This window comes from Kitasatospora dryopteridis (assembly GCF_050749075.1).
Lineage (GTDB): Bacteria > Actinomycetota > Actinomycetes > Streptomycetales > Streptomycetaceae > Kitasatospora.
The window spans coordinates 2,361,743-2,587,828 of record NZ_CP192749.1 but is presented as its reverse complement, the minus strand read 5'-3'; the positions used below and the strand labels follow the sequence as shown (position 1 = coordinate 2,587,828).

Here is a 226,086-nt window from a genome sequence, read left to right as displayed (position 1 = left end):
CCGGGGGAGTCGAGCCCGCCCGGGCATCGGCGCCCTGGGACTGCGGAGCCACGGCCGGTGCCGGCTCGGGCTCGTCCAGGAAGGCCCCGCCGAAGCGTGCACCGGTGGGGCGCTTCCGCTTCGGGGGCCTGAGCGGTGCGGGCGGATTCGCGGATGCCCTCGGCGTTGCGGATGTCGGTGGTGTGGGTGCCGGTGTCGTTGGTGCCGGTGCTGCGGTGGGTGTCGTCGGTGGTGTCGGTGCTGCCGGCGAGGCCGACCCCACCGGCTGGACCCCGACCGGACCGGACCCCCGGGCGTCGCGGACCCGGGCGTCCCCGGCGCGGTTGGCCGCGTTCTGCTGGGGCGGGACCGAATCTCGTGGCGCTGTACCGGCCGATCCGTACGGCTGCCGGTAGCCCGGGCCACCGATGGCACCGCCGTTCTGCCGTGCCAAGTCCTCCAGGGCGAGCAGCCGTTCACTCAGTTCGAGGCAACGGGCGCCCAGGCCCTCCCTGAGGGTCTGCGCCTGGGACAGCCGTCGCAGCAGTTCCGGGTCCGGGTGGCGTTGCGGCTGGGCGTAGGCGTGTGCACGGTCCGGTTCGCTTGCGGCACGTACTGCCTCGGCGAGACGACGCTCGCGCTGCGCCGCGTACTGCCGCGCCCGGAGCAGCTCGTCCAACTCCGTGCGCAGCATGTGGATGTTCGCTGCCGTGGGCCCCAGCTCCTGCACTGCCATTCCCGCCCGACCAGCCCTCTCCGCCGCGGGGTCGCCGAGTCGGCCCCTGGCCCTGACTTCGGGCCATCCTTGCGAAGCCATACGGCGACGGTGTTACGGGCGTGAGTCCGCTGGTTTTCGCCGAACGGTTCCTGCTGTTGGGAAGGTTGGCGAATTCGGATGCGCCGGTCGCGTGAACCGGGCTGCAGGGCAGCAGGGTTCACACCTGTACGCGCCCGGCGGATCAGCCGGTGAGCCTGGCCCGGGCCTCCATGAGGGCGAAGCCGAGCAGGTTCAGGCCTCGCCACTCGTGCGGCAGGGTGGCCCGGTTGTCGTCGGCTGCGAGCCCGATACCCCACAGCCGGTCGAGCGGGCTCGCCTCCACCAGTACACGCTGGGACGTGCCCACCAGGTAGTGCCGCAGGGCCTCGTCCTGGCTGAACTTCGCAACGTTGCCCTCGACGACCAGGTCGAACCGCTCGGCGGCCCAGCGCTGCTCGTCGAAGCCGCGGACCATGCGCCCCAGCTTCTTCGCCTCGCCCGGTGTACGAGCGGCAAGGATGCGGGCCAGGGTCTCTTCGTCACCGAACAGTCTGGCCTTCCCGGCCATCATCCAGTGCTCGGCCGTCTTGTACGTCACGCCGTCGACGGTGAACTCGCCCGGCCACCACTGGCTGAGCGACCCCGGCCCGATCCGGCCGTCCGGCTCGGGCCGGTGGCCCCAGAAGAGCAGGTAGCGGGGACGCGCGCCGGCCTTCACCAGAGCGACCAGCTGTTCGCGGGTGCGGGACTCGGGAGGTGTGGTGGGCTTGGTGCTCGTCATGACGCCATGCTCCCATTCGAAGCCGACAACCTGCTTCCGGTTTTCCGTCCAGCCGACCGACCGAGTCCAGCCGACCGACGGGCGCGCCGGGGCTCGGGCGAGTGCCCCTGCAGCGGACCTGCGGTCAGGCGACCGAGCGGGGGAGCCGCAGGCTGAGCGCCGCAATGGTCACCGACCCTCCGAACTGGATGGCCAGCACCAGTGCCAGCGCGTGGGCGAACCCCATGGTGGGCGCGACGGAGAGGAACAGGGTGCCGAGTGTGGCGACTCCCAGGGCGAGGCTGGACTGCTGAGTCGTCGCCAGCACCCCACTGCCGACACCCGCTCGCTCGGCAGGGACCTTGGACAGCACCACGCGGAAGAGCGGCGTGCCCACCAGGCCCTGCCCGATGCCTGCCAGCGCGACTCCGGGGAGCATCCGCAGCGGTGAGAAGTGCGTCCAGTCGGCGAGAACGGTCGCGACCAGTGTGATCAGGCCGAGGCCCTGGACGACGGCGCCGGCAGTGATGATCCGACTGCCGTACCGTCCGGTGAGCCGCGGGCCGGAGAGCGATGCCACGAAGTAGCCGACTGCCATCGGCACCAGCGCCCAGCCGGCCGCGACCGGGTCCAGCCGGAGTCCGTGCTGCAGCAGGATGGCGACCACGAACATGAAGCCGCCGAAGCCGGTGAAGTACGGCAGCGCGATGGCGAGTCCGCGGCGCATCTCCGGGATGTGCAGCAGTGAGAGCGGCACCAGCGGCGTCCTGCCCATTTCTTCGGCGCGGCGCTCGACGACCAGGAAAGCGGCCGCCAGCAGCGGGAACGCACCCAGCAGCAGCCACGTCCAGAGCGGCCAGCCGACCGCGCGGCCTTCCATCAGCGGGACGAAGAGGGCGAGGAGGGCGGCCGTGAGCAGAGCCGTGCCCGGCATGTCGACCCCGGCCGCGTGCGGCGCCCGGGTCTCCGGGACGTACCGCACGGCGAGCAGCGCGGTCAGCAGGGCGAACGGCACATTGAGCAGGAACACCGCACGCCAGCCGGTGCCGAACAGATCGGCCGACACGAGCATCCCGCCGAGGACCTGCCCGATCACCACGGATATCCCACCGACCGCGCCGTAAATGCTGAGGGCGCGGGCCCGCTGCGCACCACCGCTGGTGGCGGTGATCGTCGCGAGTACCTGGGGGAGCAGCAGAGCTGCCGAGGCGCCCTGGGCCACCCGGGCGGCCACCAGTGTCCAGGCGGTCGGGGCGAGACCGCAGGCGAGGGAGGTCAGGGCGAACGCTGCGGCGCCCGCAACGAAGAGCCGGCGGCGTCCGAGGGCGTCGCCGAGGCGGCCACCCAGAACGAGGAGGACGGCGAAGGCGATGCCGTACCCGGCGGCGACCAGCTCCAGCACGGCGGGGCCCGCCGCGAGGTCGTGGTCGATGGTGGGCAGCGCGACGTTGACGATGAAGAAGTCGAGCATCGGCAGGAACGCGCCGAGCAGGACGGTGACGAGGCCGGCGACACCCAGGGTGGGGGTGGCTGCGGCGGTGCCGGCGGAGGACGTGGTCCTTGGAAGCGTCAGTTGCTGGGTCACGGCCCCTACGATCCGCCCCTCCTCACCCTGGTACCAGAGAGGGCTTATCCAGGTATAACGACTACCTGGCAACAGGCTCGACCGTGGAGCATGCTGGGGAGCATGGCTACCAGCATTGCTTCCGCAGGCAGCACCGCCAAGGCCCCGCGGCGCGGGCCGGCCGGGGACGGGCCGGCCCAGGTCGAGTCGGGGAACGGCACCGGTAACGGCGGCCCGGACCAGGGCGTGCCCGCCTCGCCTTCCGGGCCGGTGTCCGCCAGTGGCCCCGAGCGGGCCGCTGCGGGGAATCCCGTTCCCGCGGGGGATCGCCCGACGGCGGCTCCGGGGCGGCCGGGAACGTCGTCCGGGCCCGCAGCCGCGGGCGAGGTGGCCCCGTCCGCTGCCCGGCGCCGGGAGCTGGCGGCCTTCCTCCGTAGCCGGCGGGAGCGCATCTCCCCCGAGCAGGTCGGGCTGCCCGATACCGGCCGGCGGCGCACACCGGGCCTCCGGCGCGAGGAGGTGGCGCAGCTCGCCACCGTCGGGGTCACCTGGTACACGTGGCTGGAACAGGGGAGGGACATCCAGGTCTCCGCGCAGGTGCTGCAGTCGGTGGCCCGGGCGCTGATGCTCGACCCGACCGAGCGGGCGCACCTGTTCGTTCTGGCCGGGGCGGAGGACCCGGCGCCGATCGTCGAGTGCGCCACGGTCACTCCGGCTGCGCGGGCCCTGCTCGCGCAGCTGGAGCCGATGCCGGCCGCAGTCATGAACAGCCGGTACGACGTCCTCGCGCACAACCGCGCGTACACCTGGATCGTCGGCGACCTCGACGCACTCCCGTTCGAGGATCGGAACCTGATGTGGCTGGCCTTCACCGGATCGGACTTCCAGCGGAGCCTGGTCGACATCGAGGAGGCGCGGCCCAGCATGGTGGCGAGGTTCCGTACCGCCATGGCGGATCACGGCGCCGAGCCTGCGTGGAAGGCGCTGCTCGCCCGGCTGCGGAGGGCGTCGCCGGAGTTCGACGAGATGTGGCAGCAGCACGAGGTCGCAGGGCTGGGCAACGGCCTGAAACGATTCCTGGTGCCCGGGGCTGGCCTGCTGCGGTTCGAGTACACCAACCTGTGGCTCGGCCCGAGGCCCGGCCCTCGGCTTGTGGCGTACACACCCCAGGACGACGACACCCGCCGGAAGCTGGAGGAGCTGGCGTCGGGCCTCCGAGGGCACCGCTGACACTGCCACCTGCCCGACGCCTCCTGGCAAGGACGTGTCCGTCGGCACGTCCTGCCGGTGCAGTGGCCCAGCTCTTCCGAGCGATGGGGCGGCGGGCGCGGAGAACGGCATGGTCGGGCACGGCCGACGGTGGTCGGGGTGCCGTGAGGCCGTGGCAGGTGTTCGGTCTCCCCGGGGTGTACGGTCGAGGGCTGCAAGGGCGCACAGCCATGCCAAGGGAAGCTCTGCGGCCAGGGCCATGGTGACGGCCGCTGCGAGTTCCGGCCCGGCGGCGGCCGTTGCGACATCGACCAGGGCATCGGCCGCGAGAAGGACGGCCGCAACAGCTGCGGGCAGACCGTGGGAGGGCTCGTCCCCATCCATCCGGTGCCCGGCGACGACCAGTGCCACCACCTCGACGACATCCAGCAGCGCCCACCCGGCGAGCCCGGAAGCGGCAAGGGCCACTGCCCACGGGATCAGGACGAGCCCGCAACCGATCAACAGCCGGCCGGGAGTCATGCGGCAACTCCCGCCCGTAGCCGGATCGGTGCGCCGTCCTGGTCGGCGACCAGGACCCCGGTCGCAGGCACCGGGCACCAGGCCAACCAGAAGGCGCCCAGCAACGTGGTCACGCCTGCGGGAATCCGCTGCCTGCCGCGGCACCCCCTGGTGAAGGCCACCCCCGGCGGAGAGCCGTCGGCGCAGAGACGCCCCCAGGCCACGGCACCCGGATGCCCAGGGCCCGGTCGCCTCCGTGCACCGCGCAGCACACCATGGGCGAGCGTCGAGGCGACGAGGACATCGAGCAACTCACCTTGCTCGAGGACCTCCAACGTGGGTCGGCGCCCGCGCCCCGTCGAACCCCGCACCGACCAGGGCCCCAACACGGGTAAGGCCAAGGACCGATTGCCGGCAGGTGACAGCCACGGCTCGCGCCGGCCTCCTGCTGCTCGGGCTGCTCGAGTCGTGCGACCGGTGCCGTCCGTGGCGCGCGCATGCCCCACGCCGTCGATCCGCCGCCCCGCCGGGCCGTTGATCGCGATCGGCTGCGCATCGGTGGTGAGCTGTCGTCCATCGGTGCCGGTGCCGGTGTCGGTGTCGTTGCCGCAGTAGCGGCCGTTCCTGCCGTACGTCCTCGGATTCGTCATGCCGACAACACTCGTGCTTCGGACACCGAGCGTCGTTAGTGCACACTTCAGTCTTGATGGTGTAGCTAGGTACACCATCAAGACTGAAGACCACTTCATGGTGGAACTGATCGAGCGCCAACTAATGTTGCCGCCATGTCCGCTTCCGAGCTTCGCTGCCTCCTTGCGCCGGTCATTCGGCGCATGCCCTGGTCGGCGTCGGTTCGGCGGGATTCCCTGTTCATTGCGGCGGGAGTACCGCTGGGCCTGCCGCCCCTCCTCGTCCTTCTCGACATCAAGTCCTTCGCAGTCCTCCTTCTCCTCCTCCCTTTCTGTTCGGACCTGCTGACGACAGCTCAACGCAGTCGCCTGCGGACCCTTCGGGACGTGGAGGTGCCGAGCCGCCTTCCGGCCGACGCGGGCTGGCTGGTCAGAGTGCGCTCGGGGCTGACCTGGCGTCAGGCGTCCTACCACTTCCTGGTGGCGCCGCTGGCGGCATGCGGCGCCCTGCTGCTCGTCGCGGCGTGGGGAGCCGGTCTCGCCATGGCCACGATCTTCGCCTGGATCTGGGTGATGCCGTTCGACAGCCCGCTGCGCTCCGGCTACGGCTGGTCGACGACCGACGGATGGATCACGGCTGCGGGCGTGGCGCTCCTGCTCGTCGTTCCGTGGCTGGTCGGATGGCTCACCCGGGCCGACGAGCAGGCCGCCCGCTCCCTGCTCGGCCCCAACCGGGCCGAGGTGCTCGAGAAACGGGTGGAGCGCCTTGCGGTGAGCCGCGCCGGCGTGGTGGACGCGGCAGACGCAGAACGGCGCCGGATCGAGCGCGATCTGCACGACGGAGCCCAGCAACGCCTTGTGTCGCTCGCCATGAATCTCGGGCTCGCCCGTCGGACCCTGACCGACATCTCCGCGGAGGCCATGCAAGTGATCGTCGAAGCACACGAGGAGGCCCAGGCAGCCATCGAGGATCTGCGCGATCTCGTTCGGGGGCTTCACCCGGTCGTTCTGGAAGACCGAGGGCTGGACGCAGCACTCTCCGGCATCGCCGCCCGCAGCCCGGTGCCCGTCCACCTGGACGTGGACCTGCACGGCCGAGTGGCGCCGGCGGTCGAGGCTGTCGCCTACTTCACGGTCTCCGAAGCACTGGCGAACGTGGCCAAGCACTCCATGGCGTCCCGCGTCGATCTCACCGTCCGCCGGATCGGAAACCTGCTGCACATAGTCATCGACGACGACGGCATCGGCGGAGCCGACCCGTCCCGTGGCAGCGGTCTGACGGGCCTGCGCAAACGCGCGGCCTCCGTCGACGGAACGCTCTCTGTCCTGAGCCCCCTCGGGGGCCCCACCACTCTCACCGTGGAGCTGCCGTGCGAGCTGTGATTGCCGAGGATTCCGTTCTCCTGCGAGTCGGCCTGATCAAGGTGCTGGAATCCGTTGGCTACGAGGTGCCGGCCGCGGTCGGCGATGCCGAAGCGCTGCTGGCAGCAGTGGAGGAGCACAAGCCGGACATCGTGGTTGTCGACGTCCGGATGCCGCCGGGCTTCACGGACGAAGGGGTGAAAGCCGCCCTGGTGATCCGACGGCAGTGGCCCGATGTGGCGGTGCTGATGCTCTCCCAGTACGTGGAGGAGCGCTATGCGGCGGACCTCCTGTCGACCAACACCAGCGGCGTCGGCTATCTGCTCAAGCAGCGTGTCGCCAATGTCGACGACTTCGTGGAGGCCCTCCAGCGCGTGGCGGACGGAGGCACCGCCCTCGACCCGGAGGTGGTGGCCCAGCTCCTCGTACGCAAGGACCGTGATCCGCTGCGCAAGCTGACCCCGCGCGAGCGCGATGTTCTGGCGCTGATGGCCGAGGGCAGGTCCAATTCCGCGATCGCTGCGGCCCTGGTGGTGAGCGACAGCGCCGTGGCGAAGCACATCAACTCCATACTCACGAAGCTGGACATGCCGCAGACGGATCTTGTCCACCGTCGGGTGCTGGCCGTCCTCCGATTCCTGGAGGTGGGGTGACATGCCTACCGCGGGCAAGTTCACCCGTACCACCCGTACCAATGGCGCCACCGGCAGCAGGACTGCCACCACCGCACCGGCGACCGGCACCACCACACCGGCGACCGGCACCACCACAACAGGGCCACCGAGCAGCACCGCCACCGCCGCAACAACCGCGACCGAGCGCAAGGTCTGGCGCGTCCTGGCCGTCGCCGTCCTGGTGCTCGCCGTCCTCACCGGAAGCGGAGCAGCCTGGGGAGTCCTGGCCCATCGGACCAACACGGCCAGCAGGACGTACACCGAGCCGGTGACTGCGCTGGAGCTGAACACCGGAGAAGCCCAGATCCGAGTCTCGGCGGGGCCGGCAGACCGGGCCACCGTGGTGCAGCGGGCCGACTGGGCGGTGCGGCGGTCCTCGGTGGAGCAGAGTCTAGACAAGGGGACGCTCCGCATATCCGCCCACTGCCGCAGCATCGTCGGGCCGGTCGGTCCCACCGGTTGCGGTCTCCTGTTGGACATCCGTGTTCCGGCCGGCGTGCCGGTCCACGCCAGGGCGACCTCGGGCGAAGTCACCGCCCTGGGCATGACCGGTGACATTCGGGTGGAGACCACGTCCGGCGCGATCCGGCTGGATTCCGTGAGCGGGCGGGTGTGGGCCAAAGCATCCTCCGGCCAGATCACGGGGGAGTCGCTGACATCGGCGAACGTCCGGGCCGTGCTGACCTCGGGGCAACTGCTGCTGATGTTCGCCCGGCCTCCGGACACGGTCTCGGTGACTGCTACATCCGGGGAGGTCGACGTTGAACTGCCGACCGATTCCACCGGCTACCGAATAGACGCGCGCAGCGTGTCCGGCGCAGTGGACGTCAACCCCGCCCTTCGGTCCGACACCGCCACCCGCCGGGTCGACGTGGCCACGAGCTCGGGTCAGATCAGTGTGGCGAAGTCCACCGAGTGACCCGAATCCCGAAGGGCACCCGACAGCCACCAGCCACGGGCACCCCACACCCACCCACCAGCCCCGGGCACCCGACACCACCCACCCACCAACCACGGACACCCGACACCACCCACCCACCCACCCCGGCCCTCCCCGAGGGCGCCCGGGGCGGCCGTCCGAGTGGGGGACAATGGAGAGTCCCGAATCCCATCAGCCGAGGACTCTGCCGCGCATGACCACCACGCCCAGCACGCCTGACATCGTCGGGAGCGCCGACGCCACCGGTGCGCCCACCACCGCCGCTGGCGCACCTGCGACCGGCGCCGTTGCGGACCCCACCGCGCTCAACGCAGAGTTCGCACCCCTCAACATCGGGCCCATGCAGGTATGGCCGCCCGTGGTGCTGGCACCGATGGCGGGGATCACCAACGCTCCGTTCCGGACGCTCTGCCGGGAGCAGAGCGGCGGCAAGGGGCTGTACGTCTCCGAGATGATCACCACTCGTGCCCTGGTCGAGCGCAATGCCAAGACCATGCAGTTGATCAAGTTCGATCCGAGCGAGAAGCCGCGGTCGATCCAGCTGTACGGCGTGGACCCGGTCACGGTCGGCAAGGCGGCGCGCATGATCGCCGACGAAGGCCTCGCCGACCACATCGACCTGAACTTCGGGTGCCCGGTCCCCAAGGTCACCCGCAAGGGCGGGGGCTCGGCGCTTCCGTACAAGAGGAACCTGCTTCGGGACATCCTGCGCGAGGCGGTCTCCAACGCGGGTGACCTGCCGGTGACGATGAAGATGCGCAAGGGCATCGACGACGACCACCTCACCTTCCTGGACGCCGGGCGGATCGGCGCCGAGGAGGGCGTGGCGGCGATCGCCCTGCACGGCCGTACTGCCGCGCAGCACTACGGGGGCACCGCCGATTGGTCGGCGATCGCCCGGCTCCGCGAGTCGGTGCCGGCGGAGATCCCGGTCCTCGGCAACGGCGACATCTGGTCGGCCGACGACGCGCTGCGGATGATGCGCGAGACCGGGTGCGACGGTGTGGTGGTGGGCCGTGGCTGCCTGGGCCGGCCGTGGCTGTTCAAGGACCTGGTGTCGGTCTTCGAGGGCGACGTCGACTACGCCCGTCCGACGTTCGGTGAGGTGGCCCGGGCCATGGTGCGCCATGCCCAGCTGCTCGGTGAGTGGCTCGGGGACGAGGCCCGGGGCGTCATCGATTTCCGCAAGCACGTCGCCTGGTACACCAAGGGGTTCTCGGTCGGTTCCGAGCTGCGCGTTCGGCTGGCGAATGCCGCTTCCCTCGCCGAGTTGGACGAACTTCTCCAGCAGATCGACCAGGACCAGACGTGGCCGATCGGTGCGGACGGCCCCCGTGGTCGGACGAGCGGAAACAACCGGGTCGTACTGCCCGAGGGCTGGTTGGACGATCCGTACGACTGCGCCACCCCCTCCGCTGACGCCGAGTCGGACACATCCGGCGGATGATCTGTACGTGAGGTCGAAATAGCGCCGGATCGGGCATCTGCCGGTGCGGCCCAGCCCTCTTGGACGATCTGGCCAAGAGGGCTCCTTTCTGGCAGATTTTGATTACTTTAAGTTCAGAACTAATGCGCACAGAGTAACATCGCGAATGATCGACCGCGCCCGCAGGCTGAGATGCGCTCGTGACGCTTGCCACATAGCCTGGGTGGTTGACGGCCGGTCAGGTCGCCGCGAGGTGTCGACAGTGTGAATTGCTTCCCGAAGGGGCTGTCGGGCCGAACGGTGCACCTGACTGCAGGAAATCAAGCCGGGGCAACAGAGTCGACGATCGGCCATCACTCTCTGTCCGGTTCGTATGATCTTCAGGTTTCGTTGCGTTCACTACTTGAACGGTCGCTAGCGTCAACCGGACGATTTCAGCAACACAGGTGAATGCCTACCCGGGCATTCGATCTGCTGGGTCCTGAGTGGTTCTCAAGCACGTACGGCCTATTGGCGGCACGAAAGCGCCTTTGAAATGGGTATGTTCTCCGGCGTCAGGGCAACCGTGTGCGAGGAGACCGACCCGTGGCGGCGAAGCAGAAGTTTGTTTACTCCTTCACCGAAGGAAACAAGGACCTCAAGGATCTTCTTGGCGGCAAGGGTGCGAACCTGGCCGAGATGACCAACCTGGGTCTCCCCGTCCCTCCGGGGTTCACCATCACGACCGAGGCCTGCAAGGTCTTCCTGGAGACCGGCAGTGAGCCCGCCTCGCTGCACGAGGAGATCAGCAAGCACCTGACCGCCCTCGAGGCCGAGATGGGCAAGACGCTCGGGCAGCACGACAACCCGCTGCTGGTGTCGGTCCGTTCGGGCGCCAAGTTCTCCATGCCCGGCATGATGGACACCGTTCTGAACATCGGTCTGTCCGACGCTTCGGTGGCCGGCCTCGCCGCCCAGTCCGGCAACGAGCGTTTCGCCTGGGACTCCTACCGCCGCCTGGTCCAGATGTTCGGCAAGACCGTGCTGGGCGTGGACGGCGAGCTGTTCGAGGAGGCCCTGGACGAGGCCAAGCACGCCAAGGGCACCGAGAACGACCTCGACCTGACCGCCGAGGACCTCAAGAGCCTGGTCGGGACCTTCAAGGGCATCGTCCAGCGCGAGACCGGCCGGGAGTTCCCGCAGGAGCCGCGCGAGCAGCTCGACCTCGCCATCTACGCCGTCTTCCACTCCTGGAACGGCGACCGCGCCCGGCTGTACCGCCGCCAGGAGCGCATCCCGAACGACCTCGGCACCGCCGTCAACGTGTGCACCATGGTCTTCGGCAACCTCGGCGAGGACTCCGGCACCGGCGTCGCCTTCACCCGTGACCCCTCCACGGGCACCCAGGGCGTCTACGGCGACTACCTGCAGAACGCCCAGGGCGAGGACGTCGTCGCCGGCATCCGCAACACCCTGCCGCTGGCCGACCTCGAGCAGCTCGACAAGAAGTCGTACGACGAGCTGATGACCATCATGCAGACGCTGGAGACGCACTACCGCGATCTCTGCGACATCGAGTTCACCATCGAGCGCGGCAAGCTCTGGATGCTGCAGACCCGCGTCGGCAAGCGCACCGCGGCTGCCGCCTTCCGCATCGCCGTCCAGCTCGTCGACCAGGGCCTGATCGACCTCGACGAGGCGCTCAGCCGGGTCACCGGCGGCCAGCTGGCCCAGCTGATGTTCCCGCGCTTCGCGCCGACCTCCGAGACCAAGCCGGTCGCCTACGGCATCGCGGCCTCGCCGGGCGCCGCGGTCGGCCGGGTGGTCTTCGACTCCTACACCGCCGTCAAGTGGTCCCGTTCCGGCGAGAAGGTCATCCTGGTCCGCCGTGAGACCAACCCGGACGACCTCGAGGGCATGATCGCGGCCGAGGGCATCCTGACCTCGCGCGGCGGCAAGACCTCGCACGCGGCCGTCGTCGCCCGCGGCATGGGCAAGACCTGTGTCTGCGGCGCCGAGGAGCTGGAGGTCGACACCAAGAACCGCAAGTTCACCACCGCCGACGGCCAGGTCGTCCACGAGGGCGACGTCGTCTCCATCGACGGCGCCAACGGCAAGGTGTACCTGGGCGAGGTCCCGGTGCTGCCGTCCCCGGTCGTCGAGTACTTCGAGGGCACCCTGCACGCCGGCGCCGACGTCCAGGGCGGGCTCGTCCAGGCCGTGCACCGGCTGATGGCGCACGCCGACGTCCGCCGCCGGCTCGCCGTCCGGGCCAACGCCGACAACGCCGAGGACGCGAACCGCGCCCGCCGGTACGGCGCCCAGGGCATCGGCCTGTGCCGCACCGAGCACATGTTCCTCGGTGAGGAGCGCCGCAAGGAGGTCGAGCACCTGATCCTCGCGGACAACGACAAGGACCGCGAGCTCGCCCTGTCCTCCCTGCTGCCGCTGCAGAAGGGCGACTTCCTGGAGCTCTTCCAGTCGATGGACGGCCTGCCCGTCACCGTCCGGCTGCTCGACCCGCCGCTGCACGAGTTCCTGCCCGACATCACCGAGCTGTCGGTGCGCGTCGCCCTCGCCGAGGCCCGCAAGGACCCGAACGAGAACGACCTGCGCCTGCTCCAGGCCGTGCACAAGCTGCACGAGCAGAACCCGATGCTCGGCCTGCGCGGCGTCCGCCTCGGCCTGGTCATCCCCGGTCTGTTCGGCATGCAGGTCCGGGCCATCGCGGAGGCCGCGGCCGAGCGCAAGCTGGCCGGCGGCGACCCGCGCCCCGAGGTGATGATCCCGCTGGTCGGCACCGTCCAGGAGCTCGAGCTGGTCCGCGACGAGTGCGAGCGCGTCCTCGCCGAGGTCGCCAAGTCCACCGGCGTGCAGCTCGACATCAAGCTCGGCACCATGATCGAGCTGCCGCGCGCCGCGGTGACCGCCGGTCAGATCGCCGAGGCCGCCGAGTTCTTCTCCTTCGGCACCAACGACCTGACCCAGACCGTGTGGGGCTTCTCCCGCGACGACGTCGAGGCCAGCTTCTTCACCGCGTACCTGGAGAAGGGCATCTTCGGCGTCAGCCCGTTCGAGACCATCGACCGGGACGGCGTGGGCTCGCTGGTCAAGCAGGCCGCCGAGGCCGGCCGGGCGACCCGCCCGGACCTCAAGCTCGGCGTCTGCGGCGAGCACGGCGGCGACCCGGACTCGGTCCACTTCTTCCACGAGGTGGGGCTGGACTACGTATCCTGCTCTCCCTTCCGGATTCCGGTGGCGCGCCTGGAGGCAGGCCGCGCCGCCATCGAGACGGCGGGCAGCGATTCGCGCTGACACGAAGCAGCGCGGTCCCATCGCTGACCGCACCCCTCCACCGGGGAGGGGCGTTCGACGGAGCTCGGCGCAGGAGAGCCGTCGGACGTAGCGAGCCGGGGCGGGAACGGACAATGGCGTCCGTTCCCGCCCCGGCGGCATTTCTGCACCCGGTGGGCACCCGGTCGGAGATGCCCTGCTGCAGCCGGTTCCTGACGGAGCGTCGACCCGACCCGACCGCCCCGGGACGGCCCGGCCCGGCCCCTGCCCGCACATGTGCTCCGTCTGCGGCCGAACGGGTGAGAGCGGTGCGAAGCTCGGCCCGGCGCGCTCCGCCGAGCGGGCAAGCTGTCGGCCATGACCAGCCGAAACCATGTGATCGTCGTCGCCGTCCTGCTGGTGTGCGCGATCGTAGCCGCGGCCGCCTACGCACTCGGCGACCGCAGCGGTTCGACGAGGACTCCCACCACCGGCACGACGCCCGACCGTACGACCGGCCCCGGCACGCAGAACCCAGGCGCGCAGAAGCCCGGCACACAGGACTCCGGCACACAGAAGCCCCGCTCGCAGACGCCGGGTACGGCGAGCCCCGGGTGGGTGCCCAGCGACCCGGCCATCGCCGATGTCTGCCGCAGCAGGCTCCCCGCCCAGGCCGGCAACACCCTCACCCTGATCGCCGCGGGCGGCCCCTACCCGTACCGCTCGGACGGCATCGTCTTCGAGAACCGCGAGGGGCTGCTGCCCCGCCACTCGACCGGCTACTACCACGAGTACACCGTCGTCAGCCCGGGTTCGGACGACCGCGGGACCCGACGGATCGTCACCGGCACCGCCGGCGAGCGCTACTGGACCGCCGACCACTACGCCAGTTTCCGCGAGATCGACGCCCGCTGCTGACCGGGGGCGCAATCCCTCCGGGCCGACCGCCCCGAGGGCCGGAAACCGCCTCGCCGCCCACGGGTCCCGGCTGCCACGATGGACGGCAATGACCGACCGCATTGAGACCACCCCGCCCGCCGGGCCCACGGAAACCACCGAACCAACGACAGCCGCCACCGCCGCCTGCCTCGACGCCCTGCAGGGGCTGTCCGTCGGCGACGCCCTGGGTGCCCAGTTCTTCGTCCCCGCCAACCGCCCGTACCTGGACCGCCGGCAGGCCCCGCCCGGCAGGTGGCCGTGGACGGACGACACCGAGATGGCCTGTGCCGTCCACGCGGCACTCGCCGAGCGGGGCCGCATCGACACCTTCGACCTCACCCACTCCTTCGCCCGCCGCCACGACTTCGACCGCGGGTACGGTCCGGCCGCCAACCGGATGCTCCGGCTGATCCGCGAAGGCGGCGACGCACGGCAGCTGGCGGCCGAACTCTTCGACGGCCAGGGCTCGTACGGCAACGGCGCGGCCATGCGCGTGGCCCCGCTCGGTGCCGCGTACGCCGACGACCCGGCCGCCGCGGTCCGCCCGGCGGCGGACACCGCGCTCGTCACCCACACCCATCCACAGGCGGTGGACGGCGCGATCGCCGTCGCGGTGGCCGCCGCACTCGCGGTACGGGCCAGGGGCGGGCGTCCGGCGCCGGAGGAATTCCTGGCCGAGATCCGCCGGCTCACCCCGCACGGCGCGGTGCGGCGCGGGATCGGCGAGGCCGTCGGGCTGCTCGGCTCGGGCGACCCGCACACCGCCGCGAAGGTGCTGGGGAACGGCAGCAGGGTCAGCGCCGCGGACACCGTGCCGTTCGCACTGTGGGCGGCCGCACGCCACCTTGACGACTACCCGGCCGCGATCTGGGACACCGTCACCGCCGGCGGGGACGTCGACACCACGGCCGCCATCGTCGGCGGAGTGGTCGCCGCGCACACCGGAACCGCCGGCATCCCTGCCGCCTGGCTCGCGGCCCGCGAAGCACTGCCCGCCTGGGCGACCCCCGTCCCCGGCAGCGTCGCAGACCCCCGCGCGGCGCCCCCGGCGGTCGCCCCGCAAGGCTCCGGCCGAGGCTCCCCGGCAGGCCGGCCCGTGCCGGACCCCGGCCCGATCCTGCTGCCCCGGCCGCTCGCGCTGCCCGATCTGCGCTGGACGGACGAGGACTGGCAGCGCATCAGAACGGCCCGCACCGACCGCACCGGCGAACTGCTGACCCACACCGCCGAGGGTGTGCTCCACCTGCACCACCTCGGGTCCGGGTACCGCGTCCTCGACGTCCGGGTGGAGCCGTTGCCGCGGACGGGGTGGCGTCCGGTCTCCGCCGAGGTCGAGGCGCACCCCGTCCGCTGCCCGCACGACCCGGCCGACCTCGTGGCGGCACTTCGCCTGCTCTGACCGCCCCGGCCTCCGGTCGAAAGGGGAGAGGCACAAGGCGGACGGCCGGCGGCTCACCAGGTGTCGACGGCGTTCATCCTCCGCAGGCAGTGCGGGATCTCCTGGAGGGTCAGCCAGCACTCCCACATCCGCCGGTCGGCGCCGTCGCCCCAGGGGTTGCCGAGGCAGATCCGGCCGCCGGCCACGTCGACGTCCTTGATGAAGTAGGCGTGGCTGGCGGCCAGCCGTCCGCCGTGTATCCGCTCGGTGTCGTCCCCGCGTCCGTGGGTGCTGGCGGTGAGTGCCTGCCCGCGGGCGCGGCGGTCGGCGAGCTCGTGGCAGAGCCACGGGTTGCCGAGGTCGATCTCGCCCTCGCGCGAGGGCCGGCCGGTGAGCAGGCTCAGCGCGTCGCTCGGGTGGCCGCCGTCGGCGATGGCCGGGTAGCCGCCGAAGAACCGGGCGGCGGCCTTCTCGTAGTAGCCGGGCCAGGTCTCCGCGTACCGGGCGTCGTCGCTGTGGCCCTTGGCTCCCCACAGCAGGCCGTGGCCGTACGGCAGGTCGGGCACCATGGTGATGTCGATCGGCCGGCCCTGGTCGTAGAGGGTGCAGGTGACGGTGCCGTTGGCCTCCTGGCGGAGGTGGCGTGGCGCGTGCTGCGGATTGACCTGCACGACGGCCTGCACGCTGGTCAGCAGCCAGCAGGTGCCGAACCGGCCCTGGTCCATGTCCTGCCAGCTCATCGCCTCGGTCGAGCCGGAGACCCGCTGCCACTTCTCGGTGAAGTAGCCGCCGTCCACCTGCGCGAACGGTCCCTGCGGCAGCACCCACCCGTGGTCGGCGCAGTCGCAGCCGGCGTCGTAGTCGGGCTGGCTGCAGGGCATGGCGGTGCCGATCAGCATGGCCGAGTACGGGCTGACCGAGCGCAGCAGCCAGCCGAACAGCTCCTGCTGGCGGCGCCAGTCGTACGCGGAGCGGCCTTCGGCGTCCTTGACGTGGGTGAGCGCGTCCCAGCGGTCCAGGCCCTGTTGGCCGAAGCGGCGGACGACCAGGTCGAGTTCGGCCGGCGGCAGCGGCATCAGCAGGTTGCCGACGTGGTCGAGCAGGGCGCGGGCGCCGTACCGCTGCTCGTCGCCGAAGAGCAGGTCCCAGGCCTGGCGGCCGACGGCGTCGGCGCGGTGCGGGTCCGCCGGCGGGCCGGGCGGCTGCCAGGGCAGTTCGACGAGCGGACGGCCGCCCTGGACGTACTGGACGGACCGCCGGCCGACGGTGTCCCGCAGCCGGTTGGCGGCGTCGACCGTGCCGAGGATCGCCCGGCCGCCCGGGATGAAGGGCGCGGCCGCTCCCGCGACCTGGCGCCAGTTGTTGCGGTGGTAGCCCATCCGGTCCCCCTCGTCCGTTCCACCCGACCCACGAGGGTAGGCGTTCGGCCGGAGGGGGTGGGCACCGGGACCGGACTGACGGTCAGTGAACATCCGGCGAGCAGCGCGGGGTGGTGCCCCGTCAGCGGATCGACACGAGGCGGGGGACAGGTGCGGGACCGGCACGGGGTCGGCGTGAAATTCGGCTGCGCCCCTCGGCGGGCCCGCCTACGCTGCGCGCATGCCCCTACTTCTCTCCGTGAACCTTGCCCGACCGCGACCCAACCCCGCGAAGCCCGGCGTCGCGGAGACGGGGATCGACAAGCGCCCCGTCGACCACCCGGTGGAGCTGCGGGCGCCGGGCCCCAAGCACACCGGGCTGCACAGCGGCCTGGTCGGCGATGCGATCTTCGACACCCGCAACCACGGCGGCGACGACCAGGCCGTGTACGCCTACGCCCGGGAGGTGCTGGACCGGTGGGCGGCGGAGCTCGGCCGCGAGCTGCCCGACGGCAGCTTCGGCGAGAACCTGACCACCACCGGCCTCGACGTGGACGGCGCGCTGATCGGCGAGCGCTGGCGGATCGGCGACGAGGTGCTGCTGGAGGTGTCCGTGCCGCGCATCCCGTGCTCGACCTTCGCCCACTGGCTGGACGAGCGGCGCTGGGTGCGGCGGTTCACCGAGGCGGCGCTGCCCGGTACCTACCTGCGGATCGTCGAGCCGGGCCGGATCAGGGCCGGCGACCCGATCACGGTCGAGCACCGGCCGCAGCACGGCCTGACGGTGGAGCGCTGCTTCCGCGCGCTGACCGGCGACGCCTCGCTCCTGCCGCAGCTGGTCGACGTCGCCGAGCTGCCGGAGGACGTACGCGAGACGGCCCGCCGCCGCACCGACCGCCCGCCCTACGCACCCCCGCCGGAGGACAGCGAGGCCTGAGCACCACCCCGGGCACCCGGCATCGGGCACACGGCGTCCGGCCCGGAGTGCAGCGGGGCGCCCGGGCCGGGTCGTGCCGTCAGGCGGGGATCAGCGGGCCGCCGTGTCTAAGGCACTCCTGGTTGAGAGCCGGGTCCGGGGCGCTCGGCGAGGTCGCGGCGGCGATCCGCAGCTCGATGATGTCGCGGACGGCCGGCCACTCCTCGTCGAGGATCGAGTAGAAGGCGGTCGAGCGGACCACCCCGTCGAGCCCGCGCGAGTGGGCGCGGCGGACGCCCTCGCAGGTGGCCCCGAGCCGCTCGATGGCGGCCCGCGAGCGCAGGTTGCGGGCGTCGGCGCGCAGCGAGATCCGCTGCACCCGCCACTCCTCGAAGGCGTACCGCAGCATCAGCAGCTTCGCCTCGGTGTTGATGCCGGTGCCCTGTGCGCGCGGGGCCAGCCAGGTGTTGCCGATCTCGGCGGCGTCCGGCACCGCCTCGCGCGGATCGCCGAACGGCACGCCGGGAACCGGCGGCCACACCAGCGGGCCCTGCCAGTAGTCGAGCTCCAGGAACCGGGTCGAGCCGACCACCCGGTTGTCCGCGGTGCTCACGGTCGCGAACGGCAGCGACCGGCCCGCGGCCTGGTCTGCGAGGGCACGCCCGATGTACTCGCGGGCCGCTTCCAGGCCGTGCGGGACAGGCGTGAAGGCGTAGGTCGTACGGTCTTCTGCACCTGCCTCGGCCAGTGCCTCCGCGTGGTGCTCTGCGAGAGGCTCCAGCCGCACGGTGCGGCCGATGAGGGTGACGGGTACGGGCACGGAATCCTTCGGTCCTTCGGCGATCGGAGGGACCCTCGTTCCGGGATCACGGCGTCGAGGGCGGGGTCTTTCGCCCCGCTCCGGGGTCTCCGTCGCCCGGTCGGCGCACGCCGGTGCAGGACCGGTCGGGCGGCGGAGGCGACGGCCCGGAGGCGGGCAGCGCGGTGCCGGAACGGGAACGGGTCGACGACCCGGTCCGGCGGGATGGGCGAGGGGACAGTGTGCGTCCGCGAGATGGCCGAGAGAGAGACGAGATCACGAAGGGAAACAGGCGGCCAGGTGAAGGCAAGGTGCGCGAGGGATGACTGGCCGCGCACCTGTTCGGGGCATGGCCGGCGCCGTGACGAACGGCGTGGCGACGACGCGACAGTGCGAGGCAGCGAGAGGACGATACCCGCAAGAAGGCGGTGCGTCACTTCGCGGCACGCGATCGGGGGCGTGCGCGTGTCGACGGCACGCCGCGGCGGCCGCCGGACGGGCCCCGAAAGGCCGTCCGGACACCTCCCACCAGGGGCTTTCGCGGTGGGTGAGGATATTCTGCAAGAGGGGTGGAGACATGCGGCAGCTGCGGGAATTCCAGCGCCCCCGGGCACGCTGGAGTGATCGGAAGGGCGTCCCGGGGGCGCCCGCAGGGCCGCCGGCATGGGCCGGCCCCGGTAGGACGAACGAGACGGAACGGGGTTGGGTGCGCCGTGCGTGATCCCAAGAAGCTGTACGAGCTGGAGCCGGCGGGCGTCGCGGCGGTCGCCGCCGCGCAGGAGGCCGCCGCCTCGGCCGACAGCGGGTTGGTGCTGCTGTACCACTTCGAGGGCTTCATGGACGCGGGCGAGGCCGGCACCCAGGTGGTGTCGCACCTGCTGGAGCACGGCGGCCCGCAGGTCGTCGCGCGCTTCGACCACGACCGCCTGGTCGACTACCGCGCCCGCCGCCCCGCGATGGTCTTCGACCGGGAGCGCTGGACGGACTACGACCCGCCGGAGATCCTCCTCCAGCTGGTGCACGACTCCGTCGGCGCGCCCTTCCTGGTGCTCTCCGGCCCCGAGCCGGACACCGAGTGGGAGCTGTTCGCCGTCGCCGTGCGCGGCCTGATCGAGCGCTTCGACGTTCGCCTCTCGGTGGACTTCCACGGCATCCCGATGGGCGTCCCGCACACCCGCCCGGTCGGTCTGACGCCGCACGGCACCCGGCTCGACCTCGCACCCGGCTACCCGCGCTGGTTCGACCAGGCCCAGGTGCCGGGCAGCGCCCAGGCCCTGCTGGAGTTCCGCCTCGCCGAGGCCGGCCACGACGTGCTCGGCTTCGCGGTCCACGTGCCGCACTACATCGCGCGCTCCGCCTACCCGGCCGCCGCCGTCCTGATCCTGGAGGCCGTCCAGTCGGCCACCGGCCTGGTGCTGCCCGGCACCGAGCTGAAGCTGCGGGTGGACGAGGTGCACGCCGAGATCGAGGAGCAGCTGGAGCAGGGCGACGGCGAACTGCGCTCCGCCATCCGAGGCATGGAGGGCCAGTACGACGCGGTGGCCGGCGCGGAGGGCAGGGAGAGCCTGCTCGCCCAGACCACCGACCTGCCCTCGGCCGACGAGCTGGGCCGGCGCTTCGAGGAGTTCCTCGCCGAGCACGAGCGCGACACCGACTGATCCGGCCCCGGGAGTCCGTGGCGCCGACCGACCCGGCCCCGGGGGGCGAGGCCGACCGGGGGCGCCGCGGGCCCGGCGCGACACGGCGCGGTCACCCGGGAGTGGGGAGCTTCCGGGCAGGTCCCGTACGTTGGGACGACCAGGAACGGACTCGGGGGGATTGCATGGGACTCAGGCGCGGCGGCACCGGGCTCGCCCTGGCCGCGCTGCTGCTGGCGGCCGGCTGCAGCGGGGGAGCGGCCGACGGCCCCGGGCAGCAGTCCGCCGGGCCGGCCGGCCCCACCTCGTCCGCAGCCCCCACGCCCTCGGCGCCCGCCGGGCCGTACGTGGCCCTCGGAGACTCGTACACCTCCGGCCTGAAGGTGCCGCCGCAGGGCGGCACTCCGGCCGGCTGCTACCGCTCGGGGGCGAACTACCCGTCCCTGGTGGCCGCGGGCCTCGGCCTGGCCGGCGACGCCTTCCGGGACGTCAGCTGCAGCTCCGCACGGGCCGGCGAGCTGGCCCGCCCCCAGCACACACCCGACGGCACCAACCCGCCCCAGCTGGACGCCCTCTCCCCGGCCACCCGGCTGGTCACCGTCGGGATCGGCGGCAACGATGCCGGCTTCATGGAGGTCGTCACGCACTGTGCCAGGGAGAGCCTGCTGCACACGCTGTCCTCCCCGGGCCCCGGGGATGCGGCGGTCACGGCCTCCGCCTGCCGTGCCTCCTACGCCGCGACCGGCGGCGGCCCGGACGAGGTGGAGCGGCGGGTGGCGGCGGCGGGCGAGAAGGTGGCTGCCGTCCTCGCGGAGATCCGTCGCCGGTCGCCCTCGGCGCGGCTGTACGTGGTCGGCTATCCGGCGCTGCTCCCGTCCGACCCGGCGCGCTGCCGGGCGGCCCTCGGCGAGGGCATCGCCCTGCCCGACATCGCCTTCCTCACGGAGAAGATGGACCAGTTGAACGAGATGCTGCGGGCCCGGGCCGCCGCGGCAGGGGCGGTCTTCGTGGACACCGCCGCGGTGTCCGCGGGCCACGACATGTGCGCGGGGGAGTCGCAGCGCTGGGTCGAGCCGGTCGCCGCCGCGTCGGGTGCGGCCCCGCTGCACCCCAACGCCCGCGGTGAGCGCGGTATGGCGGAGGCGGTGCTGTCGGCCGTCCGCCGCTGAACACCGGCCCGCCACCGCCGGGGCGGGCGGCAGAGCCGCCCGAACCGGGCAGCAGGAAGCCCCTGAACAGAGCACCGGCCGTCCGCGGGTCAGGGCAGGGACTGCGGACGGCCGGGCCGATCAGGGGCGGTGGTGGGGCGCTGCGGACAGGCCCCGGGGTTCAGGCGCTCAAGGGCTCAGATCTCGCCGAGGCGGGCGGTGTGCACCGGGATGCGCACCGTCTCGTCGTCGAGGCACTCGCCGGTCGCCAGGTCGAAGCGCTGCTTCAGGAGCGGCGAGGCGACGTACACCCGGCCGTCGGCGGTGGAGCCGACCAGGCCGCGGGAGAGCACGTACGCCCCGGTGAACGGGTCGCGGTTGGCCACCGCGTAGAGGCGGTCGGCGTGGTCGCGGAAGACGGCGGCCTGGGTGCCGTCCGGCAGCAGGACGGCGACGCCGCGGCCGGGGACGAGCAGCTCCCAGTCGCAGACGGTGGTCCAGGACCGGCCGGTCAGCAGCTCGACGCGGGTGGTGGTGGCGACGGTGGTCATCGGGTCTCCAGAAGCGCGTTGTCGGGGTCGAGGGCGGCGAGCAGCTCCTCCTCGGTGGCGAGGAGCACCAGGTCGGGCTTGATCTGGTCGCGCTCCGGGGTGAACCGGATGCTCGGGTCCGGGACGCCGGGGGCGTTGACGAAGGAGACGAAACGCCGCATCCGGTCCGGGTCGGCGAGGGTGGCGGCCCACTCGTCCTGGTAGTCGGCGACGTGGTTGGCCATCAGGGCCTCCAGGTCGGCGCAGATGCCCAGCGAGTCGTTCACCACCACGTCGCGGACGTGGTCGAGACCGCCCTCGATGCGCTCCAGCCAGGTGGAGGTGCGCTCCAGCCGGTCGGCGGTGCGGATGTAGAACATCAGGAACCGGTCGATCAGCCTGATCAGCTGCTCGTCGTCGAGGTCCTGGGCGAGCAGGTCCGCGTGGCGCGGGGTGGCGCCGCCGTTGCCGCCGACGTACAGGTTCCAGCCGTTGGAGGTGGCGATGATGCCGAAGTCCTTGCCGCGGGCTTCGGCGCACTCGCGGGCGCAGCCGGAGACGGCCGACTTGAGCTTGTGCGGGCTGCGCAGGCCGCGGTAGCGGAGCTCCAGCTGGATCGCCATGCCGACGGAGTCCTGGACGCCGTAGCGGCACCAGGTCGAGCCGACGCAGGACTTCACGGTGCGCAGCGACTTGCCGTAGGCGTGGCCGGACTCGAAGCCGGCCTCGACCAGGCGGGACCAGATCTGCGGGAGCTGGTCGACGCTGGCGCCGAAGAGGTCGATCCGCTGACCGCCGGTGATCTTGGTGTAGAGGCCGAAGTCGCGGGCGACCTCGCCGATCACGATCAGCTTGTCCGGGGTGATCTCGCCGCCTGGGATGCGCGGCACGACCGAGTAGGAGCCGTTCTTCTGCAGGTTGGCCAGGAAGTGGTCGTTGGTGTCCTGCAGGGCGGCCTGCTCGCCGTCGAGGATGTGGCCGGAGGCCTCCAGCTCGGGGGCGAGCGAGGCGATGATCGAGCCGACGGTCGGCTTGCAGATCTCGCAGCCCTCGGCACCCTCGGGGGCGCGGCCGTGCTCGGCGAGCAGCTGCCGGTGGGTGGCGATCCGCTTGACCCGGACGATCTCGTACAGCTCGGCGCGGGTGTGCGCGAAGCAGGGGCACAGGCCCTTGTCGACCTCGACGCCGGAGGCCTCCAGCTCGTCGGTGACGATGGTGGAGAGCAGCTTGATGCAGGAGCCGCAGCCGGTGCCGGCCTTGGTGCACTTCTTGATCTCGGGCACGGTGGTGCAGGAGTGCTCGGTGACGGCCGAGCGGACCTGGCCCTTGGTGACGTTGTGGCAGTTGCAGACCACCGCGTCGTCCGGCAGGGCGGAGGAGCCGAGCGAGACGGGGGCGCCGGCGCCGGCCGGGAGGACCAGCGACTCGGCGGGGACGGGCAGCGGGTTGCCGGTTCCGGCCAGCGGCCGGAGCGAGGAGTACGCCTCGGCGTCGCCGACCAGGATGCCGCCGAGCAGGGCGCCGTCGGCGGTGACGACGAGCTTCTTGTAGATGCCGGAGCGGGAGTCGGAGTAGACGACGTCCAGGGAGCCCTCGGTGGTGCCGAAGGCGTCGCCGAAGCTGGCCACGTCGACGCCGAGGAGCTTCAGCTTGGTGGAGAGGTCGGCGCCGGTGAAGGGCTTGCAGGCCTCGTCGGCGAGCTGCTGGGCGACGGCCTGCGCCATCTCGTAGCCGGGGGCGACCAGGCCGTAGACCCGGCCGTCGACGGCGAGCGCGCACTCGCCGATGGCGAAGACGTTCTCGTCGGAGGTCCTGCAGAGCTCGTCGACCGCGATGCCGCCGCGCTCGCCGACGGTGAGGCCGCAGTCGCGGGCCAGCTGGTCGCGGGGGCGGACGCCGGCCGAGAAGATCACCAGGTCGGTCTCCAGGTCGGAGCCGTCGGTGAAGGTCATGCCGCGGGCCTTGCCGTCCTCGACCAGGATGGTCTTGGTGCCGACACCGGTGTGCACGACGACGCCCATCTCCTCGATGGTGCGGCGCAGCGCCTCGCCGCCGCCCTCGTCCACCTGGACGGGCATCAGGCGGGGCGCGAACTCGACCACGTGGGTCTCCAGGCCGAGGCCCTTGAGCGCGCCGGCCGCCTCCAGGCCGAGCAGGCCGCCGCCGACCACCGCGCCGACGTTCGCGGTCGCCGCGTACGCCTCGATGGCCTCCAGGTCCTCGATGGTGCGGTAGACGAAGCAGCCCTCGGCGTCCTTGCCCTCGACCGGCGGCACGAACGGGTAGGAGCCGGTGGCCAGCACCAGGGTGTCGTAGCCGATCGTGTGGCCGGCCGCGGTGGTGACGGTCTTCGCCGCCCGGTCGATCGAGGCGACGGGGGAGGAGAGGTGCACCTCGAAGCCGTGCTTGTCGGTGAAGCCCTCCTCGGCGAGCAGCAGGTCGTCGGCGGACTTGCCGGAGAAGTACGAGGTCAGGGCGACGCGGTCGTAGGCGTGCCGGGGCTCCTCGGCGAGGACGACGACCCGGTAGCGGGCGGCGGCGCCGGTGTCGGCCAGGGCTTCCAGGAAGCGGTGGCCGACCATGCCGTACCCGACCAGGACGACGGTCGGCTTGGTGGTGCTGATCGGGCTGGTGGTCATCGGGCGGGCCCTCCGGTGGTCGTGCTCTGGGTGGTGAGCAGGTGCAGCGGGTGTGCTGACAGGGCCTCGTCGCCCTCCCAGGTGCCGGCGAGGTCGCCGACGGTGTCGAGGTCGCCGAGCAGGACGCCGCCGACCAGGCGGTCGCCCCCCTGCTCGTCGCGGCGGACGATGACCTTGCGGTAGGTGCCGCGGCTGGCGTCGGCGAGCCGGACGACCCGGTCGTCCGGGCCGGCGGGCGCGGTCTCGCCGAAGGCCGCGAGGTCCAGCGGGGCGGAGTCCGGGCCGGTCAGGGTGAGCCGGGTGAGCAGCCGGCTGCCCCGGTACGGGGCGTCCTGGCCGGCCAGGAGGCGGGCGAGGTGGTCGGCCTGCGAGAGGGCGGGACCGGCCAGTCCGTAGACGGTGCCGCGGTGTTCGGCGCAGTCGCCGAGGGCGTGGATCGCCGGGTCCGAGGTGCGAAGGCGGTCGTCGACGACGATGCCGCGGCGGACTTCGAGCCCGGCGGCGGCGGCGAGGCCGGCGCGCGGCCGCACCCCGGTGGCGATGACCAGCAGTTCGGCGTCCAGCCGGAAGCCGTCGGCGAGTTCGACGCCGGTGATCCGGCGGTCCTCGGTGAGCGCCGAGCGGACGCGGCACTCGGTGTGCACCTCGACGCCGAGTTCGGCGAGGTGGGCGCGGAGCAGTTCGGCGGCCTCCTCGTCGAGGTGGCGCTCCATCAGGTGCTCGCCCTGGTGGGCCAGCACCACCTGGACGCCGCGGGCGGCGAGCGCCCGGGCGGCGCTCACCCCGAGCAGTCCGCCGCCGACGACCACGGCCTGCCGGACGCCCGGCAGGTAGCCGTCGATCAGCTCGCAGTCGGCCATGGTGCGGAAGGCGAACACCCCGGTGGGGAGCTCGTGCCGTTCCCGGCCGGTCAGAGCGTCGTCGAACAGGCCGCGCAGCGGCGGCAGCACCGGGTTGGAGCCGGTGGCGAGGACCAGGTGGTCGTACCCGACGGCGGCGCCGTCGTCGCACTGCACCAGGCGGTGCTCGCGGTCGATCCGGACGGCCCGGGCCTGGCGGCGCTCCACCTGCGGAGGGAGCGCCGCCAGGGCCGCGATGTCCGGGGCGTAGCGGCCGGCCAGCACGTCGGCGAGCAGCACCCGGTTGTACGGCGCGTACTCCTCCTCGGCGAGCAGCGTCACCCGGCCTGCGCCGTGGGCGGTGAGCTGCTGGGCGAGCCGGTGGCCGGCCATGCCGCCGCCGATCACCACGATCCGCGGCTCCGCCGTGCTGTCCGTTGCTGTCATGCCCTCGAGCATGCTTCCCGGAAGTTACCCGGCCGGGGCCGCTCTGTTTCACGAGCGGAAAGTCGACCTCAGCGGCGCGCGGGCCCGGCTGTGAGCCCCCGGATCAGGCGAGCTGGGCGGCCTGCAGACCGGCGTACGCCCCGCCGCCGCGCAGGAGTTCGGCGTGCGAGCCGATCTCGGCGATCCTGCCGCGGTGCATCACCACGATCCGGTCGGCGTTCCTGATCGTGGAGAGCCGGTGCGCCACCACGAACACGGTGCGGCCCTCGACCAGCCGGGCGAGCGCCTGCTGCACCAGCGCCTCGGAGCGGGAATCCAGGGCGGAGGTCGCCTCGTCGAGGATCAGCACCCGCGGGTCGCGGATCAGCGCGCGGGCGATGGCCAGGCGCTGCTTCTGGCCGCCGGACAGCCGGGCGCCGCGCTCGCCGACCACGGTGTCCAGGCCCTGCGGCAGCCGGTCGATGAACTCCAGCGCGTTGGCGTCCCGCAGCGCGTCCCGCACCGTCTCCTCGGGCACCTCCTTCATGCCGTAGGTGACGTTCTCCCGGATGCTGCCCTCGAACAGGATCGACTCCTGCGGCACCACCGACAGGAACTTTCGGTAGCTGCGCAGGTCCAGCTGCTCCATGTCGGTGCCGTCCAGCAGGATGCTGCCCTCGCTGGGCCGCAGGAAGCCGATCAGCAGGTTCAGCACGGTGGACTTGCCCGCACCGGAGCCGCCGACCAGGGCGATCGTCTCGCCCGGCCGCACGGTCAGGTCGAAGCCGCTCACCGAGGGCTCCTCGCCGCCCGGGTAGGTGTGCCCGACGCCGCGGAACTCGATCCGGCCGGCGACCTGCGCGACCTCTGCCTTGCCGGAGTTCTCCTCCAGGTCGGGGGCCTGCAGCACCTCGCCGGCCGAGCGGACGGACTCCAGCCCCTTGCCGAGCTGCGGGGTGAGGGTGAGCAGGGTGGTGACCGAGCCGGTCAGGCTGGAGAAGTACGCGCTGAGCATCACCACCGCGCCCGGGGTGACGTCCAGCCAGCCGTAGTAGGCGACCAGCGCGGAGCCGGCCAGGCAGCCCACCCCGATGGCGTTGAGCAGGATCCAGGCGAGCGAGCCGAAGCGGCCGTTGAGCAGGTCCAGGCGCAGCCCGGCGTCCAGCACCCGGCCGAGGGTGCGGTCCACCCGGCGCAGCGCGGTGCGCTCCAGGCCGTGCGCCCGGGTGATCGGGATCAGCGTGGTCATCTCGCCGATCCGGGAGGAGAGCTGCTCGACCTCCTGCCGGAAGGACTCGTTCTGGCTGCGCAGCCGCTCCCGGAGCCGGACGACCAGCAGCGCCGCGGCCGGCACGATCACCAGGAAGACCGGCAGGAAGGCCGGGGTCTGCACCCCGATGACGACCAGGCCGCCGGCGAGGGTGGCGATCGCGGCGAGCCCGTTGTCGGCGGTCTGCTGGGAGGCGTTCTCGATGCCCTCGACGTCGCGGATCACCTTGGCCTGCAGCACGCCGGCGCTGACCCGCGAGTGGTAGCCGATGGACAGCTGCTGCATCCGGTGGCACAGCGCGGAGCGCAGCCGGGTGCCCATCCGCCGGATCGAGCCGTGCATCCAGTGCACGTACAGCAGGTGCAGCGGCAGGTTGAGCAGCAGGATCACCAGCAGCACCGCGGAGTTCCACCACAGCACGGACACCGGCCGGTGCCGGACGACCACGTCCACGATGTTCGCGGTGATCAGCGGCAGCAGCCAGACCGGCGCGTGCTTGGCGAAGAACACGGCGACCGCGAGAGCGACGCGCCCCCGGTCGGGCCGGAAGAGGTAGAGGAGGGTGCGGACGGGGTGCTCGCCGCGGTAGCGGTGGCTGAGCGGTCCCTGGGGCAGCGCCATGGACGGTTCCTGGGGGAGGAGTTCGGTGCGGGGGATCGCACCATCCTGTCAGCGCCCGCCGCGCCGCGGGGTGGCCGGAACCGGACACCGCCGGCCCCGCCCCCATGTGCCGGTCGGTCCTACTCCGCCGCCGCCAGCGGCTCCACCCGCACCGCGCACGCCTTGAACTCCGGCATCCGGGAGACCGGGTCGAGCGCCGGGTTGGTGTGCAGGTTGGCGTTGGCCTCGCCCGGCCAGTGGAACGGCATGAAGACGGTGTCCGGCCGGATCGCGGTGGTGAGCCGGGCGGGGGTGACGGTCCGTCCGCGCCGGCTCACCACGGCGACCTGCTCGCCGTCGCGCACCCCGAGCCTCTCCGCGAGCCTCGGGTGCAGTTCGACGAACGCGCCGGGGGCGGCCGCGTTCAGCTCGGCCACCCGGCGGGTCTGCGCACCGGACTGGTACTGCGCCAGCACCCGGCCGGTGGTCAGGCGCACCGGGTACTCCTCGTCCGGCTCCTCACCCGCCGGCCGGTGGTGCACCGCGGTGAACCTGGCCCGCCCGTCCGGGGTGGCGAACCGGTCGAGGAACAGCCGCGGCGTCCCCGGGTGCCCGGACGACGGGCACGGCCAGAACACCCCGTCCTCGGCGGCGATCCGCTCGTAGCTGATCCCCGCGTAGTCGGCGGCGCCGCCGGCCGAGGCCCGGCGCAGCTCGTCGAAGGCCTTCTCCGGATCGGTCGGGAAACCCTCCCCGTGGCCGAGCCGCCCGGCGAGCGCGTGCATCACCTCCAGGTCGCTGCGCACCCCCTCCGGTGCGTCCACGGCCTTGCGGCGCAGGATGACCCGCCCCTCCAGGTTGGTCATGGTGCCGGTCTCCTCGGCCCACTGGGTGACCGGCAGCACCACGTCCGCCAGCGCCGCCGTCTCGGAGAGCACCACGTCGCTGACGGCCAGGAAGTCCAGCGACCGCAGCCGCTCCGCCACGTGCGAGGAACGCGGCGCCGACACCACCGGGTTGGAACCCATCAGCAGCAGCGCCTTCACGTCCGTGCCGAGCGAGTCCAGCAGCTCGTACGCGCTGCGCCCGGGGCCCGGCAGCGAGTCCGGGTCGACGCCCCAGACCGCGGCGACGTGCGCGCGGGCCGCCGGGTCGTCCAGCTTGCGGTAGCCGGGCAGCTGGTCGGCCTTCTGGCCGTGCTCGCGGCCGCCCTGGCCGTTGCCCTGCCCGGTGAGGCAGCCGTACCCGGCGTGCAGCCGGCCGGCGTTGCCGGTGGCCAGGCACAGGTTGATCCAGGCGCTGACGGTGTCGGTGCCCTTCGCCTGCTGCTCGGGGCCGCGCGCGGTGAGCACCATGCCGGTCGGCGCGTCGCAGAACAGCTGCACCGCCTCGCGCAGCTGCGGCAGCGGCACCCCGGTCACCGACTCGACGTGCTCGGGCCAGTGCGCCATCGCGGCCGCGCGGGTCTCCGCCCAGCCGGTCGTCCGCTCGGCGATGAACGCCTCGTCGGTGCGGCCCTGGGAGACCACCAGGTGCAGCATGCCGAGGGCCAGCGCCAGGTCGGTGCCGGGCCGCGGGGCCAGGTGCAGGTCGGCGAGGTCCGCGGTGCGGGTGCGCCGCGGGTCGACGACGATCAGCTTCCCGCCGTTCTCCTGCAGCTCGCGCAGGTAGCGGACGAACGGCGGCATGGTCTCCGCCGGGTTGCCGCCGACCAGGATCACGCAGCCGGCCCGCGGTATGTCCTCGACCGGGAAGGGCAGCCCGCGGTCCAGGCCGAAGGCCCGGATACCGCCGGCCGCGGCCGAGGACATGCAGAACCGGCCGTTGTAGTCGATGGCGGAGGTGCCGAGCACCACCCGGGCGAACTTGCCCAGCAGGTACGCCTTCTCGTTGGTCAGCCCGCCGCCGCCGAACACCCCGACGGCGTCCCTGCCGTGCGTCTCGGCGGTGTCGGCGAGCGCCCCGGCGATCCGGTCCAGGGCCTCCTCCCAGGAGGCCGGGCGGAGCTCCCCGTCCGCGCGCACCAGCGGTGTGGTGAGCCGGGCCCCGGGGGCGAGCACCGCGGCGGCGTTCGCGCCCTTGCCGCAGAGTGCGCCCCGGTTGACCGGGAACGCGGGCCGCTCCACCACGGAGACCGGCACGGGCCCGTCGGTGCGGCGCAGCCCCATTCCGCACTGCAGCGCGCAGTACGGGCAGTGGGTGTCGGTGGCGGCATCGTTCATGTCCGCCACTGTGCTACGGCGCTGTTTCACGGCGGCGGCCCGCAGGTTACGGCCCCCGCACACCGCCCTCACCGGCCGCCCGACCCGCTGTGAGGCCGCACGGGCGGCCCCTCACCAGCACCGTCCGCGACTGTGAGGCCCGGGAAACCAGTCGTGACCACCGGGCAACGGCGGGGAAACAGCCGTGGGTGACGCTGGACGGCATGACGCCGCCCCCCACCCTCGCCGCCGCCCCCACGCCGCAGGCCACCGCAGAGCAGGCCGCGCCGCCGCGCGCCGCCGCCGTGCGGGTCCTGCACGCGCCCCGCCGCCCGGCCCTGGTGCTGGTCGCGCACGGCTCCCGCGACCTTGCCGCCGGCGCGGAGATCGCCCGCCTGCTGGACCGGCTGCGTGCCGCCAGACCCGAACTCGACGTCCGCCTCGCCCACCTCGGCCTGAACGCACCCCTCCTGCCCGAGGTGCTGGACGGGCTGAGCGGCCAGGCCGTCCTGGTGCCGCTGCTGCTCAGCCGTGGGTACCACGCCAAGGTCGACATCCCGGCTTCGCTCGCCGCCGCGCCGCAGGTCAGCGGCGTGATCGCGGCCCCGCTCGGCCCGCACCCGCTGCTGGCGGAGGCACTGGCCGCCCGGCTGGCCGAGGCCGGCTGGCGTTGTGGTGCCGACGGCCGGGACGCGGTCGTCCTGGCCGCCTCCGGCTCGCGCGACGCCGAGGCCGCCCTGGACACCGAGGAGCAGGCCCGGCTGCTGGCACTGCGGCTCGGCGTCCCGGTGCGCCCGGGGTACGTTGCCGCAGGCGGCCCGAGCGTCGCGGAGGCCGTCGCCGGCTTCCACGCGGACGGCCTGCGGGTGGCCGTGGCCGGCTACTTCACGGCCCCCGGCGACTTCGCCCGCCTCGCCGCAGCGGCCGGCGGCGACCTCGCATCCGAGGCCCTCGGCGCCCACGACGCCGTGGTCCGCCTCGTCCTCGAGCGCTACCGCTCCTGCGTCCCGGCCCTGCTCCCCGCCGCAGCCTGACCCCGGGCCGGGCCCGACGCCGAGGGGTCTGCCTCCCGCAGTTCCTCCGCCTCGCGCAGTTCCCCGAGCCCCTGAGCGGTGACCCCGCAGTCCGGGTGCGGCACTGCAGCCTTCGGTCCGGTCGGCAGGTCGCGGCAGCGCCGTACCGGGGAGAACCAGAGGATCAGCCCCGCCAGCGGCACCCCCGCCGTCATCAGCCACATCGCCGGCCGCAGGCCGAGTTCGGTGCCGAGGAGCCCGGCGAGCACCGCACCGACGGGAATCGCCCCGAAGTTGAGCACCGCACTGCTGGCACTGAGCCGCCCGAGCAGCTCCGGCGGGCAGTACCGCTGCTGGAACGTCGACTTGACGACGTTTCCGGCGACCACCCCGGCGGACACCGCGAACGCGCCGATCAGGTAGTACGCCAGCCCCGCACCCGGCGAGGTGAGCGGTACGAGCAGGGTGAGCAGCGGCAGGCCGATCTCGAACACCAGCATGGCCCGGGCGGTGCCGATCGCGGCGGCCACCCGCCGGGCGACGGCCGCGCCGGCGATCCCGCCCACCGAGCCGACCGCCACCAGGCTGCCGACCGCGCCGGGCGGCAGGTGCACCTCGCGGACGAGGAAGACCACCAGGATCGACTGGAAGCCGGTGAGGGCGAGGTTGCCGGCGGCGCCCCACAGCGTCAGGGTCCGGAACCAGACGTCGCCGAAGACCAGCCCGAGTCCGTCGCGGACCTCGCGCAGGAGCGAGCGCTCGCGGGCCGGCGGGAGGATCTCCCGGTGCCGGATCCGCGCGGTGCACCACAGCGAGAACACGAAGGTGGCGGCGTTGGCGACCAGACCGCCGACCGGTCCGGCGAGTTGGGAGATCAGGCCGCCGGAGCCGAGTCCGGCGATGCCGGCGGCGGAGGCGCTGCCGTGCAGTTTGGCGTTGCCCTCGGCCTGGTCCGCCGGGTCGAGCAGACCGGGCAGGTAGGCGGTGTACGCGGTCTGGAAGAAGACGCCGGCGGTGCCGGTGCCGACCGCGACGGCGAGTAACTGGGCGAGGGTGAGCACGCCGGCCGCGGCGGCCGCCGGCACGGTGAGCAGCAGGGCCAGCGAGGCGGCGGAGGAGGCCAGCATGACCGGCCGGCGCCGCATCCGGTCCACCCAGACGCCGACCGGGAGGCCGAGGACCAGCCAGGGCAGCCAGCCGGCGGCGCCGAGCAGCGCGACCTGGAAGGTGGTGGCGTGCAGGGCGGTGACGGCGATCAGCGGCATCGCGAGTCCGGTGACGGCGGAGCCGAAGCGGTTGGCGGTCTCGCCGCCCCACAGCAGGCGGAAGTCGCGGTGGCGGCGGAGCAGTCCGCCGCGGCGGTCGTCGGCGCTCATTCGGCACCGCCCTCGGCCCGCGGGAGGGCCTGGATCTGCACGACGACGGGCCGGGCCAGCGGGTCGGGTTCGGCGTCGGGGTCGGGGGTGTGCCGGGCCACCACCTCGGTCAGCTCCTCGTGCAGGGCGCGGAGCTGGGCGGGGGTGAGCCGCAGGTTGTTCCAGTCGGTGATGGAGCCGGCGCCGCGCCATTCGCCGGTCCATTCGGCGGCGAGGGAGTCGGTGACCCGCCGGAACTGCGCCCGCAGCATCTCGTCGAGGTAGAGGGCGGCGGCGTCGCGGGCCTCGGGGTCGTCGGCGAAGTCGGTGGTGCTGAGCACGTTCCGGCTGCGGACGCGCCGCCACCAGCGTTCGCGGCGGGTGCCGCGGTCGGCGTCCTCCTCGATGAAGCCGTGCTCGGCGAGCAGCCGCAGGTGCCAGCTGATGGTGCCGGTGCTCTCGCCGAGGCGCTCGGAGAGCCGGGCGGAGGTGGCGGGGCCGTCGGCGGCGAGGGCGTCGAGGATGCGGACGCGCAACGGGTGGGCGAGGGCGCGGAGGCTGCGGGCGTCGATCCGCCGCGAGGGGTCGGGTGCGGTCATGGCTCCACGGTACATTGCAGAGGAGTCTCTGCAAAGACTTCTCTGCAACATTGGACGGTGCGTCATCCGCCACCGCCGTGCGAGAGTTGGCCCATGGCCGACCCCGCAGGCACCGCCCCCGCAGGCACCGCCCCCGCAGGCACCGAACCCGTCCGCCGCGCCGACCCCGTCCGGCTGCCCGACGCGCTGCGCTTCCTCACCGAACTCGTGGCCTGGATCGCCGCCCCCTGGGCGCTCGCCGGCGTCTCGCCCTGGCTCGCCGCCGCCGCCCTCCTGCTGCTGATCGGCCTGCCGACCGTCCTCGCCACCCCCGGCGACAAGAAGCAGGTGATCGTCGCCGTCCCCGGGTACGTCACCGTCGGCCTCGTCCTGCTCCAACTCGCCGCCGCGGTCGCCGGAGCCTGGGCGGCCTGGCCCGCGTGGGCGGCCGTCCCCGTCACCGTCCTCGCCGCCGCCTGCCTGGTCACCGAGCAGCCCCGGTGGCGCCGTCTGCTGGCCGCCAGGCCGTAGCGCGGCGCATCCCTGGATGTCGGTCAGCGGGCGTACCGTGGCGGGTATATGGACGACACCACGCCGTACGACCCCAACGCCGAGGCCCGCTGGGTGCCCGAGCCGGACAAGCGCCCCGGCCGCACCTCCTTCCAGCGCGACCGCGCCCGGGTGCTCCACTCGGCCGCGCTGCGCCGACTCGCCGGCACCACCCAGGTGGTCGCCCCGCTGCAGAGCGACTTCCCGCGGACGAGACTGACCCACTCCCTGGAATGCGCCCAGGTCGGCCGCGAACTCGGTGCCGCCCTCGGCTGCGACCCGGACCTGGTGGAGACCGGCTGCCTCGCCCACGACATCGGCCACCCGCCGTTCGGCCACACCGGCGAGGAGGCGCTCGACCAGGCCGCCCGCGACTGCGGGGGCTTCGAGGGCAACGCCCAGTCGCTGCGCATCCTCACCCGCCTCGAACCCAAGCGCTTCGCCCCGGCGGACGAGGCCCCCGTCCGGCTCGCCCCCTGGCCCGGCCGCAGCGTCGGCCTCAACCTCACCCGCGCCGCGCTGGACGCCGCCACCAAGTACCCGTGGGCCCGCGGCGAGCACCCCACCGACCCGTCCTCCACCAAGTACGGCGTCTACGGCGACGATCTTCCGGTCTTCCGCTGGCTGCGGGCCGGCGCACCGGACGGCCGCAAGTGCTTCGAGGCCACCGTCATGGACTGGTCCGACGACGTCGCCTACTCCACCCACGACGTCGAGGACGGCCTCCAGGCCGGCCACATCGACCCGGCCGCGCTGCGCTCCGCCGAGGAGCGCACCGAGCTGTTCAAGATCGCCGAGCGGTACGCCCCCGACGCCGCCCCCGCCGAACTCGCCGAAGCCCTCGACCGGCTGCAGTCCCAGGAGTGGTGGCCGCGCAGCTACGACGGCAGCGCCCGCGCCCGGGCAAGCCTGAAGGACCTCACCAGCCAGCTCATCGGCCGCTTCTGCCTGGCCGCCGAGCAGGCCACCCGGGCCCGCTACGGCCCCGGCCGACTCACCCGCTACGCCGCCGAACTGGTCGTCCCGCGCCCCGTCCGCCTGGAGTGCGCGGTGCTCAAGGCCGTCGCCGTCCGCTACGTCATGCAGCGCGACGAGCAGGCCCAGCTCCGCTCCCGGCAGCGGATCGTCATCGCCGAGCTCGCCGACGCGCTCACCCGCAACGCCCCGCACGGCCTCGACCCGGTCTTCGCCGCCGTCCACGAGGAGGCCGAGGACGACCGGGCCGCGCTGCGCGCCGTGATCGACCAGATCGCCACCCTCACCGACGCCTCCGCCCTCGCCCTGCACGCCCGGCTCGTCGGGCCCCGCTGACCCCTCCGTTCCCGCCCGGTCGCCTACACTTCACGGGTGGCCGGGCGGATCAGGGACGAGGACGTGCAGGCGGTGCGCAGCGCACTGCCGATCGACGCCGTGGTCGGCGACTACGTGCAGCTCGTCAACGGTGGCGGTGCGCAGCTGAAGGGCGTCTGCCCGTTCCACGACGAGAAGTCCGCCTCCTTCTACGTCCACCCGGGCAAGGGCGTCTTCAACTGCTTCGGCTGCGGCGAGGCCGGCGACACCATCTCCTTCCTGATGAAGATCGAGCACTGCTCGTTCGCCGAGGCCGTCGAGCGGATGGCCGCCCAGGCCGGCATCACCCTGCGCTACGAGGAGGGCGGCTACTCGCCGCGCCACCAGCAGGGCGAGCGGACCCGCCTGGTCGAGGCCCACAAGGCCGCCGCCGCCTGGTACGAGGAGCAGCTCGCCTCCCCGGAGGCCGAGATCGGCCGCCGCTTCCTCGCCGAGCGCGGCTTCGACGAGACCGCCGCCAAGCGCTTCGGCGTCGGCTACGCCCCGGCCGGCTGGGAGCACCTCGTCCGGTACCTTCGCGGCAAGGGCTTCAGCGACAAGGAGATCCTGCTCGGCGGCCTGGCCTCCAAGGGCCAGCGCGGCGGCCTGATCGACCGCTTCCGCGGCCGCCTGATCTGGCCGATCCGGGACACCGCCGGCGAGGTCATCGGCTTCGGCGCCCGCCGTCTGCGCGAGGACGACAACGGTCCCAAGTACCTCAACACCCCCGAGACGCCGCTCTACAAGAAGTCCCAGGTGCTGTACGGCATCGACCTGGCCCGCAAGGAGATCGCCAAGTCCGGTCGGGCGGTGGTCGTCGAGGGCTACACCGACGTGATGGCCTGCCACCTCGCAGGCGTGGAGACCGCGGTGGCCACCTGCGGCACCTCCTTCGGCGAGGAGCACATCAAGGTCATCCGCCGCTTCCTGATGGACACCTCCCACACCGCCAACGGTCTGGGGCGGGGCGAGACCGTCTTCACCTTCGACGGCGACGCAGCCGGCCAGAAGGCCGCGCTGCGCGCCTTCGAGGACGACCAGAAGTTCGCCGCCCGCACCTCGATCGCCATCACCCCCGGCGGCATGGACCCGTGCGAACTGCGCCTCGCCAAGGGCGACGACGCCGTCCGCGAGCTGGTCGAGAACCCCGTCCCGCTCTTCGAGTTCGCCCTGCGGCAGGCCGTCGCCCGGCACCGGGTGGACACCGCCGAGGGCCGGGCCGCCGCCCTGGAGGAGGCCTCCCGGATCATCATCCGGATCAAGGACCGCTCCATCCAGCACGAGTACGCCGTCCAGCTCGCTGGCATGCTCGGCATCCTCGACGAGCAGTTCGTCGTCCGCCGGATCGGCCAGCTCGCCCGCTGGCAGCGCGAGAACCAGCAGAACGGCCAGACCCGCCCGGGTGCCCGCCGAGCCGAGGCCGCACCGCAGCCCGTCCGCCCGGCTGCGCCCGCGTACCGGCTGAACCCGCGCGACCCGGCCCAGTTCGTCGAGCGTGAACTGCTCAAACTCGCTCTCCAGCACCCCGAGTTGGTCAGCCCGGCGTTCGACCAGTACGGCGAGGACGAGTTCCCCACCCCGCCGTACCAGGCGGTGCGACGGGCGATCGGCCAGGCCGGCGGCGCGGCGTACGGCGTCGCCCTGCCGGACTTCACCGGATCCGTCCGCGAGGTCTGCCCGGACGACGAAGTGCGGCGCCTGGTGTTGGAGCTGACGGTCGAGCCGATCCGCTCGCGGCGCAAGGCCGACGAGATCTACGCCGGCGAGTTCCTGGTGAAGCTCCGCCTGCAGGCCGTGGACCGCCGCGTCACCGAGGTCCGCGCCCACCTCCAGCGCCTCGGCAACCGCGCCTCCGCCGAGGAACTCAACGCGGTGCAGAGCGAGTTGTACGCCCTCCAGCAGTACGGCCACCAACTCCGCTCCCGCGGCACCGCGGCACTCTAGGGCTGCCGCCACGACAGCCGCGCCCTTTGGGTGGGCCCGACGGCCACCCGGGTGTCCGTACATCTTCACGAAAGCCGCTGCACGACTCTCGGCCCCGCGTGTGGCGTGGCCCACACTGGTGGGTATCCCAGTCCCGTGTGGCGCGGCGTCCCCCAGCTGCCGCGCGCGGCCCCGAAGGGATTCCCGTGGAGCTTGCCGCAGTCCGCCGACCCCAGGCCGTCGCGAACGAGGACGGCACCGTGCACGACCGCGCCGAAGGACCACCCGACGTACAGACCAGGGTGCCCCCGCAGGCCGGCCCGTCCGAGGCCGAGGAGGCCGCCCGGAGCGAGGCCGCGCAGACCGGCACCGGGCGCGACGAGGCCGAGGAGCCCGACGCCGCCCCCGTCCCGGCCCTGGACGACACCACCGGCCCCGCCGCCGACCTGCTCCGCCAGTACCTCCGCGAGATCGGCCGGGTCCGCCTGCTCACCGCCGAGGAGGAGGTCGAGCTGGCCCGCCGGATCGAGGCCGGCCTCTTCGCCGAGGAGGTGCTGGACCGCGCCGCCGCCGCGGGGGAGCCGGTCGGTGCCGCCCTGGCGGACGACCTGGACCGCCTGGTGGTGATCGGGCGGATCGCCAAGCGCCGCCTCATCGAGGCCAACCTCCGCCTGGTGGTCTCGGTCGCCAAGCGGTATGTCGGCCGCGGCCTGACCCTGCTCGACCTGGTGCAGGAGGGCAACCTCGGCCTGATCCGCGCCGTGGAGAAGTTCGACTACGCCCGCGGCTACAAGTTCTCGACGTACGCCACCTGGTGGATCCGCCAGGCGATGAGCCGGGCGCTGGCCGACCAGGCCCGCACCATCCGCGTCCCGGTCCACGTGGTCGAGCAGATCAACCGCGTCCTGCGGGTCCAGCGGGCGATGCTCCAGGAGCACGGCAGGGAGCCCACCGCGGCGGAGGTCGGGCTGGCCGTGCAGCTGCCCGAGGAGCGGGTCCGCGAGGTGCTGCGGCTGGCCCAGGAGCCGGTCTCGCTGCACACCCCGGTCGGCGAGGAGGAGGACGTGGCCCTCGGCGACCTCATCGAGGACGCCGACGCGGCCTCGCCCGCCGAGAGCGCGGCCCTGTTACTGCTCCGCGAACACCTGGACGCCGTGCTGGCCACCCTCGGCGAGCGGGAGCGCCAGGTCGCCCGGCTCCGCTACGGCCTGGACGACGGCCGGCCGCGCACCCTGGAGGAGATCGGCCTGCTCTTCGGCGTCACCCGCGAGCGCATCCGGCAGATCGAGTCCAAGGCGCTCGGCAAGCTCCGCGCGCACGCCTACGCCGACCAGCTCCGGGCGTACCTCGACTGACGCCCCCCGACCCGGGTCAGCCGGCCGTCTCCGGGTGGATCTGCTCGCGCACGGACTTGAACTGCTGGCGCACCGCGTTGCCGATCGCCAGGTCCGTCTCCGGGTCCGGGGTCAGGGTCACCACGTCGGGCAGCTCCCACACGGGGGGCTCGGGGGTGCCGGCCAGCGCCCAGGCGGCCTGCCGCGCCGCACCGCGCGCCGCGTGCGCGCCGGCCGGCGGGACGAGCACCGGCACGCCGAACAGCAGCGGCGCGATCTCGCGGACGGCCTGCAGCCGCCCGACGGCGCCGAGCAGGAACACCCGGTGGACGGCGACGCCGTGCGCGCGCAGCACGTCCAGCGCCTCGGCGACGTTGCAGAGCATGCCCTCGACGGCGGCCCGGGCCAGGTGCTGAGGGCCCATCGACTCGGCCCGAAGGCCCGTCAGGGTGCCGGCCGCGTGCGGCAGCTTGGGGGTGCGCTCGCCGTCCAGGTAGGGCAGCAGCACCAGCCCGTAGGAGCCGGGGGAGGACTGCAGGGCGAGGTCGCTGAGCACCTCCAGGTCGCAGCCGAGCATGGCGGCGGTCGAGCGGAGCACCTGTGCGGCGTTCAGCGTGCCGGCCATCGGCAGGTGGCGCCCGGTGGCGTCGGCGAAGGAGGAGACGGCGCCGGTGACGTCGACCACGGCCTGCTCGTGCACGGCGAAGATGGTGCCGTTGCCGCCGAGCGAGACCACCGCGTCGCCGGGGCGCAGACCGAGCCCGAGGGCGGCGGCCATGTTGTCGCCGGTGCCGGCCGAGATCAGCAGGCCCTCGGGGGTGTGCCCGGCGGCCTCGGCCGGGCCGAGCACGTCCGGGACGTGCAGCTCGTGGCCGAGCGCGAGCTTGATCAGGTCCTGCCGGTACTCGCCGGTGACCGGCGACCAGTACCCGGTGCCGGAGGCGTCGCCGCGGTCGGTGGTGCGCCGCCTGGGGTGGCCGAGCAGCTGCCAGACCAGCCAGTCGTGCGGCAGCAGCACCTCGGCGATCCGCTTCGCCGAGACCGGCTCGAACTCGGCCAGCCAGCGCAGCTTGGCGATGGTGTACGTCGGCGAGGGCACCGAGCCGATCGCCTCCACCCACGGGGCGGGGCCGCCGAGCGCGTCGATGAGCGAGGCGGCGGCCCCGGCCGAGCGGGGGTCGTTCCACAGCAGTGCGGGGCGTACCAGCACTCCGCCCGCATCGAGCCCGATCAGGCCGTGCTGCTGGGCGGAGACGCCGATCGCGGTGACGCCCTCCAGCAGGCCGCCGGTGGCCGCCACGCCGAGGGAGTGCAGCCAGACCTGCGGGTCGACCTCGGTACCGCGGGCATCGGCGCCCTCCGCGAGCGGGTGCGGCGCCCGGCCGTCCCGCAGGACGGTGCCGGTCTCGGCGTCGCACGCGACGATCCTGGTGCGAGTGGTGGAGCTGTCGATGCCCACAACGATGGCCATGATGCGATCATGCCTCAGCGGACGGCCGGTACGCGGCCGACCGCGTCAAGTGTTGCCCAGTCGGTACAGGACCTGCGGAGGTCCCGTGTCCGCCGCGCGCGCCGGGCGTGTCCTACGGGCGGACGGTGCCCCAGCTGTCGTCCGTCGCGTGCTGGCGCTGGAAGTACGAGACGCGGTCGGTGACGGCGTTCGGCAGCCGGTCGCCGACCTTGTCCGCGACGGCTCCGGCCGCCTTGCCGGCCACCGCGCCCGCCTGCTGCTTGGCCTTGCCGGCGGCGTCCTGGACCTTCGGGTTCTGCGAGACCTTCTGTGCGGTGCGGACGATCTGTTCGTACCGCTGTCGGCCCGCCTTGGCGCCGAGGACGTAGCCGACCCCGGCCCCCATGATGAACGTCAGCTTCCACATGCTCTGCTCTCCGCCCTTCCACGCGGTCGTCTGCCGCGTTGCGCCTACCCGTCGATCCCGGCGGCGAACCGCCCCGGAGGCAGCTGCCCGCAGGGGCGGGCGCGGCCGTGGCACCAGCATCCCCGGCCGCGCGGACGGCCGCGCGCGGGCCACGCCGGGCGGGGCGGGCGGCCCGCGGCCGGGAGCCCGGGGGAAAGCGATTGGCGGACCACCCCCCACAGTGCGCTAATGTATGTCCCGCAGCGAGCGCCGAGAGCCCGGGAGATCCGGGGGCGAGGCGGAAGCTCGATCCCCCATAGCTCAATTGGCAGAGCAGCCGACTGTTAATCGGCAGGTTATTGGTTCGAGTCCAATTGGGGGAGCTCCGGACGGCCCTTGCGGCCGCCCGTTCGTTTGCGGTAACAGCAGTCCCCCATAGCTCAATTGGCAGAGCAGCCGACTGTTAATCGGCAGGTTATTGGTTCGAGTCCAATTGGGGGAGCTTCACCCCGAGTACCGGGTGATCAGCGCAGAGCGAAGGCCCTTCGGTCCCACCGAGGGGCCTTCGTGTTTCCCCGGGGCGGCCGGCCGTTCAGGCGGTGGCCCGGCGGTACAGCTCGGCGACCCGCGCGTCGAAGGCGACGCTGTAGGAGACCTGGTCCTCGAACCCGCCCTGCTGGTAGCCGCCGATCACCCCGATCACCGCGCCGTCCGCCGTGAGCCACGGGCTGCCGCTGGTGCCGACGCTGTAGCCGGTGCAGCGGAAGCTCTCCTGGGTCGGGCTGTGCGAGGCCGTCCGGGTGCTGCAGGTGATCGGCTCCTCGCTGTCGTTCGGGTAGCCGGTGACCGAGACGGGCAGGTCGAAGCCGCGGCCGGTGCCCAGGCGGTTGCCGCCGAGCACGTCCTCGATCTCCTGGCCGTCCACGTCGGCGACGGTGAGGAAGGCCACGTCGTACTCCGGGTCCTCGGCGGTCGTCCAGCGCCCGTCCACCGTGATTCCGGTGAGCGGCCAGGTGCCGTAGGGGGTGCGGCCGTCGCGGAAGCCGGGGGCGAAGACCAGGCCCTCCTCGCGGCCGCGGTCCAGGGTCTCCACGCAGTGGGCCGCGGTGACCAGCAGGTTGCGGTGCGGGCTGCTGACCACGCTGGCGGTGCACATCCGCGGGCCGTCCGCGCTGCCGAGGAAGAGGGCGCCGATCCGGTCGTTGGCGGCGTCCCGCGGCGCCGGGTGCGAGCTCGGGATCTCCGGGGTGCTGCCGGGCCAGGCGCAGGCCGACGCGGTCAGTTGGACGGCTGCGAGCAGCACCAGCGCGCCGGCTCGCCGCCTGCCTGCCATCAGCCCGTCTCGCTTCCGTCGGTGGCCGGCCGCCGGATGCGGGCCCCCTGCAAGATCTATCAGCACCCGGGCGGGCCGCGCCAGAGATGCCGGAGGCCGGACGGAGGGGGCGGGTGGGTGGGGCGGAGTGCGCGGGCGTACCCGGATGCGCACCCGGCGCGCATTCAGGCTGATCGACCGGCTATGCTGCCGGTGACGGCCCTGAGGGGCCGTCTGCTGCTGCAAGGGCCTTCGCGCCGGCGCGGCAGGCCGGATCGGGGGGCGGTAGCTCAGCCGGTTAGAGCAGGGGACTCATAATCCCTTGGTCGTGGGTTCGAGTCCCACCCGCCCTACCTCCGACGGTCCGTGAAGCAGCCGGGCAGGGCTGTCCCCGCTGCCGAGAACCCTAGGGCACGTCGTCCGCGACAGGCCTGCGACAGGCCGTGATTCACCTGAACGGGGCCGCCTCCGGGCGTGATTGACCCCCGGGACGGCCCGTCACCACACTGCCGCCGGTACGCCGTCACTGCGGGGCGGTGAAGCGGTAGCCCTCGTCGATCAGTACGGGCAGGTAGGTCTGCAGCGCGGCGACGGTCTGCGAGCGGTCGCCGCCGCCGTCGTGGTTCAGCACGATCGAGCCCGGGCCGATGGCCTTCAGCACCCGCTGGGTGATCAGGGATTCGCCGGGGCGGGCCCAGTCCTGCGGGTCCACCGACCAGCCCATCGGGCGCATGCCGAGTTCGGCGCAGATCCGCAGCGAGGCGTCCGACCAGTCGCCGCCGGGGGCGCGGAACCAGGTGGGGGTGCGGCCGGTGGCGCTGCCCAGCAGGTCCGAGGTGCGCAGCAGTTGGTCGTGGACGGTGGCGTCCGGGATGCCCCGCAGGTCGGGGTGGCTCCAGGTGTGGTTGGCGATGTGGTGCCCGCGGGCGGCGATCTCCCGGACGAGGCCGGGCTGCCGGGCGGCGTTCTCGCCGATCAGGAAGAAGGTGGCGCGCAGGTGGTAGCGCTCCAGGATGTTCAGCACGATCGGGGTGTGCACCGGGTCCGGGCCGTCGTCCAGGGTGAGTGCCACCAGCCGGTCGCCGGAGGCGAGAGAGAAGAGCGGGTTGCTCATCCGGCGCGGCTGCGGCGGCAGCGGCCCGGACGGGGTGGTGGAGGCGGACGCGGTTGCGGAGGGTGCAGCAGAGGCGGAGGGTGCGGTCGAGGCGGGGTCGGAGGGCAGCAGGCCGGCCGGGGCCGCCCCGTCGCCGCCGTCGTGGGAGGCCAGCTGGCACCCGGCCGCGGAGAGCAGGCCCATCCCGGCGATGCTCAGGAGCAACCGGCGGGTGATGATCTGATGATGTGACAGCATGGCGGATGCATGCCCGAGGCCGACCGAATGGCGCGGCCGATTCCCGCAGCTACACCCCAACGGCCCAGTGCCGCCCCCGGCCGGACCTGCCGGCCGGTGAGTGCGACACTCCGGTGCAAGCTGCCGGGACGTCCCGGCTGACGGTCCGTCGGCCTCCCGGTGCCCCCGACCAGCGGTGGCGGGCTGACGGCGCGTGAACCACGGTGGGGAAGGCGCGTCCGCGATCCCCTGCGCCGGCACCCAGGCCGGCTGTCGCACGGAGGCGCCGGAAGGACCGGACCCCATGCTGCCCAAGCGCATCCTCCTCGCCGGAGCGGCCTCCGCCGCCGCCCTGGCCATCGCCATTCCGGCTGCGTACGCCGACCCGCCCACTGGTCCCGGGGCCGACGACCAGAGGGTGTGGCAGGAGCAGGCACCGGTCGAGAAGGCCCCGGAGAAGGCCCCCGACAAGGCGCCCTCCGGCCGGACGGCCGAGGAGAAGTCCGCCACCCAGGAGCACAAGTCCGACGCCAAGTCCGACCCCAAGTCCGGGAGCACGACGGACGGCTGGAAGGGCACCAAGGAGGGCAAGGACTCCGGCGCGGCGGCCAAGGCCGACGGTTCCTGGGCGGCCAAGGACTCCGGCGCGGCGGCCAAGGCCGAGGGCTCCTGGACGGGCAAGGCCCCGCACGGCGGCGTCCACACCGGCGGCGGCGGGCTCGCCGTCTCCGGCGGCGGACTGGCCACCGGTGCCGCCCTGCTCGCGGGCGGCCTGGGCGTGGGGACGGTCGTCCTGCGCCGCCGCCGCGGCACCGACGCCGCATAACCACCACCCCCCAAGCGCGGCGCGGCTCCGACCCCGCGGAACCGCCCGCCCACCGGCCGCGTCCGGCCGTGTCCGCCCCGGAAGCCGGGCGCGGCCGGACGCGTCCTTCCCTTCTGAGCAGGACCCCGTGAGAGGCGGCCGTCCATGGGCCAGCAGACGTCCGGCACCGACTCCCCGTCCGGGAAGAGCACCGGAGGCGAGGGCAAGGGCGCACTGCGCTGGGCGATGGGCCTCGCCGCGGTCGGGCTGCTCGTCATGTACCAGTCCGTGGAGACCACCCCGGCGGCCCCCCGATCCACGGATGGCGGCCCCGCGGCGGTCGCGAGCGCCTCCCCGACGCCGCTCGTCCAGCCCAGCCGGGCGGCCTCGGCCGCCCCCGCGATGTCCCGCTCCAAGCCGGTCAAGCTGCGCATCCCGCAGCTGTTCGTCGAGGCCCCGTTCACCGAGCTCGGCCTCACGCCGGAGGGCGGCCTGGCCGCTCCGCCGCCCGAGGACCGCAACCTCGTCGGCTGGTACAAGGACGGCCCCACCCCCGGCCAGCGCGGCCCCGCCGTGGTCGCCGGCCACGTCGACACCACCAAGGGCCCGGCGGTCTTCCTGATGCTGTACGTGATGCGCCCCGGCAATCCGGTCGAGATCACCCGCGAGGACGGCTCGGTGGCGGTCTTCACCGTCGACTCGGTGCAGACCTTCCCCAAGAACGCCTTCCCCGACCAACTGGTCTACGGGGACACCCCGGACGCCCAGCTGCGGCTGATCACCTGCGCCGGCGAGTACAACCGCGCCACCCACGACTACAGCGACAACGTGGTGGTCTTCGCCCACCTCAGCTCCACACGGCCGGCCTGACCCGGCTCCCCGCGCGGCCGCCTATCCTGGCACGGTGCCGCTGCCCGCCGACCTGCCCACCCCGCTCACCGCGGTCGACGATCCGGTGCTCGCCAGGGCCGGCGTCGAACTCCGGCTGAAGCGCGACGACCTGCTGCACCCCACCGTGCCCGGCAACAAGTGGCGCAAGCTCACCCCCAACCTGGAGCGGGCACTGCCCGAGGGGCACACCCGGCTGGTCACCTTCGGCGGCGCGTACTCCACCCACCTGCGGGCCACCGCCGCCGCAGCCCGGGCGCTCGGGCTGGCGTCGGTCGGCATCGTCCGCGGCGAGGAGCTCGCCGACCGGCCGCGCAACCCCTCGCTGGCGGCGGCCGAGGCGGACGGCATGGAACTGCTCTTCGTCGCCCGCAGCGCCTACCGGGAGCTGGTCCGCGCCCGGGGGCACCCGCTGGTGCAGCGCTGGGGGCGCTGCCTGGTGCTCCCCGAGGGCGGCTCGAACGCGCTCGCCGTCCGCGGGACGGCGGCCCTGCCGGCGGAGCTGGGGGACCTCGGCGAGCGGGACGTGGTGTGCTGCGCGGTCGGCACCGGCGGTACCCTGGCCGGCATCGCGGCCGGACTGCCGCCCGGCGCCCGCGCCCTGGGCGTGGCCGTGCTCCGCGGCGAGGGCTACCTGGAGGAGGAGGTGGCCGCGCTGCACCGGGCCGCGTACGGGCGGGAGTTCGACAACTGGCGGATCGACCACGGCCACCACGGCGGCGGCTACGGGCGGGTGCCGGCCGCACTGGAGGAGTTCGCGGCCGGCTTCGAGCAGCGGCACGGCATCGGCCTGGAGCGCCGGTACGTGGCCAAGGCGCTGCAGGCCGTCCACGGGCTGGCGGCGGGCGGCGGGATCGCGCCCGGCAGCCGGGTGACGCTGGTGGTCACCGGGCTGCCGGACGGGCCGGCCGTCAGCCGTAACTGAGGTCGGCGCAGAGGTCGCTGTCGGCCGGGCGGGCGTTGCCGGTGATGCCGGTCGGGATGCTGCTCGGCAGAGTGGTGACGGGGCCGGAGGTGTCGCCGGACGCGTGGTCCTGGCCGAGGGTCAGCACCAGGCCGTCGGCGTCCGCGTCGGGCCGGACGGTGGCGCCGGGGTAGAGCGCGGCGAGCTGCTCGGCGGCCGCGCGGTGCCCGGACGAGTAGCCGACCGTGGTGGTGGACCGGCCCTTGGTGTTCGCCCCGACCACGACGTCGCGGTAGCCGTGGGCCTTGAGCGCGGTGGCGGCCCGGCCCGCGCTGCCGGCCGCACCGGAGGCGTTGTGCACCGTCACCTGCACGGCCGTCGCGTCCGGCTCGGGCGCCCGGGTCTGGCCGGGGGAGGGCGACGGGGCGGCGGACTGCGGGGCCGAGGCCGACGGCGAGGCCGGACCGCCCGACGGGGCGCCGGGCGAGGGGGTGCCGGTGGTGGCCGGGGCGGTGCTGCGGCCGTCCAGGGTGCGGTCCTGGCGGAGCAGCTCCCAGAGGGTGTCGACGTCCGGGTGGACGAGGGCGACCCGCGCGCCCGCGTACTCCCAGGGCACGGTGACGAAGGTGATGTCGGCGAGCTTGATGCCCTGCAGCGACTGGGCGAAGGTGGCCAGCTTCATGGCGCTGCCGAGCTCCTGGTCGACGGTGAGCGACTTGGTCGCGGCGTCGGCGAGCGGCAGCAGGGTGGTGAGGTCGAAGCCCTGCCCCTGCACCTTCTTGATCAGTGAGGAGAGGAAGGCCTGCTGGCGCTTCATCCGGCCGATGTCGGAGCCGTCGCCGAAGCCGTGCCGGGCGCGGACGTAGTCCAGCGCCTGCCGGCCGCTCAGCGTCTGGCGGCCCTTGGTGAGGTGTATGCCGTAGGAGTCGACGTCGTTGGGGACGCACACGTCGACGCCGTGCACCGCGTCGGTCATCGCGGCGAAGCCCTTGAAGTCGATCACGATCGTGTGGTCGATCCGCAGGCCGGTCAGCGCCTCCACGGTGTTCTGGGTGCAGGCCGGGTTGCCCTCGGGGGACAGGCCCACGGTGAACGCCGAGTTGAACATCTGGTTGGTGCGCTCGCTCGTCCAGGAGCCGTTCGGCAGCTTGCACGGCGGGACGGTGACCAGGGTGTCGCGGGGGATGGAGACGCCGACCGCGTGCTTGTGGTCGGCGTACACGTGCAGCAGGATCGCGGTGTCCGAGTGGCCCACGCCCTCCTCGCCGCCGCCCAGCGAGCTGTTCCCGTCGGTGCGGGTGTCCGAGCCGAGCAGCAGCACGTTGACCGGGCGACCGCCGCCGGAGGCGGTGGGGCCGGCCGGAGGACGGCTGGTGGCGACGCCGTCCGCGGAGAACGTGCTGATGTTCTGGTCCAGCCGGTGGTAGAACCAGGCGCCGGCGCCGGCGGTCGCCAGGACCAGGACGGCGGCGGTCGCGCCGGCGATCCGCGCCAGGCGGCGGCCCGTGCTGCGGGAGGCCGCGGCAGGTCGGCTCTTGTCGGTCATCACACAGTTGCTCTCTGTACGGCCGTGCCCGGCCCGAAAAGCGGAATGGCCGGCACTCCTGTGTGCCCCCACCTCTGAGACGGCCTGGCGGGCCGTTCGGTTACACGCCGACCGGATCAGGTGCGGATTTTCTCCGCGCGAACCCGTCCGGCACCCCCTCGGCGGCGGCGCTGCGCCGTCACGCGGGCGGCGTGGCGCCCTCCAGCATCCGGCGGAGCAGGTCGCGCAGCTGGAGGCGCTCCTCCGGCGCGAGGGCGGCGAGCGGCTCCCGGGCGAAGTGCAGGGACTCCCGCAGCTCCACGGAGGCGGCCGTGCCGGCACCGGTGGCGGCGACCAGCTTGACCCGGCGGTCCTGCGGGTCGGCCTCGCGGGTGACGAACCCGCGGGACTCCAGCCGGTCGACGATGCCGGTGATGTTGGACGGCTCGCAGCTGAGGGTCTGCGCGATGTGCCGCATGGGCATCGGGCCGCGGCGCAGCAGGGCGAGGACCTTGGCCTGTGCGCCGGTCAGCGAGCGGGCGGCGGCGGCCTCCTCGTACTCGCGGTGGAAGATCCCGACCAGGCTCGCCATGAGGTCGGTGACCTCCAGCGTGACGGGGTCGATGGGCGGCTGCTGCGTCTCCATGGGGTCCATGGTACCTGAACATTTGACAATGTGAACTATTCATGTCCACGATTGCTTTAGTAGGTCAACATTTCAGGTGGCCACGACACGGAGGCAGTGCAATGGCAGAGCAGGACATCCCGACCACCGGCCGCGAGTGGCACCTGGCGGCCCGCCCCGTCGGTGCCCCGGTGCCGACCGACTTCGCGCTGGTCGAGGCCCCCGTCCGGCAGCCCGGCCCGGGCGAGATCCTGGTCCGCAACACCTATCTCTCGGTGGACCCGTACATGCGCGGCAGGATGAACGACACCAAGTCGTACGTGCCGCCCTTCGCGATCGGCGCGGCCATGGACGGCGGTGCGGTCGGCGAGGTCGTCGCCTCCGCCGCCGAGGGCTTCGAGGTCGGCGACACCGTCCTGCACGGCCTCGGCTGGCGCGAGTACGCCACCCTGCCTGCCGCGCAGAGCGTCAAGGTCGACCCCTCGGCCGCGCCGCTCTCGTACTACCTCGGCGTCCTCGGCATGCCCGGCCTCACCGCCTACGCCGGACTCCTCGAGGTCGGTTCCTTCAAGGAGGGTGACACCGTCTTCGTCTCCGGCGCGGCCGGCGCCGTCGGCTCGCTGGTCGGCCAGATCGCCCGCCTCAAGGGCGCCGCCCGGGTCGTCGGCTCGGCCGGCTCCGCGGACAAGGTCGCCAAGCTCGTCGGCGACTACGGCTTCGACGCCGCCTTCAACTACAAGGACGGCCCGGTCGCCGAGCAGCTCGCCGCGGCCGCCCCCGAGGGCATCGACGTCTACTTCGACAACGTCGGCGGCGACCACCTCGAGGCCGCCATCGGCGCGCTCAACCTGCACGGCCGGGCCGTGCTGTGCGGCGCCATCGCCCAGTACAACGAGACCTCCGCGCCCGCCGGCCCGCGCAACCTGGCGCTCGCCATCGGCAAGCGGCTGCGCCTCCAGGGCATGATCGTGCGCGACCACGCGGCGCTCCAGCCGCAGTTCGTCGCCGAGGTCGCCGGCTGGCTGAAGGACGGCAGCCTGCGCTACGACGAGACCGTGGTCGAGGGCGTCGAGAACGCCGCCGAGGCCTTCCTCGGCCTCCTCCGCGGCGACAACACCGGCAAGATGGTCGTCAAGCTCTGAGCGCCTGACGCCCCGTCATGGCCCACCCCCGTGGCACGTCGCCGCGGGGGTGGTTCGTGTGCAGGCAGAAGGTGCGTCCGCCCTGGTGCGCGACCCGACGGGGTGTCATCACCCGCCGCTCGAGGGGGTGATGGTGCGTCTCCGGACGGAATAGGTCCGTTCGGGGGAGTGCATGGGCAAGGGGGTGGACCTCATGGTGGATTCGACTAGCATTAGGTGAAAGCTTGTCCGTTTTGCTCAATTTGATTACCTAATGTCGAGTAAGTTGAGCTTCACGGTGGTACGGAGTACCTGCCGGCGACAGGTACGAGGCAGCTGGGGAAGGCGACCCTCGTCCACAGCCTGGAGGTCCCGGTGACGACACGTGGTGTCCTGTACATCCACTCCGCGCCCCGCGCGCTGTGCCCGCACGTCGAGTGGGCGGTCGCGGGGGTGCTCGGCGTGCGGGTCAGCCTCGACTGGATCCGCCAGCCCGCCGCGCCCGGCCACTGGCGCGCCGAGCTCTCCTGGCAGGGCGAGCCCGGCACCGCCTCGCGCCTGGCCTCGGCGCTGCGCGGCTGGCAGCTCATCCGGTTCGAGGTCACCAGCGAGCCCTGCGCCACGGCGGAGGGCGAGCGCTACAGCTCGACCCCGAGCCTCGGCATCTTCCACGCCGTCACCGGCATCCACGGCGACATCCTGATCCCGGAGGACCGGCTGCGGGCCGTCCTGCTCCGCACCAAGAACGAGGGCAGCGACCTGGAGACCGAACTCGCCCGGCTGCTCGGCAAGCCCTGGGACGACGAACTCGAGCCCTTCCGCTACGCGGGCGAGGGTGCGCCGGTCCGGTGGCTCCACCAGGTGGTGTGACCGGAAGACCACGAGGGGCGCGGGGAACTGCCCGGCGGGAGGACACATGAAGTGCCCTTCCGTCCCGTGCAGTTCCCCGCGCCCCTGATGTGGTGGGCCGAACGGGCTCCGTCAGACGGTGCGGAAGGCGAGGACCACGTTGTGGCCGCCGAAGCCGAAGGAGTTGTTCAGGGCGGCGATCCGGCCGTCGGCGGGGAGCTTGCGCGCCTCGCCGCGGACGATGTCCGCGTCGATCTCGTCGTCCAGGTCGTCGACGTTGATGGTCGGCGGGGCGGTGCGGTGGTGCAGCGCCAGCACGGTCGCGACGGTCTCGATGCCGCCGGCGCCGCCCAGCAGGTGGCCGGTCATCGACTTGGTCGCGGAGATGGCGACGTGCTCCAGGTGCTCGCCGAGCTCCTTGGCGAGGGCCTTCACCTCGGCGGTGTCGCCCTGCGGGGTCGAGGTGGCGTGCGCGTTGACGTGCACGACCTCGGCCTTGTCCAGGTCGCTGCGCTCGAACAGGTCGGCGATCGCACGGGCGACACCGGCACCGGTCGGCTCCGGCTGGGCGATGTGGTGGGCGTCCGAGGACAGGCCCTGGCCGACGGCCTCGCAGTAGACACGGGCACCGCGGGCGGCCGCGTGCTCGGCCGACTCCAGCACCACGACGCCGGCGCCCTCGCCGAGGACGAAGCCGTCGCGGGCCTTGTCGTACGGGCGGGAGGCGCGCTGCGGGTCGTCGTTGTTCTTGGACATCGCCATCATGTTGGCGAACGCGGCGATCGGCAGCGGGTGGATCGCCGCCTCGGTGCCGCCGGCCACCACGACGTCGGCGCGGCCGGTGCGGATCATCTCGATCGCGTAGCCGATCGCCTCGGCGCCGGAGGCACAGGCGGAGACGGGGGTGTGCACGCCGGCGCGCGCGCCGACCTCCAGGCCCACGTTGGCCGCGGGGGAGTTCGGCATCAGCATCGGGACGGTGTGCGGGGAGACCTTGCGGACGCCCTTGTCCTTCAGCACGTCGTACTGGTCGAGCAGGGTGGTCACGCCGCCGATGCCGGAGGCGATCACGGCGCCCAGGCGCTCGGGCGCGAGCTTGGAGGACTCGTCGGTGGCCGGGGTCTCGTAGCCGGCGTCGGCCCAGGCCTCGCGCGCGGCGATCAGCGCGAACTGCGCCGAGCGGTCCAGCTTGCGGGCCAGCGGACGGGGCAGGACCTCGGCCGGGTCCACCGCCGTGCGGGCGGCGATCCGGACGGGCAGTTCCGCGGCCCACTCCTCGGTCAGCGCGGCCACGCCGGAACGGCCCTCCAGCAGGCCCTCCCAGAACGAGGCGGCGTCGCCGCCCAGCGGCGTGAAGGCGCCGATACCCGTGACTACCACGGTGCGGTTTTCAGCGGTCACTGGTTCTTCTTCTCTCACGTGTGCAAGGGGGCGGAGGGGCCGTGGGGGATTCGGCCGGCCGGGGCGGGATGACGCCCCGGCCGACCGTGGCGGCCGGTCCTGCCGGCCGCGGGGGCTCAGCTGTTGGCGAGGATGTAGTCCACCGCGTCGCCGACGGTCTTGAGGTTCTTGACCTCGTCGTCCGGGATCTTCACGTCGAAGCGCTCCTCGGCGGCCACGACGACCTCGACCATGGAGAGCGAGTCGACGTCCAGGTCGTCGGTGAAGGACTTGTCGAGCTCGACGTCCTCGGCCGGGATGCCGGCGATCTCGTTGACGATCTCGGCGAGACCTTCCAGAACCTCGTCCTTGGTAGCCATATCGGCTGCTCCTCTTCGGTGTTGACAGCGAGCGGTCCGGCGGACCGTCGCAGGTTTCAGGGGTGGGCGTGATGCCTAGGGGAGAGTAACGACTGCGGCGGCGTACACGAGACCCGCCCCGAAGCCGATGATGAGGGCGAGGTCGCCGCTCTTGGCTTCACCGCTCTCCAGCATGCGCTCCATGGCCAGCGGAATGGACGCGGCCGAGGTGTTGCCGGTCTCGGCGATGTCGCGGGCGACCGGCACCGACTCGGGCAGCTTCAGCGCCTTGATCATGGCGTCGGTGATCCGCATGTTGGCCTGGTGCGGGATGAAGGCGCCGAGCTGGTCGGCGGTGACCCCGGCGGCGTCCAGCGCCTGCTGGGCCACCTTGGCCATCTCCCAGACCGCCCAGCGGAAGACGGACTGGCCCTCCATCCGCAGCGCGGGCCACTTGGCCTCGTCGCCGACGCCGTTGACGGCGTCCTCCTTGGCGAACGCGGTGTCCCAGGCCTGGGTCTGCGAGATGACGTCCCGCTGGGAGCCGTCCGAGCCCCATATCACCTTGCCGATGCCGGGGGTGTCGGACGGACCGACGATCGCCGCGCCCGCGCCGTCGCCGAAGATGAACGCGGTCGAACGGTCCGAGGTGTCGGTCAGGTCGCTGAGCCGCTCCACGCCGATCACCAGCACGTACTCGGCGCTGCCGCCGCGCACCATGCCGTCCGCCAGGCCCAGGCCGTAGCCGAAGCCGGCGCAGGCGGCCGAGATGTCGAACGCCGGGGCGGTGCCGCAGCCCAGCCGGTCCGCGATCTCGGTGGCGATCGCCGGGGTCTGCTTGAGGTGCGAGACCGTGGCCACGATCACGCCGCCGATCTGCTCCGGGCGGATGCCGGCCTGCGCGATCGCCTTGCCGGCGGCCTGCACCGACATCTCGGCGACGGTCTCCTCCGGGCCGGCCCAGCGGCGCTCGGCGATGCCGCTGCGGGTGCGGATCCACTCGTCCGAGGACTCGATCCAGTTCAGGACCTCGGCGTTGGGGATCACCCGGACGGGGCGGTAGCCGCCGACCCCGAGGATGCGCGAGTGGGCGGCACCGGCCGCGGGCTTGATCTGGGGCGCTGTCATCCGTTGTTCTCCTGAGCACCGTGCTCGGCGACCAGCCCGCGGGCCTTGTCGAGATCGGCAGGGGTCTTGAGGGCCAGCGTCGCCACACCCTTGAGGTTGCGCTTGACCAGGTTGGTGAGGGTGCCGGCGGGCGACAGTTCGATCACTGCCGTCGCGCCGAGCTGCTGGAGGGTCTCCATGCACAGGTCCCAGCGGACCGGGTTGGACACCTGCGACACCAGCCGGGCCAGGACCTCGGCTCCGGAGGCGACGACACCGCCGTCCCTGTTGGAGACGTACGCGACGGCCGGGTCGGCCACCGACAGGGTCGGCGCCAGCTTCTCCAGCCGGGCCACACCCGGGGCCATGTGCTCGGTGTGGAACGCGCCGGCCACCTTCAGCGGGATCAGCCGGGCGCCGGCCGGCGGGTCCGCCTTCAGCGCCTCCAGCTGCTCCAGGGTGCCGGCCGCGACGATCTGCCCGCCGCCGTTGTTGTTGGCCGCGGTCACGCCGTGCTCGGCGAGCTTGGCGGCGACGACGTCCGGCTCGCCGCCGAGGACGGCGGTCATGCCGGTCGCGGTCACCGCGGCGGCCTCGGCCATGCCCAGGCTGCGCTCGCGGACGAAGGCCAGCGCGTCGTCGGCGCTCAGCACGCCGGCCAGCGCGGCCGCGGTGATCTCACCGACGCTGTGGCCGGCGACACCGGACACCAGCGAGCCGAAGTCGGAGTCGGCGAACAGTACGCCGGAGGTCAGCAGACCGGCGGCCACCAGCAGCGGCTGGGCCACCGCGGTGTCCTTGATCTCTTCCTCGGAGGCCTCGGTGCCGTAGCGGACGAGGTCGAGACCTGCGACCTGCGACCACTGCTGCAGCCGGTCGGCGGCGCCGTCCAGCTCGAGCCAGGGGCTGAGGAATCCGGGGGTCTGAGCACCCTGTCCAGGGGCGACGATTACGAGCACGGTTCAACCCTCTCTCGCCAGGCACCCGTGGACGGGTAGGCGACGACAACGAAGAAAAGCACGCCGGGTTGTGCAGTCCCTACAGCGCGGTCAGCTCTGCTGGCCGACCGTTCCGAGACGGCCCAGCGCAAGGGCGATGCGCAGGGTGAACGCCGAACGTACGTCGGACGGAGCATAGCCCGTGACGTCAGTCACACGACGCAGCCGGTAGCGCACGGTATTCGGGTGGACGAAGAGCATCCTGGCCGCCCCCTCCAGCGAGGACGCCTGTTCCAGATAGACACTCAGCGTCTCCAGGAGTGCCGAGCCCGCCTCGTCCAGCGGTGTGTAGATCTCCTCCACCAGTTGGCGTCTCGCCGCCTGGTCCCCGGCCAGCGCCCGTTCGGGCAGCAGGTCGTCGGCCAGCACCGGCCGCGGCGCGTCCGGCCACGCGGCGCACGCCTTCAGACCGGCCGCGGCGGCCTGCGCCGACCGGGTCGCCGACAGCAGGTCCGGCACGCTCGGGCCCACCACCACCGGACCCGGCGCGAACTGGCCGATCAGCGCCTTCGCGGTGTGCACCGGCTCCTTGTCGCCGCCCACCACCACGACCAGCCGGCGCCCCAGCACCCCGGTCAGCACCTGCAGCTTGGCGTACCTGGCGGCCCGTCGGATCGCCTCCACCACCGCCTCGCTGTCGCCGTCCGGCGCGCTGCCCATGACCACCCGCACCTGGCTGGGCTGCCCCCAGCCGAGTGCGGCGGCCCGCGACAGCACGCCCTCGTCCGCGTCACCCGACAGCAGCGAGTTGACGACCAGCGCCTCCAGGCGGGCGTCCCACGCGCCGCGGGCCTCCGCCGCCTGCGCGTACACCTGCGCCGTCGCGAAGGCGATCTCCCGCGCGTACACCAGCACCGACTCGCGCATGCCGGCCTCGTCGCCGGGGGCGGCCACCTCCTCGATGGCCTCCTCCATCACCTCGATCGTGGTGCGGATCAGCTCGACCGTCTGGCGCAGGGTGATCGCCCGGGTCAGCTCGCGCGGCGCCGTCCCGAAGACGTCGGTGGAGATGGCCTGCGGCGCCTCCGGGTGCCGGTACCACTCGGTGAACGCCGCGATGCCGGCCTGCGCGACCAGCCCGATCCACGAGCGGTGCTCCGGCGGCATCCGGCGGTACCAGGACAGCTGGTCGTCCATCCGCGAGATCGCGGCGGTCGCCAGCTTGCCCGAGGACTTCTCCAGCCGTTTCAGCGTCGCCGCACGCAACTCGGCCCGCTCGGCGGCAAGTCGGCGCTCCTGCGCGGTCAGCCGGCCGCCTCTCGGCGGGCGCGGCGACTCCGCGGCCGGAGCCGCCTTGCGGGCGGCGGCCTTCTTGTCGGCCCTCGCACTGTCGGGCTCTGCACTGTCGGGTTTTGCTGAAGCGGCTGGCACAGGAACAAGACTGCCTCACCTCACGGCGTGCTCGTGCACACCCCCCGCCGCTCGCCCTCCCGGCGCGCCGGGCCGGACCGGCCGCCGGACACCGCGGACCGGCTACCGTAAGCGCGTGACCGAGACCCGTGACCGCGGCCGCGCCGACCTCCGCCGGGCCCCCGAGCGCTACCGCTCCACCCCGGCCGAAGGCATCGAGACCAGGCACGCCTTTTCTTTCTCCGGGCACTACGACCCGAAGAACACCCACTTCGGCGCCCTGCTCGCCTGCAACGAGGAGACCCTCGCCCCCGGCGCGGGCTTCGACGAGCACCGCCACCGCGACACCGAGATCCTCACCTGGGTCCTCGAGGGCGCCCTCGCCCACCGCGACAGCGACGGCCACGCCGGGATCGTCCGGCCCGGCATGGTCCAGCACCTCAGCGCAGGCTCCGGCGTCAGCCACACCGAGCGCAACCCCGGCGGTGCCGACGCCCCCGTCCGCTTCGTCCAGATGTGGCTCCAGCCGGACGCCTTCGGCACCGAACCCGCGTACGGCCTGCGGCGCGTCGAGCCCGCGGCGGACGGACTCACCCTGCTGGCCTCCGGCATGGAACGTGACGCCGCGTCGGACGCCCTGCGGCTGCGCCGCTCCGACGCCGCCCTGTACCTCGTCACCGCCGGGCCCTGGCAGTCGCTGCCCGCTCTCCCCGAGGCCCCCTACCGGTACGTCCACCTCACCGCGGGCTCGCTCGGCTACCGCACCGTCCCCGGCCCGCACGGCGCCGGCCGCTCCCTCGAACCCGGCGACGCCGTCCGCATCACCGGCGACGCCTTCGCCGACCCCACGGCCGGCCCCGACGGCGCCGAACTCCTCCTCTGGGAGATGCACACACCACTGCAGTTCGGCTGAAGTACACCCTCAGGGGCGTGGCGAGGCGGGTGCACCCCCACGCGCCCCTGGGGGTACCTCCCGGCCGAAGGCTGGGGGAGAACTGCGCAATGTGGGGGTGGGCGTCCATGCGCTCCGGGGTGCAGCAGTTGGCCGTGGGCGGCTGACGGTCCGTTGCTTCCGGTGTCGCGCAGTTCCCCGCGCCCCTGAACTGCCGTGCCAGGCAGTGCAGGGGCGCCGATCTTTGGGTTGCGCAGTGCCCCGCGCCCCTGGGGGCTTGCCTGTTTCAGCCGCGGAGTTCGGCGAGGACGGCGTCGGTGAAACCGGGCCACACTTCGGCAGCCCAGGGGCCGAAGTCGCGGTCGGTCAGGGCCACGGCGGCGACGCCGGCCGCCGGGTCGACCCAGAGGAAGGTGCCGGACTGGCCGAAGTGGCCGAAGGTCTCGGGGGAGCTGGTGACGCCCGTCCAGTGCGGTTCCTTGGTGCCGCGGATCTCGAAGCCGAGGCCCCAGTCGTTCGGGCGGCGGTGGCCGAAGCCGGGCAGGACGCCGCCGAGGCCCGGGAAGGCGACCTCGCGGGTGGCCCGGTGCAGCGTGGACGGGTCGAGCAGCCGCGGCGCCTGCAGCTCCGCGGCGAACAACGCCAGGTCCGCGACGGTCGACAGGCCGCCCGCGCCGGCCGGTGCCCGGTGGGCGGTGTTGATCAGCGTGGCGTGCATGCCCAGCGGCCGGAAGACCGCCTCCTGCGCGTACTGGGCGAAGGGGATGCCGGAGGCCTTCTCCAGGGTGTCGGCGAGGACGTCGAACCCGGCGTTGGAGTAGAGGCGGCGGGTGCCGGGCTGAGCCATCACCCGGTGCTCGTCGAAGGCGAGGCCCGAAGTGTGGGCGAGCAGGTGGCGCACGGTCGAGCCCTCGGGCCCGGCCGGGTCGTCCAGCTCGAAGACGCCCTCCTCGACGGCGACCAGGGCGGCGTACGCGGAGAGCAGCTTGGTCACGGACGCCAACGGGAACAGGTGTTCCTGCGGTCCGTGCGCACCCAGCACCGCGCCGTCCGCGCCCTGCACCACCGCGGCCGCCGCGTTCGGCACCGGCCAGTCCTCGATCATCCGCAAGCTCTGCATGCGCCGACGATAGCCGTCCGCCGGACCGGGGCGCGTGGCAGGCTTGCTTGGAGTGCGCTCGAACTCAGTAGCGTCGTAGCCGTCGCCGACCACCGAGGGGTCCACCGTGGCAACGTCCGCATCTTCCACCGCCGTTTTCCGTGACGCGCTCGCCTGCAGTCACGAGGAGCCGGCGGCCGAGGAACCGCTTGCCGTGGAGCGCCCGGAGTGGCACACGATCAGCGAGGTCTCCGCGACCACCGGGCTGACCGCCCACACGCTGCGCTGGTACGAGCGGATCGGTCTGCTGGACCCGGTGGACCGCTCGCACTCGGGCCAGCGCCGCTACAGCGAGGCCGACCTGGCCCGGCTGGCCTTCCTGGGCCGGCTGCGGCTCACCGGGATGCCGGTGGCGGACATGCTGCGCTACGTGGAGCTGGTCAGGGAAGGCGACCACACCATGGGCGAACGGCGGGACATCCTCGTCGCCCAGCGCGAGGAGGTCCGGCAGCGGATCGCGGATCTGCACGCCACCCTCGCGGTGCTCGACTACAAGATCGACATCTATTCGTCCCGCACGTCCGGCGACGGCGCGTTCGGCCCCCCGGCCGGACGGCCCGCGGACGCTGCGGCCGGCAGGAAGCAGAAGAGCGCATGACCCTCCCCACCGCACCGCTCGGCACCAACGGCCCCGTCGTCGGCATCCAGGGCCTCGGCTGCATGGGAATGAGCGAGTTCTACGGCCCCACGGACACCGCGGAGGCCCTGGCCACCCTGGATGCCGCACTCGACCTGGGCGTCACCCTGTTCGACACCGCCGACGTCTACGGCTCGGGCCACAACGAGGAGCTGGTCGGCCCCTTCGTCCGGGCCAACCGCGACCGCGTCGTGCTGGCGACCAAGTTCGCCATCGAGCGGCGCGCCGACGACCCGACGTACCGGGGCGTCCGCAACGACCCGGCGTACATCCGCAGCGCCGTGGACGCCTCGCTGCAGCGGCTCGGCATCGACGTCATCGACCTCTACTACATGCACCGCCGCGACCCGCAGGTGCCGCTCGCCGAGTCGGTGGGCGCGATGGCCGAGCTGGTGCAGGCCGGCAAGGTCCGCCACCTGGGGCTCTCCGAGGTCACCGGCGCCGAGCTGCGCGAGGCGCACGCGGTGCACCCGATCGCCGCCCTGCAGTCCGAGTGGTCGATCTTCTCGCGGGACGTCGAGCGTTCCGCGGTGCCGGCCGCCGCCGAACTCGGGGTCGCCTTCGTGCCGTACTCGCCGCTCGGCCGCGGCTTCCTGACCGGCGCGTTCACCGCCGCCGAGCAGCTCAGTGCGGACGACTACCGGCGCTACCACCCGCAGTTCTCCGGCCCCAACGCGGAGGGCAACGCCGCCCTGGTGGCCCCGATCCAGAAGATCGCCGCGGACCGCGGCGCCACCGCCGCGCAGGTCGCCCTCGCCTGGGTGCACCAGCGCGCCGAGGTGCACGGCCTGACCGTGGTGCCGATCCCCGGCACCCGCAAGCGCAGCCGCCTCGCCGAGAACACCGCCGCGGTCGGCCTGAGGCTGACCGCGGAGGAGCTCGCCGAACTGGAGCCGATCGCCGGCCGGGTGACCGGCACCCGCTACGCCGACATGACCTTCACCTCGGCCGGTCGGGAGTAACCCCCGCCCGTGCGGCGGCCGCGCCCGACGGCGCGGCCGCCCACGGCCCGGACCGCAGGGCTCAGACCGAGCGGCCCAGCCAGGCCGCCATCTGCGCGTACACCCCGGCGCCGTCCGGAACCGGCTGCGCCTGGCCGAACGGCACACCCTCGCCGCGGCCCTCCGCCGGCAGGACCTGCCGGGCGATACCGAGCACCACGTGCGCCAGCTCCTCGTCCAGGGTGGCCTCCGGGTCGACCACCTGCGCGATGTCCCAGGAGTGGGTGACGGCCTCCATCAGATAGCCGCCCACCGCGAGCCGCCCCGGCACCCGCCCCCACGGGACCTCCACCACGGGCTCCAGCGCGGCGTCCTCGCGCCAGGCCGCCGCCCAGCGCTCCCGGGCCCGGCCGAACGCCCCCGCCCAGTCGTCGTCCGCGACCGCACCCACCGCGGTGGCCACGTCCATCGCCCGGCCGCCCTCACCGGTGTACGCGCTGCGGTGCACCCCGCCCACGGTGTGGCCGAGCAGCGCCCGCAGGTCGTACGCGCTGCACGGGGTCGGCCGCTCCAGCATCTCCGGGGTGACGGCGGTGGCGAGCTTCTCCAGCTGGCCGAGCGCGCGAAGGTACAGCGGGCGGGGGTCTGCGGTGGTGTCCATGGCACAACTCCTCGTGGGAGGGACGTTCTGACGGCGGACACTCTCCCCGGGATACCTGACATCCCCTGTCAGGTTCTATTCTTCGGCCGGTGAAAGCCGACCGACTGCTGTCGATCCTGCTGCTCCTGCAGACCCGCGGGCGGGTCACCGCACCCGAGCTCGCCGCACGGCTGGAGGTCTCCGTCCGCACCGTCTACCGGGACGTCGAGGCGCTCTCCGCGGCCGGTGTCCCGGTCTGGGCCGAACGCGGCCGGCACGGCGGCATCCACCTGCTGCCCGGCTACCGCACCGACGTCACCGGCCTGACCGGCGACGAGGCCCGCGCACTGTTCGTGCTCTCCGCCCAGGGCGCACACGAAGCGCTCGGCCTCGGCGAGGCGATCGGCTCCGCCCTGCGCAAGGTGATGGCGGCACTGCCCGCGCCGCACCGCCCGGCCGCCGAGGCCACCAGCGAGCGCATCCTGGTCGACCCGGCCCGCTGGCTGCGCCCCGAGCCCGCCGCCCGGGCCGACCTCGGCGTCCTGCAGAACGCCGTCTTCGCCGACCGGAGGCTGCGGCTCGGCTACCGCCACAGCGGCGCGAGCGGGCCGAGCGACTACACCCTGGACCCGTACGGCCTGGTCAACAAGGCAGGCGTCTGGTACCTGGCGGCCGACCTGGACGGGGCGCCGCGGCTGTTCCGCGCCGATCGGACGCTCACCGCCGAGGTCCTCGACGAGCCGGTGCGCCGACGCCCCGGCCTGCAGCTCGCCGAGGTGTGGGAGGGACTGCGGGAGCAGGTCGAGCGGATACCCGACGAGGTCGAGGTGACCGTCCGCATCCGCCGCGAGCGGACCGACCTGGTGCTGCGCATCCACGCCAACCACGTGCTCGCCCCGGTGGTCCCGGTCGGCGACGGCTCCTGGCTGCAGACGGTGCTCGGCTTCCGGGCCCTGCCCGCGGCCCGCTCCCTGCTGGCCTTCGGCGCCGACGTCGAGGTGCTCTCCCCGCCCGGGGTCCGGGACGAGCTGCGCCGGGCGGCCGCCGAGGCGCTCGCCCTGTACGGGCCGCCGGAGGCGGGTGCTACGGCTGGCGGCGGGTGACGTCCCCGTAGTCGCCGAGGGCGATGGCACCGAAGTTGTGCAGGCTCTGCGTGCCGTCCGCGAAGTAGCCGGTGTGGCCGTTGGAGCCCTGCGAGGAGACCTCGACGGCGCCGAACTCCTGCGTGGTCGGGTCCGCGCCGTGCCCGAACCCGCCGAACTCCAGGTACGGCACGTTGCCGATCCAGTCGGTGGGGTTGCGGGTCGCCCACACCCGGACGCCCGGGCCCAGCTCGCCCGCCGTCTCCACGCCCATCCCGGGGCTGCCGAAAACCACGATGTCCGTGGTGCCGCCGGCCCGGACGGCAGGGGCGGCGGTGCCGCAGACCACCGAGCCGTAGGAGTGGCAGAACAGGGTGGGCGGCGCCGAGGCGCGGCCGGTCTCCTTCAGGCCGGCGAGCAGCCGCAGCAGCCGCGGGGCCGCCGCCTCGGCCAGCCGCGCGGTGACGGCGTCGGGGCCCAGCCCGGACGGGGTCACGTAGCCGGTCCAGGCGATCACGGCCGTCCGGCTTCCGGGGGCCTGCCTGCGCTCCTCGGCGAGCAGCGCCCGCGCCATGCCGGTCACCGCGCGCAGCGGGTCCGCGGACTGGTCGAAGTGGGCGAGGTCGGCGTCCGAGCCCGGCACCAGGACGGAGACCCGGTCGGCCGTCGCGAGATCGCCGTACACCTCGCTGACCAGGCCGCGGCCGCGGGGGTCGAAGGCGAGGAGCTGCCGGCCGGGCTTCAGCAGCCGCCCGGTGTCGTCGGCGCGCACACCGGCCGCGGCCCGCTCGGCGGCGGTGAGGCGCTCGTCCCGGGAGCGGGCCCGGGCGGCGTCCCGCTCGGCGGTGGCCGCGATCCGGTTGGCGCGGTAGCGGAGCTCCACCGGGACGCCGTCGAGGTTGCCGACGACCAGCGGGTACACCTCGGCGAGGCGGTTCTGCTCGGCCTCGTCCAGGCCCGCGAAGAAGGCGGCCACCGCGGGTGCGCTCGCGGTGGCGGGGTCGGGCAGCGGGCGGCCCAGGGACTCGTCCTCGACCCAGGCGGCGCTGCCGGCCGGGGGAGTGGTGATCGCGACCTGCTCGTTGGAGGCGGCTGCCTGTGCGGCGGCCGCCCCGGCGTCCAACAGGACGGCGGAGGCGGCGAAAGCGCCTATCAGCATGCGCTTGACCCGCCTGCGCTGCATGGGCGTACTCTCCCTCGGGCCGGTGACCGTGACAGCGGGCCTTGCCCGACGGTGGTACGACTGCAATGCCAGCCAGGGTAGAACGCCCGAGCTGGAGGTGAGCAGAGTCTAAACCGTGCGATGGGTCACACACACGAGGGACCTGGCGTGGCGTCAGGTTGCCCGTTCGGCGTCGAACGTCCGGACCAGCCGCTTGGGCGCGATGCTGCGCCACGCCTCGGTGACCAGCTCGCGCAGCTCCTCGGCGCCGACCCGCGTGAGATCCACCAGTACCCAGCCGTGCCGGCCCACGTACGGAGCCACACTGTACGTCTCCGGGGCCTCGGCGAGGAGGGCGGCCTGCTCCTCCTTGGTGGCTTTGACACAAACCCGGCCGGAGTCGGGCGAGGCCATCGCGAAGATCTTCTCGCCGACCCGCAGCGTCACCTCGGTCTCCCAGGTCAGCCGCTCGGTGGCCGAGGGCAGGGCCAGGCCCATCTCCAGGAACTGATCGAACGTCACCATGCCGCCCAGCCTAGGCGCGGGTACCAACAAGCAGCCGTGCCCCTTGTCGGCCCCGTGAGTCTCAGCTGCGCCAGGGGCCGGCGAGGGCGGGGCCGAGCTGGTCGAGGTGGCGTTCGATGATGGCGATCATGCCGTCGGGGCCGGCGGCGTGGGCGGCGGTGTCCGCCGTCCAGGACAGGTGGGAGACCCGGATGACCGCGCCGAAGGCCGCCGCCAGTACCCGGGGCCGGACGTCGCTGGCCGGGTCGAGGCCCTCGCGCTCGGCGAGGATCGCCGTCACCACGCCCTCCTGCTCGATGGTGCGCCGCAGGTGGGCGGCGAGCAGGACGGGGGTCGACTCGATGAGGTCGATCAGCTCGAGGGCGGCCTGGACGCCGCCGGGCGCGCTGCCCTCGTCCAGGCTCAGCACCTGCCAGGTCTGGGTGATGGCGGCCCGCATGGCCTGCAGCGGCGTCTCCTCCGCGGGGCGGTGCCGCAGGCAGTCGACGAAGTAGTCCTCGGCGTCGGCGAGGACGGCGAGCGCGACCTCCTCCTTGTTGGCGAAGTACCGGAAGAAGGTGCGCTGCGAGACGTCCACGTTCGCGGCGATCTCGTCGACGGTGGTGCGGGCGTAGCCCTGGCTGAGGAACAGCCCGTGCGCGGCCGCCACCAGGGAGTCCCTGGTGCGCTGCTTCTTCCGCTCGCGCAGTCCGAGGACCCGGCAGTCGGACGGGGCCTGCTTGCCGGTGCGGGAGGGGGTGAGCGGCAGGGCCATGCAAGGGGCCTTTCTGGCAGGGCGGGACGGATACCACGATAGCGGCTCTGCCATATGTCAGTTCCAGACGTACGGCATGAATTGCCTAATGTCAGTGGCTGACATAATGTTCCCGCGAGTGGCGCCGCAGGGCCGGACAGCCGTGGGGACGGGTGGGCCCGCGGCGCCACACCCCGTCACCCTCGTCCGACCCGGCCCCCGGAGGGCATCATGAGTTCGTCCGTCGTCAAGACCGGGAAGGCGGACGCGCCCCCGCAGTCCGCCGGGGCACCGCCGAGCGGCGCCCGAGGCCTCCAGGGCCACCCCTGGCTGACCCTGCTCACCGTCGCCGTGGGCGTCATGATGGTGGCCCTCGACGGCACCGTCGTGGCCATCGCCAACCCGGCCATCCAGGCCGACCTCGGCGCCTCGCCGGCCGACATCCAGTGGGTGACCAGCGGCTACCTGCTGGCGCTCGCGGTCTTCCTGATCACCGCCGGCAAGATCGGCGACCGGTTCGGCCACAAGTCGACCTTCCTGGTCGGCGCGGCCGGCTTTGCCGCCACCTCGGCCGCCATCGGCTTCGCCGGCAGCATTCAGACGGTCATCCTGTTCCGCGTGCTGCAGGGCCTGTTCGGCGCGCTGCTGCAGCCCGCCGCGCTCGGCCTGCTGCGCGGTGCCTTCCCGGCCGAGAAGCTCAACATGGCGATCGGCATCTGGGGCGGCGTGATCGGTGCCTCCACCGCGGCCGGCCCGATCGTGGGCGGCCTGCTGGTCGAGCACGTCAACTGGGAGTCGGTCTTCTTCATCAACATCCCGGTCGGCGTGCTCGCCCTGGCGCTCGGCCTGTGGATCCTGCGCGACGTGAAGATCGAGAACGCGGCGAAGTCCTTCGACATCCCCGGCATCGTGCTGCTCTCCGGCGCGATGTTCATGCTGGTCTGGGGCATCATCAAGGCCCCGGTCTGGGGCTGGGGCGACCCGGCGACGCTGGTCTTCCTCGGCGGCGCGGTGCTCGCGATGGCGGCCTTCGCGTTCTGGCAGACCAAGGCCAAGGAGCCGCTGATCCCGCTCAGCCTGTTCCGCTCGGTGCCGCTGTCCGCCGGCACCCTGCTCATGGTGCTGATGGCCTTCGCCTTCTTCGGCGGCGTCTTCTTCGTCACCTTCTACCTGCAGAACGTGCACGGCATGGCCCCGGTCGACGCGGGCGTCCACCTGCTGCCGATGACCGGCATGATGATCGTCGGCGCCCCGGTGGCCGGTGCCGCGATCGGCAAGCTCGGCCCGCGCATCCCGATCGTGGCCGGCATGCTCTTCACCACCGCCGCCATGCTCGGCATGTCGACCCTCGACACCGACTCCGGCACCGGCGTGATGTCGCTCTGGTTCGTGCTGATGGGCCTCGGCCTGAGCCCGGTCATGGTCGGCGCGACCGAGGTCATCGTCGGCAACGCCCCGCTGGAGCTCTCCGGCGTCGCCGGCGGCCTGCAGCAGGCCGCCATGCAGGTCGGCGGCAGCCTCGGCACCGCCGTCCTCGGCGCGGTGATGGCCTCCAAGGTCACCGACGTCCTGCCGGAGAACTGGGCGAAGGCCGGCCTGCCGCCCGTCCAGGGCGCCCAGGCCGAGGGCCTCAACCAGGCCGCCCAGCTCGGCATCGCCCCGCCCGCCCCGGCGGGCACCCCGCAGCAGGCGGTGGACGCGATGGCGAACGCCGTCCACACCTCCTTCGTCAGCGGCATGTCGCTCGCCTTCGTGGTGGCCGCCGTGGTCGCGGTCGCCGCGGCCGCCCTCGGCCTGCTCACCAAGCGCGGCGCCAACGAGGCGGGCCCGGCCGTCCACATCTGACCCCCGCGCACGCCCTCGTACGACCCCACTCCGCACCCGGCCGGGAGCCCGCTCCCGGTCGGGTGCGGAGCGTTACAGCCCCGCCGCTCCCGGTCGCCGGGCCCGAGCACCGGCCCCAGACTGGGAGCCGGGCGGGGCCGTCCGGCCGGAGCGGCGGGACGGACTTCGGACGGGGCACAGGGGACGGCCATGCACCCAGCGGACGGCGGCGACCCCCCGGCGAACGGCGGCCCGGGCGAAGGCTCCGACGGGCCCGCCGGTGCCGAAAGCGAGGAGCGCGGGGACGAAGTCCAGCCCCGAACCGAAGGGCCCGCCGATGCGGCGGGGAGGACGAGCGCGGGAGCGACACCGCCCCGAGCCGAAGGGCCCGTCGATGCGGCGGGGAGGACGAGCGCGGGAGCGACACCGCCCCGAGCCGAAGGGCCCGCCGGTGCCGAAAGCGAGGAGCGCGGGAGCGACGAAGGAGCGACGGAGCGACGAGTGTCGGCGCCGGGTCAGGAGGGCCCGGAGGCGAGCGGGCGACTAACTCCGCCGGGCGGCCGCCTTCTCGCCGGGCGCTACCGGCTCGGGCGCCGCCTCGGCCGCGGCGGCATGGGCACCGTCTGGGTCGCCCGTGACGGCAAGCTCGCCCGCGAGGTCGCGGTGAAGGAGCTGAGCGTCGCCGGCCTCCCCGAGGAGGACCTCCCCGCCCTCCAGGCCCGCATGGAGCAGGAGGCCCGGGCGGCCGCCATGCTCAACCACCCCTCCGTCATCACCGTCTACGACGTGCTGGAGGAGGACGGCCGGCCGTGGATCGTCATGGAGCTGGTCGACGGCCGATCGCTTGCCGAGGTGATCGGCGACGAGGGCACCCTGCTGCCCCGGGACGCCGCCCGGATCGGCGAGCAGGTGGTCGCGGCCCTGGACGAGGCACACCGGCACGGCGTCCTGCACCGCGACGTGAAGCCCGCCAACATCCTGCTGGAGCGCGGCGGCCGGGCCGTCCTCACCGACTTCGGCATCGCCGTGCTGGCCGGCTCGCCCGGCCTCACCCGCACCGGCGACATCGTCGGCTCGCCGGACTACGTCGCCCCCGAGCGGGTCACCGGCCACCGCCCCGGCCCCGAGTCCGACCTCTGGTCGCTCGGAGCGACGCTCTACGCGGCGGTCGAGGGGCAGTCGCCGTTCCACCGGACGACCACCATGAGCACCCTGCAGGCGGTGGTCGCCGACCCGCTGCCCGAGCCGCGGAACGCCGGGGCGCTCGCCCCCGTGCTGACGGCACTGCTCCGCAAGGACCCGGCCGAGCGCCCCACCGCCGGCGAGGCGCTGGCCGTGCTGCACGAGGTGGCGGGCACGGGCGGACACACCGGCCACCTGCCGACCGAGCGGGCCACCCCGGTGCTCGGCCTGCCCACCGTGCAGACCCCTCCGACACCCGTGCCCGCCCCACCGCCGCCGTCGCCCGCGGTGCCGCTCGCGGCCGGAGCGGCGGCCGCCGGGGCGTCGGCGGCGGGTCCGCCGCCGGAGGAGGCCGAGGCCGCCAGGGCCCGGCGTCGCAGGAGGGCACTGATCGTCGGAGCGGCGGTACTGGTGGCGGCGCTCGCCGGCGGGCTCGCCTTCGCCCTGCTCGGCGGCTCGGACAACCCGGCCCCGCCCGCCGCCGGCACCACGACCTCCCCGGCGACGACCCCCACCCCGACGCCGACGCCGACTCCCACCCCCACTCCCACGCCGAGCCCCACCCCGACGCCGACGCCGACGCCGACGCCGACCCCGACGCCCACGCCGACCCCCACCCCCACGCCGACCCCGACGCCCACACCGACCGGCACCCCGGCGCCGGCGGGCTTCCGCTGGAGCGACGACCCGGCGGGCTTCCGGGTGGCCGTCCCGCAGGGCTGGACCCGGAGCGAGTCCGGCGGCCAGATCGACTACTCGCCGGACGGCGGCGTCCACCTGCTGCGCTTCGGCGTGGCGCCCGGCACCACGCAGTCCCCCGAGGCGCACTTCCTAGAGCTGGAGCAGACCGTCTCCGCCCAGCCGGACTACGCCCGCCTCACCCTCCAGGCGAACGTCTACCAGGGCTACGAGGGCGCCCTGTGGGAGTTCACCTTCAGTGACCGGCAGGGCGGGCCCCGGCACGCGATCGACCAGGCCTTCGTCGCCCCGGACGGCACCGAGTACGCGATCTACATGTCCTCGCCCGAGGACGACTGGACGGCCACCAGGCAGCAGTTCTCCACCGTCCTCAACACCTTCACGGTGGCCTAGGGGCGTGTCCGGTAACGCCGGAGGGCCGGCCACCCCGTGCGGGGTGGCCGGCCCTCCGGGCCGGATCGGCGGATCAGGCGTCGCCGCCGGCCGCGCCCGGGTCGGCCGCGGCCACGTCGAGCAGCTGGTAGCGGTCGATCGCGGACTTCAGCACGCTGCGCTCGACCTTGCCCTGCTTGGCGAGCTCGGTGAGCACCGCGAGGACGACCGACTGCGCGTCGATGTGGAAGAAGCGGCGGGCCGCACCGCGGGTGTCGGCGAAGCCGAAGCCGTCCGCACCCAGCGACTGCCACGCACCCGGCACCCAGCGCGAGATCTGGTCCGGCACCGCGCGCATCCAGTCGGACACGGCGACGAACGGGCCCTCGGCGCCCTGGAGCTTGGCGGTCACGTACGGGACGCGCTGCGGCTCCTCCGGGTGGAGCAGGTTGAACTCCTCCGCCTCGACGGCGTCGCGGCGCAGCTCGTTCCACGAGGTCGCGGACCACACGTCGGCCTTGACGTTCCACTCCTCGGCGAGGATGCGCTGGGCCTCCAGGGCCCACGGCACGGCCACGCCGGAGGCGAGGATCTGCGCCGGGATGGCGCCGGCCTCGCCGCCCTTGAGCCGGTACAGGCCCTTGAGGATGCCGTCGGCGTCGACGCCCTCCGGCTCGGCCGGCATCTTGATGGGCTCGTTGTAGACGGTGAGGTAGTAGAAGACGTCCTCGCCGTTCGGGAACTCCGCGCTGGAGCCGTACATCCGGCGCAGACCGTCCTGCACGATGTGCGCGATCTCGTAGCCGTACGCCGGGTCGTACGCGACGACGCCGGGGTTGGTCGAGGCCAGCAGGTGCGAGTGGCCGTCGGCGTGCTGCAGGCCCTCACCGGTCAGCGTGGTGCGGCCGGCGGTGGCGCCCAGCACGAAGCCGCGGGCCAGCTGGTCGGCCATCTGCCAGAACTGGTCGCCGGTGCGCTGGAACCCGAACATCGAGTAGAAGACGTACACCGGGATCAGCGGCTCGCCGTGCGTGGCGTAGGACGAGCCGGCGGCGATCAGCGAGGCGGTGCAGCCCGCCTCGGAGATGCCGTCGTGCAGCATCTGGCCGGTCGGGGACTCCTTGTACGCCAGCAGCAGCTCGCGGTCGACCGACTCGTAGGTCTGGCCGAGCGGGTTGTAGATCTTGGCGGACGGGAAGAGCGAGTCCATGCCGAAGGTGCGGTACTCGTCCGGCGCGATCGGCACGAAGCGGTTGCCGATGCCCTTGTCCCGCATGAGGTCCTTGAGCAGCCGGACGAACGCCATGGTGGTGGCGATGGTCTGGTTGCCGGAACCCTTCTTGACCGCCTTGTACGCGTCGTCGCCCGGCAGCTCCAGCTTGCGCGGGCGCACCTTGCGGGTCGGCACGTAGCCGCCGAGCTCGCGCCGGCGGTCGTGCATGTACTGGATCTCCTCCGAGTCGCGGCCCGGGTGGTAGTAGGGCGCGTAGCCCTCGTCCAGCTGCTTGTCGGTGATCGGCAGGTGCAGGCGGTCGCGGAAGCGCTTCAGGTCCTCGACCGTCAGCTTCTTCATCTGGTGCGTCGCGTTGCGGCCCTCGAAGTTCGGGCCGAGCGTCCAGCCCTTGACCGTCTGGGCGAGGATGACCGTCGGCTGGCCCTTGTGCTCGCGGGCGGCCTTGAACGCGGCGTAGACCTTGCGGTGGTCGTGACCGCCGCGGCCCAGGTGCTGGATCTCGTGGTCGGACATGTTCTCGACCATGGCGCGCAGGCGCAGGTCGCCGCCGAAGAAGTGCTCGCGGATGTACGCGCCGGTCTCGGTGGCGTAGGTCTGGAACTGGCCGTCCACCGTGGTGTTCAGCTTGTTCACCAGGACGCCGTCGCGGTCCTGCGCGAGCAGCGGGTCCCAGCTGCGGTCCCAGACCAGCTTGATCACGTTCCAGCCGGCGCCGCGGAACTGCGACTCCAGCTCCTGGATGATCTTGCCGTTGCCGCGGACCGGGCCGTCGAGGCGCTGCAGGTTGCAGTTGACCACGAAGGTCAGGTTGTCCAGGCCCTCGCGGGCGGCAAGGGAGAGCTGGCCGAGCGACTCGGGCTCGTCCATCTCGCCGTCGCCGAGGAAGGCGTAGACGTGGCTGTCCGAGGTGTCCTTGATGCCGCGGTGCTCCAGGTACCGGTTCATCCGGGCCTGGTAGATCGCGCCGAGCGGGCCGAGACCCATCGACACGGTCGGGAACTCCCAGAAGTCCGGCATCAGCCGCGGGTGCGGGTAGCTGGACAGGCCGTAGGGGGCCTTCGACTTCTCCTGGCGGAACGCGTCGAGCTGCTGCTCGGACAGTCGGTCCAGGAGGAAGGCGCGGGCGTAGATGCCGGGGGAGGCGTGACCCTGGAAGAAGATCTGGTCGCCGGACTCGCCCTCGGCGTCCTTGCCGCGGAAGAAGTAGTTGAAGCCCACGTCGTACAGGGACGCGGAAGAGGCGAAGGTGGCGATGTGGCCGCCGACGCCGATGCCGGGACGCTGCGCCCGGGAGACCATCACGGCCGCGTTCCAGCGGGTCGCGTTGAGGATCTTGCGCTCGATCTCCTCGTTGCCGGGGAAGAACGGCTCGTCCTTGGTCGCGATGGTGTTGACGTAGTCCGTGCTGCGCATCTCGGGCACGGCGACACGCTTCTCGCGGGCGCGCTCGATCAGGCGGAGCATCAGGTAACGGGCGCGCTCACGCCCCCGCTCGTCGATGGCCGCGTCGAGCGACTCCAGCCATTCCGCGGTCTCCTCGGGATCGAAGTCCGGGACCTGACTCGGAAGGCCGCCAATGATGATCGGGTTGCGATCGGATCCGGAAGCCACGCTGTTCCTTCACTGTCGGTCGAAACTGAGGTGTGTCGCGCCGCCTCCATCGTGTACCGCGACTCGGAGATCCGTCATCTCTACCGATCGGTAACCGTTCCGCCTGGTGGGCGGGCCGGTCGGGGGGTGTGCGGCGGGCTTCGTCGCCCGTTCTGCGCACCCCCGGGTGTGGTGTTACGAAGAGGTGGTCCGACCTGGTGTCCTCCCGCCCCGGAAGGGCGGTCGGGCTGAGGGCCAACAGGAGACTTTACGCCCGCCGGAGCGGTGACCCCGAATGCCGTTCGCATCTCGGGCACGCGTGCGGCGCCTGCTGGACCGGGGGTGGGTCCCGAAGCATGATTGGTCGGGACAGAGAAGGGCAAACGGGTGTGATTTGCACCACATCACTCGGCGTGTCCCCCTTCCACACGTCAACCTTTGGGTGGGATCGGGTGTCGGGTACTTGCGCGAACCGCCGCGCACGTGTGGACTACGCCCACAGCCTCGGCATGGATGCCGAGCCGAATACTGGAGGTTATTCCCGTGAGCGCGACCGCGGACCCCGCGGACAAGTCCAACCCGGCAGCTCGTCTCGGCTTCGAAGAGGGCCAGATCATCCAGGAGCTCGGGTACGACGAAGACTGTGACCAGGAGCTCCGCGAGGGCATCGAGGACATCACTGGCAGCGATCTCGTCGACGAGGACTACGACGACGTCGCCGACGGCGTCCTGCTGTGGCACCGCGAGGAGGACGGGGATCTCACCGATGCCCTCGTCGACGCGCTGGAGTACCTCGCCGAGGGCGGCCTGATCTGGCTGCTGACGCCCAAGACCGGCCGCGACGGCCACGTCGAGGCGCACGAGATCGCCGACGCGGCCAAGACCGCCGGCCTCTCGCAGACCAGCTCGGTCGCGGTCGCCAAGGACTGGGCCGGCACCCGCCTGGCCACCCCGAAGGCCGCGCGCACCGGGAAGCGCTGACCGCACGGCACGACCTCGGAAGGGCCCCGCTGGAGCATCCTCCAGCGGGGCCCTTCCGCATGCCGCCGCGCCTTGTGGCTGCCGCCGGTGCGGATGTTCACCGAGGGCGAAACCATGGGGCCGGGCCTCCGCGATCCTCACCCGAACGGCCGAAGCCACCCGGACGGATGCGAGGATGCCCCTGTCCCGCAGCCGCGCACCGCGGCTGCGGCACCACGATGAGGAAGGTCCCACCATGGCCATCGAGGTCGGCACCCAGGCTCCGGACTTCGAGCTGAAGAACCAGCACGGCGAGCTGGTGAAGCTCTCCGACTTCCGGGGCGAGAAGAACGTCGTCCTGGTCTTCTACCCGTTCGCCTTCACCGGTGTCTGCACCGGCGAGGTCTGCGCGATCCAGAAGGAACTGCCGCGCCTGCAGAACGACGACGTCCAGGTGCTGGCGGTCTCCAACGACTCGCCGTTCTCGCTGCGGATCTTCGCCGACCAGGAGGGCCTGGACTACCCGCTGCTCTCCGACTTCTGGCCGCACGGCGAGGTCTCCCGCGCCTACGGCGTCTTCGACGAGACCAAGGGCTGCGCGGTGCGCGGCACCTTCGTGATCGACAAGGCCGGCGCGGTGCGCTGGACGGTCGTCAACGGCCTGCCGGACGCCCGCGACGAGCAGGAGTACCTGGCCGCCCTCGGCGCGCTCTGAGCCCGCACGCCCCCGGCCCCGGCGCGTTCGGACGGATGTCCGGGCGCGCCGGTCGTTATCGGTGACCGACGGGGAACCCGGCACTACGATCGGGCCGTTGGCAGGACGGGTGCCCGTGCAGCGGCACCCGGTCCCGCACCACCGGGGGCACCGGCACGTGCCTCCCGCACCTTTGGAGGACTAGTGGGTGTCAGCCTGAGCAAGGGCGGCAACGTCTCCCTCACCAAGGAGGCCCCGGGCCTGACGGCCGTCATCGTCGGCCTCGGCTGGGACGTCCGCACCACCACCGGCACCGATTTCGACCTGGACGCCAGCGCCATGCTCTGCACCGACCAGGGCAAGGTCCGATCCGATGCCGACTTCGTCTTCTTCAACAACCTGACCAGCCAGGACGGCTCGGTCGAGCACACCGGTGACAACCTCACCGGTGAGGGCGAGGGCGACGACGAGCAGATCAAGGTCAACCTGGCCGGTGTCCCGGCCGAGGTCGCCAAGATCGTCTTCCCGGTCTCGATCTACGACGCCGACAACCGCCAGCAGAACTTCGGCCAGGTCCGCAACGCCTTCATCCGCGTGATCAACCAGGCCGGCGGCGCCGAGATCGCCCGGTACGACCTCTCCGAGGACGCCTCCACCGAGACCGCCATGGTCTTCGGCGAGCTCTACCGCAACGGTGCGGAGTGGAAGTTCCGCGCCATCGGCCAGGGCTACGCCTCGGGCCTGCGCGGCATCGCGCAGGACTTCGGCGTGAACGTCTGACCGCGGAGGCGGTTGCATACTCTTGGCCGGGGCCGGTACGGGTGCACTCCCGTACCGGCCCCGGCCGCTGCCTGTCCGCGGCGGTGCGGGCGGGTAGTTCAGGAAGTTCAGGTCGGCGTGCGGGATCGCGCGGCGGTGCGGGGGCGTAGTTCTGGGGTACGTCCCGTCGTGCCGGCCGCGGGGCCGGAGCCGGCCCGGCATCGAGGGAGCCCCGGGGACGGGGGGACTGGGAGGAACCACAGATGACAGTCACGCTGGCCAAGGGCGGCAACGTCTCGCTGACCAAGGCCGCGCCCAACCTGACGCAGGTGCAGATCGGACTGGGCTGGGACGCCCGTTCGACCACCGGCGCACCGTTCGACCTGGACGCCAGCGCCCTGCTGTGCTCGGGCGGGCGGGTGCTCGGCGACGAGTACTTCATCTTCTACAACAACCTGCGCAGCCCCGAGGGCTCGGTCGAGCACCAGGGCGACAACCTCACCGGCGACGGCGACGGCGACGACGAGGTCGTCCAGGTCAACCTCGACCTGGTGCCCGTCCACGTCGACAAGGTCGTCTTCGCCGTGTCGATCTACGACGCCGACGCCCGCCTGCAGAACTTCGGGCAGGTGTCCAACGCCTACATCCGCGTGGTCAACCTGACGGACGGCCGGGAGATCGCCCGGTACGACCTCACCGAGGACGCCTCCACGGAGACCGCGATGATCTTCGGCGAGCTGTACCGGTACCAGGGCGAGTGGAAGTTCCGCGCGGTCGGCCAGGGCTACGCCTCGGGCCTGCGCGGCATCGCCCTGGATTTCGGAGTAAACGTCCAGTAAAGTCCGCCGCCGAAAAGTCGCCCGTGGACATGAATTCGAAAGGTAACTGACCCCGTGTTCCTCCGCACATTCGGATGGTCCTTCGCCATCACGATCGCCGGCCTGATCGCCGCCGGCCTGATCTGGGGGGCCGAAGGGTTCGGCGTCGTGCTGATCCTCTCGATCCTCGAGATCTCCCTCTCGTTCGACAATGCCGTCGTCAACGCCACCGTCCTGAAGCGGATGAACCCCTTCTGGCAGAAGATCTTCCTGACGGTCGGCGTGCTGATCGCGGTCTTCGGCATGCGCCTGATCTTCCCGCTGCTGGTGGTCGGCCTGACGGCCCACCTGACCCCCGGCACGGTGATCGAGCTCGCCCTCGACTCCAGCAAGACCTACAACGGCCAGACCTACGCCGACTACCTGGAGGCGGCCAACCCGGCCATCGCCGCGTTCGGTGGCATCTTCCTGCTGATGATCTTCCTCGACTTCATCTTCGAGGAGAAGGACTTCAACTGGCTGCGCTGGCTGGAGAAGCCGCTGGAGAAGATCGGCAAGCTGGACGCCCTCTCCTCGGTCATCGCGCTCGTCGTCCTCGCCGTCTCCGCCCGCCTCTTCGCGGGCGAGCACGCCGAGACCGTGCTGCTGGCCGGCCTGATGGGCCTCGCCACCTACCTCGCCGTCAACGGCCTCTCCAGCGTCTTCGAGCACGGCCTGGAGGCGCAGGAGGAGGCCGAGGAGGAGGCCGAGAAGACCGGCAAGTCGATCGTCCAGGTCGGCGGCAAGGCCGCGTTCTTCCTCTTCCTCTACCTGGAGGTCCTGGACGCCTCGTTCTCCTTCGACGGTGTGGTCGGCGCGTTCGCCATCTCCCAGGACATCTTCATGATCACCCTGGGTCTGGGCATCGGCGCCATGTACATCCGGTCGCTGACCGTCTTCCTCGTCCGCAAGGGCACCCTGGACGACTACGTCTACCTGGAGCACGGCGCCCACTACGCGATCGGCGCGCTGGCGATCATCCTGCTGGCCTCGATCGAGTACCACATCCCGGAGATCGTCACCGGCCTGATCGGCGTCGGCTTCATCGGTGCCGCGCTGGCCTCCTCGGTGGTCCGCAACAAGCGCGAGCAGGCGCTGGAGTCGCCCGCCCCGGAGACCACCTCCGTCTGACCCCGCCGACCGGCCGCCAGGCCGGCCCGGCAGACCGAAGGGCCCCGCACACGGTGTGTGCGGGGCCCTTCGCGGTGGAACGGGTCAGCCGAGCTGCTGCTCGATCGCGCGGAGCTTGCGCTCCAGCGAGTCCAGCTTCGGCATCGCCAGGGTGTCCTCGTCCAGGGTCAGGTCGATGCTGGACGAGCTGCCGACCGCGGCGCGGGGGCGCCGGCCGGCGGTGAGGGCGGCGGGCTCCAGGGCGGAGGGGCCGACCTTGGCCATCGGGTCCTCGTCGGCTAGAGCAGGCTCCGTAGCGGAGGAGTCGGCCGAGCCGGCCGCGGTCAGCGCCGGGACCTGCCGGCCGCCGCGGGCCCGGGACAGCATGCCGCCCTGCGAGCGGGCGATCGCCTTCAGCTCGGCGCGCTCCCGGCGGTCCGCCGAGCGGGCCCGCAGCTTCGCCTCCTGCTTCGCCTGGCGGTCCTCGCGGACCTCCTCGACCGCCTCGTCGAGGCTGCGCACGTTCTCCAGCAGCATCAGCGACCAGGCCGCGTAGGTCTCGCGGGGCGCGCGCAGCCAGCGGACGATGCGGATCTGCGGCAGCGGCCGCGGGATCAGGCCCTGCTCGCGCAGCGCCGCCCGGCGGGTCTGCTTCAGCGCCCGGTCGAACAGCACCGCCGCCGAGATGGACATGCCGGCGAAGAACTCCGGTGCGCCGTCGTGCGAGCCTCCGCGCGGGGCGTGCACCCAGTTGAACCACGCCGAGGCGACCGCGAACAGCCACACCAGCAGGCGCGAGCCGAGTGCCGCGTCACCGTGGCTGGCCTCGCGCACCGCGAGCACCGAGCAGAACATCGCCGCACCGTCCAGGCCGAACGGCACGAGGTACTCCCAGCCGCCGGACAGGCCGAGGTTCTGCTGGCCGAAGCCCACCAGGCCGTGGAAGGACAGCGCGGCCGCCACGCCGGCGCAGCAGAACAGCAGCACGTAGGAGGCGCCGCCGTAGACCGCCTCCTTGCGGCGGCGGCGCTCTTCGCTGCGCTCCCAGGAGTCGGTGTTCTCGTCGACCTTGTTGTTCTTGACGCGCAGCACGGCCACGAGGATGGCGGTGAACAGCAGGGCAGCGCCGCCGATGACGGCCCAGACCAGCTGTATGGAGGAGAGGTTCATCGTGGGTTGGGCCTCGAATTCCGCAGTACAGGGGGATGGAACGCGGTCGGGCACAGGGGATGGCCCGCGCGGGTCGAGGTCCTGACGAAGCGTCGCGGACGCCACCGCACGAGACGACGGGGACTCCTGTGCGGCACCGACGATATCGCGTCCGGTGGCCCGGCATCGTACGGGAGGCGGCGATCCACCGCCAGGCGGGGGTCTGACGGTGGCTCATCGTCGATGCCGGGGTATGGCTCTGATGGGACGATACGGAGTACGACGATTGCGGAGGGCGACCACCGGCCGGAGGGCCGGGGGAGGGGGAGGACGGACGCCATGGTCTCGGTGTGGGAGTTCCTGAAGGGAGACCGCAGCGGTGTCGACTCAGGGGGACAGTTCAAGGTCACACTCACCAAGTCCCAGCCGTCGCACGCGCTGACAGGTGCGGCTGCGACCACCGGATACCTCTACGTGAACCTGCACTGGACCACCCGTTCGGCCGATCGCCCGGGCGGCGGAGGAGGTCTGCGCAAACTGTTCGACCTGCGGAACCTGCGGCCGATGGCGCCCCAGTCGCAGGACCGGGCGCCGGTCAGCGTCGACCTCGACCTGGCCTGCCTGTACGAACTCACGGACGGCACCCGCGGGGTGGTCCAGCCGCTGGGCGGCCTGTTCGGCGACCTCACCCGGCCGCCGTACATCAAGCTCAGCGGCGACGACGTCTACGGTGCGCCGTCCGGCGAGACCATGTACATCAACCTGGAGAAGAAGGACCAGTTCCGGCGGCTGCTGATCTTCGTCTACATCTACGACGACACCCCGGCCTTCGGCCACGCCCACGCCACGGTGACGATCGTGCCGCAGAGCGGCCCGCGGATCGAGATCAAGCTGGACGAACGGGCGCCGGCGGCCCGCTCCTGCGCGGTGGTGCTGATCGAGAACTCCGGCGACGGGCAGCTGACCGTCCGCCGCGAGGTGCGCTACGTGCACGGTTTCCAGTCGGATCTGGACCGGCTGTACGGCTTCGGGATGCAGTGGCAGCGCGGTTACAAGCGCCCCTCGGGGCCGGCGGCCTGACCGTGTGGGGGCACGGGGAGCGGGGAGCGGCGCAATCCGCGTTCCCCGCGCCCCCCCGGGCCTGTCTGACGATTCGCGTCGCATCAGCGCGCGGCGGTAATCGTCAGACAAGCCCTGGGGTCACTGCGTCAGCGGGGCTGGAACTGCGGGCCCTGCGGGGGGAGGGCGAACCCGGGTGCCCCGGTCGGCTGGGGCTGCGGCTGGGGCTGGGGTGCCGGCGGCTGCTGCGGGTAGCCGTAGCCGGGGGCCGAGGCCTGCTGCTGGGGGTAGCCGTACCCGGCGGGCTGCTGCGGGGGCTGGGGGTAGCCGTAACCGCCGGCCTGCGCGGCGGCGGGCTGCGGGTAGCCGTACCCGGCCGGGGGCGGGGCGGTGGCCGGGGTGCCGACGGTCGGCGGGGTGCTGGGCGGCGGCGGCAGCGGGGCGGCTGCGGGTGCGGCCGGGGCCAGGGTGTAGATGTCCGGCTCCTCCGGCAGGTCGGCGGTCGGTGCGGCGGGCTCCGGCTCGGCCGTCCCGGCGGCGGGCACCGCATCGGCGGGCGCCGCGTCGGCCGGCAGGGCGTCGGACACGTCCCCGCCGTCCTCGACCGCGATGCCGTAGTCGGTCGCCAGACCGCTGAGGCCGCTGGCGTAGCCCTGGCCGACGGCGCGGAACTTCCAGCCTCCCGCGCGCCGGTAGAACTCGCCGGCGACCAGCGCGGTGACGTCCCCGCTGTCGGTCACCGGGAACTCGGCGACCGGGGCGGCCGCCTCCCCGGCGCCGACGTCGAAGACCAGCACCCGCAGCCGCGGCACCGACGGGAAGGACCCCTCCTCGGAGGAGCCCGCCAGCACCACCCGCTCGACGTCCTCGGAGAGCCGGCCGAGGTCGATCTCGACCGCGTCGGACACGTCCTCCCCGCCGCCGGACTGCTGCTTCGGCAGGTGGCGCACCAGGCCCGAGGGGTGCCTCGGCTGGTTGTAGAAGACGAAGTCGGCATCCGAACGGACCCTGCCGTCGGCGGCGACCAGCAGCGCGGAGACGTCCACGTCGGGTGCGCCGGGCGTCGCCGTCCAGCGCAGCACGGCGCGGACGGCCGTCGCCGTCAGCGGGATGTTGGCGCCCTTCGCCATCACGTGCGTCATGCCCTCATCCTGCCCGGCCCTGCCCTCCGCGGACAATGCGGGCCGCTACAGGCGGGAGGGGGGTTTTGTGTCGCCGCGGGTAACCTTCCGAGAATTCGATGTTTCAGGTCTTTGCAAAGTCCTGAAGGACCGTACGATTAGCGGCCAACGGCTCCCGGTACACCACCCACCTCGGCGAACGCCTCCGCACGGGCACGAGGGCGACCGCGCCGCCCCACCCCGCGAAACCATCGGGCCCCGCCGTTCGTCCCTGTTGTCGGGACGTCAGCGGTCCCGCCCGGCGACCGGGCCGCCACCACGATTTCCAGGGAGAGCAGTTTGCGCCACTTCGGCCACCTCGCCGACGACGTCCGCGACCGGCTCTTCCTGCACCAGCCGGTCGCCTTCGACCTGCACAGCGACGCCGAGGTGCTGTCCACGGCGCTCGGCGCGACGCTCTACAGCCCGGCGACCCGCAGCACGCTGGCCGCCGACATCCGCAAGCAGGCCGCCCGCGGCGTGGTCTCCATGGTGCTCTGCCTGGAGGACGCGATCGCCGACCACGAGGTGCCGACCGCCGAGGCCAACCTGGTCGCGCAGCTCGGCGAGCTGGCCGAGGCCGGCGACACCGACCTGCCGCTGCTGTTCGTGCGGGTCCGCGCCGCCGCGCAGATCACCGACCTCACCCGCCGGCTCGGCCCCGCCGTCCGGCTGCTGGCCGGCTACGTGGTCCCCAAGTTCACCGAGGAGAGCGGCGGCCCCTTCCTGGAGGCGCTCACCGCCGCCGAGGAGAGCTCCGGGCAGCGGCTGTTCGCCATGCCGGTGCTGGAGTCGCCCGAGCTCGCCCACCTGGAGACCCGCCGCGAGCAGCTCTTCGCGGTCTCCCGGCTGCTGGAGAAGTACCGCGGGCGCATCCTCGCCGTCCGCCTCGGCGTCACCGACCTCTGCTCCGCGTACGGCCTGCGCCGCTCGCCCGACCTCACCGCCTACGACGTGGCGCTGGTGGCCGGCGTCATCGGCGACGTGGTCAACGTGCTCGGCCGCGCCGACGGCACCGGGTACACGGTGACCGGGCCGGTGTGGGAGTACTTCCCGGTGCAGGAGCGGATGTTCAAGCCGCAGCTGCGCCGCACCCCGTTCGCGGAGGCGCAGCCGCCGGCCGACGGTGTCCGGCAGCGCATCATCGAGCACGACCTGGACGGGCTGATCCGCGAGATCGAGCTCGACCGGGCCAACGGCCTGCTCGGCAAGACCTGCATCCACCCCAGCCACGTGCCCGCGGTGCACGCCCTGGCCGTCGTCACGCACGAGGAGTACTCCGACGCGCAGGACATCCTCAGCCGCGACGGCGGCGGCGTGCTGCGCTCCGCGTACACCAACAAGATGAACGAGGCGAAGCCGCACCGGGCCTGGGCCGAGCGCGTGCTGCTGCGCGCCGAGGTCTTCGGCGTGGCCCGCGAGGACGTCAGTTTCGCCGAGCTGCTCGGCGCCTGCCTCTGCGGGTGACCCCCGCTACCCTCGTCGATACGTCGAACCCCCGTACGGGGCCGGTCGCCGGAGCCGCCGACCGCAGCGCCCCGCACACCCGCACGTCTGCACCACCGAAAGCAGGAGCCTTGACTGCAGAGCACGCCGCCCCGGCGCCCTGGACCGGCCAGTGGGTCACCGACCGGCTCGGGATCGGGCTCACCGGTTCGCCGGAGCTGCGGCAGCTGATCGGGCTCGCCCTGCGCCGCAACCCGCGCCGCGCCCACCTGCTGGTCTCCCACGTGCTCGGCAAGCACGTGCCGCAGCACCCCGCCGTGGTGCACGGCGCCGGCCTGGAGCTCGGCCACCGCGTCCGCGAACTCCTCGGCGAGCAGGAGGCCGCCCGTGCGGTCGTCCTCGGCTACGCCGAGACCGCCACCGCTCTCGGCCACAGCGTCGCCGACGGCCTGGACGCCCCCTACCTGCACTCCACCCGCCGCCCGGTCGACGGCGTCGAGCCCGTGGGCGGCTTCGAGGAGGAGCACTCGCACGCCACCTCCCACCTGCTGCTCCCCGAGGACCCGGCGCTGCTGGCCGGCGACGGACCGCTCGTCCTGGTCGACGACGAGTTCTCCACCGGCAACACCGTGCTGAACACCGTCCGCGCCCTGCACGCCGCGCACCCCCGCGAGCGCTACGTGGTGGTCTCCCTGGTCGACCTGCGCACCGGCGCCGACCGGGAGCGCCTCGACAAGGCCGCCGCCGAACTCGGCGCCCGCGTCGACCTGGTCGCCACCGCCACCGGCGGCGTCCGGCTGCCCGCCGACGTGCTGGCCCGCGCCCAGGAGATCGTCGACTCCCGGCCCGCCGCCGCCCCGCTCCCCGACGGACCGCTCGCCCCCTTCCACCGGGCCGCCGTCGACTGGCCGGCCGACCTGCCCGACGGCGGCCGGCACGGCTTCACCAGGGACCACCGCCGCCGCCTCGACGCCGCCCTGCCCGGCCTCGCCGCCCCGCTCGCCGAGCTGCTCGCCGACCGCCGCCGCATCCTGGTGCTCGGCTGCGAGGAGCTGATGTACGCGCCGCTGCGCCTCGCCGGAGCGCTCGCCGACCGGCTCGGCGGCGACCGCGTACGCTTCTCCACCACGACCCGCTCCCCGGTCCTCGCCGTGGACGACCCGGGCTACGCCATCCGCACCCGGCTGGCCTTCCCCGCCCACGACGACCCGGCCGACCGCTCCACCGAGCGGTACGCCTACAACGTCGCGCCCGGCACCGACCCCGACCGCCGCTTCGACGCCGTCGTCCTGGTGGTCGACACCCCCGGCGACACCCCCGCCCTGCACGAGGGCCCGGACGCCCTGCTGCGCCAGCTGCGCGCGGTCACCGACCAGGTGGTGCTCGCAGTTCTCCCCGCGTACCGGCCGCAGACATCCCGCTGACGCCTCCGCCCCCCACCATCGACAGCGCACCTCCCACGTAAGGCGACCATGACCACCACCCTGCCCGCCCCGCTGTTCGGCCCCGCGTTCTCCTCGTACCCGGCCGCGGACGTGACCTGGCTGCTCAAGGACCTGTCCGGGGTGGAGCTGGAGGCGCCGACCGAGGAGCGCGAGGAGGCCGTGCAGTCCGGCGGCGCGCACTACGCCGAGTCGCTGCCGATCGAGTACCAGCCCAGCCCGGAGTACCAGGAGCTCTACCGGCAGGCGCTCGAGGCGTCCGGCGAGCGGATCGCGCTGGCCGTCGGCACCGTCGCCGAGACGCTGCTGCGCGAGCGCGGCCGCGGCCTGGTGCTCGCCTCGCTGGCCCGTGCCGGCACCCCGGTCGGCGTGCTGATCCGCCGCTGGCTGGCCTTCGCCCACGGCCTGGACGTCCCGCACTACACCGTCTCCATCGTCCGCGGCCGCGGCATCGACACCGTCGCCCTGCGCCACCTGGCCGCCCACCACGACGCGGCCTCGGTGGTCTTCGTCGACGGCTGGACGGGCAAGGGCGCCATCACCCGCGAACTCGCCGAGGCGCTGCAGGGCACCGGCTTCGACCCGGACCTCGCGGTGCTCGCCGACCCCGGCCGCTGCGTGCGCACCTACGGCACCCGGGACGACTTCCTGATCCCGTCCGCCTGCCTCAACTCCACCGTCTCCGGCCTGATCTCGCGCACCGTGCTGCGCGCCGACCTGATCGGCCCGGACGAGTTCCACGGCGCCAAGTTCTACCGCGACCTCGCCGGCGCCGACGTCTCCAACGGCTTCATCACCGCCGTCGCCGCGCGCTTCCCGGCCGTCCGCGCGCAGGTCCTCGCCGCCGCCGACGCGCTGGCCGGCGAGGACCGCACCCCCACCTGGGAGGGCTGGGCGGCGGTCGAGCGGATCAGTGCCGAGTACGGCATCGACAACGTCAACCTGGTGAAGCCGGGGGTCGGCGAGACGACCCGCGTCATGCTCCGCCGGGTGCCCTGGCGAGTGCTGGCCCGGCGCGGTGCCGGAGCCGACCTCGACCACGTCAGGCTGCTCGCCGACCAGCGCGGCGTCCCGGTGGAGGAGGTGGACGGCCTGCCGTACTCGTGCGTCGGCCTGATCCACCCCCGCTACACCCGCGGGGCGACCGGTGCGGACGGCACGGCGGTGACCACCGCCGAGGGCGGCGAAGTTCTCACGAAGGAAAGTTGATGCCGAATCAGCAGCCGAGTCAGTTCCTGGTCGCGAGCGACCTCGACCGCACCCTGATCTACTCCAACCGGGCCCTCGCCCTGGACGTGCCCGACCGGCTGGCGCCCCGGCTGCTCTCGGTGGAGGTCAACGACGGCCGCGCGCTCTCGTTCATGACCGAGCAGGCCGCGGAGCTGCTCGTCGAACTGACCCGGCTCGCCGTGTTCGTCCCCGCGACCACCCGCACCCGCGCCCAGTACGAGCGGGTCAACCTGCCCGGCCCCGTGCCCGGCTGGATCCCGAAGTACGCGATCTGCGCCAACGGCGGCCACGTGCTGGTCGACGGCGTGCCGGACCGCGACTGGCACGCCGAGGTCCGCGCCCGGCTGGCCGCCGCCAGCGCCCCGCTCGCCGAGGTCGTCGAGCACCTGGCGATCTGCGCCGACCCGGAGTGGACGCACAAGCGGCGGGTCGCGGAGGACCTCTTCGCCTACCTCGTCGTCGAGCGCGCCGACCTGCCGGAGGGCTGGCTGGAGGAGCTGACCGGCTGGTGCGCCGAGCGCGGCTGGACGGTCTCCCTCCAGGGCCGCAAGGTGTACGCCGTGCCGGCCCCGCTCACCAAGAGCGAGGCCCTCGCGGAGGTCGAGCGGCGGACGGGCGCCGCCACCGTGCTCACCGCCGGCGACTCGCTGCTCGACGCCGAGCTGCTGCTGGCCGCCGACCACGGCTGGCGGCCCGGCCACGGCGAGCTCGCCGACACCGGCTGGGCGGCACCCGGCGTCACGGCGCTCACCCAGATCGGCGTCGCCGCCGGCGAGGAGATCGTCCGGCGGATGCTGGAGCACGTCCGGGCCGGGGCGGCCGTCCGGGCCTGACCGGGCCCGCCGTCAGGGTTCAGCCGCAGCAGCCGCCGCCGCAGCACCCGCCGCCACCGCTCGGGGCGGGGGCTGCGGCGGCGCCGCCGCTCGCCGCGCCGGTGACGGCGACGGTGGACAGCAGCTTCACCGTGTCGGGGTGGCCGTCCGGGCAGACTGCGGGGTCGTTGGCCTGGGCCATGGTGCGGCGGAGTTCGAAGGTGGCTCCGCAGGAGCGGCAGCGGAAGTCGTAGCGAGGCATAGCGGCAGGGTACCGAGGGTGCCGCTCAGACGGCAGTACCGACGGGTTCGGCCTGCCCGGCCCGCTCGGACCCGGCCTGCTCGGACCCGGCCCGCTCCGGCTTGGGCCGCACGTAGACCTGCTTGCGGACGCGGGCGACCACCGAGCCGTCCGAGGCCAGCACCTCGGTGTCGAACCAGACCAGCGCCTTGCTGCCGTCCGCCGTCAGCTCGCGGATCTCGGCCAGCCGGTCGTCGGTCAGGACGAACTCGGCGAAGACGTCGCCGCGGCCGGGGGAGACGAACTCGATCTCCGCGGCGCTGTCCCAGACGTAGTAGCCGGGACCGAGGTTCTGCATCACCAGCAGCATCCAGAACGGATCGGTCATCGAGAAGATGGACCCGCCGAAGTGGGTGCCGACCCAGTTGCGGTTCAGCCGGCCCAGGCGCAGCCGGACCTTCGCGGTGCGGAAGGCGTCGTCGACCGCCAGCACCTTGATGCCGGCGAACAGGAAGGGCGGCCAGAGGTTGATGCCGCGCCGGAAGGTGGTTGCGGAGAGCGTGCGCCTGCGTGCCATGGGCGCGACTCTAGCACTAAGTTACCGGCCAGTAATGTAGCCTGGGTCACACCCGCGGCGCCCCGTCAGCGCGGCCCGCGGATCATCGACACCACCTCGGCGGCAGTCTCCCGCACCGCCGCCAGCTCGGTCAGGAAGTGCCAGTAGTCGGGATGCCGGCCGGCTTCGTCCAGCGCCGCCACCGCCCGGTCCAGCCGGGCCACCGCCGCGTCCAGCGGAGCCGCATGGCGCGGATCCGGAGTCTGACGGCCCGTCATGGCCAGCCGCTGCGCGTCCCGCAGGGCGAACCGGGTGCGCTCGATCTCCTTGTGCGGGTCGTGCGAGACCTCGTTCAACTGCCGCAGCCGGTCGTTGACCGCCGTCACCGACCCCTCCGCCGTCTCCAGCAGCGCACGCACCGTACCGATCGCACCGGTCGCGTCCGCCCAGCGCTGCTCGTCCCTCGCCCGCGCCGCCTCGTCCAGCTTCTGCGAGGCGGCCGCTCCCGCCTCCGCCGTCTGCACCGGCACCCGCTGCAGGTCCTGCCAGCACGACAGCGAGAAACGGCGCCGCAGTTCGCTCAGCGCCGGCTCCACCGTGCCCGCACGCGTCTCCAGGGCCTGCACGCGCGTCCGCAGACTCCCCACCCGGCGGTCGATGTCCCGGGCCCGCTGCGGCAGTTGCTCGGCCTGGTCGCGCACCGCCTCGGCCCGCCGCGCCACGTCCTCCGCCCGCTGCAGCGTCGCCGGCACCCCGTGCCGGGCCACCCCCTCGTTCAACCGGGTCAGCTCGGGGCCCAGCTCCGCCAGCCGCGCCGCCAGGTCGTCCGCCTTCAGACCGGCCGCCCGCACCGCCTCCAGCGCCGTCGTCGCCGACAGCAGCGACTGCCGCGCCTTCTCCACCGCCGGCGTCACCCGGATCAGCTGCGACTCGGCCTGCTGCACCAGCGGCTGCAGCCGCTGCACGAACGCGTCCAACTCCGCCCGCTGCGTCTCCAGGTCCTTCTTGGCCTGCTCCAGCTGGCGGCGGGCCCGGCCCGCGGCCGCGGCCTCCAGCTCCGGGTCCTCCAGGTCGTACGCGTCCAGCGCCGACAGGTAGCCGACCGTCACCTGGTCGATCCGCGCCGACAGCACCCGGAAGTCCTCCTGGGCCCGGCCGGACGCCGCACCGTTCTCCGCCGAACGGATCGTCTCCAGCGCCAGCTGGGCGTCCCGCTGCGCCGAGTCGAGTTCGTAGAAGGTCTGCTGCGCCGCATCCCGGGCGGCCACCGCCTCGGCCCGCGCCCCGTCGCCCCGACGCCACCAGCCGCCCCGCCCGCCGCCACCGCCGGCCACCCTCACCACGCGCTCCCTGCTAGCTCGTACGCTCGATCCAGGCCCATTCTTCCCGATCGCACCTGCCGCCCGGGAGCCTCCCGCAGACCCGCACCCGACAGTGGCGGCAGGCGGCCCTCCGGACCAGGTACGCTAGGCCTTCGTCGTGCACCCGGGCACCCCGCGTGCGGCGGCACGGGCGCATAGCTCAGCGGTAGAGCGCCGCCCTTACAAGGCGGATGTCGGCGGTTCGAAACCGTCTGCGCCCACCCGTGGTGAACACCGCTGAAGCCCCGGACCCTTCCCGGTCCGGGGCTTTTGACATCCAGGACTGACATCAGCGGCGGCGGCGCGGCGGCCCGGGGCTGCCGGTCACCCGCCGAGGCGTGCGACGGCCTCGCGGGCGATGCCGATCTTGCGCTGCTGGAAGGCGGTCAGCCGGGTCAGGACCGCGGACTTCTCCTCGATCATGCGCGTCTGGAGCTTCGACTCGGCCGCACCCCAGGTCTTCAGCAGACCCGTCTCGGTCTTGCAGTCCATGTCGGCGAGGGCCACGGCCTTCTCCCGCGGCGTCGGCTCCGCGGTGTCGAACGCCGGATCGCCCACGGACGCCAGGGGGTTTTGGTACCGGTAGCCGTGGCGTTCCATGCAGGCCGACCACGCGCCGAAGGCGCCCACGACCGCGGCGTCCTCCAGGGACTGCTTGAAGCTGTCCGTGTCGATGGCCGATGCGGCCGCGATGTCGGACTCCGGACGCGCGCCGCCGTCCAGCCGGGTCTCGGCGTCCCCGTAGCAGCCGCCCGGCGGGATCGTACGGCCGTCGGGGCTGGTCGACTGCGGCTCTCCCGTGCGGGTCACCCCGAGGAGGATCGCCTCCTGCGTCTCGGTGGGCTTCGCGGGTGCGGCGGCCGTCCGACCGGTCGACGGGGGGAGGTGGTACCCGCGGGCGCGGGCCGCCTCGTGGTCCGCTATCCCGTAGCGCCTGGAGGATTCGGCGACCGGAGGCGGGCTCTCCGGTATCCGGTAGTCCAGGCCGAACCCCCGCAGGCACTCGTTGGTCAGGAGGACCTTGGCCCGCTCGACGGCGTAGGACTCGTCGGCAGTGAGGGTGAACCTCTCGATGGGCAGGGACACCCTGCCCGGGGACGCCGACGGCGAGGGGGCTGCCGAGGACCGCCCTGCCGAGGGGCGTACGCCGGCGCCCCTGTCACCGGTTTCGCGTTCGGCCGCCGAGCAGGAGGCCGTCGCCATCAGCACCGCCGCGACGAGCGCGAGCGCGCGTGGCGCACCGGCCGGCGCACCCTGTCTTGCCACAGTCACCGCACCACTCCACAAGGAACACGGCGGCCGCGCGGAGGGCGCGGCCGCCACGGATTCACGCCCGGGTCAGCCGAAGTTGGCGCAGTTCTGGTTGATCACGGTGTTCCGGAAGTACACCGACGCGTTCTCGTTGTACGTGTTCGAGAGCTGGTAGGCGGCCGGGCCCTCGACCTTGTGGAACTTGTCGCAGGGGCCGGAGTAGCCGCTGTTGTAGTAGACCGTCACGCTGGAGTTGATGCCCCAGATCCGGGCCTTCGCCGAGGCCGCGTTGTTCTTCAGGCTCTTGCCCTGCCCGTTGCCGCCGGTCAGGAAGGTGTACGAGGCCAGGTTGTAGACGCCCTCGCCGTCTCCGGTGGTGGTGGAGTGGATCGTCGTGTGCGAGCCGGCGTAGCCGGTGTTGAAGTAGAAGGTGATGCACTGGGCATCGCAGTCGTTGTTCGTGTTGACCGTGATCGCGGCGTTCGCCGGGGAGGCTGCGACGATCCCGCCGAGGACGGCCGACATCGCCACGGACGCGGTGACAAGTGCTTTACGGACAGAGAGCATTGCTTCCCCAGGTGCTGAATCGTGTTCGGGTACCACCGGCGGAGTGACGGCGCATCAGCGCACCTCCGCCCACCTGGGGAGTTTTCATGATCGCCGTATCGTCCCGGTATCGCGGACGTGACCGGGCGCCCCTACGGGTCACCCGGCTGCGCGGTGTCGGCCCAGGCTTCGTAGGCGGTGACGGCGGTGGGGAGGGTGGGGAAGATCCGGTCCTCGCCGACGGCGGCGGTGAGGCCGTAGGCGTCGAGGTCGTCGCGGAGGTCCTGCTTGACGCGGGCCAGGGCGAAGACGATGCCGCGGTCGGCGAGTTCCCGGCGCAGGGCGTCGACGGAGTCCAGGGCGGTGATGTCGACCTCGACGTTGGCCTCGGTGTTGAGGACGAACCAGCGGACGGGCAGGGGTTGGTCGTCGACGGCGGCCAGGGCGCGGCGGCGGAAGTCCTCGGCGTTGGCGAAGAACAGCGGGGAGTCGTAGCGGTAGACCACCAGCCCGGGGACGGTGGTGGCCTCGGGGTAGTCGTCCACGTCGTGCATGCCGGCGAGCCCCGGCACCGTGCCGAGGACGGCGTCGTGCGGGCGCGCCACCCGGGTCAGCAGTTCGGCGATCGACAGGCCCACGGCGACGAGCACCCCGTAGAGGATGTCCAGGGCGAGGACGCCCGCCAGGCAGCCGATTGCCAGCAGGAACTCCCCGCGGCGGAAGGACAGCAGCTGCCGGAAGCCCGCGAGGTCGATCATGCGGACGGCGGCGTAGACGACCAGGGCGCCGAGGACGGCCGTCGGTGTGTGGCTGAGCAGCGAGCTGAAGAAGACCAGGACGGCGACCACCGCCAGGCCGGAGGTCAGCGCGTAGACCTGGGTGCGGCCGCCGGCGGACTGGGCGAGGGCGGTGCGGCTGGCGCTGCTGCTCACCGGGAAGCCGTGCAGCACGCCCGAGCCGACGTTCGCTGCGCCGAGGGCGAGGAGTTCCTGGTTGGCGTCCAGCCGGCTGCCGTCGCCGGGGGTGGCGAAGGCGCGCGCGGTGAGGATCACGTCGGTGTAGCCGACCAGCAGGACGCCGAGGGCCGGCAGCACCAGCTGGGAGAGGTCGGAGAGACTGGGGAACTCGGGGCTGGGCAGCCCGGGCGGGATCTCGCCGATCACCTTGATGCCGTACGCCTCCAGGTCGAAGGCGGAGACCACGGCGGTGCCGAGGACGAGGGCGAGCAGCGGCCCGGGGACGCCGCGGAAGCGGCCCGCGACGAAGAGGAAGAGCAGGGCGGCGGCGCTGAAGACCACGGTGGCCGGGTGGAGGTCCGAGAGGTTCTCGAAGAAGGACACCAGCTGCGGGAAGAAGCCCTCGCCCTCGGTCTCCACGCCGGTGAGCTTGGTCAGCTGGTCGACCATCATGATCAGTGCGACGCCCGCCAGGTAGCCGATCAGCACCGGGCGGGAGAGGAGGTCGGCGACAAAGCCCAGCCGCGCCACCCAGGCCACCACGCACAGCAGGCCGACGACCACGGCGAGAGCGGCGGCGAGGACGGCGTACCGGGAGCTGTCGCCGGCGGCGAGCGGGCCGATCGCGGTGGCGGTCATCAGTGCGGTGGTGGACTCGGGACCGACCGAGAGCAGCCGGGAGGAGCCGAGCACGGCGTAGACCAGGATCGCCGGGAGGATCGCCCACAGGCCGGCCACCGGCGGCAGGCCCGCGACGCTGGCGTACGCCATGACCTGGGGGACGAGGTACGCGGCCACGGTGATGCCGGCCAGGAGATCGCCGCGGACCCAGCTCCGTCGGTAGCGCCGGAGCACTGTCCAGCCGGGTACGGCCGGCACGAGGCGGCGCCACCACTGCGGTTCGGAGGCGTCGGTCTGCTGCGGCATGGCTCTCCCTTCGCCTGGGGACATGATGCCCCCGAACCGGCCGGGCGCAGGTCAGGCCACGCACACGGGCTGCGGGCACCCCCTGCGGCCCCGGCCGGACGGTTTTCTGACGGAAAGTCAATCGCATTGCAGTGCGAGGCGTGGGTATGTCTCCGGCATGGGACCCCTTGAGCCGAACCCTGTGGAATTCGTCATCGGTCTGATCTGCTTCTTCTTCCTCTTCCGGATACTCGGCAGGCACGTGCTGCCGCGGATCGAACGGACGCTCGCGGAGCGCGAGGAAGCCACCGGGGGCCGGCTCGCCGAGGCGGAACGGGTGCGCGAGGAGGCCCTGGGGCTTCACGAGGAGCGCCGCGCGCAGCTGGACGCCGCCCGCCACGAGGCGGCCCGCATCCGGCAGGAGGCCGCCGAGGAGGGTGCCGCCCTGGTGGCGGCCGCACGTGCGGAGGCGCTGCGGGAGCGGGAGGAGGCCGTTGCGGCGGCGCAGGTGCAGCTGGCGGCGAGCCGGGTGATCGCCGAGGCCGAGCTGCGCGAGGACGTGGTGGCATCGGCGCTGGAGCTGGCCGGCCGGGTGGTGGGCGAGCCGCTCGCGGGGCTGCCGCGGACGGAGGCGGTGGTCGCCCGGTTCCGTGCCGAGCAGGAGGCGGCGGCGGGCTGAGCGGGTGGTGCGCAGGCAGCGGGGCGTTCAGTCCTGCGGCCGGCCGAGCAGTTCCCCGAGGCGGTGCAGCAGGGGCAGCAGGGCGCCGCGCTCGGTGGGGGTGAGGTCGGCGAGGGCGCCGTGGACGGCGTGCATCTCGGCCCGGATGCGGCGGGCGAGCCGGTGCCCGTCCGGGGTGGCGCTGACGGTCTTGCTGCGGCGATCCTCGGGGGAGGGGGTCCGCACCACCAGTCCGCGGGCCTCCATCCGGGCGACCAGCCCGGTGGCGTTGGAGGCGTCGCAGACCAGGTGCTCGGCGAGGGCGCTCATGGTGAGCGGCCGGTCGAGGGCGATGAGGGCGCGCGCCTGGGTGGTGCTGAGGCCGTGCCGTCCGGCGACCGCGGCCAGGTCGTCGTAGTAGCCGCGGACGACCCGGGCGAGCGGCTCGACCAGTTCCGAGGCATCTGGATTCACTTGACATCCTCAAGTATCCGGCGTTTCCTGAAGACAGGTAGTTGAGGATATCAACCATTCCCTGCGAGGACCCCCATGAACGACCGCCCGGCCGAGCAGCCCGCCGACCTCGTCGCCCGCCTCCGCGCCGCCCACCGCACCGGCCGCACCAAGCCGCTCCCCTGGCGGACGGAGCAGCTGCAGCGGCTGCGGGCGCTGCTCACCGAGAACGGGCCCGAACTCGCCGCCGCGCTCGGCGCCGACCTCGGCAAGAGCGAGCAGGAGTCGATGCGCACCGACGTCGACTTCGTGGTCCGCGAGATCGACCACACGCTGGAGCACCTGGAGTCCTGGCTGCGCCCGGAGGCCGCACCGGTGCCGGAGCGGCTGGCGGGCGCGCAGGCGCGGACGCAGTACGACCCGCTCGGCGTCGTCCTGGTGATCGCGCCGTGGAACTACCCGGTGCAGCTGCTGCTCGCACCGGTCGCCGGGGCGCTGGCGGCCGGCAACGCGGTCGTCGCCAAGCCGAGCGAGCTCGCGCCGGCGACCTCCGCGGTGCTGGCCCGGCTGATCCCGCGCTACCTGGACCCGGAGGCCGTCGCGGTGGTGGAGGGCGGCGTGCCGGAGACCACCGCCCTGCTGGCGCAGCGCTTCGACCACATCTTCTACACCGGCAACGGCGCGGTCGGCCGGATCGTGATGCGCGCGGCCGCCGAGCACCTGACCCCGGTCACCCTCGAGCTGGGCGGCAAGTCACCGGCGTTCGTGGACGCGGGGGCGGACCTCGAGGTCGTGGCGGAGCGCCTGGTGGCGGGCAAGTTCCTGAACGCCGGCCAGACCTGCGTCGCCCCGGACTACGTGCTCACCGACCCGGTCACCGCGCGCGCCCTGGAGCCGCTGCTCGCCGCGGCCGTGGAGGCCCGGTACGGCAAGGACCCGGCGGCCTCGCCGGTGTACAGCCGGGTGGTCAACGAGCGGCACTTCGACCGGCTGGCCGCCCTGCTGGACTCCGGCCGTACCGTCGTCGGCGGCGACCGCGACCGGGCCGCCCGTTACATCGCGCCGACCGTGCTGGCCGACGTGGCGCCGGACTCGCCGGTGATGCAGGAGGAGATCTTCGGCCCGATCCTGCCGATCGTCGAGGTCGCCGGGCTGGACGAGGCGATCGACTTCGTCAACGACCGGGACAAGCCGCTCGCCCTGTACGCCTTCAGCCCCTCCGAGGAGACCCGGCGCCGGCTGGCCGAGGAGACCTCCTCGGGCGGCCTCGGCCTGGGGCTGCCGCTGGCCCATCTGACCGTCTCCGACCTGCCGTTCGGCGGGGTGGGGGAGAGCGGCACGGGCAGCTATCACGGGCGGTACTCGATCGAGGCGTTCAGCCACCGCAAGGCGGTGCTGGAGGTGCCGCTCGGCTGACGCAGGAGAGGGCGGGAGCCGGTGCCGGCTCCCGCCCTTCTGCTTGAGCATCTCAAGCAGTCTGCTGCATCGGGGATGCTCAGCCGATCGCCTTGAGCAGCTCCTCGGCCAGCGGGCCGGAGGAGGCCGGGTTCTGCCCGGTGTACAGGTTGCGGTCGGTCACCGTGTACGGGGCCCACGGCTCGCCGGCCGAGTAGTCGGCGCCGAGCGCCACCAGGCGGTCCTCCAGGAGCCAGGGGGCGCGGTCGGCGAGGCCGGCGAGCCGCTCCTCGGTGTTGCTGAAGCCGGTGACCCGACGGCCGGCGAAGGACGGCGTGCCGTCCGGGCGCACGGCGGCGAGCAGCGCCGCCGGGCCGTGGCAGACCACGCCGAGCGGCAGGCCGGCGTCCAGCGCCGCGGTGAGCAGCCGGCCGGAGTCGGCGTCGACCGAGAGGTCCTGCATCGGGCCGTGGCCGCCGGGGTAGAAGACGGCCGCGTAGTCGCCGAGATCCACGTCGGCGAGGACGAGCGGGTGCTGCAGCGGCTCGGCCGCGGCGATCCCGGCCGCCACCTCGGCGGCGCCCTCCGGACCGCCGTTGGCCCCGGCGGACAGGCTGCCGGCGTCGGCCGTCGGCACCGTGCCGCCCGGGGTGGCGACGACCACCTCGTGGCCGGCGCCGGTGAAGGTCAGGTACGGGGTGAGGAACTCCTCGGCCCAGTAGCCGGTGGGGTGCTCGGTGCCGTCGGTCAGGGTCCAGCGGTCGGCACCGGTCAGCACAAACAGGATCTTCGCCATGTCGGCGGTCACTCCTTCGTTCGGTTTCTCCCGGTCCCGTCCGGCGCAGTCCTGCCGCGCCCGCCGGGACCGCTTCGGCGGTCTCGTCTACGGGAACGACGCTAGGCGGGGACGGGGCGGCCGGGCCAATAGCGGGGCGCATGGCTCCCATCGGAATTCCGATGGGTCGCCCTGCAGGTCGGCGGCCGTGCCGGTCATTCGTCGATCCGCACCAGCGCCAGGGTGATGTTGTCCGGGCCGCCCGCGTCGATCGCGGCGCGCCAGAGTTCGAAGGCGGCGCGCCCGTCGTCGTGGCCGTCGAGGGCCGCGGCCAGTTCCTCGGGCGGCACCGGGTCGGTGAGGCCGTCGCTGCAGACCAGGTAGCGGGTGCCGGGGGCGGCCGGCAGACGGCGCAGGTGGGGCTCGACCTCCCGCGGGGCGACCGTGCCGCCGAGGGTGCTGGTGACGATGTTGGTGGTGCGGCGGCCGGGCGGGGGCGGCGGGCTGTCGTCGGTGCTGAGCTGGTGCAGCCGGGGCTTGCCGTCCTCCTCGAGGATCTCGAAGACCTGGCTGTCGCCGATGTTGAAGACCAGGACCTGCTCGCCGCTCAGCACCAGCCCGGCGACGGTGGTGCCCATGCCGGTGAGGTCCGGGTCGGCCGCCGCGGCGCCGTACAGGGTCTCGTTGCAGGCGCGGAGTTCGGCCCGGACGGCCTCCTCGGAGTCGAGTCCGCTGCCGGTCGCGGCCAGCCGCCGGACGGTGAGCGAGGAGGCGACCTCGCCGGCCGGGTGGCCGCCGAGCCCGTCCGCCACCGCGACCACGCAGGGCGAGCCCAGCGGGAAGAGCAGCGTCTGCGGGCTCTCGGTGACCGTGGCGCAGAGCGTCCACGGGCCGATGACCAGGCTGTCCTCGTTGTGGTCGCGGATCAGGCCCTCGTGGCTGAGCGCGCTGACGGCGATGTACGGCATGAGGTTTCGCCCCCTCTCACTTCCCATTGTGGTGCCCGCCCATTGTGGTGCCCGCCGTCTCCGCCGCGCCCGAATCTGCAACGTTCTGTTGAAACCTACGTTGACGACCCCACCTGCCTCGGCTTAGCTTGATTTCGCAGTCCAGAAGTTTCATTCCGTATCGCGGAAGTCCGCGCCCCGGGCAGGAGTAAGCCGATGCCTCGTATGACAGCCGCCCGAGCGGCAGTGGAGATCCTCAAGCGCGAGGGCGTGACCAATGCGTTCGGTGTGCCCGGCGCGGCGATCAACCCCTTCTACGCAGCCCTCAAGGCCGCCGGCGGCGTGCACCACACGCTGGCCCGCCACGTCGAGGGCGCGTCCCACATGGCCGAGGGCTACACCCGCACCAGCCCCGGCAACATCGGTGTCTGCATCGGTACGTCCGGCCCGGCCGGCACCGACATGATCACCGGCCTGTACTCGGCGATCGCCGACTCCATCCCGATCCTGTGCATCACCGGCCAGGCGCCGGTCGCCCGGATCCACAAGGAGGACTTCCAGGCCGTCGACATCGCCTCGATCGCCCGCCCGGTCACCAAGGCGGCGACCACCGTCCTGGAGGCCGCCCAGGTCCCCGGCGTCTTCCAGCAGGCCTTCCACCTGATGCGCTCCGGCCGCCCCGGCCCGGTCCTCATCGACCTGCCGATCGACGTCCAGATGACCGAGATCGAGTTCGACCCGGAGACCTACCAGCCGCTGCCGGTCTACAAGCCCACCGCCACCCGGGCCCAGATCGAGAAGGCGATCGACCTCCTGCAGGCCTCCGAGCGCCCGCTGATCGTCGCCGGCGGCGGCATCATCAACGCCGACGCCGCCGACCTGCTCGTCGAGTTCGCCGAGCTGACCGGCGTCCCGGTCGTCCCCACCCTGATGGGCTGGGGCACCATCGCGGACGACCACGAGCTCAACGCCGGCATGGTCGGCCTGCAGACCTCGCACCGCTACGGCAACGCGACCTTCCTCGAGTCCGACTTCGTCCTCGGCATCGGCAACCGCTGGGCCAACCGCCACACCGGCAGCCTCGACGTCTACACCAAGGGCCGCACCTTCGTGCACGTCGACATCGAGCCCACCCAGATCGGCCGGATCTTCGCCCCCGACTACGGCATCGCCTCCGACGCCGCGGCCGCCCTGGAGCTCTTCGTCGAGGTCGCCAAGGAGCGCAGCGCCGCCGGCGTCCTCAAGGACCGCAGCGCCTGGGCCGCCTCCACCCAGGAGCGCAAGGCCACCCTGCTGCGCCGCACCCACTTCGACAACGTGCCGCTCAAGCCGCAGCGCGTGTACGAGGAGATGAACCGGGCCTTCGGTCCGGAGACCCGGTACGTCACCACCATCGGCCTCTCGCAGATCGCCGGCGCGCAGATGCTGCACGTCTACAAGCCGCGGCACTGGATCAACTGCGGCCAGGCCGGCCCGCTCGGCTGGACCGTCCCGGCCGCGCTGGGCGTCGCCACCGCCGACCCCGGGACGCCGGTCGTCGCGCTCTCCGGCGACTACGACTTCCAGTTCATGATCGAGGAGCTGGCGGTCGGCGCCCAGCACCGCATCCCGTACGTTCACGTGCTGGTGAACAACTCGTACCTGGGCCTGATCCGGCAGGCGCAGCGGAACTTCGACATCGACTTCCAGGTCAAGCTGGAGTTCGAGAACCTCAACTCGCCGGAGCTGGGCGTCTACGGCGTCGACCACGTCAAGGTCGCCGAGGGCCTGGGCTGCAAGGCGATCCGGGTCACCGAGCCGGACCAGCTGCTGCCGGCCTTCGAGGAGGCCAAGAAGCTCGCCGCCGAGTTCCGCGTCCCGGTCGTCGTCGAGGCGATCCTGGAGCGGGTCACCAACATCGCGATGAGCGGCACCGACATCGCCAGCGTGGTCGAGTTCGAGGACCTCGCCACCGAGCCGGGCCACGCCCCGACCGCCGTCCGCCCCCTGGCCGGCTGAGGCCGGCAGGCCCACCGATCCACCCGCATCACCCTCAGAGGCCGCCCGGGCGATTCCGTCGCCCGGGCGGCCTTCGCCGTGGGCACGCCCTGGGAACTGTCTTCAAGGGTGCTCGGGTGATCACTTCAGGGCCGAAGGTCGGGGGAGAACTGCGCGATCCGGGGGTGGGTGTCACGACAGCATGGGCCGAGCCGTGATCCGTACGGCGGCCCGCATCCGGATTGCGCAGTTCCCCGCGCCCCTTGTGGTGCACCCATGACCCTTGAAGACACGCCTAGCGGGGGAGGAGCGAGGTCAGCCGGGTGGCGAAGGCCCGGGGGTGGGTGAGGTTGCCGTTGTGGCCGCCGGGGAACTCGACCGGGTCGGTGTCCAGGTGGCCGGCGAGGATCTCGGCGCAGCGGCGGTCGAAGACCTGGTGAGGGGTGGTGCGTCCGACGGCCGGGACGATCCGGGTCGGGCCGTTGCGCAGGGCGTCGAGGTCGGCCGGGTCGAGGCCGCCGCCGAGGATGGTGTCGATGTCGCGGGTGAGGAAGCCGGCGAAGTTCGCCGCGCGGGCCTCGGTGATCGGTTCGGCGGTGACGTCCGGTTCGGTGTCCTGGTGGTGCGGGTCGATGCCGAGCACGGCCGTGACCCGGCGGACGGCCGCGAGCCAGCCCCCCTCCTGGTACGTGCGGGTGACGGCGCGCAACTCGCGCTCGGTGTCGGCGCGTTCCCCGGCGGGCAGCAGCTCGGGGACGGCGGGCTCGTGGGCGATCAGCGTGTGCAGCGCACCGGGGTGGCGCGCCGCCAGGTGGAGGCCGATCGCGGCGCCGAAGCTGCAGCCCAGCATCAGTGCGGGCCGGTCGGTCAGCTCGGCCAGCAGTCGGTGCGCGTCGTCGGCGTGCGTGGCCATCGGCACGGGCTCCGACGGGTCGTCGGGCAGGCTGCGGGACAGGCCGCGGCGGTCGTAGGTGACGACGGTGAAGTCCGCGGCGAGCCGGTCGACCAGGTCGCGGCTGCGGTCGGCGTCCCCCTCGCCGCTCTGCGCGACGAGGAGCAGCGGGCCGCTGCCGCGGACCTGGTGGTGGAGGAGGGCGCCGGGGACGGGGAGCAGGGCAGTGGTGGTCATGGCTGCCACCGTAAAGCATCAAGGGAGATGCATCAAGAGAGATGCATATATTTGAGATGCATCTGATCGGATGTAGTCTGGGGCGGTGAACGGACTGGAACTCGTCACCCTCGGCCGCACCCTGATGAAGATCGGCGAGCAGGCCATTCCCACTGCGGGGATCGGCCCGCAGTCCACCGGCACCCGTGCCGTCCTGGTCGTCCTCGGCGACATCGTCGAACACCCGGGCAGCGCCGTCGGAGAGATCGCCGCCCGTACCGGCCTGCCGCAGAGCCAGGTCTCCGGCTGCGTCGCCCGGCTCCGCGAAGCCGGGTCGGTCGTCACGGAGGCCGACCCGGCCGACCGCCGCCGCTCCCTCGTCCGCAAGGCCGCCGAGGTCTCCGAGCGCTCGGCCCTGGCCGCTGCCGCACCTGTCGACCCGGCCGTCGCCGCCGCCCTCGGCACCGACGACCCCGCCGCACTCGCCGAGGTGCTCGCAGCCCTCGACGTCCTCGGCCGGCACCTCACCCCCGAGTCCGTCCGGCGGATGCGGGACGCCGGCACGGCCGACCGGGGGTGAGGGCGGCTCCGCGCCCCTTCGGGCACCCGGCTCAGGACGGGTTGCCGGCGTGGGTGAGGGTCTCCCAGGCGGTGAAGAGGTTGTCGGTGCCGGCGGGGCGGCGCTGCTCGGTGAGCTTCTGGGTGTTGTCCATGCCGTAGCCGAGGCGGTTGTGCAGGGCGTTGAAGCCGACCTCGGTGACCGGGCCCATGTGCTGGGAGAGCTTGCCTCCGCAGAGCCAGGACGGGACGGCGGTGCCCAGCTCGTATTTGGACTGGAAGCCGAGGGCGTGGCGCAGGCGGTCGGCGACCTCGGGGTAGAGGTCCTGGCCCTGGATGCGGCTGGTCTCGGCGACGTGGGCGATCGCGGAGAGCCCGTACCCGGTGTGGGTGAGGTCCCGGCAAGTCTCCTGGGTGAGGCCGTCGACGAAAGTGGTCTGGCCCTGCCAGTACTTGACGATCTCGTCGCGGGTGTCGAGGCCGCTGCCGGGCGAGGTCTTCGGGAGGGCGCCGTCGGAGGCCAGGTAGACGTAGGCGGGCACCCGGCCGCGGAAGGTGGCGACCGCCTTGTCGTAGACCGTCCGGTCGTTGAGGAAGACGGCGATGCCGATGGTGGCCTCGGTCATGCTGAGCTCCCAGTTGCCGTTGGAGCGGGAGCCGTTGACGACCTTCGGCAGGTAGACGTTGCGCAGCATCTGCCCGAAGCGGTCGACCTTGTCGGCGGGCCAGCCGTTGTAGGTGTAGCGAATGATCTCGGCGGCGCGCGGCCAGGTGGAGGCCGACCAGGCGCTCTGCAGCGGGGCGTTGCTGTTGGTGTGGTCCTTGACGGTGCCGGACCAGGCATCCATGATCTGGACGGCCTTGGCCGCGTAGCGGCTGTCCCGGGTGATGTACCACTCCAGGGCGAGGGTGTAGGCCGCCAGGGCGTCCTCGCGCTCGTCGGTGCAGCCGTAGTTGGGGTTGGAGTACGAGCCGCACTCGACGACCGCGCGGGGCTTGGGCGTTCGAGCGAGCGAGGCGTACTTGCTGGCGTGCATCTGGTCGTAGGCGGCCTTCCACGGCTGCGCCCCGGCCTGCACCTTGCCCCGGACGAACTCGAGTTGGGACTTGCTCACGAGCACGCCGGGGTGGGCGAAGGCGGGCGGGGCGGCGTCCGCGGGCGCGGTGGCACTGATGCCGACGGGTATCGCGCAGACGAGGGCGAGCAGCGCGGCGGCCGCGGGCAGCCGGCGGCGGCGATGGCGGCGGTGCATTGGTCCTCCGGTCGGTGGGGGCGACGGGAGCTGGAGTCAACTAGCCCGGAGGTGGCCACGTCAAGTCAACTGGAAACTTTCCTTTCAGACAATCCGTCAATTGTTGCGCATGGATGAGGCGGCAAGCGCTCTCCGTCTTCAGGAGTTGATCGAATACCGGTCGATACCAATGACTTGACGGTGCATCGGCATCAGGAGTTGAATCTCGACCGCCGGCCGGCAGTCGCGCATCCCCCATCCATCCCCGAACGAAGGCGGACACGATCATGGCCTGGCCCCCACCCAACCATGCCGCCCGTACGCGCAGGACGGCCGCCGTCCTGCTCTCCGGCGCCCTGGCCGCCACCGGCCTGCTGACCGGCGCGCCCGACGCCCGTGCGGCGGGCGAGACCGTCAACGTCTGGCTCACCACCACCGACGACGCCGGCGGCCGCCACGTCACCCGCGGCCTCGCCCAGCAGGCTGCCTTCACCTTCAACTCCGGCTCCGGCAGCGGAGGCCAACTGATCTCGGTGGACGAGTCCACCCGCTACCAGCAGTTCACCGGCGGCGGCGCCTCCTTCACCGACACCGCCGCCTGGCTGATGAACAGCAGCGGCGCCCTGAGCGCGGCCACCCGCGATACCACCATGCGCAAGCTGTTCTCGCCGACCGAGGGCATCGGCCTGTCCTTCCTGCGCAACCCGATGGGCTCCTCCGACCTGGCCCGCTACGGCTACACCTACGACGACCAGCCCGCCGGATCCGTCGACCCCGGCCTGAACGGCTTCACCGTCGGTCACGACCTCGCCGACGTCCTGCCGCTCACCAAGCAGGCCAAGCAGCTCAACCCGGCCCTCACCACCATGGCCTCGCCGTGGACGGCGCCCGCCTGGATGAAGGACAACGGCAGCCTCAACGGCGGCTGGCTGAAGGCCGAGTACTACGGCTCCTACGCCCAGTACTTCGTGAAGTACCTGCAGGCCTACCAGGCCCAGGGCGTCCCGGTGAACTACGTGACGGTGCAGAACGAGCCGACCTGCTGCGCCGGCTACCCGTCGATGAGCTGGAACGGCTCCGGCCTCGCCTACTTCACCAGGAACAACCTGCTGCCGGCCCTGGCCGGGGCCGGCCTGTCCACCAAGGTGCTGGCCCTGGACTGGAACTGGGACCAGTACAACGGCTACGCGGCGCCCGTGATGGACGACGCGGCCGTCCGCACCCACCCCAACTTCGGCGGCATGGCCTGGCACGGTTACGGCGGCGACGTCTCGATGCAGACCACCGTGCACAACCAGTACCCGACCGTGGACGCCTTCGACACAGAGCACTCCGGCGGCACCTGGATCGGCAATCAGCAGCAGGAGGACATGCGCAACATCATCGACTACACCCGCAACTGGGGTAAGTCGGTGACCAAGTGGAGCCTGGCCGTCGACCAGAACATGGGCCCGCACTACGGCGGTTGCGGCACCTGCACCGGCCTGGTCACCGTGCACAACGGAGACTCGCGCAGCGGGCAGGTCGACTTCACCGTCGAGTACTACACCATGGGCCACCTCACCAAGTTCGTGAAGCCCGGCGCACACCGGATCGCCTCCACCGCCAACTCCGCGGTGCCGAACGTGGCCTGGCAGAACCCGGACGGCTCCAAGGCGCTGATCGCGTACAACGACAGCGGCAGCGCACAGACCGTCCGGGTGGTCTGGGGCGGGCAGAACTTCAGCTACAGCCTGCCCGCGAAGACCTCCGCCACCTTCACCTGGGCCGGCACCCAGGGCGGGGGCGGCGGGGCGACCGGCCGGATCACCGGCCTGTCCGGCAAGTGCCTGGACGTCGCCGGCGCCAACTCCGCCAACGGCACCGCCGTCCAGCTCTACGACTGCAACGGCAGCGGCGCCCAGAACTGGACGGTCGGCGGCGACGGGACGGTCCGCGCGCTCGGCAAGTGCCTGGACGTGGCGGCCGGTTCGACTGCGGACGGTGCCAAGACCCAGCTCTACGACTGCAACGGCACGGGCGCCCAGCAGTGGACGTACAACCCGTCGACGCGCGACATCGTCAACCCGCAGGCGAACAAGTGCCTGGACGTGACGGACAACAGCCCCTCGAACGGTGCACGCATCCAGATCTGGAGCTGCACCGGTGCGGCCAACCAGAAGTGGACCGCACCGACGGCCTGACGGCCTTCTTGACCGGTGCGCCCGGTCCCGCCACAGGGGGCGGGACCGGGCGCACTGCCGCACCGGATCAGGCTCCGAGCTGCCACACGGTGCCGTGTCCGGCCAGCGTCACCGCGGCGAGCACCGCCAGGTCGGCGACGCCCAGCGCGATGCCGAGCAGGGCCCGGCCGCGGCGCCCGGTGCCGCGCACCAGCGCCAGGGTGCCCAGCGTGATCGCGACCGGGCCGAGGACGATGTTGAAGAGCAGCAGCCCGGGCAGGGCCAGCAGGAACGAGGCGACGGCCATCTGGTCGCCGTCGGCGGTGGTGCGGGTGGCGAACTGTGCCATGGCAGGACTCCGGTGGGATGTCGTGGTGCCGGGTACGGGTCGACGGCCGGTCGGTGCCGTCAGTGGTGCCGGGTGCGGGCGAGCCGCTCGCGGACGCCGAAGGCCAGCAGCCACAGCGCGATCGCGGCGGAGGCGGCCAGGAAGACCGGCATGGAGGTGTGGATCGCGGCCCCCGCGAGGAGGCCCATGGCGACGATGACGATCAGAAGGCTCACGGCAGGTGTCCTCTCCCCGGTCGGCAGCCGATTCGGTGTACGACTGTTCGCCGACTTCTCCATCGTACGCGCTTCGGCGCTCGCCAAAGTCGGCAAACGGTTGTTTACTGAATGATGTGAGTCACACCTCCGGGGTCCGCCAGGCCCAGAAGCAGCAGAGCCGCCGCGCCCTCCTCGATGCCGCCCTCGGGCTGCTGGAGCACCAGAACCTCAGCGGCGTCGGCGTCCGCGAGGTGACCCGCGAGGCCGGGCTCTCCCCGGCCGGCTTCTACCGGCACTTCCGCGACCTCTCCGAACTGGCCGTGGTGCTGGTCGAGGAGTCCCTCGCCAGCCTGCACGGCATGATCCGCCGGGTGCTGGCCGAGCAGGACGGCTCCGAGGAGATCATCGACCGCAGCGTCGAGCTGATCGCCGACCACGTCCGCGAACACCGGGCCCACGTCCGGTTCCTGGCCCGCGAGCGGCACGGCGGGGTGCGGCCCGTGCGGGAGGCCATCGCCGCCGAGTTCGAGCGCTTCGCGGACGAGGTCGCGACCGGGCTCGCCGCCCAGCCGGCCTCCGAGGGGTGGCCGGAGGCGGACGTGCGGATGCTGGCCGAGCTCTACGTCGAGCACATGGTGGCGACCGCCGCCGCCTTCCTGGAGGCCGGCCCGGCGGGGGAGGAGCGGATCGCGCGGACCGCCCGCACCCAGCTCCGGCTGATCACCACGGGGCGGCGGCACTGGCTCGACGAAGGGTGAGATCCCGCAGGGGTGCGGGGAGCTGCGCAATTCGGACGGGGCGAACGCGCTGATCAGGGGTGTCCGGGGAATCGCGCGTGCACCGCTCCCGCACTGCGCAGTTCCCCGCGCCCCTGGGGGTTGCCCACGGGCAGTCGCCGTAACAGGTAATTCATACAAGCATATTGACGTGGCGTCATGGACACGCCAGGTTTGGAGGACCCCCACTCCGAGAGGCCCTCCCATGAAGAAGCCGCTCATCGGCGTGTCCCTGGCCCTGCTGCTCGGCGGCGCCACCGCGCTGGCCGGTGCCGCTCCCGCCTCGGCCGCGACCAAGGGCGCCGCGGCCGTCACCGTCGACTTCGCCGGCACCGTCGCGCTCAGCAACTGCTCGGGCTCGGTCGTCCGGCTGCCCGGCTCGGTCTCCACCGACCCGGCGCTGGTGCTCACCAACGGCCACTGTCTGGAGACCGGCATGCCCGCGCCTGGCCAGGTGATCACCAACCGGTCGTCCAACCGCAGCTTCACCCTGCTCAACTCCTCCGGCGGCAGCCTCGGCACGCTGCGGGCGAGCAAGGTGGTCTACAGCACCATGACCGACACCGACGTGACGCTGTACCAGCTCACCAGCACCTACGCGTCGATCAAGTCCCGCTACGGGATCAACCCGCTGACCATGTCGGCGAGCCACCCGGCGGCCGGCACCTCCATCAAGGTGGTCTCCGGCTACTGGAAGCGGATCTACTCCTGCAGCATCGACGGCTTCGCGTACCGGCTGAAGGAGGGTGACTGGACCTGGAAGGACTCCGTCCGCTACACCTCCAGCTGCAACACCATCGGCGGCACCTCCGGCTCCCCGGTGGTCGACACCGCCACCGGCCAGGTCGTCGCCGTGAACAACACCGGCAACGAGGACGGCGAGCGCTGCACCGTCAACAACCCCTGCGAGGTCGACCAGAACGGCGTCGTGACCGTGCGCAAGGGCATCAACTACGCCGAGCAGACGTACACCGTCCCCGCCTGCTTCGCCGCCGGTAACAAGCTCGACCTGAACCGGGCCGGCTGCACCCTGCCCAAGCCGTAGCAGGCTCCGCCCGTGTCCGTACGGGCCCGAAAGCCGACTGCCGCCCCCTCCCGAGGGCCGCCCGCCGACCGGCGGGCGGCCCTCGCGGCGTTCCCGGGCGGGGTCGGAGCGCGCCCTTCTCGAAGCAGTGAATCAGTGCTTCAATACTTCGCATGGCATACCGACGCACCCCTGCCGTCCAGGCCCGGCTCGACGCCCAGCGCGCCGCCGTGCTGCAGGCGGCCGTGGCGCTGCTCGCCGAGCGCGGCTACGCGGGCTGCTCGATGGCCGCCGTCGCCGAACGCGCCGGGATCGCCACCGGCTCGATGTACCGGCACTTCGCCGGCAAGGCCGACCTCGCCGTCGAGCTGTTCCGCACGGTCGTCACCGGCGAGGTCGGTGCCGTCACCGAGGCCGTCGCCCGCGAGCACACCCCGCAGCGCCGGGTCGCCGCCGTCGTCGAGACCTTCGCCACCCGCGCGCTCAAGTCCCCGCGCCGGGCCTACGCCCTGCTCGCCGAACCGGCCGACCCGGTCGTCGACGCCGAACGGCTGGTCTTCCGCCGCGCCTTCCGCGACCTCATCGCCGCGCAGATCGCCGACGCCGTCGCCGAGGGCGAACTCCCGCCCCAGCAGCCGGAACTGACCGCCGCCGCACTGGTCGGCGCAATCGGCGAGGCGCTCGTCGGCCCGCTCGCCGGCGGCAGCACCCCCGACGACGTCATCCCGGCCCTCACCGCCTTCGCCCTGCGCGCCCTCGGCACCCCCGAGGGCGCGCCGAAGCGATCCGCCCAGGACACCACCCCCGCAGACCCCGCCCCAGGAGGACGGCATGCCGACGCATGAGGTCACCAACCAGGTCCCCGACCCGTACGGCCACGACGTCGCCGCCGACCCGGCGCTGCTCGACGGCCTGCAGCGGGCCGGCGCCGGCTGGGCCGAGGACGAACTCCACGAACTCGGCCGCCTCGCCGGCTCCGAGCAGGCCGACACCTGGGGCCGGCTCGCCAACGAGAACCCGCCCGTCCTGCGCACCCACGACCGGTACGGCCACCGCATCGACGAGGTCGAATTCCACCCGTACTGGCACGAGTTGATGGGCACCGCGGTCCGGTACGGGCTGCACGCCGCCCCCTGGGCCGACGACCGGCCCGGCGCGCACACCGCCCGCGCCGCCAAGTTCTACGTCTGGGGCCAGGTCGAGGCCGGCCACACCTGCCCGATCTCCATGACCTACGCCGCGGTGCCCGCCCTGCGCGCCACCCCGGCCCTCGCCGAGAGCTACGAACCCCTGCTCGCCGCACGGGAGTACGACTTCGGCCTGCGCGAACCGCTCACCAAGCGCGGCCTGATCGCCGGCATGTCGATGACCGAGAAACAGGGCGGCTCGGACGTCCGCGCCAACACCACCACCGCCGTCCCGCACGCCGACGGCACCTACCGCCTCACCGGCCACAAGTGGTTCACCTCCGCCCCCATGTCGGACGTGTTCCTCACCCTGGCCCAGGCACCCGGCGGCCTCAGCTGCTTCCTGCTGCCCCGGGTGCTGCCCGACGGCAGCCGCAACCCGATCCGCCTCCAGCGGCTCAAGGACAAGCTCGGCAACAAGTCCAACGCCTCCGCCGAGATCGAGTACGAGGGCGCCACCGGCTGGCTGGTCGGCGAGGAGGGCCGCGGCGTCCCCACCATCATCGAGATGGTCAACATGACCCGCCTCGACTGCACGATCGGCGCCGCCTCCGGCATGCGCTACGGCACCGTCCGCGCCCTCCACCACGCCACCCACCGGCGGGCCTTCGGCGCCGCCCTGGTCGACCAGCCGCTGATGCGCAACGTCCTCGCCGACCTCGTCGTCGAGTCCGAGGCCGCCACCACCGTCGCCATGCGGCTCGCCGCCGCCACCGACGCCGCCCTCGCCGGCGACCAGCAGGAGGCCATGCTGCGCCGCCTCGGCCTCGCCGTCTCCAAGTACTGGGTCTGCAAGCGCGGCCCGGTGCACGCCGCCGAGGCCCTGGAGTGCCTGGGCGGCAACGGCTACGTCGAGGAGTCCGGCATGCCCCGGCTCTACCGGGAGGCCCCGCTGGTCTCCATCTGGGAGGGCTCCGGCAACGTCGCCGCCCTGGACGCGCTGCGCGCCATGGCCCGCCACCCCGCCAGCGTCGAGGCCTTCCTCGCCGAACTCGACGCCGCAGCCGGCGCCGACCGCCGCCTGGACGCCGCGACCGCCGCCCTGCGCAAGCAACTCGGCGACCTCACCGACCTGGAGTACCGCACCCGCCGGCTCGTCGAGTCGATGGCCCTCGCCCTCCAGGGCTCGCTGCTCGTCCGGTACGGCGACCCCGCCGTCGCCGACGCCTTCTGCGCCTCCCGGCTCGGCGGCGACCACGGCGCCGCCTTCGGCACCCTGCCGACCGGCACCGACACCGCCGCCATCCTGGAGAGGGCCGTCCGGCGGTGAACGAGGCCGCCGAAGTCCGCTTCTTCTGGGGGCAGCTGGGGCTGCCCGGCCTGATCGACGTGCACACCCACTTCATGCCCGAGCCGGTGCTCGACAAGGTGTGGGCGTACTTCGACGCGGCCGGGCCGCTCACCGGCCGCCCCTGGCCGATCGCCTACCGGCACGCCGAACAGCAACGCATCGACACCCTGCGGGAGTTCGGCGTCCGGGCGTTCACCGCCATGCTCTACCCGCACAAGCCGGCCATGGCCGCCTGGCTCAACAGCTGGGCCGCGGACTTCGCCGCCCGCACCCCCGACTGCCTGCACACCGCCACCTTCTATCCCGAGCCCGGCGCCGCCGAGTACGTCGCGGCCGCGATCGACCGCGGCGCCCGGGTGTTCAAGGCCCATGTGCAGGTCGGCGCCTACGACCCCGCCGACCCGCAGCTGGACGGCGTCTGGGGCCTGCTCGCCGAGGCCGGCATCCCCGTCGTCACCCACTGCGGCTCCGGCCCGGCCCCCGGCAAGCACACCGGGCCCGGGCCGATCGGGGCCGTCCTCGCCCGCCACCCGCGGCTGCACCTGGTCGTGGCACACATGGGCCTCCCGGAGTACGCCGACTTCCTCGACCTGGCCGCCCGGTACCCGAACGTCCACCTCGACACCACCATGGCGTTCACCGACTTCACCGAACGCCTGGCCCCCTTCCCGCCCGCCCTGCGGCCCCGCCTCGCCGACCTGCGGGACCGCGTCCTGCTCGGCACCGACTACCCGAACATCCCGTACCGGTACGCGCACGCGCTCGATGCGCTGGCCGGTCTGGGGCTGGGGGTGGAGTGGCTGCGGACGGTGTGCTGGGGCAACGCGGCGCGGCTGTTCGGGGTGGCCGGGGGCTGAGTCGCGGCGCGGTGCGCCGGAGGTGCAGCGCGGGCGGGTGAGACTGGGCGCATCCGGCGAAGGGAACCGCCTGCCTTGCTCCCCGTCCTGTTCGCCCTGTGCGGTGCCCTCAGCAACGCGCTGGCCACCGTGCTGCAGCACCGCGCCGCGCAGACCGTGCGGCGCTCCGAGGGCTTCCGCTTCGGCCTGCTGCTCGACCTGGCGCACCGCCCGGTCTGGGTGGCCGGCATCGTCGCGGTGACCGCGGCCGCGCTCTTCCAGGCGGTGGCACTGGCCCGCGGCGCGCTCTCCGTCGTCCAGCCGATCTTCGTCCTGGAACTGCCGTTCGCGCTGGTGATCTCGGCCCTGATGTCCCGCCGGAACCTTGGTGGTCGGCCTCGGCCTCGCGCTCGGCGCGGCCGCACCGACCCCCGGCACCATGCACGTTCCGATGTCCCGCTGGATCCCGGCACTCGCGGGCTGCGGCGCCGCGATCGCCGTGCTCTGCGCGGTGGCACTGCGCCGCCCGCCCGGCGGGGTCCGCGCCGCCTGCCTGGCGGGTGCGGCGGCAGTCGGCAACGCGCTGACCGCCGCCCTCATCAAGTCCTCCACCCACCTGCTGGACATGCACGGCCTGGTGGCCTTCCTCACCGCCTGGCAGACGTACGGCTTCGCGATCGCCGGGGTCGGTGCGCTCTACCTGCTGGAGAACGCCCTGCAGTCCGGGCCGCTGGTCGCCTCGCAGCCCGCGCTGACCCTCGGTGACGCGGGGGTCAGCCTGCTGCTGGGCGTCCTGCTGTATTCCATTCCATTCCATTCCATTCCATTCCATTCCATTCCATTCCATTCCATTCCATTCCATTCCATTCCATTCCATTCCATTCCATTCCATTCCATTCCATTCCATTCCATTCCATTCCATTCCATTCCATTCCATTCCATTCCATTCCATTCCATTCCATTCCATTCCATTCCATTCCATTCCATTCCATTCCATTCCATTCCATTCCATTCCATTCCATTCCATTCCATTCCATTCCATTCCATTCCATTCCATTCCATTCCATTCCATTCCAGGCCAGGCCTGGACCGCCGTCGCCTGCATGGTGGTCGGCCTCGGCCTCGCGCTCGGCGCGGCCGCACCGACCCCCGGCACCATGCACGTTCCGATGTCCCGCTGGATCCCGGCACTCGCGGGCTGCGGCGCCGCGATCGCCGTGCTCTGCGCGGTGGCACTGCGCCGCCCGCCCGGCGGGGTCCGCGCCGCCTGCCTGGCGGGTGCGGCGGCAGTCGGCAACGCGCTGACCGCCGCCCTCATCAAGTCCTCCACCCACCTGCTGGACATGCACGGCCTGGTGGCCTTCCTCACCGCCTGGCAGACGTACGGCTTCGCGATCGCCGGGGTCGGTGCGCTCTACCTGCTGGAGAACGCCCTGCAGTCCGGGCCGCTGGTCGCCTCGCAGCCCGCGCTGACCCTCGGTGACGCGGGGGTCAGCCTGCTGCTGGGCGTCCTGCTGTACGAGGAGACGCTGCGCGCCGGCCTCTGGCTGATCCCGGAGACCGTCGGCGTCGCGCTGATCGTGATGGGCGTGCTGGTGCTCGCCCGTACGCCGCTCACCCGCACCCTGATGGCCCCGGCCGGCTGACGTGCGGACCCGGGCCGACTGATTCGGTGATGGCTGCCCCCGGGGTGTGCCCGGAGGGGCAGACTGGGGGTATGTGCCGATCGATCAAGACGCTCAGGCCGCCGGAGACGCCGGAGGTCACCACCGACGACGTCCACGCCGCGGCCCTGCAGTACGTCCGCAAGGTGTCCGGCTTCCGCGCCCCGGCCGCCCACAACAGGGAGGCCTTCGAGCAGGCGGTCGCGGCGGTGGCCGCCGCCACCCTGGCGCTGCTCGAAGGCCTGGAGATCAGGGGTGCCGGACGGGTGGAGGTCAGGCTCCCGTCGTCGACCCCGGTCGGATGACCATCAGCACCACGACCACCGCCCACAGCAGGTTGAACACGCCCGCGGTCATCGGCAGCAGCTTCAGGCCGCGCTCCGCCCGCTCCCGGTCGTCGCCGCGGGAGTGGGCGGCGGGCGTGCCGGCCTCCGCGTCCAGGGTGTCGATCACGGACTGCTGGGCGGGCACCACGAACAGCAGCAGCGAGCCGGCCGAGAGCGCCGTCAGCACGATCGAGGCGATCAGCCAGCTCTGCCCGAGGACGTCCATCACCTGGGCCACGCCGACACCCAGCAGCGGGACGGCGATCCCGAGCAGCGCGTAGACCTGGGTGATGCGGTGCAGCAGGCGCACCGAGGCGGCCGCGCCCGGCTGGTCCGCCCCGGAGCCCAGGGCCGCGGCCGCACGCCGCGGGAACATGCTGACGGCTACCGCGACCGGGCCGATGAACAGCACCGAGGCCAGCACGTGCAGGCTCAGCAGGAACTTGGCCATGGGGGAGACATCCTTCGCGGCGGCGGGGGAGAGGAGGGCGGGCACGCGCGGGTGCGTCCGGCGCGGCCGTCGCCGACGCTAACACCCCTTACGGCGGGGGCCCGGGCCGGTCCCTCACACCGGAAGTACGGCCCCGGCCGTCTCCGCCAGCGGCACCAGCCGGACGGGCCGGGTGCTGACCGCCGCGAGCAGTGCCCCGCTGCGCGGCTCCGTCCAGTCGAGCAGGTGCAGGTCCTCGTGGCGGTGCCGGGCGGGCCCCGGGCCGGCGGCGTCCAGCGGCAGCGCGGACAGGTCGACCTCGGCCAGCGTGTCCAGCGACACCCGGCCGATCTTGATCATGGCCTCCTTGCGCACCCACTGCCGGAGGAACGCCCCCGCCGGGTCGGGACGGGCGGCCACCGCGGCCGACTCCGCGGCACCGAGTACCCGCGCGTGCAGGTCGGCCAGGTCGCCGCGGCCGGTGCCCGGCTGCTCCACGTCGACACCCACCGGCACCGGCCCGGCCGCCGCGGCGACCACGCCCTCGGTGTGCGACAGGCTCAGCCCGATGCCGGGCCGCCCGGCCAGCGCGGGCGCGCCGTGCCCGGGCAGGTCGCAGTCGGGGCAGTGCTGCACCAGCACCGGCTCGGACACCGGGACGCCGAGCAGGTGCGCGGCGCAGAGCCGTACCAGCAGGTGCGCCGCGAGGAAGTCCAGCCGGTTGCGCTCCCTGCGGAGGCCGGCGGCCCGCTCCCGTTCGGCCGGGGTCAGCAGGTGCTCGCCGAGGCCCGGCAGCGCCAGCACCTCGGCGCTCTCCGCGACCACGACCAGCGGCCCGCCGACTGCCTCGTCCATCCCCGTACCCTCCTGATCGGTCCCGGCCTCCACCCTAGGGCGTGTCCCCGCCGTGGGAGATCGGGCAACCCCGTGCCCCCGGCGGGCCACTCCAGTGCCTTTGTCGACAAGTCCTCGGCCCGGCGTTATCCGGCCGGTGGAGCGGAGGGCGGATCAACCTGACATATTGTCATGTTCCTTGAAGATTGCTGATGTCAACCCCGCCGGAACCGCTGCGCAGTGGCCCGTGCTGTGCGACCATCGCCAAGGAATTCGGCTGACAGTACGGCTTGACACGGTGGGGAGTGGCCATGTCGCACTACGTGGAGTTCCTGACGGCCGACGGCGCGGTGGTCCGGGTGGAGAGCACTGCCCCGGCCCCGGCGGCGTACGGGATGCAGCCCGTCGGGAGGGGCGGTGAGGCGGTCGTCCGGGCCGCCGAGACCTTCGAGCACGCGCTGGGCGGGGTCCGCGCCGCCGCCGAGGCGGCCCTCACCGTCCTGCGCGACGGCAGCCTGCGGCCGGACACGGTGGAGATCGAGTTCGGCGTCAAGCTGTCCGCCGAGGCCGGGGCGCTGATCGCCCGCACCGCGGCCGACGCCCACCTCACCGTGAAGCTCTCCTGGTCACCCGGCGGCGGTGCGGAACGGGCCGGGCACTGACCGGACGTGCCGATGCAGGACGTCCGCTGGCTCGCCCGGATCACCACCTCCGGGCCCGCCGGGCCGATCACCGGTGCCGGCATCCTCATCTCCGACCGCGAGGTGCTCACCTGCGCCCATGTCGTGCACGGCGTCGACGAGGCCGAGGTCAGGCTCGTCGCCCACCCCGACCTGGCGCCGCTGGGCGCCACCGTCGCCCAGCGCGGCCCATGGCCCGAACTCCCGGGCGGCGCGGGCGACGTGGCCGTCCTGGAACTCAGCGAGCCGGTGCCCGCGCAGACCGCCACCCCCGCCCCGTTCGCCCCGCTGCACCGGTGGGCCGGGCCGCCCGCCCCCGCCCTGGTCGCCTACGGCTTCCCGGCCGGACACGACACCGGGCTCAGCAGCGAGATCAGGCTCACCCGCGGCGGCTTCCGGATCGCCGGCGAGCTCGTCCAACTGGAGCACGAGGGCACCGGGATGCCGCTCTCCCCGGGCTTCAGCGGCGGCCCGGTGGTCATCGCCGCCACCGGCGAGGTCGCCGGCCTGGTCACCGCCGCCCTCGACACCCTCGGTGTGCCGCGCAGCCCCGACGACCGCACCCGGCCCGCCGCGAGGCTCGGCCAGATGCTGCCCGCCGAGGCCGCCGCCCGGTACGTCCCGCAGCTCGCCGACCGGCTCGCCGGGGCCGCCCTGCCCGCCCCCGCCGTCCGCGGCCTCCGGCTGCTGCTCGGCGCCGGCCCGCCGCCCGCCGACCCGCTGGAGCTCTACCGCGCCGCCGTCGGACCGCTCGGCTGCCCCGATCCGCCCAGCCGCCCCGCCACCCTCTGGGACGCCGGCTGGTACCTGCTCGCCGAGGTCCCCCGGCCGCCCCACGGGCCGCACCCCGTGGTCCACTTCGCCCACCACGTCGCCGAGGCCAGCGCCGACCACGGGCTGCGCGAGGGCCTGCGCGACTGGCTCGACCGGCACCGCGACGCCGCCCCCGCCGCCGGGCCCAGACGCGAACGCTGGCGCCCGATCCTCGTGGAGATCAGCCCCAGCGGCGCCGGGCCCGCCATGTTCCACGTCGCCGTCGCCGCCGTCCGCGACGGCCGGATCGGCGCCGCCGACACCCGCACCGTCCCGCGACTGCGCCTCAAGAACGCCGTCCGCGACCGCATCGACCACGAACTCGGCCGGCTCGAACCGGACGGCGCGGAACTGGTCATCTTCTCGCTGCCCCGCAAGTGGCTCACCGAGCCCGTCCACGACTGGGCCCGCCGGCGCACCGACTACGGCCCGCTCGGCGCCGACCACGCCGTCGTCGTGGTCGACGCCCAGCGCCGCGCCGACCCGGCCGCCCGCCGCCAGCTCGAACTCAAATGGGCCCCGCTGCGCACCGCCCCCGGCACCCGCCTGCACCAGCTGCGCTGCACCGAACTCCCGGACGGCAAAAGGCTCTACCACCGGCTGCGGCCGCCCGAGCGGGTCGAGCTCCCGGCCTTCCCCGGCCCGCCCCGCGGCGCCCCGTACGAGCCGCTGCTGGCCGCCGCCCTGCGGGCCGGCGTCCCCGCCGTACTGTGGCCGCAACGCCCCTGCACCGCCGACCACTCACACACCCGGACCTGCCGCAACGAGCGATTCCTTGCCAGACTGGCGGAGGAACTGGCCGATGTCGCACCCGGCGATCTGCCCCGCCGGGTACGCGAGTTGCGGCACCAGGCGGAGGAGGCCGCCGACCCCGCACAGCACTGGGCCGCCGGCCTGGTGCTGCTCTGGGAGGACCCGGCGGTCCTGCCCGGCCCCCACCGCCCCTACCGCGTCGTCCCGACCGCACCACCGCCCCACGCCGCGGGCCCCGAGTGAGACCCGGACCGCCGAAGGCCCCGACGAGTGAGCAGGAGCAGGAGAGCAATGCCGCTGAAGCGCATCTACCAGGGCGTCACCGAGCCGCACGACGGCATCGCCGAGCTGCCCGCCCCGCCGCCCTGGCGCGACTTCGACGGGGGGCCGGTGCTGCCGCAGCCCGACGGCCCCGCCGACCCGGTGCCCGACCCGGCCCGGCACCGGGCCGCGACCTTCCGGCCCACCCCGGAGACCGTGGAACTCGTCAACGCGGCGCTCTACCTGCGCCGGCCGCTGCTGGTCACCGGACCGCCCGGCGGCGGCAAGTCCAGCCTGCCGTACGCGGTCGCCCGCGAACTCGGCCTCGGCCCGGTGCTGCGCTGGAACATCACCAGCCGCAGCACGCTGCGCGACGGCCTCTACCAGTACGACCCGCTCTCCCGCCTCTACGCAGCCAACCGCTCCGGCCCGCAGACCCCCGACGCCTCCCTCGACGAGCACCTGCGGCTCGGCCCGCTCGGCACCGCCCTGCTGCCCTACCGGCGGCCCCGGGTGCTGCTCATCGACGAGATCGACAAGGGCGACCTCGACCTGCCCAACGACCTGCTGCACATCCTGGAGGAGGGCCAGTACGAGATCGACGAACTCGTCCGCGCCGCCCCCCAGCAGCCCGAGGCGAACGTCCTCACCGCGGACGGCACCAGCCGGGCGCCCGTGCACGGCGGCCGCATCCGCTGCCGGGCCTTCCCGTTCACCGTGCTCACCTCCAACGCCGAACGGGAGTTCCCCGCCGCCTTCCTGCGCCGCTGTGTGGTGCTGGAACTGCGCCGGCCGGAGGGCGCCGAGCTGGAGTCCATCGTCCACTCCCACCTCCCGGAGTCGGACCGGCAGTTGGTCACCGAGATCCTGGAGGTCTTCCTGTCCCGCCGGGAGGAGGGCGAACTCGCCACCGACCAGCTGCTGAACGCCATCTACCTCACCTCCCGGCCGGAACTCGGCGACGCCGCCGACCGGGCCGCGCTCGCCGCCCAGGTGATGCCCTACCTGAGTCGCGGCCAGGACGACGATGTCTTCTGACCCGGCGGCCCTGGACCGCCTGACCGACCTGCTCGCCGAACTCGGCCTCGCCGCACGGGCCCCCGTCGAGCTCGCCGAACTGCTCTGGCTGGCCGCCCGCGGCACCGAGGGCGGCCCGGGCCTCGACACCGCGGGCCTGCCCGCCCCGCGCACCGCCCGCCCCGCCACGGGCACTTCCGGCGGCCTGCGCCCGCGTCACCGCACCGAGCACGCCCCGGGGCCGGACGGCACCGGTCCGCGCACCGCCCTCCACCTGCCCGCCCCGGACCGCGGCGGCCGGCCCGCACCCGCCGTCCCCGCACCCACCCCCGACGCCCCGATGCTGGCCCGCCCGCTGCCGCTTCAGCGGGCCCTGCGCCCGCTGAAGCGGCTCGTCCCGGACGAGCGCCGCCGCCTGCTCGACGAACAGGCCACCGCCGACCGCCTCGCCGAGGCGCTGCGCGAACCCGGGACCGTCCACTGGCTGCCCGTGCTGCGGCCCAGCACCGAGCGCTGGCTCGACCTGCACCTGGTGCTCGACATCGGCCCCACCATGACCCTCTGGCGGCCGCTCGCCCGGGAGTTGCGCACGCTCTTCCAGCAGACCGGCGCCTTCCGCCAGGTCACCTCCGGGCGGCTGCTCGCCGACGGCCGGCTCGCCCACCGCAGGATCGCCGACGGCCGCTCCGCGGTCCTGGTGATCAGCGACTGCATGGGCCCGCAGTGGCGTTCCGGCCCGGCCGGCGACCGCTGGCACCGCACCCTGCACGGCCTGGCCCGCCGGCTGCCGGTGGCGGTCGTCCAGCCGCTGCCGGAACGCCTGTGGCCGCTGGCCGCGGTGCCCGCAGTCCCCGGGGTGTTCACCGCGACGGAGGCGGGCGCCCCGGACGCCGCGTACGGGTTCGTGCCGTTCACCGACACCCCGCCCGGCCGCGGTGCACCGGCCGTCCCGGTGCTGGAGCCGGGCCCCGAGTGGCTGGCCAACTGGGCGCAGCTGGTGGGCAGTCCGACCGGCGGCCAGGTGGTCGGCGCGGCGCTGATGCTCGGCGCGACGCCGAACGGGGCCGGGCGCCCGACCGAGGCCGGGCCCGATCCGGAGGAGCTGACCGCGGAGGAGCTGGTGGTGCGGTTCCGCGCCACGGCCTCCCGGGAGGCGTTCACGCTGGCCGGGATGACCGCGCTGACCACGCCCGCGCTGCCGGTGATGCGGCTGCTCCAGCAGGTCGGGCTGGCCCGGCCGCAGCCGCAGCACCTGGCGGAGGTCGTGGTGAGCGGCCTGCTGCAGGAACAGGCTGGCCGCCCGGGCTACTTCGCGTTCCGGCCGGGGGTGCGGGAGCTGCTGCTGCACACCCTGCCGAGGTCCACCGCGCAGCACGCGCTGGAGCTGCTGATCCGGGTCGGCGGGCGGATAGGCGATCCGGGGCGGGTCGGCGCGGCGACCTTCCCGGCCTGGGTGGAGTCCGCCCGGGACGGCACCGTGACGCTGCTGGACTCGCGGCCGTTCGCGCTGGTCAGCCCGGAGGCCGCGCGGCTGCTCGGGGTCACCGGGGCGCCGGTGTTCACACTGGCGGGCCCGCTGCCCGGACCGCACCCGCAGGACGCGCCGCGGCCGGCCGAGGAGGAGGCTCCCGTGCCCGCGCCGCCGCCCGAGCCCGGTGCGCTGCCCGACCCGGAGCGCTCCCGGGCGGTGCTGCTGCTGACCACCTCGCGCGGTGCGCCGGGCGAGGTGCTGGAGGAGCAGGAGTACACCGCGCTGCGCGATCTCGCCGCGCTGGCCGAGGCGTTGGTGGACCCGGCGCTGGTGGGCCTGGACCGCCGGCACATCTGGCTGGGCGAGGACGACCCGGACGGCTTCCAGCGGGCGCTGCAGCAGGCCGTGCAGGAGGCCGAGGACACCCTGGTGGTGCACGTCGGCGGGCCGCTCGGGCCCGGGGACGAGCTCGGGGTGGCGGTCGGTGCGGGCCGCTGGGGCGGGGTGCACCGGCCGGGGCTGGACTGGCAGGCCGTGGTGGAGACGGTCGCCGCGGGCCGGGCGGCGCGCCGGCTGCTGATCCTGGACGGTGCGCGCAGCGTGCCGCCGGAGCCCGCCGCAGGCGGCCCGGTGGCGGTCGACCCGGGGAGTTTCCAGGTGGTCAACCTCCGCCACCCGGTGGACCGTTCGGTGGCGGGCCGGCTGGCCGCCGCGATCCGCACCGGCGATCCGGACGGCGCCCCGCAGCTGACCGTCCACCACCTGCTGGAGATCGCCCTGCAGTCCACCCCGCCGGCGCCGCCGGTCACCCGGATCTGGCCGCCGCGGGACGGCCGGCCGCTGGTGCTCGCCCGCAACGCCCAACTCCACGGCCAGCCGGTCGAGTCGCGCACGCCCTCGCACTCGGGCACGCACCGCAAGGAGCCGGCCGGACCGGAGGCTCCCAGACCCTACTTCTTCCTCAGCCACCCCGGCGGCCCCGGCGACCGGGCCGTCGACCGGCTCTACCAGGACCTCTGCGAGGAGGTGCTGCAGCTGACCGACCTGCCGGCTGCGGTGCCGCCCGGATTCCTGGACCGCAGCCCGGAGTTGGACAGCTGGTCGCGATGGCAGATCACCGAGGCGCTGGCCACCTGCCGGGTCTTCGTGCCGCTGTACTCGCCGCGCTACTTCACCAGCGAGCGCTGCGGCAAGGAGTGGTACGGCTTCGCCCGCCGGGCGGCCCGCTCGGCCGAGCGCTCGGCACAGCAGGCGAGCGGGATCGTCCCGGTGATCTGGGTGCCGGTGGGGTCCGCAGAGCAGCCCTCCGCCGCCCGCCAACTGCGCTTCAACCACCGCAGCCTGGGCCCGGAGTACCAGGGCGAGGGGCTGCTCGCGCTGGCCCGGAACCCGGGCCGGCGCGAGCTGTACGAACTGGTGGTGCACCGGCTGGCGACCCGGATCGTGCAGGTCGCCCACGAGACCCGCATCCCGCCGGCCCGCCCGCTGAACTGGGACGGCCTGGAGAACGCCTTCCTCAGGTCACCGCGCCCCGGCGGCTGAACCGCTCCTCGCGCCACTCGCCGCTCTCCAGCACCTCGGCGAGGTGCCGCACCGCGTCGAAGACGTCGGTGCGGGAGAGGTAGAGCGGGGTGAATCCGAAGCGCATCAGGTCGGGGGCGCGGAAGTCGCCGATCACCCCGCGGGCGATCAGCGCCTGCATCACCGCGTAGCCCTCGGGGTGCCGCAGCGAGACGTGGCTGCCGCGCAGGGCGTGCTCCCGGGGGGTCACCGACTCCAGGCCGAGCGGCTCGACCAGCTCCAGGAACAGGTCGGTGAGCGCCAGCGAGGTGGCCCGCACCTGCGCCAGGTCGGCCTTCTCCCAGACGTCCAGCGCGGCGTCGAGACCGGCCATGCCGAGCAGCGGCGGGGTGCCGGTGAGGAACCGCCCGATCCCCTCGGTCGGCGCGTACGAGGGCTCGAAGGCGAACGGCCGGGCGTGGCCGAACCAGCCGCTCAACGGCTGTGCGGCCGAGGCCTGGTGGCGGTGCGCGGCGTACAGGAAGGCGGGCGCGCCGGGGCCGCCGTTGAGGTACTTGTAGCCGCAGCCGACCGCGAAGTCCACGTCGCAGGCGTCGAGTTCGATCGGCAGTGCGCCCGCGGTGTGGCAGAGGTCCCAGACCATCAGGGCGCCCGCGGCGTGCACCTGCTCGGTGATCGCGGCCATGTCGAGCAGCTCGCCGGTGCGGTAGTCGACGTGCGACAGCACCACCACGGCGGTGTCCTCGCCGAGGTGTTCGCCGAGGTCGGCGGCGCGCGGCAGCAGCACGGTACGGGCGCCGTCGAAGAGGCCGGTGACGCCCTCGGTGATGTACAGGTCGGTCGGGAAGGCCGAGTGCTCGGCGAGCAGCGTCCTCCGGCCGGGCCGCAGCCGCATCGCCGCACCCAGCACCTTGAAGAGGTTGACCGAGGTGGAGTCGCAGACCACGACCTGCCCGGCGGCCGCGCCCAGCATGGGCGAGAGCCGCTCGCCGAGCCGGTGCGGCATCCCGAACCAGCCGGCGTCGTTCCAGCTGCGGATCAGGCCCTGGCCCCACTCGCGCTCGACCATGCCGGCGACCCGGGCGGCGGTGCCCTTCGGCAGCGCGCCCAGCGAGTTGCCGTCCAGGTACAGCACGCCCTCGGGCAGGGCGAATTCGCCGCGCAGTGCGGCCAGCGGATCGGCGGCGTCGAGGGCCGCGCACTCCTCGCGGGTGGTCACAGCTCGTTCCTCACGGTCCACAGCTCGGGGAAGATGTCCTGGTCGGCGGACTGCTTGAGCCAGCTGAGGCCGCTGGAGCCGCCGGTGCCGGGCTTGGCGCCCATGGTGCGCTTGACCGAGGAGAGGTGGCGCTGGCGCCAGCGGGTGACCCGCTCCGCGGTGTCCAGCAGCGCCTCGCCGAGGCGGGCCAGCTCGGCCAGCTCCGGGTCGGTGTACACCCGGCGCCAGGCCTGCTCCACCTCGGCGCTGTGCCGGTGCCGGCCGGCGCTCGGCTCATGGGGCACCTCCACGCCGCGGCGGGCGAGCAGGGCGAGCGCGTCGTCGTACAGGCTGGGGCCGTTCAGGGCCTCGGTGAGCTCGGCGTGCACGGCGGGGGAGTCCTCGTACATCCGCAGCAGCGAGCCGGCCTTGTTGCCGAGCAGGAACTCCAGGCGCAGGAAGGCCGACGACTGGAAGCCGGAGGCCTCGCCCAGCACCTCGCGGAAGGAGGCGAACTCGGCGGGCGTCATGGTGGCCAGCAGGTCCCAGGAGCTCACCAGCACGTCCTGTATGTGGGTGCCGCGGCGCAGAGCGGCGAGCGCGCCGCCGAGGTCGTTCTCGCGCAGCGCGTGCTGGGCGGAGACCCACTCGCGCTGCAGCAGGTCGAAGAGCAGCTCCATCACCTGGGTGGCGACGATGAACGTGTACTCGGCCGGCACCTTGCTGCGCGGCTGCTGCAGGCTGTGCAGCACGTCCAGCATGACGTAGCGCGCGTACGGGGTGCCGTTGCCGGGCTCCCCCTGCGGCGCGAAGGCGAGATTCGGCCGGTCGACGGTGTCCCCGCCCATGGCATTCCTCCTGGTATGTCCCGGTTCATCCCACTCCCATCGTGGGGGCCACCATTGTGCGGCGGCATCCGTTCCGTCTTGAATGGGCGGCGGGCAGCGAAACGCCGCCACGGCTTCACGAACGCAAGGTCTTGCAGCCGAAACGCTTTGCAAACGCAAACCCGACCCCGGGAGTCGCCATGGACGCCGTCGACCGCCTGCTGCTCGCCGAACTCCAGGCCGACGCCCGGCTCTCCTACAACGAGCTCTCCCGCCGGGTGAAACTCTCCGCCCCGGCCGTCGCCGAACGCGTCCGCCGCCTTGAGGCCGACGGAGTGATCACCGGCTACCACGCCCACATCGACCCCGCCCGGGCCGGCCTCAACGTGATGGCCCTGGTCACCATGCAGTGCTACGGCCCGCACTGCGTCCTCCGCGACCCCGAGGTCACCCGCTGGCCCGAGGTCTTCCAGCTGCACCGGGTTACCGGCGGCGCCTGCTGCACCCTGCTGGTCGGCGTGCCCGGCATGGTCGCCTTCGAGCAGCTCATCGACCGCCTCGCCGCCTACGGCCAGCCCGCCAGCTCGATGATCCTCTCCAGCCCCGTCCCGTGGCGCCCCGTGGTGGCGCCGTAGCGCTGCCGGGACGGCATAGGCTGCTCGGCGGACGCCCGGAACGCTGCGGGCGCGGTGAGAGGGCGGCAGGCGCGATGGAGCTGATCGACCGGGCCAAGGTGGCCGAACTGGCCGAGGAGCGGCTGGACTTCCGGTTCAAGGCGATCCCCGCCGAAGCCTGGGGCCTGACCGTCGCCGAGTACCTCGCCACCCGTCCCGCCGCCGACGCCCTCGGCACCCCGCTGCTCACCCTGGACGCCGCCGCCCTCGACCACAACCTGCGCACCATGGCCGCCTGGTGCGCGCAGGCCGGCGTCGGCCTCGCCCCGCACGGCAAGACCTCGATGGCCCCCGCCCTGTGGCAGCGCCACCTGGACGCCGGCGCGGAGGCGATCACCCTGGCCAACCTGCCGCAGCTGCGGGTCGGCCGGGCCTTCGGCCTGCGCCGCATCCACCTCGCCAACACCCTGATCGACCCGGCCGGCCTGCGCTGGCTCTCCGCCGAGCTCGCCGCCGACCCGGAGCTCCGCTTCGCGAGCTGGGTCGACTCCACCCGCGCGGTCGCCCTGATGTCCGAGGCGCTGCGCGGCGCCCCCGCCCCGGTCGACGTCTGCGTGGAACTCGGCGCCCCCGGCGGGCGGACGGGCTGCCGCACCCTGTCCGAGGCCGTCGAGGTGGCCCGCGCCGTCCGTGCCGCGCCGGGCCTGCGACTGACCGGCGTCAGCGGCTACGAGGGCCCGCTCGGCCCGGACGCCTCCCCGGCCTCGGTGGCCGCCGTCACCGGCTACCTGCGGGGGATCGCCGAACTGCACCGCCAGCTCGACGGCGAGGGCCTTTTCGATGAGGCGGACGAGGTCTGGCTGACCGCCGGCGGCAGCGCCTTCTTCGACACCGTCGCAGAGGAACTCGCCCCGCTGGCCGACGCCCGCACCCGCGTCGTGGTGCGGGCCGGCGCCTACCTCGCCCACGACGACGGCTTCTACCGGGGCATCTCGCCGTTCGGCCGGCGCGGCGCGGGCGAGCCGCTGCGGGCCGCCCTGCACGGCTGGGCGAGGGTGCTGTCCGCCCCGGAGCCGGGGCTCGCCCTGCTGGACGCCGGCAAGCGCGACCTGCCGGTCGACCTCGGCCTGCCCGCCCCGCAGCGGGTGCGGGGCGGCAAGCCGCTGACCGGGGCGACCGTGAGCGCCCTCAACGACCAGCACGCCTACCTGCGCGGTGCGGACGTCGCCGTCGGCGACGTCGTCCGGCTGGGTGTCTCCCACCCGTGCACGGCCTTCGACCGCTGGACGCTGATCCCCGTCCTGGACGACGCCGACGCCGAACTGCCGCGCGTGGTCGACCTGGTGAGGACGTTCTTCTGACCGTCCGCCGCCGCAGGAGCGCCCGGGGGTTCACCCCGGGCGCCTCGAAGTCGCCTCAGCCGAGCAGGACGCCCTGGTTGGAGGGCTGGAGGGTGCCGACGGTGAAACCGGCCTTGGCGACCGGGAACTGGACGACCGGCTTGCCGTCGGTGCCGAGGACGGCGGCGGTGAGCTGGGTGGTCTCGTCCGGCGGGGTGACCACCAGACCGGCCAGCACGGTGCAGGTGGTGTCGGCCTTGTCGCAGGACTTCCAGGAGAGCCCGGAGAAGGCGGTGGTGCCGGGCTTGAGGGTGACGGAGACCGGCGGGCCGGGCTGGGCGACCCGGTGGGTGGCGGTGTCCACCCGGGAGTTGTCGGCGAGCAGCCCGCCGTAGCCGAGGTAACCCTTGACGGTGCAGGTGCGGCTGCCCTTGTTGACCAGCATGACCATGGCCCGGCCGCCGCCCTCCTGGATCTGCACGTCGGCCTTGAGCTCGCCCGTCCGGCAGCGCTCGGAGGCGTTCTGCGCCGGGGCGGTGCCCTTGCCGGTCGCGGCGGAGCCGGGCCCGGCCGTCCCGGCCGTCGCCGCACTGCCGTCCGCCGCGGGGGAGGAGGCGGTGGTGCCGGCGGCCGTGGGTGCTGCGCCGCTGCCGGCCGCGGTGGTGTCGTCGTTGCAGGCGACGGCGCCGAGGGCCAGTGCGAGGACAGCCGCGGTCGCTGCCGCCGCCCGGGCCGCGGTGGTCGGGCGCTGCTTCATGGGGGCTCCTGGTGTGCCGGTCGTGGGGTGTCGACCGTGATCACGTCAGGCGCACCGCGGTGGTTCTGCGCCGGTTGTCCCGGCTGCGTAACGGGCTTGTCAGCGCAGCCGTACGGCGACCCCGCCCTGCTTGAGCACGTCCAGGACGGCCTCGAAGTAGCTGCACTCGCGGCCGGCGAGGAGCATCCGGCGATCGAGCCGGCAGGCGGCCAGTGCGGAGGCGTGCCAGACCAGCACGAACGGGGGCTCGGGGCCGAAGCCGCCGTGCAGGCAGTCGGCGAGCGCGTCCAGGTTGCTGCCGTAGTAGCCGTCCGGCGGGCGGAGGGCCGCGCCGAGCGCGGCGTAGAACGAGCGCTCGTCGGTGATCTCCGTCCCGTCGAGGTGGAAAACGGGGGTGGCCGGCGCGGACATGGCGCTCCTCGGTGGTTCGCCCGGATGGCGGTCCCGGGTCGAGCGGTCCCGGCCCGTGGGCTGGGATGGAGAGGACGTGCCGCCATCGACCCAGGGGCCCCATCATGACCAGTCTGCACCGCAAGGACCTCGGCCTGTTCGCCCTGCGTGCCGCCGTGGGCGGAGTGCTCTTCGCGCACGGCGCCCAGAAACTCTTCGGCTGGTTCGGCGGGGGAGGCATCGAGGGCACGACCCTGGCGATGGAGCACATGGGGTACGAGCCGGGCCGGCAGAGTGCGATCGCCTCCGGTGTCGGCGAGGCGGGCGGCGGGGCGATGCTCGCGCTGGGCCTGGCGACACCGGTGGCCGGGTCGGTGGTGGCGGGCACGATGGCGGGTGCCATCGCGGTGCACGCCCCGGCCGGCTTCTGGGCGGTCGGCGGCGGCTTCGAGTACCCGGCGCTGATCGGCACCTGCGGGCTGGCCCTGGGCATCTCCGGGGCGGGCCGCTACTCGCTCGACCATGCGCTGGGCCATGTGCTGGACCGGCCGTGGATCGGGCTGCTGGCGTTCGGTGCGAGCGCCGTCGGCGCGGCAGCCGTGGTGACCCGGCGTCAGGACACCGTGCGCCGCCGGGAGATCCGGGAGATCGAGCAGGCCGCCATGCAGGAGGGCTCGGGTCTCTCCTGAGCAGGCCGTTTCCAGGGGGTCCCCGTTCGCCCGGCGCGGCCGGACGCGGGCGGGGGCCGGTGCCGAGGCGGCACCGCGGGATCCGTCGTTCACGGGAGTCAGTCATGAACCACCAGATCCGTTCCGCAGCCCTGCTGGGCGCCGCCGTGCTGCTGGGCGGTGCCGCACTGGCGGGGTGCTCGTCGGACTCCTCGCCGTCCTCGGTGGCCTCCTCGGCGGCCGCGGCGGTGGAGTCGAAGGCGTCCGAACTGGCCTCCGCCGCAGGCGGCCTGGCCTCCTCGGCGGCGTCCGCGGTGGCCTCGGCGGAGGCGGCGGCCTCCTCGGCGATCGCCGAGGTCACCGGAGGCCTGGACGCCTCCGAGGACGTGAAGCTGGGCACCCCGGTGACCGCCTCGGACGGCAAGCTGGACGTGCCGATCACGGTGACCAACGGCGAGGACTCGCCGCACAAGTACACCGTGCAGGTCGACTTCGAGGACTCCAGCGGCAACCGGCTCGACACGGTCGTGGTCAACGTGCCGAACGTGCCGGCCGGCGGAACGGCGCAGGCCACGGCCCGGAGCAACCGTGCGCTGACCGGCCAGGTCAAGGCCGAGGTGGCGCACGCACTGCGCTACTGAGCCGCACCCGAACGGAACCTTAAGGACTCCTCAAGCGCAGGAAACGGCTCTTGACGGGACGTTTGGTCTAGTCCATTTTTGTGGCCAGGTGCAGGGAGCCCCTGGGCCGGTGCCGGCGGTTCGGGCCGTCGGCACCGGTTCGGCGCGTTCCCCGCAGCTGGTCATTCCTTTTGTGTGCAGGCCAACGCTCGATTCCCCTGTCATGCCCCTGACCATTGCGGTCCCACCCGCCGTGGTGCACCCCGGGGCGCGGCGGGGCATCCCCCACGACCAGGAGCCACGCAGCCATGCTTCGTTCCGTTCCGTCCCAGCCCAGGCAGAGCCGGCACCGCCGTCGCCGCGGCATGGGCCTCCTCGCCGCCGGCACCGCGGCCTCCCTGCTGATCGGTGGCGCGCTCGCGCTCACCTCGGGCGTCAACGCCCAGGCCGCCCCGACCAACTCGACCGGAGCGCCCGCCACTTCGGGCGGCATCAAGGTCGCGTACTTCGACCAGTGGTCGATCTACAGCAACGCCTACTACCTGAAGACCGTTCAGGACACCGGCGTGGCGTCGAAGCTGGACTACCTGATCTACGACTTCGCCAACATCGACCCGACCAACCTCACCTGTTTCGAGGCCACCAAGGCCGCTTCGCAGAACGAGGACGACCCCAACGCCGGTGACGGCGCGGGCGACGCGTACGCCGACTACCAGAAGACCTTCGACGCGGCGACCAGCGTGGACGGCGTGGCCGACACCTGGAACCAGCCGCTGGTCGGCAACTTCAACCAGCTGAAGAAGCTGAAGGCGAAGAACCCGAACCTCAAGGTGCTGCTGTCGATCGGCGGTTGGACCTACTCCAAGTACTTCTCCGACGTGGCGGCCACCGACGCCGCGCGCAAGAAGTTCGTCTCCTCCTGCGTCGACATGTTCATCAAGGGCAACCTGCCCGTGCAGGGCGGCTTCGGCGGCACCGGCAGCGCGGCCGGCGTCTTCGACGGCTTCGACATCGACTGGGAGTACCCGGGCGGCGGCGGCCACACCGGCAACCACGCCTCGCCCAACGACAAGCAGAACTTCACCCTGCTGATGGCCGAGCTGCGCGCCCAGCTCGACGCCCAGGGCAGGGCCGACGGCAAGAGCTACGCGCTCTCCGCCGCGGTCGGCGCCGGCCAGGACAAGATCAAGAACGTCGAGACCGACAAGCTCGGCCAGTACCTGACCTTCCTCGACGTCATGACCTACGACATGCACGGCGCGTGGGACAAGACCGGCCCGACCAACCACCAGGCGCCGATCTACACCAACCCGAACGACCCGATGACCCCCGTCCCGGGCGGCAACGGCAAGTACTCGATCGACAACGCCATCAAGGCCTGGACGGTCGGCGACCCGCAGTACGGCATCCCCGGCGGCTTCCCCGCCAAGAAGATCAACATGGGTGTGCCGTTCTACTACCGCGGCTGGACGGGCGTCCCCGCCGGTGCCAACCACGGCCTGTTCCAGAGCGCGACCGGCCCGGCCGCCGGTGCCGCCATGTCGGGCAACGTCGCCGGCATCCAGATGTACAAGGAGCTGAGCAGCTTCGTCGGCAACGCGGCCAACACCTACTGGGACGACGTCGCGAAGACCGCGTACTTCTACGACGGCACCACCTTCTGGACCGGTGAGAACGCCAAGTCCATCCAGGCCAAGATGGACTACGCGCACTGCAACGGCCTCGGCGGCTCCTTCGCCTTCTCGCTCTACGACCTGGGCACCCAGACCTCGCTCTTCGACGCGATGGTGAACGCCACCAACGGTTCCGCGGCCTCCTGCCCGGCGCCGACCAGCTCGCCGACCGCCTCGCCGAGCTCGTCGCCGTCCTCCTCGGCCTCGCCGTCCTCGTCCCCGTCGACCTCGCCGTCGACCTCCCCCTCGACCTCGGCCAGCCCGACCGGCGGCACCTGCACCGCCCCGAGCTGGAACTCCGCCACGGTCTACGCGACCGCCGGCACCCAGGTCTCCTGGAAGGGCCACAAGTACACCAACAAGTGGTGGACCCAGGGCGAGGACCCGAGTCTCAGCGGCCAGTGGGGCGTCTGGGCCGACAACGGCGCCTGCTGACCCGCACCACCTGCACGACCCGAGCTGAACGGGACTGCCCCGGACGGAACCTCCGTCCGGGGCAGTCCCCGTTTCCGGCGGACGCCGGTCGGTCCGGGCCGTCGGCGGACGCGGGTCAGGCCAGGTCGTCGGTGCGGCCGAGGGCGTCCGGCTGGCTCTGCTCGATGCGGCGCAGCATCCGGCCGAGCATCCCGGAGAGGGCGGCGCGGTCCTCGCCGACGATGTCCTGCAGCAGGTCCGCCTCGAAGACGGCGGCCATCCGCATGAGCTCCAGCCACTGGTCGCGGCCGGTCTCGGTCAGCTCGATGATCACGCGGACCCGGTTGGCCTCGTCGCGATCCCGGGTGACCAGGCCGTCGGCGACCATCCGGTCGATCCGGTGGGTCATCGCGGCCGGGGTGAGGCCCAGCCGCTTGGCCAGCTCGCCCGGGCCGAGCCGGTACGGGCTGCCCGCGAAGACCAGCGCCTTGAGCACCTCCCACTCGGCGGACGTGATTCCCAGCACAGCGAGCTGGCGGCTGTACGCCACGTTCATCCGCCGGGAGAGCCGGGAGAGGGTGGACACGATCGTCTCCACCTGCGGGTCCACGGTGGGGAATTCCCGCTGGTAGAGGGCCACCTGCTCGGCGATGCCGAGCTCGGTGGCGGCCGGCTGCTCCGGCTTGCGTGCGCTCATGGGCGCCATTCTCCCACGGCGGGGTGCACCCTTTAAGCCTTTGACGCCACAGTCTTCGGATGCTTAGAGTTTAGCTCTGAAATCTTACGGGCTTAAAGCAGGAAGGGTTCAACCTTCCTCCATGGCAAAGGGGTGTGCACGGTGACCGGCACGGTGAAGCAGTGGGCACGGCGGGCGGACAGGGCGGGCGGCCCGCTGCGCCGCGTCCAGATCGGCAACGCGCTCAGCGCGTTCGGCAGCGGGTTCACGATGCCGTACATGTTCGTGTACGTGGACCAGGTGCGGGGGCTCGGCTCGTTCGCGGCGGGGATGGTGTTCACCGTCTTCGCGCTCGCGGCACTGGCCGTCCTGCCGTTCACCGGCCGCGGCATCGACCGGTACGGGCCGCGCCCGGTGCTGCTCGCCGGTGCGGCGCTCGCCGCCGGCGGCGCGTACGCCTTCGGGCAGGCCGCCACGGCGCCGACCCTGCTGGTCGCCTCGTTCCTGTTCGGCGCGGGCATCACCGCCTGCCAGCCGGCGCTCGCCACGATGATCGTCCGCAGCACCGGCCGGACCGGCCGCTCGCGCGCCTTCGCCCTGCAGTTCACCCTGATCAACCTGGGCATGGGCATCGGCGCACTGGTCGGCGGGCAGATCGTGGACACCGCCGACCCGGCCAGCCTCACCCGGCTGTTCACCATCGAGGCGCTCACCCTGATCGGGCTCGCCCTGGTCACCGGCACGGCCCGCATCCCGCAGGCCGCACCGGCCCCGGTCGCCGACCGCAGCGAGCCCAAGGGCCTGCGCGCGCTGGCCGCCGACAAGGCGATGATCCGGCTCTGCCTGCTCGCCGGGCTGATCTTCTTCACCTGCTACGGCCAGTTCGAGTCCGGAGTCGCGGCGTTCGCCACCGACACCGTCGGCACCGCGCCGTCCGTGCTCGGCATCGCCATCGGCGCCAACGCGCTGACCATCGTGCTGCTGCAGATGGTCGTCGTCCGGCTCACCGAGCGGCGCCGGCGGACCACCGCGATGGCCGCCGCCGGCGTGGTGTGGCTCGGCGCCTGGGCGGCCGCGCTGGTCGCCGGCCTGGTCCGCTCGGACGCGCTCGCCGCGACCGTCGCCGTGGTCGCCGTCTACGCACTGTTCGGCGTCGGCGAGTCGCTGCTCGCCCCGACGCTCGGCCCGATCGTCGCCGACCTCGCCCCGGCCAGGATGCTCGGCACCTACAACTCCGCGCACGCCCTGGTGAAGCAGGTCGCCATCGCGGTCGGCCCCGCCGTCGGCGTCCTGCTGGTCGGTGCCGGCACCTGGCCGCTGTACCTGCTGGCGATGGCGCTGTGCACCGTGCTGATCGTCGCTCTGGCGCTGCGGCTGCGCGGGCACCTGACGCCGGTGCAGGACAACGCCGTCCGCACCGTGCAGCAGATCAGGCCCGCCGTACGGGAGCTGCAGACCGCGGCCTGAACCGGTGCCCGGCCGCGAGCGGTTCGGATGCGCGGCTCACCCGCCCGGCCTAATGTCGGAAGCGGGGGCCGCGCACCCCGTCGGCCCCGTACCGGACGGGAAGGACCGCTCACCATGGCTTCCGTACCGCTCGACGGCCTGCGCCCCGAGGAACTGGCCGACGGTTTCGCCGGCCGGGTGATCGTGCCCGGCGACGAGGCCTACGAGGATGCCAGGACCATCCACAACGCCATGATCGACCGTCGGCCCGCGGTGATCGCCCAGTGCGAGGGGCCCGCCGACATCGCGGCCGCCCTCGCCTTCGGGCGCAGCCGCGGGCTGGAGGCCGCCGTCCGCTGCGGCGGCCACGCGGTCAGCGGCCAGGCCCTCGTCGACGGCGGCCTGGTGATCGACCTGCGGCGGATGAACACCGTCCTGGTCGACCCCGCAGCCCGGGTCGCCCGGGTCGGCGGCGGCGCCGTGATGGCCGACCTCGACCGGGCCACCCAGCCGCACGGCCTCGCCACCACCGGCGGCCGGGCCTCCACCACCGGCGTCGGCGGCCTCGCCCTCGGCGGCGGCTCCGGCTGGCTCGAACGCCGCTTCGGCCTGATGTGCGACAACCTGCTCGCGGCCGATTTGGTCACCGCGGACGGCCGCCGGGTGCACGCCAGTGCCGAGGAGAACCCCGAACTCTTCTGGGCCCTGCACGGCGGCGGCGGCAACTTCGGCGTGGTCACCGAGTTCACCTTCGGCCTGCACCCGCTGCCGGGCTTCTCCATCGCCCTGCTGCTCTTCGAGGCGGACAAGGGCCCCGAGGCCCTGCGCGCCTACCGCGACCTGATGGACGAGGCACCCGACGAGGTCGGCGGCGCCTTCATCTACCTCACCGGCCCGCCCGAGGAATTCGTCCCGCCGCACCTGGTCGGGCAGCCCGCGGTCGGCGTCCTGCTCACCTATGCCGGCGACCTGGAGAGCGCGAAGCCCGTCTTCCGGCCGATGCTCGGCCTCGGCCACGCCGCCGAGGTGATCACCGACATCCCGTACGCCGACCTGCAGTGCATGCTCGACGACCCGCCCGGCTTCCGGAACTACTGGTCCGCCGAGTACCTCTCCGGCTTCCCGGACGAGGCCGTGGACGTCTTCACCGCCCGCGCCAAGGACATGATCGTCCCCTCGCCGAGCCAGCACATCGCCTTCGCCATGGGCGGCGCCGTCGCCGCCGGCGACCACGAATGGCCCGTCCCCTGGCGCAGCGCGCCCTGGGCCGTCCACCCCTTCGCCGTCTGGGAGGACCCGGCCGACGACGAACGCGGCCGCTCCTGGACCAAGGCCGTCCGCGGCGACATGGAGCCCTGGTCGATCGGCGCCGTCTACCTCAACTTCATCGGCGACGAGGGCGAGGACCGCGCCGCCGCGGGCCGCGGCGCCGAGAACCTCGCCCGGCTCGCCGCCGTCAAGGCCGAGTACGACCCCGACAACGTCTTCCACTTCAACCACAACATCAGGCCGGCTGTTGCTCGCCCGCTCGCCTCCGGGCCCTCCTGACCCGGCGCCGACGGTCGTCGCGCTGTTGCTCGCCCGCTCGCCTCCGGGCCCTCCTGACCCGGCGCCGACGGTCGTCGCGCTGTTGCTCGCCCGCTCGCCTCCGGGCCCTCCTGACCCGGCGCCGACGGTCGTCGCTCCGTCGCTCCTTCGTCGCTCCCGCGCTCCTCGCTTTCGGCGCCGGCGGGCCCTTCGGCTCGGGGCGGGGCGCTCCCGCTCTGCGCCGGCGGGTCGCTCGGCCCTCAGGGGGCGGTGGGCATCAGCAGGGAGAAGGTGCCCTCGCGGGCCGGGAAGCGGATGGCGAGCGGGGCGACCGGGCCGCCGAGCTCCAGGACCAGCTGGCCGGAGGCGCCGGCCGCCGCGGCCTCCGAGAGGAAGCTCCGGTCGACCAGGACGCGCAGCCCGTCGGCGGCTTCGGCCTCTTCGCCGATCGTGAGGGCGCCGTCGGGGGAGACCGTCAGCACCGAGACCGGGACGTCGGCGCCGTCCTGGTCCCGGTACACGGTCCGGAACGGCGCCGCGTCCAGGCCCGCCAGCAGGGCGTCGGCGGCGATCTCGACCCGGTGGGTGGGCGCCAGACGCAGCATCGGCCGGTAGTCCGGGAAGTCCGCCGGCACCCGGTCGCCGCGCACACTGCGGCCCGCCGCGGTCGCGACCAGCACCTCGCCCGTCACCGTCAGCTCGGCCGTACCGCCGGACTCCGCCCCGCCCGGCCCGGAGAGCAGATCGCGCAGCGCGTCCACGAACACGGTCGGTGCGAGCGCCGCCGTCTCGGGCCCCTCGACCCGGCCCGGCACGGCCTCCGAGACGGCCAGCCGGTAACGGTCGGTGGCGACCAGCCGCAGCACGCCGCCCCCGATCTCGAACAGCACCCCGGCCACCTGGGGCAGCGAGCCGTTCGGGCAGACCGCGAAGCGGACGGCGTCCAGGGCTGCGGCCAGCTCGGTTGAGGGCAGGGTCAGGCGGGTCGTGGTCATGGGTCGCTCCTTCGTCTCCAACAGGTTCCGGACGGTGGAGAGCTCGCGGCGGGCATCCGCCAGGCCGTCCTCCAGGCGGCGCAGGTGCGCGTCCAGGGCGGTCCGGGCCTCGGCAGGGTCACCGCCCAGCACCCGGCAGATGTCCGCCAGCGGCATCCCCACCCGGCGCAGCCGGGCGATCGTCCGCGCATCGGCGAGCTGCTCCGCGGCGTACCAGCGGTAGCCGGTCCGCGGGTCGACCCGGGCAGGCCCGAACACACCCGCACCGTCGTAGAACCGCAGCGCACTGACGCTGAGCCCACTGAGCCGGGCGGTCTCCCCGATGCTGTACACGCCTGCTCCCCACTCCGGGCGGTCCACCGTGACCCGTCCGGTTGCTCTCCACGGGAAGAACTCTGGGCCCTCGACCTGGTCGAGGGTCAAACCGCGGGGCGGGGGTGGACGGACGGGGAGTGCGGCCGGGCTAGGATCTGTCCGACAAAGGCGACATAGCGCCAGTCCGGGTCGGCGCCCCGTCTGCCCGGGACCGCCGCCGGCCGCCGCGACACCGAGCGAGGAGCGGCGGGAGACCATGGCGCACCCGGCAGTCACCGAGCACGCGGCGCCCACCGGCGGCGACGACGACACCGCCGTCCACCACGCCGCCGCCCCGCGCGGCCCGCTGCCGTGGTTCGTCCGGCACGCCGACTGGCTCGGCCCGATCGCCGTCGCCCTGTTCGCCGGTCTGCTGCGCTTCTGGGGCCTGGCCAAGCCGAACGCCTTCGTCTTCGACGAGACCTACTACCCGAAGGACGCCTGGTCGCTGCTGCGCCAGGGCTACGAGGGCGTCTGGCCGGACAGCTCCAACAACGCGATCCTCTCCTCGCCGCAGCAGATCCCGCTGACCGCGGAGCCCGCGTTCATCGCCCACCCGCCGCTGGGCAAGTGGGTGATCGCCCTCGGCGAGTGGGCGTTCGGCCTGCACCCCTTCGGCTGGCGGGTGATGGTGGCGCTGCTCGGCACGCTCTCGGTGCTGATGCTGGCCCGGATCGGGCGGCGGCTCTTCTCCTCGACGCTGCTCGGCTGCACCGCCGCCCTGCTGATGGCCGTGGACGGCCTGCACTTCGTGATGAGCCGGGTCGGCCTGCTGGACGGCGTGTCGATGTTCTTCGTGCTGGGCGCGTTCGGCTGCCTGCTGGTGGACCGCGACCACAGCCGCCTGGTGCTGGAGGCCGCCCGGGCGGAGGGCGGCCGGGCCGCTGACGAGGTGCGGCTCGGCCTGCGGCCGTGGCGGATCGGCGCCGGTGCGCTGCTCGGCTGCGCCGCCGCGGTGAAGTGGAACGGCCTGCAGATCCTGCTGGTGTTCCTCGTGCTGACGCTGCTCTGGGACCGGGCCGGCCGCCGCCGGGCCGGTGCGCACCGCCCGACCCGCAGTCTGCTGCGCCGCGACCTGTTGCCCGCTCTGCTGTCGATGGCCGGCACCGCCGTCCTGGTCTACGTCGCCTCGTGGTCGGGCTGGTTCGCCACCGACGGTGGCTTCGACCGGCACTGGGCCGACCACCGGGCGGGCGTGTCGATGCCGCGGACGCCGGTGGTGGACATCCCGCTGCCCCGGGTGCCGATGACCTGGGTGCCGTCCGCGCTGCGCGGCTGGTGGCACTTCCACGCGCAGATGTACGACTTCAACACCGGCCTGACCTCGCCGCACACCTACCAGTCGAACCCGTGGAGCTGGCTCGTCCAGGGCCGCCCGGTGTCGATGTACTGGCAGCAGCTGGCCGACGGGAAGGGCGACTGCACGTCCAGCGGCGGCTGTGCGAGCCAGATCCTGGCGATCGGCACGCCGCTGCTGTGGTGGGCGGCCTGCTTCGCACTGGCGTACGCGGTGTGGCGCTGGCTGTTTTGCCGGGACTGGCGCTCGGGTGCGGTGCTGGCCGGTGTCGCCGGGATCTACCTGCCCTGGTTCGGCTACCAGGAGCGGACGATCTTCTCCTTCTACATGGTGATCCTGGTGCCGTTCCTCTGCCTCGCGGTGGCCCAGATGCTCGGGGCGATGCTCGGCCCGGCCGGCAGCAGCAGGCGCCGCCGGGCCTGGGGGGCGGCCGGGGCCGGGCTGGTCGTCGTCGCGGTGGTGGGCTGCTTCGCCTTCTTCTACCCGCTGTACACGGCGGAGGTGATCCCCATGTCGGACTGGCAGGACCGGATGTGGTTCACCAGCTGGATCTGATCGGTGGCCGCGCCGGCCGGGCAACTGCTGCCGGTCACCTGGCTGCTCGGTGCGGTGATCGCGCTGCTGCTCGCGGCGGCGGTGGCGGTGGCCGGCCGGGGCCGGCTCGGCCACGGGCACGCGGTGCTGCGGGCCGGGCTGCGTGCGGTGGTGCAGCTGGCCGCGGTGGCCCTGGTGATCTCCTGGGTGGTCGGCTCGCTGTGGACGTCCGCCCTGTTCGTGCTGGTGATGTTCGTGGTGGCGGTGCACACGGCGGGCCGCCGGATGACCGGCGGCCCGGGCTGGGCGTGGGCGGCGCTGCCGATCGGCGCGGGCGTGCTGCCGGTGCTCGTCCTGCTGCTGGCCACCGGCCTGCTGCCGCACCGCGGCATCGCGCTGATCCCGGTCGCGGGCATCCTGATCGGCGGTGCGCTGACCGCGACCTCGCTGGCCGGCCTGCGGGCGCTGGACGAGCTGCGCACCCGGCGCGGCGAGGTGGAGGCGGCGCTCGCCCTCGGCTTCGAGGACCGCGACGCACGGCTGGAGATCTGCCGGACGGCCGCCGCGACCTCGCTCGTCCCCGTCCTGGACCAGACCCGCACCGTGGGCCTGGTCACCCTGCCCGGCGCCTTCGTCGGGATGCTGCTCGGCGGGGCCGGCCCGGTGCAGGCGGGCGCGGTGCAGCTGTTCGTGCTGATCGCCCTGCTCGCGGTGGAGTCGGTGGCGGTGGTCGCGGTGCTGGAGCTGGTCGGCCGGGGGCGGGTGCCGGCCTGAGACCCCGGCCGGGCCGCCGGCCGGCCTCCGGTAGGGTGGGAGGCGTTGAAGGGGAGTAGCCCTCCACCGGACCGTCGACACACTGGCCCCCAGGGGCCCGGCGCCCGGGACACCTCCGGTACCACCCGGGGTGTCGGCGAGACCTTCGGCCGCAGTGCTGTGAACATGACCAGTGCTGTCGGGCCGAAGCGTCCCCTGACAGGGCTCCGGTCCGGCAGCCAGACCGAGAGACCGGACCCGATGAGCCTCACCGTTGCCGCGCTGACCTTCGGCATCATCTTCCTTGCGGAACTGCCCGACAAGACCGCCCTGGCCAGCCTGGTCCTCGGGACCAAGTACCGGGCCTCCTACGTCTTCGCCGGCATCGCCGCCGCGTTCGCCATGCAGGTCGCCCTGGCGCTGGTGGCCGGCAGCCTGCTCGCCCTGCTGCCGCAGCGCTGGGTGGAGGGCGTCACCGGCGTGCTCTTCCTGCTCGGCGCGGCGATGCTGCTCTGGCAGCACGACGACGAGGACGACGGCCACGCCGCCAAGGAGCCCTCCTCCGGCAGTTTCTGGAAGGTCGCCGGGGCCAGCTTCGCCGTCGTCGCGGTCGCCGAGTTCGGCGACCTCACCCAGATCATGACCGCCAACCTGGCCGCCAAGTACGCGGACCCGGTCTCCGTCGGCCTCGGCGCCTGGCTGGCGCTGTGCGCCGTGGGCGGCATCGCCATCGTCGGCGGGCAGAAGCTGCTCCGGCACGTGCCGATGAAGGTCATCGTGCGGATCGCGGCGAGCCTGATGCTGCTGATGGCAGCGTTCAGCATCTTCAGGGCCGTCACCGGCTGACGTCCGCCGGCCCCGGAGGGCGGCCGGTCAGCAGTTGGGGTCGGCCGCCTTCTTCTCCAGGGCGGCGCGGGTCTTGGGACCGTACAGGGTGCCGTTGCGCTCGTCGCCCTTGATCCGGGCGTCGCGCTGGAACTCGCTCAGGATCCACTGCGTCCAGGAGTCGAAGTTCCCCGTCGCGAACCAGACGTTGAGGCTGCCGCAGGAGGTGGTGATCAGCAGCTGCTGCATCGCCCGGACGTCGGCGCCCGAGTCGCCGGGCTTCAGCACCCGCACGCCCGCCGAGGTGCTCGGCGCGGCGGAGGGCGAGGCGCTGCCGCTCGCCGCACCGGACTCGGCGGGGCTGAGCGCCACCGCGGGCGCCCGGCTGGCCTGCGCCTTGCTGCGGCTCGGCGAGGCGGACGCCTTGCCGGAGGCGGACGAGGAGGCGCTGGCGGTCGGCCCGGGCTGCTCCAGGTCCGGCGGCAGGGCGTCCACGGTGCCGTTGGGAGAGGGCAGTGCCTGGTCGACGTTGCTCGGCTCGGAGGCGGGGGCCAGCGCCAGCGCCAGGCCCGCGCCGACGGCCGCGATCCCCAGCCCGGCGGCGATGACGACGGTGCGGCGGCGGCCCGAGACGATCCGGTCCTGCTGGCGCCGGTCGGCCCGCCCGCCCGGGCGCTGCTGCGGGGTCCCGTGGAAGTCGAAGACGCCCAGGTCGCCGCCGGGGCCGCCGGGAGAGACCGGACGGCCGTCCGGGGCGGGCCGCTGCTGCGGCACGGCTGCGGGCGGGGCGGCCGGCGGCGGGGGCACGACGACGGCCGGCGCCGGCGGCATCAGCGTGGTCGCGAACGGGTCGGCAACCGGCCCGGCCGCCGCGTGGCCGTAGCCGTGACCGGCCGAGACGTACGGTCTGACCAGCGGCGGGCCCTCCACATGGGGCAGGACGGCGGTCTCGGTGGCATCCGGGGACGAGGAGGTGCATGCGCAGCCGACGGCCGTCCGGACCGTCCCGCACAGCGGGCAGAGCTCTCCCGGCATCGGCCGGTCCTCCTCGGTCGGTGTGACGAACGCGCCCGATTATGCAGGAGGTTGCACGGAGACGACAGGGAGGTCCCGTGTCGGACGGCGGACTTGTCCTATTTCATGGCGAAACAGCCGTGATGAACGGTCGGTGACGGCCCGCCGTCCTCCCGGTGCGCCACTGCTGCGCCTACGGAGCACCGCTGACGTCCCGCGACCGGCGCTCCTCCAGCACCGTGTACCCGGCGCTGGTGTAGAGGCCCATCGCCACCTCGTTGCCGCCGAACACGTTGAGCAGCAACGCACGGTCACCGGCCGCCAGGACGGCCTGCTCGCCGACCGCCATCGCGGCCCGGCCGAACCCCCGCCCCCGGTGCTCCGGCAGCACGTCCAGCGAGTAGCCGAAGGTGACACCGGGCAGGAAGCCGTGCTTCAGCCAGCCCGTCCCGACCGTCTCGCCGCCCGCCTCCAGCACCAGGAACGCATTGCCCTCGGTGTCCATCTCGCGGGGCAGCAGCCGGGAGAAGTCCGCCGCCGACTTGGCCCGGGCCTCCTGCTCCGTGTACGAGCCGGCCCGCACCATGTCCGCGACGTACGCCGCGTCCTGCTGCGCCCGCCACGCCGGGTACTCCTCCGCGGTCATCGGACGCGACGTCACACCGGGGCTGGTTCCCTGCTCGCGCCCGCTCGCCTCCGGGCCCTCCCGACCCGGCGCCGACGGTCTCCCCCAGCCTGACGGCCGGGAGGTGCCCCCATGCTCCGTCGCTTCGCTCCCTCGCTCGCCCTCCTTGCCCGCCGACGGGCAGGAGGGGCCCACCCTTTCGGCACCGGCGGGCCCTTCGGCTCGGGGCCCCGCCGCGGTGGTGACCGTCTTGACCCGGGCCTGTCCGCGCACCGCATAGCCCTCGAACAGCGGGTCCGGCGCGGCCAGCAGCACCTCGACCCGGTGGCCGCCGCGCTCCGCGCACCACCGCTCGGCCCAGTGCAGCGCCGCGGGCCGCAGCCCCTCCCGGCCCGGCTCCGTCCACAGCTCGCCGATCCGCCCCACCGGGCTGCCGTTGCGGTCGTCCAGACCCACCGCGACGAAGCCCACCGTCCGGCCGTCCTCGGTGATCCCGGCGACCGTCCAGCCCTCCGTCCGCCCGCCGGCCTCCGCGGCCAGCTGCTCGGCGGCGGCCGGTTCCAGCCCACCGGCACGGTAGGAGTCGGTCAGGCGCCGCAGATAGCCGGACAGCCAGGTCGAACGGTCGGGGAGCGGGATGATGTCGGCCATCCGCGCACCCTAGGACGCGCCCGGAGGGACGCTCCACCGGTTTTGTCCGGCCACCGCGGCCGAATCAGACCGTGCCGTACTCCCGGTGCTGCTGCGGGCTGACCCCGCGGACCCGCTTGAACGCGCTGCTCAGCGCGAACGGACTGCCGTACCCCACCCTGCGGGCCACCGCCGCCAGCGTGGCCTCCGGTTCGCGCAGCAGATCGGCCGCCAGGTCCAGCCGCCAGCCCGTCAGGTACGCCATCGGCGGCTCCCCGACCAGCTCGGTGAAGCGCCGCGCCAGCGCCGCCCGCGACACCCCGGCCTCCGCGGCCAGCGAGGCCACCGTCCACGGCTCGGCCTGGCCGTGCAGCAGCCGCAGCGCCCGGCCCACCACCGGGTCGCCGTGCGCCAGGTACCAGCGCGGCGCCGCCGCCTCCGGGCGGGCGAACCACTCGCGCAGCACCGTGATCAGCAGCAGGTCCAGCAGCCGGTCGAGCACCACCTCCTGGCCCGGCGCGTCCCGGTCCACCTCCTCGCCGAGCAGCGCGGGCAGCGGCGACGACCAGGCGTCCGCCGGCAGCACCGCGACCGGCGGCAGCGCACGCAGCAGTCGGCCGTTCACCTCGCCGCGCAGCTGGTACGTGCCGCTCAGGAACACCGTCGCCCCGTCCGGCCGGCCGCCCCACGACCGTCCTCCGAGGTCCATCTCCTCGCACAGCGGAGCCCCCGCCGGATCGGTGGAGAACTGCCCCGGGTGGATCACCACCTGCACCGGGCTGTCCGGCCGGTCCGCCACCGTGTACGGCCCGGGGCCGCGCACGATCGCCACGTCTCCCGGCCCCAGCGCGACCGGCTCCGCCGCCTCCGGGACGATCCACGCCGTGCCGCGCACCATGCTGACCACCGTCAGCGGCGCCTCGTCCCGGACGGCCACCGCGAACGGCGGGTCCAGCACCGAACGCAGCAGGAAGGCACCCTGCGCCCGCGGAGCCGCGAGCAGCCCGGCCAGTCCGTCGGCTGTGTCCATGGGGCCAGCCTAGGCCGCGCGGTCGAAGACAGTGGGGCAGATGATCAGGGTCGGGTCCCTGGACGCGTGCGTATGCGGGCGAGCGGACCGGCCATGGGCACCGTACCGTTGCGCCGGTTGACTTGACGGTATGACACGGACCACGGGGGACAAGGAGGTGCGACCCATGGCAACCGCACTGCTGGTCGCGGCCACCATCGCGACGGGCCTGATGGCAGGCCTCTTCTACGCCTTCGCCTGCTCGGTGATGCCGGGCCTCGGCCGCAGCGGGGACGGCACCTTCGTCGAGGCGATGCAGCGGATCAACACGGCCATCCTGAACGGCTGGTTCGCCGCCGCCTTCGCGGGCGCGCTGATCCTCACCGTCGCCGCCGGCGCCATGCACCTCGGCGGTGCCGGGCGGCCCGCCCTGCCGTGGATCGCCGCCGCCGCGGCGCTCTACCTGCTGGTGCTGGTGATCACCATGGCCGTCAACGTGCCGCTGAACGACCGGCTCGCGGCGGCCGGCGAACCCGGATCGGTCACCGACCCGGCCGCCGTCCGGGCCGCCTTCGAGCAGGCCTGGGTGCGCTGGAACACCGTCCGCGCGGTGCTCAACACGGCGGCCTTCGGCAGCCTCGCCTGGGCGCTCGTCCTGTCGGGACGCGCCGGGGTCTGACCGCCGCGGCGCGTACGGGTGGTGCAGGATGGAGGCATGTCTGTGGTGAAGATCAACGTGCTGACCGTCCCGGCCGAGATGCGGGAGACCCTGGAGAAGCGGTTCGCCGCGCGTGCCGGGGCGGTGGAGAACTCGGACGGCTTCGAGTGGTTCGAGCTGCTGCGCCCGGTCGAGGGCACCGACCAGTACCTGGTGTACACGCGGTGGCGTGACGAGCAGTCCTTCAAGGCGTGGATGGAGGGGCCGATGCAGGCCGCGCACCGCCAGGGCCCGCCGGCCGCCGAGGGCGAGGCGCCGAAGCGGCCCGCCGCCAGCGACTCGGTGCTGTGGTCCTTCGAGGTGGTGCAGTCCGCCGGGCCGAAGGCCTGACCGGAACCGACCGGTGACGGGGTGCGGCCGCCGGCCGCACCCCGTCAGTACTTCTCGGCGGGCTTCTCGGCGGGGGCTTCCGCAGGCGCCGCGGCCGGGGGTGCGAAGGCGACCGGTGCGCCGAAGGCCGCCCGGCGGGTGGTGCGGCGCAGCGCCCGCAGGACGGGCCCGCCGACGGTCAGGCAGAGCACGGCGGTGAGGGCGGCCCGGGGCAGGTCCCAGCCGAGCGAGGTGGTCAGGCAGTACAGCGCGAACCGGGGGAGGTTCGCCGAGAGCGGGTCGCCGGGGACGAAGGCGATGGAGCTCGCCTGCCCGGCGATGTACGGCCAGCCCTGCAGGTTCATCACCGTGCCGTAGCCGACCGCGGCCACCGCCCCGTACCCGGCGAGCAGCAGGTGTTCGCCGCGGCCGCGGAGGGCGGCCGCTCCCGGCAGCAGCCCGGCGCCCAGGCACACCCAGCCCATGGCGAGCATCTGGAACGGCAGCCAGGGTCCCACCCCGCCGGTGAGCAGTGCCGAGGCGAACATCGACACCGAGCCGAGCACGAAGCCGAAGCCGGGCCCGAGCACCCGCCCGGCCAGCACCATCAGGAAGAACATCGGCTCCAGGCCGGCCGTGCCCGCGCCCAGCGGCCGCAGTGCGGCGCCCGCCGCGGCGAGCACGCCGAGCAGGGCGACCGCCTTGGCGTCCAGGCCGGGGGCGCCGCCGCCGGCCTCGCGGCCCTCGGAGATCTGGGCGACCACCACGGCCAGCAGCAGCGGCAGCAGCAGGGCGAACAGCCAGGGGGCGTCGGCGGAGTGGCCGACCAGGTCGGAGCCGGGGGAGGCGAGCAGCGGCCAGCCGAAGGCGGCGACGCCGATCGCCGAGAGCAGGGCGAGCGCGGGCGCGGAACGCCGTCCGAGCGGGGCGGGCCCGGCCGGGGCGGTCACAGCGGCTCCCCGAGCGCTTCGGTGATCTGATTGAGTGTCAGCCATGGTTCAGGTGTGAGGACTTTGGCGATCTGTGGGGCGAACGCCGGTGCAGCAGTGACGACTTCGGTGGTCGGCCCGTCGGCGACCACCTCGCCCTCGGCCAGTACCACTGTGCGGTGGGCGAGTTCGGCGGCGAGTTCGACGTCGTGGGTGGCCAGCAGGACGGCGTGGCCGCTCCCGGCGAGGCCGCGCAGCACGCCGACCAGCCGGGCCTTGGCCGCGTAGTCCAGGCCGCGGGTGGGTTCGTCGAGCAGGATCACCGGCGGTGCGGCGGTGAGCACCACGGCCAGGGCCAGGGTGAGCCGCTGCCCCTCTGAGAGGTCGCGCGGGTGGCGGTCGTCGGCCAGGCCGGGCAGCAGTTCGGCGACCAGGGCCCGGCAGGTGCCTGCGGGGGCGCCGGCGTCCTTGTCGGCAGAGACGCACTCGGCGCCGACGCTCTCGGTGCACAGCAGGTCGCGGGGCTCCTGCGGGACGAGCCCGATCTTCCGGACGAGTTCGGCGGGCCGGGCCTTGTGCGGGACGAGACCGCCGACCTTCACGCTGCCGCCGGACGGGGCGTGCAGGCCGACCAGGCTGCCCAGCAGGGTGGACTTGCCGGCACCGTTGCGGCCCATCAACGCGGTGGTCTCGCCCGCCCGCAGCACCAGGTCGACGCCGCGCAGCGCGGGTACGGGGCCCCGCTTCACCACCAGCCGTTCGACGGACGCCAGCACCTCGCCGCCCGACGCCCGGGGCGTCGGCGGTGTGTGCTCCGCCAGCCGCGTGCGGAGCCCGGCCGCGCGGCGGCGGGCGTCGCGGACGGAGAGCGGCAGCGGTGACCAGCCGGCGGCCCGGCCGAGGGCGACCACCGGCGGGTGGACGGGGGAGTGCGCCATGATCCCGGCCGGGTCGCCCAGCTGCGGGGCGAGGCCGGGGCCGGGCAGCAGCAGCACCTGGTCGGCGTACTGGACGACGCGTTCCAGCCGGTGCTCGGCCATCAGCACGGTGGTGCCGAGGTCGTGGACGAGTCGCTGCAGCACCGCGAGCACCTCCTCGGCGGCGCCCGGGTCGAGCGCGGAGGTGGGTTCGTCCAGCACCAGCACCCGGGGGTGGACGGTGAGCACCGAGCCGATCGCCACCCGCTGCTGCTGGCCGCCGGAGAGCGAGGTGAGGGCGCGGTCGCGCAGGTCGGCGAGGCCGAGCAGGTCGAGGGTCTCCTCGACGCGGCGCCGCATCACGTCCGGGGCGAGGCCCAGCGACTCCATGCCGTAGGCGAGTTCGTCCTCGACGGTGTCGGTGACGAAGTGCGCGAGCGGGTCCTGGCCGACGGTGCCGACCACGTCGGCGAGGTCGCGCGGGCGGTGGGTGCGGGTGTCGCGGCCGGCGACGGTGACCCGGCCGTGCAGGGTGCCGCCGGTGAAGTGCGGGACGAGCCCGCTGACCGTGCCCAGCAGGGTGGACTTGCCGGAGCCCGACGGGCCGACCAGCAGGCAGAGTTCGCCCTCCGGGACGGTCAGGTCGACGCCGGTCAGGGCGGGCCCGTCGGCGTCGGCGTAGGTCACCGACACCTGCTCGAAGGCGATCACGAGCTCCTCCTGGGCGGGGTGGGGGGCCACCGCCGGCACCAGGCCGAGCAGGACGGCGGCCGCGGCGGGCAGCGGAAGGGCGGGGAGCTCCGGCGGTACCACCGAGGGCTCGAAGGCGGCCGGGTACCGCCCGGCGCACCAGACGGTGAGCACGGCGACGGCGACGCCCGAGCCGGCCACCAGCCATTCGCGCAGCGCCCACGGGTCCGGCCGGTAGCGGGTGCGGACGGTGCGGCGGCCGCCGAGCGCCAGCCCGGCGCCGGCCGCGGCCAGCCCGAGCAGCAGCACGGGCAGTGCCCAGCCGCTGCCGGCGGCGCCGAGCAGCCCGTACAGCGCAGCGCAGATGCCGAGCAGGCCGAGCAGGGTGAGGGCGGCGGTGGCCCGGGCGAGGCGGCGCGGCACGTCGGCGGTGCGGCCGAAGCCGCGGGTGTCCATCGCGGCGGCGAGCGCGACCGAGCGCTCCAGCGCACCCTCCAGCACCGGGAGCCCGACGCTCAGCAGGGCGGCGATGCCGCGGTCCTCGCGGCCGCGCAGCCGGCGGGCGGCCCGCAGCCGCCGGACGTCGGCGACCAGGTTCGGGGCGAAGGTCATCGCCACCACCGCGGCCAGCCCGGCCTCGTACAGGGCGCCGGGCAGCGCGCGCAGCAGCCTGGTGGGGGAGGCGAGCGCATTGGCGGCGCCCACGCAGACCAGCAGGACGGCCAGCTTCAGCCCCTCGTACAGGGCGAACAGCAGGCCCTCCAGGGTGATCGCGCCGCCCACCCGGACGCCCTGCGCCCACTGCGGCAGCGGCAGTTGCGGCAGGGTGAGCAGCACATGGGTGCCCTGTACGGGGGAGCCGAGCAGCACCGTGAACGCCATCCGGATGCCCAGCACCAGCAGGCCGAGCCGCAGGAACGCCCCGTAGGAGCGGGCCCACGGCTCGTCGCCGCGGCGGGCCGCGACCACGTAGCCGGCGACCGCGGCGATCAGCAGGAGCAGCAGCGGGTTGGTGGTGCGGGAGGCCGCGGTCGCGAGGCCGAGCGCCCACAGCCACCAGGCGCCGGGGTGCAGGTGGCGCGGGCCGACGGCGGGGCGTACGGCGGTGCGGGGTCGTGGCATGGCGTGGTCTCCGGGCAGCCTGGGCGGTCGTCAGCGGCGGTGGCGGACCTGCCACCAGGCGCCGGCGCCGAGCAGCACGACGAGGAGCCCGCCGAGCACCGGGCCGAGCAGGCTGTGGCCGGCCGGGCTGCCGGCCGCGGTGCCGGACTCCCCGGCGGGGGCGTCGGCCAGGGCCTCGCCGCAGCCTGCCCTCGGGTAGCCGGCGATCGCGCACAGCATGCCCGCGCCGTCGTAGCGCAGCGGCGGTGCGACGGCGGCCAGCACCTCCGCGGAGGTGGCGGCGGTCGGGACGGAGGCGCAGGCCGTGCGGGCCGGGGGTGGGGTGCCCGCGCCCTTCGGGGCGTCCGCGGGGGTGCCGAAGTCGAGCACCACGGCGACCCGCTTGCGCCCGGCCTCGGCCGGGGTGGCCGCGCACAGCGCCGCGAAGCCGCCGGCGGCGCCGGGGCGCGCGGCGTCCTTGCCGCCGTCGGGGCTCAGCGCGAACCGCCAGCCGTCGACCGAGCCGTCCGCCGGCGCGTACACGGCCGGGCCCTGCTGCTGGTAGGCCCAGGCGCCGCCGCTCCACTTCCAGAACGACCAGTAGCGGTAGTCCGCGGCCTGCGCGGGGGCCGCGGCCGACACCAGGACGAGGAGGGCGGCCGGGACGGCGGCGAGCAGGGCCGCCGCCCGGCGCAGCGCGCTGGTCACTGCTGCCCGTCGTCCTTCGCCGGGGTGCCCGTCGATGCGGCCGCGGCGGCCTGCCGGCGGCGGTTCAGGCTGATGGCCAGCCCGCCGCCGATGCCGACCACCAGGCCGGTGCCGACCAGCCAGATCGGCGAGAAGCCGCCGTTGTCCTCGCCGTCGGTGATGCCGGAGCCGGGGGCCGCGGTGCCGTCCGGGTTGGCGGACGCCGCGGAGGCCGCGGCGGAGGGCACCGAGGCGGCCTTCGGGCCGGCGTCCAGCAGCAGCTGGACGAGGTTGGTGCCGCCGAAGTTGTACGGGTCGAGCTTGGCGGCCTGGGCGACCAGCAGCAGGGTCGAGGCGGCGGCCGCGTCGGTGCCGTTCTTGCCCTTGGCGGCCCAGGTGTAGCCGTTGCCGGCCAGCCAGTCCGCGGCGGCGGCGGCCTGGTGCGGGTGGCCGGCCTTCACCAGCGACAGCACCGCCCAGGAGGTGGCGTTCAGGTCCGGGGCGGGCTCGGCGCCGGGGGTGGTCAGCATCAGGTGCTGGCCGTTGGCGTTCAGCTGCGACACCAGGTATGCGGAGGCGGCCTCGGCGGACTGCGCGCGCGGCACGGCGGTCGCGGCGCCGCCCCCGGCGCACGGCAGGGCGACCGGGGCGGAGTCCACCCGGTCCGTGGTGGTCACCGGCAGCGCCCCGCCGGCCGCGGCCAGCGCCGCCTGCGCGGAGGCCAGACCGTTTGCCTTGGCGTCGGCGGCCGGCTGGTAGACGAAGCCGCCGCGCTCGGCGGCGGTGGCGGCGCAGCCGAGCTGGAAGGAGGCGAGGCCGTCCCAGGCCGTCCGGCGGGCCTTGGCGACCTTCGCCGGGTCGGCGTGCGCGGCGGCCAGCGCGTTGAGGGCCAGGCCGGTGGAGTTGGCGTCGCCCGGGTTGCCCGGGTTGTAGGACCAGGTGCCGTCCGCGTTCTGGTTCGCCTTCAGCCAGTCGACGCCCTTGGCGACCGCGTCCTGGTGCCCGCCGAGCACGGTGAGCGCCTGCACGGCGACGGCGGTGGCGTTGCTGTCCTCGGTCTTCGGGTCGCAGGCCGCCGCGGTGTCCGCCCGGAACGACGGCCAGCCGCCGTCCGCGCACTGCTGCCCGGTCAGCCAGTCGACGGCGGCCGGAGCCGGGACGACCTTCGCGGAGGCCAGCGCGGTCAGTGCCAGCGCCTGGCGCCACACGCCGTCGTAGGTGGGGTCGCCCTTGCCGTACAGCGCGGCGGGCGGCGTGACCGGGGACGGTGCCGGGGTGTCGGCCAGGGCGGGGCCGGCGGCGCCGCCGGCCAGCAGCAGGCCGGCCAGCGCGGTGGCGCCCAGGCGGGCGGCGGTGAGCATGTGAGGGTGAGCCTTTCGGTGAGCGGTGCAGCAGCCCGGCGGGGCTGCCCGTAGACCTCGACGGAACCGGGCGTGCCACGCCCGGCCGGCCGCTCGCCCCGGCCCCGGGCAGTCCGGCTCGCCCGCCGGGCGGGCTCACGGTTGCGGGTCAGCGCCGGATTCGCACCGGCTTCCCCCGGGAGGGGCGGATGGAGTTGTCGTGCGCCCCGACTCTAACGGGCGGCCGTCCGGGGCCTGCGGCCGCTCCGGTGGAACGCGTTCCAGTTCTGGCCGAGGACACCCCGAAGAACGGCCCGGTACCCCCGCTAGCCCTCCACGGTGAGCAGCCGTGCCGCCGCGTGCAGGTCGCTGCGGACCTCCGCCAGTGAGCTGCGCCCGGACAGCCAGCTCAGCAGCGTCGCGTGCCAGGTGTGGCCGACCACCCGCAGGGCGGCCCGCTGCTCCGCCGTCGGCGGCCCCGGCAGCCGGGCCGCCGCCAGGACGATCTCCGACGTCAGTTCGGCCACCGCGTCGACCTCGCGCCCCGCCGAGCGGTCCGCGAAGGACAGCGCCCGCACCATCGCCTCCGCCAGCCGCGGGTCCCGCTGCAGTGCGTGGAAGGCCAGCGTCAGCGTCTCCGCGACCCGTCCCGCCGGGTCGGCGGCCGTCGGCGGATGCCTCCTCACCTGCTCCTTCAGCCCGCGCAACTGCTCCTCCATCACCGCCACGAGCAGGTGCACCTTGGACGGGAAGTAGCGGTAGAGCGTGCCCAGCGCGACCTGCGCGCCCTCGGCGACGTCCCGCATCTGGACGGCCTCCCAGCCGCCCCGGGAAGCCAGCGCGGTCGCGGCGCGCAGGATCGCACGGCGGCGCTCCGCCTGGCGCTGGGAGAGCCGGCGGTCGGCAGTGCTGGACGCGGTCAACGGAGCCCCCAGGGCGTTGACGGAACGAGACCGGGCACGTGGCGTGAATCACCTTCCCTGGCTCAAACCGTGAAGCTACGGGCCGGTATCTTCGAGGTCTCTCGTTGTCCACCTGCCCGACGACGACGAGCCACTTCGCCATGAAACGTGATCTACTTTAACCGCTGCGGCCGCCGGTGCCGGGTTGAGTAGGGATAAGGGGCCAGCATGACCGCGCTGCCGCGACCGCTGCGGATCGCCCTCCTGTCCTACCGCGGCGACCCGTTCTGCGGAGGCCAGGGCGTCTACGTCCGCCACCTCTCGCGCGAGCTGGCCCGGCTCGGCCACCACGTGGACGTCATCGGCGCGCAGCCCTTCCCCGTCCTCGACGAGGTCGAGGGCCCCGGCTCCGTCCGGCTCGTCGAGCTGCCCAGCCTCGACCTGTACCGCAGCGACGACCCCTTCCGCACCCCCGCCCTCGCCGAGTACCGCGGCCCGGTCGACGTGCTGGAGTTCCTCACCATGCGCACCGGCGGCTTCCCCGAGCCGCTCACCTTCTCGCTGCGCGCCCGGCAGTTCCTCGCCCGGCACAAGGGCCGCTACGACGTCGTCCACGACAACCAGACCCTCGGCTACGGCCTGCTCGGCCTGGAGCGGCACGGCTTCCCCCTGGTCACCACCGTGCACCACCCGATAACCGTCGACCGGCGGCTCGAACTGGAGGCCGCGGCCACCGCCGTCAAGCGGCTCTCGCTGCGCCGCTGGTACGCCTTCACCCGGATGCAGAAGCGGGTCGCCCGCCGCCTGGAGCACGTCATCACCGTCTCCTCGAGCTCCGCCGCCGAGATCGTCGAGCACCTCGGCGTCGCCGCCGGCGCCGTCTCCGTGGTGCCGATCGGTGCCGACACCCGGCTCTGGTCGCCCGACCCGTCGGTGGCGACCGTGCCCGGACGGATCGTCACCACCTCCTCCGCCGACGTGCCGCTCAAGGGGCTCGTCCACCTCGTCGAGGCGCTCGCCAAGGTCCGCACCGAGCGCGAGGCCCACCTGGTGGTCGTCGGCAAGCCGCAGAAGGAGGAGGGGCCGGTCGCCGACGCGGTGCGCCGCTTCGGCCTGGAGAAGCACATCGACTTCCGGACCGGGCTGACCGACCGGGAACTCGTCGACCTGTACCGCTCCGCCGAGGTCGCCTGCGTGCCCTCGCTGTACGAGGGCTTCTCGCTGCCCGCCGCCGAGGCGATGGCCACCGGCACCCCGCTGGTCGCCACCACCGGCGGCGCCATCCCCGAGGTCGCCGGACCCGACGGCGAGACCTGCCTCGCCGTACCGCCCGCCGACGCCGGCGCGCTCGCCGCCGCCCTCGGCCGCCTGCTCGACGACCCGGCCCTGCGAGAACGCCTCGGCACCGCCGGCCGCGAGCGGGTGCTGGCCAACTTCACCTGGCAGCGCGCCGCCGAACTCACCGCCGAGCGCTACCGCGCCGCCGTCGCCACCGGGGCCGGGCAGCGCGCCCGCGCCGGGCGCGGCTGGCGCTACGTCGCCTGACGCTTCGCCACCCTCCTTCAGTACAGCAGCAACGAATGGGAGCCCCGCAGTGCTGACCGTCGATTTCTCCCGCTTCCCGCTCGCCCCCGGCGACCGGGTGCTCGACCTGGGCTGCGGCGGGGGCCGGCACGCCTTCGAGGCCTACCGGCGCGGTGCGAACGTCGTCGCCCTGGACCAGAACGGCGACGAGATCGCCGAGGTCCGCAAGTGGTTCGCGGCGATGGAGCAGGCCGGCGAGGCCCCCGCGGGCTCCTCCGCGGTGGCCATGGAGGGCGACGCGCTCAACCTGCCCTTCGACGACGACACCTTCGACCGGATCATCATCTCCGAGGTGATGGAGCACATCCCGGACGACAAGGGCGTCCTCGCCGAGATGGTCCGCGTCCTCAAGCCCGGCGGCCTGCTCGCCGTCACCGTGCCCCGGTACCTGCCGGAGAAGATCTGCTGGGCGCTCTCCGACGAGTACCACGAGGTCGAGGGCGGCCACATCCGCATCTACCGCGGCGACGAACTCGTCGGCAAGGTCCGCGAGGCCGGCCTGGAGCCCTACGGCACCCACCACGCCCACGCCCTGCACTCGCCGTACTGGTGGATCAAGTGCGCGGTCGGCGTCAACAACGACAAGGCGCTGCCCGTCCGCGCCTACCACCAGCTGCTGGTCTGGGACATCGTCGGCACCCCGGTGATCGGCAAGCTCACCAAGGCCGCCGAGAAGGCGCTCAACCCGGTCATCGGCAAGAGCTTCGTGGTGTACGCCTCCAAGCCGCACCGGGCCGGCAAGTGACCGCGGCCGTCCCCGAGGCGCTGCTGCTCGACGGCGTCCTCGACGCCGAGCAGGCCGTCGCCACCGTCCGCTCGATCCTCGCCGACCAGCAGGCCGACGGCGCGATCCCGTGGTTCCACGGCGGGCACCTCGACCCGTGGGACCACACCGAGGCCGCCATGGCCCTCGACACCGCAGGCGAGCACGCCGCCGCCGAGGCCGCCTACCGCTGGCTGGTCGACCACCAGAACCCGGACGGCTCCTGGTACGCCGGCTACTCCTACGGCCACGGCGGCCCCGACGGCGAGGTCACCAACGCCGCCAAGGAGACCAACTTCTGCGCCTACATCGCCGTCGGCGCCTGGCACCACCACCTGGCCACCGGCGACGACACCTTCCTGGAATGGATCTGGCCCACCGTCCGGCGCGCGCTCGACTTCACCGTCGGACTGCGGCTGCCCGGCGGCCCGATCGCCTGGCGCCAGGACGAGGACGGCACCGCCCCCGACGAGGCCCTGCTCACCGGCTCCTCGTCGATCCTGCACGCCCTGCGGTGCGGTCTCGCCATCGCCGACCACCTCGAAGAGCCCCAGCCCGACTGGGAGTTGGCCGCCGGACGGCTCCGCCACGCGATCGCCCACCACCCGGAGCGGTTCCTCGACAAGGACCGCTACTCGATGGACTGGTACTACCCCGTCCTCGGTACCGCGCTGCGCGGCGACGCCGCCGAGCAGCGGCTCGCCCGCGACTGGGACCGCTTCGTCGTCCCGGAGCTCGGCGTGCGCTGCGTCAGCGACCGGCCCTGGGTCACCGGCGGCGAGAGCGCCGAACTCGCCCTCGCCCTCTGGGCGGTGGGCCAGTCCGACCGCGCAGTGGAGATCCTCCGCTGGATCCAGCACCTGCGGCACACCGACGGCTCCTACTGGACGGGCTACGTCTTCGAGGACGACGCCATCTGGCCCGAGGAGCGCACCACCTGGACGGCCGGCGCCCTGCTGCTCGCCGTCGCGGCCCTCGGCGGGGACCACGCCACCGTCGCCGTCTTCGGCGGCGAGGGCCTGCCCGCCGGCCTGGTCGTCAACGACTGCTGCTGAACCCCGGAACGCAACGCCGAAGGGGCGGTACCCGACCGGGTACCGCCCCTTCGGCGTTGCGTTCCGTCAGCCGCGCTGGATGCCGGAGGTGTCGTTCAGCAGGCCGTGCGAGCCGTCCGGCAGCTGCGCCACCAGCGCCGCACCGCGCTGCTCGACCGCCAGGTACCAGGTGCCCGGGACGAGCTCGCCGACCGGCGGGCCCGCCGGGTTGTCCTTGCCCACCAGCTGGCGGACGGCCGGCACCGCGAACCAGAACGGCTGGAACGGCGCCGCCGGGGCGGCGTGGGCGTCCTGCACCGGCTGGGGCTGCGGGTGGCCGCCCTGGGCCGCCGGGTAGCCGTAGCCGCCCGGCTGCGGCTCGGCGCCGAACGGCGCCTGCGCGGCGCCCGGCTGGCCGCCGGCCTGCGGGTAGCCGTACTGGCCGGGCTGGCCCGGCTGGCCCGCGCCCTGCGGGAAGCCCTGGAAGGCCTGCGGGGCCGGCGCGGCCGCGGCCGGCTTGTCCGACAGCAGCGGCGCCTGCAGCGCGGGCACCAGCGGGCCCGCGGCCGCGGCACCGGCCAGCACCAGCGCGGCCAGCAGGCCGAGCCAGGCGCCGAAGCCGTGGTCCACGTTCTCGCCGGCGCCGCCGAGCGCCCACAGCGCCGTCCAGAAGTTGGCGACCGCCAGCGCGGTGCCCCACTGGTCCAGGCGCAGGCCGAGCACCTGGCGGGTGGCCGAGGCCTCGCCCTGCAGGCGGTGCACCAGGATCAGCGCGGCCGCGACGATGCCGAGCAGGAACGCCGACGGCAGGATCGGGAAGAGCGCGGCCTTCCAGGCGTTCTGGGTGTCCGAGGTGCACCGGCCGGCGATGCAGAACTCTGCGGACAGGTAGGGCAGGAAGGACGCGATGAAGAGCAGTACGGCCGCACCTGCGACGGCGGCGTCTCCCCGCGTGAGAGCGCGCAGATTCACTAACGTTCCCCTCGTTGGTGTGTCGTGGACTGCGTGTCGGGGCGGTCGGCTGACCGTACGGGATGTCCCCGGACTGCCAAGAGCCTAGGGCCCTGGTCGGGCGCTGTGCACAGCGCCCCGGGTATACCCCCGATTTCGTGGCGAAATCGCCGGTGACTCCAGGTCAGCGCGAGGTGTCGTCGCCCGCTCTCCTTCGGGCCCTCCTGACCCGGCGCCGACGGTCGTCGCGCTGATTGTCGACCACTCTCCTTCGGGCCCTCCTGACCCGGCGCCGACGGTCGTCGCTCCGTCGCTGCGCTCCCTCGCTCCTCGCTTTCGGCACCGGCGGGCCCTTCGGCTCGGGGCGGAGGCGCTCCCTCGCTCCTCGCTTTCGGCACCGGCGGGCCCTTCGGCTCGGGGCGGAGGCGCTCCCGCCCGCTCGGGCGGGAGCCCCGTCAGGAGCCGGCGGCGAGGAAGGCGGTCACCGCCTCGGCGATGCCCTCGGCGGCCTTCTGCCGCCACTGCGGGTCCGTCATGTGCTGGGCGTCCCCGGAGTTGCGCATGTTCCCGCACTCGATGAACACCTTCGGCACCCGCGACAGGTTGAGGCCGCCCAGGTCCGTGCGGGTGTCCAGGCCCTGCTTGCCGATGTAGTCGGAGTACGCCTGCCCGGTCGCCTGCTGGAACCGGTCGCGCAGCAGCTCGCCGAGCCGGTGCGAGGGGTCGACGATCGCCGTGGTGTCGGCAGGACCGGCGGCCACCTTCCCCGGCATGATCACGTGGAAGCCGTGGGCACCGGCCGGGGCGCCGTCGGCGTGCACCGACACAGCGGCGTCCGCCTTCGCCTCGTTGCCGATCCGGGCCCGTTCGTCGATGCACGGGCCGAACGGCCGGTCGCCGTCCTGGGTGAGCACCACGCTCGCGCCCCGCTGCCGCAGGATCTCCCGGGCCCGGTGCACCACGTCCAGGGTGAACTGGGCCTCGCTGTATCCCGCGTTCGTCGAGGTGCCGGTGGTGTCGCACTCCTTGCGGGCGTTGCCGATGTCCACCTGCCGGTTGATCTCGGAGGTGTGCTTGGCGTTGCCCGGGTTGTGCCCCGGGTCCAGCAGCACGGTGCGGCCGTTCAGCGGGCCGGAGCCGGTCGGCGCGGACGCGCTCGGCGCCGCCGCCGAGGAGGCCGGCGCCGGCCCGGCGGGCTCCGGGAACGCCGCCGTCGGCTCGGCCGACGACCCGGCGGCGGACGGCGGCGCGGCGGACGGCCGGGCGCCGTCGGCCAGCGCCTGCCAGCCGAACCAGCCGCCCGCGCAGAGCGCGGGCACCGTGCAGACGAGCACGGCGATGCCGAGGCGGCGGGCGCGGCGGGGGCGCTCGGGGTACTGGGTGTCGCTGGCGGTGCCGGTCACGGGTGGTTCAGATCCTGTCCCAGGTGCGCTCGGTCAGACCGTAGGTCTTCGCGATGGCGTTCCATTTCGCCACGAAGTCCTTCTTGGACTGGGTGGCCTGCGGATTGAGGTCGTTGGCGCGCTTCTTGTCGGCGGTGTTGGGGGCGGTGCTGCCGGAGCAGCCCTGGGCGGCAACAGTACGTGCCCAGGCCGCGTACGCGCGGTCGATGTCCCCGGACGTCTGCCAGGCGGTCTTCAGGGTCTGCGCGGCCTCGGCGCCGCCCGGCAGGTCGCCGAGGTCCAGCTTGCCGAGGTCCGCGACCAGCTTGTCGCGCTGCACGGCCCCGTCGTCGAAGACCTGCGCGGCGCTCTCGACCTCGGACTTGTCGGGGCAGCTGGTCACCTTGGCGACCGCGCTGCCGATCGGCGCCTTGGCGCTCTCCCCGCGGGCCAGCAGCGCGTCCAGGGCCTTGGCCTGGCCCTCCGCCCCGGCACCGGCGCTCGCACCGCCGCTCGGCGAGGCCGCCGCGGGCGCGCTGCCCGCCGGCGCGGAGGCGCCGCCGCCCCCGCCACCCCGGGGCGCGGGCAGGGCGGTGCCGGCCGGGGCCGCCGTGGACGGCTTCCTGCCGCTGTCGGAGTTCTGCACCGCCCACACCACGCCGACCCCGATCAGCAGGACCAGCGCCACACCCGCGGCGATCAGCAGCGGCGTCCGGTTGCGGGGCGGCTCCTCCTCGTCGAGGTCCTCGTACGCCGGGGCGGGGGCGCCGAACGGGCGCGCCGGGGCCTGCGACGGGTCGAAGCCGGGGAACGGCGGGCGGGCGGCACCGTCGAACGGGGCCGCGCCCTGCGGCGGGAAGCCCTGCGGCTGCGGGGGAAAGCCTTGTGCCTGCGCACCGGCCTGCGGCGGGAAGCCGGGCGGCCCGGAGACGTACGGGCGGGCACCGATCGGCGGCCCGGCGTCGCCGAAGCCCCCGGTGGGCACCGGCGGCAGCAGGGTCGTCGACTGCTCGTCCTCCGCCGCGACCCAGCGCGGCGGCACGCCCTGCGGGACGGCCCGCGGCCCGCCCGGCGGCGGGAAACCGCCGGGCGCCTGCGGGGCCGCGCCCTGCCCGGCGCCCTGCGAGGGGAAGCCCTGCGCCTGCGGCGGGAAGCCTGACGGCGCGGCCGCCGGGGGCGCGGGAGGAGCAGCCGGGGGCGGGCTGCCCTCGGGCACGGCCCTGCGCCGCACCCAGCCGCCGGCACCGCCGCGCGCGGTCGGGTCCCAGACCGCCGGCGGCGTGTTGTCCTGATCCGTCATTCCCCTGCCCTCGCCCGCTGCGTTGTCGCGTCGTACCCGCCGCGCCGTGCCCCAGCCGTTCGACTGCTGCCGCACACCGTACAGACCGGAGGCACGCCGCGGCACGGCACCCGGCGGGTGCCGCCCGTGTCGTACGACGGAGGAAGGCCCGCGATCGTGCCCGTGGGCGTCCGGCCCGGTCAGCGGGCGGTGCGCCGCAGCACCCGCAGCGAACCGGTCACCGAGACCTCCTCGAAGCCCTCGTCCAGGGCCCGCAGGTAGACCCGGTACGGCGCCTGGCCGCCGTCCTCCGGGTCGGGGAAGACGTCGTGCACCACCAGCAGGCCGTCCTCGGCCAGGTGCGGCGCCCAGCCCTCGTAGTCGCCCGTGGCGTGCTCGTCGGTGTGCCCGCCGTCGATGAACACCAGCGCCAGCCGGCCGCCCCACAGCGCGGCGATCTGCGGCGAGCGGCCCACCAGCGCCACCACGTGGTCCTCCAGCCCCGCGTGGAACAGCGTGCGGCGGAACGACGGCAGGGTGTCCATCCGGCCGACCTCCGGGTCGACCAGCGTCGGGTCGTGGTACTCCCAGCCCGGCTGCTGCTCCTCCGAACCGCGGTGGTGGTCCACGGTGAGCGCCACCGTGCCCGTCCGGCGGGCCGCATCGGCCAGCAGCACCGCCGAGCGGCCGCAGTACGTGCCGATCTCCAGCACCGGCAGCCCGGTGCGCTCCGCGGCCTCCACGGCCGCCGCGTACAGCGCCAGCCCCTCGTCCACCGGCATGAAGCCGGTCGCCGACTCGAAGGCCTTCAGCACCTCGGGCCCGGGCACCGGGCGGTCCGTACCGGGCACGTCGTGGCGGTCGGTCATGCTGCTGCTCCCTGCTGGGCCGGACGGAACGGTGCAGGGGACCCTACCCGACGGTACGGGCCCGGCTGCCGCCCAGGTCCGAAGGCCGGGCCCGCGGGCCGGGTCGCAGGCCGACGGCCCCGCGCGGCCCGGCCGCCCGTACGCTCGTCGCCGGGAACGGCCGCCACACGAGGGGAACGGGAGCACCCATGCGCGCAGCGATCCTGCACGAGACCGGACAGGACGAGCTGGAGGTCCGCGACGACGTGGAGACGGTCCCGGTCGGGCCGGGGACCGTCCGGGTCCGGCTGCGGGCGGCCGGGCTCTGCCACTCCGACCTGTCCGCGATGAGCGGGGTGCTGCCGCAGCCGGCGCCGTTCGTGCCCGGCCACGAGGGCGCCGGCGAGATCACCGAGGTCGGCGAGGGCGTCACCGGCCTCGCCCCGGGCGACCGCGTGGTGCTCTGCTGGATGCCGCCCTGCGGCAGCTGCCCGCACTGCCGGCACGGCGAGACCCACCTGTGCACCGCCAGCCTCAAGCGGCTGTCCGTGCCCGCCTTCCGTTTCGGCCCCGGCACGCCCGCGTACGGCTTCTACAGCACCGGCAGCTTCGCCGAGGAGACGGTGGTCGCCGCCGACGCCGTCCTGCGGATGCCCGAGGACCTGCCCTTCGAGCTGGCCGCCCTGGTCGGCTGCGGGGTCACCACCGGCTTCGGCGCCGTGGTGAACACGGCGCGCGTCGAGTCCGGCTCGACCGTCGCCGTGCTCGGCGCCGGCGGGGTCGGCGCCGCGGCCGTCCAGGCCGCCCGGATCAGCGGCGCCGCCCGGATCACCGTGGTCGACCCGGTCGCCTCCCGCCGCGAGCGGGCACTGGCGCTCGGCGCGACCGACGCGATCGCCCCCGAGGAGCTGAAGGCCGCCGCCAAGGGCCTCGCCCTCGGCGGCTACGACTACGTGGTGGAGGCGGTCGGCCGCTCGGAGACCGTCCGCGCCGGCTACGACGCGGCCCGGCGCGGCGGCGCCGTCGTGGTGGTCGGCGCGGGCGCCCGCGACGACCGGGTCTCCTTCAGCCTCGGCGAGCTGTTCTTCAACGAGAAGCAGGTGCTGTCCTCGCTCTACGGCGGCGGCGACGTCGCCCGCACCGCCGCCACCGTCGTCGACCACTGGCGGGCCCGCCCGCTCGACCTGGCCGCCCTGGTCACCCACCGGGTGCCGCTCGCCGACGTGAACGAGGCGATCGCACAGATGCGCAGCGGCGAGGCACTGCGCACCGTGATCACCCTCGGCTGAGGCCGGGCGGATGTAGGGCCGGAAAAGCACCGGCGGCCCGGGGCGGGTGCCCCGGGCCGCCGGTGAGCGGGCGGACGGTCAGCGGCGGTGCCGGCCGTGCGGGTCGGCGTCGGCGCGGTCGTCCGGGGCCGTCCTGCCGCGGTGGCGGCCGTGCGCGCTGTCGTCGGTCATGGCCTCGTCGGCGCCGGGCGCGGTGCGGTCGTGCTCGGTGGTGTCGGTGAGGGTTTCGGACATCAGGTTCTGTCTTCTCCGTGCGGTGCGGTGCTGCGGATGCAGCGTCGTCTGGACGGGCGCAGGGCGGCAGGCCGCCCGGGGCGTTCGGCACCCGGGCCGGGGCCGCCGCGGCGGCCGCAATCGCACAGGAGCCTATCTGGACGGTCACTGCCCGCGCACAGCAGACTCCAATCCCCCCGTCCGCAGGCCGGGACCCCGGCCGGGGGCGGCCCCGACCGCTACGCCGGGCGGCCCGTCCGGAGGAAGCCGGCCAGCAGTTCGTGCAGGACGGCTGCGCCCTCCTCGGTGAGCAGCTCGTGGCCGGCCCCGGCGGCCTCGACGTAGCGGAAGTCGGAGCCCTCGGCGCGGCCGAGCCGCAGCAGCTCGTGGCGGAGGGTGCGGGACTGCCCGACCGGCACCACCTCGTCCCGGTCGCCGTGCAGGACCAGCAGCGGTGCGGTGATCCGGTCGGCGAGCTGCAGCACGTCCCGCGGGCCGCGGCCGTCGCCGGGTTCGGCGTCCCCGCCGAGCCGCGCGCACATCGCCCGGACGGGCTCCGCGGACTCGGCCAGCAGCCGCGCGCCGGAGAGGAACGGCGCCACCACCGCACACCGGGCCAGGTGCCCGGCGGGGGCGTGGGCGGCGGTGAGCAGGGCGAGGAAGGCGCCGTAGCTCACCCCGAACAGTGCGGGCGGCTCCAGGCCGAGTGCGGCCCGCTGCTCGGCCAGGCCGTCCAGCAGGTGGAGGACGTCGTCGAGGTCGGGGCCGCCCCAGGCACCGTGCACCGCCGCCTCGTGCTCCGGCCCGTAGCCGGTGGAGCCGCGCTGGTTGGGGGCGACCACGGCGGTGCCCTGGGCGGCGATCCGCTGCAGGGCCGGGTCGAACTCCAGCCGCCAGGCGTCGGCCGGGCCGCCGTGCAGCGCCAGCACCAGGTGCGGGGCGGCGAGCCAGCCGTCGCCGCCGTACACCACGGCCTCGACCGTCCCGGCCGGGCCGCCGAGGTGGACGATCCTGGCGCCCTGCCAGTGGCCGCCGTCGCCGGGCTCGGCCGAGCCGTCCACCCGCCAGCCCGGATGCTCCCCGGTGCCGGCACCGGGCGGCGCCCCCGGCACCGCGCCGGCGGCGAGCGGGGCGAGCTGCAGCGGCAGCGGCGGCGGGACGGCCCCCGGGACGCCGGCGGCGAGGGAGGCCAGCAGGGTGTCCACGTCGAGGGTGGCCAGCGCGGCCGGGCGGTCCGGTGCCGAGTACGGGATGCGCAGGCCGCCCGCCGACCAGTGGCCGGTCTCGCCGAAGCGGCCGGGCGGGGCGGGCAGCCGGTCGAGCCGGCCGGCCGCGGGTTGCCAGAGGGCGAGCGCGGACGCGGCGCCGTGGTCGAGCTGCAGGACGACCCGCGGCTCCGCCGCGCCGCCGGGGGCGAGCGCGATCGGACGCAGCAGGGTGCCGGACAGGTGCAGGCAGTCCGGGAAGCGGACGGGGTCGGTGCCGCCGAGCACGGCCCAGCCGAGCCGGTCGGCGCCCGCGGCGTCGCTGCGGACCATCCCGAAGCCGCTCGCCGGGTCGAACAGCAGCAGTCGGTCGTTGCTGCCCTCGGCGATCTCCAGCAGCGGTGTGACGGCGCCGAGTTCGAGGTCCAGGACGACGGTGCGCACCGATCCGCCGACCACCCTGTCCAGGGCGAGCAGCCGGCCGGCGTCGTCCAGCCAGACGCCGCCGCCGTACAGGCCGGGGAGTTCGGCGGCCGGGGCGGGCGGTGAACCGTCGGCGGCGATCCGCCAGACCGTGGTGACCGGGCGCTGGTCGGTGCCGAGCGCGATCGCGCCGCCGGCCGGTGCGGGCAGCAGCCGCAGGCCGGGCATCCACAGCCGGGCCAGCTGCTGCTCGCGCTCGGCGGCGCCGGGGGAGAGCAGGACGAGGTCGTGGCGCTCGCCGTCGTGGCGGCAGACCAGCACCCGGCCGTCGGGCAGGGCGACCAGCTGCGAGCGGAGGTTCTCGGTGCGGCCGCCGGGCAGGGCCAGCGGGCCGGCCTCGGCGGGGCCGCCGTCGGCGGGCAGCCGCCAGCTCTCGGCGTACCAGCCGCCGTCCGGGCCGGCGGCCAGGCAGGCGGCGTGCGAGCCGTCGGGGGCGAAGGTGAAGCCGAACCGGCGCAGCGCCCGGGCGGCGGTGGGGGCGGCGGTGCTCATCGGCGGCACTCCTGGTCCGTGCGGGGGCGGGGCGTTCGGCGGCGGTTCAGGCGCCGGGTGGTGCCGGATAGGCGAGGGCGGCCGCCGCGCGGTCGAGGGACCAGCGGTCGGCGGGTGCCTCGGCGCGCAGGCCGAGGACGGGCGGGGCGAGCCTGAGGGCGGTCTCGCCGCTGCGGGCGGCCAGCGCCAGCCAGCGGCGCAGCCGGGCCTCGGCGGGCAGCGGTGCGGGGGCGGCGGCCCGGGCCTCCGGGAACTCCTCGGCGAGCAGCGGGTCGTGGCCGGTGGCCAGCAGGAACAGCAGCCCGCCGAGCGCGTGCCGGTCGTCGCCGTACCCGCCGCGGCGCAGCACCGCGGCCCCGGCCGCCGGGGCCCGGTACGGCTGCGGACCGGCGAGCCACAGGGCGCCGTCCGGCCGGACGCGCACCTGGGCGGGGGAGAGGTCGCGCAGCGCGAGCCCCAGCCCGTGCACCCGTGCGAGCAGGTCGACGAGGCCGCGGGCGACCGGTTGGGCCGCGGGCCAGGCGACCCCGGGATCGCCGTCGCGGCGCAGCCGGTCGAGGACCCAGCGGCCCAGCGGCAGACCGGCGGAGCCCGCCGGCAGGCCCGGCGGTGCGGCCAGCCCGGCACGGGTCAGTCGGGCGGATAACCGCTCCCGTTCGCCGGCCGGCTGACCGGTCGACCCCCTCCCCTCGAAGGGGTCGACCGCTGGCGCGGCGAAATCCCGTGCACCACCGGGGGGTTCGCCCTCTGCCGGCCTGCGTCGCACCGCGGTGCGGTACGCCGTTGCGGACGGCCGGGCGCTGCGCCGGGGGCCCTCGACGGCGGCCGCCCGGCCGTCCTCGCCTCCCCGCCCCTGCGCACCGGCCGCGGCCGTCCGCACGACCTCCAGTGCGGTGCCGTCCGCATCCGGCCCCTCACCGACCGGCCCCGCCACCGAGGCCGAACGCAGCGGTGTGCCCGCCCCCATCGCTTCACACCCCTTCGTGTCGACGCCGCGGCTGCCCACTGCTCCGGCACCGCGGCCCGGTCGTCCTGGAAGTGACGAGAGCCGCCCTCCGCCGGACCGCCCTGGGCCACTCGCCCGGCCCGGGCCGATCGACGGCGGCCCTTCCCGACCCCCCAGGTCAGGGCAACTCTCGTTCGCGGAACTGAAGTTACTTTCGTGGTCGGTGGGACTCAACGCAGCCCGGGTCACTTCACTCATAAGGGTGATCCAGATCCCATTCCGGTCGTGCGCGGCCGCCGGTGTGCGACCGGATCGCGGCTTCCCGTGCCGGAGCGCGCCGGCCGCGGAGCGCTCCTCCTCCGGCGGCCGCCGGGGACCGCGCACCGTCGCGCGCGGGTTGACGCGCAGCTGTACGGGCCGGGCTCGGAACGGCGCGGAACGGCGCGCCCGCCGGGCGCGGTAGTCTCGACAGGTGCCGAAACTGTCCGACGTGATCACCGCGCTCGAAGAGCTGTACCCGCCGCAGTGGGCGGAGTCCTGGGACGCCGTCGGCCTGGTCTGCGGCGACCCGGACGCCGAGGTCGGGCGCGTCCTCTTCGCCGTCGACCCGGTGCAGGCGGTGGTCGACGAGGCCGTCGCATGGGGTGCCGACCTGGTCGTCACCCACCACCCCCTCTACCTGCGCGGCACCACCAGCGTCGCCGCCACCACCTTCAAGGGCCGGGTGGTGCACACGCTGATCCGGCAGGGCATCGCGCTGCACGTCGCGCACACCAACGCCGACCACGCCGACCCCGGCGTCTCCGACGCCCTCGCCGAGGCGGTCGGCCTGCGCGTCACCGGCCCGCTGGTGCCCGACCCCACCGACCCCGCGGGCCGCCGCGGCGGCGGCCGGATCGGCGTCCTGCCCGAGCCGATGACCCTCGCCGCCTTCGCCGCCCGGGTCGCCGCCGGGCTGCCCGCCACCGCCACCGGCGTCCGCGTCTCCGGCGACCCGGAGCGGACGATCTCCCGGGTCGCCGTCTGCGGCGGCTCGGGCGACTCCTTCTTCGCCGAGGTCCGCGCCGCCGGCGTCGACGCGTACGTCACCGCCGACCTGCGCCACCACCCCGCCTCCGAGGCGTCCGAGGCCGCGCCGGTCGCCCTCGTCGACGCCGCCCACTGGGCCACCGAGTGGCCCTGGCTGGACCTCGCCGCCCGGTCGCTGACCGAGGCGGCCGGCAAGCACGGCTGGCAGCTGGAGACCAAGGTCTCCACCGTGGTCACCGACCCGTGGACGGGGCACGCCCCCATGCCGTACACCGCCTGACACCTGATCGATTCCACACAGGAGCTTCCCGCTTGAACGCCGCGCCCGCCGACCAGATCCGCCTGCTCGACCTGCAGGCCATCGACTCCCGCCTGGACCAGCTGGCCCACCGGCGCCGCACCCTGCCCGAGCTCGCCGAGATCGAGAAGGCCGGCGCCGACCACACCGCCCTCAAGGACCTGGTCGTCGCCGCCCAGGCCCAGCTCTCCGACACCACCCGTGAGCAGACCAAGGCCGAGCAGGACGTCGAGCAGGTCCGCGCCCGCGCCGCCCGCAACCAGCAGCGGATGGACTCCGGCACCGTCACCTCCCCCAAGGACCTGGAGAACCTCCAGCACGAGACCGGCTCGCTCGCCAAGCGCCAGTCCGACCTGGAGGACGTCGTCCTCGAGGTCATGGAGCGCCTGGAGTCCGCCCAGGGCCGGGTCACCGAGCTGACGGCCCGTCTGCAGCACTCCGACGTCGTCCTCAAGGAGGCCGAGGAGCGCCGCAACGCCGCCTGGGCCGAGATCGACGCCGAGGTCGAGAAGACCACCCGCGACCGCGAGGCCGTCGCCAAGGTCATCCCCGCCGACCTGCTCAAGCTCTACACCCGCCTGCGCGAGCAGCAGGGCGGCGTCGGCGCGGCCCGCCTGCAGCAGCGCCGCTGCGAGGGCTGCCGGGTCGAGTTCGCCATCACCGACCTCAACGCCATCAAGGCCGAGCCCGCCGACGCGGTCGTCCGCTGCGAGAACTGCGGCCGCATCCTGGTCCGCACCGCCGAGTCGGGCGTCTGAGCCCGTGGCCGGCCGCAGGTTCATCGTCGAGGCCGACGGCGGCTCCCGGGGCAACCCGGGGCCGGCCGGCTACGGTGCGGTGGTCCGGGACGCCCAGTCCGGGGCGATCATCGCCGAGGCCGCCGAGTTCATCGGGCACGCCACCAACAACGTCGCCGAGTACCGCGGGCTGATCGCCGGCCTGCGGGCCGCCCACGGACTCGACCCGGACGCCTCCGTCGACGTCCGGATGGACTCCAAGCTGGTCGTCGAGCAGATGTCCGGCCGGTGGAAGATCAAGCACCCCGACATGCAGCCGCTGGCCGCCGAGGCCCGCACCGTCTTCCCGCGCGGCCGGGTCGCCTACACCTGGATCCCCCGCGAGCGGAACAAGGACGCCGACCGGCTCGCCAACGAGGCCATGGACGCCGGCCGGGCCGGCCGCCAGTGGGAGCCCAAGGCCCGCCCGGCCCCCGCCGCCCCGGTGGAGGAGGCACTGCCCGAACCCGCCGCCCCGCGGGCCGGCTGGGCCGCCCCCGCCGACCTCGGCACCCCCACCACCTTCGTCCTGCTCCGGCACGGCGAGACCGCCCTCACCCCGCAGAAGCGCTTCTCCGGCAGCGGCGGCACCGACCCCGAACTCTCCGAGAAGGGCCGCTGGCAGGCCGAACGGGTCGCCGAGGCGCTCGCCGCCCGCGGCACGGTGCAGGCCGTCGTCAGCTCCCCGATGCGGCGCACCCGGGAGACCGCCGAGGCCGTCGCCCGGCGGCTCGGCCTCGACGTCCGGCTGGAGGACGGCCTGCGGGAGCTCGACTTCGGCGCCTGGGAGGGCCTCACCTTCGGGGAGGTCCAGGAGCAGTACCCGGACGACCTGAACGCCTGGCTCGGCTCCGCCAAGGCCAAGCCCACCGGCAGCAGCGAGAGCTTCGCCGGCCTCGCCCACCGCACCGGCGTCGCCCGCGACAAGATCCTCGCCCGCCACCCCGGCCGGACCGTCCTCGTGGTCTCCCACGTCAGCCCCATCAAGACCCTCGTCCGGCTCGCCCTCGGTGCCCCGCCCGACGCCGTCTACCGCATGGAGCTGTCCGCCGCCTCCCTCTGCGCCGTCCAGTACTACACCGACGGCAACGCCTCCCTCCGCCTCCTCAACGACACCAGCCACCTGCGGTAGCTCCTGCCAGGGCGTGGGTCAGCCGCACAGGGGCGCGGGGAACTGCGCGATGAGGGACGGGCCGACTCTGCAGGTGCGGCCCGCCCCTGTGCGGCTGACCCGACCTCCTAGTGGATCTCGTTCACCACGACGTCGAGCTGCCAGGGCCGGCGGGCCGTGCCGCGGGCGGAAACCTCGACGCGGTAGCCCAGCGCGGTGAGGGCGTCCACGAGGTCGCCCGGGCCCGCCGGGTCGGCGCCCGCGTTCAGCAGGTCGCGGACGAGCCGGCCCTTGGTGGCCTTGTTGAAGTGGCTGACCACCGACCGCTTCGGCTCCCCGTCGACCATCCGCTCGTGCAGCACCCGCACGGTCGCCGTCCGCGCGGCGACCTCCCCCGCGGGCTTCCATGCGGCGGCGTACGCCGAACTCCGCAGGTCCAGCACCAGCCCGTCCCCGGCAGCCTCCGGCAGGACGCTTCCGGTGGCGGCCCGCCAGTACGTGCCGAGGGCGCCGAGCGGCGGCAGCTTCACCCCCATCGAGCAGCGGTACGGCGGAATCCGGTCGCCGATCCGTACGGCGCCCCACAGCCCGGAGAAGACCAGCAGCGAGCGCTCCGCCCGCCGGTACGCCTCCTCGTCGAGCTTGGCCAGACCGAGGTTGTCGAACAGCACCCCGGTGTACACCTCGCCGGCCGGCAGGGCCCCGGCCTCCGGCAGCCCGGCATTGCGGGCGATCTCGCCCCGCAGCCCCTTGGACAGCCCGAGCACCTCGGCCGCCGTGTCCTCGTCCCCGCGGCAGAGCCCGACCAGGGCGTCGAGCACGGCCCGCCGCGCCGAGGTCAGGCCGGGCAGCGAGAGCCCGTCCAGCTCGACGGGTGCGCCCTCCGCCGACGCGGCCTTGCCCTCCGAGGGCGGCAACAGGACCAGCACGGCGGCACTCCTCAACACTTTGTGGCAGACGTCCCCGCCACTGTACTGGCGCCCGGGCGACCGCCCGCACCCCGGCCCGCACCACTCACAGCGGCCGCACCGGCCCGTCCGGAGACCGGTCGTCAACTCCCCGCCACGCGGCCTCACCGCCTCCGACCATCGGGGGGACGCGCCCGACGGGCCCGGGCCCGGTCCCGCCCTTACGCTGCGATCATGCCGCGCCGACAACTGAGTGTCCGCACCGCCGACACCGCCCGGATCAACACCGAGCTCGCCGATCTGCGCAGCCGGCTGGAGATCCGTACCGAATGGCCTGCCGAGGTGCTCGCCGAGGCCGACCGCGCGGCCGCCGTCCCCCGGCTGCCCGACACGGACGCCACCGACCTCGAACTGTTCACCCTGGACCCGCCGGACTCCCGCGACCTCGACCAGGCGATGCACCTGGCCCGCCGCGACGGCGGCTACCGCGTGTACTACGCCATCGCCGACGTCGCCGCGTTCGTCGCACCCGGTGGCGCGGTCGACGCCGAGGCCCACCGCCGGGTGCAGACCCTCTACTTCCCCGACACCCGGGTGCCGCTCCACCCGCCCCGGCTGTCCGAGGACGCCGCCAGCCTGCTCCCCGGCCGGCTGCGCCCCGCGGTGCTGTGGCAGATCGACCTCGACGCGGACGGCGCCGTGGTCCTCGCCGACGTCCGCCGCGCCCAGGTCCGCTCCCACCGCAGACTCGACTACGCAGGCGCGCAGCAGGCGGTCGACGCCGGCACCGCGGACGACCAGCTCCTGCTCCTCGCCGAGATCGGACGGCTGCGGGAGCAGCAGGAGGCCGCCCGCGGCGGGATCAGCCTCCCCGTCCCCGAGCAGGAGGTCGAACCGGCCGACGGCGGCTACCGCCTGGTCTACCGCTCGCCCCGACCGGCGGACGGCTGGAACGCCCAGATCTCCCTGCTCACCGGCATGGCCGCCGCCGACCTCATGCTGGACGCCGGGATCGGCCTGCTCCGCACCCTGCCCGCCGCCCCCGAGGCCGCCTACGCCAGGCTCCACCGGGTCGCCCGCGCGTTGGGCGTCGACTGGCCCGAGACCATGGCGTACCCCGACCTGATCCGCTCGCTCGACCCGGCCGACACCCGCAACGCCGCCTTCCTGGAGGAGTGCACCGGCCTGCTGCGCGGCGCCGGCTACCACGCCTTCGACGAGGCGCAGGGCACCGCACCGCCCGCCGACCCGGGCCACGCCGCGCTCGCCGCCCCGTACAGCCACTGCACCGCGCCGCTGCGCCGGCTCGCCGACCGGTACGCGCAGGAGATCTGCCTGGCGGTGGCCGGCGGCACCGAGGTGCCCGGCTGGGTGCGCGACGACCTGCTCGCGGTGCCCGGGGCGATGGAACGCGGCGACCGGCGGGCCCACGAGGTGGAGCGGGCCTGCGTGGATCTCCTCGAGGCCGAGCTGCTGAACGGCCGCGAGGGGGAGGACTTCGACGCCGTGGTGATCGAGGTGGACGAGCACCGCCCCGCCCGCGGCACCGTACAGCTGTCCGAGCCCGCCGTCGTGGCCAAGTGCGACGGCGACGGGGCCGGGCTGCCGCTCGGCGAACGCATCCGCGTCCGCCTGACCAGCGCCGACCCCGCCACCCGTACCGTCCGCTTCGCACCCGTGTGAGCCGCCCCGATGTCCCTGAGCCGACCCCTCCCGCCCTCGCCCGGTTTCGGCGACGCCGACGCCCGTGCCGGCGCCCCGGACGGCGGCCGCCGACGCCGCCTGCTCGTGCTGGCCGTCTGCTGCCTCAGCCTGTTCATCGTCAGCCTCGACACCACCGTGGTGAACGTCGCGCTGCCGGCGATCCAGCACGACCTGGCGGCGCCCGCCTCCGGCCTGCAGTGGGTGATCGACGCCTACACCCTGGTGCTGGCCGCACTGCTGATGCTCTCCGGCTCGGTCGCCGACCGGGTCGGGCGGCGGCGGATCTTCCTGATCGGCCTGCTCGTCTTCGTCCTCGGCTCGCTGCTGTGCAGCCTCGCCCCGAGCCTCGGCTGGCTGATCGCCTTCCGCAGCCTGCAGGCGGTCGGCGGCTCGATGCTCAACCCGGTCGCCATGTCGATCATCACCAACACCTTCACCGACCCGCGGGAGCGCGCCCAGGCGATCGGCGTCTGGGGCGGCGTGGTCGGCATCTCGATGGCGCTCGGCCCGCTGATCGGCGGCTTCCTGGTGGACAGCGCCGGCTGGCCGGCGATCTTCCTGGTCAACGTCCCGGTCGGCCTGGCCGCCTTCGTGCTGACCGTGCGGTACGTGCCGGAGTCCCGGTCGCCGAGGCCGCGCCGGCTCGACCCGGTCGGCCAGCTGCTGATGCTGCTGCTGCTCGGCTGCGGCACGGCCGCGATCATCGAGGGCCCCGGCCACGGCTGGACGTCCCCGCTGATCCTCGCCCTGGCCGGGGTGGCGCTCACCGCCCTCGTCCTGCTGCCGCTGTGGGAGTCGCGGGTGCGGGAGCCGCTGATCGACCCGCGGTTCTTCGCCAGCGTGCCGTTCAGCGGCGCCACCGTGACCGCCGTCTGCGCCTTCGCCTCGCTCGGCGGCTTCCTCTTCCTCAATGCGCTCTACCTGCAGGAGGTCCGCGGGTACGACCCCGTCCAGGCGGGGCTGTTCACCCTGCCGATGGCGGTCATGATGCTGGTCTTCGCACCGGTCTCGGGACGGATCGTCGGACGGCGCGGGCCCCGGCTGCCGCTGGTCTGCGCGGGTGTCGCGCTGGCCGCCAGCGGACTGCTGCTCACCCGCGTCGCCGCGGACTCCCCGCCGGCGCTCGTCCTCGGCGCCTACGCGCTGTTCGGGCTCGGCTTCGGACTGGTGAACGCGCCGATCACCAACTCGGCGGTCTCCGGCATGCCGCTCGCCCAGGCCGGGGTGGCGGCCGCGGTCGCCTCCACCAGCCGCTCGGTCGGTCAGTCCCTCGGCGTCGCGGTGATCGGCACGGTGGCCACCTCCGCCCTGGTCGGACCGGTCGCCACCGGCTTCGCCGAGGCCAGCCACGCCGGCTGGTGGATCGTCACCGGCCTCGGCCTCGCCGTCGTCGGCCTGGGCGTGGCCACCACCACCCCGCGGGCGGCGGCGAGCGCCGCCCGGGTCGCGGCCCGGCTCGACCCCGCCAGGGCCGGTGTGCCGGGGGCGGCCCCCGAGCGGCTACGATGACCATTACGGCGGACGAGCCGGCCGGGCGGTCGCGACGGGTCCCACACGGACCCGCCGAGGAACGTCCGGGCTCCACAGAGCAGGGTGGTGGGTAACGCCCACCCGGGGTGACCCGCGGGACAGTGCCACAGAAAGCAGACCGCCCACCGCTTCGGCGGCGGGTAAGGGTGAAACGGTGGTGTAAGAGACCACCAGCGACCGAGGTGACTCGGCCGGCTCGGTAAACCCCACCTGGAGCAAGGTCAAGATCGGTGCCCCTCGGGGCGCCGTGCGCGGATGTTCGAGGGCTGCTCGCCCGAGTCCGCGGGTGGACCGCACGAGGCTGTCGGCAACGGCAGCCCTAGATGGATGGCCGCCTCCCCGGGCCGCGCAAGCAACCCGGGAGACAGAACCCGGCGTACAGGCCGACTCGTCCGCCCCCGGCTACTCAGAAGGCCCCGGCCCGCGCCAGCGCAGCCCGGGGCCTTCTGCGTGCGACGGGGGCCGGTTCGCGGAGTGCCGGGGCGGACGACCCGTTGAAGCGGCCGACCCGGCTGTACGCCGTCCCGGCCGGGACCGGCAGGCGCCGGAGGTGCGGCCGGGCGCTTCAGGCGCGTTCGGCGTCGTGGGCGGCTACGGCGGCGGTGATGCGCAGGAGGTCGGCGGGGCGGGCCGGGTCGAGGCCGGTGAGGGCGGCGATGCGGCGCAGGCGGTAGTCGACGGTGTTGGGGTGGAGGTGGAGGGCGCCGGCGGTGTGCCGCCGGTTGAGGCCGCCCGCCAGGTGGGTGCGCAGGGTGGCCAGCAACTCGCCCGCTCCCTCCAGGGGCTGGATGAGGGCGGCGAGTCTCGGCCGGGCGTGGCCGGGTCTGCTGAGCTGGTACTCCAGCAGCAGGTCGTCCAGCCGGTACAGCCCCGGCGGACGGCCGAACGCCTGGGCCACTTCCAGCACTTCGCAGGCGAGTGCGGCGGCCGCGGCCACACCTGCAGGGTCGGCGGGCGCCGCCGCGGCCAGGACGGGCACGCCCGCCGCCCGTGCCGTCCGGGCGACGGTGTCCGCGAGGCGCTGCCACTCCGCGGCGGGGACGGCGGACGGCCGGCTCTCCAGCGGGACGAGCACCACGCCGCCGCTCGCGGAGAGCACCGAGAGGGCGGAGTGCCGTGTCCGGTGGTCGAGTTCGGCGCGCAGGCGGCGGAGTTTGCGGCGGCCGGCCACCGTCCGGTCGACGCCCGCGGTGTGTTCGTCGGGATGGTCGGCGACGGCCAGGACGAGGACGGCGTAGCCGGGAGGGAGCCGTACACCGGCGCGGGCGGCGGCCTCCTCGGCGGGTGCGCCGTCGAGCAGGGCGGTGAGCAGGGCGTGCCGGGCGGCGTGCCGTTCGTCGACTATGGTGCGGCGCTCCTCGAAGTAGCCGGCGCCGGCCGCGGCGGTGATCTGCCGGAGGTGGTCGAGCAGCAGCCGGTGGAGGGCGAGCAGGTCGGCGGTGTCGCCGTCCCCGGCGTGCCTGGTCATCCGCTGCCAGCAGACCTCCAGGCCGAGGTGGTGGGCGAGCAGGACGGCGTCCAGCGGCAGTCCTTCCTCGGCACGCCGGGCGGCGGCCTCGCGCACGGTGGCGAACTCCTCGTCGGGGGCGGTCTCCCCGGTGCGGACGGCGCGGGCGAGGGTGCGGATGCGGCGTTCGGTGGTGCGGCTGAGTTCGCCGTCGACCAGTTCGCGCGGCAGCCGCCGGTAGGTGGGCAGCCGGTCGAGCAGGACGGCGAGCACGTCCCGGACGAGTTCTGGGACGGCCGCGAGCAGCCGCTGGTCCGCGGGGACGCCGCCGATCACCGGGACGCGCCAGTCTCCTGCGGGCGGAGGGGAATTGTGACTGCTCACAGAAATCACCGTCCAGGTCTGGGGGACGCCCAAGCGCCGGTCGGGTGCGGCGACCCGATGATGGAGGCACTCCGGGTTACCTGTTGGTAACAAACTTCTGGTGTGGAGGCAACAGTTGAGAACCCCACTTCTCTGCTTCTCCGCAAGACCGCTGCACCGCAAGCCCGTTCGCAGCAGGCTCGTGGCCGCCCTCGGCTCCGCCCTGCTGGCCGCCGCACTGCTGGGCGGCGGTGCGTCCACCGCCGTCGCCGCCGAGACCGCGACCGCCGCCTCGACCCCGCCCGACGGCGACACCGTGGCCTCCCCGCCCGGCGCCAACGACTGGAACTGCCGGCCGAGCGCCGCGCACCCCAACCCGGTCGTCCTGGTGCACGGCACCTTCGCCAACCGCTACGAGAACTGGCTGGTGCTCTCCCCGCTGCTGAAGAGCAAGGGCTACTGCGTCTTCGCCCTCGACTACGGCATGGTGCCCGGCATCACCTCCTCCGGCAGCGGGCTGCTGCTGCCGATCGGCGGGCTCGGCCCGGCCGCCGAGTCCGCGGCCCAACTCGGCCGGTTCGTCGACCTGGTGAGGTCGTACACCGGCGCGTCCAAGGTCGACATCGTCGGGCACTCGCAGGGCGGGATGATCCCGAACTACTACCTGAAGTTCCTCGACGGCGCGAGCAAGGTGGACAAGCTGGTCGCGCTGGCGCCGTCCAACCACGGCACCACGCTGTCCGGGATCGCCAACCTGGCCCCGTACCTGCCCCGGGTCGCGGAACTGATCTACACTGCCTGCCCGGCCTGCAAGGACCAGGTGGTCGGCTCGGCCTTCAACCAGAAGCTGTCCTCGCTGCCGGACACCGTGCCGGGCGTCCGGTACACCGTGATCTCCACCGTCTTCGACGAGGTGGTCACCCCGTACCGGACGCAGTTCCTGGCCGGACCGAACGTGGACAACATCACCGTCCAGGACAGCTGCCCGATCGACCTCTCGGAGCACGTCCTGGTGGCCTTCGACCCGACCTCGCTGCACCACGTCACCAATGCGCTCGACCCCGCCCACGCCACGGCGGTCTGGTGCGGCTGAGCCCGCCCCGACGCGGTGTCCGCACCGGCCCTGCGCCGGTGCGGACACCCGTGCGTTCAGGGCGCGGTGAGTGCGGCGAGGACGCGGTCGCGCAGCGGGGTCAGCCGGCTGCCGCTGAAGCCGTGGTAGACCGCGTTGGTCAGCAGCACCGCGTAGCGGCCGGTGCCGGGGGAGAAGAACAGGCTGGTGCCGGTGTAGCCGTGGTGGTAGGCCGCTCCCGCCTCGGTGAGGAGCCAGCCGAGGCCGCGGGTGCGGCCCGGTTCGACGGCGATCTGCGGCGCCAGGGAGGCGGCCGGCCAGGGATCGTCGGTGGTCAGCAGGTGTTCGGCGAAGAGGGCGAGGTCGGCGGCGGTGGAGAACGCGCCCGCGTGGCCGGCGACGCCGTTCAGCAGGGCGGCGTTGGGGTCGTGCGGGATGCCCCAGGTGCGGGGTGCGCCGCGCAGCCGCTGCTCGGTCGGGGCGACCTGCGGCGACCGCCGGATCGGCCCGAACTCGGTCTCCCGCATGCCGAGTTCGCCCCACAGCCGGTCGGCGAGGGCGTCCAGCGGCCGGTCGTGGGCGGCGGCGAGCAGCAGTCCGAGCAGTACGTACCCGCGGTTGATGTAGCGGTGTTCGGTGCCGGGGGTGGCCACGAGCTGTTCGGCGCAGAGGAGTTCGGCGAGCGGACGGTCGATGTGGAGGTAGCGGTCCAGCCGGGTCTCGGGTTGCAGGCCGGCACTGTGCGAGAGCAGTTGGCGCACGGTCAGCAGACCGCCCGGGGCCGGGAGGTCCGGGAAGCGGCTGCGGAGCGGGGTGTCCAGATCGAGCAGGTCGGCGGCGAGGGCCCGGCCGGTCAGCGCCCAGGTGGCGATGATCTTGGTGAGGGAGGCGATGTCGTAGCGGGTGTGCTCGTCGGGGGCGGCCGGCCCGCATTCGGGGCCGACGGTGCCGCGGGAGACGACGGTGCGGCCCGAGCCGGGGCCGCTGTCGGCGGTGCCCAGCACGAGCACCCCGCCGGGGACGCCGCGCTCCCGGACGGCGTGGTCGAGGGAGTCGGCGAGTGCGGCGGCGGCCGCGGGCGTCCAGGGCATGGTGGTCACGTGCGTCCTCCGTTGCCGGTGGAGGCGAATCCGGTCGTACGAGTGGTACCCGGGGCGGGGCCGCCGCTCCCGCTCTCTCAGCCCTGGCGGACCGACAGTTCCTCCAGGACGCGCACCGCCCGCTCGCCGTCGGCCGCGGGGACGAACAGGTGGTCGTGGTGGAATCCGGCGGCGACGTTGCAGCTGATGCCGTGCGCGGCGAGCTCGGAGGAGACCGCCGCGGTGAGGCCGACCGCCTCCAGTGCGGAGTGGATGCGCAGGGTGATCCAGGCGGCGACGAAGTCGTAGCGCAGGCCGAGCGAGTCGGCGTCGTCCTGCGGCACCACGACGGTGATGCCCTCGTCCTCGGTGACGGTCACCACCGGCCGCAGGCCGGGCGGCACCTTCGTCGGCAGCGTGCAGTACACGTACCGCCCGGGGTTGAGCACGGGGTGCATCCCGATGAGCAGGGTGACGAGGTCTCGTTCCGCGGCCATGCGGCCACCGTAGTGTGTGGTGCTCCGTCCGGTGTGTCCCGCAACGCCCGGTGTGTCGCGTCGGCCGGCTGCGGGGTGAGGGGTCGTCACACCGTTACGGGCGGGCCGTGGACGTGCGCGGGCCCCGCCGGGTGGGCGGGGCCGGTGGCAGGTGCTCGGGTGTGGCGTTCAGGCGGTGGCCGCCTGCTCCAGGCCGCGCGCCGCGGCGAGCCAGTCGGCGAAGAGCGCGGGGTCGATGTCGGCGGCCGTCCGGAGCTTGACGGAGGCCATGGTGCGGGCGCCGGGGGCGAGCCGCCCGGACGGGTCGGGGATCTCCTGGCCGCGCCAGAATCCGAAGGCGACGTGTCCGGCGTAGGCCTTGAGGTAGCAGACCGGGTTCTTGCCGGGGGCGGCGCCGAGGCTCCACGCCGGGTGGCCGTGCCAGACGGCGCCGGCGCCGGGCAGGGCCGCCTCGACGAGCGGCAGGAGCGCGTCGGTGATCTCGCGCTGGGCGGCGGGGAGGGTGGAGAGATAGTCCTGCACGGTGGCCTTGGCGGGCATGTCGTTCGTCCTTTGCTGCCGGAAGTCGCGGGGAGGGAGAAGGTCAGCGAGTGCGGAGCAGGCGGGCGGCGACGGCGGACACCCACAGCATCGCGGTGACGGCGCCGACCGCGAGGGTGAGCGTGCCTGCCGGGCCGCCGCCCATGGCCCAGCCGTTGCCGAGCAGCAGGGCGGTGCCGGCCGCGCGGGAGGCGACGGCGGAGCCGCGGCGTCCGGTACGGGAGAAGTGGCGGCCGAGCACGTAGCAGGCGGCGATCAGTGCGGTGAAGGAGAGCGTGCCGGCGGCCATGTGGCCGTAGGCGTGCCAGCTGAGGCTCGCCGGCATGCCGTCCGGGGTGCCGACGGGGAAGCCGTCGGCCGGGTCCATGACGAGCACCCCGGCGGCGATCATGCCGATGCCGTAGGCGAGGACCAGCCGCGGTGCCCAGCGGCCGCCGGGGGCGCCGCGCAGGGAGCGGCGCAGTCCGATCGCGCCGGCCGCGGCGAGGATGCCGGCGACCAGGAAGTCGGTGATCTGCAGCCAGCCGAGGCCGCCGTCGGCGAGGGCGCTCAGCGGGTGGCGGGTGATGTCGAAGCCGTCCCGGGTGGCGGCCTGGGCCAGCGACACCGCGGCCCACAGGGGTGCGGCGAGGGCACCGCAGGCCAGCAGGGCGCGGGTGGAGGCGTCGGCGGGTGCCGCGGCGGCGCGGCCGGCGGGGGTGGTGAGGGCGGCGTGGGCGGTGGGGGCGGTGGTCATGGCGGGCTCCTCCGGTGCGGCAGGTCGGTGTTCCTGCCCCGCGTCGACCGGGCGATGTGACAGGGAACACTGCCATTCCCTGTCACATGAGCTCGTTCGACGTGGTGTCGGAACAGCCCAGGGGCCCGAGCGGCCCAGGGGCACCGCGAAACACCCGAGTGAAGGAGAGATCCCCGTGCGCTACCTGATGACCACCAAGCCGACCGACGCCGCCCCCGACGAGAAGCTCTTCGCCGAGATGGGCAGGTTCATCGAGGAGCTGACCGCGGCCGGCGTGCTGCTGGCGACCGGCGGCCTCGAACCGGGCGGCATCCGGATCACCTCCTCCGGCGACGAGATCACCGTCACCGACGGCCCGTTCGCCGAGGCGAAGGAGGCCGTGGCCGGCTTCGCCCTCGTCGAGGTCCGCTCCAAGGAGGAGGCGATCGAACTGGCCCGCCGCTTCCGCCGGATCGTCGGCGACGGCGAGAGCATCATGCAGCAGGTCTTCGGCCCCTGACCGGGGCGGCCGGCACCCGCCCCGGTTTGCGGTCCGGCCGGGGCGGGTGCTGTCATCGTGGCCGTGCTGGATGTCCACCGCACGATCGACGCGGTCTGGAAGATGGAGTCCGCGCGGATCGTCGCCGCGCTGACCCGGATCGTGCACGACGTCGGCCGGGCCGAGGAACTCGCCCAGGACGCGCTCGTCGCCGCCCTGGAGCAGTGGCCCGAGACCGGCGTACCCGACAACCCCGGCGCCTGGCTGACCGCCATCGCCAAGCGCCGCGCCGTCGACCTCATCCGCCGCTCGCAGCGGCTGGAGCGCCGTCACGAGCAACTGGCCCACGAACTGCGGCAGCCGCAGGACGCCGAACAGGACGACGTCCTGCGGCTGATGTTCGTCTCCTGCCACCCCGTGCTGCCGACCGAGGCGCGCATCGCGCTGACGCTCCGTCTGCTCGGCGGCCTGACGGCGCAGGAGATCGCACGCGCCTTCCTCGTCCCCGAGCAGACCGTCGCGCAGCGCATCGCCGCCGCGAAGCGCACCCTTGCCGCCGAGCAGGTGCCCTTCGAACTGCCCGAGGAGTCCGAACTCGCCGACCGCCTCTCCTCGGTGCTGGAGGTCGTCTACCTGATCTTCAACGAGGGGTACTCGGCGACCTCCGGCGACGACCTGATGCGCCCCGGCCTGTGCCTGGAGGCGCTCCGCCTCGGACGGCTGCTCGCCACGGCCGCACCGCAGGAGGCCGAAGTGCACGGCCTGGTCGCCCTGATGGAGATCCAGGCCTCCCGCTCGGCCGCCCGCACCGGCCCCTCCGGCGAGCCCGTCCAACTGCACGAGCAGAACCGCGGCCGCTGGGACCAGCTGCTGATCCGCCGCGGCTTCACCGCGATGCTGCGCGCCCGCGAGTGCGGCGGCCCGCCCGGCCCGTACGTGCTGCAGGCCGCGATCGCCGTCTGCCACGCGCAGGCGCCGACCGCCGAGGCCACCGACTGGGCGCAGATCGCGGCCCTGTACGGGGCGCTCGTCCGGCTGCTGCCGACACCCGTCGTCCGGCTCAACCGGGCGGTCGCGGTGGGCCGGGCGGACGGGCCGCAGGCCGGGCTCGCCCTCGCCGACGAGCTGACCGCCGACCCGGCGCTGCGCGACTACCACCTGCTGCCGAGCGTCCGGGGCGACCTGCTCGAACGCCTCGGCCGGTACGAGGAGGCCCGGCTGGAGTTCCGCCGCGCCGCCGCCCTCACCCGCAACGCCGCCGAGCGGGCCTTCCTGGAACGCCGCGCCGACGCACTGCCCGCCGCCGGCCCGCCGGACACCGTCCTCGGCACCACCGCGCAGGCGTTCCTCGAACGGGACGACCTGGACGCCGGCACCCTCCGCTCGTACGGGCAGACCCTGCGGCGCCTGCGGCTCGCGCTCGGCGACGAGGCCCCGCTCGGCTCGGTCACCGCCGAGCGGGTCGCCCAGGTCTTCGCGACCGCCTGGGGCGGTGCCGCACCCCGCACCTGGAACCGGCACCGCGCCGCCGTCCGCTCCTTCGCCGCCTGGGCCGCACTGGACGACCTCGCGGCCGGGCTCGACCGGCGCCCCGAGCCCCCGGCCACGACCGGGCAGATCCCGCCCGAACTGCTCGAACGGCTCTGGGCGCTGCCCGGCCTGCCCCTGCGCGAGCACACGCTGTGGCGGCTGCTGCACGAATCCGCCGCCCCGGTGCAGGCCGTGCTCTCCCTGAACGTCGAGGACCTCGACCTGGACGACCGCCGGGCCCGGACCGGCGACACCTGGGTGGGCTGGCGTTCCGGCACCGCCCGCCTGCTGCCCGACCTGCTGGCCGGCCGCACCCGCGGCCCGCTCTTCCTCGGCGAACGCCGCCCCGGCCCCGCCCGCACTCCGGGGCCCGCCGACCTCTGCCCCGACACCGGCCGCCGCCGGCTCTCCTACGAGCGCGCCGAACACCTCTTCAAGCAGCTCACCCGCCCCCTCGACCCGACCGGCCAGGGCTGGACCCTGCGGATGCTGAAGCCCGGGAGCTGAGGCTCGGGGCGCTGTTCTGTCGCCCGCTCGCCGCTGTTCTGTCGCCCGCTCGCCTCCGGGCCCTCTGACCCGGTGCCGACACTCGTTGCTCCGTCGCTCGCCCTCCTTGCCCGCCGACGGGCAGGAGGGGCCCACCCTTTCGGCACCGGCGGGCCCTTCGGCTCGGGGCGGGTGTCGCTCACGTGTGTCGGACGCCGCATCAGAAGTGCTGTCGTGAGCCGTGATCACGCCCGTTCTTCGGCACGGTTCTCCGGCTGCGCCGGCAGCCCGTTGTCGGAATCCGTTGACGGGCGACAGTCACCGATATATCGTCGAGTTATCGAGATGCTTCGGGGGAAGCGTCACGGACGAAAGGTGGTGCGCGTCATGCGCGAAGGAAGGCGGAATCGAGGAGAGTGGCGCCGCGGGCCGGTGCCCGGCGAGGGGATGCCGGGGGAGGGCTTCGAGCGGCGGTTCGCGTTCGGGCCGTTCGGCCCGCCCGGTGTGCCGCCGGGCGGCCCGGGGATGCCGGGGCCCGGCCCGTTCGGGCACGGCTTCGGTCCGGGGCACTTCCCCGGGCACGGCCGCGGTCCGCGGGGCGGCGGATGGGGCCGCGGTGGCGGAGGCCGCCGGGGCGGCAGGGCGCGGCGCGGCGACGTCCGCGCGTCGCTGCTCGCGCTGCTCAAGGAGCGGCCGATGCACGGCTACGAGATGATCACCGAGATCGGCGAGCGCACCGGCGGTGCGTGGCGGCCGAGCCCGGGCTCGGTCTACCCGACCCTCCAGCTGCTGGAGGAGGAGGGTCTGATCGCGGCTCAGGAGAGCTCGGGGAAGAAGCTGTTCGAGCTCACCGACGCCGGCCGTGCCGAGGCCGACGCGGGCGCGGAGTCCCCGTGGGAGGAGGCCGGCCGCGGCGTCGACTGGGAGGCGATCCAGGAGGTGGGTGCGGCGGTCGGCGCGGTCGACCACGCGATCCGCCAGGTGATGCTCACCGGCACCGAGGAGCAGCGGGCCAAGGGCCTCGCCGTGCTCAACGAGGCGAAGCGCAAGCTGTACCTGATCCTCGCCGACGAGCAGGTCTGACAACCGGCACCGGGCTCGGCGTTGGCGCTACGCCTCGGCGTCGTACTCGTAGCGCCAGCGCCAGCCCTTGGTGCCGTGGATCTTCGCCCGGCGGTAGACGAGAGTCACGGCGGGCAGGTCGTCCTGTGCGGGGACGGGCACGCGGTAGACCTTGGGGATCGTCCAGAAGCTGCTCAGCATGACCGGCAGGACCCTGCCGTCCAGGGGCCCGCCGACGAATTCGGTCTCCGCGCTCTTCACGCACTCCAGGGTACGCGGGGGCCCGTGCCCCGGGCGCGGGCGTGCAGGTCCCGAAGAGGCGCTGTGGAGCCGATGTGACCGGCGCAGCACCGCCCCCGGTCAATTGGGGGCCCTGCGCACCCTTATCCTGCTCTGTACGCCTCCGGGTTCACCCCGGGTCCGCGGGCCCGCACGGGCCGGTCGGGGCGCGCAGCGCCGCGCCCTGCCGCCGAGTTGTACCTCTCGAACTCCGTATCGTGCCCCGGGCGTCGGCCGTCCCGGTGATCCCGGCCACGGCCACGGCAGATGCAACGGACAGCGTCCCGGGAAGCGGTGGGCGCCGGCCGGTGTTTGCGTCCGATGGTGCGTCGTTCGCCGTGCTGCACCAGGCACGGCAGGTCACGGCAGAGCGGAAGGGGCCCGATGGAAGCCAGCAGCAGGTGGACGGCCTGGTGGCGGCGTGAGCGGCGGCAGGTCCGTCCGGTCACCGGCGGGGAGGCGGCCGTGCGGCTGGACCTGCTGCTGGGGGCGGTGCTCGCCGGGTTCCCGGTGGCGCCCGCGGCACACCCGGCCGGGCACCGGTGTTCCTGCGACCGGGTCGGCTGTCCGGCACCGGCCCAGCACCCCGTGTCCTTCGCCTGGCAGACCCAGGCGACCACCGATCCCGAGCAGCTGGCCCGCTGGCTGTCCCGCGACCCGCAGGCGAACTTCGTCACCGCCACCGGCCGCGTCCACGACGTGCTGGACGTCCCCGCCGAGGCGGGGAAGCTCGCCCTGGAGCGCCTGGACGAACTCGGCGTGGGCGGCCCGGTCGCCGCGGTCGGCGACGAGCGGTACCTCTTCTTCACCGCCACCCGCGGCACCCCGGCCGACGAGGACGAGTGGTGGACGAGCGAACTGGACTCCACCCCGGACACCATGTCCGAGCACCCCGGCCTGCGCTGGCACTGCCGCGGCTCGTACACCCTGCTGCCGCCGGCCGCCCTGCTGGACGGCTCCGAGGTGCGCTGGCTGCGCGGCCCCGGCCAGCCGCTTCCCGACCCGCTGCGCGTGCTGGACGTCCTCACCGACGCCTGCACCGAGGTCGGCGCGGTCGCCCAGGAGCAGTGGCTGATCGGCTGAGCGTTCGCCGCCCGGGCAATCGGCACCGCCGCCGGCCGGTGACGGGGAGCTAACGGTGTTCCTCCGGCGGGCCGCTCTGGGCCACTGCCTCGTCGGCCTCCAGGCGGGCCGCCAGCGCGCGGAGTGCGGCGTACTCCGCCTCGTCGACGGCCTCCAGGGCGAAGTCGACCGCCTCCAGGGCGTACCGCTCGGCGTACTCGGCCGCCCGTTCGGTGGCGCCGGCGTCGTGCCGGGCCTCGCGTTCCTTCAGCGCCCCGATGCGCCGGTGCCAGCTCTCGCGGATGTGGTGCCAGGCCGACCCGGCGTGCTCCTCGTGGCCGTGCTCGGCCTTCCGGGCCGGGCCGCCGCGCCCCAGCGCGCCCGCCTCCGCCCGCTCCAGGGCCTGCTGCACCTGGGTGCGGGACTGCCGCTGCACGGATTCCACGTGCTGCGCCGCGTCCGCGGCCCGCTGCGAGACCCGCGCGAGCCCCTGCGCCTCGTCCATGGAGAACACCTCGCCGTCGGCCGACACTCCACCTCCAGACTGCGACCGCACCGCTGCGGACGCCTGCGGGTGCGGCCGTCCGGTGCCCGACGCAGCGAGCGCCGCGGGCACCGGACGGCGGGGCGCTCAGTGCGCCGCGGTGGACTCCGCGGCGGCGGGGAACCCCACGGTGCTGCCGTCGAGGGTCAGTTCGACGGGGTGGCCGTCCACCGGGAGCATGCAGCCCTGGGTCTCGCTGCAGGCGGCGTAGCCGACCAGGACGGTCGCCGCCCCGGACGCCGTCCTGTGCACGGGCAGCGTCACGGTGACGGGGCCGTCCGGGTAGACCGGCACCGCCGGGAGGTCGCCCGGGAGCTGCAGCGGGTGCGGCGCGGAGTCGGCGGCGGGGCGGCCGGTCTGCTCCAGGCCGCCGCGCAGCCGCAGCGAGGTCGGCCGTCCGACGCCGTCGATCCCGTCGGGCGGCAGGTCGAGGCTGTAGAGGTGGTATCCGGCCCGCTCGGGGGTGAACACGGCGGTCAGGGTGCCGGCCGAGCCGTCCCACTTTCCGAGGGAGAGGTCGACCGTCACCCCGTTCTCGGTGAACCGCGCCGAGGACGGGGCGGCGGCGGGCCGGTCGTCGGCGCTGCACGCGGCGGCCGGGCAGAGCGCGAGTACGGCGGCGAGCGCGGCGGCGCACCGGCGCGCGCGGTGGTGCGTGCCCTGCTGGGCGGGCCGACGCGCCGTCACTTCGCCCACTGGCGGAGGAAGCTGTCGAAGCCGGTCTCGGTCAGCTTCGGCAGGCCGGTCCGGTTGGTGTTGGTGACGACCTTCCCCTGGGCGTCGACGATGATCAGCACGGGCGTGCTGAAGCCGTGCGAGCTGTCGTAGCGGCTGAGGATCGCCATGTTGGTCCGGCTGTTCGCCAGGTCGATCTTCACCACGTGGTAGGAGGCGTCCAGGGTGGTGCGTATCCGGCTCTTGGCGAAGAGGCCGTCGACGGCCCGGCAGACGCCGCACTCGTTCGTCCCGAAGTCGAGCAGGACCCGCCGCCCGTCGCTCTTCGCCAGGGCGAGGGCCGCGTCGATGTCGCGCTGCGAGTTCGCCTTCGGGTTGTAGCCGGCCAGGGAGACGGTGGAGCGCCTGGTGGCGCTCGGCGTGGGGGAGGCCGTGCGGACGGGTGCGCTCGTCGAGGGGCTCGCCGTACCGGGCTCGGCGGAGGCCGGGCTCGGCGGGGGCACGGGCAGGGCGGTGTCGGCGGCCGTGCTCGGCGGTGCGGCGGCCGTGCTGCTCCCGGAGTCCGTCGGTCCGCAGGCGGCGAGCGCGGCGGCGGCCGTCAGGGCGGCGAGGACGGTTCCGAGGGGTCTGCGGGCGAGGCTCATGGGGCGTTGCTCCCGGGCGGTGCGAGGGTGGGTGGTGCTCCGTGCCCTAGGAGAGTCCTCGCGCAGGTGCCGGATAACGGAAAATCCGCGACCCGGCACCTGCACCGCCCTCCGGCCCCTCGGCCGGCCCCGGTCGCGGGTCTACGGCAGGGTGAGGATCTCCGCGCCGTCCGCGGTGACCACCAGGGTGTGCTCGAACTGGGCGGTCCGCCTGCGGTCCTTGGTGACGACCGTCCAGCCGTCCTCCCAGATGTCGTAGTCGTGGGTGCCCAGGGTCAGCATCGGCTCGATGGTGAACGTCATGCCGGGCTTGATCACTTCGGTGGCCCGCTCGCTGTCGTAGTGCGGGATGATCAGCCCGGAGTGGAACGAGGTGTTGATGCCGTGGCCGGTGAAGTCCCGGACGACGCCGTAGCCGAACCGCTTGGCGTAGGACTCGATGACCCGGCCGATCACATTGACCTGCCGGCCCGGCTTGACCGCCTTGATCGCCCGGTTGAGCGCCTCGCGCGTCCGCTCGACCAGCAGCTTGGACTCCTCGTCCACGTTGCCGCACAGGTAGGTGGCGTTGAGGTCGCCGTGCACGCCGTGGATGTAGGCGGTGGCGTCGATGTTGACGATGTCGCCGTCCTGAAGGACCGTCGAGTCCGGGATGCCGTGGCAGATCACCTCGTTGACCGAGGTGCAGATCGACTTGGGGAAGCCCCGGTAGCCGAGGTCCGAGGGGTACGCGCCGTGGTCGCACATGTAGGCGTGCGCGACCGCGTCGAGCTCGTCGGTGGTGATGCCGGGGGCGATCAGCTTGGCCGCCTCCTCCATGGCCTGCGCGGCGATCCGGCCGGCGATCCGCATCTTCTCGACCGTCTCGGCGGACTGCACCTCCGGGCCGGTGTACGGCGCGGGCGCGGGCCGCCCCACGTACTCCGGGCGCGCGATGTGGGCGGGGACCTTGCGGGTGGGGGACACGGTGCCGGGTGCGAGAGCCATGCCCGCGAGTCTAGGGCGTGTCCGGCCGGGACGGGCCGCGCGGCGGACCCGCCGTGTGTACGGCAGCGGCGCCGGGAAAGGATCACCCCAGGACGACGTCACCGACAGGAGCAGCCCTCATGGCACTGGGATTCGGCCGCAAGCCCACGGGAAAGCCGGGCGAGTGGTTCTACTGCATCAAGCACGGCAAGGTCGAGGAGGGCCCGGAGTGCCCGGCCAAGGACCGGCTCGGCCCCTACGCGACCCGCGGCGAGGCGGCCGCCGCGCTGGAGATCGCCGCCGAGCGCAACCGCGAGTGGCAGAACGACCCGCGCTGGCGCGACGACCGGCCGGCCGGCGAGGACGAGGACTGACCGTCCGTCAGGCGGTCGGAACGGGCTCGCGGCCGCCTGCGCCGGTGCTGCGCCCCTCGGCCGCGGCCCGCACCGCCGCCGCGTGCGGATTCGTCCGGGAGTCGTAGGCGAGCAGGCTCGGCAGGGCGACGGCGAGCGCGGCGACACCGAGCACGCAGGCCGCACCGCCGCTCCAGATCGCGCCGCGCACCCCGATCAGGCCGGCCGCGCCGCCCGCCCGGACCTGGCCCAGCTGCGGGCCCACCGAGTAGCTGAGCAGCTCCACCCCGGCGAGGCGGCCGCGCAGCTCGTCGGGGATCGACTGGTTCCACATGGTGGAGCGGGCGGTGCCGCTGATCTGGTCGGCGCCGCCGGCCGCCGCCAGGCAGAGCAGCACCAGCCAGATGTTGCCGGCCAGCCCGGCCAGCACCATGGCGGCGCCCCAGCCCAGGGCGGCGAGGACGAGCATCCGGCCGTGCCGGTGGATGCGCGACGTCCAGCCGCTGGTCGCCGAGACGGCCAGCGCTCCCGCCGCGGAGGCGCCGTAGAGCAGGCCGAGCGCCCAGCCGGCGTCCAGTTCGGCGGCCAGGAACGGGAAGATCGCCACCGGGTAGGCGAACAGCATCGCGCAGACGTCGATCGCATAGGTGCCCAGCAGGTCCTTGCGGCTCCACGCGTAGCGGACGCCGGTCGCGACGGCCCGCAGCGAGGGGCGTTCGGCTCCGCTCGACGGCGGCACCGCCCGGATGCGGACGAGCAGCAGCAGCGAGACGGCGAAGCTCACCACGTCCAGGGCGAACGCGGTCTGCACCCCGGCGACCGCCACCACGACACCGGCCAGCGCCGGGCCGGCCACCGAACCGACGTTGCGGTACAGCGAGTTGAAGGCGAACGCGGCGGTCAGCTGCTCGTGCGGGACGATCCGCGGGGTCAGCGAGTCCAGGGCCGGCCGCTGCAGGCCGTCCACGGCGGCGACCAGTGCGGCCACCGCGTAGACCGGCCACAGCATCGGCTCCGGCAGCAGTGCGTTGACCAGCAGCAGGGCACTCAGCACGCCCAGCCCGCCCTCGGAGAGCAGCACCAGCCGGCGGCGGTCCACGGCGTCCGCCAGCGCGCCGCCCCACAGGCCGAAGACCACCAGCGGCACCAGCTCGAACGCCCCGACCAGGCCCACCTGGAAGGACGAGCCGGTGAGCTCCTTCACCTGCAGCGGCACCGCCACGTAGGTCAGGAAGCTGCCCAGGCTGGAGACGCAGCCGGAGCTCCACAGCAGGCGGAAGTCCCGCGAGGTGCGCCAGGGGGCGGTGTCCGGGAGCAGCCCGCGCAGGGTGGTGCGCAGCCGCCGGGGCGATCGGGGTGGTTCGGAGCTCACGGTCGGCCATCCTCGGCCCGCCCCCGCGGCGGGGCAACCGAATTACCGGCCGTACACCACCGACAGCTGCCCGCCGCTCACCAGCGCAGCACCGGCGGTGCCACCAGCCGCTCCGCCAGCCCGGCCAGCCGGCTGCGCAGCCCCCGGGAGGGCCGCGCCGAGGCGGCCGCGCCGACCAGGTGCTGCACCAGGTCGAACGGACCCTCGCCGGCCACCGGCACCGCCAGCCGCTCGTGGGCGAGCGCGCCGAGCTCGTGGTCGCCGGCGTCCAGTGCGAGCACGGTGGCCCCGCCCCGGCGCGCGCCCTCGACCCGCTCCAGCAGGCCCTCGCCGGGCTCCTCCGGCGCCACCACCAGCACCGTCGCGCCGCGTCGCGCCGCGCCGAGCCGCTGCAGGCCGTGCGCCAGGTGGTCCGGCGCGGCGGCCGGCACCCGGTGCCGCAGCAGTACCGGGGCGAGGCCGCCGATGCCGGTGCAGGCGGCCTCCTCGTCCAGATGGGCGGCCAGGTGCCACGGCTCGTACCGCTCGGTGCCCACCAGCAGCAGCCCGGCGGCGGAACGCCGGGTGACCGAGCGGTGCAGCGCCCCGCCGAAGGCCCGGGTGACGTCCAGCAGGCCGGTGCCGGCCAGTGTCGCGCTCAGTGCGGAAAGTCTCACCGCGTCCATGCGGCACAGCATGGAGGAGGGCCCCGGGCTTTGGCAGGATCTTGTCCATGACGCAACCCGAATCGGTGAATCCTGCCGCTGCTGCGGCCCCTGCTCCGCTCGACGTGTCCTCGCTCGTGGTGGGTGTCCTCGGCGGCACCGGCGACCAGGGCCGCGGCCTGGCCTATCGGCTCGCCAAGGCGGGCCAGCAGGTCGTGATCGGCTCCCGGACGGCCGAACGCGCCGAGGCCGCCGCCGGGGAGATCGGCCTCGGCGTGCGGGGCGCGGACAACGCGGCGTGCGCCCGGGAGAGCGACATCGTGATCGTCGCGGTGCCCTGGGACGGCCACGCCGGCACCCTCGCCGCCCTGCGCGAGGAACTCGCCGGCAAGATCGTCGTGGACTGCGTCAACCCGCTGGGCTTCGACAAGCAGGGCGCCTACGCGCTCAAGCCGGAGGAGGGCAGCGCCGCCCAGCAGGCCGCCGCCCTGCTGCCGGACTCCCGGGTGACCGCGGCCTTCCACCACCTGTCGGCGGTGCTGCTGCAGGACCCGTCGATCGAGCGGATCGACACCGACGTCATGGTGCTGGGCGAGGACCGCGCCGCCACCGACACCGTGCAGGCGCTCGCCGAGCGGATCCCCGGCATGCGCGGCATCTTCGCCGGACGGCTCCGCAACGCCCACCAGGTCGAGTCGCTGGTCGCCAACCTGATCTCGGTCAACCGCCGCTACAAGGCGCATGCCGGCCTGCGGATCACCGACGTCTGAGCCGGCCGGGAGGGGCCTGCGGGAGCCGGGTACCCGCGAGGGGCGCGGGGAACCGCGCGGGGTGCCCGGCCACCTCCGACGACACCCCCTGGCCCCCGCGCGGGGGCCAGGGGGTGACAATGGGGTGCCAGCTGTCCCCGGCTCCGGCCGGGGGCGTCCCTGTCCAGGAGAGTTCCACCATGCCGCGCAACGCCCTGCTCGCCTCGATCGTCCTCGTGCTCGCGGTGACGGCCGCCGTCGTCTCCTTCGTCCAGGGCAACTGGTTCGGCGTGATCTGGGTGCTGATGGCCGGCGTCTCCTCGAACATGGCCTGGTTCTACATCCGCAAGGACCGCCAGGAGCGCGCCGCCGCGGCCCGCGCCGCCGAGCAGCAGTCGTAGGCCGGTCGTCGGAGCCGGGCACCCCGGGCGCCTCCCGGGGTGCCCGTGTCCGGGCTCACTCCCAGAAGCGGAAGAGGAACTGCCCGACCACCGGGTAGGCCTTGGAGACGCCGAACAGGTCGGTGATCGCGAACACCAGCTCCGAGAACCACCGGCTGGCCGCGGTCTGCCAGAAGATCACGAACACCGCGAGCATGCCGTACGGCGCGAAGGGCTCGATCGCCCGGCGGGTCTTGAGCGACAGCCAGGGCTCGACGATGCCGTAGCCGTCCAGGCCGGGCACCGGCAGCAGGTTCAGCAGAGCCGCGCTGACCTGCAGGAACGCCAGGAAGCCGAGCGCCGCGGGGAAGGCCGAGACGATCAGCTCCTGGCCGTCCAGCACCGCCGGCTTCGCCGGGTCGTCGAACACCCCGGAGCTCACCAGCACCAGCAGGCCGATGCCGATCACCACGTTCACCAGCGGGCCGGCCGCCGAGATCAGGCTGTGCTTGAGGCGGCCGCGGATGCGGTGCCGCTCGATGTAGACCGCACCGCCGGGCAGGCCGATCCCGCCCATGATCACGAAGATCACCGGCAGGACGAAGCTCAGCAGGGCGTGCGCGTACTTGAACGGGTTCAGCGTCAGGTAGCCCTTGGCGCCGATGGTGATGTCCCCGCTGTGCAGCGCCGTCCGCGCATGCGCGTACTCGTGCAGGCACAGCGAGACCATCCAGCCCGCCACCACGAACAGGAACACCCCGAACCGGGGATTGCCGAAGCCGCTCACCACCGCCCACGCGGAGGTTCCCAGGGTCGCGAGCAGCACCCAGAACACCGGGCTGATCCGGCTCTCCTCGCTGCGGCGCTGCGTGGTGGCGAAGGTCATGGTGCGGAGCTCCGAGTGTGGGCCGGGGGCGGGCAGGGACCGATCATGCCGCGCGGCTCGCGACGGCGACAAGCCGTCACGGAAGAACGCCCGGCACCCGCCCACGGTTCCACCGGCCCGGATATATGTGCGCCCGCCACGCGGCCCGTCGACCAGAATGGGGCCGTGCACTACGGCATCCTCGGAACCACCACGGCCCACCGCGACGACGGCACCCCGGTACCGCTCGGCGGCGCACGCCTGCGGGCCCTGCTCGCCGCGCTGGCGCTGCGCGGGGGCCGGCCCGTCCCGGCCGACCTGCTGGTGGACGAGGTGTGGGGCGAGGACCCGCCGCAGGACGCCTCCGCCGCACTGCAGACCCTGGTCGGCCGGCTGCGCCGCACCATCGGCCGCGACGAGATCGGCTCCGGGCCCGCCGGGTACTGGCTGACCGGCCGCCGGACGGACGCGGACGACTTCCGCCGGCTCGCCGCCGACGGCCGCCGGGCGCTCGCCGCCGGCGACCACCTGGAGGCCGCCGGCCACCTGCACAGCGCGCTCGCCCTCTGGCGCGGCCCCGCCCTCGCCGACCTGCCGGACCGGGCCGGCCCCGCCGTCCGGCTGGAGGCGCAGCGCGACGAGGCCCGCCGCCACCGGATCGCCGCCGACCTCGCGCTCGGCCGCACCGCCGACGTCACCGCCGAACTCGCCGAGCTCTGCGAACAGCACCCGCTCGACGAGCAGCTGCACGCCCTGCTGATCCGCGCCCTGCGGGCCGAAGGCCGCACCGCGGAGGCCCTGCAGCGCTACGAGCGGGCCCGGCGCACCCTCGCCGACCGCCTCGGCGCCGACCCCGGCCCCGAACTGCGCGCCCTGCACGCCGAACTGCTGGCTCCCGCACCGGCCGCACCCGCCCCGGCCCCCGCACCCGCCCCGGCCGCACCCGCACCCGTGCCGGCCCAGGCACCCGCCCCCACCGGGAACCTGCGCCCCAGGCTCACCAGCTTCGTCGGCCGCGACGGCGACCTGACCGCCCTCGGCAGGGCCCTGACGGCCGGCCGGCTCACCACCCTCACCGGGCCCGGCGGCTCCGGCAAGACCCGGCTCTCCGTCGAGGCCGGCCGGGCCGCCCAGGCGGACGGCACCTGGCCGGACGGCGTCTGGATGGCCGAACTCGCCCCGCTGGAGGACGACCTGGCCGTGCCGGCCGCCGTCGCCGCCGCACTTGGCCTGCGCGAGACGGTGCTGCACACCGGCGGCGCCGTCGCCGAGGTGATGGACTCCCGCCGCGGCGACCCCGTCCGCCGGATCGTCGAGCACTGCGCCCCGCGCCGGATGCTGCTCGTCCTCGACAACTGCGAACACCTCGTCCAGGCCGCCGCCGACCTCGCCGACCGGCTGCTCGCCGAGTGCCCCGGCCTCACCGTCCTCGCCACCAGCCGGGAGCCGCTCGGTGTCCCCGGCGAGTCGGTGCTGCCGGTCGAGCCGCTGCCCGACCCGGCCGCCCTGCGCCTGCTCGCCGAGCGCGGCGCCGCCGCCCGCCCCGGCTTCGACCCCGCCGAGGACCCGGAGGCCTGCGCCGAGATCTGCCGCCGCCTGGACGGACTGCCGCTCGCCATCGAGCTCGCCGCCGCCCGGCTGCGCGGCCTGACCCCGCGTCAGATCGCCGACCGCCTCGACGGCCGGTTCGCCCTGCTCACCGCCGGCTCCCGCACCCTGCTGCCCCGCCAGCAGACGCTGCGCGCCGTCGTCGACTGGAGCTGGGACCTGCTGGGCGAACGCGAACGCGCGGTGCTGCGCCGGCTCTCCGTCTTCGCCGGCGGCTGCACCCTGGAGGCCGCCGAGCAGGTCGCCGCCGACGGCACCGACGTCCGCCGCGAGGACGTCGCCGAGCTGCTGCTCTCCCTGGTCGACAAGTCCCTGGTCGTCGCCGACCTGGACGGCGGGCCGCGCTACGGGATGCTGGAGACCATCCACGAGTACGCCGCCGAGAAGCTCGCCGAGGCCGGCGGCGAGGGCGCCGAACAGCGCCACGTCCGCTGCTACCGCGAGCTCGTCCGGACCGCCGACCAGCACCTGCACGGGCCCGGCCAGCTCGAGTGGCTCGCCCTCCTCGACCGCGAACTGGAGAACGTCAGGTCCGCGCTGCGCGCCGCCGTCGAACACGGCGAGGAGCAGGAGGCACTGGTCCTCGCCCTGGGCATGAGCTGGTTCTGGTCGCTGCGCGACTACCGGCGGGAGGCCTGCGACTGGTACGACGCGGTCTGCGCGCTCGGGCCCGACGCCTACGGCCCCGACGCCCCCCGCCCGGTGCCGCTGACGACCGCTCCGCTGGACGCGCCGTTGCCGATGCCGCCCGAGATCCTGGACGAGGCCCGTCGCCAGATCCAACTCCACCGGCTGGTGGAGACGTTCACCGGCGACATGGCCATGCTCGGCGACCCCGACGCGCTCGCCCTCTCGAACCGGGTGCTGGACACCTACACCCGGGAGCTGCCGCAGGCCTACCGCTTCCCCGCGCTGCTGCGGGTGTTCGCGGTCTTCCTCTCCGGAGAGATGGACCGGATGCGGGAGACCATGGACGACGCCGTCGACGGCGCCCGCCGGCACGGCCGCCCGCTGGACCTCGCCTTCGCCCTGCAACTGCGGGCCCGGCTGCTCAACGACTGGGTCGGCGGCCTCGACCAGGCCGTCGCCGACAGCGCCGAGGCGCTGGAGATCTTCACCCGGTGCGGCGACCGCTGGGGCATGTCCGAGGCGCTCTCCGCCCAGGCCGAGAACGCGGCCAAGCAGGGCGACGGCCGCCGGGCCGCCGACGCCTACCGGCAGGCCATCGAGATCGCCGAGGAACTCGGCGCCCTGCAGGAGGTGCCGCTGCTCCAGACCCGGTACGGCGAGGCACTGTTCGAGTTCGACGAGGCCGGGGGCGAGCGGCTGATCCGGGAGGCCCTGGCCGGCGTCCGGCACGGCAACCACGCCGCCGACGGCGCGCTGCTCTACGGCCGGCTGGTGCTCTGCAACATCCACACCCAGCGCGGCGAGTACGGGCGGGCCCTCGCCGAGCTCGACCGGCTGGGGGCCGGCCAGGAAACGTTCGGGCCGCTGGTGCCCGGGGTCTTCCAGGGCATCGTGGTCTGCATCCGCGGCTGGGTGACCGCCCGTTCCGGCGACGCCCCCCGCGGCCTGGAGATGCTCGCCGAGGGGCGCCGCACCATGGTGTCCGTGCCCGGTGGGGCCACGATCTTCGCCGAGCACATGGCGGTGATGCTGCTGCTCCCGGCGGCGGGTGTGCTGTTCGCGCTCGCCGAGCAGCGCGAGGACGCGCGGGCGGCCCGCCGGGCGGCCGTGCTGCTCGGCGCCCACGACGCCCTGCACGGGGCGCCCGGCTCCCACATCGAGCGGCAGGAGCGCGACCGGCTCGTCCCGGCGCTCGCCCGGCTGCTCGGCGCCGAGGAGTACGCCGCGGCATGCGCCGAGGGCGGCCGCCTCACGGTGTCGGAGGCGGCCGCCCTGCTGGACGATCCCGGGAGGTTCTGACGGCCGGTCGGCCGGCGTTCCGTCAGGTCCGCTTGCGGAAGCGGGCGACGGCCAGCGGCGCGGTGACGGCGGTGATCGCCACCGACCAGGCGAGCACGATGGTCACCGAGTGGGTGAGCGGCCCGCCGTTGATCAGGTTGCGGCAGGCGTCGGCCAGCGCGGAGAGCGGGTTGTACTCGGTGAAGGCCTGCAGCCAGCCCGGCATGGTGTCGGTCGGCGCGAAGATCGAGCTGCCGAACTGCAGCGGCATGATGACCAGCATGCTGACGCCCTGGACGGCCTGGGCGCTGCGCAGCGACATGCCGACCAGCATGGAGATCCAGACGATCGACATGCCGAACAGCAGGGACAGGCCGACCGCACCCAGCAGGTGCAGGAAGTCGGTCTTGATCTCCAGCCCGAGGATCATCGAGAAGCCGATGAGGATGGTGAAGGAGACCAGGCCGCGGCAGGTCTCGGCGGCGATCTTGGAGAGCAGCACGGCGGCCCGGCCGATCGGCAGGGTGCGGAAGCGGTCCATCACGCCGGTCTGGAAGTCGCTGTTGAGACCGGTGCCGACGGCCATCGCCAGGTTGAGGCCGGTGGTGCCGAGCAGGCCCGGGATCATGTACTGGATGTAGTCCTGCTGGCTGCCGGAGACCGCGCCGCCGAAGACGTAGACGAACAGCACGGTGAAGATGATCGGGATCAGCACCGCGTCGAGCATGGACTCCGGGTCGGCCTTGATCCGCATCAGGTTGCGGCGGGTCAGCGCGCCGACGTGGCGCAGGTGTCCGGCGAGGCCGATCCGCGGGTCGTCCAGCTGGGCCGGGGCGGGGGTCAGGGTGGCGGCGGTCATGCCACGGGCTCCTTGTCGAGGATCGGGGCGGCCGGGGCGGACGGCTTGCCGGTGATGGCGAGGAAGACCTCGTCCAGGCTGGGGAGCTTGGTGTCGATGCCCGCGATGCCGAAGCCGCGGGTGCCCAGCACGCCGACGACGGCGGTGAGCTGGTCCTCGCCGGTGAGCTGCACGGAGAGCAGGCCGGTATCGGCGGAGAAGGTCGCGGCCACGCCGGCCTCGTGCAGGCAGCGGGCCATCTCGGGCAGTTCGGCCGGGTGCAGCGGGCGGACCTGCAGGGTCTGGCCGCCGACCTGGGTCTTGAGCTCCTCGATGCCGCCGGCGGCGATCACCCGGCCGCGGTCGATCACGGTGAGCTCGTGGGCGAGCTGCTCGGCCTCCTCCATGTACTGGGTGGTGAGCAGCACGGTGGAGCCCTCGGCGACCATCCGCTGGACCTCGTCCCAGACCTCGTTGCGGGTGCGCGGGTCGAGACCGGTGGTGGGCTCGTCCAGGTAGAGCACCTTCGGCCGGCCGATCATGGAGGCGGCGAGGTCGAGGCGGCGGCGCATGCCGCCGGAGTAGGTTTTGGCGGGCCGCTTGGCGGCGTCGGTGAGCGAGAAGCGCTCGAGCAGCTCGCCGGCGCGGGCCTTGGACTCCTTGGCGGAGAGGTCGAGCAGCCGGCCGATCAGGTAGAGGTTCTCGTAGCCGGAGAGCAGCTCGTCCACCGAGGCGTACTGGCCGGTGAGGCCGATGGTGCGGCGCAGCTGCTTGGGCTGGCGCAGCACGTCGTAGCCGCCGACGTGGGCGGTGCCGGCGTCCGGCTTGACGAGGGTGGAGAGGATGCGGACGAGGGTGGTCTTGCCGGCACCGTTGGGGCCGAGCAGGCCGAGGACGGTGCCCTCGCGGACGGTGAGGTCGACGCCGTCGAGCGCCCGGGTGGCGCCGAAGGTCTTGACGATGCCGCGGACCTCCACGGCGTTGCTGCGGGGCCCCCGGTCGTTCGGGGCGGTGGCGATCGGTGTCATGCCACCAATCTGCCGGGGCCCGCTGTCGGCACGCTGTCGTCCGGCTGTCAGCGGACGGCGGCCGCTGTCACGCCGCTGTCGGCGCCCCGGTACGCCGATACGCCGACGGCGCGCCCGCCGGGGCGGGCGCGCCGTGACGCTGCGTCAACCGGAGAGCCGCACCGGCCTCAGCTGAAGCTGTGCTCGGGCGCGGGGAAGGCGCCCGTGCTGACGTCGGCCGCGAACTCGCGGGCGGCCTCGCCGAGGACGGCCCGCAGGTTGGCGTACTGCTTGACGAACTTCGGCACCCGGCCGGCGGTCATGCCGGCCATGTCCGTCCAGACGAGCACCTGGGCGTCGGTGTCGACGCCCGCGCCGATTCCTACGGTCGGGATCGCCAGCTGCTCGGTGACCTGGGCGGCCAGCTCGGCGGGCACCGCCTCCAGCACCACCGAGAAGGCGCCGGCCTGCTGCACGGCCTTGGCGTCGCGCAGCAGCTGGTGCGCGGCCTCGTCTCCGCGCCCCTGCACCGGGTACCCGCCGAAGGCGTGCACCGACTGCGGGGTGAGGCCGATGTGCGCCATCACCGGGATGCCGGCCTCGACCAGCAGCTCGATGGAGCGGGCGCTGCGCTCGCCGCCCTCCAGCTTGACGGCGCCGACGCCGGCCTCCTTCATCAGGCGGGCGGCGTTGTGCATGGCCTGGGCGGGCGACTCCTGGTAGGAGCCGAAGGGCATGTCGCCGACCACGAGGGCCCGCTTGGTGCCGCGGACGACGGCTGCGGAGAGCATCACCATCTGGTCCATGGTCACCGGCACGGTGGTCTCGTAGCCGAGGTGGCAGTTGCCGGCCGAGTCGCCGACCAGCAGCACCGGGATGCCCGCCTCGTCGAAGACACCGGCGGTCAGCGCGTCGTAGGCGGTCAGCATCGCCCAGCGCTCGCCGTGCTGCTTGGCCTTGGCCAGGTCGCGCACGGTCACGCGCCGGTTGGTGATGCCGCCGTAAAGCACGGTGCCTTCCTGCGACGGGGCAGGCTGAAGCGGAGAAGCGTTCATCGAACAGACTCCTGAAGGGTTGTCGTCTCGTGGCGCCGTACGGCGTCCCCGGATCTGCCCCCATGCTTGCACGCCGCCCGCCCGCCGCAAAGACCCGGGGCGGCGGCGGTCTTCCGGGCCCCTGGTGCGAACCCTTTACCCAGACTTTACGATACGGATCCGTCTCGTATCGAAAAAAGGTCTAGGCTTGGGCCGAACGGGTTACGAGACGCTTTCGGCTCGTAAGTCCGCACAGCACTCTCGTACGGACGGGGACTCCACACCATGACCACCGCAGCGCCACCACGCTCACCCGACGCCATCCACCGCCGCCGCTGGGCGATCCTGGGCACCCTGATCCTCGCCCTGCTCGTCGTCGTCCTCGACAACTCGATCCTCAACGTGGCGATGAAGACCATCGCCCAGCCCGCCCCCACCGGCCTCGGCGCCAGCCAGAGCGACCTCGAGTGGGCGATCAACTCCTACACGCTGGTCTTCGCCGGCCTGCTCTTCACCGCCGGCCTGCTCGGCGACCGGCTCGGGCGCAAGTGGTCCCTGCTCGCCGGCATGGCCGTCTTCGGCCTCGGCTCGCTGCTCTCCGCCCTCGCGGACAGCCCCGGCCAGCTCATCGCCTTCCGCGCGGTCATGGGCCTCGGCGGCGCCTTCGTGATGCCCGCCACCCTCGCCATCATCATGAACGTCTTCGAGCGCAAGGAGCAGCCCAAGGCGATCGGCATCTGGGCCGGCGCCGTCGGCCTGGCCATCGCCATCGGCCCGATCACCGGCGGCCTGCTCATCGAGCACTTCTGGTGGGGCTCGGTCTTCCTGGTCAACGTCCCGATCGTGCTCGTCGCCCTCGTCGCCATGTCGATCCTGGTGCCGAACTCCCGCGACCCGAAGCCCGGCAGGCTCGACCCGGTCGGCGTGCTGCTCTCCGTGATCGGCCTGGTCGCCCTGATCTACGGCATCATCAAGGGCGGCGAACTCGCCGACTTCACCGCGGCCGGCGCCTGGGTGCCGATCCTGGTCGGCCTGCTCGCCCTCACCGCGTTCGTCGTCTTCGAGCGGCGCACCTCCCACCCCGCGCTGGACGTCACCTGGTTCCGCAACCGGGTGTTCTCCGCCTCCGTCGTCGTCATCGGCGTCGTCTTCTTCGGCCTGATGGGCGTCTCCTTCTTCGGCGTCTTCTACACCCAGAGCGTCCGCGGCTACAGCGCCCTCCAGTCCGGCCTGCTGATGCTGCCGCTGGCCGCCGCCCAGATGGCCTTCGCCCCGCGCGCCCGGCTCGTCGTCGACCGCTTCGGCGTCCGCGCCACCTGCGCCGGCGGCATGGCCCTCGTCGCCGTCGGCTTCCTCGGCTACCTGCTGCTCGACGCCACCACCCCGATCTGGGTGCTCGTCGTCATCGGCTTCGTCATGGGCGCCGGTATGGCCCACGTCATGCCGCCGGTCACCGTCGCCATCATGGGCTCGCTGCCCCGCGAGAAGGCCGGTGCGGGCTCCGCCATCAACAACACCTTCCGCCAGGTCGGCGGCTCGCTCGGTGTCGCCGTCCTCGGCGCGGTGCTCTCCACCGTCTACCGCGACGGCATGGGCGACCACCTCGCACAGCTCCCCGCCGCCGTGCGGGACAAGGCCGGCGAGTCCCTGGAGGCCACCCTGGCCGTCGCCGAGCGCACCGGCGCCCGCGACCTGGTCGCCCCCGCCCAGGACGCCTTCATGCACGCCATGCACGTGGTGGCCGGCCTCTCCGCGGGCATCACCGCCCTCGGCGTGGTGCTCGCCCTGGTGCTGCTGCCCGGCAAGGCCGCCGCCGGGCCGGCCGCCGTCCCGGCCCAGGCCGACAGCGAACCGCGGCCCGCCAAGGTCTGACCCTCCGGGGAGATCACCGGAGAACGGCCCGATCAGGAGAGAATGGCGCCATGCACACCGAACCGACCGTCTCGGCATGCGGCGCCGACGAGGACGGCACCGCGGCGGAGCTCTGTGCCCCGCGGCGGGGCCGCCCGCGCAGCGAGGCGGCCGAGCAGGCCATCTTCGCCGCCGTCGAGAACCTGATCGAGGACGGCAGGAGCCTCTCCGAGCTGTCGATCGAGGGCATCGCGGCCGCCGCCGGCGTCGGCAAGGCCACCATCTACCGGCGCTGGCCCAACAAGGAGGCCCTGCTGGTCGACGTGGTCGCCAGACTCGAGTCCCCGCTCCCCGAACGCACCGGCGGCACCGTTCGCGACGAGCTCGTCGGCATGATCGACTACATGCGCCGCCGCGGCCTCGCCAAGCGCTCCCGCTGGATGCTGAAGTCCGCCCTCAGCCAGATGAACACCTGGCCCGAGCTCCGTCAGGCGTACCAGGAACAGGTGGTCAGGCCCCGCCGCGAGCTCGCCCGCGCCATCGTGCGCCGTGGCATCGACGAGGGCGTGCTCCGCGCCGACCTCGACGTCGAACTCGTCTGCGAGATCGTCATCGGCCCGATCCTGCTGCGCACCGTGCTGTGGGACGAGGCCCCGCTGGACGACCCCGAACTCGCCGAGCAGATGGTCGACGCCGTGCTCAACGGCGTCGGCGCACAGCCGTCCGGAGGGCAGCCGGCCGGGCAGTCCCGCTGATCGGGGGCGTGCCGCAACCTCCCGGCCGCCCTTCCGCGTCCATGCCGTCATAGGCTGAGCCGAGAATACGACCGGGCGTGTGCGGCGGATCGACACCGATCCGCCGCACACGCCCGACCGGCGCGGCCGGAACGGGCACGGACCATCCCGGCGGCACGACGACGCCGGGTGCGGAGGAGCGGGGCGCATGGTGCAGGCGGACGAGGCAGTGGCAGCGGCGGGCGGGGGCCCGGCCGAACCGACGGGCCCCCACCGCCGGTTCGACCTCCGCCGCTGGCTCGACCCGCGCCGCGGCTGGGTCACCGCCGGGTTCGCCGTCCTCACCGCACTGCTGCTCGCCCTCCACGCGGTCGTCCCCAACCGCTGGGGCAACCTCGGCAGCCTGCTGGAGACCTTCCTGCCCTGGCTGGGCCTGGCCGTTCCGCTGCTGATCGCGGTCGGCCTGTGGCGCCGCTCGGCGACCGCACTCACCGCGGTGCTGCTGCCCGCGATCGTCTGGCTGAACCTCTTCGGCGGCCTGCTCAGCGACAAGGGCGGCGGCCGCGGCGACTTCACCGTGCTCACCCACAACGTGGCGGCCGCCAACAGCGACACCGCCGGCACGATCAAGCTCCTCAACGGATCCGGCGCCGAGATCGTCGCCCTGGAGGAGCTCGCCGCGAGTGCCGTCCCCACCTACACCGAAGGCCTGGCCGCCAAGTACCCGTACCACGCGGTGCGGGGCACCGTCGGCCTCTGGTCGACCTTCCCGATCGGGGACGTCCGCGAGGTGGACATCCGGATCGGCTGGACCCGCGCCTTCCGTGCACAGGTCACCACCCCGTCGGGCCCGCTCGCCGTGTACGTCGCCCACCTGCCGTCGGTGCGGATCAAGTCCGAGAGCGGCTTCACCGCCGGCCGGCGCGACCACAGCGCCCAGGCGCTCGGCGACGCCATCGAGGCCGAGCAGCTCAAGAAGGTCATCCTGCTCGGCGACCTCAACGGCACCATGAACGACCGCAGCCTCGCCCCGATCACCTCGCAGATGCGCTCCGCGCAGGGCGCCGCCGGCGACGGCTTCGGCTTCTCCTGGCCGTCCGCCTTCCCGATGGCCCGGATCGACCAGATCCTCAGCAAGGGCGGGCTCAGGCCGACCGACTCCAAGGTGCTGCCCGCCGACGGCAGCGACCACCGCGCGCTGACCGCCACCTACGTGTACTGACCGGCCGCACCGGCCCGGTGCGGCCGTCCCTGCACCGCCCCGCGTGGGACGATGACAGGCATGGACGGACGAGACGTGGACCGCGCGCTGACCGAGGCGCTCGGTGTGCTGGTCCTCCACGAGGAGGACGACTGGTCGGTCCAGGCCGGGCCCCTCACCTGGACGTGCCGCGAGACCGCCGTGCACATCGCCCACGACCTGCTCGCCTACGCCGGCCAGCTCGCCGCCCGGCCCCGTGACGGCTACCTGCCCTTCGACCTGACCGTCCGTCCGCGGACACCGGTCGCCGAACTGCTGCAGGTCGTCCGGGCCGCCGGCGGACTGCTCTCGGCGGCGCTCGCCGCCGCCGGACCCGAGGCCCGCGCCTGGCACTGGGGCCCCTGCGACCCGTCCGGCTTCGCCGCCATGGGCACCGCCGAGACACTGCTGCACGCCTGGGACATCACCCGCGGCCTCGGCGCCGAGTGGCACCTGCCGGCCCCGCTGTGCGCCGCCGTGCTGGCCCGGCTGTTCCCCGACGCCCCGCCCGGGGAGCCGGCCGCCGTCCTGCTCTGGTGCACCGGCCGAGCGACCCTCGCCGGCCGCCCCCGCCGCACCTCCTGGACCTGGCAGGCCTCCCTCGGCTGACGCACGCCTTCTGGGCGGATGGGCAGCCGAACGGGGACGCTGGGGGCACCCCCCGGCCTTCGGCCGGTAGGTGCCCCCAGCGCCCCTTGTGGGTATCCACGTGCCCCGGCAGGTCAGCCGCGGCGCCAGCGGTTGGTGATCGGCAGGCGGCGGTCCCGGCCGAAGCCCTTGGGGGAGATCTTCGGGCCCGGCGGGTACTGGCGGCGCTTGTACTCGGCCGTGTCGACCAGCCGGACGATCCGGTCGACCACCTCGGGCGCGAAGCCCTTGGCGACGATCGCGTCCCGCCCCAGGTCGCCCTCGACGTACAGGTCGAGGACGGTGTCCAGCAGGTCGTAGTCGGGCAGCGAGTCGGTGTCGACCTGGCCCGGCCGCAGCTCGGCGGACGGCGGCTTGCTGATGGTGTTCTCCGGGATCGGCGGCACCTCGCCGCGGGCCTCAGCCGCCTCGTTGCGCCACTTCGCCAGCCGGAAGATCAGCGACTTGTAGACGTCCTTGATGGGCCCGTACGCGCCCACCGAGTCGCCGTACAGCGTCGAGTAGCCCACGGCCAGCTCGCTCTTGTTGCCCGGCGCGAGGACGATGTGGCCCTCCTGGTTGGAGACGGCCATCAGCAGGGTGCCGCGCAGTCGGGACTGCAGGTTCTCCTCCGCCAGGCCGGTCAGTCCCAGCGACCCCATGTAGGCGTCGAACATCGGGGCGATCGATACGGTGCGGAAGTTGAGGCCGGTGCGGCGGGCCAGCTCGGCCGCGTCGTCCTTGGAGTGCTCCGAGGAGTACTGGCTGGGCATCGAGATGCAGTGCACGTTCTCCGCGCCGACGGCGTCCACCGCGATCGCGGCGACCAGCGCCGAGTCGATGCCGCCGGACAGGCCGATCAGCACCGACTTGAAGCCGTTCTTGCGTACGTACGCCCGGGTGCCCTCGACCAGGGCGGCGTAGATCTCCGCCTCGTCGTCCAGCCGCGGCGCGATCTCGGCGGCGACCGGTTCGGCCGGGGCCGGCAGCGGCTCGCCGCCCAGGTCCACGCGGACCAGGTGCAGGCCGTCGGTGAGGATCAGCCCGTCGGTGTGCTCCGAGGAGGCCGCCGGCAGCTCCAGGTCGGTGAGCAGCAGCTTCTCCTCGAACTGCGGGGCGCGGGCCAGCACCTCGCCGCCGGCCGAGACCACCACCGAGTCGCCGTCGAAGACCAGCTCGTCCTGGGCGCCGACCATGTTCAGGTAGGCGAGCGTGCAGCCGGCCTCGGCGGCCCGGCGCTGCACCAGCTCCAGCCGGACGTCGTCCTTGTTCCGCTCGTACGGCGAGCCGTTGACCACCAGCAGCAGGCCGGCCCCGACCTCGCCCGCGGCCGTCGCCCGGCCGCCGTCCTGCCAGATGTCCTCGCAGATCGCGAGCGCCACGTCGACGCCGTGCAGGTTCAGCACCACCAGCTGGTCGCCGGGGACGAAGTAGCGGTACTCGTCGAAGACGCCGTAGTTGGGCAGGTAGTGCTTGGCGAAGCGGTTCACCACCGCGCCGCGGTGCAGCACGGCGGCGCAGTTCTGCGGGGAGCCCGCCGGGCGGTGCAGGCGCGCGGAGTCGTGCTCGGAGCGGCCGAGGTAGCCGACCACGACGGGCACCTCGCCCAGGCCCTCGGCCGCCAGCCGGGCGGCGAGCTCGACCAGGGCGGTGCGGGACGCCTCGACGAAGGAACTGCGCAGGGCGAGGTCCTCGACCGGGTACCCGGTCAGGGCCATCTCGGGGAAGGCGACCAGCCCGGCACCGGCCTCGACGGCCTGCCTGGTCCAGCGCACCACCTCGTCGCCGTTGCGGGCGATGTCACCGACCCAGGGGTCGATCTGGCACAGGGCGAGACGGAGATTCGGCATGGCCCCGAGTGTAATCGTCTAACTGACGTTATGTCGCGGGGGGTACCCCTCGGGACCACTGTCCACCCCGAGCCGAAGGGCCCGCCGGTGCCGAAAGGGTGGGCCCCTCCTGCCCGTCGGCGGGCAAGGAGGGCGAGCGAGGGAGCGCAGCGACGGAGCATGGGGGCACCTCCCGGCCGTCAGGCTGGGGGAGACCGTCGGTGCCGGGTCGGGAGGGCCCGGAGGCGAGCCGGCGACAACAGTGGTCCGCCACCACCCAGAGGTGGACGAGGGGCGATGATCCGCCATGATGGGATCGGTCGCGGGACCACGCGCCGCTCCGGCCACAGCCCCGCCGCCGCCGGGCGTAACACGGACGTAAAGAGCAGAGGTGAGACTGTCCCCATGGGCAAGCAGCAGGAGTTCGTGCTTCGCACGCTCGAGGAGCGTGACATCCGTTTTGTCCGGCTGTGGTTCACCGACGTCCTCGGGTTCCTCAAGTCGGTCGCAGTCGCGCCCGCCGAGCTGGAGCAGGCCTTCGAGGAAGGCATCGGCTTCGACGGCTCGGCGATCGAGGGCTTCGCCCGCGTCTACGAATCCGACATGATCGCCAAGCCGGACCCGACCACGTTCCAGATACTGCCGTGGCGCTCCGAGACCCCCGGCACCGCGCGCATGTTCTGCGACATCCTCATGCCGGACGGCTCCCCGTCCTTCGCCGACCCGCGGTACGTGCTCAAGCGCACCCTGGAGAAGGCCTCCAGCCTGGGCTTCACCTTCTACACCCACCCGGAGATCGAGTTCTTCCTGCTGAAGAACCTCCCGGGCGACGGCACCCCGCCGATCCCGGCCGACCAGTCCGGCTACTTCGACCACACCCCGCGCGGCGTCGGCCACGACTTCCGCCGCCAGGCGATCACCATGCTCGAGTCCATGGGCATCTCGGTGGAGTTCTCCCACCACGAGGGCGCCCCCGGCCAGCAGGAGATCGACCTCCGGTACGCCGACGCACTCTCCACCGCCGACAACATCATGACCTTCCGCCTGGTCATGAAGGAGGTCGCGCTGGAGCAGGGCGTGCACGCCAGCTTCATGCCCAAGCCGTTCTCCGACCACCCCGGCTCCGGCATGCACACCCACGTCTCCCTCTTCGAGGGCGACCGCAACGCCTTCCACGAGTCCGGCGCCGAGTACCAGCTGTCCAAGGTCGGCCGCTCCTTCATCGCCGGCCTGCTCAAGCACGCCGCCGAGACCGCCGCCGTCACCAACCAGTGGGTCAACTCCTACAAGCGCATCTGGGGCGGCTCGCAGCGCACCGCGGGCGCCGGCGGCGAGGCCCCCTCGTACATCTGCTGGGGCCACAACAACCGCTCCGCGCTGATCCGCGTCCCCATGTACAAGCCCGGCAAGCAGGGCTCCACCCGGGTCGAGGTCCGCTCCCTCGACACCGGCTGCAACCCCTACCTCGCCTACGCCGTCACCCTCGCCGCCGGCCTCAAGGGCATCGAGGAGGGCTACGAACTCCCGTCCGGCGCCGACGACGACGTGTGGGCCCTCTCCGACGCCGAGCGCCGCGCCCTGGGCATCCAGCCCATGCCGCAGAACCTCGGCGAGGCCATCGACCTCATGCAGCGCAGCGAACTCGTCGCCGAGACCCTCGGCGAGCACGTCTTCGACTTCTTCCTGCGCAACAAGCGCCAGGAGTGGGAGGAGTACCGCTCCGAGGTCACCCCGTTCGAGCTGCGGAAGAACCTGCAGGTGCTGTAACCCCGCACCCCGGGACATCACGACGCCCCTCGGGCCGGCGGATCGCATCCGTCGGCCCGAGGGGCGTTTTCAGGCGTCCCACGTGATGTGAAGATCAACGTGTTGGCCTGGTGGAGGTGGGTGCCCGGTGTCCGAGTTCGATCTCAGCAGCTATGAGTCCATGTGGACGACGCAGCGCGACAGCTACGCCCTGCTGGAGGTCGGCGAAGGGGCGTACTTGCCGGTGCAGACCGGTGACCGTCCGATGGTCTGGCCGATCTGCAACGAGGAGTTGGCCGAACTGGTGGTGGCGCGGATGCTCGAGGCCGGGCTGCCTGTCATCGCCGAGTCGGACTGGTGACACCGCCGATCCGGGGCGTCGCTACGATCGCCGTCGGTCGGACGGCGGAGGGGTGAAGTGACGGATCGGCGGTGGGCGTTGGGGCAGGCCGGGTACTGGCTGGTCGTGGCGGCGGGGGTCGGGGCGGCCGCGGCGGCCATGGACACCACCCCGGCGGGTGCCCTCGACCGGGACGACCTGGTGGGTCCTGCCCTGGCTCAACTCACGGGGCTGCTGTACGCCGGGCTGGCGCTGCTGCTGGCGGCCATGTGGCTGGTGGCCTGGACGCGCCTGAAGTCCGCCAGGAGCCGAGGGCGTTGGGTGTGGACGACGGCACTGGCGTCGTCCCTGGTCGTGTTCGCGATGGTGCCGGTGCTGGCGGTGGGGCCGGGCTGGTGGTGGCGGCTGCCGCTCCTGGCGGGCGTGCTGGCGGTCCCCCTCCTCGGAATGGTGAAGGCGGGACGCGACACGGGTCCGAGCGAGTGATCCCGACGCCTGACCGGTGACCCACGGCGGCCGGGCCGGCGCAGGGGCGCCGGCCCGGCCGGTCACGGCCGTCCGGGGAACGGACGGGGGATCACTTCGCGCGGCGCGGGAGGATCCGTAGTACGGCGCACCCGGCCATGGTCAGGGTGAAGGCGGCCAGCGCCAGCCACATGCTGTTGGCGCCGGTGGCGGCGAGGGTGCCGGCGGCACCGGTCACGGTCGTGGTGTGCGGGTGGTACATCGGTTCACCAGTTCCTTTCCTTTTTCCATAGGGCATCCCAGAACGCTTTGGCCTGGGCGGTCTGGAGGAAGACGTCGAAGACCATCTCGACCACCAGGAGGCCGGCGAGGGCCATCATGGCCGGGCCCCGGGTGCGGACGGTCACGACGCGTTCGACGGCGATGACCACGGTCACGGTCGTCCAGAGCACGCTGAACCTGAACTCGCCGAACAGCAGCGCCCAGGCCAGCACGCACAGGTACGAGACGAGTGCGACCAGTCCGATCACGGCGAGCGCCTGGCGGAGCCAGTACTCGCGGGTGACCGGGGTCCAGCCGTAGGTGCGGATGTTCTCGATCGCGCCGCGCTTCCAGCGCAGCCGCTGCCGGAAGAGCTCGCGCCAGGTGGGCATGACCTCGGTGAGCAGCGTGCACTCGGGCGGTGCGGAGATCGGGTGGCCGAGGTGGCGGATGGCGAGCGTCAGTTCGTTGTCCTCGGTGAGGACCTCGGTGTCGTACACGGCGGGCCCGCCGGGCAGGAGGCCGTGGCGGCGGGCCCGGAGGACCTCGTCCAGCACCTCGGCGCGGAACAGCGTGGCGGTGCCGGTCAGGACGAGCGTGCGGCCGCCCCGGCGCTTGAGGTCGCGGGCGTAGCGTGCGTACTCGTTGCGCTGGAGCGCGCCCACCAAGCCGCCGCCGGGTTTGCCGCCGAAGGTGCCGCCGACGGCGGGCACGCCCCTGTCGAGGTGGCGGCGGGCGGCCTCGACGAAGCCCGGTGCCAGGACGGAGTCGGCGTCCATGACGAGGACGGCGTCCTGCGGGTCGAGCGCGGACAGCAGCTCTTCGAGGGTCTGGTTGAGTGCGCCGGCCTTCTTGTGCCGGTTGCGCTCGGTGGTGAGCACCTCGACCGGGTGGCGGGCGGCCACGGCGACGGTGCCGTCGGTGCAGTTGTCGGCGATGACGATGATGCGGTCGGGCGGCCGGCTCTGGGCGAGCAGGGACTCGATCGCGGCGCCGATCTGGTGTTCCTCGTTGTGGGCGGGGACGAGTGCGACCACCCGGCCGTGCAGGGCGGGCGGGCCGGCCGGCGGTCCGATCGGCCGGGCCTTGTCGGCGGTGAGGGGCGGTGACATGTCAGCCAGCGAAGCAGGGGGCCCGTGCGGAACCGTCCGGCGACGCGTCGATTCGTCCTACTGGATGATCGAATTCACCCGCTATGGCCGGATTCACCTGCTCCGGGGGGGGGGCCGCCGCGCCGTCAGAGCGGCACGGACCCCACCCCGCCGGGCTGCGGCAGGGTGTCCGGGGCGGGCTGGAGGATCACCAGCCGGTCGGCCTCCATCGTGGCGGGCCGGGCTTCCGGCGGCGCCGAGTGGAAGCCGCCGTTGTCGACGGCCAGGTTGAGCACGGGGTACGAGGCGAAGTCCGGGCCGACGCCGACGGTGTCGGCGAACACGCAGACCAGGTGGTCCGGGTCGGTGCCGACGTACCAGGCGACGCTGTCCGCGCCGAACCGCGCGCCGACCCACACCCACTGTTCGGCGCCGACCTCCGGACCCTCGTAGAAGTAGAACGATCCGGGGCGCTTCACGTGGTTGGCGAACTCGAGCGTGCCGGGGGCGTCCGCGTGCCACTCGAACACGTCCATCTCGTTCGCGCCGTCCCGCCACGTCCACAGGCCGGGCCAGCTGCCGGTGTCGGCGGCGGGCATCCGGACGTGCACGAGGAGCAGTCCGCCGGTGCGGATCATCGCACCGTTGCCGCCGGAGCCGCAGGAGTCGCCGGTGGTGAGCAGGCCGGTGTTCCAGCGGCCGTGCCGGCCGGGTGCGGCGGTGATGGAGAGGTGGCCGAGGACGGTGCTCGTCGACCACGTGGTGAGGTGGTCCAGCTTGAAGTCGTTCGGGTTGTCGGTACAGGTCTCGTACGCCGCGGTCTTCCAGCCCCAGGTCCGCCCCGTGCCCACGTCGAGGCGGGAGAAGTCCTCGTCGAGGACGGCCGCCGAGCGGTGGCCGACGGGCCGGGACGCGGCCCCGGCGGGCCCCGCGGTCAGGGCCGCCAGCAGAACCGTCGACGCCAGCAGGTGCAGGAGCATCGCGCCCCTCCGATCGTCCGAGCAGAATGCCGGATTCCACCATCGGCGGTGCGCGGTCGTCCTACGCCCGTGCGGGCCCGTGCGGGCCATCGTGTCGCGCTGACCGTAGGCTCGTAAGGACTGCATGTTCGGATGCTCGAAGCGCCGTACCGGAGGGGCCATGGCAGTGGAGGAGCGGACCGGCGGCCGGACGAGCCGCCTGGAGGTCCGGCTGGTCCGGCGCGGGTTCGCGGACCCGGACGCCGCGGTCCGGCGCCTCGCCGAACCGGCGCTGCACGGGCTCGCCGAGGACCCGCTGCTGCTGGACGCGCTCGGCGCCACCGCCGACCCCGACCTGGCCCTGCTCGGACTGTCGCGGCTGCTGGACTCCCTCGACGAGCCCGAGCGGCACACCCTGCGCGACACCCTCACCACCTCCAAGCCGCTGCGCGACCGCCTGCTCGGCGTCCTCGGCGCCTCCGCCGCCCTCGGCGACCACCTGGCCCGTCACCCGGAGGACTGGCACGCCCTGGTCACCTTCGAGACGCACGACATCCACCCCGGCCAGGCCGAGTTCCGCCACGCCCTGACCGAACGCGTCTGGGCCGCCGAACCGTCCCGCCGCCCCGACGTCCTGCGCACCGCCTACCGCCGCTGCCTGCTCGCCATCGCCGCCCGCGACCTCACCGGCACCACCGACCTCCCGCAGGCCTCCGCCGAACTCGCCGACCTGGCCGGCGCCACCCTGCAGACCGCCCTGGACATCGCCTCCGCCGAGGACCCGGACGCCGCGGCCGCCTGCCGGCTCGCCGTCATCGGCATGGGCAAGTGCGGCGGCGGCGAACTCAACTACGTCTCCGACGTGGACGTGGTCTTCGTCGCCGAGGCCCAGGAGGGCGCCGACGAGCACCGTGCCCTCCAGGCCGCCACCCGGCTCGCCGCCCGGCTGATGCGGATCTGTTCCGACACCACCGGCGAGGGCGTCATCTGGCCGGTCGACGCCAACCTGCGCCCGGAGGGCCGCAACGGGCCGCTGGTGCGCACCCTGGCCAGCCACCTCGCCTACTACCAGCGCTGGGCCAAGACCTGGGAGTTCCAGGCGCTGCTCAAGGCCCGGCCGGTCGCCGGCGACACCGAACTCGGCGCCGCCTACACCGACGCCATCTCCCCGCTGGTCTGGCAGGCCGCCGCCCGCGAGAACTTCGTCGCCGACGTGCAGCAGATGCGCCGCCGCGTCGTCGACGCCATCCCCGCCACCGAACTCGACCGGCAGCTCAAGCTCGGCCCGGGCGGGCTGCGCGACGTCGAGTTCTCCGTCCAGCTGCTCCAGCTGGTGCACGGCCGCACCGACCCCGCCCTGCGCAGCGGCAACACCCTGCAGGCCCTGCAGGCGCTCAGCGCCGGCGGCTACGTCGGCCGCGCCGACGCCGCCTCCCTCGACACCGCCTACCGCTTCCTGCGCTCGCTCGAGCACCGCATCCAGCTGCACCGGCTGCGCCGCACCCACCTGATGCCCACCGGCCAGGACGACCAGCGCAGGCTCGCCCGCTCCCTCGCCGCCCTGATCAACGACGACACCCGGGCCGACCCGGTGGCCGCACTCCAGCGCGAGTGGAAACGGCACGCCGTCGAGGTCCGCCGACTGCACGAGCGGCTGTTCTACCGCCCGCTGCTGGACGCCGTCGCCGAGCTGCCCGCCGGCGCCGCCGGCCTGCGTCCCGAGGCCGCCAAGGCCCGGCTGGAGGCACTCGGTTACGCCGACCCGGCCGCCGCGCTGCGCCACCTGACCGCGCTGGCCGCCGGCGTCAGCCGCAAGGCCGCCATCCAGCGCACCCTGCTGCCGGTGCTGCTCGGCTGGTTCGCCGACTCCGCCGACCCGGACGCCGGGCTGCTCAACTTCCGGCAGGTCTCCGACGCCCTCGGCCGCACCCCCTGGTACCTGCGCCTGCTGCGCGACGAGGGCGCCGCCGCCGAACAGCTCGCCCGGGTGCTCTCCGCCGGCCTGCTCGCCCCCGACCTGCTGCTGCGCGCGCCCGAGGCGGTCGCCATGCTGGGCGACCCGCAGGGCCTGGTACCGCGCGGCCGGGCCGCCCTCGAACAGGAGATCCTGGCCGCGGTCGGCCGGGCCGGGGGCGCCCCCGCCGGCGTCGCGGCCGCCCGCTCCGTCCGCCGCCGCGAGCTGTTCCGCACCGCCGCCGCCGACGTGCTCGGCCGCTTCGGCGAGGACCCGGCGGAGGCCGTCGACGCCGCCGGCGAGGCCCTCACCGCCCTCAACGCGGCCACCCTCCAGGGCGCCCTGCGCGCCTGCATCGCCGGCTGGGAGGCCCGCAACGGCGAACTGCCGACCCGGCTCGCGGTGATCGCCATGGGCCGCTTCGGCGGCCACGAGCTCGGCTACGGCTCCGACGCCGACGTCCTGCTCGTCCACGAACCCGTCCTGGAGGCGCTCGAGGAGGACGCCGCCAAGGCCGCCCACGCGGTCTGCCACGAACTGCGGACCCTGCTCGCCGCCCCCTCCACCGAGCCGCCGCTGCTGGTCGACGCCGACCTCCGCCCGGAGGGCCGCAACGGCCCGCTGGTGCGGACCCTCGGCTCGTACGCCGCCTACTACCGGCGCTGGTCGCACGTGTGGGAGAGCCAGGCGCTGCTGCGCGCCGAACCGGTCGCCGGCGACCCGGACCTGGGGGAGCGCTTCCGGGCGCTGATCGACCCGCTGCGCTACCCGGGCGGCGGCGTGCCCGAGCGGGACCTCACCGAGATCCGCCGGATCAAGGCCAGGATCGAGTCCGAACGGCTGCCGCGCGGCGCCGACCCCACCACCCACACCAAGATCGGCCGCGGCGGCCTGGCCGACGTCGAATGGGTGGTGCAGCTCTACCAGCTCCAGCACGGCCACGAGCTGCCCGGGCTGCGCACCACCCGCACCCGCAAGGCCCTCGCGGAGGCCGCCCGGGCCGGGCTGCTGTCGCACGAGGACGCGCTGGTGCTGGACGCCGCCTGGGTGCTGGCCTCGCGGGTGCGCAGCGCCGTGATGCTGGTGCGCGGCCGGCCCGGCGACAGCTTCCCCGGCGACGCCCGCGAGCTGTCCGGCGTGGCCCGCTACCTGGGGTACGGGGTCGGCCACAGCGGGGAGCTGGTGGACGACTACCGGCGGACGACCCGCCGGGCGCGGGCGGTGGTGGAGCGGCTGTTCTACGGGCCGTGACGGGCCCGGCGGCGGGCCGCCGCGGTCAGCGGCGGCCGGCGGTGACCGGCGTCGTCCAGTCCACCGGGACGGTGACCGGGCGCTCGCTCGGCCCGCCCGGCACCCTGGGCAGCTGGTACACCCAGACGTGGTACAGCAGCCGGGCGGCCAGGAAGCCGACCGCGAGGCAGGCGATGCCGCCGACGGCGTCCATCCAGAAGTGGTTGGCGGTGGAGATGATCACGACCAGGGTCGCCACCGGATAGACCAGGCCGAGCACCCGCACCCATGTCCGCCGGGCCAGGAAGAAGATCGTCAGACCGCACCAGAGCGACCAGCCGATGTGCATGGACGGCATCGCCGCGTACTGGTTGGAGACGTGCGCCGCCGGGCCGGAGGCCATCGAGCCCCAGGTGTTGTGGAGGGCGACGGTGTCGATGAAGCCGCCGCCCGTCATCAGCCGGGGCGGGGCCAGCGGGAAGCAGTAGAAGCCCACCAGGGCGATGCCGGTGGTCACGAAGAGGACGGTTCGGGTGGCCGCGTAGCGGCCGGGATGTCTGCGGTACAGCCAGACCAGCACGCCGATCGTGACGACGAAGTGCAGGGTCGCGTAGTAGTAGTTCATACCGACGATCAGCCACTCGGCCCGGTCGACCGTGTGGTTGACCGCCTTCTCTATGCCGACGCCGAGGGTGCGCTCGAAGCGCCAGATCCAGTCCGCGTGCTTCTGCGCGACGGTCGCCTGCTCGGGGACGGCGTTGCGCACGAGCGAGTAGAGCCAGTAGCTGATGCCGATCAGCGCCAGCTCGAACCAGAGCCGGGGCCGGGCCGGGGTGCGCCGCTGGGCGTTGACGCGGCCGCGGAGCGCGGCGGAGCGCGTACGGGCGGCGCTGGTGGCTCCGTCCGGCAGCGGGCTCCTGTCGGTGGCCTCGCCCGGGACGGAACCGCTGGACACCGCGCCGGCGCGGTCGGCGTCGGCTGTCTGGATATCGGTCGGTTCCCCCATGGACGAGAAGTCTGCCAGACGTCCCGTGGCCGTCCGCTCATCCTCTGGTCGGGGATTCTTCACCGGCTGTCCCCCTACGGATGGAGGGGGAGTGAGCCTGGGGGGACGCATGCAATCCATTGTTGCCTGCGCTCAACGCCGGGGTCGACCCCGGGGGTGCACCGGGAGCCCCCTCGCGAACCGAAGGGCGCCGGGCCGGGAGCGCCCGGAGGCGAGTGAGGAAGAGAGGCCCGTCGGGCTCTGTCAGGGTTCCGGACCGGTTTCTCCGGACCCGACGGGCAACCGTCTCCCCGCGCGGGGCACGCCGCTTCTGCGGCTCCGCGCGTCGTGCCCGGCTTCCGGCGGTCATGCCCGGGCACGCCTATGACTCTGCGGCCTCGGCAACGGTTCGGTCAAGAGGTCGGTTGCAACATTTTCAGCATCTTGCTGAAACATCTTGCAGCGCGCTACCGTCCACGCCACCTCAACTCAATGACGAACGAGCCGCCCCAAGGGAGCCCGCTGTGGCCGATGTGCAGCCCCGCCGTTCTCGGAGCACCACCCCGTACCGCAGACCCCGCCGAGCAGCTGTCCTGCTGGCCGCGTCCCTGATCTCCGCCACCCTGGGTTCCGCGCCGCTCGCCGCGGCCGCCGCCCCTCCCGCCCCGCCGTCGGACGCCGCGCTCGCCGCCACCGCGGCCCGGCACGACCTGACGAAGGAGCAGTTCTACTTCGTCCTTCCCGACCGCTTCGCCAACGGAAACACCGCCAACGACAACGGCGGCATCACCGGCGGTCGCCTCGACAACGGCTTCGACCCCGCCGACAAGGGCTTCTACCACGGTGGCGACCTCCAGGGCCTGATCGACAAGCTCGACTACATCGAGGACCTCGGCACCACCGCCATCTGGATGGCGCCGATCTTCAAGAACAAGCCCGTGCAGGGCACCGGCGCGGACGCCTCCGCCGGCTACCACGGCTACTGGATCACCGACTTCACCCAGGTCGACCCGCACTTCGGCACCAACGACCAGCTCAAGGAGCTGATCCGCAAGGCGCACGACAAGGGCATCAAGGTCTTCTTCGACGTCATCACCAACCACACCGCCGACGTCGTCGACTTCGCCGAGCACAGCTACGACTACCGCTCCGCCGGCGCCTACCCGACCCTGGACGCGGACGGCAATCCGGTCGACGAGACCGCCGTCGCCGACGCCGGCACCGCCTGGCCGAAGATCACCAAGGACTCGTTCCCGTACAGCCCGGTGCTGCGCTCGCCGGCCGACGCGAACGCGAAGACCCCGTCCTGGCTGAACGACCCGTCGCTGTACCACAACCGCGGCAACTCGACCTTCGTCGGCGAGTCCTCCACCGAGGGCGACTTCTCCGGGCTGGACGACCTGGACACCCAGAACCCCAAGGTCGTCGAGGGCTTCAAGAAGATCTACCAGACCTGGGTCGCCGAGGCCGGCGTGGACGGCTTCCGGATCGACACCGTCAAGCACGTCAACATGGCGTTCTGGCAGAACTGGGCGCCCGCGCTCAAGCAGTTCGCCGCGCAGCGCGGCAACAAGGACTTCTTCATGTTCGGCGAGGTGTACTCCGCCGACCCGTCCGTCACCGCCCCGTACGTCACCAAGGGCAAGCTGCAGGCCACCCTGGACTTCGCCTTCCAGGACGCGGCCCGCCGGTTCGTCTCGCAGAACGGCTCCGCCAAGTCCCTCGCCGAGCTGTACGCGCAGGACTACCGCTACACCACCGGTGCCACCGACGCCTACGAGCTGCCGACCTTCCTCGGCAACCACGACATGGGCCGCTTCGGCAGCTTCCTGCAGAGCGACAACCAGGGCGCGAGCCAGGAGCTGCTGCTCAAGAAGGACCTGCTCGCCAACGAGCTGCAGTTCCTCACCCGCGGACAGCCGGTCGTCTACTACGGCGACGAGCAGGGCTTCACCGGCGCGGGCGGCGACAAGGACGCCCGGCAGGACATGTTCGCGTCCAAGACGGCCTCCTACAACGCGGACAACGTCATCGGCGGCAGCAAGGGCTCCGCCGACCGCTACGGCAAGCACGGCGCGCTGTACGAGGGCATCTCCGACCTCGCCTCGCTGCGCGAGGCCCACCCGGCGCTCGCCGACGGCGCCCAGGTCGAGCGGTACGCCGCCGACGGCCCCGGCGTGTACGCCTTCTCCCGGATCGACGCCAAGCAGCAGGTCGAGTACCTGGTCGCGGTGAACAACGCGGCCGAGCCGAAGACCGTCGCCCTGGACACCTACTCCGCCGGCATGGACTTCCGGCCGGTCTACCCGGCCGCCGGCGCCAAGACCACCACCGGTGCCGACCGCAAGCTCACCGTGACCGTGCCGCCGATGTCCTCGGTGGTGTACAAGGCGTCCGGCAAGCTGGCCAAGCCCGCCGCCGGCCCGCAGATCACCCTGCAGGCGCCCGCGGACGGCTCCTCCGGCACGGTCACCGTCGGCGCCCAGGTGCCCGGCACCGGCTTCAACCGGGTGACCTTCGCCGCGCAGGTCGGCAACGGCCCCTGGCAGGTCCTCGGCACCGCCGACAACGGCTCCTTCAAGGTCACCCAGGACGTCGCCTCCGCCGCCCCCGGCACCGTCGTCCGCTACAAGGCCGTCGTCCAGGACTCGGCCGGCCGGCTCGCCTCCGCCACCGGCTCCTTCACCACCGGCGCCCCGGTGCCGCAGCAGGCCCCGAGCGCCACCTCCCGCCCGTACGCCGTCGTCCACTACCAGCGCAAGAACGGCGACTACGACGGCTGGAACCTCTACGCCTGGGGCGACCTCGCCGACGGCGAGTCCACCACCTGGCCGGACGGGCACGGCTTCGTCGGCCGGGACGCCTACGGCGCGTTCGCCTACGTGAAGCTGAAGTCCGGCGCCTCCGACGTCGGCTTCGTGGTGGAGAACAACGGCACCAAGGACGTCGACGCCGACCGCCACATCGACCTCGGCACCACCGGCGAGGTGTGGATCAAGGAGGGCGACCCGACCGTCCGCACCGCCAACCCGGACCCGGCGGTGCCGGTGAAGGAGAACACCGCGGTCATCCACTACCACCGCGCGGACGGCAAGTACGACGGCTGGGGCCTGCACGACTGGACGGGCGCCGCCACCCCCACCGACTGGGGCAACCCGCTGATGCCGGCCCGCAAGGACGCCTTCGGCGCGGTCTTCGAGGTGCCGCTCGCCGAGGGGGCGACCAGCCTCAGCTACATCGTCCACAACGGCAACGACAAGGACCTCCCGCAGGACCAGTCGCTGAACTTCGCCTCCAGCGGCCGCGAGGTCTGGATCATCGGCGGCCAGGAGGGCTACCTGCTGCCGCAGGCCTCCGGCGCCTCCTCCCAGCTCGACCTCTCCTCCTCGCGCGCCCAGTGGATCGACGCGAAGACCGTCGTGGTGCCCGCCAACTACGGCGCCGGCGACGCCGCGCTCAAGGGCGGCACCAGCGCCCAGCTGATCTACGACCCGGCCGGCGGCATCGCCGTCGACAAGGGCGTGCTCACCAAGCCCGGCCGCTGGATCCGGCTCACCCCCGGCGCCCTCACCGACGCCCAGAAGGCCGCCTACCCGCACCTGGCCGGCTACCGCGCCTTCACCGTCGACGGCCGCGACGCGGGCCGGATCACCGACGCCCTGCGCAGCCAGCTGATCTTCAGCGAGCACCTGCCGAACGGCGCCGCCCTGGCCGCCACCGGCGTCCAGATACCCGGCGCCCTCGACGACCTGTACGCCGCGAAGGCCGCCAAGGCCCAGCTCGGCCCGGTCTACGGCGGCCGCAAGGAGGAAGGCTGGTTCGGCGACGACAACCGGAAGATCACCCTGTCGCTCTGGGCACCGACCGCCACCGAGGTCTCCGTCGACCTGTACGACAAGGCCACCGGCGGCAGCCCGAAGAACGTGCCGCTCAAGCGGGACGAGGCCACCGGCGTCTGGTCGCTCACCCGCGACCACGAGGACCTGGACGGCAAGTACTACACCTACAAGGTCAAGGTCTGGGCGCCCAGCGTCCAGCAGGTGGTGACCAACACCGTCACCGACCCGTACTCGGTCGCGCTCTCCACCGACTCCAGGCGGAGCCTGGTCGCCGACCTCGGCTCGCAGCAGACCAAGCCCAAGGGCTGGGACCAGCACCGCAGCCCGGCGGGCATCCCGGCCGCCAAGCAGCAGATCCAGGAGCTGCACGTCCGCGACTTCTCCAGCGCCGACACCACCGTGCCGGCCGCCGAGCGCGGCACCTACCTGGCGTTCACCCGGTCCAAGTCGGCCGGCATGCAGCACCTGCGCGACCTCGCCAAGGCCGGTGTCACCACCGTCCACCTGCTGCCGACCTTCGACATCGCCACCATCCGCGAGAACCGGGCCGACCAGAAGCTGCCCGCCTGCGACCTCGCCTCGCTCGCCGCCGACGGCGAGCAGCAGCAGGAGTGCGTCGCCGCCGTCCAGGCCGAGGACGCCTACAACTGGGGCTACGACCCGCTGCACTACACCGTGCCCGAGGGCTCGTACGCCACCGACCCCAACGGCACCGCCCGCACCGTGCAGTTCCGCGAGATGGTGCAGGCGATGCACGACGCCGGCCTGCGGGTCGTCCTCGACGTGGTCTACAACCACACCGCGGCCGCCGGACAGGCCGAGCACTCCGTGCTCGACAAGATCGTCCCCGGCTACTACCAGCGGCTCAGCGACGCCGGCAAGGTCACCACGGACAGCTGCTGCGCGGACACCGCGCCCGAGCACGCCATGATGAACAAGCTGGTCGTCGACTCCGTGGTCACCTGGGCGCGGCAGTACCGCGTCGACGGCTTCCGCTTCGACCTGATGGGCCTCGACCCGAAGTCCACCATGCTCGACGTGCAGTCGGCGCTGCGCGGCCTCACCAAGCAGAAGGACGGCGTCGACGGATCGAGCGTCTTCCTGTACGGCGAGGGCTGGAACTTCGGCGTGGTCGCCAACGACGCCCGGTTCGTCCAGGCCACCCAGACCAACATGGCCGGCACCGGCATCGCCACCTTCAACGACCGCATCCGCGACGCCGCCCGCGGCGGCAACTACATGCTCTCCTCGGCGCCCCAGCAGGGCTTCGCCTCCGGCCTGTTCACCGACCCCAACGGCTCGGCGGACAACGGCACCGCGGCCGAGCAGAAGGCCCGCCTGCTGCACCAGATGGACCAGGTGAAGGTCGGCCTCACCGGCAACCTGGCCGGCTACTCCTTCACCGACACCGCCGGAAAGTCCGTCACAGGCAAGGCCGTCGACTACAACGGCGCCCCCACCGGGTACGCCGCCCAGCCCGGCGAGGCCGTCGAGTACCTGGACGCCCACGACAACGCCGACCTGTTCGACGCGCTCGCCTACAAGCTGCCCGTCGGCACCTCCCCGGCCGACCGGGCCCGGATGCAGGCGCTCGGCCTGTCGCTCACCGCGCTCAGCCAGGGCCCCGGCTTCATCCAGGCCGGCAGCGACCTGATGCGCTCCAAGTCGCTGGACGCCAACTCCTACGACTCCGGCGACTGGTTCAACTCCATCCACTGGGACTGCACCCAGGGCAACGGTTGGGGCCGCGGCCTGCCGATGGCGGCCGACAACCGCTCGATGTGGCCGACCGCCAAGTCGCTGCTCGCCGACCCGAAGCTGGCCGTCGGCTGCAACGAGATCAACGCGTCGGCCTCGATGTACCAGCAGTTCCTGCGGATCCGGCAGTCCTCGCCGCTGTTCTCGCTGAGCACCGCCGCAGAGGTGCAGAAGCGGCTGTCCTTCCCGCTCTCCGGCACCGCCGGGGAGGCGCCCGGTGTGATCACCATGCACCTGGACGGCACCGGCCTGCGCGGCGCCGAGAAGGGCATCACCGTGGTCTTCAACGCCACGCCCACCACCCAGCAGCAGACCCTGGCCGCCCTCAAGGGCACCGGCCAGGCACTGCACCGGGTGCAGGCCGCCGGCGCCGACGCGGTGGTCAAGAAGTCCGCCTTCGACCCGGCCACCGGTACCTTCACGGTGCCCGCCCGGACCGTGGCGGTGTTCGTCCAGAACTGACGGAACGTCCGTAGGCAGAAGGGGCTCCGCGGCCATGCGGGGCCCCTTCCGCATTGGCCGAAAACCGCCCTACGGAGGCGGGATGGCGCACCGGTGCCGGCGCCGGACGACGGGTTCGCACACCCACCGGCCCGGTCACCGGGCCGGTCGGGGCCAATGAGACCGGCTGTCAGCCGGCCGCAGGCGCGGCGGACGTCCGCCGAGTCGATCGAGGCGACTTCCCGTCAGGCGTTAACGCCCGTTGGCGTTTCCTGGCCATCTTGGTGGCATGCATCTGTCACTCGCCGGTCGTTTGCTGCCACGATTCCTCCGGCCGCAAGCGGGCTGGACCCCAACCCCCCGGTGCGGCCGCACCAACGACATGTAAAGCGCCTCCGCAACACCTGCACGGCCCCCACTTGCACCGCACCCGTGCCGCGCACCCACCGGCCGGGCCCCCGCTGCGCCGCAACCCCGCGGCCCAGGTTCTCTCCACCGTTCGTGACCCCGCGACCGGTCGGAAAAGGAGTCCGCATGTCCCGCTACACCCCTGCCCGGGTGAGTATGGCCGCGCTGGCGGCCACCACCGCTCTGCTGGTGTCCGGCATCCCGGTCGTGGCGAACGCCGCGCCGGCCGCGCCCTCGGCCGTGGCCCCGCAGGCGGCCCTGAACCGCGCCCAGCTGCTCTCCGACGCCGGCCAGCGCAGCGCCGCCGTCGCCCAGACGCTGGGCCTCGGCTCGCAGGAGAAGCTCGTCGTCAAGGACGCCGTGGTGGACGCCGACGGCAGCCGGCACCTGCGCTACGAGCGCACCTACGCCGGACTCCCCGTCCTCGGCGGCGACCTGGTAGTGCACCAGAACGCGGCCGGCGCGACCAAGAGCGTGGACAAGGCCAGCCAGGCCGCCCTGACCGGCATCGCCACCACGCCGAAGCTGGCCGCCCCGAAGGCCCAGGCCGCCGCGCTGGCCGCCGAGTCGGGCTCCGCCCTCGACACCGCCCCGCGCCTGGTCGTCTGGGCCGCCGACGGCTCGCCGCGCCTCGCCTGGGAGACCGTCGTCTCCGGCACCGAGTCGGACGGCACCCCGAGCCGGATGCACGTCATCACCGACGCCACCAGCGGCAGCGTCATCCACAAGTTCGAGGGCATCAAGACCGGCACCGGCACCGGTGTCTTCGTCGGCAACGTCACCATCGGCACCACGCTGTCGGGTTCGACGTACCAGATGAAGGACGCCGGCCGCGGCAACGGCTACACCACCAACCTGAACCACGGGACGTCCGGCACCGGCACCCTCTACACCAAGTCGACCGACACATGGGGCAACGGCTCGGCCTCCAACTCGGAGTCCGCCGCGGTCGACGCCCACTTCGGCGTCGCGTCCACCTGGGACTACTTCAAGAACGTCCACGGCCGCAGCGGCATCAAGGGCGACGGCGTCGGCGCCTACAGCCGCGTGCACTACGGCAACAACTACGTGAACGCGTTCTGGGACGACGACTGCTTCTGCATGACCTACGGCGACGGCTCCGGGAACACCCACCCGCTGACCGAACTCGACGTCGCCGGCCACGAGATGAGCCACGGCGTCACCTCGAACACGGCCAACCTCAACTACTCCGGGGAGTCCGGCGGCCTGAACGAGGCCACCTCCGACATCTTCGGCAGCATGGTCGAGTTCTACGCCAACATCCCGTCGGACAACCCCGACTACCTCATCGGCGAGCTCATCGACATCAACGGCAACGGCACGCCGCTGCGCTACATGGACAAGCCGTCCAAGGACGGCAACTCCGCCGACTACTGGTCCTCCACGGTCGGCAACAAGGACGTCCACTACTCGTCCGGCGTCGCCAACCACTTCTTCTACCTGCTGTCCGAGGGCAGCGGCGCGAAGGTGATCAACGGCGTCAGCTACGACTCGCCGACGATGAACAGCATCGCGGTCACCGGCATCGGCCGCGACAAGGCCGCGAAGATCTGGTTCCGCGCGCTGAGCGTCTACATGACCTCGACCACCAACTACGCGGCCGCCCGCACCGCCACCCTCAGCGCCGCCACCGACCTGTACGGCAGCGGCAGCGCCGAGTACAACGCGGTCGCCACCGCCTGGGCCGCCGTCAACGTCGGCTCGCTGCCCAGCGGCACGGTCACGGTGACCAACCCGGGCAACCAGACCACCGCCCTCAACGGCACCGCCAACCTGCAGATCCAGGCCAGCGGCGGCACCGCCCCGCTGACCTTCACCGCCACCGGCCTGCCGACCGGCCTGTCGATCAGCAGCACCGGCAAGATCACCGGCACGGCCACCACCGCGGGCACCTACAACGTGACCGTGACCGCCAAGGACGCCGCCAACAAGACCGGCTCCACCAGCTTCACCTGGACGGTCAACTCCGGTGGCGGCGGCACCTGCACCCCGGCGCAGCTGCTCGGCAACGCCGGCTTCGAGTCCGGCAACACCACCTGGACGGCCTCCAGCGGTGTGATCGACAACTCCGCCTCCCAGGCCTCGCACGGCGGCTCCTGGAAGGCCTGGCTGGACGGCTACGGCTCCAGCCACACGGACACCCTCTCCCAGACGGTGACCATCCCGGCCGGCTGCAAGGCCACGCTGAGCTACTGGCTGCACATCGACACGGCGGAGACCACCACCTCCACCCAGTACGACAAGCTGACCGTGACGGTCAACGGCACCACCGTCGCCTCGTACTCGAACCTCAACAAGGCGACCGGCTACAGCCAGAAGACGATCGACCTGTCGGCCTACGCCGGCCAGTCGGTCACCCTCAAGTTCACCGGCGTGGAGGACTCCTCGCTGCAGACCAGCTTCGTGATCGACGACACCTCGATCCAGACCAGCTGAGCCTGAACCGGTAGTCCGCAGGGGCCCGGCCGCACTGTGCGGCCGGGCCCCCGCACATGCCCCGCCGGCCCTGCGGATCCCCGGCGGCTGCCCGCACTGTGAGACTCCGGAAATCCCGGCGCAACACGAAACACCGCGGAAACACGGCTGTCCGCGACGGGTAATACGGCCCGGACACACTCTCCCGATCGGTGCGCCCCCACCACCCGCCGGCGCACCGCACGGGAAGGTTCCGCATGCTGCTCGCTGACTCCACGGCCGGCCTCGACACCGGCGACACCGCCTGGCTGCTGGCCAGCACCGCGCTCGTCCTGCTGATGACCCCGGGCCTGGCGCTGTTCTACGGCGGCATGGTCCGCACCAAGAGCGTGCTCAACATGATCATGATGAGCTTCGTCTCCATCGCGGTGGTCACCGTGGTGTGGCTGGCGGCCGGATACTCGCTCGCCTTCGGCCCGGACGCCGGCGGCTGGGGCCTGATCGGCGGGCTCGACCACCTCGGCATGGCGGGGATCACCCCGGCGAGCCTCACCGGCCACGTGCCGACCCTGCTCTTCGCGACCTTCCAGCTCACCTTCGCGATCATCACTGCGGCACTGATCAGCGGCGCGGTCGCCGACCGCACCCGGTTCGGCGCCTGGGTGGCGTTCACCGCCGCCTGGACCCTCCTGGTGTACGTGCCGGTGGCGCACTGGGTGTTCTCGCCCGACGGCTGGGTGCTGTCGAAGCTCGGCGCGCTGGACTACGCCGGCGGCACCGTGGTCGAGGTCAACTCCGGTGCCAGCGGCCTCGCCCTGGCCCTGCTGCTCGGCCCCCGCCTGGGCTTCCGCAAGGAGGCCATGCGGCCGCACAACCTGCCGCTGGTGCTGCTCGGCGCCGGCCTGCTCTGGTTCGGCTGGTTCGGCTTCAACGCGGGCTCCGCGCTCGGCGCCAACGGCACCGCCGCGGCCGTCCTGCTCAACACCCAGGCGGCAGGCTGCACCGGCCTGCTGGGCTGGCTGCTGGTGGAGAAGCGCAGGGACGGCCACGCCACCACGCTCGGAGCGGCCTCCGGCGCGGTGGCGGGCCTGGTCGCGATCACCCCCTCCTGCGGCAGCGTCGACCTGCTGGGCGCACTGGCGATCGGCCTGGCGGCCGGCGTGGTCTGCTCGTACGCGGTGAGCTGGAAGTTCCGTTTCGGCTACGACGACTCGCTGGACGTGGTGGGCGTCCACCTGGTGGCCGGCGTGATCGGCACGGTGCTGATCGGCGTGTTCGCCTCCGCGGTGATGACCGGCGGCCCGGTCGGGCTGCTGCACGGCGGCCTCACCCTGATCGGCAAGCAGCTGCTCGCGGTGCTGGTGGTGGGCGCCTACGCCTTCGGCGCCACCTACGGCATCGGCAAGGTGATCGACCGCTTCATGGGCCTCCGGGCCCCGGCCGAGCACGAACTGACCGGTCTGGACCTCGCCGTGCACGCCGAGACGGCGTACGATCACGGCGTCCTGGGCCACGGCACGACGGCCCACGCCACCGTGCTGGCACAGCACCCGTCCGACAAGGCCGCCACCGCATGAAGCTGATCACCGCCGTCGTCAAGCCGTTCAAGCTGGACGAGGTCAAGACCGCGCTGCAGGAGCGCGGGGTGCACGGGCTCACCGTCACCGAGGCGAGCGGCTACGGGCGCCAGCACGGCCACACCGAGGTCTACCGCGGCGCCGAGTACCGGATCGACCTGGTGCCCAAGGTGCGGATCGAGGTCGTCGTCGAGGACGAGGACGCCGAGGACGTGATGGACACCATCGTCGCCGCGGCCCGCACCGGGAAGATCGGCGACGGCAAGGTCTGGTGCGTCCCGGTCGACGGCATCGTCCGCGTCCGCACCGGCGAGCGCGGGCCGGACGCGGTCTGACCCGCTGTCGCCCGCTCGCCTCCGGGCCCTTCGGCTCGGGCCCGGCCCGGCGCTCACTCCTGGATGACGGAGGCCCGGGCGGCGCCGTCACGGGCGACGGCGACCGGGATCCGGAGGGCGAACTGCGGCGAGGCGGCGACCCCCGCCCAGTACTCCGCCGTCATCGGCGGAGTGTCCCGGGCGTGCTCGGGCTCGCTCTGGCCGTACTGCAGCCTGCGGCCGGAGTAGGCGGTGATCTCGACCGCCACGTTGTCCTGCCGCTGGACGACCGCCCGGTAGCTGCCGTCGATCGGGGAGTTTCCGTCCTTGTAGGTGGCCACCAGGGCACCCCCGTCGCCGACCCGGCACGTCATGGTCAGGGGGACCGTGAATTCGGGCACGTTCGGGCAGTCCTTCACGGGGGGCAGGGTGTCCGAGGTGACGTCGACCCCGAGGGTGCTCCAGGTGCCGTCGCCGAAATCCACGTCGACGGTGAAGCCGATCGGGCCGTTGCCCCGGTTGCCCATCGACCGGAACCTGTCGTACTTGGCCGAGTCGGGCAGCAGGCCGGCGAACACGCCGAACAGCCCGGCCGGGGTGGTGGCGACCTTGCCGTTCACCGGAGGGTCGGTCGGGCCGAGGACGGACGGGAGCGAGGCGCTCGGCGTGCTCGCCGCGGGCGCCTGGGAGCGGTTGAAGGTGTCGGGGCCGAACGCGGCCACCCCGCCGGTGATCAGGGCCACCGCGGCGGCCGCGCCGACGGCCCGGGTGATCCGGCGGCGCCGGCGCAGCCGGCGGCCGCGGACGGTCGCCTCGGCGACGATGGTCTGAACGGGGACGTGGAGCTGGTCGGCGCCTGCACCGAGCAGCCTGCTGAGGTCGTCTTCGATGTCCATGGTGGGTGCTCCGGGAGCAGTGAGGGGACGGGCAGGAGTCAGAGCCGGAAGAGGAGTTCGCGGTCGTCGCCGAGGATGTCCCGCAGCCGGGCCAGGGATCGGGTGTTGAGGCTCTTCACCGCGCCTGCGGAGATGCCCATCATGTCGGCGACCGCCTCGATGCTGTGGTCCTCCAGGTACCGCAGGACCACCACCGCCCGGTTGCGCGGCGGCAGTTGGCCGAGCGCGGCGGTGAGGGTGAGACGCAGGTCGCTGCCGTGGCCGGTGGGCTGCGGGTTGTCCGGCAGGTCGGCGAGCACCACCTCGGTGGAGCGCTTGAGCCGGCGCTGCGAGAGGTAGCTGCGCAGCAGCACGGTGCGGGCGTAGGCGTCGAGGCCGGCCTCGTCCTCGCGCCGCTGCAGCCGGGGCCAGACCGCGAACATCTTGGCGAGCGCGGTCTGGACGAGGTCCTGGGCCTGGTGCCAGTCGCCGCACATGAGGTACGCGACCTGGAAGAGCCTTCGCGTGCGGGTGCTCGCGAACTCCTCGAAGTCGAGAGCTCTTTGCATGCCGTCGTTCCCCCGTGTGTGCGTGGTCGGTGTGGTTGTCGTCCCCCTCATAGACGCGCCGGGGCGCAGGTGAGGTATCAGTGGAGTCCGGCGATGTTACCGGCGAGTCCGATTCGTTGCCTTCCACAGTCTTGACGCTCTGTTCACACCCGCCGTAAGTTCGGCGCGCTGAAAGTTTCCTGCAAGTTTCAGCTGTCTTGCAGAAAACCTAAGCATCGGGTTGCGCGCGGACGGCGTATCGCGGTCGCGCACCCACTCGTGCTCCACCGCCCGCCACCCCCTGCGCCGCGGGCGGTCCTGGCTCACCCCCACCCAGCCCCAGGAGACACCGTGGTCACCACCGTCAGCGCAGGCCGTCGCGGCCGCGCGATCGGCGCACTCACCGCGTCCGCCGCCCTGGCCCTCTCGATCGGTGCCGGGCTCTCGATCGCCCCCACCGCCGAGGCCACCCCGCCCGGCACCAAGGACGTCACCGCCACCCTCTTCGAGTGGAAGTTCGACTCCGTCGCCAAGGCCTGCACCGACACGCTCGGCCCCAAGGGCTACGGCTTCGTCGAGGTCTCACCGCCCCAGGAGCACATCCAGGGCTCCCAGTGGTGGACGTCCTACCAGCCGGTCAGCTACAAGATCGCCGGCCGGCTCGGCGACCGCACCGCCTTCCAGTCCATGGTGAGCACCTGCCACGCCGCGGGCGTCAAGGTGATCGCCGACTCGGTGATCAACCACATGTCGGCAGGCTCCGGGACGGGCACCGGCGGCACCAACTACACCAAGTACAACTACCCGGGCTACTACCAGGACCAGGACTTCCACTCCTGCCGCCAGGCGATCAGCAACTACGGCGACCGCTCCAACGTGCAGAACTGCGAACTGGTCAACCTCTCCGACCTGAACACCGGCTCCACGTACGTCCAGCAGACCATCGCCAACTACCTGAGCGACCTGCTCACCCTCGGCGTGGACGGCTTCCGGATCGACGCCGCCAAGCACATGGCCGCCTCCGACCTGGCCGGCATCAAGGCCAAGATGAGCGACCCCAACGCCTACTGGGTGACCGAGGTCATCTACGGCGCCGGCGAGCCGGTCCAGCCCTCCGAGTACACCGGCCTCGGCGACGTCGACGAGTTCCGCTCCGGCACCTGGCTGAAGAGCGCCTTCAACGGCGGGAAGATCTCCGACCTCTCCACCTGGGGCAACGGCCTGCTCGCGAGCAACCAGGCCCGCACCTTCGTCGACAACTGGGACACCGAGCGCAACGGCTCGACCCTCACCTACAAGTACGGCTCCGCCTACACGCTGGCCAACGTCTTCATGCTGGCCCACCCGTACGGCTCGCCGAACGTCTACTCCGGCTACGCCTTCACCAACAACGACGACGGCCCGCCGAACGGCGGCACGGTCAACGCCTGCTACAGCGACGGCTGGAACTGCACCCACGCCTGGCGCCAGGTCGCCAACATGGTCGGCTTCCGCAACGCCGTCTCCGGCACCGCGATGACCAACTGGTGGTCCAACGGCAACAACGCGATCGCCTTCGGCCGCGGCAACAAGGGCTTCGTCGCGATCAACCGCGAGTCCGGCTCGATCACCCAGACCTTCCAGACCTCGCTGCCCGCCGGCACCTACTGCGACGTCCAGCACGGCGACCCGGTCTCCGGCGGCTGCAGCGGCACCAGCTACACCGTCGGCTCGGACGGCAGGTTCACCGCCACGATCGGCGCCGGCGACGCCGTCGCCATCTACGTCGGCGCGGGCGGCCAGCCCACCTCCACCCCGACCGCCACGCCCACCGGCAGCAACAGCACCACCGTCTTCTACTCCACCAACAAGAACTGGTCCGCCTACTACCTGCACTACGCGCCCACCGGCGGCACCTGGACCACCGCCCCCGGCGTCGCGATGACCGCGGCCTGCACCGGCTGGGTCAAGTACACCGCGAGCCTGGGCAGCGCCACCGGCCTCGCCGCGACCTTCAACAACGGCTCCGGCACCTGGGACAACAACAACAGCGCCAACTACGCGCTCGGCACCGGCAACGTCACCGTCAAGGACGGCGTGGTCGGCACCGGCGACCCGTGCGCCACCGCCACCCCGACGGCGACCCCGACCAGCACCCCGACCTCCGGCACCACCGGGGCCTCGTTCGCGGTCAACGCCACCACCGTGACCGGCCAGAACGTCTACGTGGTCGGCAACAACGCGGCCCTCGGCAACTGGAACACCGGCTCCGCCCTGCTGCTCTCCTCGGCGGCCTACCCGGTCTGGAAGCTGGACGTCGCGATGGCCGCCGGCACCGCCTTCGAGTACAAGTACATCCGCAAGGACGCGAGCGGGAACGTCACCTGGGAGAGCGGCGCCAACCGGACGGCCACCGTCCCGGCGAGCGGCCTGGTCACCCTGAACGACACCTTCCGCAGCTAGCCGCCCGCCCCACCCGGACGGCCGCCGCACCCACGGTGCGGCGGCCGTCACGGTTGCCGGGACGAAACCCCCCGAAGGAGTGGAGTACCGGCGGAGCCGGCACTCACCGCCCCGCCCGGCTGCCAGCATCGCCGGGGTGACCAGAACCCCCACCACATTCGCGATCCTGGACATCGAGCTCTGCGGCGGCCGCTGGGACGGCCACCTGAAGCGCGTCCACGCCTTCGCGCCCCCTCCCTTCCTGCGCATGGTGCTGCGCGCCGACCTCCCGGTCCCCGAGGCCGGCGAGTACTGGCCCACCACCAGCGTCTACCGCCTCGACACCGACGGCTTCCGCCCGCGCTACCGGCACTCCCACGACGAGTGAGGCCGGCCCCGGCCGGCAAACGGCACGGCCGCACCGCCGCCCTGCCGGGGGCGCAGCGGCGCGGCCGCGGGGTGAGGGTGTCAGTGGCCGAAGTCGAACCAGTTGACGTTCACGAAGTCGGCCGGCTGGCCGCTGGTGAAGGTCAGGTAGACGTCGTGGGTGCCGGTCACCGCGGAGATGTTGGCCGGTACCGTCCGCCAGTTCTGCCAGCCGCCGGTGTCGCCGATCGCGAAGGAACCGATCGGGGCGTTGCTGCGGCTGTCGAGGCGGACCTCCACCAGGCCGCTGACCCCGCCGCCGGCGCCGGAGGCGACCCGGGCGAGGAACTGGGTGGCCGGGCTGGAGCCGAAGTTGACGCCCTTGTACTGGGCCCAGTCGCCGTTGGCCAGCCAGCCGATGTCCTGGCCGCCCTCGCTGCAGGTCTCGGTGGCGGTGCCGGACTGGCTGTTGAAGGACTCGGCCTGGATCGGGCTGTAGGCGTCCCGGTTGCCGGGCGGCGGGGTGGTGGTGGGCGTGGGTGTCGGGGTGGGCGTCGGGGTGCTCGAGCCGCCCGACCGCCAGACGCTCACGTAGTCGACCACCATCGGCACGCCGGACACGGTGCCGCCGTCGGGGCCGCCGCCGAAGGCGCCGGGGAAGCCGCCGCCCATGGCCACGTTGAGGATGACGAAGAAGCCGTGGTTGGTGGCGTTGTTCCAGGTCGTCGCGTCCACCTGGTTGGAGTTGACGGTGTGGAACTGCACGCCGTCGAGGTACCAGCGCAGCTGCTGCGGGCTGGTGGAGCGGTCCCATTCGACCGCGTAGGTGTGGAAGCCGCTCTGGCAGGTGGGCGTGCAGGCGCGCTGGCCGCCGATTCCGGTGGTCTCGTTGCACAGCCCGCCCGGGCTGGTGCCGCAGTGCAGTGTGGCCCACACGTTGTTGAGGCCCTGGACGTTCTCCATGATGTCGATCTCGCCGATGCCCGGCCAGTTCCACCAGTTGCCGCGGAACGGCTCGCCGAGCGCCCAGAACGCCGGCCAGTAGCCCTTGGCGGCGGCGCCGGTGACGTTGGGCATCTGCAGCCGGGACTCGATGCGCAGCTTGCCGCCGGCCGGGGGCTGGAAGTCGGCCCGGTTGGTCTCGATCCGGCCGGAGGTCCAGTTGCCCGCCGCGTCCCGCAGCGGGGTGATCCGCAGGTTGCCGTTGCCGTCGAGGGAGACGTTGGCGGTGCTGGCGGTCATCGTCTCGATCTCGCCGGTGCCGAAGCCGGCGGGCCCGCCCGGGTACGAGGTGCCGGTGGTGTAGCGCCAGTCGGCGGTGTTGACGCCCGACCCGGCCGGGCCGTTGAAGTCGTCCGCGAAGACCTGGGTCCAGCCGGAGGGGGCCGGGGGGACGCTGGCCTCGGCGCTCATGGTGCCGGCCAGGCCGGTGGCCAGCAGGCCGAGCAGCCCGGCTGCGGTGAGGACGTGCCGTATGCGTGGTCTGAGCCGCATGGGTGCCTCTCGTGGGGTGGGAGCCAAGGAAATGAGAGCGCTCTCGAATGTGGTACCGAAGGCGGCAGTTGATGTCAACGACTGAAGGCGGATCAGACCTTAAGGCGGGGTTATCCTTCATGGCTCGTACGCAATGCCTTGACAGTTGAGGGTTCGGCCGCCACTCTCCGATCGAGAGCGCTCTCATCACGGACAGGGCTGACGCCCGGTCACAAGCCGCACCCGGCAGAACCTCCGCCCCGGAGCGGCGGGCCTCAGCCGCGCCCGATGTACGGCATCGCGGTGGCCATCACGGTGGCGAACTGGACGTTCGCCTCGAGCGGCAGCTCCGCCATGTGTCGAACGGTGCGCGCGACGTCCGCGGCGTCCATGGTGGGCTCGGGCGCGATCCTGCCGTCGGCCTGCCGGACGCCGGCGGTCATCGCGGCGGTCATGTCGGTGGCGGCGTTGCCGATGTCGATCTGGCCGCAGGCGATCCGGTAGGGGCGCCCGTCCAGCGACAGCGAGCGGGTCAGCCCGGTGACGGCGTGCTTGGTCGCCGTGTACGCGATCGACTGCGGGCGGGGCACGTGCGCGGAGATCGAGCCGTTGTTGACGATCCGGCCGCCCTGCGGGCGCTGCGCCTTCATCTGCCGGAAGGCGGCCTGCGCGCACAGGAAGGCGCCGGTGAGGTTGAGGTCGACGACGGCCCGCCAGTCCTCCACGGCGAGGTCCTCGACGGGGGTGGACACGCCGAAGGTGCCGGCGTTGTTGAACAGCAGGTCCAGCCGGCCGAAGCGCTCGGCGGTCTCGGCGAACAGCGCGTCCACCGCGGCCGGGTCGGTGACGTCGGTGGGCACGGCCACCGCCCCGCCGCCGGCCAGCGCGGCGGTCTCCCGCAGAGGCTCGGCCCGCCGCCCGGCGAGCACGGTGCGCCAGCCGGCGGCGGCGAGCTCCAGCGCGACGGCCCGGCCGATCCCGCTGCCGGCCCCGGTCACGACGGCGATCTGCTGCGGCACGGCTGGGCTCCCTCGGTTCGGCGGCGTCCGGACGGTCTCCCGATGATCGCGCCGCCGTCCGGGCGGTGTCACTCGTGGCGGCGTCCAACACGCCGCCCGTCCGGCCGCCGTCCGGCTGGTGCAACCTCCCGAACCCCGCCGTCCGGCGGGGGCGCACCCCGCCGAACGGCCGGTTGCCCGCCCTGTCGCAACCGGGTCCGTGCAGGTCGGCGTCATAGGATCACGGACGGCACGGACGCCTCCCACCCGGGCGGCCGTGCCGTCCCGGGGTGCTCGGGGCCGTCGCGCCGCGCCCCGGACAGGCCCCGCCCGGGGCGCTCGCCCGCCCGGCCGCCCCGGGGCGTCACACCGTCGGAGAGATCGATCGTGCACCCGCAGACCACCCGTGCCCGCAGCCGGGCCGTCCGTATTCGTACCCTCGTGGCGGCCGGCGCCGCGGCGGCCCTTGCCGCCGCCCTGTCCGCCTGCGGGAGCACCGCGGAGACGACGAACTCCCAGGACGAGGCCAAGCCCGCGGCCGCCTCAGGCGCCCCGGCGAGCCCCACGCCGCCGCCCAGGCCCAAGAAGGTGCTGATGCCCACCGGGCCGGCCGCCGACCTGAAGAAGGTCCGCGACACCGAGGCCGGGCCGATCATGATGACCACCCTGAACGGCCCCAAGTCCGGGGTCAGCGGCAAGGTCTGGGTCTGGCTGCCGCCGCAGTACGACGACCCCGCCTACGCGCACCACGGCTTCCCGGTGCTCACCCTCTACGCGGGCGGCCAGAGCGCCGGCTACAACACCTGGACGGACAACCAGCTGCCGATCCAGAGGATCGACGCCGAGCTGTCCAAGGCGGGCAAGGCACACCCGTTCATCCTGATCATGCCGGTGCAGAACCTGAACTCCAGCGAGTCCAAGGCGCTGGAGTGCTCCGACATCCCCGGCCAGCCGAAGATGGGCACCTGGATGGCCGAGGACCTCCCGGACTTCGTCCGCGCCAACTTTCGCACCGTCAAGGGCCGGGACGGCTGGGGCCTGATGGGCGCCTCCACCGGCGCGTTCTGCAGCGCCAAGCTCGCCCTGCAGCGCCCCGACGTCTTCAAGGCCGCGGTGCCGATCGACGGCTACTTCAACCCCGACTCCCCGCTGTGGAAGGGCCACGAGCAGGAGCGGCTCGCCAACAGCCCCGGCGAGCTGGTCGCCAAGGGCAAGGCGGACGTCCGGATGCTCGCCACCGCCGGCGGCGCCAACGCGTACGAGACCGGGCTGGTCAAGGCGTGGGTGAAGAAGGCGGTGCCGCCGCTGACCGTCGAGTACTACGAGCAGCCCGGCGGCAAGCACCTCACCTCGGACTTCAAGAAGATGATCCCGGACACCCTGATGTGGCTGAGCAAGAACCTGGCGGGCCCGCAGGCCGACTGACGCGCCGTCCGGGGTCCCGCGTGTACGAATTCGGCGAGTCCGCCCCCGCGGGGCCCCGCGGAGCGGGATACTCCATTCCGGCGGCGGGCGCAGCCCGCCGGCCCGCGCCTGTTCCAGCCGCAGCGCGCCCCGAGCGGGCGCCGGGCACCCCGGCGCCCGGGCCCGCGGCGATCGACCGGATCGTTCGGAACGTCCCGATCACCCCGCTGACCTGCGCGTCAATCGGTCATTGATTCGACTCTGATGGGCTTTCCGCACGCTGGAGCCCTGGCCGAGCACCACTCGCGGTGCCGGAGCCGTTCCAGCCCCAGTCAGCCGCGAAGAGAGCGCCATGTCCTGCCACCTGCTCCCTGTCGACTCGCCCCAGATCCCCGCCCAGCCGCTCTCGGAGCGCCGGATGCCGGAGGTCGAGCCCATCCCGTTCGCCGGACTTCGCCTCGTGCACGCCGCCCTGCGCCGCGACCTCGCCCGGCTGCCCAACGCCCTGCGCCTGCTGCAGCCCGGCGACGACACGACCGCCCAGGCCCTGCAGCGCCACTGGGACTTCATGACCGCCATGCTCACCTGCCACCACGAGCAGCAGGACACCCGGCTGTGGCCGCTGCTGCGCCGCTTCGCCCCGGAGCTGCGGCTGCTGCTCAACTGGCTGGAGGCCGACCACCACAACCTCGACCACTCCTTCACCCGGGTCACCACCCTGGTACGGATCGCCACCCGCGACCCGGCCAGCTCCTGGCCGGTCGCCTACGCGGTGGAGGAGCTCACCGCGCGGCTGGAGACGCACCTGCGGATCGAGGAGCGGCAGCTGCTGCCGCGGATGGCCGGCGTCTTCCCGGCCGGGTCGCGCATCGGCACCCTGCCCGAGCTGCTCGACCTGCTGCGCGCCGCCGACGGCCCGGCCGCCTCGGACGCCCTGGTCTGGCTGCTGGACGGCGTCGACGAGGCCCAGATCGACCGCCTCCTCGCCGACTGCGACGACTCCACCGCCCGGCACTGGCCGCACTGGCGCGCCACCTACGCCCGCTGCTCCGAGCAGCTGTGGGGGCCGGACCGCTGACCGGCGGTCAGGCGGCGCCCAGGGCCGCCAGGTACGGGCCCAGGTCGGCCGCGTCCGCGGTCGCCAGCCCGATGTAGCCGTCCGGCCGGACGAGCAGGTAGCCCTCGCCGTACCCCTCGGCGACCCGTGCCGTCCGCACCTCCGCGGGCAGCCCCGCCGGGTCGGGCAGTGCGGTGCCGGCCACGACCAGCGTCAGGTGCGTGCCGCGCAGCACGTCGAACAGCCGCCCGGTGCCGTCCGGGGTGGTGCACCGCGCGTCCGGGGCCCGGTCGCCGGCCTGCAGGTCGTCCTCGGCGAGGCCGTCGCGCCGCTCCTCGGCGAGCGGCCCGCCGCGGTAGCCGACGCCCAGCTGCTCGGTGTGCGGGCCGCGCTTGGCGGAGACGCCGACCGCGCCGGCCCGGTGCAGCGAGGTGGACATCTCCAGCACGTCCGCCGCGACCGGCAGCCGCTCCAGCTCGTAGCTGTCCAGCAGCGCCTCGGGAGCGCCGTGGCGCAGCACCCGGCCGAACTTCCAGCCCAGGTTGTAGGCGTCCTGGACGCTGGTGTTGAGGCCCTGGCCGCCGGCGGGGGAGTGCACGTGCGCCGCGTCCCCGGCGAGGAACACCCGGCCGGCCCGGAACCGGTCGGCCAGTGCGGCCCGCGGACGGAAGCCGGAGGCCCAGCGGACCTCGGTCACCGCCTCCCCGGACAGGTGGGTGCGCTCGGCGACGATCTGCCGCACGGCCTCGGCCGAGGTGTCCGGCTCGCCCTCCTCGTACTGCGCGAACAGCTGGAAGTCCGCCTCGGTGCCGCCGGGCATCGGGCACAGCAGGGCCGCCCCGCCGGGGGCGTGCTGCCAGACGTGCCAGTGGCTGCGGGCCAGCCCCTCGATGCGGACGTCGGCGACCAGCGCGGCCTTCTCGTCGACCGTCTCGCCGGCCATCGGGATGCCCGCCGCGCGGCGCACCGTGCTGCGGCCGCCGTCCGCGGCGACCAGGTAGTCGGCGGTGGCGGTGCCGACCGTGGTGTCGACCTCGACGCCGTGCGCGTCCTGGCGGACGGCGAGGACGCCGGTGCCGAACTCGACGGAGCCGCCCAGCTCCAGCAGCCGCGCGTGGAGGATCTCCTGGGTGCGCCACTGGGGGAGCATCCACACCTCCGGGTAGGGCACGCCGTCCTCGGCGGGCCGGCGCTCCATCAGGTCCCACTCCGGGCCGGGCTCGCCGCCCTGCCAGCTGCGCATCAGCGGGTACGGGGAACCGGAGGCGTGGACGGCGCCGATCACCCCGAGGTCGTCGAGGACCTCCTGGGTGCGCGGCTGCAGGCCCTTGCCGCGGGAGCCCGGGAAGAGGCCGGGCGCCTGCTCCAGCAGGCGGAACCGGACACCGCGGCGGGCCAGGTCGCAGGCGAGGGTGAGGCCGGTCGGGCCGGCTCCGGCGATCAGGACTTCGGTGTGCATCCCCGTCTCCTTAACGCTGTTAAGTGGCTGTGGTCAGAGCATCGCCTTAACGGTGTTAAATTGTCAAGGGGGGATTCGGCAGGAGACAGTGCGGCGCCGACCCGGCGCAGACCCGGAGGTGGACGTGGCAGCCAAACTGGAACGCACGAAGGTGGTCGACACCGCCCTGCGGCTGCTCGACGAGACCGGCCTCGACGGCCTCACCCTGCGCCGGATCGCCACCGAACTCGACGTCAAGGCCCCCGCCCTGTACTGGCACTTCGCCAACAAGCAGGCCCTGCTCGACGAGATGGCCACCGAGATGCTCCGCCGGATGACCGCGTCCGCCGAGCCCCCCGGCCCCGACGCCGGCTGGCAGGACTGGGTCCTCGCCACCTGCCGCACCCTGCGCCGCGCCCTCCTCGGCCACCGCGACGGCGCCAAGGTCTTCAGCGGCACCCGGCTCACCGACACCGGCCACGCCGACCGCTTCGAGGAGCAGCTGCGCGCCTTCGTCCGGGACGGCTTCACCCTCGACGCCGCGATCGAGGCCTACTTCACCGCCTACTCCTTCACCATCGGCTTCGTCATCGAGGAGCAGGCCGTCCACCCGCTCCCCGGCGAGCGCACCCCCGGGTACGACACCGGCGAGCGCGCCCGCGCCATGGGCCCCGACCACCCGCTCACCGCGGCCTCCGGCGAGGGCCTCTTCACCGACTACGACCGGCGCTTCGAACGCGGCCTCGCGGTGGTCGTCGCCGGCGTCGACGCGGTGCTCAGGTCCTGACCCCGAGGCTGTCCCGGACAGCACGGCCGCCCCCGCCGCCCGGGAGGGGGCGGCGGGGGCGCCGCAGTGCGTACGGCCGGATCAGCCCGTCGGCCGTGTCCGGACGGTGCGGGCGGGAGGCCGCCCCGGCCCGGGCGATCAGGCCGCCCACGACGTCCACCGCCACGACGTCCACCGCCGCGGCGCCTCGGCGGCACAGCAGGTCGACCGCGTGCAGCGAGCGCCGGCCGGACCGGCAGACCATCACCTGCGGCCGGCCGCAGAGGCAGGGAGTGCGGCCCCCGACTCCAGCCGGCCCGTCGGCAGATGGACGGAGCCCGGAACGTGCCCGGCCGCCCGCTCGTCCGGCTCGCGGACGTCCAGCAGGACTGCGGCGCCGGCGGCGGTCGGCCGGTGCGCCTCGCCCGGCGACAGGCGGCCGGTTCGGTCGGTGGGAGCGGGCCTGGCGGTACTCCTGAGCCGGGTCGACAGGCCGGGCCTGTAGCTGGGGGAGGGCGGCCCGGAGGCGTACCGGCCGCCCGGGCGGGCGCTCTTACGAGCGCGCGGTGCCGGATGCGTCGGTGCCGGGAGCGGCCGTGGCGGGGGCCGAGGTCAGCCCGGCCTCGACGGCGTTGGCGAAGCCGTCGTCGACGGCCACCACCTCGCGGCCCGCCGCGTCCAGCAGCGAGGCGGCGATCGCCGCCCGCATGCCGCCCGCGCAGTGCACCCAGACCCGGCCGGGCGGCACCTCGTTGATCCTGCTCGGCAGCAGGTGGACGGGGATGTGCACGGAGCCGGTGACCGCCCCGCCGGCCCGCTCGGAGGCCCGGCGGACGTCCAGCACCACCGGCCGTTCGGCATCCGGGGACGCGGCCGGTTCGAGCGCCGCCGCCAGGGCGGCGAAGTCCGCCCGGGGGAAGGAGCGCGGCCGATCGCCGTCGGCCGTCCAGTCCTCCGGGCCGCCGGTGGCGGCCGCGGCGGGCCGGTCGATCCCGACCCGGGCCAGTTCGCGCTGGGCCGCGGCGATCTGCTCGGGGCTCTCCGCGAGGAGGGTCACCGGCCTGCCCCACGGGATCAGCCAGGCGAGGTAGGTGGCGAGGCTGCCGCTGCCCTCGATGTTGAACGAGCCCGCCAGGTGCCCCTCGGCGAAGGCGACCCGGCTGCGCAGGTCGACCACCCACTCGCCGGCGGCCAGCCGGGCGGCGAGTTCGGCGGCGTCGGCGCGCCGCGGCGGGGTCAGGTCGACGGGGGCGGGGCCGGCCGCGTTGGCGGGGCCCATGTGCGCGTAGTAGGCGGGGATGTCGTCCAGCCCGGCGAGCAGTTCGGCGACGAAGGTGTCGGCGTCCTTGACCAGGGCCTCGTTCTGCTTCCGCTCGGTGCCGATGGTCGTCCCGCTGTGGCCGTCGGCGGAGTGCCCGGCCGCGCAGAAGCTGCCGAAGCCGTGGGTGGGCAGCACCGCGGTGGTGTCCGGGAGGCTGTCGGCGAGCCGGTGCGCGGAGGCGTGCTGGGCGCGGGCGAGCTGTTCGGTGAGCCGGGGCTCCACCAGGTCGGGGCGGCCGACGGTGCCGATGAGCAGCGAGCCGCCGGTGAACGCGGCGACCGGGCGGCCGTCCTCCTCCAGCACGTACGCGGTGTGGTGCGGGGTGTGGCCGGGGGTTGCGACGGCGCGCAGCGCCAGGCCGGCGTCCACCTCGAACACGTCGTCGTCCGCGACCGGCACCCGGTCGAAGGCGACGCGGGCCGCGGCCGGCACCAGGTAGCGGGCGCCGGTGAGCCGGGCGAGCTCCAGGCCGCCGGTGACGTAGTCGTTGTGGAGATGGGTCTCGACGACGAGCGCGATCCGGACGCCCTGCCGGGCGGCGGCCCCGACCAGTCGGTCGACGTCGCGCGGCGGGTCGACCGCCACGGCGGCGGTCGCCCCGCCCGCCAGGTAGCTGCGGTTGCCGAGGCCTGTGAGCTCCACGGTGTCGATGAAGAACATCGTCGTCCCTTCCCGTTCCACGGTACCCCTAGGGGTATCTGTTCTCCACCGTAACAGGGATACCCCTGGGGGTATTCACCAACAGGTCGCGGGCAAAAGTCACACCACCGGGCGGGAATGCGCTGGTAGCGTCCGCCGGATGACCACCCCCGCCCTGTTCGAGCCCCCGCTGCTGACCCGGCTCAAGGCCGCCGACCGCATCCTGATCGCCGGTGCAGGCGGCGGCTTCGACGTCTACGCAGGCCTGCCGCTGGCGCTGGCCCTGCGCGCCGCGGGCAAGGAGGTCCACCTCGCCAACCTGTCCTTCAGCCACCTGTACGGGCTGGACGCGGACGTCTGGCTGGAGCCGGGGGTCGCCGAGATCCGGCCGGACACCCGCAGCGCAGAGCGGTACTTCCCGGAGCGCACGCTGGCCCGCTGGCTGCGGCTGCACGGCATGCCCGACACGGTCTGGGCCTTCGCCTCGGTCGGGGTGCAGCCGCTGCGCGCCGCGTACCGGGCGCTGACCGACCGGCTCGGGGTGGACGCGGTGCTGCTGGTCGACGGCGGCACGGACATCCTGATGCGCGGCGACGAGGCCGGGCTCGGCACTCCGGAGGAGGACATGGCCAGCCTGGCCGCCGTCGCGGGCCTGCGCCACATCCCGACCCGGCTGGTCGCCTGCCTGGGTTTCGGCATCGACGCGTACCACGGGGTCAACCACACGCTGGTGCTGGAGAACCTCGCGGCGCTCGACCGTGCCGGCGGCTACCTCGGCGCCTTCTCGC

Annotated in this window: 195 protein-coding genes, 4 tRNA genes, 1 other RNA gene and 4 pseudogenes (1 of these 204 running past the window's edge); 107 read left to right on the top strand and 97 right to left on the bottom strand. The window is 73.5% G+C overall.

The annotated features are described in order from the left end of the window. Nucleotides 1–938 precede the first annotated feature (938 nt). Together ACQ614_RS11755 and ACQ614_RS11750 are read right to left on the bottom strand one after the other, a co-directional pair. Nucleotides 939–1,517, bottom strand: coding sequence for an NADAR family protein (locus ACQ614_RS11755; RefSeq protein WP_431678442.1), 579 nt, complete (start codon nt 1,515–1,517; stop codon nt 939–941). Nucleotides 1,518–1,641: 124 nt separating this feature from the next. Next, complete coding sequence (locus ACQ614_RS11750) at nt 1,642–3,081, bottom strand: MFS transporter (RefSeq protein WP_431678441.1); 1,440 nt, start codon at nt 3,079–3,081, stop codon at nt 1,642–1,644. 366 nt (nt 3,082–3,447) lie between these two features. Here ACQ614_RS11750 and ACQ614_RS11745 point away from each other — a divergent pair, with 366 nt between their 5' ends. From ACQ614_RS11745 to ACQ614_RS11710, 8 genes and pseudogenes are all read left to right on the top strand, one after another. Further along, nucleotides 3,448–4,290, top strand: a complete 843-nt coding sequence (locus ACQ614_RS11745; RefSeq protein WP_431678440.1) for a helix-turn-helix transcriptional regulator — start codon at nt 3,448–3,450, stop codon at nt 4,288–4,290. A 1,265-nt stretch (nt 4,291–5,555) separates the two neighbouring features. Continuing rightward, nucleotides 5,556–6,782: a sensor histidine kinase gene (locus tag ACQ614_RS11740; protein WP_431678439.1), complete on the top strand. Its 1,227-nt coding sequence runs from the start codon at nt 5,556–5,558 to the stop codon at nt 6,780–6,782. After that, nucleotides 6,770–7,414, top strand: a complete 645-nt coding sequence (locus tag ACQ614_RS11735; RefSeq protein WP_363489849.1) for a response regulator transcription factor — start codon at nt 6,770–6,772, stop codon at nt 7,412–7,414. The genes ACQ614_RS11740 and ACQ614_RS11735 overlap by 13 nt, the downstream gene beginning before the upstream one ends. A 1-nt stretch (nt 7,415) precedes the next feature. Further along, entirely contained in the window at nt 7,416–8,354 is a 939-nt protein-coding gene (locus tag ACQ614_RS11730) for a DUF4097 family beta strand repeat-containing protein (RefSeq protein ID WP_431678437.1), read from the top strand. Nucleotides 8,355–8,568: 214 nt separating this feature from the next. Next, entirely contained in the window at nt 8,569–9,822 is a 1,254-nt protein-coding gene (dusB, locus tag ACQ614_RS11725) for a tRNA dihydrouridine synthase DusB (RefSeq protein WP_431678436.1), read from the top strand. 564 nt (nt 9,823–10,386) lie between these two features. After that, nucleotides 10,387–13,095: a pyruvate, phosphate dikinase gene (gene ppdK / locus ACQ614_RS11720; RefSeq protein ID WP_431678434.1), complete on the top strand. Its 2,709-nt coding sequence runs from the start codon at nt 10,387–10,389 to the stop codon at nt 13,093–13,095. A 336-nt stretch (nt 13,096–13,431) separates the two neighbouring features. Continuing rightward, nucleotides 13,432–13,971 (top strand): ribonuclease domain-containing protein, encoded by a 540-nt coding sequence (locus tag ACQ614_RS11715; protein ID WP_431678433.1) that lies wholly within the window; start codon nt 13,432–13,434, stop codon nt 13,969–13,971. A gap of 88 nt (nt 13,972–14,059) precedes the next feature. Further along, nucleotides 14,060–14,998: pseudogene (locus ACQ614_RS11710) on the top strand (ADP-ribosylglycohydrolase family protein); the annotation flags it as partial. A 446-nt stretch (nt 14,999–15,444) separates the two neighbouring features. Here the strand turns inward: ACQ614_RS11710 and ACQ614_RS11705 are convergent. After that, entirely contained in the window at nt 15,445–16,749 is a 1,305-nt protein-coding gene (locus ACQ614_RS11705; RefSeq protein WP_431678432.1) for a C2 family cysteine protease, read from the bottom strand. 220 nt (nt 16,750–16,969) lie between these two features. On the opposite strand from ACQ614_RS11705, the gene ACQ614_RS11700 reads away from it, so the two are divergent. Beyond that, entirely contained in the window at nt 16,970–17,665 is a 696-nt protein-coding gene (locus ACQ614_RS11700; RefSeq protein ID WP_431678430.1) for an MOSC domain-containing protein, read from the top strand. A gap of 79 nt (nt 17,666–17,744) precedes the next feature. On the opposite strand, the gene ACQ614_RS11695 is transcribed toward ACQ614_RS11700, so the two are convergent. Continuing rightward, the gene (locus tag ACQ614_RS11695; protein ID WP_363489861.1) at nt 17,745–18,464 is read right to left on the bottom strand and encodes a GNAT family N-acetyltransferase; all 720 of its coding nucleotides are present in this window, start codon (nt 18,462–18,464) and stop codon (nt 17,745–17,747) included. A gap of 692 nt (nt 18,465–19,156) precedes the next feature. On the opposite strand from ACQ614_RS11695, the gene ACQ614_RS11690 reads away from it, so the two are divergent. Next, nucleotides 19,157–20,101 (top strand): PAC2 family protein, encoded by a 945-nt coding sequence (locus ACQ614_RS11690; protein ID WP_431678429.1) that lies wholly within the window; start codon nt 19,157–19,159, stop codon nt 20,099–20,101. A 164-nt stretch (nt 20,102–20,265) separates the two neighbouring features. After that, nucleotides 20,266–21,249 carry an SGNH/GDSL hydrolase family protein gene (locus ACQ614_RS11685; RefSeq protein WP_431678428.1) on the top strand — a complete coding sequence of 328 codons (984 nt, stop codon included), beginning with the start codon at nt 20,266–20,268 and terminating at the stop codon, nt 21,247–21,249. A 176-nt stretch (nt 21,250–21,425) separates the two neighbouring features. Here the strand turns inward: ACQ614_RS11685 and nirD are convergent, their stop codons facing one another. The 5 genes from nirD to ACQ614_RS11660 all read right to left on the bottom strand — a co-directional run bounded on the left by nirD (nt 21,426) and on the right by ACQ614_RS11660 (nt 29,754). After that, complete coding sequence (gene nirD, locus ACQ614_RS11680; protein ID WP_431678427.1) at nt 21,426–21,779, bottom strand: nitrite reductase small subunit NirD; 354 nt, start codon at nt 21,777–21,779, stop codon at nt 21,426–21,428. Beyond that, nucleotides 21,776–24,397 (bottom strand): nitrite reductase large subunit NirB, encoded by a 2,622-nt coding sequence (gene nirB / locus ACQ614_RS11675; RefSeq protein ID WP_431678425.1) that lies wholly within the window; start codon nt 24,395–24,397, stop codon nt 21,776–21,778. The genes nirD and nirB overlap by 4 nt, the downstream gene beginning before the upstream one ends. Then, nucleotides 24,394–25,683, bottom strand: coding sequence for an NAD(P)/FAD-dependent oxidoreductase (locus ACQ614_RS11670; protein ID WP_431678424.1), 1,290 nt, complete (start codon nt 25,681–25,683; stop codon nt 24,394–24,396). The genes nirB and ACQ614_RS11670 overlap by 4 nt, the downstream gene beginning before the upstream one ends. Nucleotides 25,684–25,786: 103 nt before the next feature. After that, nucleotides 25,787–27,553, bottom strand: a complete 1,767-nt coding sequence (locus ACQ614_RS11665) for an ABC transporter ATP-binding protein (RefSeq protein ID WP_431678422.1) — start codon at nt 27,551–27,553, stop codon at nt 25,787–25,789. A 119-nt stretch (nt 27,554–27,672) separates the two neighbouring features. Beyond that, nucleotides 27,673–29,754: a molybdopterin oxidoreductase family protein gene (locus ACQ614_RS11660; RefSeq protein ID WP_431678421.1), complete on the bottom strand. Its 2,082-nt coding sequence runs from the start codon at nt 29,752–29,754 to the stop codon at nt 27,673–27,675. Nucleotides 29,755–29,957: 203 nt separating this feature from the next. On the opposite strand from ACQ614_RS11660, the gene ACQ614_RS11655 reads away from it, so the two are divergent. Beyond that, nucleotides 29,958–30,767, top strand: coding sequence for a sirohydrochlorin chelatase (locus ACQ614_RS11655; RefSeq protein WP_431678420.1), 810 nt, complete (start codon nt 29,958–29,960; stop codon nt 30,765–30,767). On the opposite strand, the gene ACQ614_RS11650 is transcribed toward ACQ614_RS11655, so the two are convergent. Further along, nucleotides 30,725–32,122: an MFS transporter gene (locus ACQ614_RS11650; protein WP_431678419.1), complete on the bottom strand. Its 1,398-nt coding sequence runs from the start codon at nt 32,120–32,122 to the stop codon at nt 30,725–30,727. The genes ACQ614_RS11655 and ACQ614_RS11650 overlap by 43 nt on opposite strands. After that, nucleotides 32,119–32,700 carry a winged helix-turn-helix domain-containing protein gene (locus ACQ614_RS11645; RefSeq protein ID WP_431678418.1) on the bottom strand — a complete coding sequence of 194 codons (582 nt, stop codon included), beginning with the start codon at nt 32,698–32,700 and terminating at the stop codon, nt 32,119–32,121. Before ACQ614_RS11645 ends, ACQ614_RS11650 begins: the two co-directional genes overlap by 4 nt. A gap of 93 nt (nt 32,701–32,793) precedes the next feature. Between ACQ614_RS11645 and ACQ614_RS11640 the strand changes: the two genes are divergently transcribed. The 4 genes from ACQ614_RS11640 to ACQ614_RS11625 all read left to right on the top strand — a co-directional run bounded on the left by ACQ614_RS11640 (nt 32,794) and on the right by ACQ614_RS11625 (nt 37,835). Further along, on the top strand, nt 32,794–33,210 hold the full coding sequence (locus tag ACQ614_RS11640; protein ID WP_431678416.1) for a hypothetical protein: 417 nt from the start codon (nt 32,794–32,796) through the stop codon (nt 33,208–33,210). A gap of 48 nt (nt 33,211–33,258) precedes the next feature. Beyond that, nucleotides 33,259–34,539 (top strand): deoxyguanosinetriphosphate triphosphohydrolase, encoded by a 1,281-nt coding sequence (locus tag ACQ614_RS11635; protein WP_431678415.1) that lies wholly within the window; start codon nt 33,259–33,261, stop codon nt 34,537–34,539. A gap of 36 nt (nt 34,540–34,575) precedes the next feature. Beyond that, a complete protein-coding gene (gene dnaG, locus ACQ614_RS11630) occupies nt 34,576–36,501 on the top strand; it encodes a DNA primase (RefSeq protein WP_431678414.1) in 1,926 nt (641 codons plus the stop codon). A 179-nt stretch (nt 36,502–36,680) separates the two neighbouring features. After that, the gene (locus tag ACQ614_RS11625) at nt 36,681–37,835 is read left to right on the top strand and encodes an RNA polymerase sigma factor (RefSeq protein ID WP_431683896.1); all 1,155 of its coding nucleotides are present in this window, start codon (nt 36,681–36,683) and stop codon (nt 37,833–37,835) included. Between the two features lie 16 nt (nt 37,836–37,851). On the opposite strand, the gene ACQ614_RS11620 is transcribed toward ACQ614_RS11625, so the two are convergent. Together ACQ614_RS11620 and ACQ614_RS11615 are read right to left on the bottom strand one after the other, a co-directional pair. After that, nucleotides 37,852–39,285: an FGGY family carbohydrate kinase gene (locus tag ACQ614_RS11620; protein WP_431678413.1), complete on the bottom strand. Its 1,434-nt coding sequence runs from the start codon at nt 39,283–39,285 to the stop codon at nt 37,852–37,854. A gap of 112 nt (nt 39,286–39,397) precedes the next feature. Next, nucleotides 39,398–39,691: a hypothetical protein gene (locus ACQ614_RS11615; RefSeq protein WP_431678412.1), complete on the bottom strand. Its 294-nt coding sequence runs from the start codon at nt 39,689–39,691 to the stop codon at nt 39,398–39,400. A gap of 289 nt (nt 39,692–39,980) precedes the next feature. On the opposite strand from ACQ614_RS11615, the gene ACQ614_RS11610 reads away from it, so the two are divergent. Together ACQ614_RS11610 and ACQ614_RS11605 are read left to right on the top strand one after the other, a co-directional pair. Continuing rightward, nucleotides 39,981–40,053 (top strand) — tRNA-Asn (locus ACQ614_RS11610). Between the two features lie 46 nt (nt 40,054–40,099). Continuing rightward, nucleotides 40,100–40,172: transfer RNA gene (locus ACQ614_RS11605), tRNA-Asn, on the top strand. 90 nt (nt 40,173–40,262) lie between these two features. On the opposite strand, the gene ACQ614_RS11600 is transcribed toward ACQ614_RS11605, so the two are convergent. Continuing rightward, entirely contained in the window at nt 40,263–41,003 is a 741-nt protein-coding gene (locus ACQ614_RS11600; protein ID WP_431678411.1) for a trypsin-like serine peptidase, read from the bottom strand. 258 nt (nt 41,004–41,261) lie between these two features. On the opposite strand from ACQ614_RS11600, the gene ACQ614_RS11595 reads away from it, so the two are divergent. Further along, nucleotides 41,262–41,335: transfer RNA gene (locus tag ACQ614_RS11595), tRNA-Ile, on the top strand. 170 nt (nt 41,336–41,505) lie between these two features. Here the strand turns inward: ACQ614_RS11595 and ACQ614_RS11590 are convergent. After that, nucleotides 41,506–42,333, bottom strand: coding sequence for a polysaccharide deacetylase family protein (locus ACQ614_RS11590; protein WP_431678410.1), 828 nt, complete (start codon nt 42,331–42,333; stop codon nt 41,506–41,508). 283 nt (nt 42,334–42,616) lie between these two features. Between ACQ614_RS11590 and ACQ614_RS11585 the strand changes: the two genes are divergently transcribed. From ACQ614_RS11585 to ACQ614_RS11575, 3 genes are all read left to right on the top strand, one after another. Beyond that, nucleotides 42,617–43,138, top strand: coding sequence for a hypothetical protein (locus ACQ614_RS11585; protein WP_431678409.1), 522 nt, complete (start codon nt 42,617–42,619; stop codon nt 43,136–43,138). 144 nt (nt 43,139–43,282) lie between these two features. Next, the gene (locus tag ACQ614_RS11580) at nt 43,283–43,987 is read left to right on the top strand and encodes a class F sortase (protein WP_431678408.1); all 705 of its coding nucleotides are present in this window, start codon (nt 43,283–43,285) and stop codon (nt 43,985–43,987) included. Between the two features lie 34 nt (nt 43,988–44,021). Then, the gene (locus tag ACQ614_RS11575; RefSeq protein ID WP_431678407.1) at nt 44,022–44,930 is read left to right on the top strand and encodes a 1-aminocyclopropane-1-carboxylate deaminase/D-cysteine desulfhydrase; all 909 of its coding nucleotides are present in this window, start codon (nt 44,022–44,024) and stop codon (nt 44,928–44,930) included. Here ACQ614_RS11575 and ACQ614_RS11570 read toward each other — a convergent pair. Further along, nucleotides 44,917–46,455, bottom strand: a complete 1,539-nt coding sequence (locus tag ACQ614_RS11570) for an LCP family protein (protein WP_431678406.1) — start codon at nt 46,453–46,455, stop codon at nt 44,917–44,919. The genes ACQ614_RS11575 and ACQ614_RS11570 overlap by 14 nt on opposite strands. A 178-nt stretch (nt 46,456–46,633) precedes the next feature. Beyond that, nucleotides 46,634–47,080, bottom strand: coding sequence for a MarR family winged helix-turn-helix transcriptional regulator (locus tag ACQ614_RS11565; RefSeq protein ID WP_431678405.1), 447 nt, complete (start codon nt 47,078–47,080; stop codon nt 46,634–46,636). 101 nt (nt 47,081–47,181) lie between these two features. Between ACQ614_RS11565 and ACQ614_RS11560 the strand changes: the two genes are divergently transcribed. Next, on the top strand, nt 47,182–48,201 hold the full coding sequence (locus ACQ614_RS11560; protein ID WP_431678404.1) for an NADP-dependent oxidoreductase: 1,020 nt from the start codon (nt 47,182–47,184) through the stop codon (nt 48,199–48,201). A 354-nt stretch (nt 48,202–48,555) separates the two neighbouring features. Beyond that, nucleotides 48,556–49,050, top strand: coding sequence for a DUF3145 domain-containing protein (locus tag ACQ614_RS11555; RefSeq protein WP_363490060.1), 495 nt, complete (start codon nt 48,556–48,558; stop codon nt 49,048–49,050). A gap of 111 nt (nt 49,051–49,161) precedes the next feature. Here the strand turns inward: ACQ614_RS11555 and fabF are convergent, their stop codons facing one another. The 5 genes from fabF to ACQ614_RS11530 form a co-directional block, all read right to left on the bottom strand. Then, a complete protein-coding gene (gene fabF / locus ACQ614_RS11550; RefSeq protein WP_431678402.1) occupies nt 49,162–50,430 on the bottom strand; it encodes a beta-ketoacyl-ACP synthase II in 1,269 nt (422 codons plus the stop codon). 116 nt (nt 50,431–50,546) lie between these two features. Further along, nucleotides 50,547–50,789: an acyl carrier protein gene (locus ACQ614_RS11545; protein WP_095874994.1), complete on the bottom strand. Its 243-nt coding sequence runs from the start codon at nt 50,787–50,789 to the stop codon at nt 50,547–50,549. A 75-nt stretch (nt 50,790–50,864) separates the two neighbouring features. Beyond that, complete coding sequence (locus ACQ614_RS11540) at nt 50,865–51,896, bottom strand: beta-ketoacyl-ACP synthase III (RefSeq protein WP_431678400.1); 1,032 nt, start codon at nt 51,894–51,896, stop codon at nt 50,865–50,867. After that, a complete protein-coding gene (locus ACQ614_RS11535; protein ID WP_431678399.1) occupies nt 51,893–52,834 on the bottom strand; it encodes an ACP S-malonyltransferase in 942 nt (313 codons plus the stop codon). Before ACQ614_RS11535 ends, ACQ614_RS11540 begins: the two co-directional genes overlap by 4 nt. Nucleotides 52,835–52,924: 90 nt before the next feature. Continuing rightward, nucleotides 52,925–54,121, bottom strand: coding sequence for a PucR family transcriptional regulator (locus ACQ614_RS11530; protein WP_431683895.1), 1,197 nt, complete (start codon nt 54,119–54,121; stop codon nt 52,925–52,927). 238 nt (nt 54,122–54,359) lie between these two features. On the opposite strand from ACQ614_RS11530, the gene ACQ614_RS11525 reads away from it, so the two are divergent. Further along, nucleotides 54,360–55,136 (top strand): pirin family protein, encoded by a 777-nt coding sequence (locus ACQ614_RS11525; RefSeq protein WP_363489912.1) that lies wholly within the window; start codon nt 54,360–54,362, stop codon nt 55,134–55,136. Nucleotides 55,137–55,401: 265 nt separating this feature from the next. Here ACQ614_RS11525 and ACQ614_RS11520 read toward each other — a convergent pair whose 3' ends face one another. Then, nucleotides 55,402–56,235, bottom strand: a complete 834-nt coding sequence (locus tag ACQ614_RS11520; RefSeq protein ID WP_431678398.1) for a serine hydrolase domain-containing protein — start codon at nt 56,233–56,235, stop codon at nt 55,402–55,404. 193 nt (nt 56,236–56,428) lie between these two features. Here ACQ614_RS11520 and ACQ614_RS11515 point away from each other — a divergent pair, with 193 nt between their 5' ends. Both ACQ614_RS11515 and ACQ614_RS11510 read left to right on the top strand, forming a co-directional pair. Then, the gene (locus ACQ614_RS11515; RefSeq protein ID WP_431678397.1) at nt 56,429–56,872 is read left to right on the top strand and encodes a MerR family transcriptional regulator; all 444 of its coding nucleotides are present in this window, start codon (nt 56,429–56,431) and stop codon (nt 56,870–56,872) included. After that, complete coding sequence (locus ACQ614_RS11510; RefSeq protein ID WP_431678396.1) at nt 56,869–57,873, top strand: aldo/keto reductase; 1,005 nt, start codon at nt 56,869–56,871, stop codon at nt 57,871–57,873. Before ACQ614_RS11515 ends, ACQ614_RS11510 begins: the two co-directional genes overlap by 4 nt. Before the next feature lie 61 nt (nt 57,874–57,934). Here ACQ614_RS11510 and ACQ614_RS11505 read toward each other — a convergent pair whose 3' ends face one another. Next, nucleotides 57,935–58,513 (bottom strand): TIGR03086 family metal-binding protein, encoded by a 579-nt coding sequence (locus ACQ614_RS11505; RefSeq protein WP_431678394.1) that lies wholly within the window; start codon nt 58,511–58,513, stop codon nt 57,935–57,937. An 89-nt stretch (nt 58,514–58,602) separates the two neighbouring features. On the opposite strand from ACQ614_RS11505, the gene ACQ614_RS11500 reads away from it, so the two are divergent. After that, nucleotides 58,603–59,595 carry a helix-turn-helix transcriptional regulator gene (locus ACQ614_RS11500; protein WP_431678393.1) on the top strand — a complete coding sequence of 331 codons (993 nt, stop codon included), beginning with the start codon at nt 58,603–58,605 and terminating at the stop codon, nt 59,593–59,595. Here the strand turns inward: ACQ614_RS11500 and ACQ614_RS11495 are convergent. The 3 genes from ACQ614_RS11495 to ACQ614_RS11485 all read right to left on the bottom strand — a co-directional run bounded on the left by ACQ614_RS11495 (nt 59,576) and on the right by ACQ614_RS11485 (nt 62,015). Next, nucleotides 59,576–60,757 (bottom strand): alpha/beta hydrolase, encoded by a 1,182-nt coding sequence (locus ACQ614_RS11495; protein ID WP_431678392.1) that lies wholly within the window; start codon nt 60,755–60,757, stop codon nt 59,576–59,578. The genes ACQ614_RS11500 and ACQ614_RS11495 overlap by 20 nt on opposite strands. A 153-nt stretch (nt 60,758–60,910) precedes the next feature. Next, nucleotides 60,911–61,261 carry an MmcQ/YjbR family DNA-binding protein gene (locus ACQ614_RS11490; protein ID WP_431678391.1) on the bottom strand — a complete coding sequence of 117 codons (351 nt, stop codon included), beginning with the start codon at nt 61,259–61,261 and terminating at the stop codon, nt 60,911–60,913. Between the two features lie 61 nt (nt 61,262–61,322). Continuing rightward, entirely contained in the window at nt 61,323–62,015 is a 693-nt protein-coding gene (locus tag ACQ614_RS11485) for a TetR/AcrR family transcriptional regulator (RefSeq protein WP_431678389.1), read from the bottom strand. Between the two features lie 210 nt (nt 62,016–62,225). On the opposite strand from ACQ614_RS11485, the gene ACQ614_RS11480 reads away from it, so the two are divergent. Beyond that, complete coding sequence (locus tag ACQ614_RS11480) at nt 62,226–63,839, top strand: MFS transporter (RefSeq protein WP_431678388.1); 1,614 nt, start codon at nt 62,226–62,228, stop codon at nt 63,837–63,839. A 480-nt stretch (nt 63,840–64,319) separates the two neighbouring features. After that, a complete protein-coding gene (locus ACQ614_RS11475; RefSeq protein ID WP_431678387.1) occupies nt 64,320–66,092 on the top strand; it encodes a serine/threonine-protein kinase in 1,773 nt (590 codons plus the stop codon). Between the two features lie 73 nt (nt 66,093–66,165). Here ACQ614_RS11475 and aceE read toward each other — a convergent pair whose 3' ends face one another. Further along, entirely contained in the window at nt 66,166–68,916 is a 2,751-nt protein-coding gene (gene aceE, locus ACQ614_RS11470) for a pyruvate dehydrogenase (acetyl-transferring), homodimeric type (RefSeq protein ID WP_431678385.1), read from the bottom strand. Nucleotides 68,917–69,438: 522 nt separating this feature from the next. Between aceE and ACQ614_RS11465 the strand changes: the two genes are divergently transcribed. The 5 genes from ACQ614_RS11465 (at nt 69,439) to ACQ614_RS11445 (ending at nt 73,296) form a co-directional block, all read left to right on the top strand. Next, nucleotides 69,439–69,876 (top strand): DUF3052 domain-containing protein, encoded by a 438-nt coding sequence (locus ACQ614_RS11465; RefSeq protein ID WP_363489934.1) that lies wholly within the window; start codon nt 69,439–69,441, stop codon nt 69,874–69,876. 235 nt (nt 69,877–70,111) lie between these two features. After that, a complete protein-coding gene (locus ACQ614_RS11460; protein WP_363489936.1) occupies nt 70,112–70,570 on the top strand; it encodes a peroxiredoxin in 459 nt (152 codons plus the stop codon). Nucleotides 70,571–70,753: 183 nt separating this feature from the next. Beyond that, a complete protein-coding gene (locus tag ACQ614_RS11455) occupies nt 70,754–71,329 on the top strand; it encodes a TerD family protein (protein ID WP_363489938.1) in 576 nt (191 codons plus the stop codon). Nucleotides 71,330–71,571: 242 nt separating this feature from the next. Continuing rightward, nucleotides 71,572–72,147, top strand: coding sequence for a TerD family protein (locus ACQ614_RS11450; protein ID WP_363489940.1), 576 nt, complete (start codon nt 71,572–71,574; stop codon nt 72,145–72,147). A 54-nt stretch (nt 72,148–72,201) separates the two neighbouring features. Next, the gene (locus ACQ614_RS11445) at nt 72,202–73,296 is read left to right on the top strand and encodes a DUF475 domain-containing protein (RefSeq protein WP_431678383.1); all 1,095 of its coding nucleotides are present in this window, start codon (nt 72,202–72,204) and stop codon (nt 73,294–73,296) included. A gap of 84 nt (nt 73,297–73,380) precedes the next feature. Here the strand turns inward: ACQ614_RS11445 and ACQ614_RS11440 are convergent, their stop codons facing one another. Next, on the bottom strand, nt 73,381–74,445 hold the full coding sequence (locus tag ACQ614_RS11440; RefSeq protein WP_431678382.1) for a DUF2637 domain-containing protein: 1,065 nt from the start codon (nt 74,443–74,445) through the stop codon (nt 73,381–73,383). Nucleotides 74,446–74,763: 318 nt separating this feature from the next. Here ACQ614_RS11440 and ACQ614_RS11435 point away from each other — a divergent pair, with 318 nt between their 5' ends. Continuing rightward, nucleotides 74,764–75,504 (top strand): TerD family protein, encoded by a 741-nt coding sequence (locus tag ACQ614_RS11435; RefSeq protein WP_431678381.1) that lies wholly within the window; start codon nt 74,764–74,766, stop codon nt 75,502–75,504. A 128-nt stretch (nt 75,505–75,632) separates the two neighbouring features. Here the strand turns inward: ACQ614_RS11435 and ACQ614_RS11430 are convergent, their stop codons facing one another. Beyond that, nucleotides 75,633–76,625, bottom strand: coding sequence for a TerD family protein (locus tag ACQ614_RS11430; RefSeq protein WP_431678380.1), 993 nt, complete (start codon nt 76,623–76,625; stop codon nt 75,633–75,635). Between the two features lie 318 nt (nt 76,626–76,943). Here ACQ614_RS11430 and ACQ614_RS11425 point away from each other — a divergent pair, with 318 nt between their 5' ends. The 3 genes and pseudogenes from ACQ614_RS11425 to ACQ614_RS11415 all read left to right on the top strand — a co-directional run bounded on the left by ACQ614_RS11425 (nt 76,944) and on the right by ACQ614_RS11415 (nt 81,594). Continuing rightward, nucleotides 76,944–78,110, top strand: coding sequence for an HpcH/HpaI aldolase/citrate lyase family protein (locus tag ACQ614_RS11425; protein WP_431678379.1), 1,167 nt, complete (start codon nt 76,944–76,946; stop codon nt 78,108–78,110). A gap of 110 nt (nt 78,111–78,220) precedes the next feature. Continuing rightward, a pseudogene (locus ACQ614_RS11420) lies at nt 78,221–80,740 on the top strand (phosphoribosyltransferase). After that, complete coding sequence (locus tag ACQ614_RS11415) at nt 80,740–81,594, top strand: HAD family hydrolase (protein ID WP_363489952.1); 855 nt, start codon at nt 80,740–80,742, stop codon at nt 81,592–81,594. Before ACQ614_RS11420 ends, ACQ614_RS11415 begins: the two are co-directional and overlap by 1 nt. A 19-nt stretch (nt 81,595–81,613) precedes the next feature. Here the strand turns inward: ACQ614_RS11415 and ACQ614_RS11410 are convergent, their stop codons facing one another. The 3 genes from ACQ614_RS11410 to ACQ614_RS11400 form a co-directional block, all read right to left on the bottom strand. After that, nucleotides 81,614–81,835 carry an FmdB family zinc ribbon protein gene (locus tag ACQ614_RS11410; RefSeq protein WP_431678377.1) on the bottom strand — a complete coding sequence of 74 codons (222 nt, stop codon included), beginning with the start codon at nt 81,833–81,835 and terminating at the stop codon, nt 81,614–81,616. Nucleotides 81,836–81,860: 25 nt separating this feature from the next. After that, on the bottom strand, nt 81,861–82,391 hold the full coding sequence (locus ACQ614_RS11405) for a DUF4442 domain-containing protein (protein WP_431678376.1): 531 nt from the start codon (nt 82,389–82,391) through the stop codon (nt 81,861–81,863). Nucleotides 82,392–82,456: 65 nt separating this feature from the next. Beyond that, nucleotides 82,457–83,710, bottom strand: a complete 1,254-nt coding sequence (locus ACQ614_RS11400; protein WP_431678374.1) for a hypothetical protein — start codon at nt 83,708–83,710, stop codon at nt 82,457–82,459. Nucleotides 83,711–83,880: 170 nt separating this feature from the next. Here ACQ614_RS11400 and ACQ614_RS11395 point away from each other — a divergent pair. Next, nucleotides 83,881–83,952, top strand: a tRNA-Val gene (locus ACQ614_RS11395). A 103-nt stretch (nt 83,953–84,055) separates the two neighbouring features. On the opposite strand, the gene ACQ614_RS11390 is transcribed toward ACQ614_RS11395, so the two are convergent. From ACQ614_RS11390 to ACQ614_RS11380, 3 genes are all read right to left on the bottom strand, one after another. Beyond that, nucleotides 84,056–84,817, bottom strand: a complete 762-nt coding sequence (locus ACQ614_RS11390) for a hypothetical protein (RefSeq protein WP_431678373.1) — start codon at nt 84,815–84,817, stop codon at nt 84,056–84,058. A gap of 252 nt (nt 84,818–85,069) precedes the next feature. Further along, nucleotides 85,070–85,549: a peptidase inhibitor family I36 protein gene (locus ACQ614_RS11385; RefSeq protein ID WP_431678372.1), complete on the bottom strand. Its 480-nt coding sequence runs from the start codon at nt 85,547–85,549 to the stop codon at nt 85,070–85,072. A 131-nt stretch (nt 85,550–85,680) separates the two neighbouring features. Further along, nucleotides 85,681–87,411, bottom strand: coding sequence for a SulP family inorganic anion transporter (locus ACQ614_RS11380; RefSeq protein ID WP_431678371.1), 1,731 nt, complete (start codon nt 87,409–87,411; stop codon nt 85,681–85,683). A 157-nt stretch (nt 87,412–87,568) separates the two neighbouring features. On the opposite strand from ACQ614_RS11380, the gene ACQ614_RS11375 reads away from it, so the two are divergent. Beyond that, complete coding sequence (locus ACQ614_RS11375; protein WP_431678370.1) at nt 87,569–88,069, top strand: hypothetical protein; 501 nt, start codon at nt 87,569–87,571, stop codon at nt 88,067–88,069. Nucleotides 88,070–88,096: 27 nt separating this feature from the next. Here ACQ614_RS11375 and ACQ614_RS11370 read toward each other — a convergent pair whose 3' ends face one another. Then, a complete protein-coding gene (locus ACQ614_RS11370) occupies nt 88,097–88,522 on the bottom strand; it encodes a MarR family winged helix-turn-helix transcriptional regulator (RefSeq protein ID WP_431678369.1) in 426 nt (141 codons plus the stop codon). A gap of 75 nt (nt 88,523–88,597) precedes the next feature. Between ACQ614_RS11370 and ACQ614_RS11365 the strand changes: the two genes are divergently transcribed. Next, entirely contained in the window at nt 88,598–89,917 is a 1,320-nt protein-coding gene (locus tag ACQ614_RS11365; RefSeq protein ID WP_431678368.1) for an aldehyde dehydrogenase family protein, read from the top strand. A 79-nt stretch (nt 89,918–89,996) separates the two neighbouring features. On the opposite strand, the gene ACQ614_RS11360 is transcribed toward ACQ614_RS11365, so the two are convergent. Beyond that, nucleotides 89,997–90,692 (bottom strand): type 1 glutamine amidotransferase domain-containing protein, encoded by a 696-nt coding sequence (locus ACQ614_RS11360; protein WP_431678367.1) that lies wholly within the window; start codon nt 90,690–90,692, stop codon nt 89,997–89,999. A gap of 194 nt (nt 90,693–90,886) precedes the next feature. Further along, nucleotides 90,887–91,639 carry a PP2C family protein-serine/threonine phosphatase gene (locus ACQ614_RS11355; protein ID WP_431678366.1) on the bottom strand — a complete coding sequence of 251 codons (753 nt, stop codon included), beginning with the start codon at nt 91,637–91,639 and terminating at the stop codon, nt 90,887–90,889. A 195-nt stretch (nt 91,640–91,834) separates the two neighbouring features. On the opposite strand from ACQ614_RS11355, the gene gcl reads away from it, so the two are divergent. Further along, nucleotides 91,835–93,616, top strand: coding sequence for a glyoxylate carboligase (gene gcl / locus ACQ614_RS11350; RefSeq protein WP_431678365.1), 1,782 nt, complete (start codon nt 91,835–91,837; stop codon nt 93,614–93,616). A gap of 274 nt (nt 93,617–93,890) precedes the next feature. Here the strand turns inward: gcl and ACQ614_RS11345 are convergent, their stop codons facing one another. Next, nucleotides 93,891–94,724 (bottom strand): alpha/beta fold hydrolase, encoded by an 834-nt coding sequence (locus ACQ614_RS11345; protein ID WP_431678364.1) that lies wholly within the window; start codon nt 94,722–94,724, stop codon nt 93,891–93,893. An 85-nt stretch (nt 94,725–94,809) separates the two neighbouring features. On the opposite strand from ACQ614_RS11345, the gene ACQ614_RS11340 reads away from it, so the two are divergent. Next, nucleotides 94,810–95,283: a MarR family transcriptional regulator gene (locus ACQ614_RS11340; RefSeq protein ID WP_431678363.1), complete on the top strand. Its 474-nt coding sequence runs from the start codon at nt 94,810–94,812 to the stop codon at nt 95,281–95,283. A gap of 31 nt (nt 95,284–95,314) precedes the next feature. On the opposite strand, the gene ACQ614_RS11335 is transcribed toward ACQ614_RS11340, so the two are convergent. Further along, entirely contained in the window at nt 95,315–96,514 is a 1,200-nt protein-coding gene (locus ACQ614_RS11335) for an alginate lyase family protein (RefSeq protein ID WP_431678361.1), read from the bottom strand. Between the two features lie 266 nt (nt 96,515–96,780). Here ACQ614_RS11335 and ACQ614_RS11330 point away from each other — a divergent pair, with 266 nt between their 5' ends. Next, nucleotides 96,781–98,676 (top strand): ricin-type beta-trefoil lectin domain protein, encoded by a 1,896-nt coding sequence (locus ACQ614_RS11330; protein ID WP_431678360.1) that lies wholly within the window; start codon nt 96,781–96,783, stop codon nt 98,674–98,676. Nucleotides 98,677–98,743: 67 nt separating this feature from the next. On the opposite strand, the gene ACQ614_RS11325 is transcribed toward ACQ614_RS11330, so the two are convergent. Continuing rightward, nucleotides 98,744–99,004, bottom strand: coding sequence for a DUF4190 domain-containing protein (locus ACQ614_RS11325; RefSeq protein ID WP_363490036.1), 261 nt, complete (start codon nt 99,002–99,004; stop codon nt 98,744–98,746). A gap of 59 nt (nt 99,005–99,063) precedes the next feature. Continuing rightward, on the bottom strand, nt 99,064–99,219 hold the full coding sequence (locus ACQ614_RS11320; RefSeq protein ID WP_431678359.1) for a hypothetical protein: 156 nt from the start codon (nt 99,217–99,219) through the stop codon (nt 99,064–99,066). Nucleotides 99,220–99,335: 116 nt separating this feature from the next. On the opposite strand from ACQ614_RS11320, the gene ACQ614_RS11315 reads away from it, so the two are divergent. The 6 genes and pseudogenes from ACQ614_RS11315 to ACQ614_RS11290 form a co-directional block, all read left to right on the top strand. Further along, nucleotides 99,336–99,959 carry a TetR family transcriptional regulator gene (locus ACQ614_RS11315; protein WP_431678358.1) on the top strand — a complete coding sequence of 208 codons (624 nt, stop codon included), beginning with the start codon at nt 99,336–99,338 and terminating at the stop codon, nt 99,957–99,959. Nucleotides 99,960–100,182: 223 nt separating this feature from the next. Further along, nucleotides 100,183–101,022, top strand: a complete 840-nt coding sequence (locus ACQ614_RS11310; protein ID WP_431678357.1) for a S1 family peptidase — start codon at nt 100,183–100,185, stop codon at nt 101,020–101,022. 152 nt (nt 101,023–101,174) lie between these two features. Then, on the top strand, nt 101,175–101,846 hold the full coding sequence (locus tag ACQ614_RS11305) for a TetR/AcrR family transcriptional regulator (protein ID WP_431678355.1): 672 nt from the start codon (nt 101,175–101,177) through the stop codon (nt 101,844–101,846). Beyond that, the gene (locus ACQ614_RS11300; RefSeq protein WP_431678353.1) at nt 101,833–103,458 is read left to right on the top strand and encodes an acyl-CoA dehydrogenase family protein; all 1,626 of its coding nucleotides are present in this window, start codon (nt 101,833–101,835) and stop codon (nt 103,456–103,458) included. Before ACQ614_RS11305 ends, ACQ614_RS11300 begins: the two co-directional genes overlap by 14 nt. Further along, nucleotides 103,455–104,336, top strand: coding sequence for an amidohydrolase family protein (locus ACQ614_RS11295; protein WP_431678352.1), 882 nt, complete (start codon nt 103,455–103,457; stop codon nt 104,334–104,336). Before ACQ614_RS11300 ends, ACQ614_RS11295 begins: the two co-directional genes overlap by 4 nt. A gap of 51 nt (nt 104,337–104,387) precedes the next feature. After that, nucleotides 104,388–105,117: pseudogene (locus ACQ614_RS11290) on the top strand (DMT family transporter); the annotation flags it as partial. On the opposite strand, the gene ACQ614_RS11285 reads toward ACQ614_RS11290, so the two are convergent. Beyond that, nucleotides 105,012–105,458, bottom strand: coding sequence for a hypothetical protein (locus ACQ614_RS11285; RefSeq protein ID WP_431678351.1), 447 nt, complete (start codon nt 105,456–105,458; stop codon nt 105,012–105,014). The pseudogene ACQ614_RS11290 and the gene ACQ614_RS11285 overlap by 106 nt on opposite strands. 26 nt (nt 105,459–105,484) lie before the next feature. Here ACQ614_RS11285 and ACQ614_RS11280 point away from each other — a divergent pair, with 26 nt between their 5' ends. Together ACQ614_RS11280 and ACQ614_RS11275 are read left to right on the top strand one after the other, a co-directional pair. Then, nucleotides 105,485–105,961: a hypothetical protein gene (locus tag ACQ614_RS11280; protein WP_431678349.1), complete on the top strand. Its 477-nt coding sequence runs from the start codon at nt 105,485–105,487 to the stop codon at nt 105,959–105,961. A 71-nt stretch (nt 105,962–106,032) separates the two neighbouring features. Beyond that, a complete protein-coding gene (locus tag ACQ614_RS11275; RefSeq protein WP_431678348.1) occupies nt 106,033–106,284 on the top strand; it encodes a DUF2277 domain-containing protein in 252 nt (83 codons plus the stop codon). On the opposite strand, the gene ACQ614_RS11270 is transcribed toward ACQ614_RS11275, so the two are convergent. Together ACQ614_RS11270 and ACQ614_RS11265 are read right to left on the bottom strand one after the other, a co-directional pair. Next, nucleotides 106,253–106,756: a DUF2269 family protein gene (locus ACQ614_RS11270; RefSeq protein WP_363493659.1), complete on the bottom strand. Its 504-nt coding sequence runs from the start codon at nt 106,754–106,756 to the stop codon at nt 106,253–106,255. The genes ACQ614_RS11275 and ACQ614_RS11270 overlap by 32 nt on opposite strands. 114 nt (nt 106,757–106,870) lie before the next feature. Next, the gene (locus ACQ614_RS11265; protein WP_431678347.1) at nt 106,871–107,590 is read right to left on the bottom strand and encodes a 4'-phosphopantetheinyl transferase family protein; all 720 of its coding nucleotides are present in this window, start codon (nt 107,588–107,590) and stop codon (nt 106,871–106,873) included. Nucleotides 107,591–107,880: 290 nt separating this feature from the next. On the opposite strand from ACQ614_RS11265, the gene ACQ614_RS11260 reads away from it, so the two are divergent. From ACQ614_RS11260 to ACQ614_RS11245, 4 genes are read left to right on the top strand one after another with little or no spacing between them, the layout of a single operon-like run. Beyond that, nucleotides 107,881–108,231 carry a CU044_2847 family protein gene (locus ACQ614_RS11260; protein ID WP_431678346.1) on the top strand — a complete coding sequence of 117 codons (351 nt, stop codon included), beginning with the start codon at nt 107,881–107,883 and terminating at the stop codon, nt 108,229–108,231. A gap of 12 nt (nt 108,232–108,243) precedes the next feature. Continuing rightward, nucleotides 108,244–110,058 (top strand): trypsin-like peptidase domain-containing protein, encoded by a 1,815-nt coding sequence (locus ACQ614_RS11255; protein ID WP_431683894.1) that lies wholly within the window; start codon nt 108,244–108,246, stop codon nt 110,056–110,058. Between the two features lie 48 nt (nt 110,059–110,106). Then, entirely contained in the window at nt 110,107–111,114 is a 1,008-nt protein-coding gene (locus ACQ614_RS11250) for an AAA family ATPase (RefSeq protein WP_363493654.1), read from the top strand. Next, nucleotides 111,104–114,106 carry a TIR-like protein FxsC gene (locus tag ACQ614_RS11245; RefSeq protein WP_431678344.1) on the top strand — a complete coding sequence of 1,001 codons (3,003 nt, stop codon included), beginning with the start codon at nt 111,104–111,106 and terminating at the stop codon, nt 114,104–114,106. Before ACQ614_RS11250 ends, ACQ614_RS11245 begins: the two co-directional genes overlap by 11 nt. Here the strand turns inward: ACQ614_RS11245 and kynU are convergent. Together kynU and ACQ614_RS11235 are read right to left on the bottom strand one after the other, a co-directional pair. Beyond that, on the bottom strand, nt 114,081–115,304 hold the full coding sequence (gene kynU, locus ACQ614_RS11240) for a kynureninase (RefSeq protein WP_431678343.1): 1,224 nt from the start codon (nt 115,302–115,304) through the stop codon (nt 114,081–114,083). The two genes, ACQ614_RS11245 and kynU, sit on opposite strands and share 26 nt — an antisense overlap. Further along, nucleotides 115,301–116,131 (bottom strand): tryptophan 2,3-dioxygenase, encoded by an 831-nt coding sequence (locus ACQ614_RS11235; RefSeq protein WP_431678342.1) that lies wholly within the window; start codon nt 116,129–116,131, stop codon nt 115,301–115,303. The genes kynU and ACQ614_RS11235 overlap by 4 nt, the downstream gene beginning before the upstream one ends. 179 nt (nt 116,132–116,310) lie before the next feature. Here ACQ614_RS11235 and ACQ614_RS11230 point away from each other — a divergent pair, with 179 nt between their 5' ends. Further along, on the top strand, nt 116,311–116,745 hold the full coding sequence (locus ACQ614_RS11230; protein WP_431678341.1) for an Lrp/AsnC family transcriptional regulator: 435 nt from the start codon (nt 116,311–116,313) through the stop codon (nt 116,743–116,745). A gap of 74 nt (nt 116,746–116,819) precedes the next feature. Further along, entirely contained in the window at nt 116,820–118,085 is a 1,266-nt protein-coding gene (locus ACQ614_RS11225) for an alanine racemase (protein WP_431678340.1), read from the top strand. Between the two features lie 55 nt (nt 118,086–118,140). Here ACQ614_RS11225 and ACQ614_RS11220 read toward each other — a convergent pair whose 3' ends face one another. Both ACQ614_RS11220 and ACQ614_RS11215 read right to left on the bottom strand, forming a co-directional pair. Beyond that, nucleotides 118,141–118,821, bottom strand: coding sequence for a DUF4232 domain-containing protein (locus ACQ614_RS11220; protein WP_431678339.1), 681 nt, complete (start codon nt 118,819–118,821; stop codon nt 118,141–118,143). A gap of 99 nt (nt 118,822–118,920) precedes the next feature. Further along, nucleotides 118,921–119,232 carry a barstar family protein gene (locus ACQ614_RS11215; RefSeq protein WP_431678338.1) on the bottom strand — a complete coding sequence of 104 codons (312 nt, stop codon included), beginning with the start codon at nt 119,230–119,232 and terminating at the stop codon, nt 118,921–118,923. A 104-nt stretch (nt 119,233–119,336) separates the two neighbouring features. On the opposite strand from ACQ614_RS11215, the gene ACQ614_RS11210 reads away from it, so the two are divergent. From ACQ614_RS11210 to ACQ614_RS11200, 3 genes are all read left to right on the top strand, one after another. Beyond that, nucleotides 119,337–119,900, top strand: coding sequence for a DoxX family protein (locus ACQ614_RS11210; protein ID WP_431678337.1), 564 nt, complete (start codon nt 119,337–119,339; stop codon nt 119,898–119,900). 104 nt (nt 119,901–120,004) lie between these two features. Then, a complete protein-coding gene (locus ACQ614_RS11205; protein ID WP_431678336.1) occupies nt 120,005–120,520 on the top strand; it encodes an FxLYD domain-containing protein in 516 nt (171 codons plus the stop codon). Nucleotides 120,521–120,807: 287 nt separating this feature from the next. After that, entirely contained in the window at nt 120,808–122,607 is a 1,800-nt protein-coding gene (locus tag ACQ614_RS11200) for a glycosyl hydrolase family 18 protein (protein ID WP_431678335.1), read from the top strand. Between the two features lie 115 nt (nt 122,608–122,722). Here the strand turns inward: ACQ614_RS11200 and ACQ614_RS11195 are convergent, their stop codons facing one another. Beyond that, nucleotides 122,723–123,283 carry a MarR family winged helix-turn-helix transcriptional regulator gene (locus ACQ614_RS11195; RefSeq protein WP_431678334.1) on the bottom strand — a complete coding sequence of 187 codons (561 nt, stop codon included), beginning with the start codon at nt 123,281–123,283 and terminating at the stop codon, nt 122,723–122,725. Between the two features lie 141 nt (nt 123,284–123,424). Here ACQ614_RS11195 and ACQ614_RS11190 point away from each other — a divergent pair, with 141 nt between their 5' ends. After that, nucleotides 123,425–124,729, top strand: a complete 1,305-nt coding sequence (locus tag ACQ614_RS11190) for an MFS transporter (RefSeq protein ID WP_431678333.1) — start codon at nt 123,425–123,427, stop codon at nt 124,727–124,729. A 114-nt stretch (nt 124,730–124,843) separates the two neighbouring features. Further along, on the top strand, nt 124,844–126,256 hold the full coding sequence (locus ACQ614_RS11185) for an FAD-binding oxidoreductase (RefSeq protein WP_431678332.1): 1,413 nt from the start codon (nt 124,844–124,846) through the stop codon (nt 126,254–126,256). Nucleotides 126,257–126,495: 239 nt separating this feature from the next. Here the strand turns inward: ACQ614_RS11185 and ACQ614_RS11180 are convergent, their stop codons facing one another. Next, nucleotides 126,496–127,563 carry a MerR family transcriptional regulator gene (locus ACQ614_RS11180; RefSeq protein ID WP_431678331.1) on the bottom strand — a complete coding sequence of 356 codons (1,068 nt, stop codon included), beginning with the start codon at nt 127,561–127,563 and terminating at the stop codon, nt 126,496–126,498. Nucleotides 127,564–127,801: 238 nt separating this feature from the next. Here ACQ614_RS11180 and ACQ614_RS11175 point away from each other — a divergent pair, with 238 nt between their 5' ends. From ACQ614_RS11175 to ACQ614_RS11165, 3 genes are all read left to right on the top strand, one after another. Beyond that, the gene (locus tag ACQ614_RS11175; protein ID WP_431678330.1) at nt 127,802–129,436 is read left to right on the top strand and encodes a dolichyl-phosphate-mannose--protein mannosyltransferase; all 1,635 of its coding nucleotides are present in this window, start codon (nt 127,802–127,804) and stop codon (nt 129,434–129,436) included. Nucleotides 129,437–129,439: 3 nt separating this feature from the next. Next, nucleotides 129,440–130,189 carry an ABC transporter permease gene (locus ACQ614_RS11170; protein ID WP_431678329.1) on the top strand — a complete coding sequence of 250 codons (750 nt, stop codon included), beginning with the start codon at nt 129,440–129,442 and terminating at the stop codon, nt 130,187–130,189. A 240-nt stretch (nt 130,190–130,429) separates the two neighbouring features. Beyond that, complete coding sequence (locus ACQ614_RS11165) at nt 130,430–131,014, top strand: TMEM165/GDT1 family protein (protein ID WP_431678328.1); 585 nt, start codon at nt 130,430–130,432, stop codon at nt 131,012–131,014. Nucleotides 131,015–131,041: 27 nt separating this feature from the next. Here ACQ614_RS11165 and ACQ614_RS11160 read toward each other — a convergent pair whose 3' ends face one another. The 3 genes from ACQ614_RS11160 to ACQ614_RS11150 form a co-directional block, all read right to left on the bottom strand. After that, nucleotides 131,042–132,028, bottom strand: a complete 987-nt coding sequence (locus tag ACQ614_RS11160; RefSeq protein WP_431678327.1) for a peptidoglycan-binding domain-containing protein — start codon at nt 132,026–132,028, stop codon at nt 131,042–131,044. Between the two features lie 172 nt (nt 132,029–132,200). Further along, nucleotides 132,201–133,283 carry a GNAT family N-acetyltransferase gene (locus tag ACQ614_RS11155; RefSeq protein ID WP_431678326.1) on the bottom strand — a complete coding sequence of 361 codons (1,083 nt, stop codon included), beginning with the start codon at nt 133,281–133,283 and terminating at the stop codon, nt 132,201–132,203. A gap of 64 nt (nt 133,284–133,347) precedes the next feature. Beyond that, nucleotides 133,348–134,292 carry an AraC family transcriptional regulator gene (locus tag ACQ614_RS11150; RefSeq protein WP_431678324.1) on the bottom strand — a complete coding sequence of 315 codons (945 nt, stop codon included), beginning with the start codon at nt 134,290–134,292 and terminating at the stop codon, nt 133,348–133,350. Nucleotides 134,293–134,458: 166 nt separating this feature from the next. On the opposite strand from ACQ614_RS11150, the gene ACQ614_RS11145 reads away from it, so the two are divergent. Next, on the top strand, nt 134,459–134,950 hold the full coding sequence (locus ACQ614_RS11145) for a DUF1772 domain-containing protein (protein ID WP_431678323.1): 492 nt from the start codon (nt 134,459–134,461) through the stop codon (nt 134,948–134,950). A 36-nt stretch (nt 134,951–134,986) separates the two neighbouring features. Continuing rightward, nucleotides 134,987–135,319, top strand: coding sequence for an antibiotic biosynthesis monooxygenase family protein (locus tag ACQ614_RS11140; protein WP_363493613.1), 333 nt, complete (start codon nt 134,987–134,989; stop codon nt 135,317–135,319). A 44-nt stretch (nt 135,320–135,363) separates the two neighbouring features. Here ACQ614_RS11140 and ACQ614_RS11135 read toward each other — a convergent pair whose 3' ends face one another. From ACQ614_RS11135 to ACQ614_RS11115, 5 genes are all read right to left on the bottom strand, one after another. Beyond that, the gene (locus ACQ614_RS11135) at nt 135,364–136,293 is read right to left on the bottom strand and encodes an ECF transporter S component (RefSeq protein WP_431678322.1); all 930 of its coding nucleotides are present in this window, start codon (nt 136,291–136,293) and stop codon (nt 135,364–135,366) included. After that, a complete protein-coding gene (locus ACQ614_RS11130; RefSeq protein WP_431683893.1) occupies nt 136,245–137,855 on the bottom strand; it encodes an ABC transporter ATP-binding protein in 1,611 nt (536 codons plus the stop codon). Before ACQ614_RS11130 ends, ACQ614_RS11135 begins: the two co-directional genes overlap by 49 nt. 1,131 nt (nt 137,856–138,986) lie before the next feature. Beyond that, the gene (locus tag ACQ614_RS11125) at nt 138,987–139,643 is read right to left on the bottom strand and encodes an SCO2322 family protein (RefSeq protein ID WP_431678320.1); all 657 of its coding nucleotides are present in this window, start codon (nt 139,641–139,643) and stop codon (nt 138,987–138,989) included. Next, nucleotides 139,640–140,983 (bottom strand): prenyltransferase/squalene oxidase repeat-containing protein, encoded by a 1,344-nt coding sequence (locus ACQ614_RS11120; protein ID WP_431678318.1) that lies wholly within the window; start codon nt 140,981–140,983, stop codon nt 139,640–139,642. Before ACQ614_RS11120 ends, ACQ614_RS11125 begins: the two co-directional genes overlap by 4 nt. A gap of 305 nt (nt 140,984–141,288) precedes the next feature. Then, nucleotides 141,289–141,885: a TetR family transcriptional regulator gene (locus ACQ614_RS11115; protein WP_363493601.1), complete on the bottom strand. Its 597-nt coding sequence runs from the start codon at nt 141,883–141,885 to the stop codon at nt 141,289–141,291. 207 nt (nt 141,886–142,092) lie between these two features. Here ACQ614_RS11115 and ACQ614_RS11110 point away from each other — a divergent pair, with 207 nt between their 5' ends. The 3 genes from ACQ614_RS11110 to ACQ614_RS11100 are packed head-to-tail and all read left to right on the top strand — an operon-like array spanning nt 142,093 to nt 145,266. Then, nucleotides 142,093–143,409 (top strand): glycosyltransferase family 4 protein, encoded by a 1,317-nt coding sequence (locus tag ACQ614_RS11110; RefSeq protein WP_431678317.1) that lies wholly within the window; start codon nt 142,093–142,095, stop codon nt 143,407–143,409. 49 nt (nt 143,410–143,458) lie between these two features. Then, the gene (locus tag ACQ614_RS11105; protein ID WP_431678315.1) at nt 143,459–144,193 is read left to right on the top strand and encodes a class I SAM-dependent methyltransferase; all 735 of its coding nucleotides are present in this window, start codon (nt 143,459–143,461) and stop codon (nt 144,191–144,193) included. After that, entirely contained in the window at nt 144,190–145,266 is a 1,077-nt protein-coding gene (locus tag ACQ614_RS11100) for a prenyltransferase (RefSeq protein ID WP_431678314.1), read from the top strand. Before ACQ614_RS11105 ends, ACQ614_RS11100 begins: the two co-directional genes overlap by 4 nt. A gap of 66 nt (nt 145,267–145,332) precedes the next feature. Here the strand turns inward: ACQ614_RS11100 and ACQ614_RS11095 are convergent, their stop codons facing one another. From ACQ614_RS11095 to ACQ614_RS11080, 4 genes are all read right to left on the bottom strand, one after another. Next, a complete protein-coding gene (locus ACQ614_RS11095; protein ID WP_431678313.1) occupies nt 145,333–146,217 on the bottom strand; it encodes a hypothetical protein in 885 nt (294 codons plus the stop codon). 434 nt (nt 146,218–146,651) lie between these two features. Then, nucleotides 146,652–147,599, bottom strand: a complete 948-nt coding sequence (locus ACQ614_RS11090; RefSeq protein WP_431678311.1) for an N-acetylmuramoyl-L-alanine amidase — start codon at nt 147,597–147,599, stop codon at nt 146,652–146,654. Between the two features lie 7 nt (nt 147,600–147,606). Further along, on the bottom strand, nt 147,607–148,878 hold the full coding sequence (locus ACQ614_RS11085; protein ID WP_431678310.1) for a hypothetical protein: 1,272 nt from the start codon (nt 148,876–148,878) through the stop codon (nt 147,607–147,609). Between the two features lie 179 nt (nt 148,879–149,057). Next, a complete protein-coding gene (locus ACQ614_RS11080) occupies nt 149,058–149,726 on the bottom strand; it encodes a class I SAM-dependent methyltransferase (protein WP_363493587.1) in 669 nt (222 codons plus the stop codon). A 188-nt stretch (nt 149,727–149,914) separates the two neighbouring features. Between ACQ614_RS11080 and ACQ614_RS11075 the strand changes: the two genes are divergently transcribed. Beyond that, nucleotides 149,915–150,994: an alcohol dehydrogenase catalytic domain-containing protein gene (locus ACQ614_RS11075; protein WP_431678309.1), complete on the top strand. Its 1,080-nt coding sequence runs from the start codon at nt 149,915–149,917 to the stop codon at nt 150,992–150,994. Nucleotides 150,995–151,072: 78 nt separating this feature from the next. Here ACQ614_RS11075 and ACQ614_RS11070 read toward each other — a convergent pair whose 3' ends face one another. The 3 genes from ACQ614_RS11070 to ACQ614_RS11060 form a co-directional block, all read right to left on the bottom strand. After that, a complete protein-coding gene (locus ACQ614_RS11070; protein WP_431678308.1) occupies nt 151,073–151,228 on the bottom strand; it encodes a hypothetical protein in 156 nt (51 codons plus the stop codon). A 218-nt stretch (nt 151,229–151,446) separates the two neighbouring features. Then, nucleotides 151,447–153,387 (bottom strand): alpha/beta hydrolase family protein, encoded by a 1,941-nt coding sequence (locus tag ACQ614_RS11065; RefSeq protein WP_431678306.1) that lies wholly within the window; start codon nt 153,385–153,387, stop codon nt 151,447–151,449. Nucleotides 153,388–153,433: 46 nt separating this feature from the next. Further along, nucleotides 153,434–154,354, bottom strand: coding sequence for a hypothetical protein (locus ACQ614_RS11060; protein WP_431678305.1), 921 nt, complete (start codon nt 154,352–154,354; stop codon nt 153,434–153,436). 451 nt (nt 154,355–154,805) lie between these two features. On the opposite strand from ACQ614_RS11060, the gene ACQ614_RS11055 reads away from it, so the two are divergent. The 3 genes from ACQ614_RS11055 to ACQ614_RS11045 are packed head-to-tail and all read left to right on the top strand — an operon-like array spanning nt 154,806 to nt 157,568. Beyond that, nucleotides 154,806–155,642: a Nif3-like dinuclear metal center hexameric protein gene (locus tag ACQ614_RS11055; protein WP_431678304.1), complete on the top strand. Its 837-nt coding sequence runs from the start codon at nt 154,806–154,808 to the stop codon at nt 155,640–155,642. Nucleotides 155,643–155,674: 32 nt separating this feature from the next. Beyond that, nucleotides 155,675–156,418, top strand: a complete 744-nt coding sequence (locus ACQ614_RS11050) for a zinc ribbon domain-containing protein (protein WP_431678303.1) — start codon at nt 155,675–155,677, stop codon at nt 156,416–156,418. A 4-nt stretch (nt 156,419–156,422) separates the two neighbouring features. After that, on the top strand, nt 156,423–157,568 hold the full coding sequence (locus ACQ614_RS11045) for a bifunctional RNase H/acid phosphatase (RefSeq protein ID WP_363493572.1): 1,146 nt from the start codon (nt 156,423–156,425) through the stop codon (nt 157,566–157,568). 107 nt (nt 157,569–157,675) lie between these two features. On the opposite strand, the gene yaaA is transcribed toward ACQ614_RS11045, so the two are convergent. Continuing rightward, nucleotides 157,676–158,476 (bottom strand): peroxide stress protein YaaA, encoded by an 801-nt coding sequence (gene yaaA / locus ACQ614_RS11040; RefSeq protein WP_363493571.1) that lies wholly within the window; start codon nt 158,474–158,476, stop codon nt 157,676–157,678. A 213-nt stretch (nt 158,477–158,689) separates the two neighbouring features. Here yaaA and ACQ614_RS11035 point away from each other — a divergent pair, with 213 nt between their 5' ends. The 3 genes from ACQ614_RS11035 to rnpB all read left to right on the top strand — a co-directional run bounded on the left by ACQ614_RS11035 (nt 158,690) and on the right by rnpB (nt 162,084). Further along, the gene (locus ACQ614_RS11035; RefSeq protein ID WP_431678302.1) at nt 158,690–160,138 is read left to right on the top strand and encodes an RNB domain-containing ribonuclease; all 1,449 of its coding nucleotides are present in this window, start codon (nt 158,690–158,692) and stop codon (nt 160,136–160,138) included. A gap of 9 nt (nt 160,139–160,147) precedes the next feature. Beyond that, nucleotides 160,148–161,668 carry a DHA2 family efflux MFS transporter permease subunit gene (locus ACQ614_RS11030; RefSeq protein ID WP_431678301.1) on the top strand — a complete coding sequence of 507 codons (1,521 nt, stop codon included), beginning with the start codon at nt 160,148–160,150 and terminating at the stop codon, nt 161,666–161,668. 13 nt (nt 161,669–161,681) lie between these two features. Beyond that, nucleotides 161,682–162,084: RNase P RNA component class A (rnpB, locus tag ACQ614_RS11025), an RNA gene on the top strand. 170 nt (nt 162,085–162,254) lie between these two features. Here rnpB and ACQ614_RS11020 read toward each other — a convergent pair. Continuing rightward, nucleotides 162,255–163,520 (bottom strand): PucR family transcriptional regulator, encoded by a 1,266-nt coding sequence (locus ACQ614_RS11020; RefSeq protein WP_431678299.1) that lies wholly within the window; start codon nt 163,518–163,520, stop codon nt 162,255–162,257. Nucleotides 163,521–163,671: 151 nt separating this feature from the next. Here ACQ614_RS11020 and ACQ614_RS11015 point away from each other — a divergent pair, with 151 nt between their 5' ends. After that, a complete protein-coding gene (locus ACQ614_RS11015) occupies nt 163,672–164,592 on the top strand; it encodes an esterase/lipase family protein (protein ID WP_431683892.1) in 921 nt (306 codons plus the stop codon). Nucleotides 164,593–164,648: 56 nt separating this feature from the next. On the opposite strand, the gene ACQ614_RS11010 is transcribed toward ACQ614_RS11015, so the two are convergent. The 4 genes from ACQ614_RS11010 to ACQ614_RS10995 form a co-directional block, all read right to left on the bottom strand. Continuing rightward, nucleotides 164,649–165,662: a serine hydrolase domain-containing protein gene (locus ACQ614_RS11010; RefSeq protein WP_431683891.1), complete on the bottom strand. Its 1,014-nt coding sequence runs from the start codon at nt 165,660–165,662 to the stop codon at nt 164,649–164,651. Nucleotides 165,663–165,748: 86 nt separating this feature from the next. After that, the gene (locus tag ACQ614_RS11005) at nt 165,749–166,147 is read right to left on the bottom strand and encodes an ACT domain-containing protein (RefSeq protein ID WP_363493542.1); all 399 of its coding nucleotides are present in this window, start codon (nt 166,145–166,147) and stop codon (nt 165,749–165,751) included. 168 nt (nt 166,148–166,315) lie between these two features. Next, on the bottom strand, nt 166,316–166,687 hold the full coding sequence (locus tag ACQ614_RS11000) for a DUF1801 domain-containing protein (RefSeq protein ID WP_431678297.1): 372 nt from the start codon (nt 166,685–166,687) through the stop codon (nt 166,316–166,318). A gap of 43 nt (nt 166,688–166,730) precedes the next feature. Further along, on the bottom strand, nt 166,731–167,423 hold the full coding sequence (locus ACQ614_RS10995; protein WP_431678295.1) for a DUF998 domain-containing protein: 693 nt from the start codon (nt 167,421–167,423) through the stop codon (nt 166,731–166,733). Nucleotides 167,424–167,598: 175 nt separating this feature from the next. Here ACQ614_RS10995 and ACQ614_RS10990 point away from each other — a divergent pair, with 175 nt between their 5' ends. The 4 genes and pseudogenes from ACQ614_RS10990 (at nt 167,599) to ACQ614_RS10975 (ending at nt 171,000) form a co-directional block, all read left to right on the top strand. Next, on the top strand, nt 167,599–167,922 hold the full coding sequence (locus ACQ614_RS10990) for a YciI family protein (RefSeq protein ID WP_431678294.1): 324 nt from the start codon (nt 167,599–167,601) through the stop codon (nt 167,920–167,922). A gap of 102 nt (nt 167,923–168,024) precedes the next feature. Next, nucleotides 168,025–169,197, top strand: a pseudogene (locus ACQ614_RS10985) (RNA polymerase sigma factor); the annotation flags it as partial. After that, the gene (locus tag ACQ614_RS10980; RefSeq protein ID WP_431683890.1) at nt 169,174–169,938 is read left to right on the top strand and encodes a site-specific integrase; all 765 of its coding nucleotides are present in this window, start codon (nt 169,174–169,176) and stop codon (nt 169,936–169,938) included. The pseudogene ACQ614_RS10985 and the gene ACQ614_RS10980, both read left to right, overlap by 24 nt. A 366-nt stretch (nt 169,939–170,304) precedes the next feature. Beyond that, nucleotides 170,305–171,000, top strand: a complete 696-nt coding sequence (locus ACQ614_RS10975; protein WP_431678292.1) for a PadR family transcriptional regulator — start codon at nt 170,305–170,307, stop codon at nt 170,998–171,000. Nucleotides 171,001–171,027: 27 nt separating this feature from the next. Here the strand turns inward: ACQ614_RS10975 and ACQ614_RS10970 are convergent, their stop codons facing one another. Next, nucleotides 171,028–171,240: a hypothetical protein gene (locus ACQ614_RS10970; RefSeq protein ID WP_363493537.1), complete on the bottom strand. Its 213-nt coding sequence runs from the start codon at nt 171,238–171,240 to the stop codon at nt 171,028–171,030. Nucleotides 171,241–171,642: 402 nt separating this feature from the next. On the opposite strand from ACQ614_RS10970, the gene ACQ614_RS10965 reads away from it, so the two are divergent. After that, nucleotides 171,643–172,341, top strand: coding sequence for a bifunctional DNA primase/polymerase (locus ACQ614_RS10965; protein ID WP_363493535.1), 699 nt, complete (start codon nt 171,643–171,645; stop codon nt 172,339–172,341). 49 nt (nt 172,342–172,390) lie between these two features. Here ACQ614_RS10965 and ACQ614_RS10960 read toward each other — a convergent pair whose 3' ends face one another. The 4 genes from ACQ614_RS10960 to map form a co-directional block, all read right to left on the bottom strand. Beyond that, nucleotides 172,391–172,852 (bottom strand): hypothetical protein, encoded by a 462-nt coding sequence (locus tag ACQ614_RS10960; protein ID WP_431678291.1) that lies wholly within the window; start codon nt 172,850–172,852, stop codon nt 172,391–172,393. A gap of 99 nt (nt 172,853–172,951) precedes the next feature. Further along, complete coding sequence (locus tag ACQ614_RS10955) at nt 172,952–173,551, bottom strand: hypothetical protein (protein ID WP_431678290.1); 600 nt, start codon at nt 173,549–173,551, stop codon at nt 172,952–172,954. Then, complete coding sequence (locus ACQ614_RS10950; protein ID WP_431678289.1) at nt 173,548–174,183, bottom strand: thioredoxin family protein; 636 nt, start codon at nt 174,181–174,183, stop codon at nt 173,548–173,550. Before ACQ614_RS10950 ends, ACQ614_RS10955 begins: the two co-directional genes overlap by 4 nt. Nucleotides 174,184–174,324: 141 nt before the next feature. Further along, nucleotides 174,325–175,170, bottom strand: a complete 846-nt coding sequence (gene map / locus ACQ614_RS10945; protein WP_431678287.1) for a type I methionyl aminopeptidase — start codon at nt 175,168–175,170, stop codon at nt 174,325–174,327. 119 nt (nt 175,171–175,289) lie between these two features. Between map and ACQ614_RS10940 the strand changes: the two genes are divergently transcribed. After that, complete coding sequence (locus ACQ614_RS10940) at nt 175,290–175,523, top strand: hypothetical protein (RefSeq protein ID WP_431678286.1); 234 nt, start codon at nt 175,290–175,292, stop codon at nt 175,521–175,523. A gap of 7 nt (nt 175,524–175,530) precedes the next feature. Here the strand turns inward: ACQ614_RS10940 and ACQ614_RS10935 are convergent, their stop codons facing one another. Beyond that, complete coding sequence (locus ACQ614_RS10935) at nt 175,531–176,874, bottom strand: MFS transporter (RefSeq protein ID WP_431678285.1); 1,344 nt, start codon at nt 176,872–176,874, stop codon at nt 175,531–175,533. 77 nt (nt 176,875–176,951) lie between these two features. Then, a complete protein-coding gene (locus ACQ614_RS10930) occupies nt 176,952–177,539 on the bottom strand; it encodes a hypothetical protein (RefSeq protein ID WP_431678284.1) in 588 nt (195 codons plus the stop codon). Between the two features lie 47 nt (nt 177,540–177,586). Between ACQ614_RS10930 and npdG the strand changes: the two genes are divergently transcribed. Both npdG and ACQ614_RS10920 read left to right on the top strand, forming a co-directional pair. After that, entirely contained in the window at nt 177,587–178,288 is a 702-nt protein-coding gene (gene npdG, locus ACQ614_RS10925; RefSeq protein WP_363493520.1) for an NADPH-dependent F420 reductase, read from the top strand. 179 nt (nt 178,289–178,467) lie between these two features. Continuing rightward, nucleotides 178,468–178,668, top strand: a complete 201-nt coding sequence (locus tag ACQ614_RS10920; RefSeq protein ID WP_431678283.1) for a hypothetical protein — start codon at nt 178,468–178,470, stop codon at nt 178,666–178,668. 55 nt (nt 178,669–178,723) lie between these two features. On the opposite strand, the gene ACQ614_RS10915 is transcribed toward ACQ614_RS10920, so the two are convergent. After that, entirely contained in the window at nt 178,724–179,533 is an 810-nt protein-coding gene (locus tag ACQ614_RS10915) for a site-2 protease family protein (protein WP_431678281.1), read from the bottom strand. A gap of 165 nt (nt 179,534–179,698) precedes the next feature. On the opposite strand from ACQ614_RS10915, the gene ACQ614_RS10910 reads away from it, so the two are divergent. Next, nucleotides 179,699–183,049 (top strand): ATP-binding protein, encoded by a 3,351-nt coding sequence (locus tag ACQ614_RS10910; protein WP_431678280.1) that lies wholly within the window; start codon nt 179,699–179,701, stop codon nt 183,047–183,049. A 22-nt stretch (nt 183,050–183,071) separates the two neighbouring features. Here the strand turns inward: ACQ614_RS10910 and ACQ614_RS10905 are convergent, their stop codons facing one another. From ACQ614_RS10905 to panB, 3 genes are all read right to left on the bottom strand, one after another. Then, nucleotides 183,072–183,887 carry an ABC transporter permease gene (locus ACQ614_RS10905; RefSeq protein ID WP_431678278.1) on the bottom strand — a complete coding sequence of 272 codons (816 nt, stop codon included), beginning with the start codon at nt 183,885–183,887 and terminating at the stop codon, nt 183,072–183,074. Further along, complete coding sequence (locus ACQ614_RS10900; RefSeq protein WP_431678277.1) at nt 183,884–184,894, bottom strand: ATP-binding cassette domain-containing protein; 1,011 nt, start codon at nt 184,892–184,894, stop codon at nt 183,884–183,886. Before ACQ614_RS10900 ends, ACQ614_RS10905 begins: the two co-directional genes overlap by 4 nt. Nucleotides 184,895–185,061: 167 nt before the next feature. Then, the gene (panB, locus tag ACQ614_RS10895) at nt 185,062–185,928 is read right to left on the bottom strand and encodes a 3-methyl-2-oxobutanoate hydroxymethyltransferase (protein WP_431678276.1); all 867 of its coding nucleotides are present in this window, start codon (nt 185,926–185,928) and stop codon (nt 185,062–185,064) included. A 264-nt stretch (nt 185,929–186,192) separates the two neighbouring features. Here panB and ACQ614_RS10890 point away from each other — a divergent pair, with 264 nt between their 5' ends. The 4 genes from ACQ614_RS10890 (at nt 186,193) to ACQ614_RS10875 (ending at nt 190,341) form a co-directional block, all read left to right on the top strand. After that, the gene (locus ACQ614_RS10890) at nt 186,193–187,779 is read left to right on the top strand and encodes an MFS transporter (protein ID WP_431678274.1); all 1,587 of its coding nucleotides are present in this window, start codon (nt 186,193–186,195) and stop codon (nt 187,777–187,779) included. A 50-nt stretch (nt 187,780–187,829) separates the two neighbouring features. After that, nucleotides 187,830–188,513, top strand: a complete 684-nt coding sequence (locus ACQ614_RS10885; protein ID WP_431678272.1) for a TetR/AcrR family transcriptional regulator — start codon at nt 187,830–187,832, stop codon at nt 188,511–188,513. 187 nt (nt 188,514–188,700) lie between these two features. Next, nucleotides 188,701–189,714, top strand: a complete 1,014-nt coding sequence (locus tag ACQ614_RS10880; RefSeq protein ID WP_431678271.1) for an endonuclease/exonuclease/phosphatase family protein — start codon at nt 188,701–188,703, stop codon at nt 189,712–189,714. Between the two features lie 60 nt (nt 189,715–189,774). Continuing rightward, nucleotides 189,775–190,341, top strand: coding sequence for a maleylpyruvate isomerase N-terminal domain-containing protein (locus ACQ614_RS10875; RefSeq protein ID WP_431678269.1), 567 nt, complete (start codon nt 189,775–189,777; stop codon nt 190,339–190,341). A gap of 113 nt (nt 190,342–190,454) precedes the next feature. Here the strand turns inward: ACQ614_RS10875 and ACQ614_RS10870 are convergent, their stop codons facing one another. Continuing rightward, complete coding sequence (locus tag ACQ614_RS10870; protein WP_431678267.1) at nt 190,455–192,209, bottom strand: NAD+ synthase; 1,755 nt, start codon at nt 192,207–192,209, stop codon at nt 190,455–190,457. A 384-nt stretch (nt 192,210–192,593) separates the two neighbouring features. Here ACQ614_RS10870 and glnA point away from each other — a divergent pair, with 384 nt between their 5' ends. From glnA to ACQ614_RS10855, 3 genes are all read left to right on the top strand, one after another. Continuing rightward, entirely contained in the window at nt 192,594–193,955 is a 1,362-nt protein-coding gene (gene glnA / locus ACQ614_RS10865) for a type I glutamate--ammonia ligase (protein WP_431678266.1), read from the top strand. Nucleotides 193,956–194,082: 127 nt separating this feature from the next. After that, on the top strand, nt 194,083–194,295 hold the full coding sequence (locus tag ACQ614_RS10860; RefSeq protein ID WP_431678264.1) for a hypothetical protein: 213 nt from the start codon (nt 194,083–194,085) through the stop codon (nt 194,293–194,295). A 57-nt stretch (nt 194,296–194,352) separates the two neighbouring features. Further along, nucleotides 194,353–194,760 (top strand): hypothetical protein, encoded by a 408-nt coding sequence (locus ACQ614_RS10855; RefSeq protein WP_431678263.1) that lies wholly within the window; start codon nt 194,353–194,355, stop codon nt 194,758–194,760. A 91-nt stretch (nt 194,761–194,851) separates the two neighbouring features. Here the strand turns inward: ACQ614_RS10855 and ACQ614_RS10850 are convergent, their stop codons facing one another. The 3 genes from ACQ614_RS10850 to ACQ614_RS10840 all read right to left on the bottom strand — a co-directional run bounded on the left by ACQ614_RS10850 (nt 194,852) and on the right by ACQ614_RS10840 (nt 197,071). Beyond that, nucleotides 194,852–195,001: a hypothetical protein gene (locus ACQ614_RS10850; RefSeq protein WP_431678262.1), complete on the bottom strand. Its 150-nt coding sequence runs from the start codon at nt 194,999–195,001 to the stop codon at nt 194,852–194,854. 4 nt (nt 195,002–195,005) lie between these two features. Next, a complete protein-coding gene (locus tag ACQ614_RS10845; RefSeq protein ID WP_431678261.1) occupies nt 195,006–196,112 on the bottom strand; it encodes a glycosyltransferase in 1,107 nt (368 codons plus the stop codon). A 125-nt stretch (nt 196,113–196,237) separates the two neighbouring features. Next, nucleotides 196,238–197,071, bottom strand: coding sequence for a beta-glucanase (locus ACQ614_RS10840; protein ID WP_431678260.1), 834 nt, complete (start codon nt 197,069–197,071; stop codon nt 196,238–196,240). A 160-nt stretch (nt 197,072–197,231) separates the two neighbouring features. On the opposite strand from ACQ614_RS10840, the gene ACQ614_RS10835 reads away from it, so the two are divergent. Next, nucleotides 197,232–200,255, top strand: coding sequence for a bifunctional [glutamine synthetase] adenylyltransferase/[glutamine synthetase]-adenylyl-L-tyrosine phosphorylase (locus ACQ614_RS10835; RefSeq protein ID WP_431678259.1), 3,024 nt, complete (start codon nt 197,232–197,234; stop codon nt 200,253–200,255). Between the two features lie 25 nt (nt 200,256–200,280). Here the strand turns inward: ACQ614_RS10835 and ACQ614_RS10830 are convergent, their stop codons facing one another. Then, nucleotides 200,281–201,240 (bottom strand): phosphatase PAP2 family protein, encoded by a 960-nt coding sequence (locus ACQ614_RS10830; RefSeq protein WP_431678258.1) that lies wholly within the window; start codon nt 201,238–201,240, stop codon nt 200,281–200,283. 503 nt (nt 201,241–201,743) lie between these two features. Here ACQ614_RS10830 and pulA point away from each other — a divergent pair. The 4 genes from pulA (at nt 201,744) to ACQ614_RS10810 (ending at nt 212,013) form a co-directional block, all read left to right on the top strand. Then, nucleotides 201,744–207,278 carry a pullulanase-type alpha-1,6-glucosidase gene (pulA, locus tag ACQ614_RS10825; protein WP_431678257.1) on the top strand — a complete coding sequence of 1,845 codons (5,535 nt, stop codon included), beginning with the start codon at nt 201,744–201,746 and terminating at the stop codon, nt 207,276–207,278. 513 nt (nt 207,279–207,791) lie between these two features. Beyond that, entirely contained in the window at nt 207,792–210,122 is a 2,331-nt protein-coding gene (locus tag ACQ614_RS10820) for a M4 family metallopeptidase (RefSeq protein ID WP_431678256.1), read from the top strand. A 236-nt stretch (nt 210,123–210,358) separates the two neighbouring features. Continuing rightward, on the top strand, nt 210,359–211,678 hold the full coding sequence (locus ACQ614_RS10815) for an ammonium transporter (RefSeq protein ID WP_431678254.1): 1,320 nt from the start codon (nt 210,359–210,361) through the stop codon (nt 211,676–211,678). Then, the gene (locus ACQ614_RS10810) at nt 211,675–212,013 is read left to right on the top strand and encodes a P-II family nitrogen regulator (protein WP_030269157.1); all 339 of its coding nucleotides are present in this window, start codon (nt 211,675–211,677) and stop codon (nt 212,011–212,013) included. Before ACQ614_RS10815 ends, ACQ614_RS10810 begins: the two co-directional genes overlap by 4 nt. Nucleotides 212,014–212,066: 53 nt before the next feature. Here ACQ614_RS10810 and ACQ614_RS10805 read toward each other — a convergent pair whose 3' ends face one another. Together ACQ614_RS10805 and ACQ614_RS10800 are read right to left on the bottom strand one after the other, a co-directional pair. Then, nucleotides 212,067–212,888 (bottom strand): hypothetical protein, encoded by an 822-nt coding sequence (locus ACQ614_RS10805; protein WP_431678253.1) that lies wholly within the window; start codon nt 212,886–212,888, stop codon nt 212,067–212,069. Nucleotides 212,889–212,926: 38 nt separating this feature from the next. Then, nucleotides 212,927–213,436, bottom strand: a complete 510-nt coding sequence (locus tag ACQ614_RS10800) for a SigE family RNA polymerase sigma factor (RefSeq protein WP_431678251.1) — start codon at nt 213,434–213,436, stop codon at nt 212,927–212,929. Between the two features lie 369 nt (nt 213,437–213,805). Here ACQ614_RS10800 and ACQ614_RS10795 point away from each other — a divergent pair, with 369 nt between their 5' ends. Then, nucleotides 213,806–215,857: a carbohydrate-binding module family 20 domain-containing protein gene (locus tag ACQ614_RS10795; protein ID WP_431683889.1), complete on the top strand. Its 2,052-nt coding sequence runs from the start codon at nt 213,806–213,808 to the stop codon at nt 215,855–215,857. 136 nt (nt 215,858–215,993) lie between these two features. Next, nucleotides 215,994–216,224, top strand: coding sequence for a hypothetical protein (locus ACQ614_RS10790; protein ID WP_431678250.1), 231 nt, complete (start codon nt 215,994–215,996; stop codon nt 216,222–216,224). An 80-nt stretch (nt 216,225–216,304) separates the two neighbouring features. Here ACQ614_RS10790 and ACQ614_RS10785 read toward each other — a convergent pair whose 3' ends face one another. Beyond that, the gene (locus ACQ614_RS10785) at nt 216,305–217,696 is read right to left on the bottom strand and encodes a glycoside hydrolase family 16 protein (RefSeq protein WP_431678249.1); all 1,392 of its coding nucleotides are present in this window, start codon (nt 217,694–217,696) and stop codon (nt 216,305–216,307) included. 254 nt (nt 217,697–217,950) lie between these two features. Continuing rightward, nucleotides 217,951–218,694 (bottom strand): SDR family oxidoreductase, encoded by a 744-nt coding sequence (locus ACQ614_RS10780; protein WP_431678248.1) that lies wholly within the window; start codon nt 218,692–218,694, stop codon nt 217,951–217,953. 366 nt (nt 218,695–219,060) lie between these two features. Between ACQ614_RS10780 and ACQ614_RS10775 the strand changes: the two genes are divergently transcribed. Further along, nucleotides 219,061–220,098, top strand: a complete 1,038-nt coding sequence (locus ACQ614_RS10775; RefSeq protein ID WP_431678246.1) for an alpha/beta hydrolase — start codon at nt 219,061–219,063, stop codon at nt 220,096–220,098. Nucleotides 220,099–220,429: 331 nt separating this feature from the next. Beyond that, nucleotides 220,430–221,155, top strand: a complete 726-nt coding sequence (locus ACQ614_RS10770; RefSeq protein ID WP_431678245.1) for a hemerythrin domain-containing protein — start codon at nt 220,430–220,432, stop codon at nt 221,153–221,155. Nucleotides 221,156–221,162: 7 nt separating this feature from the next. Here the strand turns inward: ACQ614_RS10770 and ACQ614_RS10765 are convergent, their stop codons facing one another. Continuing rightward, entirely contained in the window at nt 221,163–222,593 is a 1,431-nt protein-coding gene (locus ACQ614_RS10765) for an FAD-dependent monooxygenase (RefSeq protein WP_431678244.1), read from the bottom strand. 124 nt (nt 222,594–222,717) lie between these two features. Here ACQ614_RS10765 and ACQ614_RS10760 point away from each other — a divergent pair, with 124 nt between their 5' ends. Further along, nucleotides 222,718–223,359 carry a TetR/AcrR family transcriptional regulator C-terminal domain-containing protein gene (locus ACQ614_RS10760; protein ID WP_431678243.1) on the top strand — a complete coding sequence of 214 codons (642 nt, stop codon included), beginning with the start codon at nt 222,718–222,720 and terminating at the stop codon, nt 223,357–223,359. On the opposite strand, the gene ACQ614_RS10755 is transcribed toward ACQ614_RS10760, so the two are convergent. From ACQ614_RS10755 to ACQ614_RS10745, 3 genes are all read right to left on the bottom strand, one after another. Continuing rightward, a complete protein-coding gene (locus ACQ614_RS10755; protein ID WP_431678241.1) occupies nt 223,349–223,603 on the bottom strand; it encodes a hypothetical protein in 255 nt (84 codons plus the stop codon). The two genes, ACQ614_RS10760 and ACQ614_RS10755, sit on opposite strands and share 11 nt — an antisense overlap. Further along, on the bottom strand, nt 223,603–223,722 hold the full coding sequence (locus ACQ614_RS10750) for a rhodanese-like domain-containing protein (protein ID WP_431683888.1): 120 nt from the start codon (nt 223,720–223,722) through the stop codon (nt 223,603–223,605). Before ACQ614_RS10750 ends, ACQ614_RS10755 begins: the two co-directional genes overlap by 1 nt. A gap of 169 nt (nt 223,723–223,891) precedes the next feature. Next, the gene (locus ACQ614_RS10745) at nt 223,892–225,319 is read right to left on the bottom strand and encodes an MBL fold metallo-hydrolase (protein ID WP_431678240.1); all 1,428 of its coding nucleotides are present in this window, start codon (nt 225,317–225,319) and stop codon (nt 223,892–223,894) included. A 139-nt stretch (nt 225,320–225,458) separates the two neighbouring features. On the opposite strand from ACQ614_RS10745, the gene ACQ614_RS10740 reads away from it, so the two are divergent. Further along, nucleotides 225,459–226,086, top strand: partial view of a DUF1152 domain-containing protein gene (locus tag ACQ614_RS10740; protein ID WP_431678239.1) — the 5' portion only. It continues 341 nt past the right edge of the window; only the first 628 of its 969 coding nucleotides appear in the window; it begins with the start codon at nt 225,459–225,461; its stop codon lies off the right edge, out of view.

Bases quoted from the DNA above. Each gene is read 5' to 3' on its own strand.
- ACQ614_RS11755 (WP_431678442.1), bottom strand. From the start codon at position 1,517: ATGACGAGCACCAAGCCCACCACACCTCCCGAGTCCCGCACCCGCGAA.
- ACQ614_RS11740 (WP_431678439.1), top strand. From the start codon at position 5,556: ATGTCCGCTTCCGAGCTTCGCTGCCTCCTTGCGCCGGTCATTCGGCGC.
- ACQ614_RS11730 (WP_431678437.1), top strand. From the start codon at position 7,416: ATGCCTACCGCGGGCAAGTTCACCCGTACCACCCGTACCAATGGCGCC.
- dusB (WP_431678436.1), top strand. From the start codon at position 8,569: ATGACCACCACGCCCAGCACGCCTGACATCGTCGGGAGCGCCGACGCC.
- ACQ614_RS11715 (WP_431678433.1), top strand. From the start codon at position 13,432: ATGACCAGCCGAAACCATGTGATCGTCGTCGCCGTCCTGCTGGTGTGC.
- ACQ614_RS11705 (WP_431678432.1), bottom strand. From the start codon at position 16,749: ATGGGCTACCACCGCAACAACTGGCGCCAGGTCGCGGGAGCGGCCGCG.
- ACQ614_RS11700 (WP_431678430.1), top strand. From the start codon at position 16,970: ATGCCCCTACTTCTCTCCGTGAACCTTGCCCGACCGCGACCCAACCCC.
- ACQ614_RS11685 (WP_431678428.1), top strand. From the start codon at position 20,266: ATGGGACTCAGGCGCGGCGGCACCGGGCTCGCCCTGGCCGCGCTGCTG.
- nirD (WP_431678427.1), bottom strand. From the start codon at position 21,779: ATGACCACCGTCGCCACCACCACCCGCGTCGAGCTGCTGACCGGCCGG.
- nirB (WP_431678425.1), bottom strand. From the start codon at position 24,397: ATGACCACCAGCCCGATCAGCACCACCAAGCCGACCGTCGTCCTGGTC.
- ACQ614_RS11670 (WP_431678424.1), bottom strand. From the start codon at position 25,683: ATGACAGCAACGGACAGCACGGCGGAGCCGCGGATCGTGGTGATCGGC.
- ACQ614_RS11665 (WP_431678422.1), bottom strand. From the start codon at position 27,553: ATGGCGCTGCCCCAGGGACCGCTCAGCCACCGCTACCGCGGCGAGCAC.
- ACQ614_RS11660 (WP_431678421.1), bottom strand. From the start codon at position 29,754: ATGAACGATGCCGCCACCGACACCCACTGCCCGTACTGCGCGCTGCAG.
- ACQ614_RS11655 (WP_431678420.1), top strand. From the start codon at position 29,958: ATGACGCCGCCCCCCACCCTCGCCGCCGCCCCCACGCCGCAGGCCACC.
- ACQ614_RS11650 (WP_431678419.1), bottom strand. From the start codon at position 32,122: ATGAGCGCCGACGACCGCCGCGGCGGACTGCTCCGCCGCCACCGCGAC.
- ACQ614_RS11645 (WP_431678418.1), bottom strand. From the start codon at position 32,700: ATGACCGCACCCGACCCCTCGCGGCGGATCGACGCCCGCAGCCTCCGC.
- ACQ614_RS11640 (WP_431678416.1), top strand. From the start codon at position 32,794: ATGGCCGACCCCGCAGGCACCGCCCCCGCAGGCACCGCCCCCGCAGGC.
- ACQ614_RS11635 (WP_431678415.1), top strand. From the start codon at position 33,259: ATGGACGACACCACGCCGTACGACCCCAACGCCGAGGCCCGCTGGGTG.
- ACQ614_RS11620 (WP_431678413.1), bottom strand. From the start codon at position 39,285: ATGGCCATCGTTGTGGGCATCGACAGCTCCACCACTCGCACCAGGATC.
- ACQ614_RS11615 (WP_431678412.1), bottom strand. From the start codon at position 39,691: ATGTGGAAGCTGACGTTCATCATGGGGGCCGGGGTCGGCTACGTCCTC.
- ACQ614_RS11600 (WP_431678411.1), bottom strand. From the start codon at position 41,003: ATGGCAGGCAGGCGGCGAGCCGGCGCGCTGGTGCTGCTCGCAGCCGTC.
- ACQ614_RS11590 (WP_431678410.1), bottom strand. From the start codon at position 42,333: ATGCTGTCACATCATCAGATCATCACCCGCCGGTTGCTCCTGAGCATC.
- ACQ614_RS11585 (WP_431678409.1), top strand. From the start codon at position 42,617: ATGCTGCCCAAGCGCATCCTCCTCGCCGGAGCGGCCTCCGCCGCCGCC.
- ACQ614_RS11580 (WP_431678408.1), top strand. From the start codon at position 43,283: ATGGGCCAGCAGACGTCCGGCACCGACTCCCCGTCCGGGAAGAGCACC.
- ACQ614_RS11570 (WP_431678406.1), bottom strand. From the start codon at position 46,455: ATGACCGACAAGAGCCGACCTGCCGCGGCCTCCCGCAGCACGGGCCGC.
- ACQ614_RS11565 (WP_431678405.1), bottom strand. From the start codon at position 47,080: ATGGAGACGCAGCAGCCGCCCATCGACCCCGTCACGCTGGAGGTCACC.
- ACQ614_RS11560 (WP_431678404.1), top strand. From the start codon at position 47,182: ATGGCAGAGCAGGACATCCCGACCACCGGCCGCGAGTGGCACCTGGCG.
- ACQ614_RS11545 (WP_095874994.1), bottom strand. From the start codon at position 50,789: ATGGCTACCAAGGACGAGGTTCTGGAAGGTCTCGCCGAGATCGTCAAC.
- ACQ614_RS11540 (WP_431678400.1), bottom strand. From the start codon at position 51,896: ATGACAGCGCCCCAGATCAAGCCCGCGGCCGGTGCCGCCCACTCGCGC.
- ACQ614_RS11520 (WP_431678398.1), bottom strand. From the start codon at position 56,235: ATGCAGAGCTTGCGGATGATCGAGGACTGGCCGGTGCCGAACGCGGCG.
- ACQ614_RS11510 (WP_431678396.1), top strand. From the start codon at position 56,869: ATGACCCTCCCCACCGCACCGCTCGGCACCAACGGCCCCGTCGTCGGC.
- ACQ614_RS11505 (WP_431678394.1), bottom strand. From the start codon at position 58,513: ATGGACACCACCGCAGACCCCCGCCCGCTGTACCTTCGCGCGCTCGGC.
- ACQ614_RS11495 (WP_431678392.1), bottom strand. From the start codon at position 60,757: ATGCAGCGCAGGCGGGTCAAGCGCATGCTGATAGGCGCTTTCGCCGCC.
- ACQ614_RS11490 (WP_431678391.1), bottom strand. From the start codon at position 61,261: ATGGTGACGTTCGATCAGTTCCTGGAGATGGGCCTGGCCCTGCCCTCG.
- ACQ614_RS11485 (WP_431678389.1), bottom strand. From the start codon at position 62,015: ATGGCCCTGCCGCTCACCCCCTCCCGCACCGGCAAGCAGGCCCCGTCC.
- ACQ614_RS11480 (WP_431678388.1), top strand. From the start codon at position 62,226: ATGAGTTCGTCCGTCGTCAAGACCGGGAAGGCGGACGCGCCCCCGCAG.
- ACQ614_RS11460 (WP_363489936.1), top strand. From the start codon at position 70,112: ATGGCCATCGAGGTCGGCACCCAGGCTCCGGACTTCGAGCTGAAGAAC.
- ACQ614_RS11450 (WP_363489940.1), top strand. From the start codon at position 71,572: ATGACAGTCACGCTGGCCAAGGGCGGCAACGTCTCGCTGACCAAGGCC.
- ACQ614_RS11440 (WP_431678382.1), bottom strand. From the start codon at position 74,445: ATGAACCTCTCCTCCATACAGCTGGTCTGGGCCGTCATCGGCGGCGCT.
- ACQ614_RS11435 (WP_431678381.1), top strand. From the start codon at position 74,764: ATGGTCTCGGTGTGGGAGTTCCTGAAGGGAGACCGCAGCGGTGTCGAC.
- ACQ614_RS11430 (WP_431678380.1), bottom strand. From the start codon at position 76,625: ATGACGCACGTGATGGCGAAGGGCGCCAACATCCCGCTGACGGCGACG.
- ACQ614_RS11415 (WP_363489952.1), top strand. From the start codon at position 80,740: ATGCCGAATCAGCAGCCGAGTCAGTTCCTGGTCGCGAGCGACCTCGAC.
- ACQ614_RS11410 (WP_431678377.1), bottom strand. From the start codon at position 81,835: ATGCCTCGCTACGACTTCCGCTGCCGCTCCTGCGGAGCCACCTTCGAA.
- ACQ614_RS11405 (WP_431678376.1), bottom strand. From the start codon at position 82,391: ATGGCACGCAGGCGCACGCTCTCCGCAACCACCTTCCGGCGCGGCATC.
- ACQ614_RS11385 (WP_431678372.1), bottom strand. From the start codon at position 85,549: ATGCTCTCTGTCCGTAAAGCACTTGTCACCGCGTCCGTGGCGATGTCG.
- ACQ614_RS11380 (WP_431678371.1), bottom strand. From the start codon at position 87,411: ATGCCGCAGCAGACCGACGCCTCCGAACCGCAGTGGTGGCGCCGCCTC.
- ACQ614_RS11375 (WP_431678370.1), top strand. From the start codon at position 87,569: ATGGGACCCCTTGAGCCGAACCCTGTGGAATTCGTCATCGGTCTGATC.
- ACQ614_RS11365 (WP_431678368.1), top strand. From the start codon at position 88,598: ATGAACGACCGCCCGGCCGAGCAGCCCGCCGACCTCGTCGCCCGCCTC.
- ACQ614_RS11360 (WP_431678367.1), bottom strand. From the start codon at position 90,692: ATGGCGAAGATCCTGTTTGTGCTGACCGGTGCCGACCGCTGGACCCTG.
- ACQ614_RS11355 (WP_431678366.1), bottom strand. From the start codon at position 91,639: ATGCCGTACATCGCCGTCAGCGCGCTCAGCCACGAGGGCCTGATCCGC.
- gcl (WP_431678365.1), top strand. From the start codon at position 91,835: ATGCCTCGTATGACAGCCGCCCGAGCGGCAGTGGAGATCCTCAAGCGC.
- ACQ614_RS11345 (WP_431678364.1), bottom strand. From the start codon at position 94,724: ATGACCACCACTGCCCTGCTCCCCGTCCCCGGCGCCCTCCTCCACCAC.
- ACQ614_RS11335 (WP_431678361.1), bottom strand. From the start codon at position 96,514: ATGCACCGCCGCCATCGCCGCCGCCGGCTGCCCGCGGCCGCCGCGCTG.
- ACQ614_RS11330 (WP_431678360.1), top strand. From the start codon at position 96,781: ATGGCCTGGCCCCCACCCAACCATGCCGCCCGTACGCGCAGGACGGCC.
- ACQ614_RS11325 (WP_363490036.1), bottom strand. From the start codon at position 99,004: ATGGCACAGTTCGCCACCCGCACCACCGCCGACGGCGACCAGATGGCC.
- ACQ614_RS11310 (WP_431678357.1), top strand. From the start codon at position 100,183: ATGAAGAAGCCGCTCATCGGCGTGTCCCTGGCCCTGCTGCTCGGCGGC.
- ACQ614_RS11305 (WP_431678355.1), top strand. From the start codon at position 101,175: ATGGCATACCGACGCACCCCTGCCGTCCAGGCCCGGCTCGACGCCCAG.
- ACQ614_RS11300 (WP_431678353.1), top strand. From the start codon at position 101,833: ATGCCGACGCATGAGGTCACCAACCAGGTCCCCGACCCGTACGGCCAC.
- ACQ614_RS11280 (WP_431678349.1), top strand. From the start codon at position 105,485: ATGTCCCGCTGGATCCCGGCACTCGCGGGCTGCGGCGCCGCGATCGCC.
- ACQ614_RS11275 (WP_431678348.1), top strand. From the start codon at position 106,033: ATGTGCCGATCGATCAAGACGCTCAGGCCGCCGGAGACGCCGGAGGTC.
- ACQ614_RS11270 (WP_363493659.1), bottom strand. From the start codon at position 106,756: ATGGCCAAGTTCCTGCTGAGCCTGCACGTGCTGGCCTCGGTGCTGTTC.
- ACQ614_RS11265 (WP_431678347.1), bottom strand. From the start codon at position 107,590: ATGGACGAGGCAGTCGGCGGGCCGCTGGTCGTGGTCGCGGAGAGCGCC.
- ACQ614_RS11260 (WP_431678346.1), top strand. From the start codon at position 107,881: ATGTCGCACTACGTGGAGTTCCTGACGGCCGACGGCGCGGTGGTCCGG.
- ACQ614_RS11255 (WP_431683894.1), top strand. From the start codon at position 108,244: ATGCAGGACGTCCGCTGGCTCGCCCGGATCACCACCTCCGGGCCCGCC.
- ACQ614_RS11250 (WP_363493654.1), top strand. From the start codon at position 110,107: ATGCCGCTGAAGCGCATCTACCAGGGCGTCACCGAGCCGCACGACGGC.
- ACQ614_RS11245 (WP_431678344.1), top strand. From the start codon at position 111,104: ATGTCTTCTGACCCGGCGGCCCTGGACCGCCTGACCGACCTGCTCGCC.
- ACQ614_RS11235 (WP_431678342.1), bottom strand. From the start codon at position 116,131: ATGGGCGGGGACACCGTCGACCGGCCGAATCTCGCCTTCGCGCCGCAG.
- ACQ614_RS11230 (WP_431678341.1), top strand. From the start codon at position 116,311: ATGGACGCCGTCGACCGCCTGCTGCTCGCCGAACTCCAGGCCGACGCC.
- ACQ614_RS11225 (WP_431678340.1), top strand. From the start codon at position 116,820: ATGGAGCTGATCGACCGGGCCAAGGTGGCCGAACTGGCCGAGGAGCGG.
- ACQ614_RS11220 (WP_431678339.1), bottom strand. From the start codon at position 118,821: ATGAAGCAGCGCCCGACCACCGCGGCCCGGGCGGCGGCAGCGACCGCG.
- ACQ614_RS11215 (WP_431678338.1), bottom strand. From the start codon at position 119,232: ATGTCCGCGCCGGCCACCCCCGTTTTCCACCTCGACGGGACGGAGATC.
- ACQ614_RS11210 (WP_431678337.1), top strand. From the start codon at position 119,337: ATGACCAGTCTGCACCGCAAGGACCTCGGCCTGTTCGCCCTGCGTGCC.
- ACQ614_RS11205 (WP_431678336.1), top strand. From the start codon at position 120,005: ATGAACCACCAGATCCGTTCCGCAGCCCTGCTGGGCGCCGCCGTGCTG.
- ACQ614_RS11200 (WP_431678335.1), top strand. From the start codon at position 120,808: ATGCTTCGTTCCGTTCCGTCCCAGCCCAGGCAGAGCCGGCACCGCCGT.
- ACQ614_RS11195 (WP_431678334.1), bottom strand. From the start codon at position 123,283: ATGAGCGCACGCAAGCCGGAGCAGCCGGCCGCCACCGAGCTCGGCATC.
- ACQ614_RS11185 (WP_431678332.1), top strand. From the start codon at position 124,844: ATGGCTTCCGTACCGCTCGACGGCCTGCGCCCCGAGGAACTGGCCGAC.
- ACQ614_RS11175 (WP_431678330.1), top strand. From the start codon at position 127,802: ATGGCGCACCCGGCAGTCACCGAGCACGCGGCGCCCACCGGCGGCGAC.
- ACQ614_RS11165 (WP_431678328.1), top strand. From the start codon at position 130,430: ATGAGCCTCACCGTTGCCGCGCTGACCTTCGGCATCATCTTCCTTGCG.
- ACQ614_RS11160 (WP_431678327.1), bottom strand. From the start codon at position 132,028: ATGCCGGGAGAGCTCTGCCCGCTGTGCGGGACGGTCCGGACGGCCGTC.
- ACQ614_RS11155 (WP_431678326.1), bottom strand. From the start codon at position 133,283: ATGGCCGACATCATCCCGCTCCCCGACCGTTCGACCTGGCTGTCCGGC.
- ACQ614_RS11150 (WP_431678324.1), bottom strand. From the start codon at position 134,292: ATGGACACAGCCGACGGACTGGCCGGGCTGCTCGCGGCTCCGCGGGCG.
- ACQ614_RS11145 (WP_431678323.1), top strand. From the start codon at position 134,459: ATGGCAACCGCACTGCTGGTCGCGGCCACCATCGCGACGGGCCTGATG.
- ACQ614_RS11140 (WP_363493613.1), top strand. From the start codon at position 134,987: ATGTCTGTGGTGAAGATCAACGTGCTGACCGTCCCGGCCGAGATGCGG.
- ACQ614_RS11135 (WP_431678322.1), bottom strand. From the start codon at position 136,293: ATGGCTGACACTCAATCAGATCACCGAAGCGCTCGGGGAGCCGCTGTG.
- ACQ614_RS11120 (WP_431678318.1), bottom strand. From the start codon at position 140,983: ATGCTCACCGCCGCCCGCCTGGGCGCCACCGCGCTGGCCGGCCTGCTG.
- ACQ614_RS11110 (WP_431678317.1), top strand. From the start codon at position 142,093: ATGACCGCGCTGCCGCGACCGCTGCGGATCGCCCTCCTGTCCTACCGC.
- ACQ614_RS11085 (WP_431678310.1), bottom strand. From the start codon at position 148,878: ATGACGGATCAGGACAACACGCCGCCGGCGGTCTGGGACCCGACCGCG.
- ACQ614_RS11080 (WP_363493587.1), bottom strand. From the start codon at position 149,726: ATGACCGACCGCCACGACGTGCCCGGTACGGACCGCCCGGTGCCCGGG.
- ACQ614_RS11075 (WP_431678309.1), top strand. From the start codon at position 149,915: ATGCGCGCAGCGATCCTGCACGAGACCGGACAGGACGAGCTGGAGGTC.
- ACQ614_RS11070 (WP_431678308.1), bottom strand. From the start codon at position 151,228: ATGTCCGAAACCCTCACCGACACCACCGAGCACGACCGCACCGCGCCC.
- ACQ614_RS11065 (WP_431678306.1), bottom strand. From the start codon at position 153,387: ATGAGCACCGCCGCCCCCACCGCCGCCCGGGCGCTGCGCCGGTTCGGC.
- ACQ614_RS11060 (WP_431678305.1), bottom strand. From the start codon at position 154,354: ATGGGGGCGGGCACACCGCTGCGTTCGGCCTCGGTGGCGGGGCCGGTC.
- ACQ614_RS11035 (WP_431678302.1), top strand. From the start codon at position 158,690: ATGCCGCGCCGACAACTGAGTGTCCGCACCGCCGACACCGCCCGGATC.
- ACQ614_RS11030 (WP_431678301.1), top strand. From the start codon at position 160,148: ATGTCCCTGAGCCGACCCCTCCCGCCCTCGCCCGGTTTCGGCGACGCC.
- ACQ614_RS11010 (WP_431683891.1), bottom strand. From the start codon at position 165,662: ATGCCCTGGACGCCCGCGGCCGCCGCCGCACTCGCCGACTCCCTCGAC.
- ACQ614_RS11005 (WP_363493542.1), bottom strand. From the start codon at position 166,147: ATGGCCGCGGAACGAGACCTCGTCACCCTGCTCATCGGGATGCACCCC.
- ACQ614_RS11000 (WP_431678297.1), bottom strand. From the start codon at position 166,687: ATGCCCGCCAAGGCCACCGTGCAGGACTATCTCTCCACCCTCCCCGCC.
- ACQ614_RS10995 (WP_431678295.1), bottom strand. From the start codon at position 167,423: ATGACCACCGCCCCCACCGCCCACGCCGCCCTCACCACCCCCGCCGGC.
- ACQ614_RS10975 (WP_431678292.1), top strand. From the start codon at position 170,305: ATGCGCGAAGGAAGGCGGAATCGAGGAGAGTGGCGCCGCGGGCCGGTG.
- ACQ614_RS10965 (WP_363493535.1), top strand. From the start codon at position 171,643: ATGGAAGCCAGCAGCAGGTGGACGGCCTGGTGGCGGCGTGAGCGGCGG.
- ACQ614_RS10950 (WP_431678289.1), bottom strand. From the start codon at position 174,183: ATGAGCCTCGCCCGCAGACCCCTCGGAACCGTCCTCGCCGCCCTGACG.
- map (WP_431678287.1), bottom strand. From the start codon at position 175,170: ATGGCTCTCGCACCCGGCACCGTGTCCCCCACCCGCAAGGTCCCCGCC.
- ACQ614_RS10940 (WP_431678286.1), top strand. From the start codon at position 175,290: ATGGCACTGGGATTCGGCCGCAAGCCCACGGGAAAGCCGGGCGAGTGG.
- ACQ614_RS10930 (WP_431678284.1), bottom strand. From the start codon at position 177,539: ATGGACGCGGTGAGACTTTCCGCACTGAGCGCGACACTGGCCGGCACC.
- npdG (WP_363493520.1), top strand. From the start codon at position 177,587: ATGACGCAACCCGAATCGGTGAATCCTGCCGCTGCTGCGGCCCCTGCT.
- ACQ614_RS10920 (WP_431678283.1), top strand. From the start codon at position 178,468: ATGCCGCGCAACGCCCTGCTCGCCTCGATCGTCCTCGTGCTCGCGGTG.
- ACQ614_RS10915 (WP_431678281.1), bottom strand. From the start codon at position 179,533: ATGACCTTCGCCACCACGCAGCGCCGCAGCGAGGAGAGCCGGATCAGC.
- ACQ614_RS10905 (WP_431678278.1), bottom strand. From the start codon at position 183,887: ATGACCGCCGCCACCCTGACCCCCGCCCCGGCCCAGCTGGACGACCCG.
- ACQ614_RS10900 (WP_431678277.1), bottom strand. From the start codon at position 184,894: ATGACACCGATCGCCACCGCCCCGAACGACCGGGGGCCCCGCAGCAAC.
- panB (WP_431678276.1), bottom strand. From the start codon at position 185,928: ATGAACGCTTCTCCGCTTCAGCCTGCCCCGTCGCAGGAAGGCACCGTG.
- ACQ614_RS10890 (WP_431678274.1), top strand. From the start codon at position 186,193: ATGACCACCGCAGCGCCACCACGCTCACCCGACGCCATCCACCGCCGC.
- ACQ614_RS10885 (WP_431678272.1), top strand. From the start codon at position 187,830: ATGCACACCGAACCGACCGTCTCGGCATGCGGCGCCGACGAGGACGGC.
- ACQ614_RS10880 (WP_431678271.1), top strand. From the start codon at position 188,701: ATGGTGCAGGCGGACGAGGCAGTGGCAGCGGCGGGCGGGGGCCCGGCC.
- ACQ614_RS10875 (WP_431678269.1), top strand. From the start codon at position 189,775: ATGGACGGACGAGACGTGGACCGCGCGCTGACCGAGGCGCTCGGTGTG.
- ACQ614_RS10870 (WP_431678267.1), bottom strand. From the start codon at position 192,209: ATGCCGAATCTCCGTCTCGCCCTGTGCCAGATCGACCCCTGGGTCGGT.
- glnA (WP_431678266.1), top strand. From the start codon at position 192,594: ATGGGCAAGCAGCAGGAGTTCGTGCTTCGCACGCTCGAGGAGCGTGAC.
- ACQ614_RS10850 (WP_431678262.1), bottom strand. From the start codon at position 195,001: ATGTACCACCCGCACACCACGACCGTGACCGGTGCCGCCGGCACCCTC.
- ACQ614_RS10845 (WP_431678261.1), bottom strand. From the start codon at position 196,112: ATGTCACCGCCCCTCACCGCCGACAAGGCCCGGCCGATCGGACCGCCG.
- ACQ614_RS10840 (WP_431678260.1), bottom strand. From the start codon at position 197,071: ATGCTCCTGCACCTGCTGGCGTCGACGGTTCTGCTGGCGGCCCTGACC.
- ACQ614_RS10835 (WP_431678259.1), top strand. From the start codon at position 197,232: ATGGCAGTGGAGGAGCGGACCGGCGGCCGGACGAGCCGCCTGGAGGTC.
- ACQ614_RS10830 (WP_431678258.1), bottom strand. From the start codon at position 201,240: ATGGGGGAACCGACCGATATCCAGACAGCCGACGCCGACCGCGCCGGC.
- ACQ614_RS10820 (WP_431678256.1), top strand. From the start codon at position 207,792: ATGTCCCGCTACACCCCTGCCCGGGTGAGTATGGCCGCGCTGGCGGCC.
- ACQ614_RS10815 (WP_431678254.1), top strand. From the start codon at position 210,359: ATGCTGCTCGCTGACTCCACGGCCGGCCTCGACACCGGCGACACCGCC.
- ACQ614_RS10810 (WP_030269157.1), top strand. From the start codon at position 211,675: ATGAAGCTGATCACCGCCGTCGTCAAGCCGTTCAAGCTGGACGAGGTC.
- ACQ614_RS10805 (WP_431678253.1), bottom strand. From the start codon at position 212,888: ATGGACATCGAAGACGACCTCAGCAGGCTGCTCGGTGCAGGCGCCGAC.
- ACQ614_RS10800 (WP_431678251.1), bottom strand. From the start codon at position 213,436: ATGCAAAGAGCTCTCGACTTCGAGGAGTTCGCGAGCACCCGCACGCGA.
- ACQ614_RS10785 (WP_431678249.1), bottom strand. From the start codon at position 217,696: ATGCGGCTCAGACCACGCATACGGCACGTCCTCACCGCAGCCGGGCTG.
- ACQ614_RS10770 (WP_431678245.1), top strand. From the start codon at position 220,430: ATGTCCTGCCACCTGCTCCCTGTCGACTCGCCCCAGATCCCCGCCCAG.
- ACQ614_RS10765 (WP_431678244.1), bottom strand. From the start codon at position 222,593: ATGCACACCGAAGTCCTGATCGCCGGAGCCGGCCCGACCGGCCTCACC.
- ACQ614_RS10755 (WP_431678241.1), bottom strand. From the start codon at position 223,603: ATGGTCTGCCGGTCCGGCCGGCGCTCGCTGCACGCGGTCGACCTGCTG.
- ACQ614_RS10745 (WP_431678240.1), bottom strand. From the start codon at position 225,319: ATGTTCTTCATCGACACCGTGGAGCTCACAGGCCTCGGCAACCGCAGC.